The sequence below is a fragment of the Sphingomonas sp. JC676 genome (assembly GCF_014489075.1).
GTDB lineage: Bacteria > Pseudomonadota > Alphaproteobacteria > Sphingomonadales > Sphingomonadaceae > Sphingomonas.
Window position 1 is genome coordinate 1 of sequence record NZ_JACTGR010000005.1, and the last position, 220,174, is coordinate 220,174.

The following is a 220,174-nucleotide window of genomic DNA, read 5'->3' on the forward strand; positions in this document are numbered from 1 at the left end:
ATTGATCGCGCTGGCCGGGGTGTAGTTCGAGCCGACCAGCCAGGGCTGCTTCTCCTGCCAGGCGTTCGCCTGCACCTTGGTCCATTGCTCGCGGGCCTGGGCCGGCACCGCCACCAGCAACGCCGCGAGGATCAGGATTAATCTCTTCATTTTAGTGTTCCTTCGCCGCGGTGGGCGGTCGAGCATTTGAGCGTGCGATCAGGGCCGTCATTGCCCTGCCGTGCCGTAATCGAGGACGAACACCGGCCCGAGGTCGAGCACCTGCTTGGCGGAATCGAGGTGCAGCGCCGCATTGAGCTCCCCGGGCTTATAATCCCGGTCCGCGACGCCCTTCAGCTGGTACATCTTCCAATCCGGGCCGATGTCGAACGCCTGTTCGAAGATCGTGCGGATCACCGGTGTCGCCTCCAGCTGGACGCGGCCGATCCTGCCGGACGCGCCATTCTCGGTTTTCTCCGCGCGCGCCCAGAAGGCGATGACGATCCGATCGCCCTTTTTGACCGGCTTGAGCGTCGGCGAGATCACGCCGATGCGCCAGAAATCCGGATGCCCGGCCAGCGAGATACGCAACGCCTTGCCGAACTGCACCGTCTTGTCGCTGCGGATCGTCGGTGGAAGGTTGAGGCCGTAGGGCGTGAGCGCCGATACGCGTGGATCGTTGACGATCCGGTCGGAAGCGCTTTGCGCCTCCTGCGCCGCCGCTGTGGAAGCGACGGCGAGGAGAGCAAGCGTGGGGACGAGTTGGCGCAACATGAGCCTTCCTCCCCACGCGGTCAGAAGCGGAACCGAACGCCGAGCGAGTAAGCCCGCTCGAGGTAGATCACCTGCCGCGTATAGCTGTCGCCGGTGTTGTACTGGCGATAGCGCTGCAACGGATTGCCCAGCACATTCACCACGTCGAACGCGATCGTGACGTTGGGAACCGGCGTGATCGACGTCGACAGGTCGAGCTGGCCGCGGCCCTTCTCGGTGACTGCGTGCGCGATCGGATCGAGCGGCTCGAGGCTGTAATAGTTCACGAACTTGGATCGATAATTATAGGCGACCCGTGCCGAGAATTGCGGCCGCTCGTACAGCGCGATGATGTTGCCCGCCCATTTCGACACGCCTGGGAAAGCTTGCTGCTCGTTGTTGTACGTCCTCGCGAAGTCCGGGATGAGGTCACCCTTGGCGTCGATATAGGTGCCGTTGGCCTGGATACCTAAGCCCTTCACCCATTCCGGGAGCCCGTCGATGTCAAGGAAGCTGGTGAACGACACCTCGGCGCCTTGCAGCCGAGTCTTGCCCAGGTTCACCGGCCGAGCGATGCGAAGACCAGCCGCGGAACGATCATCCACCGTCGCGAGGAACCCTTCGGCATCGTGCCGGAAGATCGCCGCGGTGAACGAGCCCGTCCGCGAGAAGTAATATTCGAAGCTCGCATCGTAGTTGTCCGCCGTGAGCGGTTTCAGGTTGGGATTGCCGGCCGACCCGCCGCGACGCCGCCGTTCCACGCATTGAGGGGTCGCGTTAGCGGGGTCGAAACAGGGATCGACCGGATCCGTGATGATCACCGGCTGACCCAGCGACGTGTTCGGACGAAGATCGAAGAAATTCGGCCGGGTGCGCGTCTGGGTATAAGCAAGGCGCAGCTGCAGCTTGTCGCTGAAGGCAATCCGCGTGCTGACGTTCGGCAGATAATCGGTGTATTCGCTCTCGGCGCTGACGGCCGGGAAGGTGACCGCGCCGCCGGTAGCCTCGACGCGCGAGAAGCCGTCGATCCGCGTCTTTGTCTTGATCGCGCGCAGGCCGACGAGGCCGTCGATGACGGTGCTGCCCAGGTCGAAACCGTATTTCAGCTGCCCATAAGCGGCATAGGATTTCTCATTGGCACGGAAATTGTCGGACGGGAAAAAGGCCGGCGTACCCGCAGGTGCCCCGAAGAAGGAGCGCAGCTGGACCAGATTATCGCGGATGCTGTCGCGTGTGATCGCGGCATAGAAGACGTTGGGCATCTCTTCGTTGTACGTGAAGCCCGGCAGGCTGGTCTTGACGACTGCCCCGGGAAGCGAGGTCATCGGGACGCCTACCCCTTGACCATTTGCGTACCAGTTGCCGTAGTCGCGCCCGGCCTTGCGATCGCCGTAACGCACGCCGAACTGCAGCCGTTTCAGGGGGCCGACGTCGAGATCGTAGGACAAGTCCGCACGCGCCTGCCAGTCCTTGCCGTTCACCACCGTCAGTTCCTGCCAAAGGCCGCGGCTGAGGAAACTGGCGGGATTGTTGATATCGAAATTGACGAAGGTCTGCGTCGGCCCGCCATCCTTCGAAGCTTCGAACACGACATTGCGTATCGACGGGCCTGTGACTGCGTAATCGACGTTGACGTTGTTCGCAGTGTATTGGCTATCGGTATAGGCCAGGTCGGCCGAGATTTGCAGGCGATCCTTCTTCCAGATCGCGCCACCACCGGCCTGGTAAGTGTCGGTCTTGCCGTTGAACGAGCCCGTCCAGCCATCGGGATTCGCCGCGCCGCTGACCGTCGCGCTCCTGATCTGGTTGGTGCCGGGGATTACCGTCACGTTCGACAGATTGAGGGCGCCAAAGATCGGGATGAACATCCAGCGGTTGTAATCCTTCGAGCGGAAACCCTGGAAAAGGCCGTCGGCATAGATTTCGAGCTCGGGGGTGGGCTTCCACTGGAAGGCGGCGTTGGCCGACGGACGCCAGCGATCGCCATAGCCCTGGAAGATGCCCTGTGCGTCGGGGAAACGCAGCCCGGGCTGCACGCCGGGCGCGTTGCCCGCGTCGGTGGTGGCAATCACCAGCGACTGCTCGCGCGTCGAATCGAGGAAGTTGATCCCGACATAGCTCACGTTGAGCAGCGCGCCCATTTCGCCGATGCCGGTGTCCCAGCGGTCGCTGATCAGGAGGTTGCCATTCGGGGCGATCTTTTCGGACTGCTGCGACAGCACGCCGTTGAGCGAGCCCGAGAGTTCGAAACCGTCAAAGTCGAACGGCTTGCGCCCGCGCACGTTGATCGAGCCGGCGATACCGCCCTCGATCTGGTTCGCGGTGCCGGACTTGTAGACCTCCAGCGCCGCGACCGTGCCGGCGGGAAAATCCTGAATCTGGACGTAGCGGCCCTCGGCGGTGAAGATCTGACGGCCGTTATAGGTGGTGGTGAGGTCGGGCAGGCCGCGAACCGTAACGCCCGCGGACTCGCCGCCGCCGCGCGTGACCGTCACGCCGGCGACACGCTGCAGCGCCGAGGATGCGAAGGTGTCGGGCAGCTTGCCGATATCCTCGGCGACGATCGCGTCGACGATGCCGTCCGAATTCTTCTTGATCGCCTGTGCCGATTCCAGGCTGCGACGCAGGCCGGTGACGGTGATGCCGGCATCCTCTTCAGGTGTCACCTGAACGGACTGATCCGGCGACGCCGGATCGACGCTCTGATCGGAAGCAGCGGCCGGCTTGGGTGCATCCTGCGCCTGGGTTTGCGCCATTGCGGATGACAGCCCAGCCAAAGCCAGCGCCAGAGTCGCCGCAGATCCGCACAAAAGTGCCTTCGCCCTCATAATCCTCTCCCCTTGTTTAAACCGCGTCGTGTCGCGCGGTTACTTGTTTGATAGAGTGGCCCTTCTTGTCGGGCAATACTTATTTATCAGATATATTATACAGACCTTGCCGCCCAAAACAAATGCGGGCTAGGTAGCGCCAACGCGGCAGACGAATCCGCGATGATGCCGCGGGTTGCAGCCTTGTTCGCGCGACCCCGAGCAGAGGAGGGCGAGCATATGCGGACGACGAATATGGGTTGGCGCGAGTGACCCACTCGACGGTCACCTCGAAGCAGCTGCGCTCGCGCGCCTGGTTCGACAATCCGCACAATCCCGACATGACCGCGCTCTATGTGGAGCGGTACCTAAACTTCGGAATCAGCCTCGAAGAGATTCAGTCCGGGCGCCCGATCATCGGCATCGCACAGTCGGGCAGCGACCTCGTGCCATGCAACCGCCATCACCTCGTCCTCGCCGAGCGGGTGCGGGAAGGCATCCGCGACGCTGGTGGCATAGCATTCGAGTTCCCGACCCACCCGATCCAGGAAACCGGCAAGCGCCCGACCGCCGGGCTAGACCGCAACCTTGCCTATCTCGGCCTGGTGGAGGTGCTGTACGGTTACCCGCTCGACGGCGTCGTGCTGACGATCGGGTGCGACAAGACCACGCCCGCCGCGCTGATGGCGGCGGCGACGGTCAACATCCCCGCGATCGCGCTGTCAGTCGGCCCGATGCTGAACGGCTGGTTCAAGGGCGAGCGGACCGGATCGGGCACGATTGTGTGGAAGGCGCGGCAGATGCTGGCCGCCGGCGAGATCGATTATCCCGGTTTCATCAAGCTCGTCGCCAGTTCTGCCCCGTCGACGGGCTTCTGCAACACGATGGGAACGGCCACGACGATGAACTCGCTGACCGAGGCGCTGGGCATGTCGCTGCCGGGATCGGCGGCGATCCCCGCGCCCTATCGCGACCGGCAGGAATGCGCCTGGGAGACCGGGCGGCGGATCGTCGAGATGGTCGCGGCCGACCGCAAGCCCTCGGACATCCTGACGCGCGCCGCTTTTCTCAACGCGATCCGGGTCAATTCGGCGATCGGCGGATCGACCAACGCGCCGATCCACCTGAACGCGATCGCGCGCCACATCGGCGTTGAGCTCTCGCTAGCGGACTGGGAGGAGCACGGCGCCGACGTGCCCTTGCTCGTCAACCTGCAGCCCGCCGGCACCTATCTGGGCGAGGATTATTATCGCGCGGGCGGCGTTCCCGCGGTGATGGGCGAACTGCTCCGTGCCGGCATGCTCGACGGATCGGCGCCGACGGTCAACGGCCGCACCATCGCGGAGAATGTGTCGGACGCGGTGATCGAGGATACCGATGTTATCCGGCCGTTGAGCGACCCGCTGATGCGGGGTGCGGGGCTGTCGGTGCTTACCGGCAATCTGTTCGAGGGTGCGGTGATGAAGCTTTCGGTCATCTCCGACGAGTTTCGCGAGCGCTACCTTTCCGATCCCGATCATCCGGGCGCTTTCGAGGGCAAGGTCGTCGTGTTCGACGGACCCGAGGATTATCATCACCGGATCGACGACCCGTCGCTCGATATCGACGCGTGTACGATCCTGGTGATCCGGGGCGCCGGGCCGGTCGGCTATCCGGGCGGCGCCGAAGTGGTCAATATGCGGCCGCCCGCGGCCTTGATCCGCGCCGGCGTCCATGCGCTGCCGTGCATCGGCGACGGACGTCAGTCGGGAACGAGCGGCAGCCCGTCGATCCTCAACGCCTCGCCCGAGGCGGCGGTCGGCGGCGGGCTCGCATTGCTGCGCACCGGCGACCGGGTACGGATCGATCTCAACAATCGCACCGCGAACATGCTGCTCGATGACGAAGAGATTACCCGCCGCCGGCGGGATCTCGCCGCGATCGAGCATGCGCTGATCCCCGAATCCCAGACACCCTGGCAGGAGATCCAGCGCAACCTGGTCGGCCAGTTCGACACGGGCGCGGTGCTCGAGCCGGCGGTCAAATATCAGCGGATCGCGCAGACGCGCGGCCTGCCGCGCGACAGCCACTGAACACGCTGCCCGGGCTGAAAATATAAAGGAGAGGGATCATGAACCGAGCAACCATCCTGGCGACGGCGCTCGCCGCCACCGTCGTCGCAAGCCCCGCGCTCGCCGCCGATGCAAAGCGATCGACTTTCGGCAAGATGCCCGACGGCCGCCCGGTCGCCGCGGTCACGCTGACCAATGGCCGCGGCGTCTCGGCGACCGTGATCGCGCTCGGCGCCTCGCTCCAAGCGCTGTGGATGCCCGACAAGGCCGGCAAGCGCGAGGATGTCCAGATCGGCTACGACACGCTCGATGGCTATCTCGCCAAGCCCGAATTCTTCGGCGCCACCGTTGGCCGTGTTGCGAACCGCATCGCCAAGGGTCGCTTCACCTTCGATGGCCGCACCTACACCACGCCAGTCAACAACGGCCCGAACTCGCTGCACGGGGGCACCAAGGGTTTCGACAAGGTGCTGTGGGAAGTCACCGACGTGAAGAGCGGACCCGTCGCTTCGGTGACGTTGCGCTATGTCAGCCCGGACGGCGACATGGGCTATCCGGGCACGCTCACCACCTATGCCACTTATTCGCTCGACGAGCAGAACCAGCTCAAGATCGAATATCGCGCGACCACCGACCGCCCGACCGTCGTCAACATCTCCAACCATGCCTATTGGAACCTCGCCGGGGTCGGCAGCCCGCGCGGCGCGATGGGGCATGTCGTGACCATTCCCGCCGACCGGTACACGCCGACAGACGACACTTCGATTCCACTCGGCCGCAACGTGTCCGTCGCGGGAACGGTGTTCGATTTCCGCAAGCCCACCACAATCGGCAATCGCGTCCGCGACGGGCGCGATCCGCAAATCGTCTATGGCCGCGGCTACGACCATAATTGGGTGATCGGCGACGCCGTCACCCCGACCGAGCATCTGATGGCCCGGGTGGTCGAGCCGGTGTCGGGGCGCGGCTATGAATTATGGTCGAACCAGCCCGGCCTGCAATTCTACTCGGGCAATTTCTTCGACGGGACGGTCGTCGGCAAGAAGGGCCATATCTATCGGATGGGCGACGCCATCGTGATGGAGCCGCAGCTCTTCCCCGATGCGCCCAACCAGCCGCGGTTCCCGTCGGTCCGGCTCGACCCGGGCCAGACCTATCGCAACACGATGACCTACAAGCTGTTCACGCAGCGCTGACCGCAACGACATATCGGGGGCCCGCAGCGACGGGGCCCCGCGCATGAGAGGATCGCCACATGGCCCTGCCCAGTTCAACCATCTCCGCCGCGGGCGCGGCACCGGGCGCGGGCCAAGGCTATCGCCCCGCGCTCGTACTGCTTGCCACCCTCTTCTTCATGTGGGGGTTCATCAGCGTCATCAACGGCACGCTGCTGCCGCATCTGCGCAGCGTGTTCGAGCTCAGCTACTTCCAGACCGGGCTGATCGAGTCGGTGTGGTTCATCGGCTACCTGCTTGCCTCGATCCCGGCCGCAAAGCTCATCGAGCAGATCGGCTATCAGCGGGCGCTGACCACCGGGCTGCTGGTCATGACAGTCGGTTCGCTTGGCATGATCCTCGCCGCCTATCTCATCTCCTATGAGGTCACCGTCGCGTCGCTGTTCGTCGTGTCCTGCGGCATCGCGCTGCTGCAGGTCGCCGCGAACCCCTATGTTGCTGTGATCGGCCCGCCGGAAAGCTCGGAGACGCGCCTCACCTTGGTGCAGGCGTTCAACACCACCGGCGACGTGCTGGCGATCGTGTTCGGCAAATATCTCATCCTCGCGCGCACCACTGCGGGCACGACGGCTCACGGCACCCAGCTCACCGAAGCGCAGCGCATGGCCGACGCACAGGCGACCGAGCTGCCCTATCTGATCGTCGCGGTCGTGCTGGCCTTCCTCGCCGTCCTGATCATGCGCGCCAAGCTTCCCGCGCTCGGCGCGGCGACCTCGCGCGCCTCTGCCGAGGCCCGGCGCGGCCTCTCGCTGTTCCACCACCGCAATCTGATCCTGGGCTGCGTCGGCATCGCGCTGTGCGTGCTCGCGGAGATCGGCGTCGGCAGCTACTTCATCAACTTCGTCTCGCAGCCGGACGTCGCCAACCTGACGCAAGAGCATGCGGCATCTTACCTCATACTGTTCTGGGGCGGGATGATGCTCGGACGGTTCGCCGGCGCGGCGCTGATGCGCAAGATCGCCCCGGAGCGGGTGCTGGCGTTGTTCGCACTGATCGCGATCGCGGGCTCGCTGGTCGCGGTGTTCGTAACCGGGCCGGCGGCGATGTACGGCCTGATCACCGTCGGGCTGGGCCTCTCGATCATGTTTCCCGCCATCTTTGCGCTGGCGATCCGCGGGCTCGGCCCGCTGACCGAGGAAGGGTCGGGCCTGCTCATCATGTCGATCGCGGGCGGGGCGCTCGCCTCGATCCAAGGCAAGATCGGTGACGCTTACGGGCTGCACTGGGGCTTCCTGATTACAACGGCCTGCGCACTCTACGTGCTGTTTTATGCCGTGTGGGGCTCCAAGCCGACGCACGCGCTGCCTGACCGGCCGATCGCCTGACCCCTCAATCAACCTTCTACCGGAGATCGAAATGGCACTGCGCCTGTTGCAACATCGAAGCGCCACGGGTGCGCGGAGCGTGATCGCCGCCGACGACAATGGTGCCCGGTTCGTCAGCGGCGTCGGGAGCGTCCGCGAGCTGGCCAATCGCGCGATCGCGGCGGGGCAGGGCCTGGCCGCAGCAGTCGAGGCATGCGGACGCGGCGACGCTGTCGATCCGGCCGCCGAGCTCGCCGCCGGGCGCCTGCTCTCGCCGATCGACCATGACGACCCGGCGCATTTGGTGATGACCGGCACCGGCCTCACCCATCTCGGTTCCGCGGAGGGGCGCGACAAGATGCACCGCGCCGCGGCAGAGGCGGAGAAGCAGACCGATTCGATGCGGATGTTCCTGGAGGGCGTGGCGGGCGGCAAGCCAGCGCCCGGCGAGACCGGCCAGCAACCCGAATGGTTCTACAAGGGCGACGGCTCGGGCCTGGTCGCACCGGGCGCGCCGTTCGCCATGCCCGCCTTCGCCAAGGACGGCGGCGAGGAGCCCGAACTCGCCGGCATCTATCTGATCGGACCCGACGGCACGCCGTTCCGCCTCGGCCTCTGTCTCGGCAACGAGTTCAGCGACCACGTCACCGAGCGGCACAATTATCTGTGGCTCGCCCATTCGAAGCTGCGCCAGGCGTCGCTCGGCCCTGAACTGCTCGTCGGCACTCCGCCCGATCATGTCGAGGGAACCAGCCGGATCGTTCGCGACGGTGCGACCATTTGGGAGAAGCCGTTCCTGAGCGGCGAGGCGAACATGTCGCACAGCCTCGCCAATCTCGAGGCGCATCATTTCAAATACGACTTGTTCCGGCGCCCCGGCGACGTGCATGTCCATTTCTTCGGCACCGCGACGCTGTCCTTCTCCGACGGGGTGAAAACCGAGGTCGGCGACGTGTTCGAAATCGAGGCGGCGCCTTTCACCCTGCCCTTGCGCAACCCGCTCACACGCGCCGAACCCGCCCCGTCCGTCGTCAAGGTGCTGTGATAATGAACCCGATCCACCTTGCCGCCGCGTTGCTCTTGACGAGCGCGATCACCGCACCCGCCGCTGCACAGGAGACGCCGGAAACGCAGGTCACCGTCCATGCCGATACGCCGGGTCCGACCTATGACCGGCGCATCTTCACCCAGTTTGCCGAGCATCTCGGCAACGGCATCTATGGCGGGCTGTGGGTCGGCGAGAAATCGAAGATCCCCAATACCCGCGGCTTTCGAAACGACGTGGTCGCCGCGCTGAAGCGGCTCGGCGTGCCGGTGGTGCGCTGGCCCGGCGGCTGTTTCGCCGATGAATATCACTGGCGCGAGGGCATTGGCCCGCGATCGAAGCGCCCGGTTAAGATCAACACCCATTGGGGCGGCGTCACCGAGCCGAACACCGTCGGCACACACGAATTCTTCGACCTGACCGAGCAGATCGGCGCCGAAGCCTATGTCGCCGGCAATGTCGGCAACGGCAGCCCCCAAGAAATGGCGGAGTGGGTCGAGTACATGACCTCGCCCGCCGGCAGCCTCGCCGACGAGCGCGCGCGCAACGGCCGCAAGCAGCCTTGGGCGGTGCCCTATTTCGGCGTCGGCAACGAGCTGTGGGGCTGCGGCGGCAATATGCGCGCCGAATATGCCGCGGATCTCACGCGCCGCTACGCGACCTTCATCAAGGCGCCCAAGGGCACCCGGATCATGAAGATCGCCGCGGGCGCCAATGTCGATGACTATAAATGGACCGAGACGCTGATCCGGGAGGCGGCCGGCCAGATCGACGGCATGTCGCTCCATTATTACACCGTCCCCGGCGGCTGGCCGCCGCGCGCTTCGGCGACGGAGTTCGACGAGGCGGCCTGGGCGGAAACATTGTCCGAAGCGCTCCGCATGGACGATCTGATCACCCGACACACAGCCATCATGGACAAATATGATCCGGGCAAGCGCATCTGGCTCGCGGTCGACGAATGGGGCACTTGGTATGCCGGCGATCCGGGCACCAATCCCGGCTTCCTGCGCCAGCAGAACACGCTGCGCGACGCGCTGGTCGCGGCGGTCAACCTCAACATCTTCGCCAAGCATGCCGATCGGGTGAAGCTCAGCGCGATCGCGCAGATGGTCAACGTGCTCCAGGCGATGGTGCTGACCGACGGTGCGAAGATGGTGCTGACGCCGACCTATCACGTCTTCGCGATGTACAAGCCGTACATGGACGGCACGGTCCTGCCGATCGACGTCAAGTCGCCCTGGTACAACAAGGACAAGTGGACGATGCCGGCGGTCAGCGCCTCGGCGGTGCGCGGCAAGGACGGAGTGGTGCGTGTCGCGCTCGCCAATCTTGATCCCAATCGCGCCAACACCGTATCGGCGACGCTGGCGGGAATACACCCCACCACGGCGACCGGGCAGGTGCTCACCGCGCCGCAGATGAATGCGCTCAACAGCTTCGATGCGCCCGAGGCAGTGACGCCGCGTGCGTTCGACGGCGCAGCGATCACGGGGGACGTGCTCACCGTCAGGCTGCCGGCCAAGTCGGTCGTGATGCTAGAGCTGCGCTGAGCGATGGCGATCAAGCGCGCTTTTGCCGTCGCCGTCTTCGCCCTCGCGTCGGCCGGCGCTTCGGCGCAGACGGCGCCTGTCGGTTTGGCGAGCGGCACCCTCAATGCGCGGCTGAACGGAGACCTCACCCCGGTCCACGACCCTGTCATCATCCGCGAGGGTGACATTTATCACGTCTTCTCGACGGGGCTCGGGCCGGGCAGTCAGGGCCTCATCGCGTCGCGCACCTCGCGCGACCTGGTGCAATGGGAAAAGGGCACGCCGCCGTTCGAACGATTGCCTGACTGGGCAGTCAAGGCAGTCCCCGGCGCGAAGAACATCTGGGCCCCCGACATCGCTTACGTGAACGGCCGCTACCGGCTTTATTATGCCGTATCGACGTTCGGATCGAACCGCTCGGCGATCGGGCTTGCGACGAGCCCGACGCTGGATCCTACAGCGCCCGGTTATGGCTGGCGCGACGAGGGGCTCGTAGTCCTGTCGACCCCGGTCGACGACTATAACGCGATCGATCCTGCCTTCTTCGCCGACAAGAGCGGGCGGCACTGGCTCTCGCTCGGCAGCTTCTGGACCGGGCTCAAGCTCTTCGAACTCGATCCGCGCACCGGCAAGCCGCTGAAGCCGAGTGCCAAGCCGCGCGCGCTCGCCTCGCGTCCGGTGCCCGCTGGCGCGCCCTCGATCGTCGAGGCACCCTATATCTTCGCGCATGGCGGTTATTATTGGCTGCTCGCGTCCTACGACTATTGCTGCAAGGGTGTGAACAGCACCTATTACACCGTGGTCGCGCGATCGAAGACGGTGGAGGGGCCGTATCGCGGCAAGGACGGCAGCTCGATGCTGGCGGGCGGCGGCACGATCCTGCTGCGCGCCGATCTCCAGGAGAAGCAGCGCTTCCGAGGTCCCGGCCATCCCGGCCATTTCCGCGACGCCGACGGCACCGATTACGTCGTCTACCATGCCTATGATCGCGAAAACAAAGGCGTGCCCACGCTGCGCATCGCGCCCCTGCGCTGGGGTGCGGACGGCTGGCCGGTCGCCGAGGGCCAATAAGGGAGAGAGCCGCCATGGAGGATTTTTCACGCCGCCTGTTCCTGGCGGGTGCCGCCGCGGTGGCGGCCAGTCCCGCCATGGCGCAGCGCCGTAAGCCGGCGACGATCGTCAACCCACTCGTCCGCCAGCGCGCCGACGCCCAGGTCTTCCGGCACATCGACGGCCACTATTACATGACGGGCTCGGTGCCCGAATATGATCGCGTCGTGTTGCGCCGCGCGCGCACGATCGCCGGACTGGCAACCGCACACGAGCAGGAACTGTGGCGCCACCTCGCCACCGGACCAATGTCCGGCTTCATCTGGGCGCCCGAACTGCATCACATAGATGGGCGCTGGATCCTGTATTTCGCCGCCGGCCCCAGTGGCGGCGGCGAGGATGTGTTCCGCATCCGCACCTATGCCCTTGTCTGCGACGGCCAGGATCCGATGGCGGGGCGCTGGTCGGTGTTGGGCCAGCTCGAGACGCCATGGGACAGCTTCAACCTGGATTCGACCAGCTTCGTGCACCGCGGCACGCGCTACCTGTGCTGGGCGCAGCGCGAACCGGGGATCGAGACCAACTCCAACCTCTACCTCGCTCCGCTCGCTACCCCGCTGACGCTGGCCGCGAAACCGGCGCGGCTCTCCGTGCCGACGCTCGACTGGGAGATTCAGGGGTTCAAGGTCAATGAAGCGCCCGCCTTTCTGGAGCGGCACGGCCGCGTGTTCCTGACCTATTCGGCGAGCGCGACCGACGCCCGGTACTGCATGGGGATGCTGACGACCCGCGCCGACGCGGACATTATGGACCCCGTCGTCTGGTCCAAGTCGCCGGTGCCGGTATTCGCCTCGTCGCCCGCCAACAATGTCTGGGGACCAGGCCACAACAGCTTCACCGTCGACGAGCGGGGCCGCGACATGTTGGTCTATCACGCGCGCGACTATCGCGAGATCAAGGGCGACCCGCTGTTCGACCCCAATCGCCACACGCGAGTGCAACCGATCCATTACCGCGCGGATGGAACGCCCGACTTCGGCGTGCCGGTGCGCAACGGCACGCTGCGGCTATAGGCATGCGGAAAGTCGCCAGCATGGTCGCAGCTGCGCTGACGTTTGCAATCGTCGCCGCGCACGCTGCGGCTGCCGGGCCGACGCTGGACGCTGCCCGGATCGCCACCGCGCGCTTCGGCAACGACGCCGCCTGGTATCGCGACAACATCCCCTTCTTCGAATCCGCCGATCCGGCCATCGACGCGGTCTATTATTACCGCTGGTCGATCGTCCGGGCGCACCAGCGCGATCTCGGCGCGCAGGGCTATGTCACGACCGAGTTCCTCGACGACGTGCCCTGGCAGCGCGAGCCCTTTGCCACCCTCAACGACGCCACCGGCTTCCATCTCGGCGAGACCCGCTGGCTGCGCGACCGGCGCTACGCCGCAGACTATATCGACTATATGTACGAGGGCGGGAACGACCGCCATTTCTCCGACTATTTGGCCGACGCGGTTTATGGCCGCTTCCTCGTCGACGGCGACCGGACCGAGGCGATCCATCATCTCTCCACCATGCGTCACCTGTACCGGGCCTGGGACGACCGGTTCGACTGGAGCAAGGGACTCTACTGGATCGAGCCGCTTCTCGACGCGACCGAATATACGATCTCGTCGATCGACGCGTCGGGCGGCAAGGACGGGTTTCGCGGCGGCGACGCATTCCGCCCGTCGATCAACGCCTACATGTTCGCCAATGCGCGCGCGCTCGCCCGCCTCGCCGCGCTTGCCGGGAACGAGGCGATGGCGACGGAGTTTGAGGGGCGCGCCACTGCGCTGAGGGCTCGGGTCCAGGACGCGCTGTGGCAGCCGCGCCTCGACCATTTCGCCGATCGCTACAAGGTCAGCAACGAGCACGTGAAATATTGGGAGCCGATCCGCGGGCGCGAACTGGTCGGCTATGTCCCCTGGACGTTCAACCTGCCCGACGACGATCCGCGCTATGCCTCGGCATGGAAGCACCTGCTCTCTCCCGCCGAATTCGCCGGTGCCGCCGGGCTGCGGACCGTCGGCCCGAGCTACGAATATTATATGCGGCAGTATCGCTACGACGGGACAGCGCCGGAATGCCAATGGAACGGTCCGGTCTGGCCCTTCCAGACGACCCAGGTGCTGCTCGCCCTGGCCAACCTGCTCAACGACTATCACCAGTCGGTGATCAGTCGCAGCGATTATCTGCGGCTGCTGCGGCAATATGCGGCGATGCACTATCAGGCCGGCCGGCTTGATATCGAGGAGGATTATCATCCCGATACCGGCCGCCCGATCGTCGGCCTCGCCCGCAGCCACCATTATTTCCATTCGGGCTATGTCGACCTGATCCTGTCCGGCCTTGTCGGGATACGCCCGCGCGCGGACGATATGCTGGAGGTGAACCCGCTGCTATCGGATGCGAAGGCGATGCGCTGGTTCCGGGCACAGGATGTACCCTATCACGGGCATCTCGTATCGGTGACCTGGGATGCCGACGGGCGCCGCTTCGGCTCCTCCGGTCTGTCAATCGAAGTCGACGGCAAGTTGATTGCACGCCGACCGACTCTCGGACGCCTTGCCGTTCCCCTCGCTCGGGTCGCGCCCGGGCCGATCGTCCGGCCGATCAATCAGGCCGTGCAACTCGTCCGCGGCGGGTTTCCGCGCGCCGACGCCTCGAGCAATACCGATCCGGAGGCGCTGCACGATGCCATCGACGGGCGCATATGGTTCTATCCCGAGATCGCCAATGGCTGGTCGTCGGCACCATCAGCCGCAGAGCAATGGTTTGCGATCGACCTGGGCGAAGTGCGCCAAATCGAACGCGCAGAACTTGCCTTCTTTGGGGACGGCCACCGGTTCGCAGCTCCGAGCGCGTATCGGTTCCAGAGGATGACACCCAATGGTTGGCGTGACCTATCTGCCACCATGGAGCGACCTTTGGCGAACGGCGTCACCAACGCCCGCTGGACTCCCGTTCAATCCAGCAAGGTAAGAGTGGTTTTCAACCCTTCGACCGGCTTCGCGGTCAGGCTTGTCGAGCTGAAATTGTTCTGAGCCGATTGGATTCCAGCTTTAGTTCAACGGGCCAAACGACCCTGGGTCGCCACAAGATTCCCCAGATAGCGACCAGCCGCGCGTCCGACGGCATTTTGCGACTCAAGGCGGACTCAAGTCGACAAAATGATCTTGCGCGGTGCGAATCTTGGAACGGATGCTGACACTTATTCGGCCTTTATGCGCCTTCACTTTGACCTATCGGCCAAAACCGCACAGAACGATGCGGTCGCCGCGCCAGCGCGATCCTGCGGGGCAAATATGCTGACAGATCGTGGAGGCACGGCACGATGATGTGGATGAGTCCAGGCCTCGTCGCGCACGCCCGTCATTGGAGCGCGAGGAGCGCTCCCGGGCTCGAACACGCTGGTCTATAGGGCGCGATTGATTGTCGCTTTTGAGTTTGGGGGAAAGTTTGGGTCATCGTTCCGAGAGCAAGACACGCGCGAAACCACGCTTGCCTGCCCACCCATCGCCGCCAGCTTTGGGCGACGATATCGCACCTTCTTCCACGCGCGGTTCGATTGCCGTGGCGGAGATCATAGCGGCGCGACCCGCGGATGCGGTTTTGGGGTCTGCGACCGGACAAGTCGCTCGAGCGCTCGGCATGGACATTCTCTCAGGCGCGATCGCGCCTGGAGAAAAACTCCCCCCGGAGGAAGAGGTTCTTGCCCGATTTGGGGTATCCAGAACTGTCTTGCGCGAGGCGGTCAAGGTCCTATCGGCCAAGGGCCTGACGCGTTCCAAAACCCGTGTCGGCACCACTGTCCGAGAACGCCAGCACTGGAATTTCTTCGATTCCGACGTCCTTGCCTGGCGGATCGACGTCGGACTCGATGCCGACCTGCTGCGGTCGCTTCGGGAAGCTCGCCTCGCCGTTGAGCCCTTCGCCGCGCGGCTGGCGGCGGAGCGCGCGACTCCCGCGGATCTTGCAGCCATGGCGGATAGTGTTCGACGGATGCGCGAGGCAGTCGGGAACCGGCGCCTGTTCGCACAGGCCGACCTGCAATTTCATCGGGCAGTGGCCAACGCTTCCGGGAATTTTATCCTGGGATCGTTTGCGGGCGTCATCGAGACAGCGCTGGTTTGTGCGACGCTCCTGCTTCCGCTGGAGAAAAGTGCGCTTCGCGAAGAGGCACTTGCGCGGCACGAAGAACTGCACGAGGCGATTGCAAGCAAGGACGCGGAGCGCGCCGCCAAGCTGATGGCTGATATGATTGGCTTCGGCGCGAAGGTGGGCGAACTGCCCGCCGACAATACTTAGCTCGACCGGCCAACTCAGCCCAAGTAGGCCAACATGGCCGCCCACCGCCCTCGAATGGACGAAGCGCTGCGGCTGATCGACGGTCGCACGGTAGGTGAGAGCGACGACGGCCCCGACGCCAGGAGCCGTCATCAGCCGCCGACAGACGGGATCGTGACGGACGACATCGAGCAGCATCTTGTGCAGCCTGGTGAACTCTTGCCGCATGACGCGCCGGATGGTCAGCAATGGCTCGACAATGACGGCCAGTCTCGGCAGCCCCTCGACCAACTCACGGACACGCGTCTCGAACCCGGCATTGCCAACCACGCCGACCTTCAGGCCGAAGTTGCGCAACGTGCCGCGCAGATCGGCATCGACATCAAGCATCTTGCGCTGAACCAGCTTGCGCGCGGTCAGCAGCATCCGCTTCTCCTGGCTCGCCAGAGTCTTGACGTGCACCGGCTTGAACAAGCCGACACGCATCATCTGGGCGATGCCGCGCGCATCGTGCCGGTCGGACTTGTTGACCTGCTGCGCCTTCAGCAGCGACTTCATGTGCCGGGTCTCAACGCAGATCACGGGCAGGCCCGAATTCGACTCCGTCCCCGGGCACCATCCACCCTTCCGCATCTGGGTGCACATGGCGCCTATATGGGCGTTCCCTCTCTGTTCATACCGCGCTAGAAGACGGCGATGGACGCCGCACCAGTGCGCAAGATCATCCATGTCGACATGGACGCGTTCTATGCGTCGGTGGAGCAGCGTGACGATCCGGCGCTCAAGGGTCGTCCGGTGGCGGTCGGCTATGCCGCGGCGCGTGGCGTGGTGGCGGCGGCGAGCTATGAGGCGCGCAAGTTCGGGGTGCGATCGGCACTGCCTTCGGTGACGGCGCTGCGGCGTTGCCCGGAACTGGTGTTCGTGCGGCCGCGCTTCGACGTCTATCGCGCGGTCTCGAAGCAGATTCATGCGATCTTCGCGGAGTATACGCCGCTGATTCAACCGCTCTCGCTCGACGAGGCCTATCTCGACGTAACCGAGAATCTGCGCGGGCTTCCGACCGCCTGGGCGACCGCCAAAGAGATCCGCGCGCGGATCCTTGAGGAGACCGGACTCACCGCCTCGGCCGGCATCTCGTACAACAAGTTTCTCGCCAAGCTCGCCTCGGACCAGCGCAAGCCCAACGGCCAGTTCGCGGTGACGCCCGATATGGGCGCGGCATGGGTGGAGACGCTGCCGGTGTCGCGCTTCCATGGTGTGGGGCCGGTGACGGCCCGGAAAATGCTGGCGCTGGGGATCGAGACGGGCGCGGACCTGCGCGGGCGGTCGATCGACTTCCTGCGCGAGCATTTCGGCAGCGCCGCGAGCTGGTATCACGCGATCTCGCGCGGCGAGGACGATCGGCCGGTGCGGCCGGACCAAGTGCGCAAGTCCTCTGGTTCGGAGACGACCTTCGATCGCGACCTTCTCGAGGATGTGGAGATCGAGGTCGGTGTGCTGCGCATGGCCGACGACGTCTGGGCGTGGTGCGAGAAGGCGCAGGCGTTCGGGCGAACGGTGACCGTGAAGATCAAATATGGCGACTTCCAGCAGATCACCCGCAGCCGCAGCGTATCAGGATTGGTCGACACCTATGCGCTGCTGCGCGAGACGAGTCTGTTGCTGATCCGATCGGTGCTGCCGACGCCCAAGGGGATAAGGTTGGTGGGGGTGACGGTGTCGAACTTCGAGGCGCGGGACGAGGCGGCGGCGGAGCTGCCGTTCGGCCAGGCCTGACCTAGTTCTCGCGTCCCATCGTATGGATCGGTGTGAAGCAGCCGAGGATCATGCGCGCAGCGTCGAACGGTATTTCCCCGGTCACGTCGAGCGCGCCGTCCTCGTGCATCCGGGCTTCGGCGCGGTCCAAGCTCTCCTTGTCGGGCCAGATCTGCCAGGTGAAGACGATCTTCTCGCCTTGGCGTGCATCGACCGCGCGGCGGAAGTCGGTGTGCTTGCCGTCGGGAACATAGTCCTCCCAGGATTCGACGATCTCCAGGCAGCCATATTCCATGAAGATCCGCGCCCCGTCTTCGGCCCATCTGCGATAGGCTTCCATCTTCTCCGCGGGTACAGGGATCACGAGGCCTGCGACATACATGGTTCGGACTCCTTCGACAGGCGTCGAGACTAGTCCGGCAATTTGCAGACATCCACCCAGCGTTGCGAAACCAGGGCCGCCAACCGATCCGGCGCGACTTCGACCGAGCTTGTCCGCGATCCCGCCGCTGGAAAGACTGTCGCGAATACACTCAGCGAGCTGTCGCAATAGACCGGCAGCGGTGTCGCCAGCCCGAAGGGGCAGACACCGCCCACGGCGTGGCCGGTGAGCGCCAGCGTCTCCTCTGGATCGAGCATGCGCGGGCGGCCGCCGAACTCGGCCTTGCTCTTGGCATTGTCGAGCCGCGCGTCGCCGCGCGCGACGACGAGCAGCACTGTCTCGTTCACGCGCAACGCCAGCGTCTTGGCGATCCGCGCCGGTTCGACACCAAGCGCCTCTGCCGCCTCGGCGACGGTAGCGGTACTGGCGCCCTGATCGATGATCGCGATGTCGGGCGCATGTTCGGCCAGCCAGGCCCGGGCGGATTCGAAGCTCATGCCTTAAGGGATAGCATCCACGGCGATGATTTCGATCGCCTCGGCCTTGCCGCCGAAATCAACGCGCTCGCCTTCCCAGCCGCCGAGCAGCGCGTGCGCGAGCGGCGCGGAGAAGGCGATGCGATCGGCATTGGGATCGGCCTCGTCATGGCCGACGATGTCGATCACCCGCTCCTTGCCCGCCAGCCGGATGCGGACGCGCGACCCGATTCCGGCCACGCCTTCCTCAGGCGGCGGGGCGATCTGGGCGGTGGCGCGGCGCGTTTTCCAGTACCGCAGCTCGCGCTTGAGCACTTCGCGCGGCTCCTCCTCGCGCTCGGCCGCCACCGCGCCTTCGAGCTCGGCCACCTTGGCCTCGGTCAGCGCCAGCCCGTGCGCGGTCACCAGATTGGGACCGGACGGCAGCGGCAGTTCGAACTTCGGTTCCTTATGTTCCTCGTCACTCTCGCGACGGAATGCGACACTCATTTCTGTGGCAAATCCTAAAGGGTGGATGATACTTTCCAAAGATCGATCGCGCCTTCGGTTGCATGGCGATCGATCTCGGCGAGCTCTTCCGCCGAAAATTCCAGGTTGTTCACGGCATCGAGCGAATTGTCGAGCTGCTCGACGGTGCGCGCGCCGACCAGCGCCGAAGTGACGCGTGGATCACGCAGCACCCAGGCGATCGCCATCTGCGCCAGCGTCTGGCCGCGCCGCTGCGCGATATCGTTGAGCGCGCGAATGCGGACGATGTTCTCGTCGGACAGCAGCCGCTGGTTGAGCGAGCCGCCCTTGGCCGCGCGGGCATCCTGGGGTACGCCGTTCAGGTACTTCGCGGTCAGCATGCCCTGCGCGAGCGGCGAGAAGGCGATGCAGCCGGTACCGAGCTCGCCCAGCGTATCGAGCAGCGCTTCCTCCACCCAGCGATTGAGCATCGAATAGCTCGGCTGGTGGATGAGCAAAGGCACCTTGTATTCGGCCAGGATCGCCGCGGCCTGGCGGGTAAGCTCGGGCGAATAGGAGGAGATGCCGACATAGAGTGCCTTGCCCTGGCGGTGGAGGTGCGCGAGCGCCCCCATCGTCTCCTCGAGCGGGGTCTTCGGATCGACGCGGTGCGAATAGAAGATGTCGACATAATCGACGCCCATCCGCTTGAGGCTCTGGTCACACGAGGCGATGAGGTACTTCCGGCTGCCGCCGACATCGCCATAGGGCCCGGGCCACATGTCCCATCCGGCCTTGGTCGAGATCACCAGCTCGTCGCGGTGCTGGGCGAAATCGGCCGCCATCACCCGGCCGAAATTCTCCTCGGCGGAGCCATAAGGCGGGCCATAATTGTTCGCGAGATCGAAATGGGTGACGCCGCGGTCGAAGGCGCGGCGGAGCATCGCCCGGCCGGTCTCGAACACGTCGGTGCCGCCGAAATTCTGCCAGAGGCCGAGGCTGATCGCCGGCAGGTCAAGCCCCGAGCGGCCGGTGCGGCGATAGGGCATGCGCCCGTCATAGCGGGCGGGATCGGCGGTCCAGGGTGTCGGGAAAGGCATGGGTAAAACTCCGCGTTATCGCGCCACGCCCTATGCCCGGATGATCAGACGGTAAAGCTCTCGCCGCAGCCGCAGGCGCCCTTGGCGTTCGGATTTTCGAAGGTGAAACCGGCGGCGAAATCGTCCTCCACCCAGTCCATCTTCGAGCCGATCAGGTAGAGCACCGAGGCGCCGTCGACGAAGAACAGGCCGCCGGGGGTCTCGATCCGCTCGTCGAACGGCTTGGCCTCGGTGACGTAATCGACCGAATAGGCCAGCCCCGAGCAGCCGCGGCGCGGCGTCGAGAGCTTGACGCCGATCGCGCCCTCGGGCGCCTTTGCCATCAGATCGGCGATGCGCTGCTCGGCGCGCGGCGTGAGGGTGAGCGCGGCGGGGCGGGCGCGGAGCCTGGTCTCGGCCATCACAGCATCCCCAGTTCGAGCTTGGCCTCGTCGCTCATCTTCTGCGGATCCCAGGGCGGATCCCAGATCAGATTGACGTCGGCGGTGGCAATCCCGGGTACCGAGCCGACGCGCAGCTCGACTTCGCCCGGCATCGATTCCGCGACCGGGCAATGCGGCGTGGTGAGCGTCATTGTCACCGCGGCATGGCCCTCGGCGGTCACTTCGACGCCATAGATCAGGCCGAGATCGTAGATGTTCACCGGGATCTCGGGATCGTAGATTTCCTTGAGCGCCTCGATCACCGCTTCGTAGAGCGCGCCGCCGGGCTCGCCATCGGGATGCAGCTCGGGCTTTTGCGAGAGGAAGCCGGCGAGATAGTCGCGCTTGCGCTCGAACGTCGCCTGCACGTCCGGCACCGCATCCCCGACGCGCGCCTTGGCCGGCGCCTCGACGGCGTCGACTTCCTCGATCGTGATCTTGCGTTCCTCGTTCACCCGAAAATCCCTACTACCCAAAAATCCGCGTCACACGCTCGATACCCGCAATCAGCGCGGCGATATCGTCCGCGCCGTTGTAAACCCCGAAGCTCGCTCGCGCCGTTGCCGGCACCCCCAGCGCCTCCATCAACGGCTGCGCGCAGTGGTGGCCCGCGCGGATCGCGACATTGCCCTCGTCCAAGATGGTGGCGACGTCGTGCGGATGCACCCCCTCCACCGCGAAACTTACGATCCCGGCGCTGTCATCGGGACCGAACAGCGTCACGCTGTTGAGCTTGGACAAGGCCTCCCGCGCCTGGCGGACCAGAGCGGTCTCATGGGCATGGATGCGATCGAGGCCGATGCCATCGACATAGTCGATCGCAGCGTGCAGCCCGACCACGCCGATGATGTGCGGCGTGCCCGCCTCGAACCGTCCCGGCGGCGGGGCATAGGTCGTGCGCGCGAAGGTCACCTTGTCGATCATCGATCCGCCGCCCTGATAGGGAGGCATCGCGTCGAGCAGTTCGTAGCGGGCCCAGAGTACGCCGATGCCGGTGGGCCCGTAGAGCTTGTGGCCCGAGAAGACGTAGAAATCGCAATCGAGCGCGGCCATGCCGACCGCCATGCGCGGCACCGCCTGGCAGCCGTCGAGCAGGATCTTCGCCCCCACCGCATGCGCGAGATCGGCAGCGCGGCGCGCGTCCAGCACCGATCCGAGCACGTTCGAGACATGGGCGAGCGCGACCAGCTTGTGGGCGGGCGTGAGCATCGCCGCCATCGCGTCGAGATCGATGCGCTGGTTCGCGGTGAGCGGGACGACGTCGATTGCGGCGCCGATGCGCTCGGCGACCATCTGCCACGGCACGATGTTGGAATGGTGCTCGAGCGTCGAGAGCAGGATGCGGTCGCCGGCCTTCAGGTGGGTGCCGGCCCAGCACTGCGCGACAAGGTTGATCCCCTCGGTCGCGCCGCGGACGAAGACGATTTCGCGCGCCGAACCGCCGAGGAATTTCGCGACGCGCTCGCGTGCGGCCTCATAGGCGAAGGTCATGTCCGCCGAGCGCTGATAGACGCCGCGATGGACCGTGGCATAGGTCTCGCCATAGCCGCGGGTGATCGCGTCGATCACCGGCTTCGGCTTTTGCGAGGTGGCGGCGGTGTCGAGATAGGCCCAGCCCGCCGGGATCGCGGGGAAATCGGCGAGCACATCGAGCGGGCGGGTATCGAGCACGGTGCTCACAGCGCAGCCTCCAACCATTTGTCCGCGTCCGCGACGAAGGCCTCGCGTACGGTCTCGTCGCCAATTCGCTCCATCGCATCCGCCACGAAAGCACGCGTGAGCAGCGCCTTGGCGCGCGCCTCTTCGAGCCCGCGGCTCTGAAGGTAGAACATCGCCATCTTGTCGAGCTCGCCTACGGTCGCGCCGTGCGCGCATTTCACATCGTCGGCGAAGATCTCGAGCTCGGGCTTGAGGTTCACCGTCGCCGAACGCTGGAGGAGCAGGCCCCTGAGGGATTGCTCGCCATCGGTCTGCTGGGCGCCGCGGGCGACCTCGACACGGGCGGCAAGGCTCGCCGCCGAACGATCGGCTGCCACCGCCCGCCATAGCTGGCGCGAGGTACCCTCGATATTCTCGTGGCGCACCGTGACGGCGGCTTCCTGCTTCTGCGTACCGCGCGTCAGCAGCGCGCCGCCCATTTCGGCGAAACCGCCCTTGCCGGTGAGGGTCAGCGCGCCGTCGATCCGGCTGCCCATGCCGCCGGCGCCGAGGAAGATGGACACCAGGCTCGCCGCCTCGCCGATCTCCGCCTCGTCGCGCAGCGAAACGAAGCCGTCGTCCTGCACCAGCCGCACCGAGCGCATCAGCCGCGCGCCCTTGCCGAGCACGATAGTCGTCAGCCGGTTCGCCCAGCCCGATCCGGCATAAGTTTCGACCACCGAGGCAACTGCGTCCTCCTCCAGCACCAGCCGGGCGGGTACATGATTCTCGCCGCCCGATCCGAGATGGACGATCTGAACGTGAGTCACCGCCTCTTCGCGGCCGAGATGGAGCGACCAGCCCTCGCCTTCGGCCTGTTTGGCCAACGGATGCTCGGTCTCGGGCACGATCCGGCCGACCTGGACGCGACCCGGGCGGCTGTGCGCGGGCTCGAACATGCCGTCGACGAAAAGCAGACGCGGGCCCTCGATATCGAGGAACAGATCGGCGGGCGCTATCGACGCGGCACGCGGCTCGGCCTCGGCAGCAGCCTTGAGCGCCGCCATGTCGGACCAGCGCCATTCCTCCTGGCGCGGCGAAGGGAGTTCGAGCACCGGATTCACTTACCGTCACCCTGAACTTGTTTCAGGGTCCAAGCCTCCACTCGCGATGCCGCCGCTTGTCGCGCGTTGGATGCTGAAACAAGTTCAGCATGACGGAGGAGGAAAAACGGGGTCACGCCGCCACCACTCCATAGCCCTCGCGCTCGAGCTGGAGCGCGAGCTCCGGCCCGCCGGTGCGGGTGATGCGGCCCAGTTCGAGCACATGGACGAAGTCCGGCTGCACATAATCGAGCAGGCGCTGATAGTGGGTGATCAGGATCACTGCCTTGTCGGGCGCGCGCATGATGCGGTTGATGCCGTCGCCGACCGCCTTCAGCGCATCGATGTCGAGGCCGGAATCAGTCTCGTCCAGGATCGCCAGCCTGGGGCCGATGATGCCCATCTGGACCATCTCGTTGCGCTTCTTCTCGCCGCCCGAAAAGCCGACATTGACCGGGCGCTTGAGCATTTCCTGGTCCATGCCCAGCGCATCGGCCTGGGCGCGGGCGAGCTTGAGGAACTCGCCGCCCGAAAGTGGGGCCTCGTTACGGGCGCGGCGCTGCGCATTGAGCGCTTCGCGGAGGAATTGGACGTTGGAGATGCCGGGGATCTCGACCGGGTATTGGAAGCCGAGGAACAAGCCCGCCGCGGCGCGCTCGTGCGGCGCCAGCTCCAGCAGGTCCTTGCCCTCGAAGGTCACCGTTCCGCCGGTCGGCTCATAGCCCGGGCGGCCGCCCAGCACATAGCCGAGCGTTGATTTGCCGGCGCCGTTCGGACCCATGATCGCATGGATCTCGCCCGCGTTCACCGACAGGCTGAGGCCTTTCAGGATTTCCTTGCCGTCGATTTCGGCGCGAAGGTCTTCGATCTTGAGCATTATTCCCGTTCTTCCATTGCGGCGACGGTCGCCCGGCCCCGCGCAAAGCTAAACATGCGATCATGGACGCAGGCCGAGACCGCTTCGTGATCGCGCGGCCCCTGATTGACGCAGACCACCGTGGTCTCGCACGCCTTGCGGTCGAAACCAGCGTCGCCGCTGGTCCGATCGATCGCGCAGGCGATTGCCCGGCCCTTGCGATTGGTCTTGAGACCGACCTTGAGCTTCAGCAGCTGGCCAGTGACGACGATGTCGTCGGCCTGCACGTCGGCTGGTACGTCCTGTGCGGCGAAAAGAAGGAGCGCAGCGGCGATCATCGCGTCAGATCGCCACTGTCAGCAGCTGCACGGTCTTCGGATCGGGCGCGTCATAGGCGTCGACTACCGAGCCATCGGGCAGCCGCCAGTTGATCTTGTATTGCGCCTGCCCCGTGATCCCGGCGACAACGCCCGCCTGGACCGCGTCGAGCGTCACCTGTACCTTGCGCCACCAGCCCTTTTCATAGGGCTTGCCGTTGAGCGTCAGCCGGCCGGCGGCATAATCAGCGTCGAGGAAGCTGCGGCACTGCGTCACCGCCGCCTGCACCTTGGCCGCGCGCGCGGCGGCGTCCGCCGGGGCCCTGCCCACCGCACGGACGATGCAGCGCGCATGGTTGGTCGCCACGCCGATCTGGCCGGGAGTGTCGATCACCACGCCGGGAGCGGCCTGGGCCGCAAGCATTGCGAATATGCCGAACATCATTTCTTTACTCCCGGAGGCGCGAACTCCCGCCTCGAACGGTTTTCTACCAGACCGATACTTGCGGGGGGCTGACCGGCGATCACTGCCTGTCCTCCTGCCCGGTCTGCGCGGGGCCGAAGCGCACGACGGGACCGTCCGAGGGTGGCTTGGGCAAGGGCGGCAGCTTGACGCGCTGGCGCTCGGTTTCCTTGCTCTCCTCGGTGCTTTCGAGCGGACCGGCCTGGCCCGCCAGCAAAGCGGGTTTGGGCTGGGTGAGCTTCGGCAAGGTGAAGGTCTGCGTGCCGCCGGGGGCTGCGGGCTTGAGCGCAGGCGCACCGATCGTCGCCGCCATCTCGAGGAAGGTGAGCTCGCGGCAGTCGGTCACCTCGTCGGCGGTCTTGGCATAGCAGACCGGTGTCGCGTGGCAGGCATCGGTGTCGCGCCGCTGGCTGCCGCTCGAGACCATGATCCGGCAGTTGCGCAAGCGCCCGTCGGCGCCTTTGTCGAACAGCATCGTCGTGTGCCCGAAGGTCGCGCGCACGACGATATCCTCGCCCTGCACGTCCTGGGTGGGGGCGGGGACATCCTGCATCAGCAATAGAACCGCGCCGAGGATCATCCGACGCTGCCCTCAAGGCTGATCCCCAGCAGCTTCTGCGCCTCGACGGCAAATTCCATCGGGAGCTGCTGGAGCACCTCCTTGGCGAAGCCGTTGACGATCAGCGCCACCGCGGCCTCCTGGTCGAGCCCGCGCTGCATTGCGTAGAACATCTGGTCCTCGCTGATCTTCGAGGTGGTCGCCTCATGTTCGATCTGGGCGGAGGGGTTCTTCACCTCGATATAGGGCACGGTGTGGGCGCCGCACTGATCGCCGAGCAACAGGCTGTCGCACTGGGTGAAGTTGCGGACATTCTCGGCGTTCGCGTTCACGAGCACGCGGCCGCGATAGGTGTTGCTCGATTTGCCCGCGCTGATGCCCTTGGAGACGATCGTCGAGCGCGTGTTCTTGCCGATGTGCAGCATCTTGGTGCCGGTATCGGCCTGCTGGTGGCCGTTGGTGACCGCCACCGAATAGAATTCGCCGACCGAGCCGTCGCCCTGGAGGATGCAGGACGGATATTTCCAGGTGATCGCGCTGCCGGTCTCGACCTGGGTCCAGCTGACCTTCGAGTTGGTGCCGGCGCACAAAGCGCGCTTGGTCACGAAGTTGAAGATGCCGCCGACGCCGTTCTCGTCGCCGGGATACCAGTTCTGCACGGTCGAATATTTGATCTCGGCATCGTCCAGCGCGACCAATTCGACCACGGCGGCGTGGAGCTGGTTCTCGTCGCGCATCGGCGCGGTGCAGCCCTCGAGGTACGAGACGTACGCGCCCTTGTCGGCGATGATCAGGGTGCGCTCGAACTGGCCGGTATTCTCGGCATTGATACGGAAATAGGTGCTGAGCTCCATCGGGCAGCGCACGCCCTCCGGCACGTAGACGAAGGTACCGTCGGAGAAGACCGCGCTGTTCAGCGCCGAGAAGTAGTTGTCGCGCTGGGGCACGACCTTGCCCAGCCACTTCTTCACCAGTTCGGGATATTCGCGGATCGCCTCCGAGATCGACAGGAAGATGACCCCCGCGGCCTTCAGCTCTTCGCGGAAGGTCGTGGCGACCGAGACGCTGTCGAACACCGCGTCGACCGCGACCTTGCGCGCGCCCTCGACGCCGGCGAGCACCTTCTGCTCCTCGATCGGGATGCCGAGCTTGGCATAGACGCGCAGGATCTCGGGATCGAGCTCATCAAGCGAGCCGATCGTCTTCTTCTGCTTGGGCTCGGCGTAATAATAGGCGTCCTGGTAATCGATCGCGGGGATCGTGAGCTTGGCCCATTCGGGCAGCTCCATCGTCTCCCACATGCGGAACGCCTTGAGCCGCCAGTCGAGCATCCATTCGGGCTCGCTTTTCTTGGCGGAAATGTAGCGGACGGTGTCCTCGCTCAGCCCCTTGGGCGCGAACTCCTGCTCGATGTCCGACGAGAAGCCCCATTCGTACTTCTTGTTGGCGGCTGCGAGCGCCTCGGCATTCTTGGTGGCCATCAGGCACTCCTACTCAGACTGGCGAGGGACACTCCCGCAAGCGCGCCCTTTACCGCACCATTGACCGCATTCCAGTGCGGCATGACGCGGCACGTCGCTTCGATCGCGCAATCATGCTTGCCGGTATCGACGCAGGTCGTTAGCGCGATGGGACCCTCGATCGCCTCGACGATATCGGCGACGGTGATCGCCGCGGGCGGGCGGGCGAGGCGGAAGCCGCCGCCGGTGCCGCGCGCGCTCTCGATCAGCCCGGCGGCGGAAAGCTTGCTCACCAGTTTCTGCACGGTGGGCAGCGGCAGACCGGTCTCCTCGGCGAGGCTCGTCGCGTTCAGCCGGCACGACGCGCCGCAATGGCGCGCCGCAGCGGCCATCATGACTACGGCATAATCGGCAAGGCTCGAAAGACGCATCGAATCCAATCGGACGGGTTTGATCCGATTGGCATGTGGGCTCAGCGGCGGCGCACGTCAACCGTTTCCGGGATCACGTCGGGCAGGAAATGGAAGCTCTCATTGTCGAGCGTCACGGCCAGCACGGGATCGATATTGGCGCGCAATGTGGTCGGCGTGTGGCCAGTGAAGTGCTTCACCTCGTTGATCATGTGCGACTGATCGGCGAAGGGGCCGATCACGTCGTCCAGCGGCGCACCCTGGTAGATGCGCATCGCCGCACCGATCGCGCGGAACTTGCGCTTCAGATGCGTCGGCGATCCGGCGAAGTATTCCTTGCACAGCCGCTGGACCTGGCGCTCGCCCATATCGGTCTCCGCCTTCATCCGGGCGTAGAGCCATTCGATCGTCGGATCGTCGGTCGCGGTCCATTCGCGGATCACGCGCAGGAAGGTCACGTGCGCCTTGGGCACCGGCTTCACTTCCTGCTGGCGCATCATCAGCAGCGGCTCGATGGCCGCGACCATCTCCTCGAGCGTGGTCATGCTCCGCAACCGCTCGAGGAGCAGCGGCGCTTGTTCGCAGAACAGCTTCTCGCCGTCGATGATGCGATCGGCCACCTTGTGCGCCGGGACGCCGATCAGCGCCTTCCAGCCGATTCCCCTCAGCGAAACGCCGAAGACATGGAGCGGCCCGCGCATCTTGTAGGTTGCCGCGGCTGTGCCGGGGCCGTTGACCATGATCGGCCGAGTCGGCTCGGAATGGCCGTCCGGAAAGAAGACTGTGCCCTCGCCGCTGATCATGAAGCGCAGCTGCCCCAGATCGACCCGCTCGATGCCGTCGATCTCGGCCGCGTCGTAGCGGAAAAGATAGTAAGATTCGATGTGCGGCAACAATTTACCGCTCGCCTTGATGAATTCAAGATGCGGCATCGCCGGGTCGCCACCCGGTTCCAATCCCGTCATCTTACGATTTGCAGCGCCCCGCATTCGACCTGAGCCCCCAGGTTCGGTTCTTATTCTAGACGAAGACTATAGCGACGGTGTGCGTCAGATAAAAGTGGCCCGGCCGGTTACCCGGCCGGGCCATAAGGAAAAGGGTTCCCCCCGTTAAGCGGAACCCCTCGGGTCGCAATTCCTCTCTAAACGAAACCCCACCCCCGGTATTGTACGGAATCGACATGCGACATTTTGACGTCGCGCCAGCGAGGTGCGAAGGGCGCACAGCATGGGTTATCCGTTCCAATCCGTACTATTCTTACTCGATGCCGAGCGGGCGCATCGGCTTGCAATCACCAGCTTAAAGCTGTGGGGCGCCATTGGTACGCCATTTGCTTCCATTATGGATGCATCGCATCCTGTTGAAATCGCGGGCCTCGTCTTTCCCAACCCCATCGGCCTGGCGGCGGGTCTCGACAAGGATGCCGAGGCGGTCGCGGGGCTGTTCGGACTCGGCTTCGGATCGGTCGAAGTCGGCACGCTGACGCCCCGCCCGCAGCCCGGAAATCGCAGGCCGCGCCTGTTTCGGCTGGTCGAAGATGAAGCGGTGATCAACCGGATGGGCTTCAACAATGGCGGAATCGACTCGGCGCTCGCCCGAGTCGCGGCGCTACCGAAACGTAGGGGGGTGCTCGGCATCAATGTCGGCGCCAACAAGGATTCGGACGACCGAGTCGGTGATTATGCGCTGGGCGTCGCCAAGGCCGCGCCACTCGCCGACTATATCACCATCAATGTAAGCTCGCCCAACACGCCGGGGCTTCGCGACCTGCAGTCGCGCCCCGCACTCGACGAGTTGCTCGCGGCGGCCGACGCCGCGCGGAAGGGCGAGAAGCGCACTCCGCTGTTCCTGAAGATCGCACCCGATCTCGACCGAGCGGGGATCGAAGGCGCCATCCGGGCTGCGATCGACAACCATGTCGACGCGCTGATCGTGTCGAACACGACGATTTCGCGCCCTCCGCTGCAATCGACCCATGCCGCTGAGACCGGCGGCCTTTCGGGCGCCCCGTTACGCGAACTCGCCCGCGCCAAGCTGATCGAAGCCCGCGAGGCGAGCGGCGGCGCGCTTCCGCTAATCTCAGCGGGCGGAATCGATAGTCCGGACGAGGCCCGCCGGCGGATCGACGCGGGGGCGCGGCTCGTCCAGATCTATAGCGCGCTGGTCTACAAGGGCGCCGGGCTGCCACGCCGGATCGTCCGCGGATTGAACGCCCGTGGCTAGCGCACGGTCTCCGCGATGGCCCTTCCCTCGCGCCGGGGATCATAGCCGCCGTCGAAGTGGCCACCGGGGCGGATCATCACGCCCTGGATGCCCGAATCCTCGCCCTGCCCCGGCTGCAGCCGGATACCGCGCTGCGCCAGCGCCTGGAGTAGTTCGGGCGAGAATTTGGTGACCTCGCCGTTGAAGGCGCCGCCGCGCGCGACAAGGTTGGGCAGCGCGATCGCGTCCTGCACCGGCAGATTCCAGTCGATCGCGGCGACCATCGACTTGGCGACATAGGGCAGAATCGCGTTGCCGCCCGCCGAGCCGAACGCCCCGGCGAAGCGGCCTTCACGGTCGAGCAGGATCGACGGGATCATGGACGAGCGCGGGCGCTTGCCGGGCGCGGGTGCGTTCGCGACCAGCCGTCCCCGGCTGTCGCGCGGCTGCATCGAGAAATCGGTCATCTGGTTGTTGAGGAAGAAGCCGTCGACCATCCGCCCCGATCCAAAGATCGATTCGACCGTGGTCGTCATCGACACGGCATTGCCCTCAGCATCCACGACGATGATGTGTGAGGTGCCCATCGGCTCGTAGGTCTTGTCGAGCGCGGCGACTGGGGCCCCGGCGGGCGTACCGGCCAAGGGTGCAGGCGCAGCGTCGCTTCCGATCAGCTTCGCGCGGCCCGCGACATAAGCGGGATCGAGCATCCCGGCGACCGGCACGCTCACAAAGGCGGGATCGCCGACATATTGGTCGCGATCGGCGTACATGATGCGGCTGGCTTCGGCGAAGAGAAACCAGGCCTGGGGATCCTGCGGCCCGCGCGCGGCGATGTCGGTGCGCTCGAGGATCGCGAGGAGCTGGAGCAGACCCACGCCGCTCGCAGGCGGCGGCGGGGTGCAGACCAGATAGACGCGATACCTGCCGCACAGCGCCTCGCGCTTGACCGGGCGATAGGCGGCGAGATCGGCGAGCGTCATCGATCCGCCGAGCGGCGCCGCGTGCGTCCGCTCGACGATGCGCTCGGCCGTGGGCCCGGCATAGAGCGCGTTCACCCCATCTTCGGCCAGGTGGTGGACGAATGCCGCATAGGCCGGGTTGGTGAGCCGGTCGCCCGCTTTTTTGAGGCTGCCGTCGGGGTTGGAGAAATAGGCGCGGACATCGGGCGCGGCGTTCTGGGGGAAGCTGCTGCCGATGAAACGGCCCAGGCGCGGCGAGATGATGAAGCCCTCGCGCGCGGTGCGCTCGGCGTCGCCGAACAAATCGCGCCAGGCAAGCTTGCCATGATCCTGATGCGCGACGCTCAGCATGCGGACGGCGCCGGGGACGCCGGTGGCGCGGCCGCTCAGCACAGCCTGGCCGAACGGCAGCGCCTTGCCGTTCGCATCGAGGAACATGCCCTCGGACACGCCGGCTGGGGCGATCTCGCGGCCGTCATAGACGGTCACCTTGCGCGAGGCGGCATCATAATAGGTCATGAAGGCGCCGCCGCCGATTCCCGAGCTCTGCGGTTCAACCAACGAGAGGATCGCCTGCATCGCGACAGCCGCGTCGACTGCGCTGCCGCCACGCCGCAACACGGCGAGACCGGTCTCTACCGCCAGCGGATTGGCCGAAGCCGCGAAGATCTGCGCTTGGGAACGCCCGGCGACGGGCCTCTCGGCGACGCGATCCTGCGCCGCCGCGCACGAGATAAGGCCCAACGCGGCAACCGCCGCTATGACGTTACGGAACAATCTCATGCGCGCTCCCGAGTGCGAGGCCGGCTTATCCCGCGAATTGGCAACCCATATGTCTGCCGGCACGCCCGCCGATAGCGTAGCAAATGGCAAGCCGTCCACGCCCGCCGCGCGCCGCTGGCGGAACCCGGACAGGCGCTCTAAGACTGTGTGAAGCAAAGGGGCAACGCTACGGAAATCCGAGCGTTGGGTGTGGGGGAGAAGGGATGCAATGAGCCGCAAGCTCGAACGGTTCGAAAATCTCGTGGGCATGTTCTTCGCCCGCGCGCGCCAATTGGGCGACAAGCCCTTCCTCTGGCACAAGGCCGGGGGGGCGTGGCAACCAATGAGCTGGACCGAGGCGGCACGGCAGGTCGCGTGTCTGGCGACCGCGTTGCAGGGCCTGGGCCTGAAGCGCGGCGACCGGGTGATGCTCGTTTCCGAGAATCGCCCTGAATTCTGCATCAGCGATCTAGCGATCATGGCGGCGGGCTGCATCACCGTGCCGACCTACACGACCAACACCGAGCGCGATCACCAGCACATCATCGAGAATTCGGGCGCTTGCGCGATTATCGTCTCGAACACCAAGCTGGCCAAGACGCTGCTCCCGGCGGCGATTCGTTCGTCCTCGGCACGGATGGTGATCGGCATCGACGATGTCCGTGCCGGCCAGCACGGCACGATGGACTTTCACGACTGGCGCGACCTGATCGCCAAGAACCCAGCCGATCCGGTCCAGGTCGCGGCCAAGGCCAATTTCCGGCGCGAGGAAACCGCCTGTATCATCTACACCAGCGGCACCGGCGGAAGTCCGCGCGGCGTGATGCAGCATCACGGCGCAATCCTCCACAATGTCGAGGCGTGCTGCTCGCTGATCAGCGAGGATTTCGGCTGGGACGACGAGGTGTTCCTCTCGTTCCTGCCCTTGAGCCACGCCTATGAGCATACCGGCGGGCAGCATTTCCCGATCGGGCTGGGCGCCGAGATCTATTATTCGGAAGGGCTGGAGAAGCTCGCGTCGAACATCGAGGAAGTGCGCCCGACGATCATGGTCGTCGTGCCGCGCCTGTTCGAGGTGCTGCGCACGCGGATCACCAAGCAGGTCGAGAAGCAGGGCAATTTCGCCAGCTATCTGCTCGAAAAGGCGGTCTCGATCGGCGCGAAGAAGGCGGCCGGCGGCATGGGCCTGACCGACGTGCCTATGAACCTGTTCCTCAATGCCACGCTGCGCCCCAAGCTCGCCAAGCGCTTCGGCGGGCGGATCAAGGCGATGGTGTCGGGCGGGGCGCCGCTCAATCCCGAAGTCGGTGTATTCTTCCAGTCGCTCGGCCTCACCTTCCTCCAGGGCTATGGCCAGACCGAAGCGGCGCCGGTGATCTCGTGCAACCGGCCCAAGGTCGGGCTCAAGATGGACACGGTCGGTCCGCCGCTCGAAGGCGTCGAAGTCAGGATCGCCGAGGATGGCGAGATACTGGTGCGCGGCGAGCTGGTGATGCACGGCTATTGGCGCAACGAGGCGGAGACCAACCGCGTCCTCCAGAACGGCTGGCTCCACACCGGCGATATCGGCCTGATTGACGAGAAGGGCCGGATCCAGATCACTGACCGCAAGAAGGACATCATCGTCAACGACAAGGGCGACAATGTCGCCCCGCAAAAGGTGGAGGGGATGCTCACCCTCCAACCCGAAATCATCCAGGCGATGATTGCGGGCGACAAGAAGCCGTACATGACCGCGGTGCTCGTACCCGATCCCGACTGGACCCAGGAATGGTGCGCGAAGAACGGCAGCCGGTGCGACTTCAAGTCGCTCGCGCACGATCCCGAGTACAAGGCGGCGCTAGCCCACGCCGTCGAGCGCGTGAACAGGGACCTTTCCGTCATCGAACGGGTCCGGAAATTCATTATCGCCGACACGCCGTTCACAATCGAGAACGAGCAGCTGACGCCCAGTCTCAAGATCCGGCGGCATATCCTGAAGCTGGTCTATGGCGACCGGCTCGACGCGCTGTATTGATTGCCTGGTGCTCCTGCGGAAGCAGGAGCCCAGGATCGCAAACAAGCCGCCCGTTACCCTTGGGCTCCTGCTTTCGCAGGAGCGTCGGCGGTGTCGTGGCGCGCGCGAACGCTACTTCGCTGCCTTCTCCGGCACCACCACCATGGTCCAGTCGCGGTCGGGCCGCAGGAAGCGGGCGGCGAGCGCCTGGATCTCGTCGGGTGAAGTCGTCGCGTAGTCGCGCCCGAGCGTATCGACCGAGGCCAGTCGGGCGGGATCGTAGCTGCCGCCCTCGACCAGCGTCATCCAGAACATGTTCCCGCTCGATCGGCGCAGGATCATCTGCTTGAGCGGGGTCAGCGCGCGGTCGAGCTCGTCGGCATCCACCGGCTTGGCGATCAGATCGGCGGCGATGCCGCGCGCAAGCTGGAAGAAGAAATCGGTCTTGTCGGGCGGCACCATCCCGAGCGCGATCATCTTGCCGCCAGCGGTCATGCCGAGCGGCCAGCTGCTGTCGACGTTCGGCGAATAGCTGACGCCCGCCTGGCTGCGGAGCTGGTCGATCAACCGGTCGCGGAAGATCGCGGCAAGAATATCGAGCTTGCGGCTCTCGGAGATGTCGGCACTGCCGCCGCCGGTGGGCCAGGCGATCACGGCGGCCGCCTGATTGGGCGTACCGGTGTGCGTCCGTACGACGGGCGTGTCGACATGTGCCGGGAACTTGACCGGAGGCGGCGGCGTGGTGCTCGCCGTGCGTGGCTTGAGCGCGCCCAGCGTCTCGGCCACGGCCTTAATCGTGGCTTCGCTGTCCATGTCGCCAAAGACATCGACTTCGATCGGACCGCTGGCGAGCAGCGGCTCCCAGAGCTTGCGGAACGATTGGGGCGTAGTCGCCTCCACCGTCGCGCGCGGCGGGATACCCCAGCGTGGATCGCCGGAATGGACCAGCAACTCGAGGTCGCGCGACAGCACGGCATCGGGCGAGGCGGAGAGCCCGGCATAACCCGCGAGGGTCGCCGTCTTGGCGCGCAGAACCGGATTGGGATCCCAGCCCGGCGCGGCGAGCTTGGCCGCGAACAGCTTGAGCTGATCGAGCAGGTCGGCCTTGTTGGTCTGTCCCGAAAGCTCAAACGCGTCCTCGTCGATCGAGAAGCCCAGGCCGATCTGGCGGTTGCCGGTCAGCGCATCGAGCTCCTCCTGGCCGAGCTTGCCGATGCCGCTCGCCATCAGCGCGCCCTCGCCCGCCCAGGCGGCGCTCGGACGGTCGGCGGGCAGCGCGTTCATCCCGTGGCCGAAGCGAACATTGACGAACACCTTGCCGACCTCGGACTGATCCTGGCGCATCAGCAGCCGGACGCCGTTCGAGAACACGACCTGATCGACCTCGACATTGGGCTGGACGCGCTCGCGGCTGACCACCGTGCCGGGCTTGCCGAGGCGGGGGAGCTGATCGAAGCTGACATTGAGCGCGCGGCGCTTGGTCGCAGCGGCCTTCACATCGGCCTGGAGCGCGGCGGTGACCTTCGTCACCACCTGCGGATCGGGCATATGGGTGTTGACCAGCGCACGCACCGCGACGCCTTCGAACACCTTCTTGGCCGATGCCTGCACCGTCGCCGGCGTGAACATCTTGTTCGCCACCGCCTGCTTGAAGATGTCGTACGAGGCCTCGGGCGTCGTCACCGTCTCGTTGATGTCGACCGCCTGGACCAGATCGTCGGCGATCGACACGCCCGATTCGACCGCGGCGGTATTGATCCGCTGCTTCATTATCGCGTCGATCTCGGCGACTTCGCGGTCGATCTCAGCCTGGGTCGGCGCGGTCGCGGCAGCTTCGGCGATCTCGGCGCGCGCGTCGCGCAGCGCGGTTTCCCAATCGTCGCCGACCGGCAACACGTTGATCGTCGTCACATTGGCGGAGCGGGCGATGTCATCCAGATCGCCCCCCGCAGCGAGGAAGCTGGCACCGGCACGGGCGCGCGTTTCGAGGCGGCGATTGATGATGCGCAGCGCAACCAGATCGATCATGCGCTTCTGGTTGAAGATCACGGTATCGGCAAAGACCGTCCAGGGGCGCACGATCACCATCATCGCCATCGGCTGGATCGCCGGCTCGACGATGCTGGCGGCGACGGGGTGATCTGGAGTGGGCTTGCCGAAATTGGGCGTGACGGGCGCGGGGCCGACGCCCTTCCAGGCGCTGAAATGCTTGACGACCAACGCCTCGAGCATCGCCGGATCGACATCGCCGATGGCGATCACCACGGCGCGCTCAGGTCGATACCAGCGATCATGGAAGGCCTGCACCGATGCCGGCGTCGCGGCGTTGAGCGTCTCGACCGTGCCGATCGGCTCGCGATTGGCGAGCGGCTGGCCGGCGAAGATCAGGTCGAGCATCGCGTCCTGCATGCGGACCTGCGGGCCGGGCTGCTCGCGCTGCTCGGCGAGCACTACCGGGCGCTCGGCGGTGAGCGCCTGCTGGGTGAGCGCGGGGCCGGACATCATACCGGCGAGGATCTTGAAGCTTTCGTCCAGCCCGGCCTCGGTCGCGTTGGGCAGATCGAGCTTGTAGGTGGTGCTGATGAAGGTGGTCGAGGCGTTGCTGTCCGAACCGAAAGTCACGCCTAGGCGCTGCCAGACGCGCTTCGATTCGCCATCGGGCACGTATACCGATCCGCGGAACGAGAGATGCTCGATCAAATGCGCAAAGCCGCGCTCGCTGTCCGTCTCCATCAGCGAGCCGACATCCATCCGCACGCGCACCGAGACCTGGCCTGGCGGCACGCCGTTTTTGCGAACCGCATAACGCACGCCGTTCGAAAGGCGGCCGAACTTCCATTCATCGTCGTGGACGAGGTCGCTGCCCTTGTAGAGCCAGGGATCGTCGGCGGTCTGTACCGGACGAGCCGCCGTTTGCGCGGGTGCTGTCTGTGCCTGCGCGGGTAGCGCCGGAGAGAGCAGGGCAAAAGCGAGGAAGGCGAAGCGCGGGAACCGCAGGATCGAAAGCATAGGGCCCCATCTAGTGGCGTTAGCCCCGCCTTGCCAGCCGCTACCTTTCTATCGGCTGTACGCATCTTGGCGCCACGCCACCGCCACGTTTTCGACCAAAGTCGGGGGCTAGGAGGAAAATCGCGGATGCCGCCGCGCAACACGGCACCGCTCGATGCGTGTCAGGATTTTTGTTGGCGTGAAGGTGAAGACGGACGGCGCCCAGTGGCGCGACTCGAACCAGGTCGAGAAATTGCAGGCACGGGCAACGGCACACGATCTGCCGATGCCTGGCGCGATACTGCCAGACGCACCGATGCGGGCCGATGTGAACCGGCCGTTCCTGATCAAATATGGCAAATATCTGCGCGGGTTCTTCGACTGGCTGATCGCGTCGTCGTCGCTCGTGCCCAACGACCCGGTGCTCGACGTGCGCGATTTCGAATGGACGCAGCTGCTACGCGGGAACTGGCAGGCGATCCGCAACGAGGCGATCACCGCTGCGCTCGAGCGCCGGCCCGCGCCCTCGCTCGCCAGCATCTCGCCCGATCACCGAGCGATCGCGCCCGTCAACAAATGGCGCTCCTTCTTCCTGTGGGGTTATGGCTATTCGGTCCGCGAGAATCTCGAGCGCTGCCCGGTGACGACACGTATCGTCGAGCGGATCCCGGGACTCAACAGCGCCTTTTTCTCGATCCTGGCGCCGGGCACGCATATCCCCGCGCATCGCGGGGTCACCAAGGGGCTGATCACCTGCCATCTTGGCCTGATCGTGCCGCGCGACGGTGACGTCCGCATGCGCGTGTCGGATCGCGTCATGCGCTGGTCAGAGGGCGAAACCCTAGTCTTCGACGATACCTATGATCACGAGGTGTGGAACGACACGAGCGGCACGCGTGTCGTCCTGCTCATCCAGGTCCGCCGCCCCCTGCGCAATCCGGGGCGCTGGATCGCCGATACATTCCTAGGCGTCATTCGCCGCTCGGCCTTCGTCCAGGAAGCGCGCGCCAATGTGATGCGCTGGAACGAAGCCATGAAGGCTCTCGAGGGCTGACGCGCGGGGATGGGTATATATTGTCTCACCCTTTCGCATGGCTTGATCGCGCCGTAGAAAGGGCCAGATAGGCGCTGCGGATACAGATGTCCGCGGTAAAGGACCGCAAACATGGTCACCGAACGTGCCAAGGCCTTGGCTGATTTCAAGAAGATGCTGGCATGGATCGCCGTCGCCGGCGTGCTGATGGTCGCGGGCGCGCTCTGGTATCTCTCCCTCTTCGGTCCGCTCTACCTCTCGATGGTGCTCGCGACCATCGGCGGCGTCTTCGTTTCGACGCTGCTCGGCTGCGGCCTGTTTGCCGCGGCATTCTTCAGCGACAAGAGCGGGCATGACCGCAACGTGAGTGAGGCGACGCAACACGGGGAAGACGCCGCCGACTGATCTCCTCGCGGCAACCCAGCGTTTCACGTCACCCGCTTGATCCGGCGCGCCCGCAGGCCCACATGCGGTTTATGCTGATCGAGACCGAATCCACGCCCAATCCGGCAACGCTCAAGTTCCTGCCCGGCAGGACCGTGATGGACGCCGGCACGCGCGACTTTGCGAGCCCCGAGGATGCCGAGGCATCGCCACTCGCCGACGCATTGTTCTCGCTCGGCGACGTGACGGGCGTGTTCTTCGGCCGCGACTTCATCTCGGTCACCGCGGCGCCCGGCGTCGAATGGAGCGGGCTGAAGCGCGATGTGCTCGGCATCCTGCTCGATCATTTCTCGGCCAACATGCCGCTGTTCAACATGGGTTCCGCCGCTGGCTTCTCGGTTCCGCCCGAGAGCGCAGATTTCGGCGACAATCCCGAGGATGCCGACATCGTCGCGCAGATCCGCGAGCTGATCGACACGCGCGTCCGTCCCGCGGTCGCCAATGACGGCGGCGACATCATCTATCGCGGCTTCGATGCCGGTAAGGTCTATCTGCAGATGCAGGGCGCCTGTTCGGGCTGCCCCTCGTCCACCGCGACGCTGAAGAACGGCATCGAGCAATTGCTCAAGCACTATGTTCCCGAAGTAACCGAAGTCCGCGCCGTCTAGAGCGCTCCATCACCCGAAAGGACCAGCATATGGCCCAACCCCTCAACGACGCGGGGCTGGATACGATCTTTCGTACCGCGCGCACCTATAACGGCTTTACCGACGAACCGGTCACCGAAGCCGATATCCGCCGCATCTACGACCTGCTCAAGCTGGGACCGACTTCGGCCAACCAGCAGTCCGCACGTTTCGTCTGGGTGATGAGCCAGGACGCGAAGGACCGACTGGCCTCACTCGCCAGCGGCACCAATGCCCCCAAGATCAAGGCGGCGCCCGCCAGCGTAATCATCGGCATGGACCTGGCGTTCAACGAACAGCTCCCCTGGCTCTTCCCGCATGCGCCGACCGCCAAGGACTGGTTCCCGGATCCCGAGGTCCGCTACACCCACGCGATCCGCAACTCATCGCTCCAGGGCGCCTATTTGATCATCGCGGCGCGCGCGCTGGGCTTCGATACCGGGCCGATGTCGGGCTTCGACAATGCCGCGGTCGACGCGGCGTTCTTCGGCGATCAGCCCAATGTGAAGTCGAACTTCATCTCGACGCTCGGACACGGCGATCCCTCAACGATCTTCGAACGGCTGCCGCGCCCGGAGTTCGAGCAGTTCAACACTGTCATTTGACGCGCGCCATTTGACGCTTGGCCGAGCAATTGAGTAGCGCGGGCCGATGTCCATTGGCCCGCGTACCCTGGTGATCGAAACGGCGACTGCCGCCTGTTCGGTGGCGCTGCTGGAAGAGGGGGTCCTCCTCGCCCAGACGCACGAAGTCGTCGGCCGCGGCCATGCCGAGCGGCTGGTGCCGATGATCGGCGGACTGCCCGGCCAAGGCCGCGCCGCGCGCATTCTCGTCGATGTCGGCCCAGGCAGCTTCACCGGTGTGCGCGTAGGCTTGGCCGCCGCGCGAGGGTTGGCGATCGGCTGGGGCGCGCAAGTCGCCGGCTACTCGTCGCTCGCACTGCTGGCAGCGGCGGGTTTTGCTGCTGATCCCGCGCTGCTCGTGCTTGCCGTGGTGCTCGAAGGCGGGCACGGTGAAGTCTTCATGCAGGCGTTCACCTCTTCGCCGCTGGCCGAGGACGGGCCGCTCCGCTCGCTCCTCCCTGCCGCCGCGCTCGACGCGCTCGGCACCCGCGCCGCGATCGGCAGCGGCATCCGCCGTCTCGCGCTCCTCGACCCCAATCGCGACCTGCGCGAGGCGCTTCCCCACGCCACCGATGCGCTGCTGCTGCCGCCCGGGTTCGCCGCGTTGCCGCCGCGCCCGATCTATGGCCGCGCGCCCGATGCCAAGACGCTGGCCGAGCGCGGCCTGGTATGAGCGGCACGATCAACATGACCGAACTGCGCGAAGGCGGGATGCAGGACCTGCCCGCCGTCAGCGCGATCATGCAGGAAGCGTTCGACCCGCGCTTCGGTGAGGCATGGACCAGCGCGCAATGCATGGGAATGCTGTCGCTGCCGGGTGTGTGGCTGGTCATCGCTAGCCTGGGCGGAATCGATTCGGGTTTCGCGCTGGCGCGCTCGACCGGCGTGGAGGCCGAATTGCTGCTGCTTGCCACCCGCCCCGCCACCCGTCGACGCGGAATAGCCGGAGCCCTTCTGCGCGCAGTGATCGCCGAAGCACGCGATCGTGGAGTGGAAGAGATGCATCTGGAGGTGCGCGCCGGCAATGAAGCGGTTCAACTTTACCGACGAGAAGGTTTCGACAAGGTGGGAGAGCGGCGAAATTACTATCGCGGCAACACCGGACAAGCGTTTGATGCACAGACCTTTGCTAGGAAACTCGTCTGAATTTTGGCGCAAGTAGATGGTTAAGCGCTTGCCTTCGATCCAAATTGGTCCGATAGGGCGCCGAAGGCGGCATCTATAGTCGCCCCAAATCGGGTCGAAAGGAAAACCATGGACGCTTCATCAGACATTCAGGAAACTTTGGTCACCCTGACAGCAGATATTGTTTCTGCACATGTTAGCAACAATAGCGTTGCTGTTTCCGATCTTCCGCTACTGATCCAGAACGTGCATGGCGCGCTTTCCGGCCTCGGCACCGCTGTCGCTGAGCCCGAAGTGAAGCAGGAGCCGGCCGTTTCGATCCGCTCTTCGGTGAAGCCGGACTTCATTGTCTGCCTCGAAGACGGCAAGAAGCTGAAGATGCTGAAGCGCCACCTGATGACGCACTATCAGATGACCCCGGAGCAGTATCGCGCCAAGTGGAATCTTCCGGCTGACTATCCCATGGTCGCGCCGAACTATGCCGAACAGCGCCGCACGCTCGCCAAGAAGATCGGCCTCGGCACCAAGCGCCGCAAGCGCTAAGTCATTCGCTCCCTTTCGAGGGGTGGGAACAAGCGCCGGCCCGGGCAGACGCCCCGGCCGGCGTTTTGCTTTTGGACGACCGCGCGCCCCTTCCCCCGCCGCGCCAATGGCGTTACATCGGCGTCATGCCTCGCAAGATTGATCTCGAAGCGCTCTGCCATGAAAAGGGCCTGCGCATTACCGAACAGCGCAAGGTGATCGCCCGCGTCCTTTCCGACGCCGAAGATCATCCCGACGTGGAAAAAGTGTATGAACGCGCCTCTGCGATCGACCCGGGCATCTCGATCGCCACGGTCTATCGCACCGTGCGACTGTTCGAAGAGGCCGGCATCCTCGATCGCCATGATTTCGGCGACGGCCGGGCGCGCTACGAGCCGGCGCCCGAGGCGCATCACGACCATCTGATCGACGTCGAGACCGGCCGCGTGATCGAGTTCGTCGATCCCGAGCTGGAACTGCTCCAGAAGCAGATTGCCGAGCGGCTGGGCTTCCGGCTCGTCGATCACCGGATGGAGCTCTATGGCGTCGCGCTCGACCGCAAGAGCTGAAGCCGCTGCGCGGCGACGTGCCGACGCCGCCGAGGGCATTCCCACCAAGCTGAGCCCGATCGGGCGGATGCGACTGGTGGCCCGCATCGCCATGCTCGTCGGGGCGCTGATGCTGTTCGTGCCGCTCCACTATCTCTTCCGGCTGTTCCACTTGCCTTCGCCCTGGCCGCGCTTTTTCCTGAGCACCGCCGCGCGGATCTGCGGCGCGCGGGTCAGGCGCGTCGGCACGCCGCTCAAGCGCGACGTGTTCTACATCTCCAACCATCTGAGCTGGATCGACATATTGGCGCTTGGCGGGACCAGCGGCACCGCCTTTGTCGCCAAGGCGGAGATCGCCACCTCGCCGGTGGTCGGCTGGCTCGCTGGGCTCAACCGCACCGTCTATGTCAAGCGCGAGAACCGGCTGGGCGTGGCCGAGCAGATCAACCAGCTGCGCGACGCGCTGGCCGAGAATTGGGCAATCACCGTCTTCCCCGAAGGCACCACCACCGACGGCAAGTCGCTGCTGCCGTTCAAGACGCCGATGCTGCGCGTGCTCGAGCCGCCACCGCCCGGCGTGATGGTCCAGCCGGTGATGCTCGATTATGGCGATGCCGGCGAGGACATCGCCTGGATCGGCCAGGAGCGCGGGCTCAACAACGCCAAGCGGCTGCTGAGCCGCAAGGGCAGCTTCGGGCTCGAGGTGCATTTCCTCGAGCCTTTCCATCCCCGCGACTTCCCCGGCCGCAAGATCATCGCAGCCGAGAGCCGCAAGCGGATCGAGGAAGCGCTGGTGGCGACGCTGGGCCATCCGCTACGGCCGTTCCGGTTCGCCGAGGAGGCGATCGGGTACCGGGTTCCGTAAGGCTAGGATTGCTAGTCATTCCACATCGTTATCCCGGCGAAAGCCGGGATCCAGAGCAACGCAAGACATCGCTTGTGGCCCTGGGTCCCGGCTTTCGCCCGGATACGGATGGAAATGGGTTCGTGCGGCGAAGGGATCGGTTGACGAAGTTGACACACTAACGGGTTTTTCGCGACGTGGGCGCCGCGCCTTCGAAAATTTCGACGATGAGAAAGAATCGATCCTTCGATCACCCCTGAAATCCTACATTGCAAGGCCCCGGTCTTCATCGGGGTGACGGACCGCACGGGGACAGGTATAGGCCCGCCGATCATGACCACCCCCAAGACTTTCCACGTCAAGTCGTTCGGCTGCCAGATGAACGTCTATGACGGCGAGCGGATGGGCGAGCTTATGGCTGCGCAGGGCCTGACCGCGACCGCCGACGCCAATGACGCCGACCTTGTCGTGCTCAACACCTGCCACATCCGCGAAAGGGCGACCGAGAAGGTCTATTCGGACATCGGGCGCCTGCGGAAGCATGGCCGCGCACCGATGATCGCGATCGCGGGCTGCGTCGCCCAGGCCGAAGGCGAGGAGATCGTCCGCCGCGCCAAAGTGGATGTCGTGGTCGGCCCGCAGGCCTATCACAATCTGCCCGAGCTGGTCGCCCAGGCCGCACGCGGCGAATCCGCGATCGACACCGACATGCCGCTGGCCAGCAAGTTCGGCGCGCTGCCGGCGCGGCGGAAGGTCTCGCCCTCGGCCTTCCTCACCGTCCAGGAAGGCTGCGACAAGTTCTGCACCTATTGCGTGGTGCCCTATACTCGCGGCGCCGAGGTCAGCCGGCCGTTCGCGGCGATCGTCGACGAGGCGAAGGCGCTGGTCGATGCCGGGGCCAAGGAGATCACCCTGCTCGGGCAGAACGTGAATGCCTGGGACGATGCCGAGGGCCGCGGGCTGCACGGACTGATCGCCGCGCTCGACCGGATCGAGGGGCTCAGGCGCATCCGCTACACCACGAGCCATCCCAACGACATGCGCGACGGGCTGATCCGGGCGCATGCCGAGGTGGAGAAACTGATGCCGTTCCTGCACCTGCCGGTGCAATCGGGCAGCGACCGCATCCTCAAGGCGATGAACCGCAGCCATAGTCGGAACTCCTATCTCCGCATCCTCGACCGCGTCCGCGCTGCCCGGCCCGACATCGCGCTGTCGGGCGACTTCATCGTCGGCTTCCCCGGCGAGACTGATGCCGAGTTCGAGGAGACGCTGAGCCTGGTCGCCGAGGCCGGATACGCCCAGGCGTTCAGCTTCAAATACTCGCCCCGCCCCGGCACCCCGGCCGCCGAGATGGACGGCGCCGTCCCGGCCGAGGTCATGGACGAGCGGCTCCAGCGGCTCCAGGCCGCGCTCAACCGCGACCAGGAGGCGTTCAACGCCGGCACCGTCGGCAAGACCTGCCAAGTGCTGCTCGAGCGGCGCGGCAAGCTGCCCGGGCAGCTGATCGGCAAATCGCCCTGGCTGCAATCGGTGCACCTGATGACCGATGCCGCGATCGGGGACATGGTCGAGGTCGATATCGTCCGCGCCGATCCCAATTCGCTGGCCGGACGCCTTCGTTCCTGACGCTATCGTCCCTGGGCCGCGGGGCGCTCGGCCAACCGAGTCTCGCGGTGGCATTGGTGGCAGAAGGCGAAATCGAAGGTTTCGCTGAGTATCCAGGCCTGGTTTTCCAGGCTCCATTCGGCCCATGCATCGCGCGTCACGGCCACTGCGCCGCATCGTTCGCACGCATATTCTACCCGAGGGGCCTCGCCTCCTGCCATGGCGCCCTTATAATCGAGAGACGGTCCGCTTCGGAGGGAAGCTTCTCCGAAACGGAGCAACTTAGCGACGATTGCTCCCGCCCACGCACTGGGATAGCGTGCCGCTTCCTCACATCATGGAGACGGTCATGCGGCTTGGAACTTGGGCACTGGCGGGTTCGGCATTGCTCCTGGGGACGGCGGTCGCCTCGGCCGGCACAAGCAAGCCGGTGGCACCGTCGGACGCGAGCAGCACGATCGCCGGGCGCCAGGCGGCGTTCCGGATGTCGGGCGCGCTGATCAACGGCATGAAGGGCGTGGTCGAGCGCGGCGACGACGTCGCCAGCCAGGCCTTCGCCGCCCGCGCCATCGCCAGCTGGGCCAAGGCGCTCCCGGGCATGTTCCCGGCCGGAAGCGACGTGGCCCCCTCCAATGCCCTGCCGGCGGTATGGACCGACCGGGCCGGCTTCGAGGCCAAGGCGGCGGACTATGCCGCAGCGGCGGCCAAGCTCGCCGACCTCGCCAAGGCGGGCGACAAGGCCGGCTTCGCCGCGCAGTTCGCCGAACTCGGCAAGACCTGCGGCGCGTGCCACAGCAGCTTCCGCAAGGACGACCACCACTGAGAGCGCGGAGCGGATCGTTCCAGCGCAAATCCTACATTGCAAGTCCGAAGGCCGCGCAACCCACCGCTCAGGGCACGGCCTTGTGGTCGAAACTGAGGATGCGGGCGACCTGCCAGCCATCGGGCCCCTTCTTCCAGAGATGGACGAAGCGGGCCCGGCCGACGAGCTTTTCGGGGCCGTCGCCCTTGCGCTCGTAGAAGACATGCTCGCCCTCCTCGATCGCGCCGAAGCCGGGGACCGGATCGACGTGCAGCGTCTCGGGCACCAACGCGCGGCGGCTGCGCCACGCGTCGGGGGCCTTCTTGGCCTCGCACGCCTTGGCGTAGAGCGCGACGAAGGCCGGGCCGCTGGTCGTCACCACGCCTTCGCGGTCGTGGTACATTTCGAGATCCGCGGTCACCAGCCGGCTCATCCGGGCCGGATCACAGGCCTGGAAGAAGGTGGCGAAGAGATCCGCATCCGCCGCCTTTATCTGGGCGGTCAGCGCGTCGCCGGTGGGGATCGTCACCGACTGGAGTAGGGCAAGTGCGACAACGAGGGTCATAAGCGGGCTCCCAGTGTGTTATTTGTATAATACACAAGGAGCCGCCGCTGGCAATCAGCTCTTCGGCTGCTGCTCCACGGGCACGGGGGTGAGTTCATAGACGTCGACATCGCCGGCGCGCGGGCCGGGCACCGCCAACCGCCAGCGGAAATTGGCGAAGCGCTCGGCCACGCCGACCATGTCGCGCTTCGGATCGGTGCCATAACCATGGCTGTTCTCGCCCGCCTTGCGTTGGCGCGCGCCGAGAAAGACGTAGCGATTGCCGTCCGGATAGAAATAGCCCGCGGCGATATCGGTGCCGGTCTGCTTGGCGAAGCCGAGCGAATTCTCCTCGCCCGAGACGAAGCAGAAGCCGGGCGCGGTCGCCTGGACCACGGCGCCGCGCTGGCCGGAGCGCATATGGAGCGTGCGGCAACGGTAGGAGCCCGGCGGCAGCGCGGCATTGTCGAGCCCCGCGCCGGGATCGAGCACCGCGCCCTGGGTCTGGCGCGTGACCGCGCGCAGCCGGGCGTGGAGCTTCCTCCAGTCCGTGGCGAGGCCGGTGAGGCGCACGCTGTCGCGCGGGGCGATCGCCTGACGCCAGGCGGGCTCGGGCTGGATACGCGGCGGCACCGGCACGATCGTGGCGATCGACACAGGATGCGGTGTCTTTGCAGTGCACGCGGCAAGCGCAGGCACACTGAGAAGCGCGCAGATAAGCCGGTACATTGGCTTCCTCCGGTAAAGGGCTTCGATCGGTCTGAAACTCTTACCGAAAAATGAACGCAAATTATTAACAACTGGTAAATATATTGCACGTGCGCACAAAGTTTTGCGCCCCGACCCGGTAGTGCTAGACCGGTACGCCTTCGGGGGGATGTACCTATGCCGGTTTCGCGCCGCTTCGCCTTTACCGAGACGCTGAAGAACAAGCGCGAGCGGCTGGTCCAGGCCGAGCTCGACGCGCCCAAGCCGCTGGCGAAACGCACCGCGCATATCGTCCACGAGCTGGGCCAGCTGCCGGGCGACACGCCGAGCGACAACAGCGTGCCCGAGGGCTATCGCTGGATCCTGCCCTCGCCCTCCAACGCCTATATCGCGGTGCATTCGGTGCAGATGGCGGCCAACTTCATCGACTATAATCTGGTTATCCACGACCAGATGACCGGCGCGGCGCTGCACCTGAACGAGCACAGCTTCAGCGGCACCAACCGTTCGAACTGCGCATCGCCGCTGTTCGACGCGTTCCTGGCGAGCGAGGCGGCGAACGGCGTGCCGCCCGCGGTGCTGGCGGGCTATGACTATTCGGTCGACGTCGAGAGCGGCAATATCGGCGCGCCGGTGGCGCACTGGACGACCGACGAGACCTTGCTCGTGCGCTTCGGCTTCGACGTGATCGGCAGCATGATCGGCAATCTGGGGCAGGACCAGTTCGAATATGAGGTGGCGCCGACCGGGCCGCCGCTCCAGATCCTCAGCCGCAACGGCAACCGGCCGCATGCCCCGACCAAGCCCACCACGCTGCGCCTCGTGCTCGGCGCGCACGGCACGCAGCAGATCGCGTTCGGCAGAGGCAAGACTCCGCTGCCGTTCGGGTCCGGACTGGTGCGGCGCCTCCCCTGGCTGTTCTGGATCCCCGGGCTGCTGCGCTACCAGAATGCCGATCATGTCGGCGGATACCCGGTGTGACCGGCGATTCGGGGCGGCCGGACGGTAGCCGGATACCCTAAAGTCACAAAGGTCATGGGTCCAACGCGCGCACGCGCACCGAGCGCCACGGCCTCACCAGTCATCCTCCAGGTCGCGCGGCGCGCCATGCGGATCAGGGCCGTGCGGGATCGGCTGGGCGACGAAATCCGCGTCGGTGAGCGGATCGGCGGGGACCGGACTGTCCTGGAGCTGGTCGAGCATCGGCGCGAGCGCGGCGCCGGCATCGTCGGCCATCTTGTTCAGCCGCGCCCAGCGCGTGCCCTGCTCGCCGCTCCAGGGCGCGAGATGGGTGAGGAGCAGCGACAGCATCTTGTCCGAGGGCTGGCGGATCTCGCCGACCAATTTGCCGTCGCGCCAGACCTCGCGGACCGAGCCGCGGATCGAGCGCTCATAGGCGATGGTGAGCAGCCGCGCGGTGGCGAAGCGCAGTGCCTGGTCCCAGGCCGCGGCGAACGGCGCGCCGCTGGGATGCTGGCGCAGGCGATAGGCCGACCGCGTGGTGATCCCCGCCTCCTCGCACGCCATCGAGATGCAGCCGGTCTCGGCCAATGCGGTGAGGAAGCTGCGCTGGCGCGCGGCGGTCCAGCCGTCGTGGCGGGTGCGCTGGAGGGTTACGGGGGTGTAGTCGGCCAGCGGATCGGCGTTGCCGGCCTCCGGGGCCGGGCTTGGATGGTCGTGCTTCATAGGATCGACTCCGGTTGGTTGGAGTCGGGTTACATAACCATATTGGTTCGTGTAGGAAAATGGTTTTTACCAGACCCTCTTTGTCACCCCCTTTCCGTCACCCCGGACTTGTTCCGGGGCCCACCGCACGGCGGGCGGTGTTGTTGAGGTGTTGCGGGAACGGCGAACGGCGAGCGCTTAGCGGAGGCCGCCGAAGCTGGTCGCTGGCGGCACCGTGGACCCCGGAACAAGTCCGGGGTGACGAAGGGGGTCGAAGGGGTCGAAGGGGCGCGAAGGGGGAGCGAGGCGGCGGGGCGCTTGACTGGTATGGGTCGCCGGAAGATGCTCGCGGAAAACAGGGGGGATCGATGCCGTCACCACCGCCGACCAGGAAATCCTTGTCGCTGCCAGCGCTGCTCGGCTGGACCGCGGCGGCCGTGGTCGTGCTGGCCGGGGCGGCCCTGGCCGTCATGAGCGTGCTTTCGTCGAAGCCGGCCCCGTCGCCCGCCAAGGCACCGGAGGCGAACGAGGCGATGCCGGAGACATGGGCGCCCGCCGCGATGCCTGCGGGGAAGCAGCCCGAGGCCGAGACGCCGCAACCCGCGCCGACCCGCGCCGCGACGCCGGCTGCCGAGAAACCTGGGAACGCGCCCTGACGGGCATGGGTTCGGGTAGGAGAATGTTCTTGCGGCTCCGCAGGCGCGACGGGATTGCTCCCGCCGCGCCCACCGGAACGGCTAGCCTTTAGAAGTGGGCGATGATGCCCGCTACCGGCTGGAAGCTGTTGAAATTGCCGAAGCTGTTGACTTCGAGCCGCAGGCGGATCCCTGAATTGCCGGTGAGACCGCCCAGGCCGATCGACTTGGGACCGACCTCGACGCCGAGGCCGGCGGTGACCGCGTGGAAATCGCGGCTGTCATTGCCGAGCGCGTCGAAATTGACCCACTGATAGCCGGCCTTGCCGTAGATCAGGCCGCTCTCGCCGATGCGGAAGCCCGCACGGCCGGCAACGCCATATTCCCAGTCGATATCGCCCTTGACGCCCTTGGTGGCATTGCCTTCGACGCCGACAAAGACGGGGCCGAGCGGCAAATTCACGCCGGCGACGCCCTGGACGATGCCGCCGTCGAAATCCTTGCCGCCGGGAGCATGGGGGATGCCCGCCGCGGGATTGGTGTCGTCGAATTGCTCATAGCCGCCCATCACGCCGACATAGGGCTCGATCCCGAAGGCGCGCGAGCCATCGGGGCTGGTGGCGGTGGTGGCAGGAGCGGAGGTTTCGGTGTCCTGCGCGTAAGCCGCGACAGGAAGGGCCGCGGCAACAGCCGCGGCGAGAAGGATACGCATGTTGGGGAAACCTTTGCACTTGTGACGACAGGCCGATGCCGCACGGCCCCTGGGTACGCGGGGCGCTTGGCGGCATCGGCATGGGGTTAAAGCGCTGGGGAGTCGTTTTGTTGCAGTGCGGTAGCGGCGGATGTGAGGGTTTTGCGGGGGTGTTGCTCTGGGGGTACGGTTTCTTGCTGGGGGATGAATGGGAGGCCCTTCCCTCCTCCCGTCGCCCTCTCTTCGTCACCCCGGACTTGTTCCGGGGCGCGACGGGCGATGCGGTCGAGACTCGGGGCGACGACACAGCAACCTGCGGCAACGTTGCAGATGGAGCCGCAAACGGACGGTACCGGCGGCACGGTGGGCCCCGGAACAAGTCCGGGGCGACGAAGAAGGGGGTGGAAGGTGACGCCGAAGTAATTTGCGCGCCCTCTTCTCGCGCCGCACCTTCGCCGGAATGCGCGACCGCACGCCCTGCGTCTACATCCTCGCCAGCCGCTACAACGGCGCACTCTATGTCGGGGTGACCTCGAACCTGATCGGCCGGGTGCTGCAGCACCGCGCGGGCACCTTCGACGGGCACACCCGGAAGTACGGGATCTATCGGCTGGTCTGGTTCGAGGTAGCCGAGACGATGGAGGCGGCGATCGCGCGCGAGAAGCAGCTCAAGCGCTGGCGGCGCGACTGGAAGCGCAATCTGATCGAACGGGACAACCCGGCCTGGAACGATCTGGCGGTGGGGTTTGGGCTGGAGCCGTTAGGGGCGGTACCCGGCGGCGCGGTGGACCCCGGCACAAGGCCGGGGTGACGAGTTAAGCACGCTCCCCACTTTGATCTCCGTCGACCTCAGCATGATTATTAGGCGGGATTTCAAAGAAATCAGTAACAGACCCAACGTATCCCTGACAACGAGCGTAGAAATTCAACCCCAGCGATGAAGGAGTTATATCACCACTGTCATCATTCGGCTGGAATCCACTATCAGGCGTCAGAAGCCCAATTTCACGCATATGATCAAGTTCAACGTCCGCTTGATGAAGGTCACTTATTCCTAATATACTCATTATCACTTCGATAGGAAGATACACACTATCTGCTAATATGAATCCGCTTTTAGAACGCCTTTTCACTGCAATATTGCACGCATGTTCCAAAAGTATGGCTTGCGAGCTCGTTATCTGCTCCAGAAGCCCGATAAATATCAGATTTCCTTGCGATTTTCCATCTGCGTCGCACGACGACGCGAGCAAGCCAGCCCACATTTGCTGCACTTGCTCGCTATCTTCCCAGGAGCCCTGTTCTAATATTCTGCCCACTATTCGTGGATGGGCGTGCAGCTCATGCAAATTCTCACGCTCGGAAAGTATTCGTTCTGCGGCATTGGCGATATTGGTCGCATTTTGCGTACGCCAGCCGTTTACCTTGTCGCGAAGAAGGAGACCAAATTCCTCGGCCGCCGGTAGACATATTCTGCCGAGGAAGGCTCCAGCTCCATCAACGGTCCCCTTCACAACGATCAAGGCAGCGTCGGCAAGCGGCTTAATACCTAAGATGTCGAGACTCTTGCCATCGCTCGTCATGCCCTCACTCCGCCGCGATCCCCGCCTTGGAGAACATGTCGCCCCCCTCCCCGGCATCCTCGTTCGCCGCGGGACCGGCCTTCGCCTTTTGCCTTTTGTCGAACGAGTCCCACACCTCGTTCCAATTGCCACGCGTCGCGCCCTTCGAATATTCGGTCGCGCGCTGCTCGAAGAAGTTGGCGTGCTCGACGCCGTTGAGCAAAGGGGCGAGCCAGGGGAGCGGGTGCTCGTCGATCATGTAGATCGGCTTCATGCCGAGCTGGCCCAGGCGCCAGTCCGCGATGTAGCGGATATATTTCTTGATCTCCTTGGGCGTCATGCCGTTGACCGGGCCCTGCTCGAAGGCGAGGTCGATGAACGCGTCCTCGAGCCGCACCGTCGTCTGGCACATGTCCATGATGTCCGACTTGACCGACTTGGTGAGGCAATCGCGCTCGCGCACGAAGGTGTGGAACAGCTTGATGATGCCTTCGCAGTGGAGGCTCTCGTCGCGGACCGACCAGGAGACGATCTGGCCCATGCCCTTCATCTTGTTGAAGCGCGGGAAGTTCATCAGCATCGCGAAGCTGGCGAAGAGCTGAAGCCCCTCGGTGAAGCCGCCGAACATGGCGAGCGTCTTGGCGATGTCCTCGTCATTGTCGACGCCGAAGGTGGCGAGATAGTCGTGCTTGTCCTTCATCTCGGCATATTCGAGGAACATGCCGTACTCGCTCTCGGGCATGCCGATCGTATCGAGCAGGTGGCTGTAGGCGGCGATGTGCACCGTCTCCATGTTGGAGAAGGCGGCGAGCATCATCTTGACCTCGACCGGCTTGAACACGCGGCCATATTTCTCGTGGTAGCAATCCTGCACCTCGATGTCGGCCTGGGTGAAGAAGCGGAAGATCTGGGTGAGCAGGTTGCGCTCGTGATCCGAGAGCTTCTGCGCCCAGTCGCGGCAATCCTCGCCGAGCGGCACCTCCTCCGGCATCCAGTGGATCTGCTGCTGGCGCTTCCAGAACTCATAGGCCCAGGGATATTCGAAGGGCTTGTAGGTCTTGCGGGCTTGGAGAAGGGACATGGGATTACTCCGGGTCAGAACTGGAAAAGAAAATCGGTGAGGCGACCGAGCGCGAAGATCAGCTAGCATGAAGGCGAAGGCGCGGACGAAATGCCACGCGAAACCATGATGGATATAGGGACGCAAGAGCGCGCTTTGAATTGATCGCAGCTCCTCGAAGTGGCGATCGCTGCCGCGCTCCAGCCGGCCATGCAGGCGGTGCGCGTGGCGCGCGCGCAACCACCGGTCGAAGACCGGGCCGAGGCGCGTCACGGCCAACGCGTATATCGCCGCGAAAACCGCCGCGCCGAGCGAGAAATAGAGCGTGCGCTCGATCATACCCCACCTCCGCTCGCCAGTGCGAACACCGTGGCGAAGCCGGTGAGGAACAGGCCCAATGCGGCCAGCATCATGCCGGCGATGCGCAATATATAGGAAGTGGGCTCGCCCTCGGCCATGCGCAGCAGGCGGCCGGCGGCGCGCGGGCGGAGCAGCAGCCCCAGCCCGAACATGCCTGCCACCGCGCCGATGCCGGCCTGGAGGACGAGCGCGCGGGTCACTGGTCGATGATCCGGACGTTGCGCTCGCGGATGATGCGGTCGCGATAGACGACCTTCTTGCCGCGGTTGGCGCCGACGCCGAAGAAGACGATCCCGACGAAATAGCCGAAATCATACCAGCCGCCATTGTTGGGCACGGCGTAGATCGCGACGTCGGGCATGAACAGCGACAGCACCCAGGCTACCGGGAAGATGAAGCCGTGCCACACGCCGAACAGGAAGCCGGGCGCAGCGGGCGCGACGGCGCTCTGCACCTGGTGCGCGCAGGCGGCGAGCAGGACCAGGGCGGCGAGCGCGAGCGGGGTGCGGATCCGGGTCATGCGGCTAGTCCCAACGGATAGATGACGGGAGTTTTCGCGCGCTGCATCGTTTCGGTGCCGCGTGCGTTTGCACGCCGAACCCTCAAAGGAGACCGACCATGGCTGACGCGAGTGCAATCAAGGAACATATGGAAGTGATCGGCGCCGACGGCGTCCATGTCGGCACGGTCGACCATGTCGAGGGCGACCGTATCAAGCTGACCAAGAAGGACAGCGGCGCCGATATCGAGGAAGGCTCGGGCGGCCATGAAGGGCATCACCACTTCATCTCGCTCGGCCTCGTCGCCGATGTCGAGGGCGACCAGGTGCGCCTCTCCGCCAACGCGGACGTGGCGGTGACCTTCGAGGAAGAAGCCTGAACGCATCGCACGGCGCGGCGCCCCGGGGAGCGCGCGGACAGCGCGTGCCTTGAGGGGGCCGCGCCGGCTCATTTGGCCTTGATCGCGGCAGTCGCCGCGTCGAGCCGATCGGCATAGGCGCCGAGCACCTTGGCCGTCCTGGCGACATAGGCATTGGCGTCGGCGAAGCGGCGCTCCTCGATCGCCTCGCGCACGCCGGGCAAAGTCTTCGCGCCATAGCCGGTGAAGCGGCCGGGAGCGTAAGCGAGATTGCGGTACCAGGGCCGGAAGGGCAGGCCGTCGGGATCGAGCAGGAGCTGCTCGATATCGTTCAACATCGCCGCGACCTGAGCGCGCTTCGCCGGGGCGAGCTTGTCGAACCCGCCGAGCGCGCTGTCCGCCGCGCTGGCAGAGCGGCGCAGGCGGTCCGACGCGTCCTCCAGCGCGATCATGTCGATCATCGCGGTGACGCCCTGATCCTTCGGTGCCGTGGTGGGGTCGCGCGGATCGGAGGCGAGCTTGAAGACATTGTCGCGGCTGAGCTGGGCCAAAGTGCGGTCCTGCTCGCGCCGGGTAGTGGCGAGCGTCTTCACCTCGGTGACGTAGCGCGCGACCGTGCCGGCGAAGTCCGAATAGCGCGCGGGCAGCCGCTCGCCGCTCGCCGCGCGCATCACCGCGCGCCCGGTGACCTTGGAGAGCATCGGGCCATAGACCTGGCCGGGATCGTCGAACTTGGTGAAATGGTTCAGGCTGTCATAGGCCGAATGGTACGAGCCGCCCGAATCCCCCTCCCCGCCAAAGCCGAAATCGAGCGTGGCGATGCCGAGATGGGCGAGGAACGCCGAATAGTCCGAGCCCGAGCCGAGCGCCGAGATCGGCATGTCGCCCCCGGCGCGCGCGGCGGCGAGCGCTTCGGCGGAGACGCTGCCCGGCTTGGCATAGTCGCGGGCGAGGATCGCAGCGCGAGCGCGATCGGCGACGCTGGCGCCAGTCTCGGGATCGGTGACGTCGGCGGCGATCCCCGCGACGAAATGCTGGAGGCTGTGGCTGCCGCCCGCGCCGAGATAACCGCGGCCATTGCTGTCGGTATTGATGTAGAGCACCGCCTTGCGCTTGAGCTCGTCGGCATGGGTCTCGGCCCATTCGGTCGAGCCGAGCAGGCCGGGCTCCTCGCCGTCCCAGCTGGCATAGACGATCGTGCGATCGGGCCGCCAGCCGGACTTGACCAGGCCGCCCAGCGCCTTGGCTTCGGACAGCATCGCGACATGGCCCGACAGCGGATCGGACGCGCCGAACACCCAGCCGTCGCGGTGATTGCCGCGCACCACCCATTGATCGGGATATTTGGCGCCGGGCAAGGTCGCGATCACGTCGTAGAGCGTCTTGAGCGACCAGTCCGACTTGACCGCGAGATGGAGCTTCACCGCATCGGTGCCACCATAATGATAAGCGAGCGGCAGGCCGCCGCGCGCGGTGGCGGGGACCAGCGGGCCCTGGAGCCCCGCAAGGATGCGGGTGGCGTCGCCATAGGAGATCGGCAGCGCCGGGATCTTGAGGATCGTCGTCGCGGTCTCGCGGGTCAGCCGCTTCGCATTGTCGGTGGCGCCGATGCCGGGCGTGAGCGGATCGCCCGGATAGGTGGTCATGTCGAGCACCGAGCCGCGCTGGACGCCCGCGGGCGGACGACCGCCACCGCGCGGATAGGTGTCCGCCGCGCCATAGCCGTCGTCCTCGGGGTCCGAATAGATCAGGCAGCCGACTGCACCATGTTCCTGCGCCAGCTTGGGCTTGAGCCCACGCCAGCCGCCGCCATAGCGCGCGATCACGATCTTGCCCTTCACGTCGATCCCGCGCCGGGCGAGATCGTCATAGTCGCTGGGCATGCCGTAATTGACATAGACCACCGCCGCGGTGACGTCGCCATCGCCCTGATAGGCGACATAAGGCGGCAGCGCGCCGGCCAGCTTCGCGCTGTCCGGATCGCCCTCGACCGCCGGCTCCTGTCCGCCCAAAGCGACGCGCTCGGGCGTCAGCAGCTCGAGCGTGGTCGAGATCGGCGTGGGATAGAGCACCTTGAAGGTCTCGATCCGCGCATCCCAGCCCCAGGACTTGAACAATGCGAGCACGGTCTCGGCATTGGCCTTGTCATGCGGGCTGCCGACATGGTTGGGCGCGGAGGCGAGATCGGTGAGCCAGGCGAGCTGGTCCGCGCCGCTGACCGCCGCATCGAACTGCGCCTCGCGCGCGCGCGCATCCGGACCCGCCGCGGTCTGCGCGGCGAGCGGCGCCGCGAGCGTCCCCGCGATCAAGGCGGAGGCAGCGAGCAGCGAGAAACGTAATGCGATCATCGAGCACGTCTTTCCAACTTGGTTCATCGTGCGACGGGCGCTGGGGAATGGGCCTGCCGCTTGCCAGGCCGCCCCGCCGTCAGACGGAACGGCTGCGCCGTCCCGCTGCCCGCCGGGGCGAGTCCCCGGATTGCTCATGCAATCCGGAGCCGCCCACGCCTCACTGGCACGCCAGACACTCGTCATAATCCTTCGATTCGACCTGGATCTCGCGCAGGTCGATCGTGTTGTCGGCCTCGACGCCGCCCGCGAAACCGGCGCGCTGGATGCTCTTCGAGCGGAGATAATAAAGCGACTTCACGCCCAGTTCCCAGGCGCGGAAGTGGAGCATCAGCAGGTCCCACTTCTCGACGTCCGCGGGGATGAACAGGTTGAGCGACTGGGCCTGATCGATGAACGGCGCGCGATCGCCGGCGAGCTCGAGGATCCAGCGCTGGTCGATCTCGAAGCTGGTCTTGTAGCAATCCTTCTCCTCAGCCGTGAGGAAGTCGAGATGCTGGACCGAGCCGCCCTGCTCGAGGATCGTGTTCCACACCGCTTCCGAATTCTTGCTCTTCTCGACGAGGAGCTTCTCCAGATACGGATTGCGCACCGACCAGGAGCCGCTGAGCGTCTTGTGGGTGTAGATGTTCGCCGGGATCGGCTCGATGCAGGCGCTGGCGCCACCGCAGATGATCGAGATGCTCGCCGTCGGCGCGATCGCCATCTTGCACGAGAAACGCTCCATCACGCCCATATCGGCCGCGTCAGGGCACGGGCCGCGCTCGACCGCGAGCGCCATCGACGCCTGATCGGCCTGGGCGCGGACATGCTTGAAGATCTTGAGGTTCCACGACTTGGCCATCGCACCCTCGAACGGCAGGCCGCGTGCCTGGAGGAACGAGTGGAAGCCCATCACGCCGAGGCCGACCGAACGCTCGCGCGAAGCGGAATAGGCGGCCTTCTCCATGCCCGGCTCGGCACGGTCGATATAGTCCTGCAGGACATTGTCGAGGAAGCGCATCACGTCCTCGATAAAGCCCTTCTCGCCCTTCCACTGGTCCCAGGTCTCAAGGTTGAGCGAGGAGAGGCAGCAGACCGCGGTGCGATCATTGCCGAGATGGTCCTTGCCGGTGGGAAGCGTGATTTCCGAGCAGAGGTTCGAGGTCGAGACCTTGAGCCCGAGATCGCGGTGATGCTTGGGCATCGTCCGGTTCACGAGATCGGAGAAGACGATGTACGGCTCGCCGGTGGCGAGACGGGTCTCGACCAGTTTCTGGAACAAGGCGCGGGCATCGACCTTGCCGCGCTCCGAGCCGTCCTTGGGCGACTTGAGCACCCATTCGGCGCCGTCGCGCACCGCTTCCATGAACGCGTCAGGGATGAGCACGCCGTGGTGGAGGTTGAGCGCCTTGCGGTTGAAGTCGCCCGAAGGCTTGCGGATCTCGAGGAACTCCTCGATCTCCGGGTGCGAGATGTCGAGATAGCAAGCGGCCGACCCGCGGCGGAGCGACCCCTGCGAGATCGCGAGGGTCAGCGAGTCCATCACGCGGACGAACGGGATGATGCCCGAGGTCTTGCCGTTGAGGCCGACCGGCTCGCCGATGCCGCGGACATTGCCCCAATAGGTGCCGATGCCGCCGCCGCGCGAGGCGAGCCAGACATTCTCGTTCCAGGTGTCGACGATGCCGTTGAGGCTGTCGGGCACCGAATTGAGGAAGCAGGAGATGGGCAGGCCGCGCCCGGTGCCGCCGTTCGACAGGACCGGCGTGGCGGGCATGAACCACAGCTTCGAGATATAGTCGTACAGGCGCTGGGCGTGCGCGGCATCATCGGCATAGGCCGAGGCGACGCGGACGAAGAGATCCTGGAAATTCTCGCCGGGCAGCAGATAGCGGTCCTTCAGCGTCTCCTTGCCGAAATCGGTGAGCAAAGCGTCGCGCGAATGATCGACGTCGACCGGATAGGGGCGCGGATTGACCGTGCGGCTATTGATCTCAGGCTTGGTGCCCTCCGCCGCGAGCTTGGCGGCGGTTTCGGTGACTGCCTTGACGGCTGCGTCGGTGACGGTGTCGTTCACGCTGTTTTCCGTGTCCCTGAATTCCATGCCTACCACCCCTGAATGCCTCTACGCGCCTCGCCCGAAGCGAGGCCAAAAACCGACTCGGGGGCGATCGTCGATGGTATCATCGACGCGGCTCTATGCGAGAACAAAAAGTGTCCATCGCGCCAGAACCCGGCACAGCAAATCCTGTTCCGCATATAGCTATGCGGCGCTGGTTCTACCAGTGCTTGAGCTTGCCCCCTAGTGCAACCACAACAGATTGTGCCCAAATGAGTCGGAGGGCAAGACGGTAAATGGTTAACGGAGTCAACGGTTCGTCGCTAAAATGACTCGGTTCATGGCGCACACAAACCGGGTGCGATGCAGCGACGCACGGACTTTCCTAGCGTTCCGGAAAGGCAAGAGAACGAACGGCGAACTGCAAATAAATTTCGGGGGAGGAAATTGTGGACACAACCGGTTGTGTGGAACCCCTCGGAACCCGACCGCCCGGTTCGCCTAATCCGCATAACCGGCTGGTCGGCGATGTCCGTCGTGGATATCCTGCCCATCCGGAGCTGGATGAAAGGAACTGGTGATGTCACTTCGCATCAACGCCGAGGCGCCGAACTTCACGGCAGAGACCACCCAGGGCAGGATCGATTTCCACGACTGGATCGGCGACAGCTGGGCGATCCTTTTCTCCCACCCCAAGGACTTCACCCCGGTCTGCACGACCGAGCTCGGCTATATGGCGAAGCTCAAGCCCGAGTTCGACAAGCGCAACACCAAGATCATCGGCCTGAGCGTCGACCCGGTCGGCAACCATGCCAAATGGGCCGAGGACATCGCCGAGACCCAAGGCACCGCCCCCAACTATCCGATGATCGGCGACACCGACCTGAACGTCGCCAAGCTTTACAACATGCTGCCCGAAACAATCGAAGGCAGCTCGGACGGCCGCACCGCCGCCGATAATGCGACCGTGCGGACGGTCTTCATCATCGGGCCCGACAAGAGGATCAAGCTGATGCTCAGCTATCCGATGACCACCGGCCGCAACTTCGACGAGATATTGCGCGTGCTCGATTCGATGCAACTGACCGCGAAGCACCGCGTGGCGACGCCGGTGAACTGGCAGGACGGTGACAAGGTGATCATCGCCGGCTCGGTCTCCGACGAGGAAGCCAGGACGCTGTACCCGAACGGCTGGGAAGCGCCGCGCCCCTATCTGCGGATCGCGCCGCAGCCCGAATAACCGAGGAACGGCAGACCGCGATCTTTCGCCGGCGGCGCTAGGCCGGGCATTTGGCACCGCTGTCGATCCAGCCCCTGACGAGTTGGCCGAAGGCCTTCTGGGTTCCCGGAGCCGGAACCCGACCTTCGCCCGGATGCCATGCCCAGCCGACGAGATGGTCCTCCGCCATATGGTGGTAGATGGCCTCGAGGTCGCGACCGCCGTTCCGCTTCGGATCGCGCACTTGCCGGCAGATCTCGCCCAGGGTCAGGCCCTGCCACGCCATGCTGGCCGGCGCGAGCGACCAATGGGGATTGCCCGGAATGCTGCGGATACCCGAAGCGAAGGTCGCGACGTTCGCATCGCCGTGACAGGATGCGCAGACGAGACCCGGCGGTCCCTTGTCGGCAGCGCCGGCGAACATCGGCGGCTCATGCGGGCGCATGTCATCGCCCTGCGTTGGCCGGCGCGTCGCGGGATGACAATTCATGCAGCGCGGATGCATGATGACCTTCGCCGCCTCGGTGAACAGCGCGGCCGATCGCGCGTCCTTGTCCTGGATCAAGGCGAAGCTCGCCGCGTCGCGCAGGCCGGTGGGGGGCGGCAGCGACGCCTTGCCGGGATAGCTTAGCGCCGCGATCAGGCAGGTGCCTGCCGCGCCCAGTGCAAAAAGGCCCGCACGGCGGATTGTCGAAACGCTGCTCATGCCCGGTGCACCATCGCTGGAGGGAGCGGGAGGCTGGTGAGACGGGGGCCGCCCGCCGCGCGTATGGCATTCAGGACGGCGGGCGCGACCAGCGAGGTTCCAGGCTCGCCGACGCCGCCGGGATCCTCGGTGCTGTCGACCAGCGCGACCCGTATCTCCGGCATCTCGTTCATGCGCAGGACGCGACAGTCGTGATAGTTGGTCTGCAGGACCCGGCCGCGCGCGACAGTCACCTCGCCATAGAACACGGCGCCAAGGCCGAACACGATGCCGCCTTCGATCTGTTGCCGGACGATATTGGGGTTGACGATGTAGCCCGTGTCGATGGCGCAGGTCAGCCTGGTCACCGTAACCGCGCCCTGTGGATCGAGCGCGACCTCAGCCACCATTCCGATATGGCTGCCAAATGCCGAGACGATCGCGATGCCGCGGCCATGGCGCGGCGCCAGCGGCTGCCCCCAGCCCGACTCGTCCGCGACGCGATCCAGCACGCGCCCGAGGCGGGACGATCGATCAATCATCGCGCGCCGATATTCGAGCGGATCCCGCTTGGCGCGATGGGCCAGCTCGTCGATCACGCCTTCGACGATGACGGCGTTGCGCGTCGCGCCGACGCCGCGCCAGTTTCCCGCGAGCAGCCCTTTCGGCGGCTCCTCGCGCACATATTCGACGAGGATGTGCGGGATCGTATAGGGAGTCGCCGCATCGTCGATGTCGTCGAGATCGACGCCGTCTTTCGTGAAGCCGGGCAGGAACCGGAACATGACGCCGGGCGCCACCAGCTTGTGATCCCAGCTTACCGGCATTCCGCTCTGGTCGAGGCCAACCCGGACGCGGCTATGGTTGTGATAGCGGAACGCGTCGTTCCTAATATCCTCGTCCCGGCCCCACACGATCTTGACCGGCGCGCCCACGGCCCTGCCGATGGCCACCGCCTGCGGGACGAAATCGACCTCCAGCTTCCGGCCGAAGCCGCCCCCGATCAGGAAGCTGTTGACCTTGACCTTGTCCAGCGGGAGCCCGGCGGCAGCCGCTGCGGCCTTGCGCGCGCGGCCCGGGACCTGGCTGCCGAGCCACAGCTCGCACCAGTCGGGCTTGACCGAGACGGTGCAGTTGATCGGTTCCAGCGCCACATGCGCCAGCATGGGCAGGCGATAGACGGCCTCGTAGGTCCCTGATGCGGCCGCCAGAGCCTGGGCGGCGTCGCCCTTGCGCTCCGCGACCACGCCCTGGCGCTCCATCGCGGCATCATAGGCCGCTACCATCGAGGCGGTGGATGGCGCTTCGGAGCCGGACCAGCGCGGCGAAAGCGCCGCCAGCCCCTTGCGCGCCGCCCCGCCATGATCGGCGATGACGGCGACGGCGTTATCGAGCTTCACGACCTGCCGGACGCCCTTCACCGCGAGCGCGGGCGCCTCGTCGACGCTTTCCAGCCGGCCACCGATGATGGGGGAGTTGGCGACCGCGGCATGGCGCATGCCCGGAAGCGACACGTCGATGCCGAACTTGGCGCTGCCGTTCACCTTGGCGGGCGTGTCGAGCCGGGGGACGGGCTTGCCGATCACGCTCAGCGCACCGGTCTTGAGCTTCGGTTCCTTGGGCACCGGGAGCCGGCTCGCCGCATCGACGAGCTTCGCATAAGCGAGGCGCCGGCCGCTGGCCGGATGCACCACCTCGCCGGCTTCCGCGCGGCAACTGTCGGGCGGCACGGACCATTGTTTCGCCGCTGCCTCGATGAGGACGGTGCGTGCGGCCGCACCCGCGCCCCGCATCTGTTTCCAGCCCCCACGGACCGAGGCCGAGCCGCCGGTGATCTGCCCGCCCAGCAGGGGATTGGCGTAGATGATGTCGTCGCCCGGCGCGAGCTCGGTGCGGATGCGCTCCACGGGCACTTCAAGCTCTTCGGCAACGAGTTGGGCGAGCCCGGTCACCGCGCCCTGGCCCATCTCGGCGCAAGGTATGGTGACGGTGATCTCGCCCGACGCAGCCAGGCGCAGAAAGGCATTGGGACGGAATTCGCCGGCTCCCGCCGCCCGGGCGGCCGACCCAAATCCGAAGCCGATGACCAGTTCACCTACAAGCGCCGCGGATCCCCCCAGGAACACGCGGCGGCTCGCGACCGGTGCGGACGTCGCCATATCAGGCCGCCCCGCCGCGGGCGCTCGCCGCGGCAGTCTTGATTGCCGTCCGGATCCGCCCATAGGTGCCGCAGCGGCAGATATTGCCCGACATGGCCTGATCAATATCCTCGTCGCTGGGCGACGGGCGCGCGGCCAGCAGCGCCGCGGCCTGCATCAGCTGCCCGGACTGGCAATAGCCGCACTGAACGACTTCCTGATCGAGCCATGCCTTTTGCAGGGCGCGACCGAGGGGGCTCGATTCGAGCTGCTCGATCGTCGTGACCGCTCTATCCCCGACGGCCGAAATCGGCGTTACGCAGGAGCGATGCGCAACGCCGTCGATATGCACCGTGCAGGCCCCGCATTGCGCTGCGCCGCAACCAAATTTGGTTCCAGTAAGCCCGACTATATCTCTGACAATCCACAGAAGCGGCGTGTCATCGTCGACATCGACGCTGTGGGTCTGGCCATTTACCGATAAGCTAGTCGCCATAATCGCCTCCCACTGCCGCCGGGGGAACGTCATGCCATTCGATCATTTTGCAGAAAGCGCCTGAGCTGCGGCGAATGATTTGCCGCTAGCTTGCGGGGCGACTCCAGCCCGCCGCTCTCTGTCCGGGGTTTTCGTGACATAGGGCGCGTGCGCCGGTCAATAATATCAATAGGTAGTATCATTCGGCCGTGCTTGCGCCCTCCGAGGCCGGCTTCGGGCTTGCGGCGCGGGCGGCGCGCTCTAGGCTGCGCCCCGAACCAGACAGGGGGACGGGCATGCGGGCGACGGGTCTTGTGGCATTGGCGATGGTGCTGGCTTCGCCGGCAGCGGCGCAGACGCGGTCCTGGGTGACCGAGGCTTCGGTCGACGAGCTGCAGGCGGCGATGGCTTCGGGCAGGTCGAGTAGCGCGGCAATCACCCAGGCCTATCTGGCGCGGATCGCGGCGATGGACCGCACCGGCCCGACGCTGCGTTCGGTGATTGCAGTGAGCCCCGATGCCCTTGCGCAGGCGCGCGCCAGCGACGCGCGGCGTCGCGCGAAGAAGCTGCTCGGGCCGCTCGACGGCGTGCCGGTGCTGATCAAGGACAATATCGAGACCAAGGAGCTGCCGACCACGGCAGGGAGCCTGGCACTCGCGGCGAACGACACCAAGCGCGACGCGCCGGTGGTGGCTTTGCTCCGCGCGCAGGGGGCGGTTATCCTGGGCAAGACCAATCTCAGCGAATGGGCGAACATCCGCTCGGACCATTCGATGAGCGGGTGGAGCGCGGTGGGCGGGCTGGTGCGCAACCCGTACGCGCTCGATCGCTCGTCGTGCGGGTCTTCGAGCGGCTCGGGCGCGGCGGTGGCGGCGAGCCTGGCGGCGGTGGCGGTGGGCACCGAGACCGACGGTTCGGTGGTGTGTCCCTCGGCGATGAACGGGCTGGCGGGGCTCAAGCCCACGCTCGGGCTGGTGAGCCGCACGCATGTCGTGCCGATCAGCCATAGCCAGGATACGCCGGGGCCGATGGGACGCTCGGTCAAGGACGTGGCGATCCTGTTTTCCGGCATGATCGGCGACGATCCCGCCGATGCGGCGACCAAGGGCGCGGATAAGTACCGCAAGGACTATGCCGCGGGCCTTTCGAAGGACGCGCTGAAGGGGATGCGGATCGGCTATTGGAAACCGGAGATGGCCGACGATCTCGCAGCGCGCTTCGACAAGGCGCTGGGCGAGCTGCGCGCGGCGGGCGCGACCCTGGTCGAGGTGAAGCTGCCCAAGCTCGATGGGCTGGGCGATGCCGAATCGATCGTGCTCTACACCGAGCTCAAGGCCGATATGGACATGTATCTGGCGAGCACGCCGGCGAGCGTGAAGACGCGGACCTTCGACCAGGTGATCGCGTTCAACGAGGCCAACAAGGCGGCGGAGATGCCGTTCTTCGGGCAGGAGACCTTCTACAAGGCGCAGAAGACCAAGGGGCTGAGCGATCCAGAATATACCCAGGCACGCGCCAAGTCGCTGCGGCTGGCAAGCGTCGAGGGGATCGACTGGATGCTGAAACAGGCCGATGCGCAGGTGCTGGTGACGCCGACCTATGGCACGCCCTGGCTGAGCGATCCCGCGCATGGCGACCAGTTCGTCGGGCCCTCGGCCAGCGAGCTACCGGCGATCTCGGGCTATCCACATTTGACCGTGCCGATGGGGCTGGTGAACGGGCTGCCCGCCGGGCTGTCGTTCATCGGGACGGCCTATTCGGACGGGCTGTTGCTGAACGCGGGCTACGCTTATGAGCAGGTGGCGCGGGCGCGGGTCGTGCCCAAATATCTGCCGACAATCCCGGCGGATCTGGGGACGCGGCAGCTCAAATAGCCATTCCTCACAAAAGCCTCACAATTCGCGCATCCTGCGCGCACCTGTGCGGAGCAGAAGGGCCTCACGCATTGTGGAGGCAAGAATGGGGGTGTTGGCTGGGAATGGTGGCGCGGCACATGGGGACCGTTGGCGGGTAGCGATCTGGGGCCTCGCGGCGCTGATGCTACTGACGCCGCTGGTCGCGATGCAGTTCACCCGGGAAGTGACCTGGGATGCCGCCGACTTCATCGTGTTCGGCACGATGCTGGTAGTCGCCTGCGGCACCTATGAGCTGGCGGCGCGGGCGACGGGCAGCGGCACCTATCGCGCGGCGGTCGGCATCGCGGTCGCCACCGCGTTCCTGCTCGTCTGGATCAACCTCGCCGTCGGCATCATCGGGAGCGAGGGCAACCCCGCCAATTTGATGTTCGGCGGCGTGCTCGCCGTCGCGGTCGTCGGCGCCCTCGTCGCACAGTTCCGGCCCGGCGGGATGACGTACGCCCTGATCGCGACGGCGGGCATCCATGCGCTGGTCGCGGTGATCGCGGTGGCCGGACTTGCCGCCGACCTTTCCACGCTGATGCTGAACGGGTTCTTCGTCGCGCTGTGGCTCGTCTCGGCGGGGCTGTTTCGCAGGGCCGCGCGAGACGCGTCGCGGGCGTGAAGGCGGTGTCAGATCAAATCGCTGAAGCGCTCCGGATCGAGCAGAGTACGATCCGGAGAAACCTGCTGTAGCAGGGCGGCGAGGATCGTTGTCGATCGGGCCGGCTTCATGACGACGGGCAGGTCGGGGTGCAGTGCCGCCAATTCGGCGGGAAGCCCCCTGCCGGTGTAGATCACGAACGGCACTGCCTGCTCGACCAGCGTCAGGGCAAGCGGGGTGACGTCGCGATCCTGAAGGTTTGCATCGAGTATCGCCGCGGCCACGGACTCGGACTTCAGCAACGCCAATGCTGCCGCGACCGTATCGACGGGCCCGATGGCACGCCCATCCAGATCCACGATCGCACTCGCCAGGTCCATGGCAAGCGTGGGCTCGTCCTCGACGATGAGAATGGGCAATCCGTTCAGCATAGTGCCTCCTGTGAGCGAGAGCGCGAATCTCTCAGCCGCAGGCGCTCAGGGATGAGCCGGCGATGGAAAGCACAACTAAACTAATTTAGATTAGTTTCACAGATTAATAACACCGCGACACGTCAAATGTTCGCAACTATAGTAGGATCATCATCGGCCCGATTTCTGGCCGCCGATGGCTGAGAGATGCGAAGCGCTCCCGTCAGGAAACGGAGCGTATCGATGACCTCTTCCGCCCTTTCCCCCATGGTTGAAAAGCTGCTGCTCTGGCTGCCGCTTGGCGCACGCGACCGAGCGGCGGTGCTCGCGCTTCCCCACACGACACGCTGCATGCGCGCGCAGGAATATATCGTGCGGGAGGACGATCGGCCCACCCATTCCTGCCTGTTGCTGTCGGGCTATGCCATTCGCCACAAGATCGCCGGAAACGGTGGGAGGCAGATCTTCTCGATCCATATGAAGGGCGACGTGGTCGATCTCCACAATTCGATCCTCCGCCGGGCAGACCACAACATTCAGACGCTGACCGAAGTGGAGGTCGCGATGATCCCGGTTGACGCCATACGCAAAATCGCCGCCGAGCATCCGCTGGTCGGCCAAGCGATGTGGTATGAGACATTGGTCGATGCGGCGATCTTCCGGGAATGGACGCTCAACGTCGGACGGCGCGATGCAAGGGCCAGGGCGGCGCATCTCCTGTGCGAGTTCGGCATCCGCCTGGCGGTGGCGGGACTGGGCACGAAGAACGATTATATCCTGCCGATGACGCAGGAGCAGCTGGCCGATGCCCTTGCCCTTACCAGCATCCATATCAATCGGATGCTGAAGGCGCTCGCGCAGGAGGGCCTGATCGAAAGGACCAAGCGCTCGGTCCGGATACTCGACTTCGAGCGGCTCGCCCGCATTGGCGATTTCGACCCTCGCTACCTGCATCTCGATCGCGTCTCGGGCGCTGCCAACGCGTGAGACTAAACGGTGGGCATCCATATCGGGCGCGGCGCCATGATCCCGAGGAACAGCGGGGATGCCAACCCCTCCGCCAGCCAGCGCCGGAGCGCCGGTAGCGGCTGGGCGGCGAACCAGGCGCGGTCGACCGCGGCGAACTGACGGACGAAGGGCAGGATCGCGACATCGGTGAGCGATCGGGTTTCGCCGCAGAGACAGGCTTGGCCCGTCAGGCGATGGTCGAGATCGGCGAGCAGCGCGAGGCCCTGGGCGCGATGCTCGAGCGGATCGGAGGCGTGGCGATCGGGATATTTGTAGCGGTCGAGATGGTGTTTGAACGGGCCGTCATTGGCCGCGATCGGCGCGACGTCATCGCCCGCCAGCCAATGCTCGGGATCGTTGCGGGCGAGCGCCCAGCGCATGATGTCGAGGCTCTCGTCGATCACCCGCCCGTCCGGCAGCACCAGCACTGGGACGGTGCCCTTGGGCGAGGCGGCGAGCATCTCGGCGGGCTTGTCGCGGAGCCTTATCTCGCGGATCTCGCAGGTCGTCTCGCTGATCGCGAGCGCCATGCGCGCACGCATCGCATAGGGGCAGCGCCGGAAGCTGTAGAGGACCGGCTCAGTCGGGATCATGGCCTGGGTCATGGGCCGGCAGCACCGCGCCGACATGCGCTTGCCCACGCGCCTCGGCCAGGCGCGCCTGGCGATGCCGCTCGGCATAGCGGCTGCGCTGCGCGTCGGACCGCTCGGCGTGGCAGGCGGGGCAGCTCACCCCCTCGACATAATGCGGCGAAGCCATCTGCTCGGGGCTGACGGGCATGCGGCAGGCGCGGCACAGCGCATGGCTGCCGGGGTGGAGGCCATGGGTGACCGAGACGCGCTCGTCGAACACGAAGCATTCGCCCTGCCACCGGCTCTGCTCGGGCGCGACACGCTCGAGATAGGAAAGGATGCCGCCTTTCAGATGGAAGACCTGATCGATCCCCTCGGCCTTGAGGAAGGCTGTGGCCTTTTCGCAGCGTATGCCACCGGTGCAGAACATCGCGACTTTGGGCTTGGCGCCCTCCCCCTCGAATTCGGCGCGATGCTGCTCGAACCAGGCGGGGAAATCGCGGAAGCTGCGCGTGCGCGGATCGATCGCGCCTACGAAGGTGCCGATCGCGACTTCATAGTCGTTGCGGGTGTCGATCAGGATCGTGTCAGGCTGGTCGATCAGCGCGTTCCAGTCCTGGGGCGCGACATAACGGCCGACGTCAAGCGGGTCGATGTCCGGCTTGCCCATGGTGACGATCTCGCGCTTGATCCGCACCTTCATCCGGTGAAACGGCATCGCCGGCGCGCGCGATTCCTTGACTTCGATCTCGGCGCAGCCGGGCAGGCCGCGGATATAAGCGAGGACGCGACCGATCGCTTCGTCCGATCCGGCGATCGTGCCGTTGATCCCTTCGTGCGCGAGCAGCAAGGTGCCCTTCACGCCCTCGGCGCTGCACAAGCGGGCCAGCGGCTGCTGGATCGCGGGGCAATCGTCGAAGGTCGTAAACCGATAGAGCGCGACGACGCGGATCGGCAGGCGTTCATTGGACATTGGCGCGGAGATAGGCGCGCCCGCCCGCCCTCGCCAGCCTATTTGCGTTGCTGGCTGCGCCGGGCGACGGTGTTCGCGTGGAGGATCTCGACGCGCGTCTGGAGCTCGGCCTTTTCCGAATCCGACAGGCCGTCGCGGGAATAACGGGCTTGGAGCGCACCGATCGAAGCGCGCTCGCGGCGGAGCGCACGGGTCTCGCGGCGGGTGAGCTGGCCGCTGCGGCGGCCGGCATTGGTGTCGTTGCGGATCTTGCCGAGCTGGCGGCCGATGCTGGTGTCTCGCGGCGCGCCGGGCATCGGGCTTGGACTATAGCCCCAGCCCTGCGCCGATGCGGGCATGGCAACGAAAAAGGCGACGGTCAGGATCGGGACTGCAACCAGGCGCATCACAATCTCCCCTCTTTGATGCCCGAGATATCGCCAGCGAATCCCTAACCGGCGCTGAACGCGTACCGGCGCGCGACGCGGGCCTGCCAGAGCAGGATCAGCGGGGTCTCGACCAGCTCGATGCCGAGGCCGATCAGATGTCCGGCGGAGGGCGTGCCGACCAGGATCAGCGACGCCAGCCGCGCAAGGCCGCCGGTAACGACCATCGCGCCGAGCAGGCGGATGCGCTGGGTCTTGCGCTCGACACCCGGGATGCAGCTCGCGAAGAGCAGGAGCATCATCAGGAACAGGCCCGAGATGTAGCGGAAATGGCTATCGAGATCGGTGGGGACGACGGGGACATGGCCGAGCCAGTCGGGCCCGCGCGTCACGCCCAGAACCGCGGCGGTGAGCGGCAGCAGCAGGGTAATCGCCATCAGCGCCTGGAGCAGCCGCTTCTCGGCGGTGCGGCTCACGTCTTGTCGAGCTCGAGCAATTCCTTGCGGATATGGATCGCCTTCAGCGAAATGCGCACCTCGATCAGGAAATAGACCAGGCCTGCCATCAGCAGCAGCATCGAAATGATGAAGGCGACCGCGACCCAGATGCCGACATGGAGATTGCCGAGCCGCGAGACGAACAGCAGCGCGACGACGATGCAGACGGCGAGCGCGCTGGCGGTGCACAGGAAGATCGCGTTGTTGATCACCGAGATCCGGCGATCGATGATCCGCAGCTCCCAGACATGGCGATCATGCTCGGGCCCGGTCGAACGCGGATGGAGCTGCTCGATGTCGCGCGCGCGATCGACGATGCGGGCGAGGCGGCCGACCATGACGTTGAGGAACGCCCCGATGCCAGCAAGCAGGAACACCGGCGCGATCGCAGCCTGGATCGTTGCCGATACGGTGGAGAGATAGGGACCTTCCATGCGATTTGCCTTATGAAGGTGCCGGGGGCCTTGCTGCAAGCGGAGTGACGCACCGATGCTGTCTTTCGAAACCGACGACGCCGCGGGCGTGATCGAATTCACCGTCGAGGGCGGGATCACCCGCGCCGAATATGACGCCGCCGTGGAGGCAATGGAGGCCGGGATCGCCAGGCACGGCAAGATATCGGCGCTGGCGGAGATCCGCAGCTTCACCGGCATGGAGCTTTCCGCCTGGTGGAAGGATGTGAGCTGGGGCGTGACGCACATGAACAAGGTGCGCCGCGCTGCGATCGTCACCGACAGCGGCTGGATCGAGGCGGCTACGCATGCGGGCAGCGTGGTGCTGCCAGCCGAAGTGAAGGTGTTTCCGCTGGATGAATTCGCGGCGGCGCGCGCCTGGATCCGCGAAGAATGAGGGCCTGCACCGCTTGGTAACCGCTGCGGGGTACGAAGGCGGAATGACCAAGCCCATGTCCTTGGACGAATTCACGCGCCTGCCGCCCGCGCTTACCATGGATTGCGTCGACGGGCTGGCCGGCGGGATCGATCAGGTGGCCGCGCACGCCGCGCCGACGCACCGCTTCCTGCGCTATGGCTGGTACGACGCCGCGCTCCAGGCCTATGGTGGCGCGGCGCGGACGCTGACGGTGGCGCGCGAGGGCGAGACGGTGGCGGCCCTGCCCTTCATCACCAAGGGGCCGGCGCGGCTGGGCATGGCCGAAGTGCCCGGATGCTATTGGCCGTTCCGCAGCTTTCCGGTGCGCGAGGATGCCGATATCGAGGCGGGCAAGACGCTGCTCGACCGGCTGCGGCGCGAGGTGCGCGTGCTCCGGATCGGGCCGGTCTATGACGGCGATCCGGGTCTGGAACTGCTCAAGGAAGCGGCAAAGGCGCGCGGCTGGGCGGCGATCGACCGCTTCGTCGCGGACAGCTATGCGCTCGACATGGCGGCGCTCCGGGCCGAGGGGACATGGCCGCGCAATTCGACGCTGAAGAAGAACCGCTTCCACGAAAAGCATCTGGGCGAGCATGGCGCGCTCGACTGGGGCTTCGTCTCGGGCGCGACATGGGACGAGGCGGCTTTTGCTGCGCTCGGCGCAGTCGAGGAGAAGAGCTGGATCGCGGCGCGGACCGACGGCTCGGACGCGAAATTCACCGGCGCGGGGCACGGCGCCTTCTGGCGGCGCGCAGCGGCCGATCCGGTGCTGGCGGACATGATGTGGGCAGCAATGCTGCGGGTCGACGGGGAGCCGACCGCCTTCTCGTTCGATCTCAATGCGGGGTCGCTCAAATATGCGATCGCGAACAGCTACGACCCGCGCGTCGGCAAGCACTCGCCCGGCAAGCTATTGTATTACCGCAATTTGCTGCAGGCGATCGAGGACGGGATCACCAACGTCGACTGGGGCGCGGGCGACAGCGGCTACAAGCGCGTGATCGGCGCGGCGAAGGGCCCGGCGATCCGCGACTGGCTGTTCGTGCGCCCCGGCATCCCGGCGCTGGCGGCAAAAATGCTGCGCAGCATTTGGCGCCGCAGCGGGCATCGCCAGACGCCCGGGACGGCGACGCAGCCCGCCGAGGATTGACGCTCAGCGCGGAAAGCGGATGGCATCTTCGACGAAGACGAATTCGGCCGCCGGTCGCTTTGCGTCCAGTTCCAGCCATTCAAGGCAGGCGATGGCGTTTCGTAAGCAGCCATTCGTGCCGGTCAGCCGTCACGGCCGCATGGTCGACTAAGGAGCAGGAGTTCCCGGGACGATGTTCGCGTGCCGGGCGAGGTGGCGCCAAGCTCCATCGACCCGGATATAGACATTTGTGTAGCGCCGATTGAGCGTCTTTTGCCCATACATGCGGGCCTGTTCGCTGGCAGCGCCCGGAAAAACCACCTCGCGGCCCATGACCACGGCGACGTCCCCCGTGATGACGATATCTTCGGGCGTACGCTCGAACACTTCATTGCGGATTTCGCCCGAGGCGACCATCCGCATCAGATCCTCTCGCGTGAGTATGCGGTTGTTCGGGGCGTTGACCCGCAGATGAGGGTCCGAAATCGTCCTGATCGCCTCGATATCCGCGGACGCTACCGCCGATCGTTGCCGCGCGTCCGCAGCCAGGACGGCACGCTCGTCGGCTGTTTGCACGGCAGGATCCGGAATTGCAGCCCGGGAAGGATCGGCGAGTATCGCTGCGGCTACGGCGCCCAATGCCGTCAGACCAGCAAGGCGCGGGAGCCAACCAATTTGCATCGCCTTCCTCCAAGCCGCAAAGGCGGCAGCATAGTTGAGCGCATTCCCCGGATTTCGGCAACGTCCGCTTAGTTTGCCCTCGCCACCGTCAAGGCGTCGGCGATTCCGTCAGGAGACTCGCAGCGGGAACTTTCAAAGGAGCGGCGCGAATGTCCGCCTTCTACCAATAGCGGCCAATTGCCCAAGTGTGCCCGGCCGGAACATTTGCTTCAAGCTGGGCCGAAGCGGGAACCGATTCGGTCTCCCGCGCATCAAGCGCAGATGCGAATCGCCACCTACAATGTGAACGGCGTCAACGGACGCCTGCCGGTGCTGCTGCGCTGGCTGGAGCAGACCAAACCGGACGTGGTGTGCTTGCAGGAGCTGAAGGCCCCGGACGAGAAATTCCCCGAAGGCGCGATCCGCGACGCCGGCTATGGCGCGATCTGGCATGGGCAGAAGAGCTGGAACGGCGTCGCGATCCTGGCGCGCGGATGCGATCCGGTGGAGACGCGGCGCGGGCTTCCCGGCGATCCCGACGACAGCCATAGCCGCTATATCGAGGCGGCGGTGGACGGCGTGCTGGTGGCCGGGCTGTATTTGCCCAACGGCAATCCGCGGCCGGGGCCCAAGTTCGACTATAAGCTCCAATGGTTCGAGCGGCTGATCGCGCATGCCGCGGCGCTGGTGGTGACCGACGCGCCGGTGGTGGTGTGCGGCGACTATAACGTGATGCCGACCGAGCTGGACGTCTACAAGCCAGAGCGCTGGCTGGACGATGCGCTGTTCGCGCCCGAGGTGCGCGCGGCATTCTTCCGGCTGCTCGACCAGGGCTGGACCGACGCGCTGCGCACGCTGCACCCGGGCGAGACGATCTACACCTTCTGGGACTATTTCCGGAACGCGTTCGCAAGGGATGCCGGGCTGCGCATCGACCATTTCCTGCTCAACGCGCCCGCAGCGAAACGGCTGAAGGACGCCCAGGTCGACAGCTTCGTGCGCGGCTGGGAGAAGACCAGCGACCATGCGCCGGTGTGGATCGAGCTGGGCTGACCCTCGGCACGCTACGCCGCGGCGCCGCCCAACGCCTCGCGGAGCTGCTTCACCTGCTCGTTGAGTGCGATGATCTGCGGGACGGTCAGCTTCGAGTTTTCGAGCAGCGCATCCGTCAGGCACGATGCCTCGCTGCGCAGCCCCTTCCCCTTGGCGGTGAGGAACACTTGGACCTGGCGCTCGTCCGCCGGATTGCGCTGGCGCGAAACGAAGCCGGCGGCCTCGAGACGCTTCATCAGCGGCGTGATCGTGCTAGGCTCAAGCGCGAGTCGATCGGCGATGGCGCTGATCGTCTGGCCGTCGCCTTCCCAGAGTGTGCTCAGCACGAGCAACTGCGGGTAGGTCACGCCCAGCGAATCGAGCATCGGCTTGTACAGCCGATTGATCGCGATCGAGGTCGAATAGAGCGAAAAGCAGAGCTGCGCATCGAGCGGCAGCGGCTCCTTGGCATGCTGGGACACAAAAACCTCGCTTTCAGATCAATCTCTTATGGCAGGAATGCATATCGCGATAAATTTCTTCTGGACAAGGGGTAATTGTGATGGCATTTAATATTTATCGCGATAAACAATATCGCAGCAAACAAATGGAAGGAGATCCGAAATGACCAAGTCCAAGATGCTTCTCGCCGCCGCTGCCTCGCTCGCTTTGGGCGCCGCCCCTGCCGCTGCCCAGGACAAGACGTCCGCGCCGATCAAGTCTGTCGTGCTCGTGCATGGCGGCTTTGTCGATGGCTCCGGCTGGATGGATGTCTACAAGATCCTCAAGAAGGACGGCTACAAGGTCACCATCGTCCAGAACCCGACCAACTCGCTGGCCGACGACGTTGCCGTCACCAGGCGCGCGATCGCCGCTGCCGATGGTCAGGTGATCCTGGTCGGCCACAGCTATGGCGGCGTGGTCGTCTCCGAGGCGGGCACCGATCCCAAGGTCGCTGGCGTGGTCTATATCGCCGCCTTCGCGCCGGATAAGGGCGAGTCGGTGAGCTCGCTGATCGCCAATCCCCCGGCGGGCGCGCCGGTGCCGCCGATCCTGCCCCCCAAGGACGGCTATCTGTTCCTCGATCAGACCAAGTTCGCGGCTTCGTTCGCGGCGGATGTCCGGCCCGACCTCGCCCAGTTCATGGCGGACTCGCAGGTTCCCTGGGGCGTCGAGGCGCTGCAGGGCGCGGTGACCAGCCCGGCATGGCGCGTGAAGCCCAGCTGGTACCTGGTGGCGAGCGAGGACAAGATGATCCCGCCGGCCGCGCAGCGGATGATGGCGGCCCGCGCCGGAGCGCATGTCTCGGAAACCCCGGCCAGCCACTCGGTCTATGTCTCGAAGCCCGCCGCGGTCGCAGCGATCATCGAGCAGGCCGCGCAGGGCGCCGCCAAGTAACCCCACTCCCTACCCCGCTGGCGCCGGATCTCTTGCGAGGTCCGGCGCCTTTGCGTGCAACGCGGTGCTGCTCACAACCATCCGGCGGTCTGCGCCAGTAGCCACAGGCCGATGCCGAGGAACAGCAAGGCCGCGACCATCCGGACGATGTGGAGCGGCACGCGGCGGATCAGTTCGTTGCCGAGGAACACCGCGGGGACGTTGGCGAGCATCATCCCCAGCGTCGTGCCGGCGGTGACCCACAGCACCTGATGGAAGCGCGCGCCGAGTGCGACGGTGGCGATCTGGGTCTTGTCGCCCATCTCAACCAGGAAGAAGGCGATCGCAGTGGTGAGGAAGGCGCCGAAGCGGCCCGGCGTTCCGGCGACATCGTCGAGCTTGTCCGGGATCAGCGTCCATACCGCCATCGCGATGAACGAGGCCGCGATCAGATAGCGGAACCACAATCCCTGGAGCAGCGAGGCGACTTCGGAGCCGACCAAAGCGGCGAGAAAATGATTGGCGAGCGTCGCCACCAGGATGCCGAAGATGATCGGCACGGGGCGCTTGAAGCGTGTGGCCAGGACGATGGCGAGAAGTTGGGTCTTGTCGCCGATCTCGGCGAGCGCAACGACGGCGGTGGAGGTGAGCAGGGCTTCCAAGACGGTCTCCGGGCCGGGCGAATGCGAATCCAACAGCATCGCAAATCCCGCCCGGCATGAGCGGAGATGCGACGCCATTGGTCTCGCCCGAACGGAAACTCCGCTCCCCGCGCACCACGGCCTCTCGACCGAGTATGTTGACGCGCGGGCCCGTCCTGGGTGGACGGCTGGCTACTCCCCAGATGACGAAGGCGCGGTACCGTATGCTGCGCCGCAGCGCAAGTTGCGCGCGCCGAGCGTTCCGTCAGTTAGTTTTCGCGCTCTCTCGGCGAGGCAGCGAGGTTGCGCCTGCTCAAAGCCGCCCTGGCATCCGCCTCATTCAAGTCGTTAAACTCCGCCCACTCTGTCTCTGTGAGGCAGAATCGCTTGGCCATCATCGAGCCGGTAGGAACGAGACGGCGGCAGATCTTCTTTTCCTTGGCCGGCTGCGCGCCCGGAGCCGGCGCAGTGGGCGTGTCCTGCGCGGCGGCAGGCAAGCAGACCAGTAATCCTGAAGTAGCGGCCGCAAGTAGAAGTCTGAACATCTTATTTCACCCCCTCATTCGAATCGGATATAACCTCGACTGAGGGAGCGTGACAACTTCCTTCCTGATGGGATCAGACGCGTAGATACCGGAAATACCAGACCTCGTGCCCCTTGCGCCGCGCCTTGCGTTCGTAGCGGGTCTCGGGCCAGTCGTCCGGGCGGGTGAGGAAATCCTGCGCGGTCCTGGCCTGCCATTCGAAATCGCGGCGGCCGTTCATCACCATCATCGACCAGCGGCAATAGACCGGGTGATCGGTGCCGAGGCGGAATTCGCAACCGGGCTTGAGCTTCGCGGCGATCAGATCGAGCGGGCCTTCATTGACCATGCGCCGTTTGGCGTGGCGCGCCTTGCGCCACGGATCGGGATGGAGAAGATAGAGCCGGTCGAGGCTCGCGTCGGGCAGGCGCTCGAGCACGGTGAGCGCATCGCCCATGTGCAGGCGGACGTTCGACAGTTCCTCGTCGCGGATATGATTGAGCGCACCGACCACGCCGTTGAGGAAGGGCTCGCAGCCGATGAAGCCGTGATCCGGGCGCATCAGCGCCTGCCCCGCCAGATGCTCGCCTGAGCCGAAGCCGATCTCGAACTCGAGCGGGCGATCGTCGCCGAACAGGGTGCGCGCGTCGAGCGCGCCGGTTTCGGGGACGCTGACCTGGGGCAGCATCTCTTCCATAAGCGCGGACTGGCCCTGGCGGAGCTTGTGCCCGGCGCGGCGGCCATAGAGGCGGCGAATGGTAGTCGGATCGGCCATCCGGGCGCGCATAGAGGCGCCGGGCGGGGATCGCAAACCGGGACGGACGCCTAGCTCCGCCCACCCACTTTGGCATAGGCATTGAGGATAGCGGGGATCAGCCCGGGAAAGCGCTCTTCCACCTCCGCGCAGCGCGACGCGTTGACCATTTCCACGCCCTGACGTTCCGAGCGGATCAAACCCGCGTCCCGCAGCACCTTGAAATGCTGCGACAGCGACGATTTCGGGATGGTCCGATCACCGACGCTGGCGAAGGTCGAGCAGCCCTGGACACACGAGACCCCCGCAAGCTCGACGAAGATCGCCGCGCGCACCGGATCGGACAAGGCGTGGAGGATCGCCTCCGGCCGTACATCGTCCATCGAGGGGTGAAACAGGGGTCGCATAAAAAAACAGATAGGGGGGCTTGAAGCTTGGTTCAACAGTTCCGATTTCCTGAACTATGGGACTAAGGCACGCCATCCCGACGGCCGACCCAGCAGATTAGGGATCAAAATCATGTCGAAACTCGCAGGCAAGGTCGCCGTCGTCACCGGGGCTTCCAAGGGCATCGGCGCCGGAATCGCCAAGGCGCTCGCCGCCGAAGGTGCCGCGGTCGTCGTCAACTATGCATCGAGCAAGGCCGGGGCGGACGCCGTGGTCGAAGCCATCACCCAGGCCGGCGGCAAGGCGGTCGCAGTGCAAGGCGACGTCGCCAAGGCCGATCAGGCCGAGGGCATCATCCAGGCTGCGATCACGAATTTCGGCCGGCTGGACGTGCTGGTCAACAATTCGGGCGTCTATGAATTCGCGCCGATCGAGGCGATCACCGAAGAGCATTATCGCCGGCAATTCGACATCAACGTGCTCGGCTTGCTGCTCACCACCAAGGCGGCCGAGAAGCATCTGGGGGAAGGCGCGAGCATCATCAACATCTCGTCGGTAGTCACCAGTGTGCTGATGCCGCAATCGGCGGTCTATACCGGCACCAAGGGCGCAGTGGACGCGATCACCGGCGTGCTGGCCAATGAACTCGGCCCGCGCAAGATCCGCGTCAATGCGATCAACCCGGGTGTCGTTGAAACCGAGGGCACGCACGAAGCAGGCGTCGTCGGCTCGGAGATGGAAGCCGGGTTCGCGGCCCAGACGCCGCTGGGCCGTGTCGGCCAGCCGGAAGACATTGCCGCGGTCGCGGTGTTCCTCGCTTCCGACGATTCGCGCTGGCTGACCGGCGAGAAGATCGCCGCGAGCGGCGGGCTGCGCTAAACCTGGGGCAGCGCGGGCTTCTCTTCCACGAGGGGCCCGCGCTTGCGTTCAATAAGCGCGGACGGCGGGCTTGAGGCCGTTCTGGTCGCACATGCCCTTCATATATTCGTTGAAATGGTGCTGGACATATTCCTTGCCGTTCCAGCGCTCGACCGGGAAGCAGAAGCCGGGGCCGCCGATCTCGAGATCGGGCCAGCCGCCCGGGCCCCTGGCCTTGAACTCGGCGATCCCGGTTTCCGACGTGATCTGCTTCCAGCTCCCGTCTGGCTGCTGGCCGACCAGCGCAAAATAGGCGCCGGTATTGCCGTAGCAGAAGGTGCCGCCCTCGGTGATCAAAGCCTCGGCGCGGCCGTCGCCGTTCAGGTCCCGGATGCTTTCGATCATAGCGCCCGCGGGATCGGGCTGGTCGGCGCAGATCAGCCATTTGGCGCCCTTCCTCGTGGCGCCGGCGGCCTTGAAGATCGCGGTGCGCTGGACAGGGGTGAGCGCGGCGGGCTTGGTCGCGGGGCTGACCATGCCGGCCGATGCCTGGGCCGGAGTCGCGACAGGCAGGGGCTTGGCCGGAACAGCACCGAGGGGCGCGTAGACGCCGGCGGCATAGCGGATCGGCACGACCTTGCCGCCGCTGCTATATTGGAGATCGAGCCATCCCTGGGGCCCTTGGCTGATAGCCTTGACGGTACCCGTGTGGCTGAACAGCAGGCGCCAGGGCCCGTTCGGGCCATCACGCGCGACCAGCGCGAAATAGGCATTGTCGGGGGCGTAGCACGGCCCGGCATCGGTGAAGATCGCCTCGTTCTTCTGCTTGTCGCCGCTATAGTCGAGCAAGGTGACGCGTGGATTGGCGGGGGCGCCGCAGCGATTGACCGGCCGGTCAGCGACGATCCTGAACCCCGCGGCGGTGAAGAGCTGCGCCCGGTCGCCAAAGGGCGAGGTCTGGGCCAGGCCGGCGGCGACCGGCGCCGCGAGGAGCGCCCCGACAATCATCAACTTACCGAGCATCATGCCTCAATCCCCTCCGGCGAATCGCCGGCCGAGACTAGCATGCGGATGACGTCATGACTTCACGATTGCGCAGGTTCATCAGAGCGCGAGCTGGGCGACCTGACAGGTGGTGCGGAGCGGGAGCGACGCGCGATGGTGATGCGCGAGGCGGCGATGCTGGGGCACGGTTGCGCGCGGCTCGCGGCGGAGCAAGGCGGGATTGGTGAGCGTGCGCACGGCCGGCTCGGCGGTCCAGTCGCCCTGGACGTGGCAGAGGCCGAGCGCGGCAAGTGCTTCCAGCTCGCCACGAGTCTCGACGCCCGTAGCAACGACGGTGACGCCCATGCCGCGTGCGAGGCGCATCACCCCTTCGACGATCGGGCGACGCGAGGCGCTGGCGTCGATGCGGCGGACCAGTGTGCCGTCGAGCTTGACGAAGCGCGGGGTGAAACGGGCAAGCAGATTGAGGGCGACCGGGCCGGCGGCGAAAGCATCGAGCGCGACCGAAAGCCCGCGCGCCATGCACGCCTTGATCAGCGCCGCGGCGCTGTCGCGGTCGCCGCGCTCGTCGGCGCTGACTTCTACGACGAGCCGATCGACCGGGAAGCGATGTGCAAGCGCAGTGCGGAACAGGTGCGAGAGGAGCGGTTCGGTCTTGCCGCCCGCAGCACCGACGGGGACTGCTAGAAGTGCGTCCGAACGGAGCAGCCCGGCGGCGACGGCGCGCTCCACCGCCAGCGTGATCCGGCGTGCCTCGAGCGAGATGCGCAATTCGGGCGGGAGCGCCGCGGCGGCGGCGCTGAAGCTGCGGCCGCGCGACGCGGTGGCGACGGCCTGCCAGGCGAAGGGCTGCGATGCGCCGAGTGCGATCATCGGCTTGAGCGTGACCTCAAGGTGCAGGCTATCGAGCATCCGATCGTCCATCATTCCGTCTCCTGTTGGAAAGATGAATATTGGTTAATGAAAGCTTCGCCCACTCCGTGCCTCGCCGCATTGGATTCGCCCGCATAGGGACTCTACCAAGTAGCGGAGCAGGCGATTTGGCGGGGTGCCGAAGGCGAGCGAGTCGCGCGCGATCGACGGCGGCTCAGCAGTTTAGCGATAGCTGCTTATACGTGCATATGTCCGCGGCAATCGCGGCCGCGGCGGTATGACGCGACATGCTCAGGCCGCGGCGCGGCGGACGGTGGGCGGCGGCAGCGCGCCGACTTCAGGCGGAGCAATATGATCGCCTTGGACGTGATAGATGCCAAAGCTGCGAAGGCGGGTGAACACGGCTTCGCTGTTTACGCCGCTGGCGAGGATCTTGATCCCGAGCTTGCGGATGCGCGGCGTCAGGTCTTCGAGCACGAGGCGGCGCGACCAGCTGCTGGCGATGCCGCCGACCAGGTCTTCGTCGAGCTTGACCGCGTTGGGCACGTAGCGCGCACAGGCGCCGAGGCCAGTCTGGTCCTGTCCGAGCCCGACAAAGGTGGTGAGGCTGCCCATCCTGGAACTGCGGTGGACGATGTCCGCGAGCTGCGCGCCGGGAAGGTTCTGATAGCCGTGCAGCGCAAAGATCATCCGTTCGGGAATCAGGCCGCATTGCTTGCCGATCCGGGCTGCGGTGATCATCGGCTCGCCGGGAACCGAGGTGCCGGGCGCGTGAACGGGGATGCAGAGCCGCGCGGTGGTGGTTCCCAACCCGGCGGACATCGCCCAGCGGATCGCGGCGGCGGCGCAACGGCGATCGAAATCGCCGCGAGATTCGGGCTCGATCATCGCGAAGATCTGGGCGGCGGATTCGCCGTTCGGGCCGCGCAGCACGGCCTCATAGGCATAGACGCGACCTCCGACGACATCGACGATCGGCTGAAAGGCCATGGTCATGCCCGACTCGGCGGCCGGGCGGATCGGCGCTTCCGGGCTGATAACCCCCGACTCCATTTGCGCTCCTTTCAACCCCCTCCCGATGAAGAAATCAGGTTATCGAATCTTATAGAGGATCCTCAGCGAAACTGCGTGGGAAGGCCCAAAAAAGCCAAGGCCCTGTGCAGCTTGGCAGCTGCACAGGGCCCGGGAAGACTGTGAAGAAAGACGCGCGGACTTAGGCGAGCGCGGCCTTAAGGTCATCGACCAGATCGGTCTTTTCCCACGGGAAAAAGTCACCTTCGGCCTTGCGGCCGAAATGGCCATAGGCCGCGGTCTTCTGATAGATCGGCTTGTTCAGCGCGAGATGCGTGCGGATGCCGCGCGGGGTGAGCCCGCCCAGCTTGGCGATGCCCATGATCGCCTCCTCGATCTTGTCGTCGCCGACGGTACCGGTGCCGTGGGTGTCGACATAGAGCGACAGCGGCTTGGACACGCCGATCGCATAAGCGAGCTGGATCGTGCAGCGCTGGGCAAGCCCGGCGGCGACGATGTTCTTCGCCAGATAACGGGTGATGTACGCCGCCGAGCGATCGACCTTGGTCGGGTCCTTGCCCGAGAAGGCGCCGCCGCCGTGCGGGGCTGCGCCGCCATAAGTGTCAACGATGATCTTGCGACCGGTAAGCCCGGCGTCACCGTCCGGCCCGCCGATCTCGAAGCTGCCGGTCGGGTTGATGTGATAGACGGTCTCGTCCGAAAGCAATTCGGCCGGAAGAATGTCGGCAACGACCTTCTTCACATAGGCATGGAGCTCGGCTTCCTTGTCGCCTTCGTCATAGCCCTTGCCGTGCTGGGTCGAGACGACGATCGCGGTGCACGCGACGGGGCGGCTGCCCTCGTAGCGCAAGGTCACCTGGCTCTTGGCGTCGGGCTCGAGGAACGGCGCCGCGCCCGAATGGCGATCGGCGGCCATCTGGGCGAGGATCCGGTGGCTGTAGTAGAGCGTCGCCGGCATCAGGTCGGGCGTGTCGTCGGCTGCATAGCCGAACATGATGCCCTGATCGCCGGCACCTTCGTCCTTGTTGCCCGAGGCGTCCACGCCCTGCGCGATGTGCGCCGACTGCGGATGCAGGTTGTTCTCGAAGCGCAAGGTCTCCCAGTGGAAGCCATCCTGCTCATAGCCGATGCGCTTGACGGTATCGCGGACGGTCTTCTCGACCTCTTCCTTGACGCCGGGCGCCCAATTGCCGGCTTCGTCCATGATGCCCTTGCCGCGGATTTCACCGGCGAGGACGACGAGCTGGGTGGTGGTGAGCGTCTCGCAAGCGATGCGCGCTTCCGGATCCTTGGACAGGAACAGATCGACGATCGCGTCGGAAATCTGGTCGGAAACCTTGTCGGGATGGCCTTCAGAGACCGATTCGGACGTGAAGAGATAATTGGAACGCATGATTTTCCTCGTGCAGGGGCCAGGGAAGCCGGGCCGTTGCCATGCCCATATAAAGCTTTCCTTATATGTGGCCCCTAGCGGGCAAAGCGACGATTGGCAACGGCCAAGACGAGGAACAGTCCCGCGACGAGAAAGGCGAGCCAGTTGCCGGCCTGCGCGAACAGCGTGGGCGGCAGCGGACGCGGCAGCGGCAGGCGGATCGCTCCGGCCTGCCCCGCCGGCACCGTGCCGAGCACGCGGCCGTGTGCGTCGATCACCGCGGAGATGCCGGTGGGCGTGCTGCGGAGAATCGGCAGCCCCTCCTCGATCGCGCGCATCCGCGCCTGGGCGAGATGCTGGGGCGGCCCCCAGCTGCCGAACCAGGCGTCGTTGGAAGGGTTGAACAGGAAATCGGGGCGATTGCGCTTGTCGACCACCTGGCCGGAAAAGACGATCTCGTAGCAGACCTGGACGCCCGCCTTGCCGAAGCCGGGTACGGTGAGCGTCGCCGGGCCGGGTCCCGGAAGAAAGTCGATATCGCCCATCACCAGCCGGGCGAGGCCGAGCGGCTCGAGCAGCGGGCGCATCGGCAGATATTCGCCGTACGGCACGAGATGCGCCTTGTCGTAGCGCTGGCCCAGCATGCCGGCCGAATCGAGCACCCAGACCGAATTGCCCGCGCCGGTGAGCCGCTCGTTCGAATGGAACATCAGCGCGTTGCCGCTAACCAACGCCTGATCGAGCGGGCCGAGCACGGCGGCGATGCGGGCGCGGGTGAGGCGCGGATCGGCGCGGAGATAATAGCGACTGGGATAGCCGTCCTCGAGGAACTGGTTGACCATCCCCTCGGGCCAGACGACGAGGCGCGGCAGCGGGCCCGGGCCTCCGCTGAGCGCGATCAGCCTGGCGAGCGTGCGTTCGGCATAATCGGGCGCATCGACGCCGTCCTGGCCGATATTGGGCTGGACGATGGTGACCTGCGTCCCGCTCGCGGTGCTAATGCACTTGATATAGTCGCAGCGATCCGAGGCGAAGAAGGCGAACAGCGCGAGCAGGGGGAGCAACAGTAACGGGCGATAGTTGCGCTGCGCGGCGAGGAAGAGCGTGCCGGCAATGGCGATGGTGACGCCTGAAAGCGCATAGGTGCCGATCCAGGCGGCAAGATCGCGGAGGCCGGGCACCGGCACCCAGAGCACACCGAGCGGGTTCCACGGATAGCCGGTGAACAGCACGCCGCGCAGATATTCGGTGAGGATCCAGGCGGCAGCGGCGGCGAGGACGAAGCCCTGATCGGCCTCGACCCACCCTGCCCGGCTATGCACGCTGCGATCGAAGCGCCAGGCAAGGCCCATCGCCAGCGCCGGATAGACCGCGAGATAGAGCGCGAGCAGGAACACCGCGAAATAGCCGAGCACCGGCGGCATCTTGTCCTGATAGTCGAAGGCGTGCTGGATCCAGTTGTTGCCGACGGTGAAATGGCCGACGCCGAATACCCAGCCACGCAGCAAGGCGGACCGTAGCGTCGGCCCCTCGCGGACCAGCCAGAGCAGCAGCGCGAGGCAGACCAGGCTGACGCCCCACCAGTTGAGCGGGGCGAAGCCGGTCGCCGAAAGCAGGCCGATGGCGAAGGCGGTGAGCAGGGGGCGACGGAGCATGGAGCGGGGGCTTAGCCTATCGGGCCGGGCGATAGGAAGCCTGCCGGTCGGTTCGGAATGGGCATCAAGGCCCGCTTCTGACAGAAACGGCCATTCGCTCGGCGGAGAGTCACCATTTTGCGGCGCGATCTACATCGGTTCGTCGCACGGTGCGCTCGAACCACCCGCTCAGCCGACAGCCTTCATGGACCTGTTCATCTGCGGGACAGCTTAACCTGAACACGCAAGGCCGGCGGGGGGCAATTGAAGGAGGTTGCTCATGCGTTTCATTTCCAAAAAGTCAGGGGTTCGCTTCCTGGCCGCCTTGCTGGCCGCGTCCGCGTCAGGCAGCGCGTTTGCCCAGGAGCAGCAGAGCTCGACCGATCCCAGTATCGTGGTAACTGGCCAGCCCGCACCTGCAGAGCCGGCGATGACCGCAGGGCCTGAGGTCAAAGGCGTCATCTCCGCGCGCAATGGCGACAAGATGAAAGTCAGGACCGCCGACGGCTCCAGCGTGATTATCGCCGTCAATGATTCCACGCGGATCAAGGCCGGAGGAGGCCTGTTCAGCGGCACCAGCAAGCTTGGCAAGGATTCGCTGCTCAACGGGGTGCCGGTTACCGTCAAGACATTGCAATCGGCCGATGGGCAGTCGGAGCTGGTGGCGAGCCAGATCAGTTTCCGGAAGAACGACCTCAAGACCGCGACGATGATCCGCAACGCGACGGACCAGCGCTTCGAGGAACAGACCGCCGCAACGGAGTCGTTGCGCGGCCGCCTGGGCGATATCGACAAATATAATATCAAGGGCACTACCAATGTGCACTTCGATACCGGCAAGGCGGAACTGTCCGAACAGGACAAGGCAGAACTCTGCTCGACGGCAACCACAGCCGAGGGAACGGAAAATGCGCTGATCCTGGTCGTCGGCTACACCGATTCGACCGGAACCGACGAAGTCAATCAGCAACTCAGCGAAAAGCGCGCCAACCGCGTCATCAATTATCTTCAGCAGAAGTGCGGCTGGAAACCCTATCGTATGCTCACCCCGACCGGGATGGCCACGGCGGACCCGCTGGCGAGCAACGACACCGACGAAGGCAAGGCGCAGAACCGCCGCGTTGCGGTGAATATCCTGGTCAGCAAAAGCGTCGACGTTGCCGACAACAATATGTGAATGGCGTGGGGCGCGCTTCGCGTCCCCCCATATTGTGTAGCGGGGATCCCGAGGAATCTCCGCATCGGGCCGGGAGCGGCAATCCGCTCCCGGCCAGACATCCTTCGCATCCGTCCAAGCGCCGACGCCCCAGGTCCGCTTCTGACATCACGCTCATCAGCGCGCAGTGCCTTGGCGTTGAGCGCCGTTGTTCCTGCGCCGACCTATCGGCTAAGACGTGCGGCATGATCCGCCCGTTCCACCTCGCCTTCCCCGTCCATGACATCGACGCGGCGCGCGCCTTTTACGGCGGCGTGCTCGGATGCCCCGAGGGGCGCTCGTCCGAAAGCTGGGTCGATTTCGATCTGTTCGGCCACCAGATCGTCGCGCATCTCGATCCCGCCGCGAAGCCGGTGGCGGTCGCCAACAAAGTCGATGGCCACGACGTGCCCGTGCCGCATTTCGGGGTGGTGCTGACGATGCCCGACTGGGAGGTGCTTGCCCGCCGGGTCGAGGCAGCGGGCGTGGCGTTCGGCATCGCGCCGCACGTCCGGTTCAAGGGCCAGGTGGGCGAGCAGGCGACGATGTTCTTCCGCGATCCCAGCGGCAACGCGCTCGAGTTCAAGGCGTTCGCCGACGATTCCATGCTGTTCGCAAGCTGATGGCCGATCCGGTTTCCGTCGATGTGCCCCACAAGCTCGGCCGCGAGGCGGCGCGGGCGCGGATCGCGGGCGGCGTGGGCAAGCTCGCCGACATGTTTCCCGGCGGCGGCACCGTGGAGGAACACTGGGAAGGCGACACGCTGCACTTCACGCTGAGCGCGATGGGGCAGAAGGTGGCGAGCCGGCTCGAGGTGTTCGAGCACCATGTCCATGCCGAGGTCGACCTACCGCCGATGCTGACCTTGTTCGCCGGCAAGATTCGCGAGAAGCTGGCGAAGGAGGCCCCGAAGCTGCTCGAATAGGAGGGTGCGATGGCCATCGAGATGCGCGGCCTGGTGCCGCTGCTCCAGGTGTTCGACATGAACGAGTCGATGCGTTTCTATTGCGACCTTTTGGGCTTCGAGGTGCTGCAGCGCTCCCCCGAAGTGGATACGCCCGAGGGACGCTTCTCGCACTGGATGTGGCTGCGCCAGGGCAGCGCGGAGCTGATGCTCAACACCGCCTATGACAGCGGCGAGCGGCCAGCGGTGCGCGACGGCGAGCGCGAGCGCGGCCATGGCGATACCGGCCTGTTCATCGGCTGCCCCGATGTGGACGCGGCGTGGCGCCATTTGACCGAGCACGGGCTGGAGATCGCGCCGCCCAGCGAGACCGGCTACGGCTCGAAGCAGATCCGCCTGCGCGACCCGGACGGGTTCGAGCTGTGCCTGCAGTGGAACGCCGGCGGCTGAACGGTCAGCGCGTCGCGCTTACCCGCCAGATCGTGTTGCCGACATCGTCCGCGACCAGCAGCGCGCCGGTCGCGTCGGTGATCACGCCGACCGGACGGCCCATCGCCTTGCCGTCCTTGTTGAGAAAGCCAGTCAGGACGTCCACCGGCTTGGCCTCCTTCAGCGGGAAGCCATTGTCGCCGAAGGGGACATAGACGACCTTGTAGCCCGAGGGCGGCTTGCGGTTCCACGAGCCGTGCAGGCCAATAAACGCGCCATTGGCATAGTTCTGCCCCAGCTTGGCATCGGCGGCGAAGGTGAGGCCGAGCGGCGCGGTATGTGCGCCCAGCGCGAAATCGGGGCGCTTGGTGTATTCGCGCAGGTCCGGCCGCTCCGGAGTTACCCGCTTGTCGACATAACCGCCCCAGTAATTCCACGGCCAGCCATAGAAGGCGCCTAGATCGACCTGGGTGAGGTAATCCGGCGGCAGGTCCGAGCCGAGCATGTCGCGCTCGTTGACCACGGTCCAGAGCTGGCCCGAATGCGGCTCCAGCGCCATGCCGTTGGGATTGCGCAGGCCCCAGGCATAGACCCGCACTGTGCTGCTGTCCGGAAACACCTGAAGGATCATCGCGCGGCCGGCCTTGTTCGACGCAGCGGCCATCTCGGCCGCGGTCGTCGCGGTGTAGGTCGGGCCTTCGGCCTCGAGCCCGTTATCGGCGATGTTCGACGACGAACCCACCGCGACGAACAGCGAGCCGTCGGGACCGGGGACGACGTTGCGCGCCCAGTGATTGCCGCCGCCGGGGAGGTCGACGATCTTCTCGGGCTTGGTGGTGATCTTCGTCTGGCCGGGCTGGAAGGGATAGCGGACCAGCGCGTCGGTGTTGCCGATATAGAGCCAGTTGCCGACCACGGCCATGCCGGTGGGCGAGTCAAGCCCGGTGAGGAAGGCGGTGCGCGCATCGGCCACGCCGTCGCCATTGGTGTCGCGTAGCAAGGTGATGCGGTTGGGCGAGGCGACGTCGGCGCCCGCGTCGCGCATCAGCACGCCCATCACCCAGCCGGTGATCCCCCCGCCCTTGCGCGGCGGCGAATTGGTCTCGGCGACCAGAATGTCGCCATTGGGCAGGCGATACAGCCAGCGGGGATGTTCGAGCTTGTCGGCAAAGGCCGCAACCTGCAGGCCCGCGGCGGCAACCGGCTTGGCGCCGCTCGGCCATCCTATCGCCTTGGCGACGCCGATGGTGGGGATGCTCTGCTCGCGCGGCGGGCTCATCTGCGGCGTGCGGCCGGTGACCGCCTGCTCGCTATATTGCGCTACATCGGGCTGACTGGCCCAGAACCAGAGGGCGGCGCCCGCGACGATGAGGATGCCGAGGGCGATCAGGAAGCGTTTGAGCATGCCTCAGGAATAGGGTGCGGGCGGGCCGAAGCCAATGGCGATTCGATCCGCCCGCATTGTGCCGAACGCGTCAGGGCAGATCGAAGCGATCCGCGTTCATGACCTTGGTCCATGCCGCGACGAAATCGTGGACGAACTTCTCCCCGGCGTCGGCTGAGGCATAGACTTCGGAGAGGGCACGGAGCTGGGAATTGGAGCCGAACACCAGATCGGTCCGCGACGCGGTCCATTTCTGTTCGCCGGTGGCGCGATCGGTGCCGGTGAACTCCTCGTCGGCGGTGTCATCGACTTCCTTCCACACCGTCCCCATGTCGAGGATGTTGACGAAGAAGTCGTTGGTGAGCTGGCCCGGACGATCGGTGAACACGCCATGCTTCTCCGCCTTGGCGTGATTGACGCCGAGCACGCGCAGGCCGCCGAGAAGCACGGTCATCTCCGGCGCGGACAAGCCCATCAGCTGCGCACGATCGACCAGCAGTTCCTCGGTCGGCACGCTGAAGCGCACCGACAGATAGTTGCGGAAACCATCCGCGCGCGGCTCGAGCGGCGCGAAGCTGTCGACGTCGGTCCATTCCTGGCTGGCGTCGCCGCGGCCGGTGGTGACCGGCACGGTGAGGCCATGGCCGGCCGCCTTGGCCGCCTGCTCGATACCCACCGAGCCGCCGAGCACGATCAGGTCGGCGATACTCACCTTGCCGCCGAAATCGGACCGGATGCCCTCATAAACCTGGAGCACCTTGGCGAGCTCGGCGGGCTCGTTGACCGCCCAGTCCTTTTGCGGGGCGAGGCGGATGCGCGCGCCGTTGGCACCGCCGCGCCGGTCCGAGCCTCGATAGGTGGAGGCCGAAGCCCAGGCGGTCTTGACCAGCTGGGCGACGCTGAGGCCCGAGGCAGCGATCTTTTCCTTGAGGCTCGCCACGTCGGCATCGCCCAGCGGCGTGCCGGCGGGGATGGGGTCCTGCCAGATCAGATCCTCGGTCGGCGCCTCGGGCCCGAGATAGCGGGTCTTCGGCCCCATGTCGCGATGGGTGAGCTTGAACCAGGCGCGGGCGAAGGCGTCCGCGAAATAGGCCGGGTCCGACCGGAACTTCTCGAGGATCGCGCGATAGTCTCCATCGTCCTTGAACGCCTTGTCGGCGGTGGTCATCATCGTCGGGACCTTCTTGCCCGGCGTGTGCGCCGCCGGTGCGAGCGTCTCCTCAGGATTGCCGACTGGCTGCCACTGCTTGGCGCCCGCCGGGCTCTGCACCAGCTCGTATTCATGATCGAGCAGCATGTCGAAATAGGTCATGTCCCATTTGGTCGGCGTCGGCGTCCACGCGCCCTCGATGCCCGAGGTGATGGTGTGATCGCCCATTCCGGTCTCGTGCGTCGAAATCCAGCCCAGGCCCATCGCCGCCATCCCCGAGCCCTCCGGCTCGCGGCCGACCTTGCTGGCATCGCCGGCACCATGTCCCTTGCCGAAAGTATGGCCGCCGGCGGTGAGCGCCGCGGTCTCCTCGTCGTTCATCGCCATATTGGCGAAGGTCCGGCGCAGATCGCGCGCCGAGCCCTTGGTGTCAGGCTTGCCGCCGGGACCTTCGGGGTTGACGTAGATCAGGCCCATCTGGATTGCGGCGAGCGGCTCCTCGAGCGCCATCCCCGCCTCGTCGTCGATGCGGGTCTTATTCTCGGGATGGCCGACCCACTGCTCCTCGGTGCCCCAATAGATGTCGCGCTCGGGCTCGAAAACGTCTTCGCGTCCGCCCGAAAAGCCGAAGGTCGGGCCGCCCATCGATTCGATCGCGACATTGCCCGCGAGGATGAACAGGTCCGCCCAGCTCAGCTTGGCGCCATATTTCTGCTTGATCGGCCAGAGCAGCCGGCGCGCCTTATCGAGATTGCCATTGTCCGGCCAGCTGTTCAGCGGAGCGAAGCGCTGCGAGCCCGAGGACGAGCCGCCGCGGCCATCACCGGTGCGATAGGTCCCGGCCGAATGCCAGGCCATGCGGATGAAGAACGGGCCGTAATGGCCATAGTCCGCCGGCCACCAGGGCTGGCTGTCGGTCATCAGCGCGGTGAGGTCGTTCTTCACGCCCTGATAGTCGAGCGTCTTGAACGCCGCGCGATAATCGAAATCGGCGCCATAGGGATTGGGCGAGACGCCGTTCTGAGTAAGGATCTCGAGGCTGAGCTGTTCGGGCCACCAGTCGCGATTGGTGCGCCCCAGCAAGGTACGAAGCGCCTCGGGCTCTTTCGACGGATCGCTAAGCGGGCTGCCGGTGGTCGGTGCGTCCATGGGGTCGATTCCTCTCTCGCGGATGGGTGGGTGCCGTTCGACCCCAGGGCGCCTGCAAATCGCCCGAGTCGTCTCCAGTTCCCTTGCTTTGAAGGATGCCATCGCGACTCAGATCGCGGAAATAGATTAGTTCGCCGTTGGTGATCGACTGGGCCGTTTTTACGGCAAGCCGGGCCCGCGTCGCTGCCCTATTCCTCGGCGATCATGCGCCTGGCGGGCGGGTGGAGACGCAGGCGGGTGACCTTGCGGGAGTCGGCCTCGACCACTTCGAGCTTCCAGCCGCTTTCGTGCACCAGGCACTCGCCGGGCTTGGGGACATGCCCCGCGAGCACGAAGGCGAGGCCACCCAAAGTCTCGACATCCTCATCGACTTCGCCGAGGCGCGGATCGACCAGCTCGGCGACATCCTCCAGCTCGGCGCGTGCATCGGCATCCCAGCCGCCGCCCTCGATCGGAATCAGCAGCGCGGTGGGCGCCTCGTCATGCTCGTCCTCGATCTCGCCGACGATCTCCTCGATCAGGTCCTCGATCGTGATCAGTCCTTCGGTGCCCGAATATTCGTCGAGCACGATCGCCAAATGCGTGCGGCTTGAGCGCATCTGCGCGAGCAGATCGAGCGCACCCATCGACTGGGGCACGTAGAGCGGATCGCGGATCAATCCGGCGATGCTCTCCGGATGCGGCGCGCCGGTGGCGAGGATCGCGAATACGTCCTTGATATGGACCATGCCGACCACGGTATCGAGCGCCTCGCGATAGACCGGCAGCCGGCTATGGCCCGCTTCGGCAAAGAGCTGGACCAGATCGCCGAAGCTGGTCGCCTCATCCACCGCGACGATGTCTGCGCGGGGCACGCCGACATCGCCCGCGTCGCGCTCGCCGAAATGGAGCAGATTGCGGAGCATCTGGCGCTCGATCGGCGCAAGGTCTCCGGCGGGCGCCTTGCCCCCCTCCTCTTCATGCTCGTCGATCGCGTCTTCGAGGCGGTCGCGCAGCGTCTCTTCGTGCTCGTCGCCGAACAGCAGGGTGCGGATTCCCCGCCATATGCCGCCGCTTTCGTGAGTAGTGTCGCCAGTGGCGGTGCTACTAGGGCCCTCGGGCATGTTCGTGGTCAGTCCTCGCGTACCGGGTACGGATCGTGAAGCCCGAGCTGATCGAGCGCGGCCCGCTCCATCTCCTCCATCGCCTCGGCTTCGGCGTCCCCCATGTGATCGTAACCTAGCAGATGCAGCACGCCATGGACAATCAGATGCGTGGCGTGATCCTCGACGCTGACTTCGCGCTCGATCGCTTCCGCGGCGCAGACGCCATGCGCGAGGACGATGTCGCCCAGGATCACCTCGCCATCGTCGCTGTTCTGCGTCACCGTCTCCAGCAGATCGGACTGGACCATCGGGAAGGACAGGACGTTGGTCGGCTTGTCCTTGTCGCGATACTGGCGGTTGAGAGTGCGGACCTCTTCGTCCGAGGTCAGCCGGATCGCGATTTCGATCGTCGTGGGCCAGCCGAGCCACTCGGCATAGGGCGTCTGCTGGAGCGCAGCCTCGGCGGCGCGATTGGCGAGGGTCTCCCAATCGCCTTCTGGCCAAGGACTCTCCTGGAGAGCCGCGACATCAAGCATCCGGGCCCTCATAGGCTTCGACGATGCGGCCGACGATCGGGTGACGGACCACGTCATGGACGCCGAAGCGGCAGATCGAGATGCCTTCGATCCCCTCGAGCTTGCCGACCGCGTCGTTGAGGCCCGAAGTGGGCGGGCCGCCGGGCAGATCGGTCTGCTTGGGGTCGCCGCAGATCACCATCCGGCTGTTCTGGCCGAAGCGGGTGAGGAACATCTTCATCTGGGCAGGCGTGGTGTTCTGCGCCTCGTCTAGGATCACGAACGCCTCGGCCAGCGTGCGGCCGCGCATGAAGGCGATCGGGGCGATCTCGATCTCGCCCGACGCGATGCGCCGCTCCACCTGCTCGGCGGGCAGGCAATCATAGAGCGCGTCGTAGATCGGTCGCAGATAGGGATCGACCTTTTCCTTCATGTCGCCAGGCAGGAAGCCGAGCCGCTCTCCCGCCTCGACAGCGGGGCGCGACAGGATCAGCCGCTGGACCGTGCCGGTGATGAGCTGCGCGACAGCCTGGGCGACCGCGAGATAGGTCTTGCCGGTGCCCGCCGGCCCCAATGCGAAGATCATGTCGTTCGACACCAGCTCACGCATGTAATGCACCTGCGCGGCCGAGCGCGGCGCGATCGTCTTCTTGCGCGTGCGGATCATAATCGGCGGCGCGCCGCCACCGCCCGGCGCATCGGCGCGGACGATGCCGGTGAGCATCGGCTCGCTCGACATCGCGATCACCGAATCAACCAACCCGCCGTCAACGTCCTCGCCTCGGATAACGCGGCTGTGGAGCTCCTGGAGCACTTCGCGGGCATGCGCGACGGCCTCTGCGCTGCCCTCGATCACCACGCGCTGGCCACGGGCGTGGATGTACACGCCCAGCCTTTCTTCGAGCATCAGCAGGTTGGAATCATATTCACCGAAGAGCTGCGGCAGGAGCTGCGGCTTGTCGAAATTCACCTCGACCCGGGAGCGATCACCAGATTGGGCGGGGACAGGCTTGCGGCTCATGCGGCTCCTTCGCTTGGAAGTCTGATGGGGTGAATGCGAGTGCACAGCTGCTCGTGGCGCGCGGATATGACAGGCGAGCGACCATCAAGGACGAAACCGGAGCGGGTGCGGGTGGTTCCCTGGTGCATGTGCGAGATGGAGATTGGCAGACCGAAACCCAAGAGGACAGCAGAAATCGACCGCCGCGGTGATCCTTGCGGCGGTGTGGCGCGATTGACGCACTAGCCGGCGTTGACAAGCGGCGCGGCGGGCGCGGATGGTCGCGGCGATGCCCTCCCCCGCCCCTTCGCCCGACCTCGATTCCACGCTGGCTGAGGCGGCGCGAGCGATCGCGGCCGGGCGGCTGGCGATCGCCTATCCGATCCTCGCCGCGCGGTTGAAGCGCGATCCTGGCGACGTCGCCGCGCTACGGCTGATGGCCATGCTGGCGATAGCGACCGGCCGCGACGCCGATGCGCTCAAGATGCTCGACGCCGCGCTGGAGCAAGCGCCGGGATTTGAGGCGGGATGGCATACGCTCGCCGAGCTGCTCCATCATTTGCCCCCGGCCACGGCGCTGGCAGCAATGGCGCAGCGCCGCGCGCGGCGGCCGGGCGTGCCGGGATACCAGTCGCTCCACGCGGGGATGCTGGAGCGGACCGGCGACTATGACGCGGCGGTCGACGCGTATCGCGCGATGCTGGCCAGGGATCCGAAGCTGGCGGGCGTGTGGATCACGCTGGGGCATGCACTGAAGACGATCGGCGATTCGGCAAGCGCGGTGGACGCGTATCGCCGGAGCATCGCGCTGCGGCCGGAATCGGGCGAGCCGTGGTGGGCGCTGGCCGACCTCAAGAGCTTCCGCTTCACGTCCGAGGACGTGGCGGCGATGGAGGCGCTGCTCGCGCGGGGCGACCTGAGTGAGGGCGACCGCGCGCATGTGGAATTCGCGATCGGGCGGGCGCTGGAGGATGCGGGCGACCCCGCGCAATCCTTCGCGCATTATGCCGAGGGCAACCGGTTGCGGCGCGGCACGACCCCGCACGATCCCGCCGCGATCGGAGCCGAGCGCGAGGCCGCGGCGCGGCTGTTCACCCCCGCCTTCTTCGCCGAGCGCGCTGGCGCCGGATCGCCGGCGGCCGACCCGATCTTCATCGTCGGGCTACCGCGATCGGGATCGACCTTGGTCGAGCAGATCCTCGCCAGCCATTCGGCGATCGAAGGCACGCGCGAGCTGGGCGACCTGCCCGAAATCGTTCGCGGCATCGCGCTGGGCGGGGCGGCGAAGCGGATGCGTTATCCGGAGGTTCTCACCAACCTGTCCCCCGCCGAGCTGACGAAGCTGGGGGACACCTATCTCGAATGGACGCGCTGCCAGCGGCGCACGGACAAGCCGCATTTCATCGACAAGCTGCCTGCCAATTTCCGCCATGTCGGGCTGATCCGGCTGATCCTGCCCAATGCGAAGGTGATCGATGTGCGCCGTGATTTGCCCGGCTGCGGCTTCTCGATCTTCAAGCAGCAGTTCGCGAGCGGCTTCACGTTCGGCTATTCGCTGGAGGACATCGCCGCGCAGTATCGCGGATATGCGGCGATGATGGCGCTGTGGGACGATGTGCTGCCGGGCTTCGTCCATCATCTCGACTATGCCGCGCTGGTGGCGGACACCGAAGGCGAAGTGCGGCGTATGCTCGATTATCTCGGGTTGGCGTTCGAGCCGGCGTGTCTCGATTTCCACCGCACCGCCCGCGCCGTGCGCACCCCGAGCGGCGACCAGGTGCGTCAGCCGATCTTCCGCGAGGGTCTCGAAGGCTGGAAGCGCTTCGCGCCGTGGCTGGGGCCTTTGCTCGTCCAGCTGAAGAGACCGCCCGGCGCCGAGGCCCCGGGCGGTCCGGTCTAGAGTATCAGGCGAAGCGGACGGTCGTGCGGTCCGCCTTGCGGCGGCGGAGCGCACCGCCGGCCAGGCCGAAGCCGCCGATCATCATGCCCCAGGCAGCCGGCTCGGGAACCGCGGCGACATCGTTATAGCCGGTGACGCGGAAGTTGAGGTCGCAGCCGCCGGTGGGCCCGCAATTGCTGTAGGGCACGGTGGTGAAGAGCGCGGTGCCGCCGGCATAGGCGTCGCCGCCGAGGATCTGGCCGGTATTGATGTTGATTTCCGGGCCGAGAACGACACCGTAGCGCAGGCTGCTCGTGCTCAGCACGGCGGTGTACTTGTTGCCGACGGTGACGTCGGTGCCGGTCAGGTCGAAATCGAACCAGGTCGCCGTGCGGTCGTTGATCGAAGTCGGCAGGGTAAAGGTCTTGCTGGTAACGACCGAGCCGCCCAGGCCTTCACCGGAAAGAAGCTGGAATGTGAAGGGCGAATTGGCATGGCCCGGATTGAACAGCTCGAATTGGAAGCCGAACGAGGTAAGGTGCTCGTCGATCGCAGTGAAGCTCTGGCCGAGCGGGCCGTAGGTCGGGACGGTGACGGCGCGCTGGCCGGTCGGGCCCGACACGACTTCGAGCGTGTCTTGGGCGAAAGCGGTGGTGGCGGAGAACAGGACCGCGAGCGCGGCGGAAGCGGCGAGCTTGAACTTCATGGTTAATGACTCCTCAACATTGGTTGGGAGCGCTTGCGGGCCGCGGGTTACAGATTGTGGTCAATCTCGCGAAGAATGCGAGACATTTCAATATATTGAATTCATATATTCGCAGATATCCCGGATCGGGACGGGCGGCCGATTCACTCGGGCTTGCCAGACAAGGACCAGACAAAAAGAAACGCCGCCGGGTTGCCCCGACGGCGCTTTCTTGTCGATCGGACGATCAGGCTGCGTAGGCGACCTTGATCGAGCGACGACGGATCGCCGCACCGGCAAGCGCGAAGCCGCCGATCAGCATACCCCAGGCCGCAGGCTCGGGAACCGCGCCGGCACGAATCACCCAGGTCTCGTCGTACCAATTGCCACCGCCGGGCGCGCCGTACACGGCACCGCCCGATGCATCGCCATAGTCGCAATGCGTGTAGGCCGAGGTGAACCAGGCCGAAGCGCAAGCAAACGCACTGGCCGTACCGAAGTCGGTTACGGCAGGACCGGCCGCAAGCTCAGCAGCAGTCGGCAAGCGCCAACCCTGTGTTGCTTGGTAAGTGAAGTCGACAGGAGCGCCGCTACCGCAGCCTGCGCCCGTCGGCGGACAAGGGCTGGCCCAAGCCCAATCAAAACCACCAAAGGTGATGTAATTGGCCACAGGGACAGGAGCATTGATCTGCGCAAACGCTGGAGTCGGCATGCCCACAATAAGAGCAGCGAGCGCTAGTTTCTTGAGACTCATAGATTTTCCCCTCTATGTAAAGAAAGCAATAACGATTCGCGACCGAGATGAACGTTAAGCCAATAGTAAGATTAGTCAATTGACCATCAATCCTGCGAGTCGTTCGAAGAGCCCTCTCCAAGACGACAATGAAACGCCTCTTGGTCTTGATTTTGCGCAATCAAGAATCCGGCCATCACAATGCGTTGCAATATCATCCCTGGCTCCGGTCATCTGGCCTGCGCCGGAAGACGCAATCACGTCTGCTTTCGAAGGTGCCCCGTAAAGAGACGAAAACGGATCGACCCGCTGCATGGAAAATCATTTCCATGCAGCGGGCCGTTATTTGCCAGTAATGAATCGGTTCGGAAAAAAACGCTGGCCCGCGTCAATCCACGTCCAATTGCCGGAGCACGAATGCCATCTCGTCGGCAGCTTCCTTCAGACTCTCCCAGCGGCCCGATTTGCCGCCATGGCCTGCGCCCATATTTGTCTTGAGCACCAATATGTTGTCGTCGGTCTTTGTGGCGCGCAGCTTGGCCGCCCATTTGGCCGGTTCCCAATAGGTCACGCGCGGATCGTTGAGCCCGCCCGAGATGAACATCGGCGGATAGGCGTGCGGCGCGACATTGTCGTACGGGCTGTACGAGCGGATCAGCTCGAACGCCGCCTTGTCCTCCACCGGATTGCCCCATTCGGGCCATTCGCCCGGCGTCAGCGGCAGGCTCTCATCGAGCATCGTGTTGAGCACATCGACGAACGGCACGTCGGCGACGACCACACCCCATAGATCGGGATCGGAGTTGACCACCGCGCCCATCAGCTCGCCGCCCGCCGAGCGGCCGGCGATGGCGATGCCGCCCTTGTGGGTGAAGCCGCGCTCGATCAGCCCCTTCGCCACGTCGACGAAGTCGTTGAAGGTGTTGATGCGCTTCTCGAGCTTGCCGTCGTGATACCATTGCTGACCCAGATCGTCGCCGCCGCGGATATGGGCGATCGCGAAGGCCATGCCGCGATCGAGGAACGACATGCGGCTGGTCGAGAAGCCGGGCGGGATCGCATAGCCATAGGCGCCATACGCATAGAGGTAGAGCTTGCCGGTGCCGTCCCGTGGGAAGTCCTTGGGATAGACGATCGAGACCGGCACCTCGGTGCCGTCGCGCGCGGCGATCTTGAGGCGTTCGGTGCGATACTTGCCGCCGTCATAGCCCGAAGGAATCTCCTGGACCTTGAGCGTCTCCAACTCGCCGGTGGCGACATGATAGTCGTAGACCGTGCCGGGCGTGACCATCGATTCATAGCCGAGCCGGATCTTCTGAATCGCATATTCGGGATTGTCGCCGATGCCCGCGACATAGCTCGCCTCGGGGAATGGCAGCCGCACGGGGGCGATGCTCGAATCGTAGCGATGGAGCTCGATCTGATCGAGCCCGTCCTCACGCCCCTCGACAATGAAGAAGTCGGCGAAGCAGGTGACGCTGGTCATGTAGAAATGCTTCGACGGACCGATCCGCTCGACCCATTCGCCGGGATTGTCGGCGCTCGCCGTCACCAGCCGGAATTGCGGGTCCACATCGTTGGTGTGGATGAAAAGCGTGCCGTCATGCTCGTCGACGTCATATTCGCGGCCCGGCTTGCGCGGGGCAATGCAGACCATCGGCGCGGCGGGATTGTCGGTGGGAAGCAGATAGACTTCGCTGGTGACATGATCCCCGGTCGAGACCAGCAGCCATTTGCGCGACTGGGTCTCGCCGACCGCGACGCGATAGCCCTCGTCTTCCTCTTTGAAGATCTCGAGGTCGTTTTCGACCGGATCGCCCAGTCTGTGCCAGCGGGCATTGTCGGTGCGCCAATTCTCGTTCGCGACGCCGTAGAGAAACCCCTTCGAGTCCGAAGTCCAGACGATCTCCGAGAGCATGCCGGGGATCGTGTCGGGCAGCAGCGCGCCGGTATCGAGGTCCTTGACCCGCACCTCGAACCGCTCCGAGCCATTGTCGTCGATCGCATAGGCTAGCCAGCGCCCGTCGGGGCTCGCCGCAATCGCGCCGAGGCGGAAATATTCCTTGCCATCGGCGAGCGCAGGCTCATCGAGGATCAGCTGGTCCGCGCCGCCAGCGGCAGGCTTGCGCCACCAGCGCGGATACTCCCCGCCGGTCTCGTAATCGGTCCAGTAGATCCAGTCGCCGTCGCGCTGGGGGACGGTGGATTCGTCCTCCTTGATCCGTCCGCGCATCTCCTTGAACAAGGTCTCGGAAAGCGGCTTGAGCGGTGCCATCACCCCTTCGAAGAAACGGTTCTCCTCCTCGAGATAGGCGAGCACATCCTTGTCGGTGACTTCGGGGTAGCCGGGGTCCTTGATCCAGGCCCAGGGGTCTTCGATCGTCACGCCATGCGCGGTGAAGCTGTGGGGACGGGTGGTGGCGACGGGAGGCTTGGTTTCGGTCATTGCGCAGCCCTATCGTTTCGGCCTGCGCGAAACCAGAGTGGGCCGAAAGTTGATCTAGTTCACGACAGCCCGCCCAATCTCGCAATTTTATTTCGTCGGTTGACCGCAAGCGCGACGGATGGCCGAAAACAGGAATAGCTTGTCACGAGCCGCGCGACATGACCATCGTCAGGATGGTTGTCCGATCCGGCCGAACCATAGCCATGAAACCCCAGGATACTCCATCTCCATCCCAACACTGACAACGAGCGGCGCCCATGCGCCTTTTCCAGGCCTCATGGCCCCATTGAGCCGCCGGTCGGGGCATATCGACCAAGCAACCGGGTCAATTCGTTGCCGATTCCGCTATTGGCGCGCGTTGAACGCCGCGGCGGTGGCATCATGATGCCGATCGAGCTCGTCGACACAGCGGATATCCCTGGCGGGGGGCAGTTGCGTCTGATGCAACGTGGCCCGGATTTTTCGATCCAGTTCGGTGAAGATGAGTTGATGGGAAGCCAGGCGTTCGACTCTGAAGAGGCGCTGGCGATTTTGGCTTGCCATCGGATGGGCGCGCAACCGGACCGTGTGCTCATTGGCGGGTTGGGCATGGGCTTCACCCTGGGTGCCGCATTGTCCGCCCTGCCCGAGAGCACCGCGGTGGTGGTGGCGGAACTCGTGCCCAAGGTCGTGGCATGGGCGCACGGGCCATTGGCGCATCTCTTCGGCGGCTATCTAACCGACCCGCGCGTGTCCCTCGAGATCCGGGACGTGCACGATATCATCGACGACGCGGCGGGGACTTTCGACGGCATATTGCTCGACGTCGACAACGGGCCCGACGGCTTCATTCATGCTGCGAATGACCGGCTCTACTGCAACTGGGGTCTGCGCGCCGCCTATGCCGCATTGCGCCCGGCCGGCGTGCTGGCGATATGGTCGGCTTATGACGACGACGCCTTTGTCGATCGGCTGGAAAATGCCGGATTTGTGGTAGACGAGGTTCGGCTGGCCGCGACTGGTGGCAAAAAGCGCACGCCCTACACAATTTGGCTAGCTTCCAAGCCGCACTGAGCCGCTGGTTCGTAGACTGCCCGAAGCTCCGCTCGACCCGTAGATCGCGAGCCATCCTAGAAAAGATCGAATCCAAATGGGACTGTCCCGCTTCTTCTCCTTCGCGTCGAACGACATTGCGATCGATCTCGGTACCGTGAACACCGTGGTCTACGCCCGGGGCAAGGGCATCGTGCTGAACGAGCCGTCCGTCGTCGCGATCGAGACCATCAATGGGGTTTCCCGGGTGCGCGCCATCGGAGCAGAGGCGAAGCTGATGCTGGGCAAGACGCCCGACTATATCCGCACGGTTCGGCCGATGCGCGACGGCGTCATTGCCGACATCGATATCGCCGAAAAGATGATCAAGCACTTCATCGACAAGGCGAATGGCGGACCGAGCCGATTGCCGCGCCGCCCCGAAATCGCGATTTGCATTCCCTCCGGCGCCACCATGGTCGAACGCCGTGCGATCCAGCAGGCCGCCTCCAACGCCGGCGCGGGCAAGGTCTATCTCATCGAGGAATCGATGGCCGCGGCGATCGGGGCGGGATTGCCGGTGACCGAGCCAATCGGCGCGATGGTCGTCGATATCGGCGGCGGCACCACCGAGGTCGCGGTCCTGTCGCTGCGGGGACTTGCCTACAGCAATTCGGTCAGGGTGGGCGGCGACCGCATGGATGAGGCGATCACATCGGGCATTCGGCGCCGGCACAATCTCCTGATCGGCGAATCCACGTCCGAGCGCATCAAGGTCGAGATCGGCTCCGCCATGCCACCCGCCGACGGACAAGGCAGGTCGATGCGCGTGAAGGGACGAAACCTTCTCAGCGGCTTCCCGGCGGAAGTCGTGGTGAGCGAGGCCGATGTCGCGGGTTTCCTGGCCGACCTGGTGGGGCAGGTCGTCGGCGCAGTATTGTCGGCACTGGAGGAGACGGGGCCGGAACTGGCCGCCGACTTGTGCGACCAGGGGATTGTCATGACCGGCGGTGGGAGCCTCTTGTCCCGGATCGACGAGGTGCTCAGCGAAGCGACCGGCCTGCCGGTCGTCGTCGCGGAAAACGCGCTGACCTGCGTGGCGCTTGGCGCGGGCCAGGCGCTGGAAGATCCAGTCTTTCGGGGTGTGATGGCGGAGTCCTGACGCGCCCTATCGCTCGACGAGCGCCTTCAGCGCCTTGAGATCGCGGTTGATCCATTTGGTGTCCGCGGAAAACCGCTCGTCGTCCATGCCGGGCTGCCGAAACAACGTGAGCATCACTTCCGCGCCGTCGCCATTCCGGATGACGCGAAGCGGCACGTGGACTTCGCCACCATCACCGGTGTCGACATAGTGATCCATCACGCCGAATTCGTTGTGCGGCGTAAACCGCACGCGAATAGGTCCGTCAGGGCCATCGGCGCACCAAAGCTCGCCGACCTGCCGCAGGTCCGACTGCGCCAGGCCCGTCGCCCATTTCGGAAAGAAATCAGGACGCCAGATGCGCTCATAAAGCGTCTGCCAATCGAGGCGGATCGAGATGCTGAAGGTTCGAGCGGGCAACATAAAAGACTCCGGCTTTTTCATGCCTGGACGGCACACATGGTCATCAACGCTGTCACGAGCTGGCCTGGCTGAACGAAGGGTAGCGGCCGATAGCGGTCAGAACCGATCCTCAACCTCTACCGCCATAGGCTGCTTCCCACCTGCCAAGCTCAGCCCCACCGCTTCCGCCACCTTGATCCCGTCCACCGCCGCCGAAAGGATGCCGCCGGCATAGCCCGCGCCCTCGCCCGCCGGGTAGAGTCCGGCGGTGTTGAGGCTCTGCAAGTCCTTGCCGCGCGTGATCCGGATCGGCGAGGAGGTACGCGTCTCGACCCCTGTCATCACCGCGTCTGGATGATCATAGCCGGGGATCTGGCGGCCGAAGGCGACCAGGGCCTCGCGCATGGCGGTTACCGCGAATTCGGGGAGTATTTCGGCAAGGTCGGTCATCGTCACGCCGGGGCGATAGGAGGGGACGACTTCGCCCAATTCGGTCGAGGGCCGGCCCGCGACGAAATCGCCCAGTTTCTGCGCCGGCGCCTTGTAGTTGGAGCCGCCCGCGACATAGGCCTTTTCCTCCAGTCGGCGCTGGAGATCGATGCCGGCCAGCGGGTGGCCGGGATAGTCGCGCTCGGGATCGATCGCGACAACGATGCCGGAGTTCGCGTTGCGCTCGTTGCGCGAATATTGGCTCATGCCGTTGGTGGCGACGCGCCCTTCCTCGGACGTTGCGGCGACCACCGTGCCACCCGGGCACATGCAGAAGCTGTAGACCGCCCGCCCGTTGCGCGCTTGGTGCGAGATCGCATAGTCCGCCGCGCCGAGGATCTCGTTGCCGGCATTGGGGCCGAAACGCGCGCGGTCGATCCAGCTTTGCGGATGCTCGATGCGCACGCCGATCGCGAAGGGCTTGGGCTCGATGAAGACGCCGCGCTCGTGGAGCATCTGGAAGGTGTCGCGGGCGCTATGGCCGAGCGCGAGGACGACGTGATCGGCGGCGATCGTCTCGCCGGTCTGGAGCACGACGCCCTTCACACGGCGAGCCCCCCCGGCGTCGGTCTCGATGTCGAGATCGGTCACCCGGTGCTGCCAGCGATATTCGCCGCCCAGCCCTTCGATCGTCTCGCGGATGCTCTCGACCATCGTCACCAGCCGGAACGTGCCGATATGCGGATGCGCCTCGGTCAGGATTTCCTCGGGCGCGCCGGCCTTGACGAATTCGGTCAGCACCTTGCGATCGAGGTGCCGGGGATCCTTGATCCGACTGTAGAGCTTGCCGTCGGAAAAGGTGCCCGCCCCGCCCTCGCCGAACTGGACGTTCGATTCGGGGTTGAGCACGCTCCGGCGCCACAGTCCCCAGGTGTCCTTGGTCCGCTCGCGCACCACCTTGCCGCGATCGAGGATGATCGGGCGGAAACCCATCTGGGCGAGGAGCAGTCCGACGAACAGCCCGCAGGGGCCGGCGCCGACCACGACCGGGCGCGGGCCAACGTAGGGATCGGGCGCCCGGGCGACGAACTTGTATTCGGTATCGGGCGTGGGGCGGACATTGCGGTCGTCCGCGAAGCGCGCGAAAACAGCATCCTCATCGCGCAGGGTCATATCGATCGTGTAGATCAGCAGGATATGCGCCTTTTTCCGCGCATCCCAGCCGCGCCGCCAGACCGCATAGTCGATCAGGTCATCGCGCGGGATTCCCAAGCGTTCGCAGATCGCAGCGGGCAGGGCTTCGTCAGCATGGTTCAGCGGAAGCTTGAGGTCGGACAGGCGTATCATCCCCGCCCCTCTAGCGACGCAGGGACGATTCCGCCATTCCGGCTAGGCCCTGCCCTCCAGCCCGAGCAACAGCTCCTTGGCCTCGAGACCGCCCGCGAAGCCCGTAAGCGCGCCATTGGTGCCGATCACGCGGTGGCAGGGTGCGATGATCGAGATCGGATTCTTGCCGTTCGCCGCGCCGACCGCGCGGAAGGCAGTGGGCCGGCCGACCGCGCGGGCGATCTCGGCATAACTGCGGGTTTCGCCATAGGGGATTGCGAGCAATGCTGCCCAGACGCTCTTCTGGAACTCGGTGCCGTGGAAATCGAGCGGCACGGTGAAGGCCTTGCGCGCGCCGGCGAAATATTCGCCGATCTGCCGCTCGGCCTCGATCAGGATCGGGTGGTCCGCATCCTCGACCAGCGGCCCCAGCCGGACCCGGGCGGGATCGTCATTCTCCCAGAGAATCGCCGACAGGCCGTGTTCGCTGGCGACGAGCTTCAGCTCGCCCACGGGCGACGCCATCGTCTTGTACGAGAAGGTCATGGGTTCACTCCTATTGTGCTGGGAGCAAAATAGCGAAGCCCGGCCTGCGATACGCTCCGCGGCTTGCGCCCAAAGCAAATCAGTCGTCGGAATCGTCGGCGCGGCGCCAGAGCGTCCATTCGTGATCGCCGGTGACCGTATCGGGATAGGGGCGGCCATTCGCGTCGCGACTGGGCTTGTAGCGGAAGCGCTGCTGGATCAGCCGGCAGGTAGTCTCGTCGAGATCCCTATTGCCGCTGGAGCGCGTGACGGTGCAGTCGGTCACGCGGCCCTTCACCCCCACGGTGAAGCGCAAATGGACGGTGCCGCTAATGCCGGCCCTCAGCGCGGCGCGCGGATAATCCGAATCCCTGATGCGGCCGCCGATCCATTCGAGCGGCGTCCCGCCGTCGCCATCGCCATCCCCGGCACCGCCGCTGCCCGTCCCGTTGCCCGCGCCTCCCGCGCCGGTGCCGGGCCCCGCGACCGGGGCATTGCCCGAACTGGCCTCGCTTCCGCTCGCGGCGATCGGCGCCACAATGATCTGCGGGGTGGGAATCGGCGCGGGCACCGGACTGGTGACCTCGGTCGCGCGCGACTTGAGATTGGGCGGGGCGGCAGCGCCTTCGGGGCGGTGGCTGCGGGCCGGCTTTGCCTGCGGCTCGGGTGTGGGCGGCGGCGGAGGCAGCGTGAAGTCGAGCATGCGCATCGCAGGCGATTCCACCGTGCCGCTCTTCCCCGCCAGCCCGCTCAGCAGCAGCAACCCCAGCAGGCCCTGCACCGCGAGCGCGCCGATCGCGCCGCGCAATCGATCGCGGGATCCGGGAACTCCAGGATGTGTGCCGGACATGGCCTTGAAATGCCCCAATGCACGAAAGCGATCCGCATGAACGCGACGTTGTTTCCGGTTCATGCAACCTAGCGCCACGCCGGGTTGTTACGCAGGGGGATTTGATATTTAGGAGATGATCATGCGCAAGTTGATCGCAACACTCGCGGCCTTTGCAGTAGCCGTGCCCGCCGGCGTAGCGATGCCCCTCGCATCTGCGCAGGCGCAGTCGCGTTATTACAAGGGAACATCGTACAGCAAGGCACGCTACATCCAGAAGTGCCGCCGTTCATCGGGCACGACCGGGCTGGTCGCCGGCGGCGTCACCGGCGCCGTAGTCGGCTCGAAAGTCATCGGGGGCGGTCTTCTGGGCACCGCCGCGGGCGCAGTAGGCGGCGCGCTCGGCGGTCGTGCGATCGATCGCACGATCACTGCGAAGAAGCGCTGCACCTATATCCGTCGGCGCTAAGTAGAGCATCCGCGCGCCGTGACCGGCCAGATGTCGGTCACGGTGGCGCCATCCAGCACGTAATAGCGATCGTAGAGATTGACGGTGGGATCGCAGTGCGGCGGCATCAGGACGATACGCGCCCCAAGTCCCGGCAGCTTCGCGCCGATCACCGCGCCCTGCTCGTCGCCCATGAAGGCGTAGCGACCCTCCGCCCCTGCCAGCACCACCGGAAGGCCGGCATCCGCTGCCAATGCCTTGAGCCCCGCGTCGATCGTCACCATTCCCGGCGTATTGGCGCTGATCACGGTCGCGTCGACGAACAATGCCGGCTCGAATGCGCCATCGAGCTCGCAATCGCGATATTCGCGGTCGAGGAAGATGTAGGAGCCGACCTGCAGCTCGGTGAGCACGCCGAGATCGGCATCAATCGCGAAGGTGCCGGTGCCGGCGCCGGTGACTACCGGTATCTCGAAACCGGCGTGCTTCAACGCGGTGAGCACGGTGCGCAGATAGTCGGTCCGCTCGGCGATCGCGGCGCTCCGATCGGTGTGGGACGGGATGTGCTGGTGCGACCCGCAATAATATTGCACCCCGCCCAGCCGCAACCACCCGCTCGCGGCGATGGCGCGGGCGAGCTCGACCGCCGCCTGTGGCGACGTGACACCGGTGCGGTGGACGCCCGGATCGACGTCGATGAAGATGGTCAGCGGCGCGTCCGCCGCCGCGGCCAGCGCTCGGACATTGTCAGGATGATCGGCGACCAGCGACAGCGCGATCTGCCCATTTAGCGCGACGAGCCGAGCGATCGCGCCGGGCGTCACAACGGGCGAGGTCAAATGGATGTTCGCCACACCGTCCGCCGCCAGCGCCTCGGCCTCGCCGAGCTTGGCGCAGCAGATCCCCACCGCCCCCGCGGCGATCTGGCGCCGGGCGATCTCGCCGCTCTTGTGGGTCTTCGCGTGCGGCCTGAGCGCGATGCCGCGCTTCGCCGCGAATGCTGCCATCCGGGCGATGTTGCGCTCCAGCGCGGCGGACTCGAGCACCAGGGCGGGCGTCGGCAAATCGAGGCGGGGGAAAGGCGGAATGGGCATCACCGATAGGCTTAGCGCAACAGCCGCCTTCCAAAACAGCATTTCGTCTGCAATCTGGCGCCATAGGCCCGCCGCTCCCACATGGAGTCGCGAACGCATCCAACCGGAAGGTTCATCATGTCCAGCTATGCCGATCGTCTGAAGGCCCTTCGCGAGCAGTTGCAGCGCGACCGTCTCGACGGCTTCGTCGTCCCGCTCACCGACGAGCACATGTCCGAATATGTTGGCGCCTATGCCCAGCGCCTCGCCTGGCTGACCGGCTTCCAGGGATCGGCCGGATCGGCGGTCGTGCTGCCGGACGAGGCCGCGATCTTCACCGACGGGCGCTATACGCTGCAGGTGCGCCAGCAGGTCTCGGCGGACGATTGGGAATATGTCGGCGTGCCCGCCACCAGCATCGCCGCCTGGCTGGGCAAGCACGCGCCCGACGGCGGGCGCATCGGTTACGATCCCTGGCTGCACACCCGCGCCTGGGTCGAGGAAGCCAGGAAGGCGCTTGCCGAGAAAGGCGCGGAGCTGGTCGCGGTCGACACCAACCCGATCGACGCGGTGTGGCCCGACAAACCTGCGCCGTCCGACGCGACGCTCGCCATCCAGGACGATGCGGCCGCCGGCAAGTCCTCCGCCGCCAAGCGCGCCGAGATCGCCGACTGGCTAGCCGAGCGCAAGGCCGACGCAGTCGTCCTCTCCGCGCTCGATTCGATCGCCTGGGCGTTCAACATCCGCGGCCAGGACGTCGCGCACACGCCGGTCGCGCTCGCTTATGCGATCGTCAATGCCGACGGCACTGCCGACCTGTTCGTCGCGCCCGAGAAAGTGACCGACGCCGTCCGTCAGCATCTCGGCAACGCGATCCGTATCCATGACCGCGCCGCCTTCGCGCCCGCGCTCAAGGCCTTCCAAGGCAAGCGCGTCGCCACCGATCCCGAGCGCGCGGTCGCCGCGATTTTCGATTCGCTCGATGCGGGTGGCGCGAAGATCCTGAGTCTCCGCGATCCGGTGGTGCTCGCCAAGGCACTCAAGAACCCCGCCGAGATCGCCGGCCACAAGGCCGCCCAGGCGCGCGACGGCGCGGCCCTGGTACGCTTCCTGAAGTGGTTCGAGGAGACCGCGCCCAAGGGCGGTCTTACCGAAATGTCCGCCGCCGACCGGTTGCGCGCCTTCCGCGACGAGACCGGCGTGCTCAAGGATTTGAGCTTCGACACCATCTCCGCCACCGGCCCCAATGGCGCGATCCCGCACTACAAGGTGACCCAGGAATCGAGCCTGCCCATCGAGCTCGGCCAGCTCTATCTCGTCGATTCGGGCGGGCAATATGCCGACGGTACCACCGACGTGACGCGCGTGATGCCCGTAGGCGAGGCCAGCGAGGAGATGAGGGACCGCTTCACCCGCGTCCTCAAGGGCCATATCGCCATCGCCACCGCGGTCTTCCCCGAAGGCACGACCGGCGCCCAGCTCGACAGCTTCGCGCGGCGGCCGCTTTGGGAAGTCGGGCTCGATTACGGGCATGGCACCGGCCACGGCGTGGGCGCCTATCTCTCAGTGCACGAGGGGCCGCAGCGCATCGCCCAACCCTTCTATCCGGGCGGCCAGTCGCTCGAGCCGCTCAAGGCCGGCATGTTCCTGTCGAACGAGCCCGGTTACTATAAGGCGGGCGAATTCGGCATTCGCATCGAGAACTTGGTTCTGGTTGTTAAGAAATTGATTTCGGGCGCGGAACAATCGATGCTCGGTTTTGAGACACTGACCTTCGCACCGATCGAGCGAACACTAATTAAACCGTCGCTGTTAACCAGTCGGGAACTGGAATGGCTTAATCTCTACCACTCGCAGGTGCTGACTGTTGTCGGCGCGCTGTTGAGTGAGGACGAACGGCAATGGTTAGTGGAGAAATGCGCGCCAATCGCCTGATGTGGTTCTTCGCCGGTGCGGTCACCATGGCGATGTACCTGATGGGTCCGCACGCGATCATCGATCGCGCGTACGACCTTGGTCATGAAGCCGGGGATTGGGTCCGCACGCGCTGAGGCGCGTCTTCGGAAACGTCGGCACTATCCTGCGCGCGGGCCTGCGCCTTGCGCTTGCGCAGATTCGCCCGCAACGCCTCGGCCAGCCGGGCCTTCTTTTCCGCTTCGCTCATGGGGAAACGGATAGACCCTGCCGGTTGTGGTTGACAATCGGGAACTCCCAAGCACATAGGCCCCTCCCGCCCGGCACCCAGCCGGCGAGTGCTGCCGTAGCTCAGTGGTAGAGCGCATCCTTGGTAAGGCTGAGGTCGTGAGTTCAATCCTCACCGGCAGCACCATTTTTTCGAAAGATACCGACATTTCGCCTTCGGGCGCCCGCTAGGGTCGGACGATTTCGCCGTCTTCCTTGGCGAATTCGGCGGGGCGACGATCGAAGAGATCGAGCACCACCTCGGACGGACGGCACAGTTTGGTGCCTTTCGGCGTCACGACGATCGGGCGGTTCACCAGTATGGGATGCTCGACCATCGCTTCGAGAATGGCATCGTCCGGCACCGACGCATCGAGCAGGCCGAGCTCGGCGGCGGGTGTTCCCTTTTCCCGCAATAGGTCGCGTGCGGTGGCGCCCATTGCAGCGAGCAGGCCTTCGAGCTGCGGCCGCGTCCAGCCCATCTGAAGATATTCGACGACGGTCGGCGTGTAGCCGGCGGCTTCGATCATCGCGAGTGCGTTGCGCGAGGTGCCGCAATCCGGGTTGTGATAGATCGTGACGGGGAAAGCATCGGTCATTGCGTGCGCGCCTCTCTGAACAGCCAGGTGAAGAAGGCGACCGCCACCACGGCACCGGCAAGCTGGCCGGCGACGAACAGCGGCGCGGACGACGGGGCGATGCCTGCGAAGGTGTCGGACAAGCTACGCGCCACCGTTACCGCCGGATTGGCGAAGGATGTCGACGCGGTGAACCAATATGCGGCGGTGATGTAGAGACCGACCGCAACCGGCGTGAATTCGGGCCGCCCGCGCTGCGTCGCGATGATGGTCCCGATCAGGCCGAACGTCGCCACGAATTCGGAGAAGCCCTGCGCCGGCCCGTCGCGAAACCTGGTCGAAATCTGCAGCAGCGGCTCGGCGAACATCGCATGTGCCGCCCAAACGCCCAGGACCGCGCCGACGAACTGCGCGACGGCGTAGAGCAAGCCGGTGCGCCATTCGATTTCCCGGCGGAGAAGTACCGCCAGCGTAACCGCCGGGTTGAAATGGGCGCCGGATACGGGGCCGAACATGTGAATGAGGACGACCAGCCCGGCGCCGGTCGCGATCGTGTTGCCCAGCAACGCAATGGCGACGTTCCCGGCGGCGAGGCGCTCACCCATGATGCCGGAACCGACGACGATCGCGAGCAACAGCGCGGTGCCCATGCCTTCGGCGGCGAGCCTGCGTCCAACCGTCATTCGGACGAACAGCAGCCTTGGGCGAGATCGCCGAGCGAAGCACAGATTTCCGGGCGTCCGGCGCAGCAATCCGCGACAAGGAAACCGAGAAGATCGCGCATTCCGTCATAGTTGGCGGCGTAGATGACCGAGCGACCCTCGCGGCGCGAACGGATCAGCCCAGCCTGGCCGAGGATGGTCAGATGCGTTGAGAGCGTGTTGGGCAGCACGCCGACCTCGCGCGCGATTGCGCCCGCCGGCACGCCGGCCGGGCCGGCGCGCACCAGCAGCCGAAAAACGGCCAGCCGATGCCCATGGGCAAGCGCGGAAAGGGCTTCGACGGCTGTTGGCAGCAGCATCAGCAGCACGCCGCCTTGGGCGCCACGGCCTGGATTTCCTCATCCTCGCCATAGGTCGTCGCGTCGCCCATCGTATAGAAGGTTTCCCAACGGACGCCCGCCGTATCCGTGACCCAGCTCTTGTCGGACTTGGCGTAGCAGCACGTCGTCGCCTCCTGGTCGAACGTCGTATTCCCGGCCGCCTTCAGGCGCGTAGCAAGTATCGAGAGTTCGTCGGCGCTATCGACCTGAATGCCCACATGATCGACGCCAGTGGCTCGCACCCGCGAAGATATCGCAAGGTTCACGCGCGGGTCTTCCAGCATCCATTTCGCATAATCGTCCTTCACGACGGCGGGCGGGGCGCCGAACAGGGCGTTGTAGAATGCGACGGCCTGCTCAATGTCAGGGACGCTGATATGCATGTGCAGACGCTTCATGATGATGCTCCATCGATTCAATAATTCGAATATTCCCGAAATATCGAATCGACAAGCAATTTATGTCGTTTTCACGCTCGCACGTCCTATGGACAGCGGGCACATGTCCGCACTAGGTTGGACACATGACGACCCTGTCGATCATCACGGATGGAAAGCGGAGGACGGCGACGCCGTGCCATGCCGTTCGCCTGTCCGCGCCTTGCATCCGCATTCGAATTAGCACCCGCCAGATCGGCTGATCTGGCGCGCCGTGCGCGCTTCCGGGCTTGGGCCCGCGCGCGAACCCAACGCTCTTCGAAACGGATTTCCCATGACCAATTCTCAGCCTGCGGTCCGCGATGCGGACCGTCCGTCGACCGTTGTCGCGAGCCGAACCAAGCAGCCCAGGAACACGCTGGCGCGCCTTCGCGTCGAGGCGCAGCTTTGCCCGCAAGTCATGATGCGCGTGCTCGGCCTGATCGCGCAGCAGGCGATCGTGCCGGCCACTATCCAGTTCGAGCGCCGGACGCGATCGGTCCGCTTCGAGATCGCGGTGGACGGTCTGTCCGATCACTCGGCGGAGATCCTGCTGGAGAAGGTCCGCATGATCGTCACGGTCCGCAATGCCCGCTTCGTCGGGCGGCGGCGCTGATGCGTCGTCGGCACGTCGCGAGAGGCTTGCAAGCCGCTCGCCTTTCGCGGATCAGGCCGGCACCGTCTTGTGGGAGCATGGGTGATGAAGACCAGGGCCGCCGTCGCGTTCGAAGCGAAGAAGCCGCTCGAGATCGTCGAGCTGGATCTCGAAGGGCCTCGGACAGGCGAAGTGCTGGTCGAGATCATGGCGACCGGCATTTGCCATACCGATGCCTATACGCTGGACGGGTTCGACAGCGAGGGGCTGTTCCCCAGCGTGCTGGGCCACGAGGGCGCGGGGATCGTGCGCGAGGTCGGGCCGGGCGTCACCAGCGTGAAGCCCGGCGACCATGTCATCCCGCTCTACACCCCCGAATGCCGCCAGTGTAAGTCGTGCCTGTCGGGCAAGACCAATTTGTGCACCGCGATCCGGGCGACCCAGGGCAAGGGGCTGATGCCCGACGGCACCACGCGGTTCAGCCACAAGGGCCAGCCGATCTACCATTATATGGGCTGCTCGACCTTCTCGAACTTCACCGTGCTGCCCGAGATCGCGGTGGCGAAGATCCGCGAGGACGCACCGTTCAAGACGAGCTGCTATATCGGCTGTGGCGTCACCACCGGCGTGGGCGCGGTGGTCAACACCGCCAAGGTCCAGGTCGGCGACAATGTCGTCGTGTTCGGGCTGGGCGGCATCGGGCTCAATGTGCTCCAGGGCGCCAGGATGGCGGGCGCGAACCGGATCATCGGCGTCGACATCAACCCCGACCGCGAGGAATGGGGCCGCAAGTTCGGCATGACCGACTTCATCGACGGCCGCGGCAAGTCGCGCGAGGAGACGATCGCCGCGATCCTGGCGCTGACCGATGGCGGCGCGGATTACACCTTCGACTGCACCGGCAACACCGAGGTGATGCGCACTGCATTTGAGGCCTGCCATCGCGGCTGGGGCACCAGCATCATCATCGGCGTGGCCGAGGCGGGCAAGGAGATCAGCACCCGCCCCTTCCAGCTCGTGACCGGGCGCAACTGGCGCGGCACCGCGTTCGGCGGCGCCAAGGGCCGCACCGACGTGCCCAAGATCGTCGACTGGTACATGAACGGCAAGATCCAGATCGACCCGATGATCACGCACGTGCTGAGCCTGGAGGAGATCAACAAGGGCTTCGACCTGATGCATGCCGGCGAGAGCATCCGTAGCGTGGTGGTGTACTGATGACCGGCGCGGTCAACCTCGCCGAGAAGTTCGCCACCTTCTCCGAACACTGGGCGCCGCGGATCGTGGCAACCTATAACGACAACGACATCCGCATCGTGAAGGTCGAAGGCGAGTTCGTCTGGCACAAGCATGTCGACACCGACGACTTCTTCCTGGTGCTGGACGGCGTGCTCGATATCGAGTTGCGCGACCGCACGGTGACGCTGAACCCCGGCGAGCTGTTCGTCGTGCCGCGCGGCGTCGAGCACCGTCCGGTCGCCCGGTATGGCGAAGTGAAGATCATCGTCATCGAGCCGGCCGGCACCGACAATACCGGCGATTCCGCGACCGCCACCCGCGCCGTGGCGATCTGATGGAGACGGTCTCGACCAACAAGGCGCATGGCGGCGTGCAGGGCGTCTACCGCCATGCCTCAATAGCGACGGGCACCGACATGACCTTCTCGGTCTATGTCCCGCCGCATGCCGAAGGCGCGAAGCTGCCGGTGCTCTGGTATCTCTCGGGGCTCACCTGCACCCACGCCAATGTGACCGACAAGGGCGAGTATCGCCGCGCCTGCGCCGAGCATGGGGTGATCTTCGTCGCGCCGGACACGAGCCCGCGCGGTGAAGGCGTGCCCGACGACGCGGCCTATGATTTCGGCCAGGGCGCAGGCTTCTACCTCGACGCCACCCAGGCGCCCTGGTCGCAGCATTTCAAGATGCGTTCCTATGTCGAGGAAGAGCTTCCCCGGCTGATCGGCAGTGAATTCCCCGCGGACATGGGCCACCAGGGCATCACCGGCCATTCGATGGGCGGGCACGGCGCGCTGACCATCGGGCTGCGCAATCCGGAGCGCTTCCGCAGCGTCTCGGCCTTCGCACCGATCGCCGCGCCGGGTCAGGTGCCGTGGGGCGAGAAGGCGCTGAGCGGCTATCTCGGCACCGATTGCGCGGCGTGGCGCGCTTATGACGCGTTCGCGCTGATCGAGGATGGCGCGCGGCTGGCCGAGCTGCTGGTCGATACCGGGTCGGCCGATCCCTTCCTGGCCGAGCAGCTCAAGCCCGAGCTGCTCGAATCCGCGTGCCGTGACGCCGGCATCGCGCTGACCCAGCGCATCCAGCCGGGCTATGACCATAGCTATTATTTCGTCGCGACCTTCATGGCCGATCACATCGCCTGGCACGCCGAGCGGCTGAACGCCTAGCCGGCGCTGCTATGCACGTGCAGCACCCCCGTCAGAGTGCGGTGCACCGGGCATTTCTCCGCGATCTCCATCAGGTGCGCGCGCTGCTCGGGACTGAGTGGCCCTTCCAGCGTAATCGTGCGGAAGATCGCCTCGATCCGCGGATTCGCGCCGGCGTCGGCGCAATGGCCGCAATCCTTGGCGTGGTTGCGATCATGGTGGAGGCGGACGGTCACGCCCTCCAGCGGTATCCCCTCGCGCCGGGCATAGAGGTTCAGCGTCATCGAGGTGCACGCGCCCAGCCCGGCCAGCAGCATGTCATAGGGCGTCGGTCCCGTATCGGCCCCGCCGACATCTACCGGCTCGTCCATCATCCATTGATGCCGGCCCGCCTCGACCAAGGTTCCGAACCGGCCCTCGCCCGACCGCACGATCACTTCGCCCGCCATTCTCGCTCTCCCATGCCCTTCGCTGGCAACGCCACGGTAACCGCCTATATCGCATGCTGCATCAGACAAGCCTTCGTTCCGGGGAGTTTTCCACGTCATGCTCAAGCACCTGTCCCGCGCGCTGACCGCGCTGGCGTTCCTCTTCGCTCCCGCGGTGCACGCGCAGGACGCGGTCCAGGACGCCGATCCGGCGCTCTGGGTGGTCAAGGACGAGGACACGACCATCTATCTGTTCGGCACCGTCCATGTGCTGAAGCCGGGCCTCAGCTGGTTCGACGAGGCCGTGAAGGCGGCGTTCGACAAAAGCGACGAAGTCGTGCTCGAGATGATCCAGCCCGACCAGGCGACGATGGGATCGCTGGTGATGAAGACCGCGCTCAATATCGGCGGCCCGACGATCACCGAGCAACTCCCCGCCGACAAGCGCGCAGCCTATGCCAAGGCCCTGACCGATTCGGGCATCGCGCCCTCCGACCTTGATCCCTTCCACCCCTGGTACGCCGCGGTCGCGCTCAGCGTACTGCCGCTCAGGAAACTGGGATATGACCCGGAGAGCGGCGCCGAAGCCATGATCACCGCCTCCGCCAAGGCCGCGGGCAAGCAGCTGGTAGGGCTGGAGACCGCCGAGCAGCAGATCGGCTATTTCGCGGCGCTGCCCGATACGCTGCAGGTCAAGTTCCTCGTCTCGACGGTCGACGATTATCCCAAGCTGGGCGACGAGCTGGGCAAGATGATCACCAGCTGGGCGGCGGGCGATCCCGAAACGCTTGGCAAGACGATGAACGAGGGGCTGCGCGAGACGCCCGAGATCGGCAAGATCCTGCTCACCGATCGCAACGCGCGCTGGGCCGACTGGATCGACAAAAGGCTGGCCAAGCCGGGCACGGTGTTCGTCGCGATCGGCGCGGGGCATCTGGCCGGCGACGACAGCGTCCAGGCGTTCCTGGCCAAGCGCAACCTCAAGGCCACGCGCATCCCATATTGACGCGCCATATTGACGTAGGCGCCGCGCGAGGCTCTGGCGTTCGGACCCGCACCGGCGCTTCCGGCGTTTCGGGGCCGCAACGGACGGAGCAGTCGATGGCACAGAGTCCCCGCCCCTTTCTCGGCCTGGTCGCCGGCGTCGCCGCGGGGCTCGTCGCCTCGGCGGCGATGGCGGCATTCCAGGATCGGGCGTCGAAGCTGCTGCCCGACGAGAACGACGAGGATCCGGCGACGGTGAAGGCCGCGGACGCCGCGAGCGAAGCGGTGATCGGCGATCCGGTGCCCGAGCCCTATCGCGAGCAGGCGGGCCAGCTCGTCCATTATGTCGTGGGCGGGGTGCTGGGCGGCATCTACGGCGTGCTCACCGAATATCGCCCCGAGGCGAGCGCCGGCTTCGGCAGCGCCTATGGCATCGCCACCTCGACCCTGCTCGACGAAGTCGCGGTGCCGGCGGCGGGGCTGGGCCCGGAGTCCGACGAGGCGCCGGTCGCGACCCATGCCTTTGGCGCGGCATCGCACCTCGTCTACGGCGTGGTGCTGGAAGGCGTGCGCTGGCTGATCGCCGGCAGGCGTTGAGCGCTGCGTCTCGGGGAACCGAGTGCCACCGACCGCGGCTGTCGGCGATCGCGACCCAGAACCTGCCGTTCATCATTTCTCATTAGCCAGGGGAAATGGCCTGGCGGAACAGACCTCGCAAACACCATAAAATACCGGCCATCAATTTTTTGGCGGGAGCTGCGGTACTGGGCGCGAGCGTGGGTGTTGGATCGATCGCCACGACTTCCCAGGGACGTGACAAGATTGCCGCCACAGTCAAAGTTGTCGGCGTTGCGAGCGGCATAGTAAGACGACGAGCACCCCAGGAGGGCGACCATTGGGGCGGATGCAACGAGGCCCGCGCGGCTGGTACCGCTCCGATCTATCAGGGCGAACCGGGATATCGCGACAAGATGGATGGTGACGGCGATGGGATCGCCTGCGAGCCTTATCACGGTCAATGAAACCGTTCGTACGCTAACGACCCAGTAGCGGACATTGCCCTCACCACTTGGCGAAGCCCGTTCATGCCCGCATATCAAGCCCGGGAGGGCGCCGGATGACCATTGCTACATCGCTGCTTTTGCTATGGATGGTTTTGCATCTCGCCGGAGACACTCCAGTTGGTCGTTCGATGCGGCGGGTGCTGGTCGATTGGCCTGTGGCGCAGTTGTCGCGTCTCACACGCGGTCATGTGGTTCTGGGCCTGCTTTTCTTCCTGTTCGGAGCAGCCCTCGTCTGGCTCTTGGAGGGGGAAGCCTTTCGCATCCTCGGCGCGGCCACACCCGAACTCATTGGTTGGGCCTCGACGTTCGAGATCGCGACGATCGTCGATCTGTTTACCGCCACGTTGCTTGCGGCGTCAGGTATTCGGCTGCGGAGTATGGTAGCGACGATGCAAAGTCTCGTGAGCCGTCGAGGTATTCGACGCGCCAGAACGCGGACACGCGCGCGGCTGCGGCGTCCAGCAGTCTCCAATGACGACGAAGAGCGGCCGGCAATCCGCCTGGCGGCCTAAATGCTGCAAACGACGCGCTGGCTTAGCGTACGCTAACCACCGCGTCCCGCTGTTCGTCGGCCTCCGACCATGGCGCTGACCGGCGAGCGCTCGCAGCCTAGAGCAGCAGCCCCTCGGTCGCGGCGCCGCGACCGACCGGGCCGCCGCCGCGACGGCGCGCAAGCTCGGTCTGGGCGGTGTAGCGGATGTCGATATCGCGGTCGTCCAGGAAGCCGGCCAGCGTATCGTCGTCGATCTCGCTCCATTCCTTGCCGCGATCGGGGCCGTAGCGGACGCGAGGCTCGAGTGCCGGCTCCTTCGACCATTGGATCAGCTGCGCGACGCTGGCTTCGTTGAGCATGTCGCGCAGGTGGAACGCGGTAACATAGGCGTCCGGGAAGGCGCGGTGCGCGGGCAGGCCGCGTTCGTGGACCATGCCCTCGGGATTGCGCCAGTACCGCAGGAGCTGGTTCGAGAAACCCGGCGAGCCCGGCCACAACCGCAGCGCACATTTATAGGTGCAGATCCAGTCCGCGCCGCGGGTGAGCGAGGGCGTGCAGAACTGCTCCTCGAAGCTGGCGCGGTGCGCGGCGAGCGCGATGCGGCGCGGCCAGGGATCGAGCACCGGGCGCGCGACGTCGTGCCACCAGGGCGCGTCAGCGACATCCTCGTCGCGGATATGGTGGATCGCCATGGTGAGCGGCGGGATCGGGCGGCCGGGATTGACGAGCCGGCTGCCGCCCTCGCCGTGCAGCTCCCAGCGCCCGTCCTTCTGCAGCGCGACGTCTTGCCAGCCCACTTCGCACACCCCGTGCGCCGGTGGAGCCTGGCCGGTGGTCTCTAGATCGATGACGCGGATGATGGAGGGAGGTGGCGACGCCATGGCCCGAGATGTGGGGATATGGGCCGCGGAATGCGAGTCGAAACTTAAAGCCCCTCCCCTTCGGGGGAGGGGCTGCTAGCAGCCGATCAATGTCCCGCCTGCTCCCCGCGCTCCAGGCCGCTTGCCGCGAGCTGGGCGTCGATCATCGCCATCAGCCGGTCCAGCCCTTCCTGGCTCTTGGCCTCGGCGCGCGCCACCAGCACGTCCTGGGTGTTCGACGCGCGCAGCAGCCACCAGCCGTCGGGCGTGTTGACCCGCGCGCCATCGGTGCGGTTGACGTCGGCGCCCGCCTTTTCCAGCCGGTCGAGCACTTCGTCGATCACCGCGAACTTGCGGCTCTCGTCGACCTGGAAACGCATTTCCGGCGTATTGACCATCGCCGGCATCTCGTCCTTGAGCTGGGTGAGCGACTTGCCGATCACATGCACCGCCTGGATCAGCCGGACCGCGGCGTACTGCGCATCGTCGAAGCCGTAATAGTCCTGCGCGAAGAAGATATGGCCGCTCATCTCGCCGGCGAGCGGGGCGTGCGTTTCCTTCATCTTGGTCTTGATGAGGCTATGGCCGGTCTTCCACATCAGCGGCTTGCCGCCCAGCTCGGCGATGCGATCGTAGAGCGCCTGGCTGGCCTTCACGTCGGCGATGATCGTCGCGCCCGGCTCCACGCGCAGCACAGGTTCCGCCAATATTGAGAGAAGCTGATCGCCCCAGACCACGCGGCCCTTGCCGTCGATCGCGCCCAGCCGATCGCCGTCGCCGTCGAAAGCCAGTCCGAAATCGAGGTTCTTTGCCGCGACGAGCGCCTTCAAATCGGCAAGGTTCTTCTCCTCGGTAGGATCGGGGTGATGGTTGGGGAAATTGCCGTCCACTTCGGTGAAGATCGTGTGATGCTCACCCGGAAGCATCTTCACCAGCTTCTCGACCACCGGGCCGGCGGCGCCATTGCCCGTATCCCATCCGATGCGATAGGCGCCGCCGGCATAGCCTGCCATCAAGCGGCCGACATACAGATCGAGCACCTCGGCATCGGTGACGGTCTCGCTGCCGTCGCCGTCGTCCCAATCGCCCTCGGCGGCGAGCTTGCCGATCCTCTGGATGTCCTCTCCGAAGAACGGACGGTGTTCGAACACCATCTTGAAGCCGTTGTAATTGCCCGGATTATGGCTGCCGGTGATCTGGATGCCGCCATCCACTTCCAGCGTGGCTTCGGCATAATAGAGCATCGGGGTGGGGCCCATGCCGATGCGGACGACGTCACAGCCCGATGCGGTCAGCCCCTCGATCAGCGCGGCTTCGAGCGTCGGCGAAGAAAGACGGCCGTCGCGGCCCACCGCGACACGCTTGCCGCCCGCGCGGCGGAGCAAGGTGGCGAAGCCGCGGCCGATCGCCCGAGCATCGTCGGGACCCAGCGCCTCCCCTACGATTCCGCGGATATCGTACTCGCGCAGCGAAGTGGGATCGAAACGATGTGCCATGATGCCTCCCGGGGAGATGTTCGCCGCCTAATCCCCCATGCGGGGGTAAAGTTCAATTGGTGCGGCGCAGCAACAGCCTGTCCCTCGCCGCATTGATCCTTCGGGTTAGCTCAACCGAGCCGCCCTTGTCCGGATGCAGCGCAGTCACCAGCCGGCGATGCGCTGCGCGAATCTCGTCCTCGCCTGCATCCACGCCCACGCCCAGGATCGCGCGGGCCTCATCCTCGGGCAGCGGCGGCGGCGCGGGCTTGGCCGGCTTGGTCCTGGGCTTGCCCCAATAGACCCAGATCGCGCCGGTGATCAGGGCGGCGAGGAGGAACTGAAACATCAGGCGAACAGCGGCATTGCGGTCTCGGGCAGCGCCAGCCCCGCCATCATCTCGCGCAGTTCCTGGCGCGCGGCGACATGGCTGAGGCCCATTTCGCCGAACTCGCGCGAATCGAGCATGGTCAAGCCCTGCGGGAACAGCTCGCGATAGATGACGCGCTCTGAGAGCCCCGAGATCACCCGGAAGCCGACGCGCTTGGAGAGCTGGTCGATCGCCTCGGACACGCGGCGCATGTTGCGCGCCTCGATATGCTGCATGCGGTTGCGGAGCACGACCCAGTCGATCGTCTCGCCATCCGCCTTGGCGCGGCGCTTGCGTGATTCCCAGATCAGCTCGGAGTAGAAGCTGGGGCGCGAGACGCGGAAGGTCTCGGGATCGACCTGGCCGATCAGGTCGAAATCGACGAAGCTGTCGTTCATCGGGGTGACCAAGGTATCGGCGTTGGTAACCGCGAGGCGCGCGAACCGGTCGTCGCGGCCCGGCGTATCGATCACCAGGAAATCGGCGGTCTCGCCCAGCCGCTCGAGCGTGTCCGAGAAGAAGGACATGCTCTCGCCGTCATGCGTCTCGTAGGTCGGCATCGGCAGCGGGCGGCCGACCCGCTTCATCGTCGCCGCGCGATTGTCGAAATAGCGGCCCATGGTGCGCTGGCGGTGATCGAGATCGAAGCACGCCACCCGCGCACCCTTGAACGCGAGCGCGATCGCGGCGTGGACCGCGGTGGTCGACTTTCCGGTGCCGCCCTTCTCATTGGCGAATACCAGAACGTGCAACCGCTTCGCACCATCACTCAACGCACAACTTCCTTTATTGATCGGACGCGCCACCCCCCATAGAAGGCCGCCCTTTCCGTCTTATCGAAAGAGACCAAGCGTGCAAACCGTCCGTCAGCTACCCGACCTCCGCGAGGCGATCTCTGCCTTTCGAGAAGCGGGGGAGCGCGTCGCCCTGGTGCCGACGATGGGCGCGTTACACGACGGGCACATGGCGCTGGTCGAGGCCGCCAAGCGCGCCGGCGAGCGCGTGGTCGTGTCGATCTTCGTCAATCCGATGCAGTTCGGGCCCAATGAGGACCTCGCCCAATATCCGCGGCGCGAACAGGCCGATTCGCGGATGCTGGCGAATGCGGGCGCCGACCTGCTGTGGATGCCGCCGGTCGAGGTGATGTATCCTGAGGGCTTTGCGAGCATCGTATCGGTGTCGGGCGTGAGCGAAGTGCTCGACGGCGCGCACCGGCCTGGCCATTTCGACGGCGTCGCGACCGTGGTCGCCAAATTGTTCAACCAGGTCCAGCCGCAGGTCGCATTGTTCGGCGAGAAGGACTGGCAGCAGCTCGCGGTCATCCGCCGGATGGTACGCGATCTCGATTTGCCCATCGAGATCGTCGGCGTGCCGACCCAGCGCGAGGATGACGGGCTCGCCCTCTCCTCGCGCAACGCGTACCTCATGCCCGAGGACCGCGCCCGCGCCGTGGCGCTGCCGCGCGCGCTGGGCGCTGCGGAGCGAGCGATCTCCGAGGGTGGGGATCCGGAAGCGGCGCTGGCGCAGGCGCGCGAGACGCTGACCGCGGCGGGCTTCGAGATCGACTATGTCGCGCTCGCCGATGCCGAGACTCTGGCCGAGCCCACGCCCGGGCGTCCGCTGCGCCTGCTCGCCGCCGCACGCATCGGCGGCACGCGGCTGATCGACAATATTCCGGTGACGTGAAAACTGCGGCGGCGTGAAATACGGTTAACCGCGTTAACCATTTCTTCGCATTCGCCCCCCAAAACCGTAGCCACGAGGGAGACTAACTAGGGGGTTAGCGGCATGGGCAATAGCCTGAAGAGTGCGCGTTTCCTTATCGAGAGCCGGCTTCGCGACGCTGCACGCGGCGATGCGAATGCCTGCTACGATCTAGGCATGGTTTATTCCAGTGGTGCAGACGGGGTCGATGTCGACCTGGTCGAGGCGCATAAATGGTTCAACATCGCGGCCGTGACCGGCAGCTCGGCGGCGCAGCTCTGCCGTGCGGAGATCGCCGAGGACATGACCGCCCGCGAAATCAACGACGCGCAAAAGGCGGCACGCGCCTGGCTGCGCGGGCTCGAGATGCGGGCGGCCTGACGCCTTGCTACGTGCCCGTGCTCCTGCGGACGCAGGAGCCCAGGGCCACGGAGAACATCGCTTGAGATTCTGGGCTCCTGCTTTCGCAGGAGCACGATTCACTCCTTCGCGGCTGCCTTCTTGGCCGCTGCCTTTTTCGCGGGCGCCTTCTTCTTTGGTGCGGCCTTTTTCTTGCCCTTGCCCTTGGCGGGTCCGGCGGCAGCGCGGGCGTCGATCAGCTGCGCGGCCTCTTCCAACGTGAGCTGGTCCTTGTCGATCGACTTGGGCAGGGTCGCGTTGGTCTCGCCATCGGTGACATAGGCGCCGTAGCGCCCTTCCATCAGCTTGATCTCCGCCTCGGTGCGCGGATGCTTGCCGAGCATTTTGAGCGGCTCGCGCGACGCGCCGCGAGCGGGACGGCCGCCATTCGCCGCCGCTTCGGCGAGCTTGACCACCGCCGCGTTCATGCCCGTCTCGAACACCTCGGCGGTCGACTGGAGCCGGGCGTACTTGCCGTCATGCGCCAGATAGGGGCCGTAGCGGCCGATCGACGCGGTGATCGGATTGCCGGTTTCCGGATGATTGCCGATCGTGCGCGGCAGCTTGAGCAGCTTGAGCGCCCATTCGAGATCGAGCTCGATATCCTTGGGGATCGACGCACGCGCCGCTTCCTTGCCTTCGCCGAGCTGGATGTACGGCCCGAAACGGCCCGACTTGCGCTCGACCGGCAGGCCGGTGTCGGGATCGTTGCCGAGCACTTCCGGGCCGGTGGATTCGTCCCCCTCACCGCCCGGCTGGGCGAAGCGGCGGGTATATTTGCACTCGGGATAGTTCGAGCAGGCGATGAACGCGCCGAACTTGCCGCCGCGCAGCGCCAGTCGCCCCGTGCCGCAGACCTGGCAGAGCCGCGGATCGCTGCCGTCCGCCTTGGGCGGGAAGAGATAGGGTTCGAGGAACTGGTCGAGCGCCGCGGTGATGTCCGACGGCTTCTGCTCCATCACCTCTGCTGTGCGCGGCTTGAAGTCCTTCCAGAACGCCTCGAGCACCGCCTGCCATGCGGCGCGGCCGCCCGAGACCTCGTCGAGCTCGTCCTCGAGGCCGGCGGTGAAGTCGTAATTGACGTATTTCTGGAAGAAGCGTTCGAGGAACGCGGTCAACAGCCGGCCGCTCTCCTCGGCGAAGAAGCGGTTCTTCTCGATGCGGACATAAGCGCGGTCCTTGAGCACCTGGATGATCGAGGCATAGGTCGACGGGCGGCCGATGCCGAGCTCCTCCAGCCGCTTGACCAGCGAGGCTTCGGAGAAGCGCGGTGGCGGCTGGGTGAAATGCTGCTCGGCGTTGACCGCCTTCTTGGCCGGGGAATCGCCCGTGCTCATCCGCGGCAGGCGGCGGCTGTCCTCGTCGCCCTCGTCGTCCTTACCTTCCTCGTAGAGCGCGAGATAGCCGGGGAAGAGCACGACCTGGCCGGTGGCGCGCAGGCCATGCTGGCCGCTGCCGTCCTCGAGATCGACGGTGGTGCGCTCCATCCGCGCCGACTGCATCTGGCTGGCGAGCGCGCGCTTCCAGATCAGGTCATACAGCCGGGCATGATCGCCCGAGCCCGCCTTGTCCTTGGAGAAATCGGTCGGCCGGATCGCCTCATGGGCTTCCTGGGCGTTCTTCGCTTTGGTGGTGTACATCCGCGGCTTGTCGGGCACGTAGCTGCCGTCATAGCGGATGGCGACCGCCTTGCGCGCCTCCTGGATGGCGTCGCCGTCCATCTGGACGCCGTCGGTCCGCATGTAGGTGATCGCGCCGTCCTCGTAGAGCGCCTGGGCGATCCGCATCGTGTGGCTGGCCGAGAAGCCGAGCTTGCGTGCAGCCTCCTGCTGAAGCGTCGAGGTGGTGAACGGCGGCGGCGGATTGCGCGTCGCGGGCTTGGTCTCGACCGAGACGATCGCGAAACGGCCTTCCTCGACGGCCTTCTTCGCGGCTTCGGCCGACTTGCCGTCGCCGATCGTCAGGCGATCGATCTTGTCGCCCTTATACTTGACCAGCCGCGCCTGGAACGGCGTGCCGTCCTGCTCCATGTCGGCGATGACCGACCAATATTCCTGCGCGGTGAAGCTTTCGATCTCGCGCTCGCGCTCGACAATCAGCCGGAGCGCGACCGACTGGACGCGGCCCGCCGACTTGGCGCCGGGCAGCTTGCGCCACAGCACCGGCGAGAGGGTGAAGCCCACCAGATAATCGAGAGCGCGGCGGGCGCGATAGGCATCGATCAGATCGGTATCGAGCTCGCGCGGATGCTGCATCGCGTAGAGGATCGCCGGCTTGGTGATCGCGTTGAAGGTGACTCGCTCGACTTCCTTGGGCAGCGCCTTCTTGTTGCGGAGCACCTCCTGGACGTGCCACGAGATCGCCTCGCCCTCGCGGTCAGGGTCGGTCGCGAGGATCAGCCGGTCGGCGGTCTTGGCGAGATCGGAGATCGCCTTGAGCTGCTTCGACTTGTCGGCATAGGTCTCCCATTCCATCGCGAACCCCTCGTCGGGGTTCACCGATCCGTCGCGCGCGGGCAGATCGCGGACATGGCCGTAGGAGGCGAGGACCCGATAGTCCTTGCCGAGATATTTCTCGATGGTCTTCGCCTTGGCGGGCGACTCTACGATGACAAGCTGCATGGATTTGGTGTCTAACCTCACGTGTACGCGTACGAGGGTGGTTATGCCCGCTCGGGTTCGTCAAGCGGTTCCGGTTTCGGAGGGTTTAGATGATGCGCACTTTCGCGACTGCAATGGTCCTGGCTTTCGTGGCTCCGAATGAGCGGCTCGTGATGCCCATGCCCGAAGGCTTTGTCGTGGGACATCGGGAAACCGCGCAATCGGGCACGATCGAGGAGCGCATACCTCGGGGCGAGACGGTCGAGAAGTGGTCGCGGATGATCACGATCCTCAAAATCAACACCGGCGCTGACGCGGCCACCTATGCCACGAACTTCGAGGCCACCATCAAGAATGCTTGTCCGGGCACGAAGGCGATGCACATAGCGGCCACCACGGCCGGACATCCGTCGATTGAGGGGCGGATGGATTGCCCGCGCAATCCCTCGACCGGCCAGCCCGAGACCTTCTTCTTCCGCGTCCTGAGCAGCGGAGGTGCGATCCACATGGTCCAGGTCGCCTTTCGCCACGTCCCCGATGCGAAGGAGACGGGCTGGGCTCGGGTGCAGATCCAAGGCGCGACATTCTGCACGGCCGGATCGCGCGAGGGCGTCTGCCGATAGATAAGCGCCGCCGATCCCATTCAGATGGAGCGGGACGCAACCTCACCGGCTCATGCGAAAACCTGTTCGAGGTCGTCCGGAACACGGCTGATCGCAAGGTAGATCGCGATCGAGAGATACCAGCTCAGGATCAGCCAGGCATAGACGAACAGGTTAAGTCCTAGCGCCTCGATTGGACCGGCAAACTCTGGAAAAAGGCCCTCGGCCACGCCGACACCGATAATGCCCAGCAAGGGCAGGAGCGAAAATAGATAGGCGATCGTGATCGGCATGACGTAGCCATTGGTGCGCCGCCAGCTCTCGCCCATGCTCTCGATCGGACCGCTTTCCTCGGCGATCAACACCGAGACGCTCGGCGACCAGCGCATTGCCAGATAGATGCCCGGCAGCACCAACAACACCAGCCCCACCAATATGCCCAGGTTCGTCAGAATCGACAGGCCGATAAATCCCACTCCAGCACCGTGCGAGATGCGTTGTACGACGCCGAGACGATCGAGCGCGCTCTTGGTCAGTATGAATTGCGCCAGCGCACCTGCGATACCCAGCGGAAGATTGGTGTAGCTTCCCGGCTGCAGCATATCGAATATTGTGGCGATCGCGACCAACCCGACGAACGCCGCCGTCGCCGCCGCCGCATTGTTCCGCAACAACGTGAGCGTCGCGCCGACCAGCCCGCCTGGGCTTATCCGTTCTTCCATTTGCCCCCCGTCAATCGATACGGCTAATTCGCGCCCCGGCATGCCGTTCCAGCCGTCCCGCCAGCTCAAGTTCCAGCAGCACCGTCTGCACCACAGCCGGCGCCAGCCCGGACTGGCGGATCAACTCGTCCACCGAAACCGGCACCGGACCCAGCAGGCCGGTGACCACGCGGCGGTCGGCATCGCTCGCATCCTCGGGCGGCGGGCCTTCGAAACCATGCGCCGGCGCGCGCACGGCGCGCGGATCGATCGGGCGGACCATCTCGAGGATATCGTCGACCGATTGCACCAGGGTCGCGCCCTCGCGGATCAGCAGGTTGCAGCCCTGCGCGCGCGGATCGAGCGGGGAGCCGGGAACGGCCATCACGTCGCGCGCCGCTTCGGCGGCGAGGCGGGCGGTGATCAGCGAGCCCGATTTAGGCGCGGCCTCGACCACCACCGTGCCGACCGCGAGCCCGGCGATGATGCGGTTGCGCGAGGGGAAGAAGCGCGCGAGCGGCTCGGTACCCGGCGGCTGTTCGGCGAGGAGCAGGCCTTCTGTCGCGACGCGCTCCTGGAGTTCGCGATTCTCCGGCGGGAAGGTCACGTCGATGCCGCTGGCGATCACCCCGATCGTCCCGCCGCCGATCGCGCCGATATGCGCTGCGGTGTCGACGCCGCGGGCCAGGCCCGAGACCACGGTCACGCCGGCATCGGCAAGCCCGAGCGCGAGCTGGCGTGCGAACCGGCAGGCGGCGGCGGAAGCGTTGCGCGCGCCGACCATCGCGATGCAGGTGCGGTGCGCGAGACCGAGATCGCCGCGCAGGATCAACGCGGGCGGCGCCGTCTCCAACTCGGCGAGCAGCGCGGGATAGTCGGGATCGCCCAAGAAGACGTAGCGCGCGCCGAGCCGCTCGACGGTGGCGATCTCGCGTCGGACGAGCGCCGGATCGGCAATGACCGGCGCCCTGCCCCCGCCGCGCGCCGCGAGCATCGGCAAGGCCCCCAGCGCTGCCGAGGCGGTGCCGAAACGGGCGAGCAGCTGACGATAGCTGATCGGGCCGATATTGGCGGAGCGCAGCAATCGGAGCCGCGCCTCGCGGCTGTCACTCACTTTTCTTGCCGATGCGCGGCTCAGTGCCGCTCAGCAGGCGATCGATATTCTCGCGGTGCTTCCACAACACGATCAGCGCCAGCGCGAGCAGCATCAGCACCAGATCGATCCGTCCGAAGAAGGCGGCGCTGACCGGCGCGCTGACCGCGGCGCTGATTCCCGCCAGCGACGAAATGCGCAAGACGCCGAGCAGCCCCAGCCAGACGCCGGCATAGACCAGTCCTGAAGGCCAGTGGAGCGCAACGACGATGCCCATCAGCGTCGCGACGCCCTTGCCGCCGCGGAACTTGAGCCAGACAGGGTAGCAATGGCCGATGAACGCGCCCACGCCGCCGAGGATCGCGGTGCCAGGGAACAGCTTTTCGGCGAGCAGCACCGCAGCCGCGCCCTTGGCGAGATCGAGCAGCAAGGTCGCCGCCGCCAGCCCCTTGCGGCCGGTGCGCAGCACATTGGTGGCGCCGATATTGCCCGAGCCGATCTGCCGCAGATCGCCCGCGCCAGCCCATTGGGTGAGCAGCACGCCGAACGGAATCGAACCGAGCAGATAGCCGATCAGGATCGCCGCGGTGGGACCCAGCCAGAGTATGTTGCTTTGCACGGGTCCCCCTTGCTTGCCTCCAAGCTAGGCGCTCCGTTAAGCGCGTGCAACAATCTGGGTTTGCTGGACCGATCGTTTCCAATGACAGACACGCGGCCATTGCTGTTCTTCGATTCCGGTGTTGGCGGGCTTTCGGTGCTCGCGCCGGCGGCAAAGCTGCTGCCCCGGGCGCCTCTGGTCTATGTCGCGGACTCGGCGGGCTTCCCCTATGGCACGCGCAGCGAAAGCGAGATCGCGGCGCGCGTGCCGGCTTTGCTCGGGCGGCTGGCCGAGCGCTTCGATCCGCGGCTGATCGTGATCGCCTGCAACACGGCGTCGACGATCGCGCTGGCGGTGGTGCGCGCGGCGCTCGACGTGCCGATTGTCGGCACCGTGCCGGCGATCAAGCCCGCCGCTTTGCTGAGCGAGACGCGGGTGATCGGCGTGCTCGGCACCGCTGCGACGGTGCGCCAGCCCTATGTCGACGATCTCGCCGCGCGCTTCGCCGGCGACTGCCTTGTGCTGCGCCACGGATCGGCCGAATTGGTCGAGATGGCCGAGGCGAAGCTGGCCGGCACCGCGCCGGATCCGGCGCGGCTACGTGGCGTGCTGGATGGACTATTCGGGCAGCCGGGCGGCGACCGGCTCGACGTGATCGTCAATGCCTGCACGCATTTCCCGCTGCTCGAGGCTGAGCTTGCCGCGGCGGCGCCGCACCCGGTGCGCTTTGTCGATGGCGGCTCCGGCATCGCGCGGCGCATCGCGCATCTCACCGAGGGGCAGCAATGGCCCGAGCACCCCGCGCCGGGGCGAGCGGTGTTCACGGCATTGAACGAGGAAATGCGGGCGCTGGGCCCGGCGCTGGCGCGCTACGGGCTGGCGAGCGTCGAGTCGCTCTAGGACTGCGCCATCGTCGGAATCATCGATACGTCGCGTAGCATCGCCGAATAGCGATTGGCCATCTCCAGATGGATGCGCCTCGCGGTGCTGTCATCGCTTCGCTCGGCGTTCTCGCGTTCCTGACGCTCACGTCGCCGATAATATTCCACATCCCTGATGCTCATTACGCTGCTCCGTTCGCAAGCGGGAGCACAAACCGGTCTCTCAGCCGCGGCCATGCTTGAAAGCAGTGAGTCGTCCGCGATGTCGTTTTTATACCATAGCACAAGGCGAGTCGTACTGATCCACATCATCATTTGCGACGAGCCGTTGGGTTTGCAGGGAACTTTACCGCTAACATGTTTTGGCTTGCTTCAGACCGGTGTCGCTACTGTGACGGAACTTGCCATTGTCGCGCGGCGGCCTCTGCGACGAAGAAGCGCCGATTTAGACAATTTGCCCACCCATCTGTTCTAGAAATCCGCATTTTTTGAGCGTAGGGACGCTGGCCATGCGCACGAACGACAGCCCCGCGCCCGCTGTGGACTATTCGCGGGTATTCAATCAGGCGATCGACCGGCTTCATGCCGAAGGGCGCTATCGCGTATTCATCGACGTTCTGCGCAACAAGGGCGCCTATCCCAATGCGCGCTGCTTCGCCGGGCATAACGGCCCCAAGCCGATCACGGTATGGTGCTCGAACGACTATCTCGCGATGGGCCAGCATCCCAAGGTGATCGCGGCGATGGAAGAGGCGCTGCACGACGTGGGCGCCGGCTCGGGCGGTACCCGCAACATCGGCGGCAACACGCATTACCATATCGAGCTCGAGGCCGAGCTGGCCGATCTGCACGGCAAGCAGGGCGCCTTGCTGTTCACCTCGGGCTATGTCTCGAACGAGGCGACGCTGGCGACCTTGGGCAAGCTGATGCCCGGCTGCATCGTCTATTCGGACGAACTGAACCACGCATCGATGATCGCCGGCATCCGCAACGCGGGCTGCGAGAAGCGCGTGTGGCGCCACAACGATCTCGCGCATCTCGAAGAGCTGCTCGCGGCCGACGATCCCGCGGCACCCAAGCTGATCGCGTTCGAGAGCGTCTATTCGATGGACGCTGATATCGCGCCGATCGCCGCGATCTGCGACCTGGCCGACAAGTACAACGCGCTGACCTATCTCGACGAGGTCCATGCCGTGGGCATGTACGGCGCGCGCGGCGGCGGCATCTCCGAGCGCGACGAGGTCGCCGACCGGATCAACATCATCGAAGGCACGCTGGGCAAGGCGTTCGGCGTGATGGGCGGGTACATCGCCGCCGACCAGGTGATCATCGACGTGATCCGTAGCTATGCGCCCGGGTTCATCTTCACGACCTCGCTGTCGCCGGTGCTGGTCGCGGGCGTGCTCGCGAGCGTCAGGCACCTCAAGCAGTCGAGCGTCGAGCGCGAGGGCCAGCAGGCCGCCGCGGCGATGCTCAAGGGCCTGATGGCCGAGGCCGGGCTGCCGGTGCTGCCCTCGACCACGCATATCGTGCCACTGATGGTCGGCGATCCGGTCAAAGCCAAGAAGATCAGCGACGTGCTGCTCGCCGAATATGGCATCTACGTCCAGCCGATCAATTACCCCACCGTGCCGCGCGGCACCGAGCGGCTGCGCTTCACCCCCGGGCCCGCGCACACCGAAGCGATGATGCGCGAGCTGGTCGGCGCGCTGGTCGAGATCTGGGGCCGGCTGGAGCTACGCTTGGCCGCCTGAGGCGCGCGCCGGCAGGAAGCGGCTGTTGCAGAGCAGGCCGGCCGAAACCAGCGACACCAGCACACCGACCGGGAAGATCTCCACAAAGGTCATCGGCAGGCGGAACAGCGGATTGTGGTAGTTCGCGACGAGCGCCTGCATCTCGGCAGTCTTAGCGGCCAGCGCCGCGCCATTCAGCCCCTTGAGCTCGGCTGCTGCGTATTTGTCGATGTCGAACGCGGTGCCGAGCACCATCTGTGCGCCCTCCCAGGTCAGCGTATAGAGGATTCCGGCGACCAGACTGATGCCGAGACCCAGCCCGAGCGCGGGCCAGAAGCGGATCACCCCGCCCTGATCCATGTCGCGGCGGCGCTTGATCGCGACGAAGATGGTGCTCAGCCCCACCAGCATGCTGAGATAGCCGCTCGAATAGGAATGGATACCGAGGACCAGCACGACGACGGAGATCGCAACGCCGGCGATCAGCCCGCCGATCACGCCGTAGATCAGGATGGTGCGAAGCATGTCTTTTCCCCCTTGGTGAATGCTGCGCCCTAAGGAAGCGACGGGCAAGCCCGTGCGGCAATCGCCCGAAAGGATGATTTGCGTGAAATGCGCGGCCTAGCGCACGATTCCCAATTCCCGTGCCCGCGCCACCGCGTCCCCGCGCCGCTTGGCGCCGAGCTTTTCGAGCAGTCGCGCGACATGGGTCTTCACGGTGTTCAAAGATACGCCGAGCCGGTCGGCGATCTCCTGGTTCGAACGGCCGGCCAGGATCTGCTCAAGCACTTCCAGCTCGCGCGCCGAGATGCCGAGCGTGGCGACTGCCTCGGGATTGCCGTCGAACGGCCTTGCGCGCGGCGCGGCGATCACCCTGGCGCCGACATAGATGCCGAGCGCCAGGAAGCCGGTGGCGATCAGAAAGATATAGACATCGCCCGAATGCGTCCGCGCGAACCGCTGATAGTCGAGCAGCTGCAGCGCCAGCGTCCCCGCCGCCAGCACCGCCCCGTATAGTAACGTTCGCCTCCACATCGTGCCCGAACCTAACATGCCGCGAGCGGCAGGCTAGAAGGGATCGGCTTTTGGAATTCGGAGCTCGGTTCCGGTTTCCTCGTCATCCCGGACTTGTTCCGGGGTCCATCGAGCGGCTGCGGGAAAGGCTGGAACCTCTTGCCCATCCTTTGCGGTACCGTGGCCCCCGGAACAAGTCCGGGATGACGGATGGCAAAAAAGGCATGGCTCGAAAGACGCCAAATAACGATCGGTTCTAGGCCCGCCTGAGCGTCGCGCTCCAGGCATAGCCGCGATAGAGCGGCGTGAACTCCAGGCCCAGATCCTGCTCCTGGGCGATGCGCTTGAGCACCGCGGGCAGTTCGCGCCGGGGGAAGACGTGGAAATCGTTGAGCGACTTGAAGTGCAACCGCTTGGCGAAGCCCGGCAGCCGCTCATATTGCCCGAAATCGACGATGTGCAGGCTGCCGCCCGGCGCAAGCGCCGCGGCGCCGAGCGCGATCGCCTCCTGCCAGGGCGGGATCATCGACAAGGTATAGCTCATGAACACCCGGTCGACCTTCTCAAGCCCGAACAAAGTCTGGATGTCGAAATTGCCGGCATCGCCCTGGGCGAGCGTGATCTTGTCCGACAGCCCTTTCTTCGCGACCGACTTGCGCGCCGTGTCGAGCATCGCCTCGCTGATGTCGAAACCGTGGAAGCGTGCATTCGGCCATTTCTGCGCCGCCCTGATCAGGTTGCGCGCGGTGCCGCAGCCGACCTCGAGCACCGTGCCCCCAGGCGGAGGCGCGAGCCGGCGGACCAGCCGATCACGCCCGAACAGGTAGAATTTGCGGGTGAAATCGTAGAAGTGCCGATGGAGACCGTAGACGTCGTCCATCAGCGACTTCTGGTCGCCCCCCTGATTTCCACTCATGCGTGGGGCTTCAGCGTCCAGAGGTGCGTCGCGCCATAGACCGAGGAGCGGTCGCGCTTGGTCCAGTCCTCGCGCTGTTCCTGCGAGGCATATTCCCACTGGTCGAGGATCGCCGCCGGGATATGGCCGGCCACGACGTCCGGCACCGCGGCGGTGCGATAGAGCACGCGCGCGCCGGGCTTGGCGGTGCGGGTGATCTCGGTCCAGATACGGGTGAGTTGCTCGTCGGTCATCCAGTCCTGCGCATCGAGCAGGATATAGCGGTCGAGCGACTGGGCCGGCATCGACTCAAGATAGTCGGCGTAATTGGTGTGGCGGACTTCGACGCGGTCGGCGCGGTCACGCACCGTCTCGTAGTTCTTCGCCTGGAGATAGGGCGGCAGCGGCGCATCCGCATGCTCGCCATAGCCCCGGCCGAAAGCCTGCCAGGCGTAGTAATTGTCCTTGATGTCGAAATCGCAGGCGAGCTTGCGCAGCCGGCTCTTGAGCGCACCGGTGATGCCGCCGGCATCGTCGACCTTGAGTAGGTCATACTGCGCGGGCGGGATGCCGAAGCCGAACAGAGCAGCGGGCTGATCGACCAGCCAGCGCAGGAACTTCTTCTCGAAGAAGGGCGCGAACTTGGTCTCGAAGATCTCGCGCTGCTCCTCGATATTCTTGGCGCGCAGGATCTCGCTCGGGTCGATCTTGTACTTGTGCGCCATCTTGTGGACGAAGCCGATCAGCCGGCCGAGCAGACCCTGTTTGTAGAAGCCGGTCTTGAAGCCGTTGATCCGGCGCACGCCGTTGGGCGCGCGGCTGTCCCAATAATCGCGCGACTTGTCGTCGAGATGCGGGCGGATGAATTCCTTGTACGCATCGATATTCTCGGGCCGGTTGGCTAGGCCGAAGAAGCGGTGGAACGCCGCATAATCGGGTAGGTGGATCGCCGCCTGCTTCTTGAGATTGTTGAGCGCGATATGCGCCGGGTTCAGATCGACCGCGGTAATCGCCTTGGGGTTCGCGACCAGATAGGAATAGACGTTGCAGCCGCCCGAAGCGATCGCGACGACATGGCTGTCGGGCGTGATCTGCAGCGCCTCCATGTCGACATCGGGATCTTCCCAGATCTGGGCATAGACCAGCCCTCGGAAGGCGAAGGTAAAGGCCCGCTCCAAAATGCCCTGTTTGGTGAGGTGCTCGTGGCGGTGCACCGCGCCGCGCACGGCGACGTTACGAGGCGTCTTGGCAACTGAACCCATCATTGACTCCTGGAGGGGGGCCCGCGCTCTGCATCGAGCAAGCGAGCGCCCTAGTCCTCACATGTGACAAAACCTTTGCAGCCTTGTGCCAGGAGTCGGCGGAAATCAATCCTTGGTCATGCTGCCCGCTTCCGGCCAATCGGTATCTCCCACGCGGGTGAGCGTCATGGTGAAGAAGCGGCGCGGCGGCTGGCCGGCGGCAACGTAATCGCCCACCTCGGTCCATGTGCCGTCTGCGAGCGTCGCGGTGTAGCGGATCGTCGCGGGACCGGCGGGAATCTCCCATTTATAGCCATTGTCGCTTGGCGTGAGCTGGAACTTGCCGGAACGCCCCTGGGCGCTGCTGGTCATCCAATAAGTCTTGGTCGCCGGATCATAGGTGACGACGCCGAAGGCGTGGAAACCGGTGCTGCCATCGGCATTGTACCCCTTGCCCTCGATCACCTTCAGCGAGCCATCGAGAAAGCCACCGATCCGCTCGGTTTGCGTTACCTTGTGCTCGCCTTGCGGCGACTGGCTGACCGCGGGACCGCGCCATTTGCCGTTCATCCAATCGAGCTTCTTCATCGCCTCCTGCTGCGCGGCGATCGCCGCCATGTCGGCGCCCTGAGCGAGAGCCGCTGCGGGCAAGCAAAGCGACAGGGCCAATGCCGCGCTGCGCGCGAAAAATCGAAACATGCGAAACCTCCTGATCGCGAGTTGTCGGACCGGGCGGCGCATGGCAGCGTGCCGCGATGCCCGCCACCCGGTCCGCCCGCCTAAGCCCCGCCAAGCCTGTCGCAGCCAAGCGCGGTTTCGCGAAGCGCGCCGGCGGCTTCGCGAAACGTGCCTGGCCCCGAGGACCGGTGCCGGGCTTTCCGCTGCTGTGGATTGCGTGCGCCGCAGCGGCGGGGCTGATGATCGTCACCGGCGGATTCAACACGAGCGTGCTGCCGCTGGGCCAGCGCACAGCATTCTGGCTGCTGCTGATGGGCTGGAACGCGCTCAAATGGCAGATCCTGTTCGCAATGTTCGTGCGCAAGCCGATCGACTGGCCGCGCGTCTCGCTGATCGGCACGATCCCGCTCAACCTGCCGCTGCCGTTCGAGATCGCCGGGATTGGACGGCTCGTCGGCGTGGAGATGACGGCGATGCCGGTGGACGTCTGGCTGCGCGCGCTGGCGATCAGCGCGGTGATCTTCGCGGTCTGCGCCACGGTCGCCTGGGTGTTGCTGAACCGCGCGCCGAAAGCGGTGCCGCCGCCCGCCGACGGGCTTCTCGCCCGTGCCCGCGTCGCGCCCGAAGCGCTCGCCGCGATCGAGGCCGAGGATCATTATTGCCGCGTCCATCGCCGCGACGGACAGAGCGCATTGCTCCATTACCGCTTCGGCGACGCGCTCAAGGAAGTCGCCACCATCGACGGCGCGCAGGTCCATCGCGGCGCCTGGGTCGCCGCCGGAGCGATTGCCGGGGCGCGGCGCGAGGGGCGGCGCTGGCAGCTCCTGCTTGCCGACGGCACCACCCTGCCGGTCAGCGCCACCCACGCCCCCGAGGCCCGGCGCCGCGGCTGGCTGCGGAGCGCCTAGCGCGAGCCGTTGTCGATCGCGTTGCCGGTATCGTCGACCGCACCGGCCACCGTGTCTCCGACCTTGTCCACCGCGTTCTCGAGCGCGTCGCCGGCCCTGGCCGCGCCGTTATCGATCCGGTCGCCCGCCTTGTCGGCGGCATTGTCGAGTGAGTCGCCGGTGCGCTCCATCGCGCTGCTGACATTGTCCTGCGTGCTCTCCGAACAGGCGGCGCCGCCAAGCAGAAACAAAGGCAAGACGAGAAACTGTTTGCGCATTTCGGGCTCCTTCATAGTCGTCTTGTCTAGCCAGCCGGGTCCGTCGGGCGTAGGGAGCGCGGCATGTCACGCCGCATCGCCATCGCCTCGGATCATGCCGCTTACGCCATGAAGGCCGAACTCGCCGAATGGTTGCGTGCCCAGGGTCACGACGTGCTCGACCTGGGGACCAACGGACCCGAGAGCGTCGACTATCCCGATTATGGCTATCGCCTGGCCGGCGCGATCGAGGACGGCCGCGCCGAAACCGGCGTGGCGCTGTGTGGGTCGGGCATCGGCATCTCGATCGCGGTGAACCGCAACCCCGCCGCCCGCTGCGCGCTCGTCTCCGAGCCGCTCTCGGCCAGCCTTGCGCGCCAGCACAACGATGCCAATGTCATCGCGCTCGGCGCGCGGTTGATCGGCACCGAGATGGCCAAGGCGTGCGTCACCGCCTTTCTCGAAACCGAATTCCTCGGCGATCGCCACCAGCGCCGCGTCGACAAACTGAGCCAGCTCGAAAGGAGCCCCGCATGAGCACCAACCCAGTCACGGCGGGACTCCAGCCCGACGGCTTCTTCACCACCGGCCTGGCCCAGGCCGATCCGGCGGTGTTCGCCGGCGTCGCGCACGAGCTCGACCGCGAGCAGCACCAGATCGAGCTGATCGCCTCCGAGAACATCGTCTCCAAGGCAGTGCTCGAGGCGCAGGGCTCGGTCTTCACCAACAAGTACGCCGAGGGCTATCCCGGCAAGCGCTATTACCAGGGCTGCCACCCGTCGGACGAAGTCGAGCAGCTCGCGATCGACCGCGCCAAGCAGCTGTTCGATTGCGGCTTCGCCAACGTCCAGCCGCATTCGGGCGCGCAGGCGAACGGCGCGGTGATGCTGGCGCTGACCAAGCCCGGCGACACGATCATGGGCCTGAGCCTCGACGCCGGCGGCCACCTGACCCACGGCGCCAAGGCGGCGATGAGCGGCAAATGGTTCAACGCCATCCAGTACGGCGTCGATCCCGACACGCACCTGATCGATTTCGACCAGGTCGAGCGGCTGGCCAAGGAGCATCGCCCCAAGCTGATCATCACCGGTGGCTCGGCCTATCCGCGGATCATCGATTTCGCCAAGTTTCGCGCGATCGCCGATGAAGTCGGCGCGATCTTCATGGTCGACATGGCGCATTTCGCGGGCCTAGTCGCGGGCGGGGCGCACCCCACGCCGTTCGGCCACGCGCATGTCGTGACCACCACCACGCACAAGACGCTGCGCGGCCCGCGCGGCGGCATGGTGATGACCGACGACGAGGCGATCGCGAAGAAGATCAACTCGGCGGTGTTTCCGGGTCTCCAGGGCGGCCCGCTGATGCACGTCATCGCCGCCAAAGCGGTCGCGTTCGGCGAGGCGCTGCGCCCCGACTATAAGAGCTACATCGCCGCGGTGGTCGAGAACGCCAAGGTGCTGGCGGCGACGCTCAAGGAGCGCGGCGCCAACCTCGTCTCGGGCGGCACCGACACGCATCTGGCACTGGTTGACCTCAGCCCGCTGGGCGTAACCGGCAAGGACGCCGACGAGGCGCTCGAGCGCGCCGCGATCACCTGCAACAAGAACGGCATCCCCAACGATCCGCTGCCGCCGGTCAAGACCAGCGGCATCCGCGTCGGCAGCCCGGCCGGCACCACGCGCGGCTTCGGCACGGGCGAGTTCCGCGAGATCGGCAACATGGTCGCCGACGTGCTCGATGGCCTGCGCAAGAATGGCGAGCAGGGCGATGCCCAGGTGGAAGCCGCGGTTCGCGAGCGCGTCCGCGCGCTGTGCGCGCGCTTCCCGATCTATCCGGAGCTGTAATTGCGCTGCCCCTTCTGCGGAAATGAAGACAGCCAGGTAAAGGATAGCCGCCCCACCGAAGACGGGGCGGCGATCCGGCGGCGGCGGCAGTGCGAGGCCTGCGCGGCGCGCTTCACCACCTTCGAGCGCATCCAGCTGCGCGACCTGACCGTCGTGAAGAGCGGCGACCGGCGCGAGCCGTTCGAGCGCGACAAATTGGTGCGTTCGGTCTCGACCGCGGCGCGCAAGCGCCCGGTGACCGCGGCGCAGATCGAGCGCCTCGTCTCGGGCATCCAGCGTCAGCTCGAGACCCAGGGCGACACCGAAATCCCGTCGCAGCGGATCGGTCAATTGGTGATGGAGGGGCTGAAAGGCTTGGATTCGGTCGCCTATATCCGCTTCGCCAGCGTCTATAAGGACTTTCGCGAGGCGAAGGACTTCGAGGAATTCGCGGGCAATGTGAACGAGGTGGGCGGCGAGACGAGGAACGGGGGATGAACCCGGTCATCGTCCTCGTCCGGCCTCAGCTCGGCGAGAATATCGGCAAGGCTGCGCGCGCGATGCTCAATTTCGGGCTTACCGAGATGCGGCTGGTCTCGCCCCGCGACGGCTGGCCCAATCCCTCCGCCGGCCCCGCCGCGAGTGGTGCTGACGTGGTGCTGGAGCGCGCGACGGTGTTTGAAAGCGTCGCCGACGCGGTCGCCGATTGCGCGCAGGTCTATGCCACCACGGTGCGCAAGCGCGGCGTGACCAAGCCGGTGGTGACGCCCGAGGAAGCCGCGCGCGACGTGCGCGCCGCGAGCGGTCGTTCGGCGATCCTGTTCGGACCCGAACGATCAGGACTGGACACCGACGATGTCGCGCTCGCTCGCACGATCATCACTGTGCCGATCAATCCCGAGTTCGGCTCGCTCAACCTGGCGCAGGCGGTGATCCTGGTCGCCTATGAATGGTCGAAGGGCGCGCAGCTGGCGAGCCCGCCGGCGACCGAGCTCGAACCGCCCGCCCCGCAGGACGAGCTGGAGGGCATGATCGGCCAGCTCGAGGCGATGCTGGAGCATTCGGGCTATTATTTCCCGCCGGACCGCGTGCCCACCACGCGCCGCACCTTGCGCACCATGCTCACCAAGCCGGGCTGGACGTCGCAGGAGCTACGTACTTTCCGGGGGGTATTGTCCGCTTTGCGGGGCAGGAAACTTCACAGAAACGAATAGATGGTTCGTCGCGTCCTGACACATCTTTGTCGACGAGCTTCTTTTCGCACCTGCAAAAAATAGCTATGCGGTCGGCGTTTGGTTGGAGACTTTTACATGCGTTTCGTTTCGTTGCTTGCCCTGTTGACCGTCGCCGCACCTGCCCTTGCCCAGGAGGCACCCGCCCAGCAGACCGCCGCCCCCACGGCCGACCAGACCAAGGACGACAAGCCGATCTGCCGCCGCCAGGCGGTGACGGGCTCCAATTTCTTCAAGCGCGAATGCCATACCAAGGCCGAATGGACCGTGATTCACGCGCGTGATGCAGCAAACGCCGAGCGCGCGCTCGACCAGCGCCGAGCAGGCAGCACTCGCGGAGATTAAGTCCGGCGCTCAGCGCCGATCGAATTTCTCCAGTTCATAGGCGATCGAGGCCTCGACCAGCCGATCCCAGAGATCGGCGATCGGGGCCTCGGGTATGCCGGCGGCTCGCGCATGTGCCCGCACATTCTCGATCACCTGCGCCTTGCGCGCCTCGTCGCGCACCAGGCCGCGCTCCGGCTTGATGCGGGCGGCGGCGTCCATATAGCCGAAGCGGCGCTGCAATAGTCCGATCAACGCGCGGTCGACCGCGTCGACGCCGGCGCGGACTTCGGTCATGCTGGTGCAGTTCTGGGGATCGATCGTATCGTGCATGCGGGCTCCCTTGGCGGGAGCCCGCGCCGCTGTCCAGCTTGACACTCAGGCACTTGGCCGCTAACCGCGCGCCTTCGCAATGGCCCCGCACTCCGGTGAAGTGGTGGCCCTGCCCTCCTCGAGAGACCAGCAGGCGGATACCGGAAACAACGTTGTTAGCAATTGCAAAGGATTACCAATGTCGAAGCGCAGCAGCGCCAAGCATAAGCTCGACCGGCGTATGGGCGAGAACATCTGGGGTCGCCCGAAGAGCCCGGTCAACAAGCGCGAATATGGCCCCGGCCAGCACGGCCAGCGCCGCAAGGGCAAGATGTCGGACTTCGGCATCCAGCTGCGCGCCAAGCAGAAGCTCAAGGGCTATTACGGCGACATCACCGAGAAGCAGTTCAAGCGCTCGTACGAAGATGCGTCGCGCATGAAGGGCGATACCGGTCAGAACCTGATCGGCCTGCTCGAGATGCGCCTCGACATGATCGTCTATCGCGCCAAGTTCGCGCCGACGATCTTCGCCGCACGCCAGCTGGTCAATCACGGCCATGTCCGCGTCAACGGCGAGAAGTGCAACATCGGTTCGCGCCGCATCAAGCCCGGCGAGGAAGTGTCGCTGAGCCCCAAGGCGCAGGAAATGGCGCTGGTGATGGAAGCGCAGAGCCTGTCCGAGCGCGACATCCCCGATTACGTGGTGCCGGACGGCGCCTCGAAGATCACCTTCACCCGCGTGCCGACCCTCGACGAGGTTCCGTATCCGGTGAAGATGGAGCCGAACCTGGTCGTCGAGTTCTACTCGCGCTGATCGGTTTCCCGGCAAGAAACAAGGGCGGTCCCGCGGGGCCGCCCTTTTTCTTTGCGGGTCAGAACCCCATCGAGCTGTGCAGGAAGGTATCGATGCGATCGAGCATCTTCGCGCGGACGTCGCTGTCGTCGAGCTGGTGGTCGAGCCCCTTATACTCGATGAACTCGACCTTGCCGCCAGCACCGCGGATCTTGCCTTCCATCATCCGCGATTGCCGGATTGGGACATTGATATCCCGGTCCCCGTGGAAGATCAGCACCGGTGCCTTTATCTTCTCAGCATTCTGCGCCGGCGAGCCTTCCTTCAGTAGCGCACCGCCGTTGACGAAATCATCGGCTACGCTGTCGCCCATCGATTCCTTCATGTCCGCCCGCAGCGTCGCGAGATCGGTCACGGGCGCAATCGCAACGACTGCCTTGAACAGGTTCGAATCGAGCACCGAGGATTGCAGCGCGGCATAGCCGCCATAGGACCAGCCGACGATCGAGAGCTTGCTGGGCGCGGCAATGCCCTGCGCCACCAGCCAGCGCCCGCCGTCATTGACGTCGCCGATCGCAGTGCGCCACGACTTGAAGCCGTTCTGCTTGAACCAGCGCTCGCCGAACCCGCTCGATCCGCGATAATTGGGCTGGAGCACGGCATAGCCGCGGCTGGCGAAGAATTGCGACAGCCAGTCGAAGCCCCATTCGTCACGTGCGGTGGGGCCGCCATGCGGCATCACTATCGCGGGAAGATTCTTGCCGTCGCTGCCCGGCGGCAGCGTGAGATAGCCGGGTATGCTGGTGCCGTCGGCCGCCTTGAAGGTGATCGGCTTCACGGTGGCCAATGGCCTGCCCGAAAGCTGCGGCCGCACCGGGCTGACCTCGGCCATCTTCTTGGTCGTCCGGTCGAGCAGGTAATAGCGGCCGGGGTCGGTGTCGCTGCCGGCGAACAGCAGCAGCGTCTTCTCGTCCACGCTGGCATCTGAGAAATAGACGAGCGGCAACCCGGGCAACGCCTTGGACAGCGAAGCGGAGAGGGCTTTCAGCTCCGGATCGAAGAAGCTCACCTGACGCTTGTCCGTCGCGAAGCTCACACCCACCACGCGCTGCTGGCGCCCGATCCGCACCAGTCCGTCGATATCGACATCATCGCGCGAGAAGACCAGGTCCTTCTTCATGCTGCCGTCGAGAGCGACCTTGTACAGCGCCTTGCGCCCGGCGAGATCGTCAAACCCATAGGCGACGTTCAGATTGCGATCGACGGCATAGGGATTGAACCCCTCGGAAAGATAGCCGGTGTACTTGACCTTGCCCAACGGCAGCCATTCGCGGCTTCCCGGCTTGCGGAAGAGGTAGCTGACCTCCTTGCCCGCATAGCCGCTGCTCTTGACCGGCTGGACGCCCATGATGCGCGCCTCGCCATGGCCGTCGGTAATGAACTCGCCGGCGGTCGGTCGCGGCGCTTCGACCATGGTATGCTTGAGCGTCACGGTGTCGACGCGATCGACCCCCAATCCCTCGCGGCGCTGCGCCACCAATTGCTTGCCGACGCTCGCCTCGGGCACATAATAGCGCGCCATCAGCACGGTGCTGCTGTTGGTGTCGGGCAGCCAGTCCAGGATGCCGCCGCCATAATAGGCCTCGTAGAGGCTGTCGCTGCCCTGCGGTGGAGTCAGTTCCTTGATATGCGTGCCGTCGTCGTCGATCGCGATCACGCGGCTCATTCCCACCAAATCGTCCCGGCGATCGAGGATCATGAAGAGGTTGCAGACCAGCCGGGTCGGCGTCGACCATGCGCAGGAAGTGAGCTTGTCGGGCTCGCCGCCCAGCTGCAAGATCGCCTTCAGTCCGCTGCCGTCCGGTTTCGAAACCAGCAGCGCGGTGCCGTGCGTGCCGGCCGGCACGATGATCGCCACGCGCTTGCCGTCGGGCGACAGGCTGATGTCCTGAATCCCTTCGCGCGCGCCGAACAATTTGGCCTCGGTGCTCTGCGCCTGCGCCACCGAAATCGACCAAAGCGACGCACACAGCGCCGCCATCACCCTGATCCGCATGAAACCCCCCAAAAAATCCCCGTTGCGAACAGCATAACGGGGACTTTTAGCGCGGCAAGGACGATCAGCGGCGAACTGCTGCCAATTTGGCGCGGGCGAAATCGATGAAGGTCGGCCAGTTGTCGCGGTTGTTGTGCCCGCCCTGATGCTGCCGAAAGCCAATCGGGCCGCGCAATGTTGCGGTGAGCACGGGCGGGAAATCGGTGCGCTCGATCTTTCCGGGATTGCCGAGCAGCACTTCCCAGGCGGGCGAAGCCGCGACGGCGGCAAGGAAGCTGCCCTTGGGATCGACCCAGCCGTCACCGGTCTCGACCGTGCCCGCGCCGATGAAGATCGGCCGCGGCGCGGCCAGCGCGATCAGCATGTGCGCGTCGACCGGAAGATCGAACTCGGTGCGCGGCCCGGCATAGTTGAGGAAATTCCCGGCGAACCAGTGATATTCGCCGCCCGCCGCGAGGTTGCCGATCCGCTCGCCGAAATTGCGGCGATAGAGCGCCGCGCCCCCCGCGCCCGACGACCCGATGAAGCCGATCGCGAAGCGCTGGTCATAGGCCATCGTCACCAAAGCCGCCTTGCCGTAACGCGACAGGCCCTCGACGCCGACACGGCCGGCATCGATCGCGGGATCCCTGCCCAGCGCATCGAGCGCGCGGCTGGCGCCCCAGGCCCAGGCGCGCAGCACACCCCAATCGTCGGGCGTGCGGGGCTTGCCGCGCAGCGAGATGCCGATCACGCCGTTGGCCAGCCCCGCGCCATTGTCGGCCTGGATCGAATTGGCGACGACCACCGCATAGCCAAATCCGGCCTGGAGCAGCTGATCAGTATAAGGCGGCCCCGGATCTGGCGCGCGCGGCGGGCCAGGGAATTTGAAGCCTTCGGGAAAACCGAACGACAGGATCAGCGGCAGTTTGACCTTCGCGTCCGCGGGCATGGTGTAGCGCAGCGCGATCCTCGCCGACGCCTGGGGCCAGGCCTTGTTGTCCGCCACGCCTTCGAGCCAGCGCTTGACGACGGGCATGCCCGCCTCGGTCGCGCGCTCCTCCTTGACCGTGCGCCAGGTGATCGCGGGCGCGGTGGCGGGGACGCGGCCATAGACCTCGCGGTCGAACAGCTCGACGATCTCGGCACGGCGGCGCTGCCACAATTCAGGGCTGGTCACCGGCGTTCCGTCGGACAGGCGCATCAGCTCGGGCAACGTGTAGCTGCCGGTTTTCGCCTCGTCATAGTTGGCGGCGTTGGGCGCGGTGGGATTGAAGCCGTCGGCGCCGGGGCGGGTATCGGCGATATGGAGCCGATCGAGCATCGCGCGGCGATCGGCCTCGCTGGCGCGATTGTCCTGCTGCGCGGATGCGGGAAAGCCGGAAGTCATCAGCAATGCCGCCAGCAGAAACACCGTCCGCATCGCGTCTCTCCCGTCATGGTATCGCTATCAAGCTGCCGCACCCGCCTTCCCTGCGCAAGCCTTGCGGCAAGCCGGAGCCGCTGCCAATGTCGCGCCACTTTCCTTGACCGGAGTCTGCCATGCGCCTTGCCTTCGCCGCCGCACTTCTGCTCGCCAGCACCTCTGCCCAAGCGCAGACTGCGCCGGATATCTCGGTCGACACGCTGAAGGAGGTGACGAAGACCCTGTCGTCCGACGCGTTCGAGGGTCGCGCGCCCGCGACGCCGGCCGAGGACAAGACGGTCGCCTATATGATCGAGCGGTTCAAGGCGGCGGGGCTGCAGCCGGGCAATCACGGCAGCTGGGTGCAGGACGTGCCGCTGGTCCAGATCACCGCGAGCAACGTGGCGCCACTCACCTTCACCGGCGGCAAGACGCCGGTGTCGCTCGCCTATCGCAAGGACACGGTGCTCGGCACCTATCAGGTGGTGCCGCATGTCAGCGTCAAGGACAGCGATGTCGTCTTTGTCGGCTATGGCATCAACGCACCCGAGCGCGGCTGGAACGACTATGCCAGCGTGGACGTGAAGGGGAAGACCGTCGTCATCCTGGTCAACGATCCCGACTGGCAGATGATGACGCTCGACGGCCCGTTCGGCGGCCGCGCGATGACCTATTATGGCCGCTGGACCTACAAGTTCGAGGAAGCCGCGCGCCAGGGCGCCGCGGCGGCGATCATCATCCACGATACCGAGCCTGCCGCCTATCCCTGGGGCGTTGTCGAATCCTCCTGGACCGGGCCGCAGCTCGAGCAGGATACGCCGGGCGATCATATGGACCAGTCCAAGGCGATCGGCTGGATCCAGCAGGACAGCGCCAAGGCCCTGTTTGCTTCCGCCGGCAAGGACTACGCCGCACTGATCGAGGCAGCGAAGCACAAGGGCTTCAAGGCGGTGCCGCTGGGCGTGAAGGCGTCGGTAAGCTGGGACAGTGCGATCCGCCGCCAGGCATCGAAGAACGTCATCGGCATCCTGCCCGGCACCGCGAAGCCCGACGAGGTCGTCCTCTATTCGGCGCATTGGGATCATCTCGGCCACTGCGCCCCGGTGAAGGGCGACGATATCTGCAACGGCGCGCTCGACAATGCCTCGGGATCGGCGGCTCTGGTCGCGCTGGCCGAGGCGCATGCCAAGGCGGGCCCGGCCAAGCGCAGTCTGGTCTTCCTGTCGGTCACCGCCGAGGAATCGGGGCTGCTTGGCTCCAAATTCTATGCCGAGAACCCGGTCTATCCGCTCGCCAAGACCGTCGGCGGGGTCAACATGGACGGGATCAACATCATCGGGCCGGCTAAGGATTTCGTGCTGGTCGGCGTCGGCAAGTCCGAGCTCGAGGACATGGTGAAACCCTTCGTCGCCGCGCAGGGCCGCGTGATCGTCCCCGAGCCCTCGCCCGAAAAGGGCGGCTATTACCGCTCCGACCATTTCAGCTTCGCCAAATTGGGCGTGCCGATGCTCTATGGCGAGAGCGGCGAGGATCTGGTCAAGGGCGGCAAGGCCGCGGGTCATGCGGCTTCCAAGGACTATACGACGAACCGCTATCACAAGCCGCAGGACCAGTATGATCCCAACTGGGATTGGAGCGGCGGCATCCAGGATCTGGCGATCTATTACGGGCTCGGCCGCCAGCTCGCCGAAGGATCGGCCTGGCCCAACTGGTATCCGACCGCCGAATTCCGCGCGGTGCGAGACAAGAGCCGCTTAGGCCAGTAAAGGCCCGCGCATGACTCTCCCTCCTCCTCCCGAATGGGCACCGCATAGCGCCGTCTGGATCGGCTTTCCGAGCCACCGCGATCTGTGGGTCGAAGACCTGGAACAGGCCCAGACCGAGGTCGCCGCCTTTGTCCGCGCCGTCCATGCCGAGGGACGCGGCGAACAGGTGATCCTGGTCGCCGCCGACGAGGAGGCCGTCAAGGCGGCCGAAGTGCTGGTCGGCCCGGCGGCGCGGGTGGTGCGCGAACTGTTCGGCGACATCTGGCTGCGCGACACCGGTGCGATCCTCTCGGGCGACGGCGTCGCGCAGGATTTCGCGTTCAACGGCTGGGGCGCCAAGTACGACCTCGAAGGTGACGACGATATCGGCCTGCGCCTCGCGCGGCGCGAGCATCTCCAGGTCGTGCGCCACGGCTGGATCCTCGAAGGCGGCGCGATCGACGGCGACGGCACGGGTCTCGCCGTCACGACCGAGCAGTGTCTGCTCAACCAGAACCGCAACCCCGGGCTGAGCAAGGCCGAGGTCGAGGCGCGTCTCGCCGCCGATCTAGGCTATACGCGCGTGCTGTGGCTCGGCGACGGGCTGGTCAACGACCATACCGACGGCCATGTCGACAATCTCGCGCGCTTCATCGGCGAGAACCGGCTGCTGATCCCCGAGGCGACCGACAACGATCCGAACTGGCGAGTCTATCAGGATGCCGCGCTGCGCGCGCAAGCGTTCGGCGTCGAAGTCGTCCGCTTCCCCTCGCCCGGCCGCGTGATCGCCGACGAGGAGGTCATCCCGGCGAGCTATATGAACTTCTATATCGGCAATGCCGCAGTGGTCGTCCCGCTCTATGGCCAGGCCAACGACGATGCCGCGGTCGCCGCGCTGAAAGAGCTATTTCCGGATCGCAATATTGTAGGCCAGCGCGCCGATCATATCTTGACCGGCGGCGGGAGTTTCCACTGCATCTCGCAGCAAATTCCGCGCTTCTGAGGAACGAGATGACCGAGATCACCGTCGGCGCGCTGCAGCTCGCCTTTTCCAACGATATCGACGCGAACATCGCGCGCGTGTCCGAGATGGTCCGGGAGGCCGCGGCCAGGGGCGCGCAGGTCGTGCTGCCGCCCGAGCTGTTCGAGGGCGAGTATTTCTGCCGCGTCGAGGACGAGGGCCTGTTCGCCAATGCCAAGCCGACGGGCGAGCACAAGGCGGTGCTGGCGATGCAGAAGCTCGCCGCCGAGCTCAGGATCCACATCCCGACCAGTTTCTTCGAGGCCGACGGCCCGCACTATTACAACAGCCTCGCGATGATCGGTCCGGACGGCAAGGTCGCGGGCGTCTATCGCAAGAGCCACATCCCCGACGGCCCCGGTTACGAAGAGAAATTCTATTTCCGCCCCGGCAATACCGGCTTCAAGGTGTGGGACGGCCCCGAAGCGGCCGGGCGCGCGAAGCTCGGCGTCGGCGTATGCTGGGACCAATGGTATCCCGAGACCGCCCGCGCGATGATGCTGATGGGCGCGGAAGTGCTGTTCTACCCCACCGCGATCGGCAGCGAGCCGCATGACGACAGCCTCGACACCGCCCGTTTGTGGCGCCGCGCGATGGTCGGCCACGCCGTCTCCAACGTCGTGCCCGTCGTCGCCGCCAACCGCGTCGGCACCGAGCACGGCCAGACCTTCTATGGCACCAGCTTCATCACCGACGAGCGCGGCGATATCCTGGCCGAGCTGGACCGCGAGGAGGAAGGCGTGATCACCGCGACGCTCGATCTCGATCGGGTCAAGCGCCACCGCGCCGCGTTCGGCTTCTTCCGCGACCGACGGCCGGAACTGTACGGAAGGCTGGTTCAGGACATCTAGGAGGCCCGGTCATGGACGACGAACTCCCCGACGCGAGCAAGCTTACCAAGTCGAAGCAGCGCTGGGCGAGCGAGGGCAAGTTCCTCACCGGCCATGTCTCGCGCCCCGAATCCGAGCGCCTGCCGCCCGGCCAGCACCTCGTTCGCGACTGGCCGATCCTCGATCTCGGCAAGCAGCCCGATATCGCGCGCGAGCGCTGGCGGCTGGAGATCAAGGGGATGGTCGACAGGCCTGTGGCGCTCGACTGGGCCGCGTTCATGGCGCTCCCCCAGACTCGGCTGTCAAGCGACATCCACTGCGTCACCACCTGGTCGCGCTACGACAATGACTGGCAGGGCGTGCTGACCCGCGACCTGCTCGAGCATGTCCAGCCGCGCGACGAGGCCGGGTTCGTCATGCTCCACGGCTATGACGGCTACACCACCAACGTGCCGCTTGCCGATTTCGCCACGCCTGACGCGATGCTGGTGCATGGCTGGCAAGGCAAGCCACTGGCGCGCGCGCACGGCGGACCGGTGCGCGTGGTGATCCCGCACCTCTATTTCTGGAAGAGCGCCAAATGGGTGCGCGGGATCGAGTTGATCGGTGCCGACAAGCCCGGCTTCTGGGAGGTCAACGGCTATCACATGCGCGGCGACCCCTGGGCGGAGGAGCGCTACAGCTAGAAGCGCCCAGCCTCAGCGCTGCTCGCGGCCGACATTCTCGCGGATCATCACCGGCTTGTCGCAGCCATTCTCGCGCCGAAGCACCGGATGATATTGGTTGGCGAGCGGCTCCTGCGCGAGGGTCCGCGGGCGCACCGCCTTGGCCGGCGCGCCGGGCTTGCCAGCATATTGCGTCTTGGCGTCCTGGCATTGCGCGACGGGAGCCTGGGCCTCGGGTGTCGGGTTCTCTTCGCCGTCACGCGCCATGGCGGTTGCGGGCAGAAGAGCGAGAGCGAGCACAAGAATACGCATGAGCAGTCCCCTTCACATGTCCGGCGAGCATAGCAGGTCGACGCGCCGTGCGCGACTGTGTCAGCGCGGAAGATTGGGCCGCAATTCCAACGCCCGGGCGAACACCGCTTCGAACATGTCGGGCGTCAGCCGGCCGGTATTCTGGTTGTAGCGCGAGCAGTGATAGCTATCGATCAGCAGCTGGCCGTTCGGCATGCGATGCGCGGCGAGGTGTGCGAAGCGCGCCTTGGGTAGCTTGCCGCCCATCACCTTGACCGCCGACTGGTGCGCGATCTGGCCGAGCGCGATCACCACCGGCGCCGTGAGCTGGGGTCCAAGAAAATCGCGGCAGGCATGGATCTCGGCGGGGACCGGCTTGTTGCCGGGCGGCAGGCAGCGCACCGCATTGAGGATCACCACGCCGTCCGGCTCGCCGTTCCGGGCCAGCCCGAACTTCTCCAGCGTCGCGAACAGCAGATCGCCCGAGGCGTCGCCGGTAAAGGCGCGCCCGGTGCGGTTGGCGCCATGCCTGCCGGGGGCGAGGCCGACGACGGCCAGCCACGCGTCCGGATCGCCCAGCGCGGGAACCGGCGCGTTCCACCAATCGGGCTGCTCGGCGCGCAGTGACTCGCGCACCGCGACGAGGCGGGGGCAGCGCGGGCAATCGCGATGGGGCTCGGGGCTTGGCGCACGCATGGCGGCGGGATAGGCCGCGAAGTGTGACGAGAACAAGCTATGCGATCGCGATCGGATCGAATCGCCGGGGACGCCATGGCGGTCCCGAGCGCGAAGTCACCGCGGCGATCGCGGCGCTGGGCAATGTTTCCGCACAATCGCGCATCATCCATACGCCGCCGCTCGGCCCCTCCAACCGCCGCTTCGCCAATGCCGTCGTGACGCTGGCGAGCGACGAGCAACCGCCTGCATTGCTCCGGCGATTGAAGGCGATCGAACGCGATTTCGGGCGGCGGCGCGGGCGCATCTGGGGTGCGCGGGTGATCGACCTCGACATCATCCTGTGGTCGGGCGGTGCCTGGGGGGACAACCACCTCATCGTGCCCCATCCCCGCTTCCGCGAACGCGATTTCGTGCTCATGCCACTCCTCCAGGTCGCGCCCAGCTGGCGCGATCCGATGAGCGGGCTTAGCGTGCGCCAACTCGCGGCAAGGCTGAGGAGAAAGACATGCACGCGCTGATCGCATTGATGCTGGCCACCACCGCGCCCGACGACAATTTGGTCGCCTTTGCCGACGCGTTCGACCGCGCCCAGCTGACCCAGGACCGCGCCGCGATGGAGCGGATGATCGCCGACGACCTGGTCTTCATCGACGGATCGGGCAGGCGGCAGGGCAAGAAGGAATTCATCGAGGGCTGGATGACGCCGGGTGACCGTTATGACCCGCTGGTGCTGGTCGATCGGGTGATCGTCCCGCTCGGGCCCGATGCCGGGGTGGTCAATGCCGAGACCAACCTGACCGGCATCAGCGGCGGCAAGCGCTTCGCCAGCCATTTCCGCTATGCCGACAGCTTCCGCCGCATTGGCGGCAAGTGGCAAGTGGCGCATATCCAGGTGACTCGCGTGGCTGCGAGCCAGCCATAGTTGACCCGCCGGACCCCCGCCCCTAGGTGAGCCCGCGGTGTGGGTCCGTAGCTCAGTCGGTAGAGCAAGCGACTTTTAATCGAGAGGTCCCGGGTTCGAGCCCCGGCGGACCCACCATTTCTCTGTGAGGCCGCATTATAACTGCGCCTCAGGCGCATAAACCTGCTCCTCGCTTCTAGGCTAACCGGTGTGGCCGCTAACGACCAAAAGCGGACGTCATATGGATCGCCGCCAACGGCGTGTTTTGGCCCGGAAAGAGGCAGTCGGTTTTTGGGCGAGCAATCCGAAAACCGGACGTACTTTTCGTAAAACCCAACCGCGACGATTTGAGCGCAGATCGCCCACACGGTCGGCCGTCGGAACTAGAGAAAATGCGATACCGTCGATAACAGCCGGTTACCGCAGGCAGAGCTTGAGGAGTCCAATGTACCGGTCGAGCTCGAATCAGGCGCGACCTCATCGTACTACCTCCTGCGATGCCCCAAGACGCGAATGACTGTTCGCGCGGTAGGGTCTCTAGAACCCTTGCCCAGCGACAGCCGCAGCGTCGCCGACCTGCTGCCCTCGCCGAACTGCCCGGTCAGATCCGCGCCGAGGGTCCAGCCGCCGGTCTCGAGTCCGATGCCGAGTGCTGGCGACAACGAATCGCGCAGCCAGCCGGTGTCGCCGATGCGATAGGCGAACCCGGCGAGGTCGGCATAGTCGAGGAACTGACTGCTGCCATTCTCGAACTCGTGCCGCCATTCGAACCGCGCGCGCGGCTTGAGGATGCCGGCGCTCGTATCGATGCGGAGCGAACCGCGGAAGCCGATCACGCTTGAGAAGGACGTCAGGTCGCGCTCGCTGAACTTGAGGTTGTAAAGCCCAGCGCCGCTCTCGCTGAATGCATGCAGCGTCGCCGCGATATATTCGGCCCGCGCATAGGCCGAGAACACGCTCTTCTCGCCATCATGGTCCACGCCCAGTGACAGCGAGCCGAAGCGCATCATTCCGTCGCGGCTGCCCGTTGCCAGCTGGCTGTTGACCGCGATGCGACGGGTGGAGAAGTCGAGCCCGCCGACGCCGGCGACACCATCGATAAAGGTGCCGTCGAGCGGCCGCGCGCTACCATAGACCGCGCCGATCCAGCTGCGGCCGGTCAGGCGCGCTTGTTCGTCCTCGCCGATATTGGTGCGCTGGCCGCAATAGCCGCCGCCCAGGCCGAAGATCGCTCCGTCGCCGAGTTTGAGGTCCGCGCCGGCGCTGAGGCCGGAGGTGGTCATCGACAGGCGTGCCCGGCCGCTGGTCGCGTCGCAGATACCGACCTGGATCGCCCCGCCGCTCCAGATCGCGAGCGAGCCCTTGGCGCGGCCGCCTTCGTCGCCGACATCCATGTTATACAAAGGTTAACCATAGTCGCCGAAAGTGTCGGCATGGCTATTCCCGCGCCCGCGACGATCTTAAGCCCCACTTGCCCGCTCCATGCGCGTGCTACCCGCATTCGGCGCCTGTCGCTTGAAATGGTGACGCGTGCGCGCGCCTCACATATCGGCAGCGCGCTCTCGATCGCCGATATTGTCGCCGCTTTGTACGGCGAGGTGATGCGGTTCAACCCTGCCAACTGGTCTTGGGCGGATCGCGACCGGCTGCTGCTGAGCAAGGGCCATGCATGCGTGGCCATCTATGCCGCGCTGGCGGATGCCGGGTTTTTCCCGGTCGAGCTACTTCAAGATTATGGCCGCGACGGATCTATGCTGATGCACCATATCAGCCACAAAGTGCCCGGGGTTGAATTCTCGACCGGTTCCCTTGGACATGGCCTGCCCTTCGGCACCGGCAAGGCACTGGCCGCCAAACGCCAGGGAAAGGATTGGCGCACCTTCGTCATCCTCGGGGACGGCGAGATGGCCGAGGGCAGCAATTGGGAAGCGATGATGTTCGCCGCGCATCATGGCCTCGATAATCTGGTCGGCATCGTGGATTACAACAAGCTGCAGAGCCTCACGACGGTCGCCAAGACACTGGGGCTGGAACCGCTGGCAGACAAGGTCGCGGCGTTCGGATGGGGCGTGCGCGAAGTCGATGGGCACGACCACCGTGCGATAGCCGACGCCTTGGCCCGAGGACCTTGGGAGAGTGGCAAGCCTTCAATGCTCATCGCGCACACGATCAAGGGCAAGGGCGTCTCCTTCATGGAAGACCAGGTCGCCTGGCATTACCGCAACCCCAGCGCCGACGATCTCGCGCTGGCGCTGGGTGAACTCGCTGATGCGTAACGCATTTATCGAGGAACTCGTCGCGTTGGCTGCCGCGCACGACCATATCGCGCTGGTCGTCGGCGACCTCGGTTATGGCGTGATCGAGCCGTTCGCGGATCGCTTTCCCGATCGCTTCATCAATGCCGGCGTCGCCGAGCAGAACATGACCGGGCTGGCCGCGGGCATGGCTTCCGAGGGCTATCACGTCTTCACCTATTCGATCGCCAATTTCCCGACGTTCCGCTGCGCCGAGCAGATCCGCAACGATGTCGACTATCATGGTCTTCCCGTGACGATCGTCGCGGTGGGCGGGGGGCTGGCTTATGGTGCGCTCGGTTATTCGCACCACGCGGTGCAGGATTACGCGCTGATGCGCAGCATGCCCAGCATGACCATCGCAGCGCCCGGCGATCCGATGGAGGTGCGCGCGTGCATGCGATACCTCGTTGCCAATCCCGGCCCATCCTATCTCCGCATCGGCAAGGCAGGCGAGCCGGTCTATCACGACGCGCCTCCTGTGGTTGCCCCGGGCAAATGGGTCCGCGTTCGCGACGGAGAAGGGGATCGGGCGCTGCTTTCGACCGGAGCGGCGCTGGGCGCGGCACTCGACCGGGCAGACGGCGCGCCGGTCTATTCGATGCCGCTCTGGGGCATGGCAAGCAAGGCGGGCCAGGCGGAGCAGGTCGCGCGTCATGCCAGGCTGGAAACGCTCGAGGATCATCTGCTTGATGGCGGCTTCGGCGCGTGGATGCTCGAGGCGACCGCGGGGCGCGGCGACCTGCCCAGCCGTATTGCGCCGATCGCGCTCGGCAGCACGGTCTGCGGCATGGTCGCGGGACAGGCCACGCTCAACCGGATGGGGGGTCTGACGATCTAGGGTGTGTACCCTGACCCGGCTTCACCGTTCATTTACCAAATTCGTTGAGAGATGGTCGCCATGAAAGCAGTCATCCTTGCCGGCGGTCTCGGTACGCGCCTGTCAGAGGAAACCTCGCTGCGTCCCAAGCCCATGGTCGAGATCGGCGGCATGCCGATCCTGTGGCACATCATGAAGATCTACTCGCACTACGGCGTGACCGACTTCGTCATTTGCCTTGGCTACAAGGGCTATATGGTGAAGGAATATTTCGCCAATTACGCCCTCCACATGTCCGACGTGACTTTCGACATGCGCAAGGGCTCGATGGAAGTGCACCGTAACGATTGCGAAGACTGGCGGATCAGCCTGATCAATACCGGCGAAACCACGATGACGGGTGGCCGCCTCCGCCAGGCCCTGCCGCATATCGGCAATGACGACAGCTTCTGCCTGACCTATGGCGACGGCGTCAGCGACATCGACGTGGCCGCGACCATCGCCTTTCACAATTCGCACGGCAAGCGCGCGACCGTTACCGCGGTGCGCCCCAGCAGCCGCTTCGGTCAGCTCGATCTCGATGGCGACGACGTCCGTGCATTCGCCGAGAAGCCGGTCGATGAAGGCGGCTGGATCAATGGCGGCTTCTTCGTCCTGTCGCGCGACGTGGGCGACTATCTCGATCGGGACGATGGCTGCGTCTGGGAACGCGGTCCGCTGGAAAAGCTCGCCGCGGAAGGCGAGCTCAAATCCTATTTCCATGACGGATTCTGGCAGCCGATGGATACGTTGCGCGACCGGCAGATGCTGGAAGGCATGTGGGAAGCGAAGCAGGCGCCCTGGAAAGTCTGGCACTGAAGTGCGCGTAGACCTGGAATTCTGGCGCGGCCGTCGGGTGTTTCTGACCGGCCATACCGGGTTCAAGGGCAGCTGGCTGACGCTGATGCTGAAGATGCTGCGCGCACGAACGACCGGCTACAGCCTGCCCGCGCCGACCGACCCCTCCATGTTCGAACTGCTCGGTCTGGCTTCGGCGCTGGACCACCATATCGGCGACATTCGCGATCTCGCCGCGATGGAAACCGCGATGCGCGAGGCCCAGCCCGAGATCGTCTTCCACCTCGCCGCGCAGCCGCTCGTGCGCGCATCCTATGCGGAGCCGGTAGACACGTTCGCGACCAATCTGATGGGCACGGTGAACCTGCTCGATGCATGCCGCCGAGTGCCGTCGGTGCGTACGGTCGTCATTGTCACTACCGACAAATGCTACGAAAATACCGGCCTGACCCGCGGATATGCCGAGAGCGATCCGATGGGCGGGCAGGACCCCTATTCGAGCAGCAAGGGCTGCGCCGAGCTTGCTGTTTCGTCCTATCGCGACAGCTTCCTGCGCGCAGCCGGCATCGGTGTCGCATCGGCGCGGGCCGGCAATGTGATTGGCGGTGGCGATTTCGCGATCGATCGGCTGGTACCCGATGCGATGCGTGCTTTCTGCGCGGGAAACCCGCTCGAAATCCGCAATCCCGCCGCGATCCGGCCGTGGCAGCACGTGCTCGATCCACTTGCCGGCTATCTGATGCTCGCCGAGCGGCTGCACGGCGACCCTGGTTTTGCAGCGGGATGGAATTTCGGTCCGGCCGTCGCCGACGCAGCGCCGGTCGAAGCGGTAGTGGACAGTCTGATCGAATGCTGGGGCGAGGATGCACGTTGGGTGCGATCGCCCGGCACGCATCCGCACGAAGCGGCCACGCTGATGCTCGATTGCAGCAAGGCGGGCGAACGGCTTGGCTGGCACCCGAGGCTGTCGCTGGATGAGGCACTGAAGCTGAGCGCGGACTGGTATCGCTGCTGGCATGAACAAGGCGACCTTATCGCCATTTCTAAAGACCAAATTAACCAATATCTTTCACTTTAGGCCCGCGATGGGCAGCGACATTTCCTCACGGACGATGCTGGTCACGGGCGCTGGCGGCTTTGTCGGCGCTGCCGTGGCGCGCGCGGCGCATGCGGCGGGCGTCAACGTCCACGCGACCGGACGCGCGGTTTCCCCCGATCGACTTTCGGGAAGCGGCATTCGCTATCATCCGCTCGACCTCGACGACGACACCACGGTAGATGCGCTGCTGCTGGTCACCCGGCCCGACATCGTCGTCCATACCGCCTGGGCCGGCGTCTCAGGCGCGGCGCGCGCCAGCGACGTCCAGTCCGCCAATATCACCGCCACCTGCCGCCTCGCGGACGCCGCGATCCGATCCGGCGCGCGCAAGTTCGTAGGGGTTGGGAGCCAGGCCGAATATGGCCCGCTCGACGGCCCCGTCGCCGAAACGCACGTGCCGATGCCCTCGACGCTCTACGGCGCGGCGAAGCTTTCCGCCTGCCATCTGGCCCGCCAGCGCTGTGAAGCGGCCGGTGTCGATTTCGCTTGGCTGCGGCTGTTCGCCACTTACGGTCCGGGCGACAATCCCAACTGGCTGATCCCCAGCCTGATCGCGCAGATGGCCGCGGGCGTTGCGCCCAAGATGACGCCCGGCACCCAGAAATGGGATTATCTCTACAACGACGATACCGCCGCCGGCATCCTTGCCACCGCCACGAGCGACGCGCGTGGCATCTTCAACCTCGCCTCGGGCGGCAGTGCCCGCGTGCGCGACATTGCCGCGATGATCCGGGATCGCGTCGCGCCCGGGCTCGAGCTCAACTTCGGCGAAGTTCCGTTCGGCCCGACACAGATCATGCACATGGAGGGCGACATCGCTGCGCTGCGCAGTGCCACTGGCTGGTCGCCCAAAGTCGGCCTTGCCGAGGGTCTCGACCGTACCGTTGCCGCCTACTCGTCCTCGGAAGCCCGAAAGGCTGTCGCATGACCCGCAAGAAAATCTCGATCATCTCGCCTTGCTTCAACGAAGCGGGCAACGTCGAGCGCTGCCATCAGGTCGTGCGCGACCTCTTCGCCGGCCCGCTCAGCGAATATGATTGCGAACATATCTTTGCCGACAATGCCTCGACAGACGGAACGCCGGACATATTGCGCGGTATCGCCGCGCGTGATCCTTCGGTGAAGGTGATCCTGAATGCCCGCAATTTTGGGCCGTTCCGCTCGATGTTCAACGCACTGCGCAGCGCGACCGGAGACGCGGTGGTAGTATTCCTGGCCGTCGATCTGCAGGATCCACCTGAGAAGATCGTCGATTTCGTCCGCCTGTGGGAAACCGGCGTGGAAATTGTCGCCGGGGCGCGGGTCAACCGGCAGGAAAGCCTGATGCTTCGCCTGTGCCGCGGTGCCTTTTATCAGATCGTCAACCGGCTCTCGGACATCGACATCCCGGTCAACGTCGGTGAATTCCAGCTAATCGATCGCAAGGTGTGGAAGGCCGTGGTCGAGCATAACGACCATTATCCCTATGTCCGCGGGATCATCGCGTCGGTCGGGTTCAGCCGGGTGATCGTTCCCTACACTTGGGAAGCGCGCAAAGTCGGCATTTCGAAGAACAATCTGCCACGGCTGGTCGACCAGGCGCTCAACGGCATCTTCTCCTTCACCAACGCGCCGATGCGAGCGTGCACCTTTGCCGGCTTCGGCCTTGCGGCGCTCTGCTTGCTCTATGCGCTGGGGTCGGTCGCCGCATATTTCCTCGTTCCCGGCATGGCGCCGCGCGGAATGATGACGGTGATCGTCTCCTTGTTCTTCCTCTCCGCGATCCAGCTGATCTTCATCGGGATCCTCGGCGAATATGTCACGTCGATCCATTCGCAGGTGCGTCGCGGACCGATGGTGGTGGAGCGCGAGCGGATCAACTTCGAAGCCATGACGGTGCCGGAGAATAGCGCGAACCCCGTGCACGACCTTCAGAAGAAAGTGGCCAAGCTGTGAGCGACGATCCCCAGCGCACCGCGATCGTGGAGGCGGCGCGCGCCTATTTCGAATCGCGTCCTCAGCCCGCCTTCGTGCCGGGCGAGACCTATATCCCGCCCTCGGGCAAGGTGATGGACGGCGCCGATTGCGCGCATCTGATCGATGCCTCACTCGACATGTGGCTGACCGCAGGCCGCTATGCCGAACAGTTCGAGCGCGAACTTGCCGAGCGATTCGGCCGCAGGCATTCGAAGCTGACCGTCTCCGGCTCGGCCGCGAACCTGCTCGCGTTTGCGACGCTGACCAGTTGGAAGCGCGGGCCGAAGGCGATCAAACCCGGCGACGAAGTCATCACGGTTGCCGCGGGCTTCCCGACGACGATCACGCCGATCGTGCAATATGGCTGCATCCCTGTCTTCGTCGATGTCGATATCGCCACGCACAATGTCGATGTCGACGCGCTCGAAGCCGCGATCACCGACAAGACGCGCGCGGTGATGATCGCGCATTCACTCGGCAATCCCTTCGACGTGGTCCGCGTGGCGGAGATCTGCCGCAAGCACGACCTGCTGCTGGTCGAGGATTGCTGCGACGCATTCGGCGCGACCGCGAACGGCCAGAATGTCGGCACGTTCGGCGACATCGCGACGCTCAGCTTCTATCCCGCGCATCACATCACCATGGGCGAGGGCGGCGCGGTGCTGATGGACAGCCCTTTGCTCGCCAAGGTGACCGAGAGCTTCCGCGACTGGGGCCGCGACTGCTATTGCGCGCCGGGCAAGGACAATACCTGCAACAAGCGTTTCGGCTGGCGGCTGGGCGACCTGCCCCAGGGATACGACCACAAATATACCTACAGCCATATCGGCTATAATCTGAAGGTGAGCGACATGCAGGCGGCGCTGGGCGTCAGCCAGTTGCACAAGCTCGACCATTTCATCGCGCGCCGCCGCGAGAATTTTGCCGGGCTCGAAAGGCGCCTGCGTGCCGCCGGGCTCGATCGTTATTATCATTTGCCCGAAGCGACACCGAATACCGATCCGAGCTGGTTCGGCTATCTGATGACCGTGCGCGATGGCAGCGGCCTGGTCCGCAATCAGGTCACCCGCGCGCTGGAGGACCGTAAGGTCGGCACGCGGCTGCTGTTCGCCGGCAATATCATCCGCCAGCCCGCTTTCAAGGACGTGGAATATCGCGTCCATGGCAGCCTCGCCAACACCGACAAGATCATGGAAGACGCGTTCTGGCTCGGGGTATGGCCCGGGATCGACGAGCCGCGGCTCGATTATATGGTCGAAACGCTGGCTGACATCACGCGGGCGTTGATCGCCGGACGGGATCCTGTGCCGAGTCTTTCGGCAGCGTGAGCGAGCCGCGGGCCGGATCATCGACGCGCCAGCTTCTGCTGGTGCTCTTCGCACTGTTCGCGCTCAGCAATGTGTTGGTCCCGGTGTTTCTCGGAAAAGCGGGACCGGCGGCGGTATCGGCCATCGTCGCGTGCGGCTTCCTGGTATTGCTGTGGTTGGGCGAAGGCCGGATCGCGCAACGGGATCCGGTCCGCTGGCGCACCATCGGCATCTGCCTCGCCATCGCCTGCGCGCTGCTGCTGCTCGGAGGCGAAGGGCGGTTGTTCTACGCCAATGAAGACTGGCAGATCCGCGATGCCGTTCTGGCCGACATGGCCGGACACCCTTGGCCCTTCGCCTATCTGACGGGCGGCGGAGAGCAGGTCCTGCGAGCGCCGCTCGGCATGTATCTGCTGCCCGCGATCATAGGCAGAGGAAGCCGGACGGCCACCGACCTTGCGCTGCTGGCGTGCAACACGCTGATGTTGGGCCTGCTCCTCGCTTTGGCCTCTACGCTCTTCGAGACCGCCCGCGCCCGGTTCATGGCGGTGATCGTTTTCATCGCCTTCAGCGGCCTGGACATCGTGGGTACCGTGATCGCCAACAGCGCCGGCGTCGCATCCTATGACCATCTCGAGCGCTGGTCGCCGCCGCTGCAATATTCCTCGGTCATCACGCTGATCTTCTGGGTTCCCCAGCATGCGATCGCCGGATGGTTCTGCGCACTCCTCTATCTGTTGTACCGCCGCGGCAGCATGACGCTGGGCAGCGTTGCGGCTTCGGTGCCGCTGGCGGCGATCTGGTCGCCGCTGGCGGTGATCGGCGCGGTCCCGCTGGTCGCCTGGGCCGGGTTGCGCGCGATACACGGCCGAACGCTGCGCTGGACCGATGTGGCGACGGGGGTTGCTGCGCTGGCCGTGGCGGTGCCCGCTTTGGCCTATCTCGCTGCAGACGCACAGCAATTGCCGTCGGGTCTGCGAGGCGTTCGTCCACTGACATTTGCTACCTTCCTGCTGCTCGAGCTCTTCCCTTCGTTGTGGATCCTCTACCGGCTTCGCGCGCCCCATCGCCTCGGTTTCGATACGCTGGTGCTGGTCACGGCGATGCTGGTGCTTATTCCCCTGTTTCACATCGGCGCGGGCGACGATTTCGCGATGCGAGTATCGATCGTGCCGCTGGCCGTGCTGGTCGCTCTGCTGGCCAGCAGCCTGACCGAAGCCGACGCGCAAATTCCCCGACCGACCGGAATAGCCATCGCCATATTGCTGTCGCTCGGCGCGATAACGGGCACTGCCGAAGTCTGGCGCGCCCTGCGTCTCGCAGCGGCCCCGCCGCCGCTGTGCAGCCTGCCGAGCGCCTGGGTCAGGCAAAGCGGGCGGATCGGTGACATCTCGACCTATCTCGCCCGGACGAGCGCCATGCCAGGCTGGTTGCACCAAGATATGCCGACCCTGATCGATCCCGGCGCCGACCCGCGCGACTGCTGGTCGCGCCCGTGGAAGGCGACGCGATATGGCTGAGACCACTGCACCGAGGATCGAGTATTTCGTCCTGGCGGCGGCGATACTCGTCGGGATCGCGCATCGACTGATTTTCGGCTGGTTCGCGCCGTTCTGGCTCGACGAAGCCTATACCGGCGTCATTGCGACACAGCCCAGTGTCGCCGGCCTGATCCAATGGTGTCGGCACGAAATGAGCGGGCCGTTTTATTACGGCAGCATGTGGGTGTGGGAGAGGTTCGCCGGCGACAGCAATCTCGCGCTGCGCCTGCCGAGCTTGATCGCATCGCTGGGTGCAGTCGTGCTGGTGGCGGCATATGGCGGGTCGAACCGCCGCGAGCGCTGGCTATGGGCAGGACTGACCGCAATCTGGCTACCGGGGCTCTTGTTCGTGGCGCAGGCACGGCCGCAGACATTGCTGTTCCTGCTCGCCACTGCGCAGACCATCGCATTTCTGCGCTGCATCGATACCCGCTCGCCGCGCTGGCTGACAATTTGGTCGGCGATCGGCGCACTGATGATCCTGACGCATATCCATGCGGCGGTGATTACCGGCCTCGAGTTCCTGTGCATTTTATGGACGCTTCGCCCCCGGCTGCGGGAAATCTGGCCGGCATTGGCGATCTTCGGGTGCGTGGCGGCGTGGCTGCCGCTGCAATTGCCGTTCATGACCGGTATCCTCAAGCCCGGTGCAGCCTGGTACCCGGTACTCGGCGTGCGCGATTTGTGGAGAGTACCCTTCTATCTATTCGGGGCAAATTTGGCGGCCTTCGCGATCGTGACGATCGTCCTGGGTATCCTTGCCACGCAATGGGTACGGCGGCGGTCCGCCGGTATACCGCTGCCTTATGCCCGAAGCGAAGTCATGCTGACGGTGTCTGCCCTGCTATCGGTGGCGCTTGTGGTCGGGGTGGGATTTCTGCGGCCGTCTTTCGAACCACGCTATCTCATTCCCTATATGCCGGCCTTGTTGTTCGGCCTCACCGTCGTGCTGTGCCGCACGCACCTGCTACTCAGCCTGCTGCCTAGCATCGTGCTCGCCTCCTGGGCGGGTGCAGCGGTGCAGAACGTCGCTACCTATGCCGCCGCGGATGCGCAGCAGGCGCTGAACCCGCTCGAATTCGAGCGCGGCTCCGATTGGCTCATGCATGCCAACGCGCATCGGGTAATATTCGTGTGGGATAACCCCACCAGCCAGTTGGGCGCCCAGGAGCGCCAGACAGAAGTAGGCGCGTTCTTCTTCCGCCGTGCGGGCTACACTGTTGATGTGCAGGCCATCTATCTGGCGTCCGACCACCAAAGCGCTAGCAACCTCGCCGCGCTGGCGGATACTCGAGGTGCGGCAATCTTGTGGGTAGGCGGGGCCATCTACCCTGCAGGATTGCACGACATGGCCCAATTCGATTGCCGCGATTTTGGCGGTGACACCAGCAGATCCATCGCCTGTATCCGCAAAATCGGATCCGCGACTGCGCGGGTTAGTGCCTTGCAAGACCGAGATCGCGACTAGGTGAAGTTGCTAGCATGCAGGCCGCTGATTGGGTGCCCCCGGAAGCGGATGTAAAGCCAGGCGACTCTCATTCGCTGGTCATGGCGCCTTGGGGACCTGTTCCGCCCGCGTCGTTCTATAATGCAATTGAGGGATAGGCGATCAAGCTAGGCGCCTGCGGAAACGTGGGTTCAGGGCCGCCGGTCAAGGGTGCCGCTCTCAACCGATAACAGGAGCGATCAAGCATGCGCGAAGGCGCCGCGTTTTCGAGTTTCGAACCCCATTGCAATGCCAGCACCACGGGCGAGTTCGCCGTGTTGCAGTTGCGGGAGCGGGGCGTGGCCGCGCTCTCCGAAGCTCTGCAGATATCTGTTCTCCTTGGCGAAACGCATGAGGAAAACATATTCGTTCTCGACGCCGCTGCGGCCGAACTGATCGCGGCGTTCGACGCGGATCCCCAGGCGTCTTTGGCCTATTCGGCCTTGGCGAACCTGCCCGCCAATCTCGCGGCGCCGCTGTTTGACTATTTGCTCGCCCGAAGTTTCGGCGAGGGGCCGCGCGACACACGCGTGCTCAACCAGACCGGCGTGTTGTCACTGATGGGCCTGCTCTCTGCGGCCGGCGCACATGAGCAAGCCGCAGTGCTGCTCAACGAAGCCCGCATGCACCTCGAAACGCCGGCCATCCGCCACGCTGCCTGGATCGCGCGGTGCCGCTGGGCCGGCTGCGCGGTGACCCCTGAATCCTATTGGTCGAGCGAGGTTCGCGGCTTCGACACGCTGGTCGAGGCCGAAGCGGGCGTCGAGCAAATACCGCTGGACATCGCCGCCCACCGAGCACGCGCGCGGTTCGAACTGAGCGCCGGACGTGGCGACAAGGCAATCGAGGCAGTCGCGACCGCGCTCGCGCTTCCGGTTGGCGATGCGGACAAGATGGAGCTGGTCGAGGAGCTGGCACTGCTCGTGCCGTTCATGATCGTCCGCGGGGAATTAGCGACACTCGATGCGCCGCGGCTGCGCTGGGCGCTGGCCGCTGCGCCCGGCGTCACCGAAGCCGCCGCCGCGGCGATCGAGCGCTCGGCACTCCCGTTTCTCGACGAGAACGAAGCGAAAAGCGCGGCGGCGAAGCTCCGCGCCTTTATCGGGCCTGCGGCGGGCTGCGCGCGACCGCCCGTCTCGCCCTTCCCCTCGGTGGGCGGCAAACCGCGCGTCGACACGGTCTGGCTGGAGATCACCAACCACTGCAACCAGAAGTGCACCTTCTGCCCGGACATGTTCCGCGAGGACGCCCGCACCTGGCTGCCGCTCGAGACGATCAAGGGCTTGATCGACGATCTCGCCGACAATGTCAGCGTCGGGTCGATGCAGCTCAATGCCTATGGCGAGCCGCTTCTCCATCCCAACATTGCCGAGATTCTTGCGTATATCCGCGAGCGGAATCTGCCTTGGCCGACTTTCTTCACGACCCATGGCATGACCTTGGTCGACAAGAAGCTGAAGCAGCTTTCCAACAATTATCCGGCGGGAATCGCCATCTCGCTGCACAACGACAGCGAGGAATCCTACCGCGCCACCCGTAGCCAGAAGATCGGCGACTACGAGACCTTGGTAAGCCGCGTCTCGGCGCTGCTGAAACAGATGGTATTCGAGCGGGCGCCGTCGCATCTGCGCCTCTATCAGATGGTCGCCAATGCCGCGATCGACCTCAGGGTCGACGAGAAGACGCGCGCCGCCTTCCCAGACACGCCGGAGCGGATGACGGCGCATGTGCGCAAATGGGAGCGCATTGCGGCGGATATCGCGGTCGCCGCCCCGCCCGAGGCCCGCGCTCACGCGCATCGGAACGACGCCGCCTATATCGCCCAGACCTTCACCAACGCCGATCAATATGATCGCGAGCATCTTCCGATCCTGAGCTGGATCGACGTGCACGGCGTTCGGCAGGAGGCGTTCATGTCGGCGCGGCCGACCTGCACCTATGCGAACCTGCTGCTGGAATATGATCCGCGATGGTCGGTGGAGCGCAAGTTGGTGAATCGTGAGAGCTGCCTGTTCACCGAGACGCCCTCGCTCGCCATCTACGCAACCGGGCGGCTCGGCATCTGTTGCCTCGATCTGAACAGCACTGCGACCTTCGGTTCACTGTCGGATTTTACCGGCCTTCGGGACGCACTCGGCAGCCCGCAGGCGCTCCGGATGTTCGCGCAGCTGTCGAACGGTGTCACCACGAGCCGCGGTTGCCAAATATGCCTCGGTGGTACCGAGCGCTTATGCGCTAGCAAGCGGCTGGACGGACCGAAGCGACCCGCAGGCCATTTCGCGGACGGAGTCTGAAATCCCCGGACACGTGCCACGGGGTTTAGGTCAGCCGAGTTTCCGGGCGTTATCCCAAAACTTGTCGTTGGGAGCGACGCCCAGCCCAGGGCCTTCGGGCAGCGCGAAATAGCCCTCAGTGCATTCCAGCCGACCGTTCATCAACTTCGCCGAATGGGGGAAGATGCTGTGCTGAAACTCGTGATAGGGAAGGCTCAGCACCGTCGCTGACGCCTGCAGGCTGGCGGCGGCGAAGATGCCGGCGCCGATCGTCGCATGGGGAATGATCTTGGCATGATGCGCCTGCGCCAGATGTGCGATGCGCATGAACTGCGTGATGCCGCTATGCCCCATCTCGGTCTGTACGATCGACACCGCGCGCGCCTCGAGCCGCGCGCGTGCGTCATAGACGGTGCGCCATTCCTCGCCCGCGGCGATCGGCACCGTCGCATGGGCGGCAATGTCGGCAAGGCCGGCGACATCCTCGGTCTTGCACGGCGCTTCCATGAAATAGAGATTATAGGGCGCCAGCCGCTGGAGCAGCGCGACCGCTTCCGCCGGCGTATACATCCAGTGGCAGTCGAGCATGATCGCGACATCGGGGCCTAGCCCTTCGCGCAGCGCCGCGATTTCGCGCTCGACACCTTCATAGCTGACCGAGGCGGCGATCTTCACCGCTTTATAGCCCTTGTCGATGAAGCTCCGCGCGAGATCGACCTTCTCGGGGATGGTCCGGCGCGGGAGGCCGGAAACATAAGCGGGGATGCGGTCGCGATGCTTGCCGCCAAGCAGCTGGTGCAGCGGCAGGCCGGTCAACTTCCCCATCAGATCCCATAAGGCGATATCGACCGCCGCCATCGCATCGAGCCAGAAGCCGCCGGTATAGCCGCGCACGCGCATGAGATCGTACAGGTCTTCCCAGATCGCCTGCACGTCGAACGGCGAACGACCGGTTATGATCGGCGTGATGATGTCGGAGACGAACGCGTGGATCGCATCGGGTGCGACCAGCCCATAGGTCTCGCCCCAGCCCTCGGCGCCCGAATCGAGCGTCACGCGGACGACCGCGGAGCGCATCGCCGCCGGATAGATCGTGCGGTTGCCGCGACGGACGAAATAGCCGGCGCTGTTGACCGACTCGCCCGGGCCGAGACCGCCGAGATAGGCGTCGTCCTGCGGAATCGTGACGGAGTAAACGTCGATCGACGCAATCCGATCATCCAGCGTCATGCATCCTGCTCCCGTTCGTAAAGGCGTCGTTCGCGCTATCGCATCTCACTATGCCATTTGAAGCTTTATTAGCAACATTAATCGACAACTGATAATGGGGATTCGGTGAGGACCAATTGCTCGTCTGGACGAAACTTTGCAGGCGGGATAGCTGCGGAGGTTGAAGCGGGTTCGCTAGTGACGCTGAACAAGCAACGATGGGACTGAGCATGCGCGTGGGAGCCAGCAGAGCGAAAGCGGGTGCGCAGCCCAACCAGAGCCTGATCGACGGCATCACCGTGCTGCAAGCGCTCGCGACCTCGACCGAACCGGTCGGATGCCGCGAACTGGCGCGCCGCGTCGATCTCGAAACAACCAGGGTCAACCGGCTGCTCAAGACGCTCACCTATCTCGGCATCGCGCGCCAGACCAGCGACCGCAAATACGGCCCGGGCTCGGGCATGACGGTCCTCGCGGCGCAGAGCCTGTTCGCGTCGGGATTGCTGCGCCGCGCGCTGCCGGCGCTCGAGGATCTGCGCCGGTTCGGCCATACCGTGGCGATGGGCGTGTTGTGGCGCGACAATGTCAGCTACCTTTTCCACGCGCCGCCCAACATGCCCGAGACCGACGCGCTGGGACGGATCGGCCTGTATCCCGCGACGCGCGGGGGCATCGGCATGGCGTTGCTGGCCGCGCTCGACGATCTCGAGGTCGAGGAAACCTATGCCGGCCACGATATCCCGGGCTACGCGGATCTTCCGACGCTCCTCGCCGCGCTCAACGAGGTCCGCGCCAAGGGCCATGTCCGCCTCCGCGTCAAGGACGAGCGCGAGCAGCACACTGTCGCGATCACGATTGGGAAGCCGGTCTATGCGGCGATCGGTTTGTCCGGGTGGATACCAACCGCGGCGATGCCCGAGATGCTCGACGCGCTGCATGAGGCGGCGCGCAAGATCGGCGAAAGCGGCGACGCGCGTGGGCCGCAGCTCGATCTCGCCGATCCGGCGCTGGATTATCGGGTCGCCGTCTAGCGCTAGGCGGCGCGTTCGAGACGCGCCAGGATCCGCGTCAGCTCGTCATGATCCCCGGAGTCGAGCTCCGGCCCCGGCGAGCGCGTATAGGCGTTCGCGATCAGCCCGCGGCGGCGCAGGACTTCCTTGGTCAGGCGCCAGCGGAACACCGCCTGCATCATCAAGATCGGCAGCACCGCTTCGTAGAGATCGCGCACCTTTTCGCTATCGCCGGCAAGGTGTGCATTCATCAGCGCGACGTGGATTTCGGGAGTCTCGGCCGCGGGCATCGTGCCGATCGCGCCACGGGCCAGTTCATCGGTGATATAGCGCCCGCCGGCGCCGCCGAACACGCCACGCAGGCTGGCCGGACGGTGCTCCAGCAGCGCGCTGATGCGCTGGCCGCACGGCATATTCTCTTCCTTGACCCAGCGGATCGCATCGGTCGCTTGCACGACCTCGCGAAGTTGCGCGCTGGACAGCGCCAGACCCATCGGCACGGGCGCGTTCTGGAGCATCAGCGGCAGGTCTGCGCGTGTGCCGAGCGTCGTGTAGAATGCGCCCAGCGCCGTGGCATCGGCGCCGACCGACTTCGGCGTCATCACCATGGCCGCGACGGCGCCGGCCCTGGCTCCGGCGGTCGCCAGGCGCGTGCTTTCATCCAGGCCGATGCCGCTGGCACCGACGACGAAGTGCGCGCGGCCCGCCACGCGGCTTCCGACGAAGCCGATCATCGCCTCGCGCTCCTCCAGCGTGAGCATGTCATATTCGCTGGCGAGGCCCGGAAACACGACGCCATCGACACCGCGATCGAGCGCATAGTCGATGACGCTGGCCATTCCACCCTCGTCGATATCGCCGGCCGCGGTGAAGATCGTGGGCAGCACGGGAAACACGCCGCCGATACTTGCAGTCATTTCAATCTCCAGAGCGAATTAGAGCGCCGCGCGGATCTCCGCGCCGGTCGAGCTAGTCAAAATGAGGGACCGGAGATCCGTTCCGGTCCCCCAGGGAGGCATGTCGAGGGCGACACGAGCCTCAGAATTTGGCGTTGAACCCGAGCGAGAAACGCCGGCCCTGCAACCCGTAGAACGAGGTCGCCTCGGGCGATTCCACGTATCTTTTCTGCACCTCATTGGTCAGGTTCGAGGCATCGGCGAAGATCGTGAACCGGCTGAACTCGTAGCGCACCGACGCGTCGAGCGTGCGATACGGCGCATAATAGATCGCGGTGCTGCCCGGCCCGACGCTGTCGAAGAACTTGTCGCGATAATTGTACGCGGCGCGGATGCCGAAGCCGTATTTCTCGTAATAAGCGACGAGATTGTAGTTCACCTTGGACAGGCCCTGGAGCGGCAGTGCCGATCCCCTGCGGTCGAGCAGCGAGGTCGTGCTGTCGATGTACGAGAAGTTGGCGACCACCCCGAAACCGTCGAGCGGCGACGGCAGGAAATAGAAGGGGGTCTGGAACAGCACCTCGACACCCTTAACTTTGCCGCCCGTGCCGTTGAACGGCCGCGTCACCAGGAAGCCCTCGGGCTGCCCGGGAGGCGCCACCTCGCCCGGCGGGATTTCATAGGCGGCGCGGCTGAAGATGAACGTCTTCACGTCCTTGTAGAACCCGCCGATGGTCAGCGCCGAACCGCGTGCGAAATACCATTCCAGCGCGACGTCAAATTGATCGGCGCGGAGCGGAGCGAGGCGCGGATTGCCTGAGCTGCCGTTGTAGGGCGACAAACGGTTGAGAATGAGATCCGGTGACAGATCGACCGAGTCCGGCAGGCCGAGCACCTTGGCATAGCCAGCGCGGAGCAACAGCTTGTCGGTCAGTTCCAGCTTGACGACCGCGCTGGGCAGCCAATCGACGAAGTGGGACCTGACATCGAGCGGATCGACCGCACCGCTGGCGCGGCGGATCGCGCCCAGCGCATCGCGATCGGTATCGGTGTAGCGCACGCCGACATTGCCCGAGAGCGGCATCGAACCGAGATTGGTCGCAAAATTGACCTTGAGATAGGCAGCCATCGTCTTTTCGGAGATGCTGAATGACTGAAGCGGATCGAGGAACCGCGCCGGGCACAGGCCGCTCCCGGGCGCGAGGAACTCGCACGCCGTCCCAATCGGAAGCGCCGTCGCTATGGCGTCGACGTAATGCATGGCGATCGCCGGCGCACCGCCACCCAGCAGGTCGGAATAGTCCCGGACATTGTAGCTCGCCGGCCCCCCGGCGACGAGGATCGTGCTGGCGGGGGTCGCGCCGCTGAATCCGACCTGCCGCTGGATCGTGTCGCGGTCGGTCACCAGCGCCGAATAGCGCATGCCCGCATCGATCTGCGACAGGAACGACCCTCCCGGCTTGAAGGCGAAGTCGATCTTGCCGGCGGTTTCCTGGCCCGTGTTGCGATTGAAATTGTCGAACACGTTTGAATAGCGGAACTGGGCGGGAGCGGTGACGTCGAGCGAGGCTGGCGCTGTGACGGTCGGAATGCCGCCGTCGTTGATATCGAACCCGAACAGATATTTGTTGATGCTCTGCACACGGACGAATTCTTGCGTCACGTCCATCGTCGCGCGCGAATAGTTGAATTCGGGATTGACCGAGAAGCGCCCGTCGTCGGTCTTCCACTTGAAGCCGATCCCGCTGCTGATCGTATCGCTCTTGACGTGCAACGCTTCGGCATTGCCCTGGGCGACCTGGTTGATCGTACCCGAGGTCAGGATCTCGTTCGACGACAGCGTGTAGGACGTATAGTCGCCGGCGTTGCTGCTGAGCGGCACCGAGAACCAGTCGCGTGTGCGGTTGGTGGTCAGGTGCGAGTAGGCGGCGTCGCCATAGAGTTCGAAACTGGGGTTCGGCCGCCACTGGAACGCAGCGTTCCCGCCGATCTTTTCGCGCTTCTCGCGCAGGCGCTGGAAGCGGAAGTCGGCGATGTAGGTGCCCGGAATGCCGTCGCCATTGGGGTCGTTCGCCTTCGGATTGGCGGGGGTGTTGAAGGCCGATGTCAGCGGCGTGTAGCCGGTGAACGAGTTGAACGAATCCTCGTTGACCGGCTTGTTCGAATAGGTCGCGTTCAACAGGATGCCGAACGTGTCGTTGGCGAAGGTGTTCGAATAGAGCGCCGAGCCGTCATAGCCCCAGCGCTTGTCCTGGTCCGAATAGACGGTCGAACCTGAAACGGAGATCAGCTGGCCGGGCTTGTCGAAGGGCTTGCGCGTGATGATGTCGACGGTGCCGCTGAGTGAGCCATCGGTGCGGTCCGCGCCCTGCAGCTTGATGACGTCGAGCCGGCCGATCATTTCCGACGGGAACAGCGACAGCGGGCCGTAGTCCGAATCGGCGACCGCAGCGATGCCGACACCGCGGCCGTTCGGGTTGACGAGCGTGCGTCCGTTGATCTCCGTCCGATTCTGCCGAAGGCCGCGGATCGAAACGCTGGTGCCCTCGCCGAGCGCACGGCGGATCTGCACGCCGGAAACGCGCTGCAGCGATTCCGCGATATTGTTATCGGGCAGCTTGGCCACGTCGGTGGCGATGATCGAGTCTTGAAACTGATTGGTTTCCCGCTTCACGTCGAGCGCTTCGGCCAGGCTCTGGCGATAGCCGGTGACGACGATGTCGCCCGCCGTCGCCTCCTGTGCGGCGGGCTGCGTCTCAGCCGGTGGCGGTGTTTGCGGCTGGGTCTGCGCGGTCGCCGAGGTCGCGGCCAACATGGCTCCCAGGCAAGCACCACCGAGCCACCGATTCGTCCTTCGCATGTCACTCTCCCCTACGATCTTTATTTTTCTTGGTCGGAGAGTGTTGCACATTTAGCTACATGTCAACTGGGCGTCGGCGAAATATGTCGCGCATGCGCGACCGAACCTTGTGGCTGTAAATGCGCCCGAAAAGGTCAGAGAACCGTGCGGATGTCGTCGATCAGCGGCGGGTGATGCTCGCGCCGCCATCGATCAGATAGTCGACGCCGGTGATCCAGGAGGCTTCGTCCGAGCAGAGGAACAATGCTAGGGCAGCAACGTCGTCGGGAGTGCCGAGCCGGCCCAGCGGATGCCGCGCGACGTTGGCCGCGCGCGCCGCCTGCGGATCTGGCTGCGATTCGAACCCTCCGCGCAACAACGCCGTGTCGATCGAAGCCGGACGGATGGCATTGACCCGCACATTGTCTCCGGCGAGCTCGAGCGCGAGCGTTTTCGTGACACTGTCGAGCGCCGCCTTCGACGCGGCATAGGCCGCCAGGCCCGGCGTGGCGAAAGTCGAATTGATCGACGAGACGAACAGGAATGCCCCGCGTCGCCGCGCCTGCATTCCCGGGGCAAAGGCCTTGGCAAGGCGAAAGGCGCCGCCGACGTTCACGTCCATCATTCGCGACAGGAAATCGCTTTCGGTTTCAAGCGTCGCGCCGCGACCGCCCAGCGCGGCGGCATGGACGACGATCGTCGGCAGCAGGCCGGCCGAGGCGACCGCCTCGGCGGCCGATCGCACGGACTCGTCATCGCCGAGGTCGCACGTCAATTTGACGTCGCCATCCGCCGGCTCGACCAGGTCGAGCGCCGCCACGCGGCAACCCTCCTGCGCGAACCGCCGAACGATGGCGCCCCCGATCCCGCCCGCGGCCCCCGTCACGACCGCGATATGTCCGTGCAATCTTGTCATCGCAACTGCTCCTGCTCGGCCGCGACCCGTCTTATCGTGGCGAAGCCGGCCGCCGACAGCCGGTTATCGTCGATGCATTCGGCCTTCATTCCCAGGTGATTGATCGCCGCAAGGAATAACGGCGCGACATCCTCCGCGCCGGTGACGAAGCAGGCGCGATCGAACCTTGCCGCCGGCAGATTTTCGCGCACGTCCGATCCGATCAGGACGCCCCACAAATAGGATGCTGCGTCCTGTTCGCTGAAACGCTTCGCCTGCACGGCGGTCCGCGCGGAGAAGAGCAGCCGGCCCAGGCCTCCGCCGTCGGCCGCACGCGACAAGCCCGTTCTGAAGGCATCGCCGTCCCGCGCCGGTGCCGCCATCAACGGCGCGAGGATGCTCCGCTCGGCGAGCACGCGGTAGAGTTCGACCGTCATCGAGGTGTGAAACCGCTCGACCGCCGTCCGGCCCAGCTCGATCCATTTGCCGTGCATCCCCGGCACCGATAGCAGCAGCGTGTCGTCGCCCCGACCCTCTCCGACGAGCCCGGCGGCCGCGACCTCTTCGCCGCGCAGGACATCCGGATCGCCGAAGCGGGAGATGCACGACAATCCTGGCAGGATCGCGACGGACAAGGTGTCGATCTGCGTCCGGCGTGCATGCAAGGCGATCATCGCCGGTGTCGCCGGGCACGGCAGCTGCTCGACCGCCTCAAGTCCCATCGGCGACCCGATCATCCCCGCCAGCCACGTCGTGGCGCAGGCGTCCGGCCAACGGGCACGCATCCTCCGCAACCGCGCAACCCTGGCCGGGCGATCCAGATCGACCAGCCGCACGTCCTCGACCAAGGTGTCGAGGATGTCGCCGTCCGCCGCGAGCAGGCGCGCCCGGATCCGCGCAGTACCCCATTCGACGGCGATGAACGGCCTCCCGCTCACGCCTCGCTCTCCCGATCGGCCATCGAGCGGCCCGTCGTGGCGAGATAGGCGGCGATCACACCGAGCGGGTAGGCGATGGCGATTGCCAGGAACATTGGCCGATAGGTGAGCACCGCAACAAGCTGGCCGACCGCATAGGTCGATCCGATCGTGACCAAGCCGGTAACGATGCCGCCAATCCCCATGACCTTGCCGAGGTGACGGCTCGGGTAGAGATCGACTGGCAAGGCGGTCTGGTTGGTGACCCATGCCGTGTGGCAAAACGCGACGACCGCGCCGAGCGCCAGGCTGATCGCGATGCTCGGCTCGAGCGCGTTGATCGCGCCGACCGGGGCGACCAACGCGACCAGGCCCATAACCGCCACCCGTGCCCGCGCCGGCCGCACGCCGCGGCCGACGAACCACCCGGACAATATGCCCCCGCCGACTGCGCCGAAACCGGCTGCCGCGTAGACGATCCACGTCGTCCGCCCCATCTCGGCGATGGTCAGGCCGCGCTCCTCGGTCAGATATTTGGGGAACCAGAACAGATAGAAGAACCACACCGGATTGGTCAGCGAACTGCCGACCGCATAGAACCACACGCCGCGCGTGCGCATCACGGCTACCCAGCCTTTCCAGCCGGAATCATCGACCGGCTCGGAACGTTCCGCGACGATATCGGGCCTCGCCGCGGCGTCTTCGTCATAGACGGGCAAGGGTTGGTCCGGCCGGTAAAGCAGGAGCCAGGCGGCCAGCCAGATCAGACCGAGCGCACCGCTGATGACGAAGGTGAGCCGCCAGCCGAATGCGAGGAAGAGGACGGCCATCAATACCGGCGCTATCGCCGCTCCGAAATGCGCGGCTGAGGAATAGATGCCGATCGCGAGCGCCCGCTCGCGCTGCGGAAACCATTCGCGGACCAGCTTGGGCGACGCGACCCAATTGCCTGCTTCGCCAAGGCCAAGAGCGAACCGGCTTGCGCCCAATTGCCAGATGTTGGCGGCCAGACCGGTGCACGCGCTGGCAAGCGACCACCAGCCGACGAACACGACCATGCCCCAGCGCGCGCCGATGCGGTCGACAATGAAGGCGGACACCAGTCCACCCAGCATATAGGCGACGAGGAAGGCGTTGACGACGGAGGCATAGCCCTTGTCGTCGATCCTGAGCTCGCCCTGGACGACACCTGCCATCAGCCCGAGCGTCTGGCGATCGAGATAGTTGAGGACCGCTGCGAGCGCGAGCATCGTCACGATCAGCCACCGGAACCGGGCGATCTTCGCCCCTTCGGCTATCATTCCCGCCCTCTCCCGACCACGCGCTGTTGCGCTGTTTTAATCTGCGCTCGCCCTTTTGCTACGACGATGTATCGTTTATAGCAACACGATGATCGACGATCGCGCGCCGCTGAATGCGTCACGACACCGCCTGGCGGATATGCCGTTGGTCGAGAGCTGGCCCGTCAAGGCGAGCGTGGCCGAGTGTCCGCACTGGATCGGCGGGACCAATTCGCTGCTCTGGATCGACGGTGTCCGACCATCGGTCAACCTTCTCGATCTGACCACCGGTATCTCCACCGAGACGATCGTTCCGGCGAAGATCGGCTCCGCCGCACCGGGGCCGGACGGCACCACGCTGCTGGCGCTGAAAGACGCGCTTTGGCTGCAGGACTCGCGAGCCGAGCTCCACCCCTGCGCCGCGCCCGACATGACCGGCACGCATTTCAACGACGGCAAGTGCGATCCCCTGGGACGATTCTGGGTCGGATCGCGCTCCGACGACGGGTCGCCCGGCAAGGGCAGCCTGTATCGCCTCGACCCCGATGGCCGCATCATCGAAATGGCAAACGGGTTCGACGTCTGCAACGGCCTGGCCTGGAGCCCCGATGCCACGGCATTCTACTTTGTCGATACGGTGCCCCGCCTCCTCTATCGCTACGACTATGATCTGACGTTGGGTACGATCGCCAATCGCCAGGTCATTCAGGACTTTGCCGGCGTCCCGGGGAAGCCCGACGGCCTGGCGGTCGATATCGGGGGAAATATCTGGTGCGCGATGTGGGATGGCGCGGGGATCCAGCGCCTGTCGCCCGATGGCGAGCGGATCGGCTGGCTCGATACGCCGTGCCCGCGCCCAACGAGTTGCGCCTTTGGCGGCGATGACGGGCGCATGTTGCTCGTCACCTCCGCGTCCTACGGGCTCCACCCTGCCGACATCGAACAGTTCGGGCTTTCGGGAAGTATCCTGGCGTTCCGCTCGCCGGTCGCAGGTGTGCCCGTCGCCGCTTATGCGGGGCCGGGCATCGGGAGCACACAGGCCCATGGCTGACGACCAGCGCAATGCGATCCCCGAGTTGGCCGATCCCGACAGGTCGCCCGAAGCGTGGAAGAGCGCGCCTGCATTTCCCTTATGGCAGGGTGTTCCGCCAGGCGGCAGCTTCGCAAAGCCCGTCGACCTGACCGCGGATTTTGCGCCGGAGATGCTCGCGAATTGGCCGGCCGATTTTCTACGCTGGGTCCAGACGCCTGAATTGCGGATCTTCCGGCCGCAGCGCGCCAATGGCGCCGCAGTGCTGGTTATGCCGGGCGGAGGCTATGCTTTTCTCTCGATCCGGAACGAGGGCGTAGACATTGCCCAGCGCCTGAACCGGTACGGCTACACGGCTTTTGTATTGACCTATCGCCTGCCCAATGAGGGATGGCACCCGCGTTGGGCCGTGCCGTTGATGGATGCGCAACGCGCAATGCGCTTGATCCGTGCGAGGGCGACCGAATTTGGCGTCGATCCGGCGCGGGTCGCCGCGCTCGGCTTCTCGGCCGGGGGCAATCTCGCCGCTAGCCTGGCCACGGCGTTCGCGCAGCGGTTGCACGATCCGGTCGACGCGATCGATGCGCAGGATTCGCGCCCCGCGGCGGTGGGGTTGATCTATCCGGTGATAACGATGCGCGCGCCCGCTACCCACGCGCTTTCGCGGCGCATGTTGCTCGGCGCCGCACCCGCCGCGGAATTGATCGCGCTACGCTCGGCGGAAAACCATGTCGACGCGACGACGCCGCCGCTCTTCCTCGCCCACGCGCTGGACGATGCGAAGGTACCTGCGGACAACAGCCTTATGATGGCGGCGGCATGCCGAGCGGCGCAGCGGCCCTGCGAATTGCATCTCCTGCAGGAAGGCGGACACGGCTTCGGCATCGGCTGCGAGGGCACACCGGCATCGCTATGGGCCGATTCATTCCGCCTGTGGCTTGCCCGGAACGGTGTCGCCTGATCCTGGGCCGGTCCCAAGGCTCGGTCACAGACCAAATGCACCGCCGGTTAGGAGGCCGCGGCCAGCGGTGTTCAAAGGGATGGTGGTCCAGGTGGCATTCTTGCAGCTATGCTCGCCACTCGATCCAATCGGCATAGGGATGTGAAACCGCCAGGAGACGCGTGGTAGCGCTCGGCCAGGAAGTGAGCGTCAGCTGCACTTCGCTGCGCGAGGCGGTCCACTCGAAGCTGATCCAGGCAAGCGGGCGCGTCTGGGTTGCGTCTGCTCCCGCACGATGGAGCATATCGACGAAGGTGTGGCGGGCGTCGCTCTTCAGATATTGGAGTACCATGGAGTGGAATATGACGCGACATTCGCCCAGGATTTGGGGCTCCGCCAGCCGTGCCTCCAACCAGGTCAGCGCGTCCTCGCGCTCGACGCGGGGCGGGAAGCGCTGTGTAAGCGCAAGCGCGCTCTCCAGTCGGTCGGCACGTGCGTGCTGGTCCGCCCATACATAGGCAAACAACCGCTCCCGCGTTGCCGCATCCTGCGGGTCGAGCGGCTTGAGATCCACGCCGCGCGCGGACACGATATCGAGCGGCGCAGCTTCCGGCGCCGGGCCGCGCCAGACAGGTGCGATCTGGACCTGAGAGGACGGATCACCTGCGCGCGTTCCACCAAGGTCATAATCGTACCGCGCCAGATTCAGGTTCAGTCCGCAGCTTGAGCCGATTTCCAGGAGTTCGGCAGGCATGCCCGTCTCGCGCCGCAGCACCATCAGCGCAGCGCTGATCGCCGCTGCCCGGGCGACTTCGTTGGTCTGGGTCGGGCTGCGCATCCATTCGGCGATGAACCGGTCCTCGGCCTGAAGCGCTGCGGCTATCGCTGCGTCAAAATCATCATACTGCCGCCGGAATAGCGCCGCTAGCGCCGGCGGCGAGCCGCGCCTGGCTAATGCATGTATCGCGGAATTGAGCCGCAACCCCAGGGCAGCCGCAGCGGGATCGTCGGGCCAGCCCGCGATCAGCGCGGCAGTGCGCGGCCCCAGCTCGAGCTGCCGATCCGCGGCATCCAGAACGTCGGCGACGAATGAAGAGCCGAGCGCGCGGGCCACCCGTGACTGCCGCCGGAGTTCCGAACGTCCTCCGGCAGCGACCATCATATTCATCGGGATTTCCTTCTTGCACGCATTACGCGGTCCTGTGCTCGGCCGGAACCATTGCCGCGGCCTGGATCGGCCCGTGCATTCCCCTCAGAATGTCTGCCATTCTCCCGATGATGCGGCTGGACGGATGAGGGCGGGTACTGCTGCTGCGGGGAGCGGCCGTACCGGACCCGCGAAGCGGTCGTGATGTGCCGGTGCTGTGGTGTGCTTCGCGGCATGACCGACATTGAATCGGTTGGCCTGCCTGGCAAGGTCGGTGATCTCACTGACCAAGTTGCGCGCGGCGGCAGAAGTCTGCTCCACCATCGCGGCGTTCTGCTGCGTGGCATGATCCATCGTGCCGATCGCCTTGCTGACTTCACCGATTGTGCTCGACTGGGCCCGATTATCTTCGGCGATGCGGCCGAGCAGCTCATGGACCTCACCGACGTCGCCCGAGATATTGGCGAGTGCAGTATCGACTTTCTGCACCATGGTGACGGCATCGCCGATGTCGGCCTGGGTCGCCATGAGCTGCTCACGGGCGTGGCCGGCCTCCTCCTCGGCGCGCATCGCCAGCGCGGAAACGAGGTCGGCGACGACCGCGAAGCCGCGGCCAGCCTCACCGGCGCGGCCGGCCTCGACCGCCGCGTTCATCGCGAGCACGCGCGTCTGGAAGGCGATCTTGTCGAGGCCCTCGATGACGCTGTCGATGCCCTTGGCGCTCTCCGACACGCGGTTCATGGCCTGGACCGCATCCTCGGCTACTTCGCGTCCATTCGATACCGTCGCGATAGCGCCATTGGCGCGATCGACGGTCTGGGTCGCCGCGGCGGCGGTCGCCTTCAGCCGCTGGTCCATTTGCGTCACCGCGGCCGAAGTCTCCTCCAGGCTCGCCGCATTCGCTTCGGTGCGCCGCGCCAGATCTTCCGACGCCTGGGCGATTTCGTTCGATCCGGTGTGGATCGTGGCCGTGGCTTCCGTCACCGAGGCGATCAGTGCGCGAAGGCTGGTGATCGCCGCGTTGAAATTGGTCTTGACGGTAGCGTAGCTCCCCGGGAACTCGCGGTCGATCTCGCTGGTGAGGTTGCCGTCGGCGAGCTGGGATAAATGGGCGGAGACCGTTTCGACAACCATTCGCTGGGTCGCGTCCGCCCGTCCCGCCTCGTCCTCTGCCGCCTGTTTGGCGATCGCGGCATCCCGGAATACGAGCACTGCGCGCGCCATGTCGCCCAATTCGTCACGCCGCTCCGCGTCGGGCACCGCAATGTCGCTCCTTCCCGCCGCGAGCTCGCCCATCGTTCGGGTAAGTTGGGCCACCGGGCGTGCGATCGAGCGGCTCAGCAGCATCGCGAGCGTCACGGCGATGCCGATGAGCGCGATGGCGCCGACAATCAGGGTGAAGCGTGCCGAGGCGATCGCGCCTTCCTGACGCGCCGAATTCTCTTCGATCAACGCGACCTGGGTGTCGCGAATATCGCGCAGCGGAAGCACTGCGGCGCTGGTGAGCACTGCCTTGCCGGCCTTGCGGACCTCTTCCTCGGCCGCCTCGCGTTGGCCGGCCTTCACGCGCGTGATCAGGCGGTCGCCCCAATCCTTGCGCCAGGCGAGCGTCTCGCTGCGCGACTGGAGCAGCTGCTCCCGCTCCTTGGGATTGGGCAGCAGCTTTTCGAGCTCGACCGACGTCTTGTCGTATTCGTCGCGGCCTTCATAATAGGATTTGAGATAGCTCTCGTCGCCCGTCACCAGAAAGCCGCGAAGCTGGCTGTTCTGCCGCAGCAGCGCGGTCTCGAGCGCGATCGACCTGGCGTGGATCGACTGGCTGAGATTGTTCCCGTCGGTCGTCGTGCTGATCATCGTGATGTTCATGAAGAACACGAACATCACGACCGCAGCCGATGCGCAGATCGCGAGGAACGACAACCCCAGCTTTCTCGGGATCTTCATGGATTTGAACATCATAGTCTCTTTTCGTTTCAGGGGACCCGAAGCAGCGTGCAGCCGGCGCCTGAGCGCCGGCTGCGTGCCGCGCGTCAGAAGGAGAAGCGAAGCGACCCCGAGATCGTGCGCCCGGTGATCGACCGGGCGAGGACCAAGCCGCTCGCCGGGATCGACGCCTGGGTGACCTCGGCGACGCCGAGCGTGTCGAACAGGTTGTTCGCGTTCAGCATCAGCTGCAGCTTTTCGGTCGGACGGAACTGCACGAAGGCATTGACCACGGTGTAGCCGGGCAGCTTGAGCTGGTTGGTATCCTGCGCAAAGCTGCTCGTTGTCCCGACGAAATTCGTTCCGACAGTAAACATCCCCGTCACGAACTGCGGCGTCGCCTCGAAGATGAAGTTCGCCTGGTGGCGCGGCGTATTGCCGATCACCGCCGGGTTCGTGGCGTCGTCGGTGATCTCGCCGTGCGTATAGGTAGCGCCGGCGGTGAGGCTGAACGGCCCGCGGCGCACGCTGCCCTCGAACTCCGCACCATAAGCGCGATAGTCGCGGATGATGTGCTCCACCTGCACGGAGCCGTCGGGCTTGCTGTTCACCTGGAGGTTGCGCTCGCCGGTGTTGGCGAGGAAGCCGGTGAGGTTGAGTGCGAGGCTGCCACCGCGATACTTCACACCGACTTCGGTCTGGCGCACCGAGTCATAGCCGTCCTTCGGATCGAGCAGCGCTCCGCTGTTATAGTTGATGGCTGGGGTGAACAGGATGCGGTCGGCTGCCGCGCGGCCGCCGCGGCTGTAGCGGGCGAACACTGCCAGCGGCTCCGAGACGCGGAAGTTCACGCCCGTCGAATAGCTCAGATAGTGATAGTCATAATCGACGAGCCCCGGCTGCGTGATCGGGAGGAAGGCGGTCTGGGACTCGGCGGTCGAGATGATGCCGTCGCCGTTGATGTCAAAGGACTTGATGCCCACTCGGCCGCCGCCAAGCTCGGCACCGGTCAGCGTCCCGTCAACCTGGCCCATATCGTAGCGGATGCTACCGCCGATCGCGATCTTGCCGATGTGGAAGTTCACCGACGCATAGGGCGCGTTGATGTCATAGGCGACGTCGTAGCGGCGGTGATAGGATGCGCCACCGACTGTGCTGTACGACAGGATGCCGTCCTGCGTGACCGGCACGCCGGCCGCGGTGTTGACGTTGACCAGCGCCGAATTGCCGTTGCCGTTGACGTCCTGGAGCGCCGTGGTGAACGTCCAGAAGGAGTCGAACGACTGGTTCGACTTGTAGAAGCCGACCGTGGTGGTCAGCTTGCCGCCGCCGATGTCCCACACGCGGCTGGCGCGCAGATCGTTGGTCACATTGTCGAGATTCTTGAGGTCGGCATTGATGAACAGCGACTGCATCAGCAGGCCATTGCCATTCAGCGTCATCGGATTGATCGCCTGGCCGGCGCGCGGGCCATTTGCATAATTGAGGGTCGCACCCGGGCCGCCATTGACCATGGCGAGACCGATCGCGGGAGCAACCGCAAGCGGCAGATTCTCGAACACGCTGCCCGAGATGTCGGCGAAGCGGAACTTCTCGCTGATCGTCCAGCCGGCGACGTCGAACTTCGCCTCCAGGCCGATCGACTTCACGATCGAGTGCATGCCGTCGCGGGCATTGTAGATCTTGAGGTTGTTGTTCTCGTCGAGCGAGGGGATGCCATTGATGTTGCGCGAAACCAGCGAATCGCGACCGAGGTCGAAATTCGCGACATTCTCGAACTTCGGCTTGTCGTTGGTGCCGGTCACCTTCACTGGGACGGGCTGGTACGACGGCGTACGGTCGTCGAGATATTTGCCGTAGATGCGGATGAAACCCTCACCAAGTTCCTTGGTGACGTTGAACTTGAACTGGCCGCCCTTGTACGCGGTGTAGCCAAGGTCGCGCGGGCCTTCGCCCTGGCGGTAGAAGCCGCCGACCTGGTAGCGCAGCGTGTCGCTGATCCGGCCGCCATAGTCGAAGTCGAGCCGGTACGTGTCATAGCCGAGACCGGTGCTGGCGGCGACCGACCCGCCCTCTTCCTCGCCCGTCTTCGAGATGAGGTTGATCACCCCGCCCGGCGAGTTCGACGCGAAGGTCGACGCCGAACCGCCACGGATCGCCTCGACCTGGGCGAGGTTGGAATCGACGCGCATGAACAGATCCGAAGACATCAGCTGGATGTCGCCGAATTCGAGCACCGGCAGACCGTCTTCCTGGAGCTGCAGGAACTTCGAGCCGCTCGCAGCGAGCGGAAGGCCGCGGATCGAGTAGCTCGCATTGCCTTCCCCGCCCTGATATTCGGCACGGACGCCAGGAATGTTGCGCAGCACTTCGCCGAGCGAGTTCGCGCCGAACTTCTCGATCTCGTCGCTCTTGAGCGAACTGGTCGAGATCGCGCTGTCGAGAATGTCACGGCCTTTTGCGACACCGGTCGAGAAGACCTCCTTCGCGGGTGCCTTGTCCTGCCCCTTTTCGGCGGCCGGCTCGTCTTGCGCCGACGCTTGCTGGGCGGCTGCAGGAGTGGCCAGAGCGATCGGCGCCACGGCCAGTAGAAGAAGATATTTACGCATAATTTGTTTCCCAGTTTGACGCTCAGGAAGTTGATCCGCCCAGCAGGCAGTCGCGCGGCGTCGTCCCGGAGAATTATAGGAAAGCGCCTCATGGCTATGGGTTCGGAGGCGAACTTTTCTTTTCGCGATCGTGCAGACGATCGCTGGCGCTCAGCAATTTTGTGGACGCAATGCGGACAAGTGCGTGATGGAAGAATGAGGCAATCGATGCCTCAATGTTGCATCAGGTTGAAGCCGATCGCCCTCGAATCTCGAGGAAATTCCCGAGGTGCAGCGCCTGGGCGCCTCCGCGCACCTGACGGCCAACATCGGCAGCAGCGCGCAGGCCTATGTCATGGCCAATTTCTACCAGACGAAGACCGACAGCAGCATCGCGCCGCTGACCTTCGCCGGCCAGACCGCGGCAGGAGGGACTCAATTCACGCTGAGCCCAGTTCTGCTGCCGGTCTATGTCTGCCCGCGCGGCACCACCGTTGCCTGCACGAGCGCCAACGGCTCGCTCAATCCGAACAACCCGTTCGCCTCGGCGGGCGAGGAAGCGCGCCTCAATTATCGGTATGACCGTCCGCGCCAGTCGCTGACCGATGCAAAGACCTATCGCTTTGCCGCCGGCATCGCCGGTTCGTTCGGCGACGGCTGGAACTACAATGCCGACGCGACCTATTCGGAGGTTGACCTGAAGGTTACCCAGAAGAATTACCTGGTCGCACAGCGCCTGATCGACGTCATCAACGATGGCTCGTTCAACTTCGTGGACCCGTCACTGAACGACGAGGCCATGCGCGGCTATATCGCGCCCGACAACGTCACGAATTCGAATTCAAAGTTGTGGCAGGTGCAGGGAAGCCTTTCCAAGGCGCTCTTTGCGCTTCCCGGCGGCGATCTGTCCGTAGCCGTCGGCGCCGCCTATCGGCACGAGTCGGTCTATAACCCGAGCGCGAACCCGCCGAACGAGGTCAACCCCGCAGATCGCTACTACAGCATCAACGCGGTCAGCACGATCGGCAGCCGCAACGTGAAGTCGGCGTTCTTCGAGATCGACGCACCTATCTTCGACATGCTCAAGCTGAACGCCTCCGGCCGCTACGACAGTTATTCGTCGGGCCAGAAGAATTTCTCGCCGAAGCTCACCGCGATCTTCAAGCCGATCGAGCAGGTGCGTCTGCGCGGTACCTATTCGCGCGGCTTCCGCATCCCGAGCTTCAACGAGGCGTATGGCCAGCCAACCACCGGCTATCTCACGGATACCATGCCGTCGGACCGGCCTGGCTATGACGCGTTCCTCGCCGCGCACGGCGGCAACGCCTACGCCACCCAGCCCTATAGCTATGGTCTGACGTCGAGCGGCAATCCGAAGCTCGATCCGGAAAAGTCCACCAGCGTGACCGCCGGCATCGTGTTCGAGCCGACGCACCGCATCTCGTTCACGGCGGACTATTGGCACATCAAGATCAAGGGCCTGGTCAGCGCGCCGGATTATTCGGGCGTGCTCGACCAATATTACGGCAATAACGGCGTCGTGAATGTGCCGGGCATCACCGTTCGCCCGGGCGTGGTCGATCCCGACCATCCCAACGCGCTGCCAGTGATCGGCTTCATCGAATATTCGTTCATCAACGCGAATTCCGAAGTGGCTTCGGGGCTGGACTTCTCGGGCACGTTGCGGCTGCCGCTCGGCAGCGGCATCAACTTCACCAGCCGGGTCGATGCGTCCTACCTGATCAAGCTCGAGCAGACGATCAACGGGTCGGTGCAGCGCTTCGACGGATCGCTGAGCCCCTGCAACATCACCTCTTGCTCGGGTGCGCCGGCGTGGCGCGGCAGCTGGCAGAACACGATCGACTTCGGCGACGTAGCCTTCAGCGCCACGGCTTACTACACGGGCGGCTACAGCATGGGCTCGGTCGATTACGGCGGCGATCCCAAGGATTGCGCCGCGAGCATCGGCGCTTCCGTCTATTCCTATTACGCCCAGGATGCGGCCGGAAACGACGTTCCGTACAAGTGCCATGCCAAGAGCTTCATCAACGTCGACCTGAGCGGCAACGTGAAGTTGAACGACAGGTTCACGCTGTACGCCAACGTCCTCAACGTGTTCGACACCAAGCCGGACTTCAATCCAGGTCAGACCTACGACACGGGATACAGCTACAACGTCGCATGGGAGAGCCAGGGCTTTATCGGCCGGTTCATCCGCGTCGGAGCACGGATCGACTTCTGAGCCTTTGGGTTCGGCGGGGGGCTCTTTCGGGAGCCCCCTTTTTTTGCCCGGGGCGTTCGGGCCTTCACCAGCCTGCCCGCGTCCGTTTGGCCTATTCAATCGCCGTTCAGCTTCGGCGGCCTAGCGCCCCGGCCGCACGCCATTTTTACCGTTGCGGCGATTTCGTTCTTGATACTTTATATCATCGCAGTTACCGCAGTGCAGCACATTCCTGCCGGAGTTCCTCTCAAGATGCTGCGTACCCTGTTGCTCGCCTCCGCTACGCTGTTCGTCCTTCCCGCTTATGCCGAGGACAAGCCGACTACCGCGAACACGGATGCGAGCGCGCCTGCGCCCGCTGCAGACCCTGCACCCGCTGCAGACGACGACGCACAGGACCATGTCCAGCCCAGCCAGGAAATCGTCGTCACCGGCACGCGCGCGCGCAACACCGCCGATGTGCTGGGCGGCACCAGCGTCCTCGCGCAGGAAGAGCTCACCCGCCAGATGCGCCCGACGATCGGCGAGACGCTGGCGTCGCAGCCGGGCGTTTCCGCCACCTCGTTCGGTCCCAATGCATCGCGCCCGGTGCTGCGCGGTTTCATCGGCGCGCGCGCGCCTTTGCTCACCGACGGAATCGGCAGCATCGATGTGTCGAACACTTCGGCCGATCACGCGCCGATCATCAATCCGCTGACCGCCGACCGCATCGAAGTGCTGCGCGGACCGACCGCTTTGATCTTCGGCCCCTCGGCAATCGGCGGCGTGGTCAACGTGATCGACAGCCGCATCCCGCGCCACGTCCCCGACGAGGCCGTGCATGTCGACGCGATCGCCACCTATGGCAGCGCCGCCGATGAGCGCTCCGTCTCGGGCGCCGTGGACGTGCCGGTCGCGAGCAAGTTCGTGCTGCATGCCGACGGCAGCTATTCCAAGACCGGCGATCAGCGGATCGGCGGCTATGTGCTGAGCCCGGCGCTGCGCGCCCAGGCGCTGGCAAGCGCCGATCCCGGCGTGCAGGCGCTGGCTGATCTCAAGGGCACGCTACCCAACACCGCCGCCGAGACCTGGAACGTCGCCGGCGGCGCCGCGATCATCGACGACAATGGCAATCTCGGTTTCTCGGCATCGCATTTCGACACCTTCTACGGCGTGCCGATCCGCTATTCGCTCGATCCGTCGATCGAGGCCGAGCAGGTACGGCTGCACGCCCAGCAGGACCGCTTCGACCTGCGCGGCGAGGTGAACACCGGCGACGGCTTCCTCAAGCAGATCCGCGTGCGCGCCGCCGCCGCCGATTATCGCCACAGCGAGATCGAGGACACCGGCGCTATCGGCACGACCTTCTTCAGCCAGGGTTTCGAGTCGCGGCTCGAATTCGTCCAGAAGGCTCAGGGCGGCTGGGAAGGCATGTTCGGCGGACAGTTTTCGGTGCGCGACATGCACATTGTCGGCGACGAGAAGTTCCTGCCCCAGAATTCGAGCACCCAGTTCGGCCTGTTCACGCTGCAATCGCTCGATGTGGGCCCGATCAAGGCCGAGGCGGCCGCGCGCTTCGAGCATAACGAGATCAGCGCCCAGGCCGATGGCGATATCGGCAACCCCGCCTATCAGCGGACCTTCGACACCTTCTCGGGTTCGCTCGGCGCCAGCTATGCGCTGGCCGACCATATCCGCTTCGGCGTCAACGTCTCGCGCAGCGAGCGCGCGCCGACGCCCGAGGAGTTGTTCGCCAAGGGGCCGCATGCCGGCACCCAGGCGTTCGAGATCGGCAATCCCAATTTCGGCGCTGAGAAGGCCTGGGGCGTCGAGGCGACGCTCAAGGGATCGGGCGAGGGCTTCAACTTCTCGACCGCCGCCTATTACACCTGGTTCACCGGCTATATCTACGACGCCCCGACCGGCGCGGTGCAGGACGACCTGCCGGTCTTCCAGACCTATCAGGCCGATGCGCGCTATTACGGCTTCGAGGCCGAGGGTTCGGCGCGGATCGCCACGCTCGGCAAGTATACGCTGAACGCCGATGCGCTGGCCGACTATGTCCATGCCGAAGTGGTCGATAGCGGCCCCGTGCCGCGCATTCCGCCGCTGCGCCTGATGGGCGGGCTCGAGGCGCAATCGGACATGATCAATGCCCGTGTCGAAGTGGAGCACAGCTTCGAGCAGGACCGCGTTACCGCATTCGAGACGACGACGCCGGCAAATACCTTGGTCAACGCGTCGGTGGCGTGGAAGCCCTGGGGCGGGAACGGCACGAGCCTGACGCTGTCGGCGAACAACATCTTCGACGTCGACGCACGCCGCGCCGCCAGCGTACTGAAGGACTATGCCCCGCTCGCCGGCCGCGACATCCGCATCACGGCGCGGGTGCAGATCTAAGCCCGGGCGGACATTTTGATTTAGCCGGAGCCACGCTCCTTCATCGTCACCCCGGCCTTGTGCGGGGCCCACTATGCCGCTCGGGAGAAGCTGGAGCCTCTAGCCGCGCTCTCGCGGAGAAGTGGACCCCGGCACAAGGCCGGGGTGACGATGAAGAGAGGCGCCAATGGCTTCTCGCCCCCAAATGCCGATCGGTCCTGAGGATCATTGCAGGCCGCCGACGGTTGGGCGATCCAGTCGCCATGGAACAGCCGCCCGCCCCCACCGATCCCCTGGTTTCGCTCGTTCCGGAAAGCGCGGCCTCGCGGCGTGTACCGTGGGGGATCGTTCTGGCCGCAGGCTTCGCGACGGTGTTCGCGATCCTGCTGTGGCTCGGGCATGAGCTCAACGAAGGCGACGGCGCCGCATTCGATCGCGCGGTGATGCTGGCGATGCGCGTGCCCGGGCATCCCGATGTTCCGTTCGGTCCGGCATGGCTGCCTTCCGCGGTGCGCGACGTGACCGCGCTGGGTAGCTCAACCGTGCTGGGCTTTGTCGTGCTGGCAACCGCCCTGTTCCTGTGGTTGCGCGGCCGGGGCCGCACCGCCTTGCTGGTGCTGGCATCGACCTCGCTGGGCGCGGTGGCGGTGACCATCGTCAAGGCGCTGGTCGGCCGTTCGCGCCCCGATTTGATCGACCGGCTGATGCAGGAAAGCTCGAACAGCTTCCCCAGCGGCCACGCCGCGTCGAGCGCGATCGTCTATCTGACGCTGGCGACTTTGCTCTTCCCGGTCGTGCGCGAACCGCGGATGCGGGCGTTCGTGATCGGCGTGGCACTGGTACTGGTCGGCGCGATCGGGATCAGCCGAGTCTATCTGGGGGTTCATTGGCCAAGCGACGTGATCGCCGGCTGGGCGTTCGGCAGTTTCTGGGCGCTGCTCTGGTGGCGAATCGAACTGCGGCTGATGCGCCGGGCTTGAGCGGCCTCCCGCTTGCAATGTAGGATTTCAAGGGCGACCGTGGGGGCGGCTCTTTCTCATCGTCGAGATCCCGCAAGACCCCATTTTCGGAGAAGAGGATTTTTCGACATAGCGGGTGTCAACCGTGTCAACCTACCGCACACCAAGATCCTGAAAAACAACGGTTCCATCGATTTTTCTCGCAACTGGTCGGTTGCGCCGAATCGATGTCGATTCTAGCGCTCCGCCAGCTTGCGCTCCCAGGCCAACGCATCCTTCACGATCCCGTCGAGATCGTCATGTTTCGGGCGCCACGGCAAGGCGGCAAGGATCGCATTGTTGTCCGCCACCAGCGCATCGGGATCGCCGGCGCGGCGACCCTCAAGTCTCCGCTCGATCTTCAGATTGGTGACGCGGTCGACCGCATCGAGCACCTCGAGCACCGAGAAGCCGCGGCCATAGCCGGCGTTGAGAATGTGGTTCTCTTCCGGCCGGGCGATCAACAGGTCGAGCGCATCGACATGCGCCCCCGCCAGATCGCTGACATGGATATAGTCGCGTACGCCGGTGCCGTCCTCGGTCGCGAAATCGGTACCGAACACCGAGACGTGGCCGCGCTTGCCGGTCGCCGCCTCGACCGCAACCTTGATCAGGTGGGTCGCGCCGGCGGTCGACTGGCCCGAACGGCCCTGCGGATCGGCGCCGGCGACGTTGAAGTAGCGCAGCGCGCAATAGTTGATCGGATGCGCGGCGGCGACGTCGCGAAGCATGATCTCGGTCATCAGCTTGGACATGCCATAGGGATTGATCGGCTGTTTGGGACTGTCCTCGCGCACCGGCACGACCTCGGGGATGCCATAGGTCGCGGCGGTCGAGGAGAAGATGAAATGCTTCACGCCCTGCGCCACCGCGCTTTCGATCAGCGACCGGCTCGCCGCGGTGTTGTTGCGATAATATTTGAGTGGATCGCTGACCGATTCGGGCACCACTACCGATCCGGCGAAGTGCATCACCGCGACCACGTCATGCGCACGCATTGCGGCGCGGACGGCTGCCTCATCCTGGATATCGGCGACGACCAGGGTGGCGCGCTTGTCGACCGCCCAGTCGAACCCGGTGACGAGATTGTCGACCACCACGACACGCCAGCCCGCGTCGAGCAGCGCCAGCACCGCATGGCTGCCGATATAGCCTGCTCCACCCGTAACCAGCACCGTTCCGTCGCGCATTCCGTCCTCCCTTTGACGCCGCAGCGCTACACGGGCGGATTGCAGCGCGCCATGGCGACCCTATCTCCGGGGCGACGAACCGAGGAGTTTTTTATGACGATCGAAACGGCGACGCTCGCGGGCGGGTGTTTCTGGTGCACCGAAGCGGTGTTCAACGATGTGATCGGCGTCCAGTCGGTCGAGAGCGGCTATATCGGCGGATCGGTGGAGAACCCCACCTACCAACAGGTCTGCACCGGCGATACCGGGCATGCCGAGGCGATCCGGGTGAGTTTCGATACCGATCAGATCAGCTATGGCGAGATACTCGACATCTTCCTGGCGACGCACGATCCGACCCAGCTCAATCGTCAGGGCAACGATATCGGAACCCAGTATCGTTCGGCGATCTTCCCGCATTCGGGCGAGCAAGCAGCCGAGGCCGAAGCCGCGATCGAGCGCGCGCGGCCCGATTGGCCGCAGCCGATCGTCACCGCGATCGAGACATTGGGCGAATGGTGGGCCGCCGAGGAATATCACCAGGAATATTGGCAGGGCGAAGGGCAGCGCAATCCCTATTGCCTAGCGGTCATCCCACCCAAGCTTCGCAAGCTGCGGAAGAGCTTCGCCAACCGGGTAACTGAGGGCGCGGCGGCTTAAGCTCTTACCGCGCCCTCCCGGGGGGAAACTCAGGGAAGCGCCTCGCCTTCGATCGGCGGGCGCTTCGTTGCTTCGGCGCCGAGCGCGCGATAGGCGAACCCGCCCAGCACACCACCGACGATCGGTGCGATCCAGAACCAGGCAAGCTGGGTAAGCGCGATACCACCCTCGATCACCGCGGGGCCGGTGCTGCGCGCCGGGTTCACCGAGGTGTTGGTGACCGGGATGCTGATCAGGTGGATGAGCGTAAGTGCGAGGCCGATCGCGATCGGCGCAAAGCCGGCCGGCGCGCGCGCATCGGTCGATCCCATGATGACGAGCAGGAAGATGAAGGTCAGCACGACCTCGATCACCATGCCTGCCTGGAAGCTGTAATGGCCGGGCGAATGCTCGCCGAAACCATTCGAGGCGAGCCCGCCGGCATAGGCAGGCGCGCCGCTGGCGACATAATAGAGGAGCAGCGCCGCGATCAGCGCCCCGGCGACCTGGGCCAGCACGTAGAGCGGGATGTCCTTGGCCGCGAAGCGTCCGCCGGCCCAGAGCCCGATCGTCACCGCGGGATTGAGATGGCATCCGGAGATATGGCCGATCGAATAGGCCATGGTGAGGACAGTGAGTCCGAAGGCAAGCGATACGCCCAGAAGGCCGATGCCGACATCGGGAAAGGCCGCCGCGAGCACCGCGCTGCCGCATCCGCCGAACACCAGCCAGAAGGTGCCGATCAGTTCGGCCAATCCCCGCTGTGCGTTGCTCATAGAGCCCCCTCCCGTCGCCGGGCGTTTTGCGCCCACCCCCTTTGCGACATCGTGAAGTCTATGAATCGTTTCGTCGGTGTAAAGAAAGGCGTCGAATCCATCCTACCCGATTTGAGAGTCAGTGCGGATGCGCGGCGCGGCGCAGGCGATCGTTGATGGCGGCGCCGATCCCGGGGTGCGGCACGGGCGCGACGGCGATTGCCGGGGGCGGTGCCGAATCCGCCCGATGAAGCGCATCGAACAGCCGCGCAGCGGCTTCGACGCAATCCCCCGAAGGCGAGAGATTGTCGTCGCCGGCGACGTCACCGAAGCCAATCAACCACTCGTCGCCGTTCCGCTCCACGGCGTTCAGCCGCAGCGGCTTGGCGGGGGCGTAGTGACTCGCGAGTTGGCCGGGGGCCGTGATCGCGTCCGTCGTCGCGGCCGCTTCGGGAAGGCCGAGTTCGGCCGCGGTCAGCGGGCCGGGCCGCAGGATATGGCCGTCCATCACGATCGTCGATTCGAGACCGGCGGGGGTGGCGCCATCGTCAATCACCAACGGGATGCGCCCGGCAAGGCTGGCGGCGACATGCGCCGCGCGCGTCGGGCTGATCGCGCCGCTGGCGTTGGCGGAGGGCGCGGCGAGCGGCTTGCCAGTGGCGGCGAGCAGCGCCTGCATCGCGCGGTGGGCGGGCACGCGGATCGCGATGGTCGAGAGCCCGGCGGTCACCAGCGAGGCGATCCCGGCATCGGCGCGAAGCGGCAGGACGAGCGTGAGCGGCCCGGGCCAGAAGCGCGTCGCCAGATCGCGCGCGGCCGGATCGAACGTCGCGATGCGCTCCGCCGCCGCGAGATCGCGGACATGGACGATTAGCGGATTGAACGAGGGCCGCCCCTTGGCTGCGTATATCCCCGCCACCGCAACCGAATCGGTGGCGTCGGCGGCGAGCCCGTAGACCGTCTCGGTGGGCACTGCGACGCATTGGCCGGCGGCGATCAGCGCCGCGGCCTCGGCGATCGCGGCCTCGCCGTGGGGTAAGATGCGGGGATTTGTCGGGCTCACTCAGGGCGAGCTATAGCGCTGGCAACAAGCATACAAGAGAGGCCCCATGTTCACTCCCGCCGTCACCGAGCAGCGCTTCGTGCTCCAGCATGTCGTCCGCCTGGGCGAAATCTCCGAAGAGGCGACGCCTGACCTGGTCGAGGCGGTGCTGGAAGGCGCCGGGCAGTTCGCGGCGGGCGAATGGGCGCCGCTTGAGCGGTTGGGCGATACCGACGGGCCGAAATGGACCGAAGACGGCGTCAGGATGCCCGCCGGATTCGCCGATGCATACCGGGCCTATGTCGAGGGCGGCTGGGGGACGATCGGCTCGCCGGTCGAATATGGCGGCCAGGGCTTGCCCGTCAGCCTGTCGATCGCCGTGCTGGAGACGCTCGGCACCGCGAACATGGGCTTCGCACTCGCGCCGATCCTGACGGTGGGCGCGATCGAGGCGCTGATGCACCACGGCACGCCCGAGCAGCAGGCGCTCTACCTCCCGCATCTCTCCACCGGCGCCTGGACGGGCACGATGAACCTCACCGAGCCCCAGGCCGGCTCGGACGTCGGCGCGCTCAAGACCAAGGCCATGCCGGTCGGCGACGGGACCTTCCGGATCAAGGGCACCAAGATCTTCATCTCGTTCGGCGACCACGACATGGCCGACAATATCGTCCACCTCGTCCTCGCCCGCACGCCCGATGGGCCGGCGGGCACCAAGGGGCTGTCGCTGTTCCTGGTGCCGAAGTACCGGCTGAACGCGGACGGCACGCCGGGCGAATTCAACGATGTCCGCACCGTCTCGATCGAGCACAAGATGGGGCTGCATGCCTCGCCCACCTGCGTGCTCTCGTTCGGCGACCATGACGATTGCATCGGCGAGCTGATCGGCGGCGAGTTGGGCGGCATCCGTGCGATGTTCACGATGATGAACAATGCGCGGCTGAACGTCGGGCTGCAGGGCGTCCAGGTCGCCGAGCGCGCCACCCAGCGCGCGGTCGCCTATGCCCGCGAGCGCACCCAGGGGATGCGCGCCAGCTCGCCCAGCCGCGCACCCGTGGCGATCGTCGAGCATCCCGATGTCCGCCGCATGCTGATGCGGATGAAGGCGCAGACCCAGGCGGCGCGCGCGCTGGTCTATTATGCCTTCGCTCAGCTCGACCGCGCACGGGCGGGCGATGCGGCCGCGAACCTGCGGGTCGAGCTGCTCACGCCGCTCGCCAAGGCGCACGGCACCGATCTGGGCAACGAAGTCGCGTCGCTCGGCATTCAGGTCCATGGCGGCATGGGCTATATCGAAGAGACTGGCGCCGCCCAGCACTTCCGCGACGCGCGGATCACGCCGATCTACGAGGGCACCAACGGCATCCAGGCCGCCGATCTGGTCGGCCGCAAGCTCTCGATGGACAATGGCGGGACCTTGCTCGCGCTGCTGGCGGAGATGCGCGGCGACGCCGAGGATGGCGAGCTGACCCGGCTGATCGATGCCTGCGAAGACGTCGCGCGCAACCTGCTGGCAAGCGACACCGACGACCGGCTGGCGGCGAGCTATCCCTTCCTGACGATGCTCTCGGTCGCGGTGTGCGGCTGGCTGATGGAGGCCCAGGGCCGCATCGCCGCGCGCAGCGAGGGCGATCCGGTGTTCCTCAAGATGAAGGAGGCGGCGGCGCGCTTCTATGTCGAGCAGGTCGTGCCCGAGGCGATGGGGCTGAAGGCGTCAGCGATGGCCAAGGCGACGCTGCTCTACGCCGTGGACGCGGAGGCGTTCGCCGCCTGACCCTCAGGCGCGGATTCCGAACCAGCGATCGAGCGCAGCTTCGCCGGATCGAGTAATTTCGAGAGCGCGCGTTCCCTCGCGCTGGCGGAACCACGCATGGTCGACGAAGCAGCGGTAGAGCGCTGTGCCCGCCGCACCGGCGAGATGCGGGCGGCGTTCGCTCCAGTCGAGGCACGAGCGGCAAGGAGCGCGGATGATGTCCGCCGCGATCCCCATTTCGACCAGCAAAGCCGAACCCGCATCGGTCAGCGCGGCACCGTCATGGCTGAGCACCAACTGGCCGCGCTCGGCCATGCGCCCGGCAATCGCCACCGCGATCTCGCCGGCAAGATGGTCGTAGCAGGTCCGCACCCGACGCAACGCCGCGTCGCGTGGGCCGGTGGACGGCAGGGGCCGGCCGGACAATTCCTCCGCCACGCTCATCACGCTCTCCACCATCTGCGCGACTGAAGGCGAGGCGAGGCGGAAATAGCGATGGCGACCCTGTCGCGTCGGTACGACCAGGCCGGCCTCGGCGAGTTTGCCAAGATGCCCGCTCGCGGTCTGCGGCGTCACGCCGGCGAAGCGCGCCAGCTCGCCCGCCGACAGCGCGCGCCCGTCCATCAGCGCGAACAGCATGTTGGCGCGCGAGGGATCGCCCATCAGGGCGGTGGTTTCGGCGAAGGCGGAGATGCGTTGCATGTTGCCCTTGTGCATCGCCCAGCCGGGCGATGCTACGGTCGTGGCCGAACCATCGGGCATGCCGGAAAGGGCAAGGGAGTGGCGAAAGGAACCGCTTATGCTGACCTGTTTCATCCGCTACGAGATCGACCCGTTCGCCGCCGACGCCTTCGCCGAATATGCCCGCAACTGGGGCCAGGCGATCCCGCGCTGCGGCGCCGACCTGATCGGCTATTTCGGCCCCGCCGAGGGCTCGGCTACGACGGCGTACGGCGTCTACACCGTGGAATCGCTCGCGGCCTATGAGGCCTATCGCGCGCGGCTGCGCGACGATCCCGCCGGCCGCGCCAATTACGACTTCGCGGCGCGCGAGCGCTTCATCCGCCGGGAGGACCGCATCTTCCTGCGCCAGGTCTCGGCGCCGCACGCGCCGCTGGTGCGGCCATGATCGTGGTGCTGTTCGAGGCCTGGCCGCGCGAAGGCCGGTCGGATCGCTATTTCCATATCGCCGCCGCGCTGCGGCCCGAGCTCGACGCGATCGACGGGTTTCTAGGCATCGAGCGTTTCCAGAGCCTCGCCGACCCCGGCAAGCTGCTCTCGCTCTCCTGGTGGCGCGACGAGGAAGCCGTGGCGGCGTGGCGCACCGCGGAGCATCACCGCGCCGCGCAGGCCGAAGGACGCGACACGATCTTCGCCGACTATCGGCTGCGCATCGCCGCCGTGGTCCGCGACTATGGCATGCGCGATCGCGCGCAGGTGCCGCAATGATAGACGAGCGGCCCTAGGGCTTCAGGTCGTAAGGCCGGTAGCTTTCCCACTCCCAGGGCAGGTTCACCGGACCCAGCAGCCTGTCGACCAAGGCGACGAAGATCCCCTGGACGCGATTGTCGTTCGAAAGGAGCAGGATGCAGTCCTGCCGCGCATCGATGCACAATGCATAGTTCGACGTGCCGTCGTCATGGCCTTCCTTGAAGAAGGCATGGCCGTAACGCGACTCGAACGTCCCCCAGCCTACGGCATAGCCGAGCCGGATCGCCTTCCAGCGATCGGTTTTCGCCTCCAGCAATGTCGGGAACTGCACCGGACTGTCGATATGGATCGAGCGACGCACCATCTCCGCCCGCGCCGCCTTGCTCAGCCCCTCCCCGCGCACCGCCGCCGCCAGATAGCGCGACCAGTCGGAGAGCGTGGTGTCCATCGATCCCGCCGCGCGGACATTCTCGCGCTGATCGTGCGCGATCGCCTTGCCGTCCTCGGTGAAGCCGTCGGCCAGATTGGCGGCGAAATCCTCGCGCCACTGCATCGAGGTGCGCGTCATCGCGAACCGGTCGAATATGCGGCGCTGCATCTCGGCCTTGAGGTCGAGTCCCAGCCCCTGCTCGATCACCAGCTGCGCGAGATTGATGCCCTCGCCAGAATAGCCGTAGCGCGCGCCCGGATCGCGGTGGAAGCGCAGCTTCTCGTCCGGATCGAGCCAGCGGAAATTGGCGAAGCCGGTCGAATGGTTCAGCAGGATCCGCAAGGTCAGCTTCCGCCAGCGCGGATCGTCCTTCAGATCGGCATATCTCGGATAATCGGGCAGCGGCTTGGGCAGATAGTCGGCGATCGACTTGTCGAGGTCGAGCTTGCCCTCGTCGACCAGCTGCATGACGAGATAGGCGAAGGTCGCCTTGGTGAGCGACGCGCCATACATCACCGTGTCGGGAGTCAGCGGCGCTCCCGCCGCATTGCGCTGACCATAGCTGCCGACAAAGACGATGCGGCCCTTGCGGATCAGCGCGACGCCCAGCCCATGGACCTTGTTGGCCTGCATCAGGCGCTGCACCTCGGCATCGATGGCCGCGGGTGCCAGCGTGCGCCCGTCGAGCGTGCGGACCGTCGTGCGCTGGGCCTGGGCCGGGGTTACGCCAACCAGAAGGGCGGCGAGTACCAACACAGGTAAGCACGACTTCATGCTCGTCTCCGTGATCTGGGTATGTCGGGAGGACGCTCGCATCAGCGCCGCCCGCTGGGGCAGCGCAGTCTTCAGGCGGTTTCGCGGTCGAGAAGCTCGTTCACGTCGAGGCCGAGCAGCGCGATATGATCCTTCACGCGCGGCCAGTACCCGGTGAGGAAGCGCTCGCGCTCGGCGACGCGCAGCGCTTCGACCGCGCCGGGCAGCACGAACATGCCGACGCCGCGGCGGACCTCGACATAGCCGTCGTCCTGGAAGCTCTGATAGGCCTTGGCGACAGTCAGCGGGTTTGCGCCATGCTCGGCCGCGAGTGCGCGTACCGACGGCAATTGATCTCCTGCCCGATATTGCCCGCGCAGGATCGCCGCTGCGATGCTGGCGCGAAGCTTGAGGTAAACCGGGCTGTCCTCATGCTCTAGCGCTGTCATGCTGCCTTAATACACCACTTGGGGCAGGAGTCTACCCCTGCGAGTCCCAATAGTGTACGATTTCGGACAGTTCGGGCCTCGGCCGCTCTTCCAGTTCGCGCGCCGGTGTGCCGATGAAAACGAAGCCGGCGATGCGCTCGCCCTGCTTGCCGAACAGGTCGCGCACCGCATCCGAATAGGCCGCCCAGCCGGTGAGCCAGCCGCCCGCGAATCCCATCGCATGCGCGGCATGGAGCAGGTTCATCGCCGCGGCGCCGGCGGACAATTGCTGCTCCCAAACGGGTATCTTGTGGTCATGAACCGGGGTGGAGAGCACCACCACCAGCGCGGGCGCCTGGGTGGCGAACTGCTCGGCAGCCTCTACGTCGCGCGGTCCGCAGTCCTGCTTCTCGGCCGTCAGGATCTCGCCGAGCTTCGCGGCGAGCGCCGCCCGCTGATCGTCGGGGACAATCACGAAGCGCCACGGGAAGAGCTTGCCATGATCGGGCGTGCGCGCCGCGACCGCGACCATTTCACGGAGCTGATCGGGGCTCGGCCCCGGCGCGACCAGGTCGCGCGGCTTGCCCGAGCGGCGGGTCTTGAGGAGCGAGAGCGGGGTGGTAGTGTCGTTGAACATGCCCGCCATCTAGGGGCGTGAGGCGCCCACGCCAACGCCCCCTTCTTTACAGCGGCATCATTCCGTCTAGTCTGGCCGCCCATGCGCCGGGCGCCTGCCCGGAAACCGATATAAAAGGGCAATAAATCGCATGGTCGACACTCCTACGGCCGATAGTCCGGCAGAGCCGGACATCACCCATATCAACCCTGCCAGGGAAGAAACCTGGTTCGGCCACCCGCGCCAGCTGGCGCGGATGTTCACCACCGAGATGTGGGAACGCTTCGGCTATTACGGCATGCGGGCGCTGCTGACGCTCTACCTCACGCAGCATTTCATGTTCGGCGATCGCGAGGCGACGGGCATCTATGGCGGGTTCACCGCACTCGTCTACCTCACCCCGCTCATCGGCGGCTATCTGGCGGACCAATATCTCGGCTCGAAGCGCGCGGTGAAGTTCGGCGCGATCATCATGTCGCTGGGCTATGCGATCCTCTGCTTCGGCGGCCCGACCGCGACACCGCACGCGACGATCGACGGCCAGCGCTACGAAGTGTCGATCGGCAAGTCGGCCGAGGGCAAGGAAGTCCGCTACGTCGTCGACGGCGCCAAGAAGCTCGAGATCAAGGGCAAGGACGACGGCAGCGTCGACCTCCTCAACGGCACCGTCGTCGAGCGCAAGATCGCCAAGGGCGGCTTCGAATCCGATGCGGACCGCAGCGCCTTCTATGTGATGGTGATGCTGATCGCGCTGTCGATGGTCTCGGTCGGTAACGGCTTCTTCAAGCCCAACATCTCCACCATGGTCGGCGAGCTCTACGAGCAGGGCGACCGACGCCGCGACAGCGGCTTCACCATCTTCTACATGGGCATCAACACAGGCTCGCTCTTCTCACAGATCCTCTGTCCCTGGCTTGCCGTGGCATATGGCTGGAGCTGGGGCTTCGGCCTCGCCGCGATCGGCATGATGATCTCCTGGGCACTGATCCAGTTCAACGGCGGCAAGCTCGATGGCTATGGCGAGCCTCCGGCCAAGCCGGGCGTCTATCGTCAACAATGGATCATCTATGCGGGCGCGCTGTGCGTCGTGCCGCTCTTCTACCTGCTCTACGTCAATCTGATGTATTCCGCGGCACCCGCCGAGGGTTCGGGCTTTATCGGCTATGTCGCCTCGCTGCCGCTGATGGGCAAATTGCTGTTCGGCTCGTTCCTGATCGGCGTGCCGGCGATCCTGATCTGGTCGTTCATGGCGGGCAGCAAGACCGAGTTCCAGATGATGCTCGCCGCGATGGTGCTCATCGTCTTCAACGTCGTGTTCTGGACCTTGTTCGAGCAGGCCGGTTCGTCGCTCACTTTGTTCGCCGATCGCAACACCAATCTCTCGGTGTTCGGCTGGTTCAGCATTACCGCGGGCCAGACCCAGTTCTTCAATGCTGCCTTCATCGTGCTGCTCGCGCCGTTCATGTCGATAATGTGGACCGCGCTTGCCAGGCGCGGGCTGGAGCCTTCGATCCCGGTGAAGTTCGGCATCGCACTGATCGGGGTTGCGGCGGGCTTCCTGCTGCTTGTCTGGGGTTCGCAGTATGCCGATTCGAACTTCCAGGTGGGCATCTGGTGGCTGGCGGGCCTCTATTTCATTCACTCGTTCGCCGAGCTCTGCATTTCGCCGGTCGGCCTTTCGATGATCACCAAGCTCTCGATCGCGCGCGTCGTCGGGCTGATGATGGGCGTGTGGTTCCTGTCGATCTCGGTGGCGCAATATTTCGCGGGCATCATCGCGCAGTTCGCCAGCATCGACACGGTCGGCGGGCAGGTGGTCAATTTCAAGGTGAGCCTCGACGCCTATGTCGGCGTGTTCACCACCATCTCGATCGCGGCGATCATCCTCGGCGTGCTGCTCCTGCTGCTGAGCTGGCCGCTCAAATACTGGATGCACGGCGTCAAATGACCTGACGCGAAGGAGGAGGAAATGGAGTCGCTGATCGCCGCGTGTGTCGCATTTGTCGGGCTCCATTTCCTCCTCTCGCATCCGCTGCGAAAGCCGATCACCGGGGCGATCGGCGAAGGCCCGTTCCTTGGCCTTTATTCGCTGGTGGCGCTGCTGACCTTCGGCTGGATGGTCGTCGCCTTCCGCGCCATTCCGCCCGAGCCGCTCTGGTGGGACGTCGGCGACATAGGCTGGGCGATCGCCAGCGCCGCAATGCTGGTGGCGAGCATCTTCTTCGTCGGCTCGCTGATCGGCAATCCGGCATTGCCCAACCCCAGCGGCGCGGCGCCGACGATCCGCGAGCCGCACGGCGTCTTCCGGATCACGCGCCATCCGATGATGTGGGGCTTCGCGCTCTGGGCGCTGGCCCATTTCGCGGTGTTCCCGACCGACGCCAATGCGGTGCTCACCGCGACGATCCTGATCCTCGCGTTGGTCGGTGCCGCGCTGCAGGACCGCAAGAAGATGGCGCTCCAGCCGCTTGCCTGGCCCGATTGGCAGGCGCGCACGTCGTTCGTACCCTTCGCCGCGCAGGTCGCCGGCAACAAGCCCTGGACGCTCGGCAACGCGACCGCGATCCTGGGCGGCACGATCCTGTGGCTCGCCGCCAGCTGGGCGCACACCCCGCTCAGCGGCACGATGGCCGCCGGCATCTGGCGCTGGATCGGCTGACATGGCCGAGCTCATCGCCGAGGGCGGATGCCATTGCGGTGCCGTGCGCTATCGCGTGACCGGCGCGCCCAGCGCGACTTCGCACTGCCATTGCGGCGACTGCCGGCGCATCACCGGCGCGCCGACGCTCGCCTGGGCGATCTTCCCCGAGGACAAGGTGGAAATCGTCGCCGGGAAGACCGCGATCTACGAGAGCTCGCCGGGAGTCGAATGGGGCTTCTGCGCGCACTGCGGGACAACGCTTACCTATCGCCGCGCCAACCGGCCCGGCCTGTTCGACGTGACCACGGCGACGCTCGACGATCCCGAGCTCTTCCCGCCCGGGAAGGAGATCTGGACCGGCGAGCGCCTCTCCTGGATCCGCTCGAACCCGGCGCTGCCGCAGCATGTGCGAACCAGCGCCGGTTAGCGTCAGGCCGCGACCGGCTCCGGCATCGGGGGAAGCGGAATGCCCGCGCGTTCCATCAGGACCTCCCAGCTCGTCGCCGCCATGCTCGGCCGTGCCGACATGCGCTCGATCCACGCCGCGAGTTCGGGATAAGGCGAAAGGAGCAGCTGCCCCTCGTCGAAATGCGGCAGGAAGCTCATCTGCGGGATGAGGTGCAGATCGGCGAGCGACAGCGCGTCGCCGGCGAGGAAGGGCTTGTTCCCCAGCAGCCGGGCGACTTCGGCGACCGCCTCGGCCGCCTCGGGCATCGCCGCCGCGATTTTCGTTTCGTCGACCGGCATGCCGAAACGCGGCGCGACCATCCGCGGGAATGCCAGCGCGCCGCTGACGCGCTGCGCCACATAGCAATCGGCGATGTTGAGCAATTGGTCCATCCGCGCCGCGGCGCGCGGATCGGCCGGGGTCAGCGGTGGATTGGGCGCGATCCGGTCGATATAGCGGACGATCGCCTGGGTCTCGTAGAGCTGGAAATCGCCATGCTCGAGCGACGGGATCTTCAGGAACGGGTGTCGCGCGCGATATTCAGGGGTGCGGTTTCCGCCGAACGGGATCGCCGCGAGCCTCCAGTCGAGCCCCTTCTCCTCGAGCACGAGCAACGGCGTGCGGACATAGGGGCTGCCGGGGATGCCGTGGACGGTAAACTGGGTCATCACTTATCCTCCTTGGTGCTGACATAGTCGCTGAAGAGTTCGACGATCCGCGGCCAGCCACCGCCGACCTTCTGACGGATCGCTTCGGCGCTGGGCCCGAAGCGTTCGAGATTGCGGTGCTCCAACGTGACGCGTGTGCCCGCGCCTTCTGATTCGAACAGGACCTCGACCTCGGTCACGAAATCGGGGTCGAACTTGAACTCGGCATTGAGCTGCCAGCCGAGCAGCAGCCGGCCCGGCGGATCCCAGGCAATCACCTTGCCCCAATCGGTTTCCGCGCCCTCGGCGCTGCGTTCGAACCAGCGGCCGCCGGGCTTTGGCTCAAGCACGAGATCGGCGAACAGGCCCTTGGCGACGTTGAAGTTGGGCGCCCACCACCGCGCGATATCGGCGGTGAACAGCGAGAAGGCGCGCTCGGGCGGCACCTTCACGACGACGCTCTGGACGATCGGGGCAATGGTCATAGAGCGCTATCCTCCTCCGCTTGGCTGTCTGCATAGGTCTGGAAATCCGCGAGCGTCGCCGCCCAGAATCCGTCGAGCCACTGGCGCAGCGCGCCCAGCCCGCGCGGATCGATCCGGTAGATGCGGCGGGTGCCCTGCGCGGTCTCGGCGACGAGCCCGGCGTCCTTGAGTATCTTCAGATGCTGCGACACCGCGGGGCGGGACACCGGCAGCCCCTCCGCGATCGTACCGACCGCCGCCGGGCCCTTCGCGACGCGCTCGAACACCGCGCGCCGGGTGGGATCGGCAAGCGCATCGAGCGCGACAGCGGCGGAGTTACCGTAAGTCATGACTTACGGTTAGTGATTCCTTACCGATTCGTCAAGCCTGTAAAAGCAATCGGCCCGGCATCGCTGCCGGGCCGATCAAAAGCCTTACCAGATATGGACCCGCTGTTCGGGCGGCAGATAGAGCGCGTCGCCCGGCTTGACGTCGAACGCCTTGTACCAGGCGTCGACATTGCGGACGACGCCGTTGGTGCGGAACATCGCTGGCGAGTGCGGATTGGTCAGCACCTGCTGGCGCAGCGCGCCCTCGCGCAGCTTGGTCTGCCAGGCCTGGGCATAAGACAGGAAGAAGCGCTGATCGCCGGTCAGCCCGCCGATCACCTTCGCCTTGCCGTGCTTGGCCTGGTATTTCTGGAACGCCGAATAGGCCGCCTCGACGCCGCCGAGATCGCCGATATTCTCGCCCATCGTCAGGTCACCCTTGATGTGCGTGCCGGGCAGCGGCTCGTAGGAGTCGTATTGCGCGCCAAGCGCCTTGGTCCGCGCCTTGAACGCGGTCTTGGAGGCGTCGCTCCACCAATTCTCGACCTTGCCGGTCGGGCCGAACTCGCTGCCCTGATCGTCGAAGCCATGGCCCATCTCATGGCCGATGATCGCGCCGATCGCGCCATAGTTCACCGCCGGATCGGCATTCGGATCGAAGAAGGGCGGCTGCAGGATCGCGGCCGGGAATGTGATCTGGTTGGCCAGCGGGTTGTAATAGGCGTTCACCGTCTGCGGGGTCATGTCCCAGAGCGAGCGGTCGACCGGCTTGGGGAAGCGCTGGAGGTCGAGCTGGCGCTGGAATTCGCCCGAGCGCATCGCATTGCCGAGCAGGTCGGCGCGATCCACCGCGAGCGACGAATAGTCGATATATTGGTTCGGATGGCCTATGCGCGGCTCGAACGCCTTGAGCTTGACCAAAGCGGCCTGCTTGGTGGCGGCGTCCATCCAGGTCGAGCCCTGGATGCGCTCCTGATAGGCGGCGCGCAGATTCTCGATCAGCTCCGCCATCTGGGCCGCGGCGGCGGGCGGATAATATTTGGCGACGTAGATCTTGCCGACCGCCTCGCCCAGCGACCCGTTCATCAGCTGCACGCCGCGCTTCCAGCGATCGCGCTTCACCTGCACGCCGTTCAGCGTCTTCGAATAGAAATCGAACGAGGCATCGTCGAACGCCGCGGGCAGGTAGATCGCGTGGTCGTTGACGAAGCGATAGGCGAGATAGTCCTTCCAGGTGGCGAGCGGGGTTGCGACCAGGATCTTGCCCATCGCCGCGACTGCGGTGTTCTGGGTCATCAGCACCTTGGGCGAGCTATCGAGTCCCGCGGTCCCGAGCATCAGCGCCCAGTCGAACTCGGGCGCCTTGGCCTCGAGGCCGGCGACCGTCTCGGGATCGTTGAGCGCCGCGATGTTGCGGCTCTGCTCGGGGGTCCACTGGTCCTTGGCCATCCTGGTTTCGAGCGCGACGATCGCGTCGGCCTTGGCGCTGGCGTCGGGGATGCCGGCCAGTTCCTGGATCTTCTGGACGTAGGCGCGATAGGCGGCGCGATAGGCGTCGTACTTCTCGCCCGGGAGCAGGTAATAATCGCGCGGCATGCCCAGCCCGCCCTGGCCCGTCACGGCGGTGTAGCGCGTCGGATCGGAGAGATCGGGCAGCGTGCCGAGCTCGACCGGCGAAGCATAGCCGGTGGTCGCGAACAGGACCTGCAGCCCGGCCAGGTCGTTCACCGCCGCGATCTTCGCCAGATACGGCTTGAGCGGTGCGGTGCCGCGGGCTTCGATGCCGGCCTCGTCCATCCAGCTCGCATAGAAATCGCCGACCTGCTTGCCGGTGGCGCCATAGGTGCCCGGATTCTTCGCCATGTCGTCGAGGATGTTGCGGACATTCTGCTCGGCCTCGACCGAAAGCAGAACGCCGAAGCCCGCCGAGGCGCGGTCCGGCGCGATCTGGACGCGATCATTCCAGCCGCCATTGGCATAGGTCCAGAAATCGTCGCCCGGCTTCACGCCCGCCTTTTGCGCGGTGAGGTCGACGCCGAAGGTGCCGTATTTCGGGGCGGCGGTCTGCGCCAGCGCCGGCGCGGTAAACGCGAGCAGGGCGGCGCTGCCAGCGAGCAGCAGGATGCGATTGGTCTTCATGGGGATCCCTCGGCTAGTGTATTAGCCGACGATAACGCTCTCCACGCACCCCCGCAATGCCGATTTCAGGTGGGCATATCGGGCCTGATCGTGCCGTTTGCCGCGAGCTTCGCGAGATAGTCCTCGCTGAAATCGGTGGCGATCTCGATCCAGAGCGGGTGATGGTCGGACATCTGCCAGGTCCGCCACTTCTTGTAGATCGCTTCCGGCGTCTTGGCCTTGGAAGTGCTGCCTTCCTCCGGATCGCTCTTGGGGAGCACGTCCTGGTAGTGCGGGAGGTCGGCATCGGTGAACACGTCCTCGAAGATGTCGATCATGCCGCCGCCCGTCACCTTGAAGCGGCTGTCCTTCATCCGCACCGCGATCTGATCGTAGAAATGGTCGCCCAGCTTGCGGACCTTGGCGCCGTCGATAGCGTCGGGGACGACGAAGCCGTTCGACTTGAGCGCCTTCATTGTCTTGTGCTCGGGGCTGACCACGTTGAAGTCGCCGAGGATGATATAGTTCTCGACGGCGCCGTGGCTGTCCTTCTCCTGCTTGCTTGCCGCGTCCTGGCGATCGGCGAAGAACTTCACCAGGCCCGCGATCTCGGCGATGCGCTGATCGAGCGCCGGCCCCGAAGCCGCCCCGTAATAAAGGTGCGCCGTACACAGGCTGAAGCGGAACCAGCCGGACTGGAAAGCGACGAGGAACGGGCTGCGCGCGAACTGGACCTTCTTCTCCTCGAGCGCGGGCGCGGGCACCGGCACGGGCTGGTCTTTGGGCGTCTTCACCTTCTTTTGCGCGACGATCAGCTGCCCGTCGGGCAGCACGATCTCGCCCGCGATCTTGCGGAAGAAGACCTTTTCCCGGTTGAACACGAACGCCATGCGCTCGCCATTGCCGCCCGGCCCCTCGGTCGTGTCGGTGGCGATATAGTCCCACTCGCGGCCCAGGATCGCGACCACGCGCTCCAGCGCGCGCAGGTCGCGATTGACCTCCTGGACGGCGACAAGATCGAAGCACGAGATCATCTCGGCGATATAGTAGAAGCTCTCCGCCCGGCGCGGGCCGAAGCCGAACTTGTTCGAATCGAAATCGCGGATGTTCCAGGTCGCGAGCAGCAGCGTCGCGTCGCACTTGCGGTCGCGCAGCGGCGCCAGGCGCGCGCGGATCTTCAGGATGCGATCGGCACAATGCTTCGCACCTTCGCTGTCCTTGTCGAAATCACGATAGATGCGCGAATACATGTTGGACATCTTAACTTCCCTCATCCCGAGCGAGGGGAGGATGTCCTATTCAGGCGACACTTTCGAGTATCTATCTGATCCGATTCGCCACCAGGTCCTCCACCACCGCGGGATCGGCGAGCGTGCTGGTATCGCCCAGGTTCGACGTATCGTTTTCGGCGATCTTGCGAAGGATGCGCCGCATGATCTTGCCCGAACGCGTCTTGGGGAGCCCCGGCGCGAACTGGAGCGCATCGGGCGTGGCGATCGCGCCGATCTCGTGGCGGACCCAGTTGCGCAGCTCGGTGCGCAATTCCTCCGAAGGCGCCTCGCCGCTGTTGAGCGTCACATAGGCATAGATGCCCTGGCCCTTGATGTCGTGCGGCATGCCGACGACCGCGGCCTCGGCAACCTTGGCGTGGAGCACGAGCGCGCTCTCGACCTCGGCGGTGCCCATGCGGTGCCCGGACACGTTGATCACGTCGTCGACGCGGCCGGTGATCCAGTAATAGCCGTCTTCGTCGCGTCGGCAGCCGTCGCCAGTGAAATATTTGCCGCGATAGGTGCTGAAATAGGTCTGGAAAAAGCGGGCATGGTCGCCCCAGACGGTGCGCATCTGCCCGGGCCAGCTCCGTGCGATGACAAGGTTGCCCTCGGTCGGGCCGTGCAGGACATTGCCCTCGGTATCGACGATCTGCGGATCGACTCCGGGGAAGGGCAGGGTCGCCGATCCCGGCTTGAGCGCGGTCGCGCCGGGCAGCGGCGTGATCATCTGGCCGCCGGTCTCGGTCTGCCACCAGGTATCGACGATCGGGCAGCGCCCCTCGCCCACCACTTCGTGATACCAGCGCCATGCCTCGGGGTTGATCGGCTCGCCCACGCTGCCGAGCAGGCGGAGCGACTTGCGCGAGGTCTTCGTCACATAGTCATCGCCCTCGCGCATCAGCGCGCGCAGCGCCGTCGGCGCGGTGTAGAGGATCTCGACCTTGTGACGGTCCACCACCTGCCAGATGCGCGAGGCATCGGGCCAGTTGGGCACGCCTTCGAACATCAGGGTCGTGCCGCCGTTCGCGAGCGGACCATAGACGATATAGCTGTGGCCGGTGACCCAGCCGATATCCGCAGCGCACCAATAGACCTGGCCGGGCCGGTAATCGAACACCAGTTCGTGCGTGTAGCTGGCCCAGAGCAGATAGCCGCCCGACGAGTGGAGCACGCCCTTGGGCTTGCCGGTCGAGCCCGAGGTATAGAGGATGAAGAGCGGATCCTCGGCGCCCATCGGCTCGGGCGGGCAATCGGTGGAAACCTGTGCCGCAGCCTCATGATACCAGACGTCGCGGCCGGACTGCATCGTCACGTCGCCGCCGGTCGCCCTGACCACGACCACCTTCTGCATCGCCGACGCATGCTGCGCGGCCTCGTCGACATTGGCCTTCAGGGGCACTTTCTTGCCACCGCGCCGGCCCTCATCGGCGGTGATCACGATCTTGCTGTCGCAATCGGTGATGCGGCCGGCCAGCGCCTCGGGCGAGAAGCCGCCAAACACCACCGAATGGACCGCGCCGATCCGCGCACAGGCGAGCAAGGCGAACGCCGCCTCAGGAATCATCGGCAGGTAGATGGTGACGCGGTCGCCCTTCTGGACGCCCTGGGCCTTCAGCACATTGGCGAAACGGCAGACTTCGGCATGAAGCTCGCGATAGGTGAAGCGGCGCGGCGCTTCGCTCGGTTCGTCGGGCTCCCAGAGGATCGCTGTCTCGTTGCCGCGCCGGGCGAGGTGGCGATCGATGCAATTGGCCGCGACGTTGAGCTTGCCGTCGGCGAACCAGCTGATGTGGAAATCCTCCTCGTCGAACGACCAGTCGCCGGCGAGCTCGGGGCGCTTGATCCAGTCGAGCCGGCGCGCGGTCTCGAGCCAGAAGCTGCCGGGGTCGGCAATCGAGCGGCCATAGAGCTTCTCGTAGCCCGCTGCGTCGACACGCGCCTTTTCGGCCCATTCGCGCGGCACCGGGAACAGATCCTGGCCGGTCATCCCATGTCTCCTGTTTTGTGCCGGCTGTTTGGTCAAAGTCGGCCGCGCGGGCAAGCGTCTTCCTGTCCCTTTGGCCAACTGGCGGAAGGCAGGGCGGTTCCCCTAAGGGTCGGGCCTGCAGCTGGGGAAGAGAAAGCACATGACGCTAGCCGGTCGGCGGCGGGATCGGATCGCTCGTCTGCGAGCTGCGCTGGTGCTCGCTCTATTGCTGTCCGGCTGCAGTAGCGGCGGAAACAGCAGCGCCGGCGGCGTGGTGACGCCCACGCCAACCCCCACCCCGGCGCCTAGCCCTACGCCGGCGCCGACCGTCACGATCACTGCGGCGCCCGCCACGATCGCGCCCGGCGCGTCGAGCACGCTCACCTGGACCAGCTCCGCCGGCGCGACCGGCTGCACCGCCAGCGGCGACGCGCAGTTCAGCGGCGCCCAGCCAGTAAACGGAAGTGCCACGGTCAGCCCGGCCGCGACCACCAATTACGCGCTGAGCTGCACCTTCTCCAGTGGCAGCCAGTCGGCCGCCGCGACGGTCACGGTACAGGGCTCGCCGCCGCCCGCCGGCCCGGCGACCGCCTTCGCCGATCCCGACAATGGCGCGATCACGGACCGCGCGCTGCATCCGCTGGCCTTCCCGACCGCGATCGGCTTCGGCCGCGCCACCAGCGTCCGCGCGGCCAATGCGGTGGTATACAAGATCAACACGCTCGACGATGTCGCCGATCCGAACGATGGCAAGATCAGCTATCGCGAATGCGCGCTCGCGCTTGCCGTCAACACGCCCTACGCCATTCCGGCCGGGCGCCCGCGCTACTGCGTGTTCGACGTCGCTGGTGCGATCATCCTCCAATCGCCGGCGCGGATCACCATCCCGAAGATCTATATCGCCGGCCAGACCTCGCCCGGCGGCATCGAGTTCCGGCTCGGCGCCAATTACAATCCGCCCGATTCGCTGATCGACACGCGGCGCGGCGGCGACAACATGATCCTGCGCCACGTCCGCGTGCGGCTCGGCGAACATCCCGGGCGGGCGTCCGACAATGGCGACCCGATCCGGCTACAGGAAACGTCGTACCAGATCCTCGACCATGTCTCGTCGATGTTCGGCACCGACGAGAGCCTCGACACGGCCTGTCAGAACTGCACGATCCAATGGTCGATCATAGGACCCAATATCTGCCTGAACGCGGGGCACAGCTCGTCGCTGCACTGCAAGACCTTCTTCCTCAAGCCCGCGTCGAATGTGACGATCGCGCACAATCTGTCGCAGCATGGCGAGCAGCGCGGCCTCAACATCGCGCCGGGGACCAATCCGCCGACCCCGGGCAATCTCGGCCAGGCCGACATCTTCAACAATGTGCTCTATGACTTCATCGCCGAGACCGGGCTGGTCTCGAACCAGTTCGGCAGCGTCTATGCCAATTATATCGGCAACGCGAACCTGCGCGGCCCGCGCTACAATGGCAGCGACGGCAATTACCTGATCGCGCTCTACACGCCCGGCGGCGGCTCCTCGTTCGGGTTCAACATCTATGCGCGCGACAATGTGACCCCGCGCACCCGCATCGCCGGCCAGTTCGGCTCGACCGTCACCGATCCGTTCGCCAGTGTCGCCGGGTTCATCGACCATGTCGTGCCCTCGACGATCTGCGGCGTGACGTCCGCGGGCGTGGCGGACTGTTCGCGCACGGGACTCGATGTCATCCAGAACACCGCCTATGCGCTCGCGCCCGGACGGTCGCTGACGTTCGATCCGGCGCGCATCACCTCGGCCGAGCAGGCGGTGCGCGACGTGCTCACCTTCGCCGGTGCCGATCTCTGCCGTGACGGGCCGTGCCGCGACAATGTCGACGCGCTCTACGTCGACGACGTCCGTACCTGCGACTCCTCGCCCTATCTTTTCGCATCGACCTGGACCTCGACCGTCGCGCAATCCGGCGGCTGGGCGAACATCACCCAGGGTCCGGCCAAGGCCGATAGCGACAATGACGGCATGTCCGACGAGTGGGAACGCCGGTTCACCAACACCAACCCGAACCTGTGGGACGCCAATGCCGATGCGGATGGCGACGGCTATCCCAATATCGAGGAATATCTGAACGCGCTGGCCCAGGACGAAGTCCGCTATTCGGGCATGGTCGGCGCCGGGACCGGGCGCGTACCCGCCTATAATTGCGGCCGACCGATGTATTGAGCCCTTGGCCCGCCGGATACCGGCAACGGATGCCCCGCGTCAGAGGTCCAGGCTGGCGGTCAACCTTGCCGAAACGGCATCGAAATTGCTCCCGGTCGTATAGCGCGCGGTCGCGCCCAGGCGCCAATTGGAAACCGCCACCTCGGTGCTCACGGAGCCATCGAAGACATCCTTGGGCGCCTGGATTCCCAGCACGGCAAACTCCGCCCCCCCCGCCGCGGGCCAGGTCATTTCGCGCCCGGCGTCCAGGCGCGAGAGCGCATGTTCCCACGCCGCCGAAACGCGGATACTGGCGGGAAGCGGCCCCCGCGCCTCCAGCTTCCCGTCCAGACCCGTTCGCCCGAGCGTCCGGCTCGAACTCTTCCGCTTCGCGAGGAGCGCGGATTCCCCACCAGCTTCCTGCAGGGAATCGAAATCGAGCTTCTGGTAGCGAACCCCGGCGAAGGGCGTGATCGTCACAGGGCCGACCGAATTGTCGATTCCCGTTTCCAATGCGAACTCGTTCGAAGTCGCGCCGGATTGGCCGGTCAGCCGCTCGGAGAAATTCGTGTCCGCATTGAACGATACGCGCCGATCGGTGTGCATGTCGTACCATGTCCGGCTCGCCATGACGCGAAGCGTGAGCGCTCCATAATCGGCGCCCGCATAGAGGCCGACCCCCGCCTGGGTGTAGTCCAGCTTACCCGACCACCCGGTCGTGTCGGCATCACCGTACCAGCCGGCGACGCCGGCGGAGAGACCGGGGAGTAGCTGTTGGTCGGCGCCCGCGATGAAATTGCGGCCATTCGTGCGATTGCCTGCAACGTCGCCGAAGCCACGGGTTGTCGCGCGGCGGGCCCCCGCGCTTCCCCAGATGGTGCCGTTCCTTTCGCGCAGACGGTCCATCACCGCGCCATCGGCGAATGCCGCAGCGTCGGCGATTGTGGCGACCGTCGATGCATGGATGTCGCCGCTCAGCGAGGTCAGCACCGGGCGGATGCCGTCGGCAGGGAGCGTCACGAGCTCACCCAGCAGGCGCGACGTAACGGGGAGCTGCGCGGCTGCGGAAGCGGCCTGAGCCTGGTTCGGCGTAGCGGCGATCGCAACAAAGGCCTGGCGGTTGAGCACCAGTTGCACGGTGACCGCGAGCGGGCCGTAGCCGACCGATGGCGACAACAACCCGAAGGTCGGCGCATCCACCGTTCCGAATGTGCCGCTCACACCGCCTCCGGCGGTCAGGATCGTCCAGGAATCGCCCAGGCGATATCTTCCCGCCACATAGGAAAGAACCAGCCGCGAACCGTTCAGCGTGGCAGATTCCAACGTCGCTAGCTGGGTGGCGGGACCGCCACTGGCCAAGTCCGCCACATAGACTGCGCCGACGCCGAGCGTCACCGGGCCGGTGCTCGTGATCACGGTGCCAGGTGCGCCGGGACGGATCGTTCCGCCGACGGCGGTCAGGGCGCCGATGCGTCCAGTCCCTGAGAGCGCGCCGCCGTTGAGTTGGAAGGCTGCGGGTGTATCGAGCGCCTGCAGCCGCAAGCCACCACTGTCGAGGACGACCGTGCCGGCAAAGGGTTGCGCACCGGCCAGCGTCAAGGTGCCGGCCCCGACCTTCCGCATCGTTCCATTGCCCGAGAGAATGCCCTGGAACGTACCGTTGACACTCTGATCGAAGACCAGGGTGCCGGCATTGGCGATCATGCCCTGAAGACTGGCGGTGTTGCCGATCAACGTCGCGCCGGCGATGCTGGTGCCACCCGTATAGCTGTTCGCACGGAGCAAGGTCAGCGTGCCTCCGCCGCTAACATCCAGACTTCCCGCGCCCGAGAGCGCGCCGCTGAGCGTGACGTTGAACTGGTGCGTGTCGAGCGTCGTCTGCCCCGAAAACGCGATCGCCCGCGGAACGGTGATGTCGGAAACACCGTAGAGCGTGGCTCCGGCAGCCGCGACATAGGGGTTGCCGTTGCTCGCGAAGGCGGCATCGAGCGCCACCAGCTGGCCGTCAAGATACCGGACGAGCCGCCCGCCCGCATAGAAGTACCAGTCGCTGCCGACATTGAATGCGGAGGAATAGGTACCGATGTCAAATATCTCCCCGCCGGCGCGGCGAAGGAATGTCTCCGTCCCGATGGTATAGGCGATCTCGCCATTTTCCGACACCGACAATATCTTCCAGCTCGCACCGATGGTGGTGGTCACGCCGGCGGGGCTGCGCAGCATCAGGGTGCCGTTGGTCTGGCGATACGCCACCCATCCGGCATTGATCTGATAGTCTCCACCCGGGTTAAGCGCCGTATCCGTGGAGGTACGCAATACCGTCTCGGTCGTGCCATCTGAAAGTATCAGACTCGGAGAGCCCTCTCCCACCGTTCGCGAGAAAAGAAAATTTACTCCATCGGTAAGAGGATAGAAGTTACGAACCACCCCGACCGTATTCGTTATGGCACGCGCCGTAACTCCGTCAAATGTCATTATGTTGTAGTTTTTTTCCTTATTGCCACCCGACCAATAAGCAATCACTCCCTGAGGGGTAACATCAAGGTACTGATTTCCGTTATCTCCAGGCGCCATAATAACTTGCCCTGTTGAATTATTCATCAGGTATACGTTATCATATCCAGTATTATTCTCCATGTTACCGCTGAAAACCGAGTAATTTCCTTTACTAATAAGGGAGTTACTACTATTTAAGTAAGAAACTAATTGAGGCGTCGCTCCGTTATAAGTGAACAAATCACGCATTAGCTGCGAAGCGACATCCGCAGCGAATACAGCGCCGCTGGGAGTCAAATATCCATAGGCTGGAGTATAGGGTGCGTTCGCAACAACGACCTGATCCTGGCCACTGCCAAGCCGGATACGTAGATCATTCGGGTTGCTCGTAGGTACATACAGGACACGGGAACCATCCGAAGACAGGATCCTTCCATCGACCGTCACAACGTCCTGGGTCTGCGCAAATGCGGCATTCGCACCCATGAGCGTGAGGGTCGCGACGACCGGATAGCCAAAGCGAATCAAGTGCTTCCCTCCAATAAGTGACACACGCTATATCGAGGAAATTTCCGACGGTCCGCAGGAAATTACTTTGCGATGAGCGGCTCCGGGCCGACGAGGAGTCGTTCGGCCGGCGATCGTTTCGCTACCGTCCGGCCGGGTAGTTCCAGCGGTGCCGGCATTACCGCAAATCGGGCGCGCGACAAGTTGCGACAATATTTCGATGGAACTCGTTGCGTTCCCAAACCATCTAGCCGGAATGATCAGACGCCCCCTCGCCTTGATCCTGGCGGTCGCGCTGCCGCTTTCGGCTTGCGCAGTCGGCCCAGACTATCGCCCCCTCGCGCCCGCCGAACTCGGTGTACCCGATGCCTATTCGGTCCCCGCAGACCAGAAGGCGCGCGAGGACCTGACCAAATGGTGGACCCGGTTCGACGATCCGATGCTGGCGTCGCTGGTCGAGCGGGCCCAGGCGAGCAATCTCGATGTGGCTCAGGCGGTCACCCGGCTGCGCCAGGCGCGCGAATCGCTGATCCAGTCGCGCGCGTCGCTGTTTCCCGGCGTGAGCGCCTCGGGCGGCATATCGCGCAGCGAGCCGCTCAAGGGCGGCACGACCACGACGACGCTTCCCGACGGCAGCGTCACCTCCTTCTCGCAGGGCGGGAACACCAGCTTCTCGCTCGGCCTGGACGTGAATTACCAGGCGGACATCTTCGGTGGCGTGCGGCGCGGGGTCGAATCGGCGCGCGCCAGCTACGCGGCGAGCGGCTTCGACTATGCATCGGTGCTGATCTCGGTCGAGGCGGAGACCGCGCGCAACTATGTGCTGGCGCGGCTCGCCCAGGCGCAGCTCGCCAATGCGCGCGACAGCCTCGGCATCCAGGACGACAATCTCCAGATCGCCGAGTGGCGGCTCCAGGCGGGGCTGGTCACCTCGATCGACGCCGAACAGGCCCGCGCCCAGCGCGCGCAGACCGCGGCGACGATACCGACGCTGGAGGCCAACTATAACGGCTATGTCTCGCGCCTCGGTGTGCTGACCGGCCAGGCGCCCGGCGCGCTCAAGGCGGAGATCGAGGCGGTCAAGCCGATCCCGCGCGGCCCCGCCCAGGTCGCCGCCGGCATCCCTACCGACGCCTTGCGCCAGCGCCCCGACATCCGTGCCGCCGAGCGCAATCTGGCTTCCGCCACCGCGCAGATCGGCGTTGCCACCGCGCAGCTCTATCCGTCGTTCGCGATCGGCGGCAGCATCGATGCCGGCAGCAGCGCGCTGAGCTCGCTGTTCGACGTCATCACCGGCCGCCTGTTCGCCAATGTCGCGCAGACGATCTTCGACGCCGGGCGCAACCGCAGCCAGGTCCGATCGGCCAAGGCCGCGGCGGACGGCGCGTTCCTTGCCTACAAGTCGACCGTGCTGACCTCGCTCGAGGATATCGAGAACGCGATCATCGCGCTCCAGTCGGCGCAGCAGCGCGAGACCCAGTTCCGCATAGCGCTCGACGCATCGAACAACCAGGCGATCCTGGCGCGGCTGCAATATCGGTCGGGCCTGACCGACTTCACCGACCTTAACCAGGCCGAGAACAGCCTGTTGTCGGCGAAGAACGGCCTCAGTCAGGCCCAGTCCGACCAGGCGACCGCGCTCGTCCAGCTCTATCTGTCGCTCGGCGGCGGATGGGACAGCAGCACCACACCCGAGGCACCCAGCGCAGGCAGCACCGCGAATGGCAACTGATCCGAACCAGAATCTGAGCGACTTCCTGGGCACGCCACCGCGTCCCTGGTGGCGGCGCTATCTGAAATGGGCGCTGATCGGAATCGGCGTGGTGCTGCTCGCACTGCTCGGCTGGCATTTCCTGGGGAGCAGCGCCGCGGTGCGCTACGCGACCGACGACGTCCAGCGCGGCAATTTGACCGTCACCGTTTCCGCGACCGGCAAACTCGCGCCGACCAACCAGGTGACTGTCGGTTCGCAATTGTCGGGGCAGGTCATCAAGGTGCTGGTCGATGTCAACGACCGCGTCACCGCCGGCCAGACCCTGGCGCTGATCGACCCCTCCCAGTTCGACGATCAGGTCAAGCAGGCACAGGCGGCGCTCGCCGCCGATGTCGCGGCCGTGGGCCAGGCGCAGGCGACGCTGCAGCAGAACAACGCCACACTGGCACGCTATCAGCAGGTCAGCAGGCTTTCCGGCGGCAAGGTGCCGGCCAAGACCGAGATGGACGTCGCGATCGGGGATCGCAACCGTGCGCTGGCCAATCTTAACGCGGCCAATGCCAATGTCGTCTCGGCGCGCGCCCAGCTGTCGTCGGCGCAGACGCAGCGTACGCGGGCCGTGATCCGGTCGCCGGTAACCGGCGTGATCCTGGCGCGTCAGATCGACCCCGGCCAGACGGTCGCCGCCTCGTTCAACACGCCGACCTTGTTCGTGATCGCGCAGGATCTGTCGCAGATGAAGCTAGAGGTGGCGATCGACGAAGCCGATGTCGGCCAGGTCAAGCAGGGGCAGGACGCGACCTTCACCGTCGATGCATTTCCAGGCAAGACCTTCCCGGCGAAGATCACCCGCGTCGAGGTCGGCTCCAATCTGTCGGTGCAGGACGCCAGCTCGGCCACGTCGACCGCGAGCACGACTGCGAACCAGGTCGTGTCCTACGCCGCCGACCTGTCGGTCTCCAATGCGAACGAGCAATTGCGCCCCGGCATGACGGCGACCGCCGACATCGTGACGATGTCGCGCCAGAACGTGCTGCTGGTGCCCAATGCAGCGCTGCGCTTCACGCCTGCGGCCGCCGGCGGCAGCCAGGCGAGCGGCGCCCAGGGCGGCATCGCCGGGGCGCTGGTGCCCACGCGCCGCCGCGGCGGTGGCGGTGGCGCGGCCAAGTCCGCGACGATGAGCAAGGGCGCCGAACAGACCGTCTATATCCTGGGCGCCGACGGCAAGCCGCAGGCGGTACAGGTCACGACGGGCGACACCGACGGCACTGTCACCGAGGTGACCGGCGGCCAGCTCAAGCCCGGCGACAAGGTAATCACCGGACAGCTCGCGACCGGCAGCAGCAGCGGCCAACGCCGTCAGCGCCGCCAGGGCGCCGGTGCCGGAGGCCAAGGCGGTGCGGGCGGCGCGGCCGGCGGAGGCCAGCGTGGCGGACAATGACGCCCCGCTGATCCGCCTGCGCGGCGTCACCAAGGTCTATGGCGAAGGCGCGACGGCGTTCCAGGCGCTGAAGGGCATCGACCTCGACATCCAGGCCGGCGATTTCGTCGCCGTCATGGGGCCGTCGGGGTCGGGCAAGTCGACGACGATGAACATCCTCGGCTGCCTCGACGTGCCTTCGGCCGGCCAGTTTCTGTTCAAGGGCTTCCATGTCGAGGCGCTCGAGCGTGACCAACGCGCGCTGCTCCGCCGCAAATATCTCGGCTTCGTGTTCCAGGGCTTCAACCTCCTCGCCCGCACCAGTGCGCTCGAGAATGTCGAGCTGCCCTTGCTCTATCGCGGCGATCCCAAGGCGCAGCGCCGCGAGATGGCGATGAACGCGCTCGACAAGGTTGGCCTCAAGCAATGGTGGGATCACACACCCGCCGAACTGTCGGGCGGCCAGCAGCAGCGCGTCGCGATCGCCCGCGCGATCGTCACCAATCCCGACGTGCTACTCGCGGACGAGCCGACCGGAAATCTCGATTCCGAACGCTCGATCGAGATCATGCAGCTGCTCACCGATCTCAACCAGACGAGCAACATCACCGTGCTGATGGTTACCCATGAGCCCGACATGGCCGCGTTCGCGCGTACTATCGTCCATTTCAAGGACGGGCTGGTCGAGCGGGTCGAGAACAAGCACCACCAGGGCGAGGCAGTGGCCTAGATGTTCGGCACCACCTTCGTCCTCGCCGTGCGGTCGATCATGCGGCACAAGCTGCGCTCGATCCTGACCGCTTTGGGCATCATCATCGGCGTCGCAGCGGTCGTCACCATGGTCACGCTCGGCAAGGCGACCACCGCCGCCGTCCAGAAACAGATCTCCGCGCTCGGCACCAACATCCTCCAGATCCGTCCTGGCCAGGGCTTCGGCCGCGGCGGCGGCGGACCGCGTCCGCCCGATTTCAAGCCGGCGGACGTCGACGCGATTCGCGACCAGGTTGCCGGCGTCACCGCCGTCGCGCCCCAGGCGCAGACCACCGCCACCGTGATCTTCAACGGCGCCAACTGGTCGACGACGATCAACGGCACCACCAACGCCTATTTCAGCGTCCAGCCCTGGCCGCTGGTCGAGGGCCGCTACTGGAACCGCGCCGAGGAACAGGCCGGCAAGGGCGTCTGCATCATCGGCAGCACGATCCGCACCAACCTGTTCCGCGGCGGCAGCGCGGTGGGTGATCGCCTGCGCGTCAACGGCATCTCGTGCGACGTGATCGGCGTGCTCTCGACGCGCGGCCAGGCCGGGTTCGGCGGCGACCAGGACGATGTCGTCATCATGCCGATCAAGCAGGTCCAGCGCCGCTTCACCGGCAACCCCGACGTCCGCCTGATGCTGGTCGGCACCGATCCCGCCTATAACAGCGCGCAGATCCAGGCTTCGATCACCGATCTGCTGCGCGAACGCCGCAACATCACCGGCGGCAAGGACGACGACTTCAACATCTTCGACACCGCCCAGATCAGCGCGACGCTGACCGGCACGACGACATTGCTCACCCAGATCGTCGCCGCGGTGGCCGGCATCAGCCTGGTTGTCGGCGGCATCGGCATCATGAACATCATGCTGGTGTCCGTCACCGAGCGTACCCGTGAGATCGGCATCCGCCTGGCGATCGGCGCGGTGGCGAGCGAGGTGCTGATGCAGTTCCTGGTCGAGGCGGTGGTGCTGTCGATGCTGGGCGGGGTGATCGGGCTATTGCTCGCGCAGCTGGCCGTCGCGCTGATGTCCTATCTCGGCAGCCTGCCCTTCCTGTTCGACATCCAGATCAACACGATCGCCTTCCTGATCTCGGCGGTGATCGGCATCGTCTTCGGCTATTTCCCCGCCCGGCGCGCCGCCAGTCTCAACCCGATCGACGCACTCCGGCACGAATAAGATAAATTCCTCCCCGAGCTTGTCTCGGGGAGGAATGTTCACTTGCCGTCGGCCTCCAGACCATAGAGCTCGCGCAAATTGGCGAGATCCTCGCGGGTGTCGATATCGACCAGCTCGGCGGGGCTGGCGACGACATGGTGGCCGCGCTTGATCAGTTGCCGCGCACCTTCGTCGCCTTCGAGGTCGAGCAGGTCGTCGAACAGGTCGCGCCCGAACAGCGCCGGCGGCATCGGGCTGATGCCGTCGCTCGACGCTACGATCGTCGCAGGGCCGTCCGCCCGGTCGAACATCCGGTAGATGTGCGTCGCCGTCACGCGCGGCATGTCGGCGAGCGCGACAAGTACCGCCTGGGCGCCGGCTTTCTTCGCCGCCGCCACGCCGAAGCACAGCGAGCGCGCCTGGCCGAGCGAGGGATCGGGATTCTCGACCAGCTGATAGCCGAGCCCGGCGAAATCGAGTCTTGTGTCCGACACGACCGCGATCCGCATCATGAAGGGCACGCGGGCGAGCGCGGTGACGGCATGGAAGGCAAGCGGCTTGTTGAGGAACGGCTCGCTCAGCTTGTCGCCGTCGAAGCGTTGCGAGCACCCCGCCGCGAGCAGCACCAGCGCAACCCGCTCGGGCTCAAGCATGGAGGCTCCTTATCATGGCGGCGGCGATCGAAAGCGCGATCTCGGAGGGGCCGATCGCGCCGATATCGATTCCCGCCGGCCCCTCGATACGAGCGAGATCCTCGGCTCCGATGCCCGCCGCCGAGAGCCGTTCGAGCCGCGCGGCATGGCTTTTCCGCGATCCCAGTGCCGCAACATAGCCGGTCGGCGCACGGAGCGCGGCGACCAGCGCGGCATCGTCGATCTTGGGATCGTGGCTGAGCGTGACCACCGCGGTCGCGGGGTCGGGTGCCAATGCGGTCACGGCTTCGTCGGGCCAGCGGTCGTCCAGGGTCACGCCGGGAAAACGCTCGGCGGTCAGAAATCTCCCGCGCGGATCGATAACGACGGTCGAAATGCCCAGTTCGCGCGCCAGACCGGCGAGCGCCTGGGCGATCTGCACCGCACCGACGATGATCAGCCGGCGCGGCGGATCGTAGCGATTGACGAAGGCGCCCTCACTGGCACCGAGCAACGAAAGGCCGGTCCGGAGATCGGTCGCGACATCCAGCGAATGTCCCGCTGCCCGCGCGGCATCGACCGCATCGAACAGTTCGGGCGCGAAGCCGTCCGGCCCGACCGGCTGCACGAGCACGGCGATCTGCCCGCCGCAGGGAAGCCCCACTTCCCACGCCGCCGCATCGGCGACGCCGTAGTTTTTCACGACCGCCGGCGCGCCCGCGATCACCTGCGCGGCGGCTTCGAGGATATCGCTCTCGACGCATCCGCCCGAGACCGAACCTTCCAGCCGGCCATCCTCGTGGACCAGCATATGGCTGCCGCGCGGGCGCGGCGCCGACCCCCAGGTCGACACCACCGTCGCCAGCGCCATCCGCGCGCCCTTCCAGGCGCGGGCGGCCGCAAGCACGCTGTCATTTTCCGCCATCACGCCTCGCTACCGTCATATCCGCCGCCTAACCCCCTAGCGAAAGGAGAGTTTCGTGACGAGAACGCTGTTGATCGCCCTGATGCTGCTGGCGCCTGGAATCGCATTCGCGCAGGATCGGACCATGGAGAAGCCCCAGCCCCCCAAACAGCCTGGCGTGATTGTCATCGCCCATCGCGGCGCGAGCGGCGAGCGGCCCGAACACACCCTGCTCTCCTACGGCCTGGCGATCGAACAGGGCGCCGACTTCATCGAGCCCGATCTGGTGCCCACCAAGGACGGCGTGCTCGTCGCGCGGCACGAGAACAACATCGCCGACACGACCGACGTCGCCAGCCACCCGGAATTCGCCGACCGCAAGACGACCAAGACGATCGACGGCGAGACGCTCACCGGCTGGTTCACCGAGGACTTCACCCTCGCCGAGCTCAAGACCCTGCGTGCCAAGGAGCGCCTACCCCAGGTCCGCCCGGGCAACACCAAATATGATGGCCAGGCCCAGATCCCGACCTTCGACGAAGTCATCGCGCTGGCGAAGAAGGCGTCGAAGCAAACCGGCCGCACGATCGGCGTCTATCCCGAGACCAAGCACCCGACCTATTTCGCCTCGATCGGCCTGCCCACGGACCAGCGGCTGGTCGACAAGCTCAAGGCCGCGGGCTGGGACCGTGCTGACGCGCCGGTCTTCATCCAGTCGTTCGAGGTGAACAACCTCAAGAAGCTCAAGGGCATGACGCATGTCCGGCTGATCCAGCTCATGGCCAAGGACGGCGGCCCCGCCGACAAGGCCGCGCCCAGCTATGCCGCGATGAGCACGCCCGAGGGCCTGAAGGCGGTCGCGCAATACGCTTATGGCATCGGCCCCGAGCGCAGCCAGATCCTGCCAGCATCGGGCACGCCGACCAGCCTGGTCGCCGATGCGCATGCCGCCGGGCTCAAGGTCCATCCCTGGACCTTCCGAGCGGAAAACTTCTTCCTCTCGCCGCAATTTCGCGCCGGGGCACCGCTCGAGCATGGCCGTATCGCCGAGGAAATCACGTTTTTCCTGAAGCTTGGGGTAGATGGCTTCTTCACCGATTTCCCGTATATCGGGGTCCAGGCGCGCAATGCCTTTCTCGCCGCGCCAGCCAAATAAGAGTTTAGTGCATGCGTAAACTGGTCTTCTCCCTCGCTCTGGCGCTCCCCCTGCTTTCGGGCGGATGCATCGCCAAGACGGCGGTGGACATCGTCACGCTGCCGGTGAAGGCGGGCGGCCAAGTCGTCGACTGGTCGACGACGAGCCAGGACGAATCGGACCGCAACTACGGGCGGAAAATGCGCGAGAAGGAAGCCCGCGAGGGCAAGGAGCGCAAGGCGCATGAGAAGGAGTGCAAGAAGCACCCCGACAAGTGCGGCGACTATGAGGGCTATCGCGCCTCCGATCCCGGCTGAGGCCGCGCGAAGTTGACACGGTTGACACCTGCTATGTCGAAAAACCTGGTGGTGCGATCGGAGGCGACTAGGGCAAACCGACGATGAGAAAGAGCCGGCTCAGGCTCGCAAGTGAAATCCTACATTGCCAGCGGTTTCGCACAGGGAGCGGATGTCTGCCAATGACCCAATTGCAGACATCATGGCCGATAATTGATGCTACGGCCGGCGGTCCGCTTGCCCGCTGGCCGTCCCTCGCTACGATGCGGTATCAACACTTTACGAGGTGCCAATGCGAGCGCTTGCCGGCAGATATAATCGCGCAACCTATTGGTTGATGATCGCCGTCGCCATAATAGTAATATTCGGCCTGACGTTAATTTCGAAAAACCCCGTTCGGATGTCAGAATTTATTCTCATATTGATCTGCGTACCGAGATTGCACGATATTGGAAAATCAGGATGGCTGGTATTGTGGGGAGTCGGGCTTGAGTTCGCAACAATAGTGTTTGGTTTTTCATTTATGCCAGTGAACTCATTTGCCACTCTTATAAATATTGCAACGTTTGTGATCCTGGGACTAGTTATTTGGCTCGGATGCATACCCGGGGAGAGCGGCGCTAACCGGTTCGGCGAAGCGCCCTTGGGTGGGGTTCAGTGGAGATTCCAACCCAAGACCTGACGCAACCTAATTAGCCCCGCCCGCCAGCACCTGCGCGATCGCGCGGAGCACTTCGGCCCGCATCTGCACGAACAAATGGCTGCTGCGCACTTCGATCGCGCGGCCCTCGGCGGTGTGGCAGATCAGGCCGTTGACCAGCCCGTCGCTGCGGCTCCAGATTGCGGTCGAGGGCATCGGCAACGGACGCACCGCTTCCTCCAGCCGCTCGGCCACCACCGCATCGGTGATCTTCTCGCCGGTCAGCCATTCGAACGGCCGCCAGACATTGGTGGCGCTGGGCGGGCCGGCGAAGGGCGCGCTGATCGTGATCACCTCGCGGACCAGATCGGGGCGGCGATGCGCCGCGATCCGGCTCATGATCCCGCCCAGCGAGATGCCGACCAAGGTGACCTTCTCGCCGGTCTCGGCATGGATCTGCTCGATCCGCGCGATCAGCCGCTCGCCCTCCGCACCGATCGATCGCACGCCCAAATTGCGGCCGAGCCCCCAGCCATAAGCGCGATAGCCGAGCCGGCGCAGGAAGGCGCGCATCGCCAGATTGGAACGATCCGAGTTGGACAGGCCGGGCAATACCAGCACCGGCCGGGTGTCGCCGCGCGGCAGGCTGCGCAAGTCGGGCCAGTGCGCGGCCAGCTCGCCGAGCCCGAATGCGGCGCGGGGCCCTTCGGCGAGCAAAGCGAGCTTCGAGGGCGGCCGGTCCGCATGGGTCGCAAGCATATTGCTCAAAGCCATTGCATCACTCCGAAGGGGAACGGCGTCCATGCCCCCATACGAACCCCCGCGGCGCGCAATCCGCTCGATGTCCATTGGTTGCAGGTGTTGAACGCACTGTAATGGCCTCGCGCCGCATAGAAGCTGTCATGGTCGCCATAGCCCTTGTCGCGTGGACCTTCGGTGAACGTGCCGCGGATAAAGGCGACGAGCCGGCGATATTCCTCGGGCCGCAGCATCAGCGCGCGCACCTTCGGTCCGACCTGCGGCTCGGGCAGGCGCGTGACATGGAGCACGGTCGGCCCGATGCCTGACAGCGCGCGGACCGTGCGGCCGGGGCTGATCGCCGACCAGCTCGGCGTCTTGAGATAGAAATCGCGATTGCCCCAGCCAAAGGCCATGTGGCTGTGTCCGCCCTGCGCCGGGTTGCGCAGATCGGCGGGCGACGCCTGCTCGCGCCAATCCACGCCCTGGGCAACCACGGGCAGCACCAGGTCGCTATGGATGCCGTTGTCGATCACGTAGATTCGGACGCCCGCATCGGCCTGGCGCCAGTTCGAATTGACCGGAATCGCGCCGCCGATCAGAGCCGCGACCGGATATGCGACGACAAGCGCCACCAGCAGGACGGCCAGCCCGAGCTCGCGGCGCGTCCATGTTGCAGTGCGGTTTCGCGGCATCGTTACGCATGCTACTATCATCGCATGGCAAATGACACGCATGTGCTGGACCGCCCCCCCGAGGGCGCGGCCGCAGACTGGACGATACCGCAGGACTGGAAAGCCTATACCGCGGAAGAGCACGCCACCTGGGACACTTTGTTCGCGCGGCAGGCGAAGCTGCTGCCGGGACGCGCCTCGGCGGCGTACCTCAAGGGGCTCGACGCGCTGCGGCTGTCGGACGGCGGCATTCCCAATTTCGAGGAATTGTCCGAGCGGCTGATGAAGCTGACCGGCTGGCAGGTCGTCGCGGTACCGGGGCTGGTGCCCGACGAGGTGTTCTTCGATCACATGGCGAACCGCCGCTTCGTCGCCGGCAATTTCATCCGCCGGCCCGATCAGCTCGATTACATCCAGGAGCCCGACGTCTTCCACGACGTGTTCGGCCATGTGCCGATGCTCGCCGATCCGGTGTTCGCCGATTATCTCGCGGCCTATGGCCGCGGCGGCATGCGCGCGCTCCAGCTCGGTGCGCTCAAGCAGCTTGGGCGGCTCTATTGGTACACGGTCGAGTTCGGTCTGATCGAGGAAGCGGGCAACCTGCGCATCTATGGCTCGGGCATCGTCTCGAGTTCGGCCGAGAGCGTGTTCGCGCTGGAGAGCGACAGCCCCAACCGTATCTGCTTCGACATGAAGCGGGTGATGCGCACCGATTACCGGATCGACGATTTCCAGCAGAATTACTTCGTCATCCCGAGCTTCGAGGAACTGCTCCGCCAGACGGTCGAGACCGATTTCGCGCCGCTCTATGACGAGATATTGGGGCAGCCCGAAATCCCGATCGCCGCGATCCTGCCGGGCGACGACGTGATTACCCACGGCACGCAGGAATATGCGGACGGGAAGGCTGCCGGCTAATCCCCAGATCGTCATCCCCGCGAAAGCGGGGACCCAGCTTCGTGCCTAGCAGTTGAGCGTGTCGAACAGATCGAGCTAAACCCTAAATCGTCACCCCGGCCGCAGTGCCGGGGTCCACTTGTCCGCGAGAGAGCGGCAGGAGGCTCCAGCGACTCGCTCAGTCGCATGGTGGACCCCGGCACTACGGCCGGGGTGACGATTGTTTCGCCTTATCCCTCACCAGCTCCCGAAACCCGGCGCCTCGCCCTTGCCGCGGCTCAGCCGAGTCGTGCGGTCGGCGCCGTAGCGGGTGCGCTTGACCAGGCGGAGCGTCGGCCAGGCGCCGCGCTCGATCCGGCCGACGAGGCGGAGCCCCTGGCGCCGATAGGCCTGCGCCACCGCCTCGGCCTGGGTGTCGAGCAGCCCGGCGAGGATCAGCGTGCCGCCCTCCGCCAATGCCATGCCCAACGTCGGCGCCAGCTCGATCAACGGGCCGGCGAGGATATTGGCGATGATCAGGTCATAGGGCGCGCGGCCGATCAGCAGCGGATGCTCCATACCCGGTGCTACCGCCAGCGCCACCTGCCCCATGCCGCCGCCCAGCGCGATACCGTTATGCTCCGCATTTTCGGCGGTCACCTCGATCGACTTGGGATCCACGTCCGACGCGGTGGCAAAGGCGCGCGGCCAGAGATGCAGCGCGGCGAAGGCGAGCAGTCCGGTGCCGGTACCGAGATCGAGCAGGTTGCGCACCTGCGTGCCTTGCGCCTTCATCCGGTCGAGTGCGATCAGGCAGCCCGACGTAGTCTCGTGTGTGCCGGTGCCGAAGGCGAGCCCGGCATCGATGCGGAACGCCTTGGTGCCCTGGGGCACCTCACCCTTGTTGGTCGCGGTATGGACATAGAAGCGCCCGGCCCGGACCGGCTCGATCCCCGCCTGGCTCAGCGTCACCCAATCCACATCGCGGATCCGTTCGGCGACCGGCTTGATGCCCGCCGCGCTCGGCACCAACGCCTGCACCGCAGTCAGCGCAGCACTGTTCGGTTTGCCCTCGAAGAACGCCTCGAGCTGCCAGTGCGCCGGATCGTCGGCGATCCGCTCGCTGGTGAGCAGAACCGGCGACGGCACGATCGCCGCCAGAGCGGGATCCTCGAAGTCGATCGCCTCGGCCTCGTCGCGAGTGCAAGGCAGGATGAGCTTCCAGCTGGACATCAGCCGATATCCACGGGCTGGGCGGCAACCACCTTCAGCGTCGGGATGTCGATCGCGCGATAGTAGAGCTTCCTGCCCTGACGCATCAGCAGCCCGAGCCGGGTCGGGCTCTGCATCCACAGGCGATCGACGCCGTCGATGCCGGTGAGAACGAACGCCTGCTGGCCGGTGGCGAGATCCCCGATCAATATATCCTCCGATTTTCCGTCGACGGCCTCGACCCGCAGCACATAATAAGCGCGCGGCGGCTTCACTTGCTTGCCGTCCGCGCCGGTGACCTCATACTCGTCGTTCGTCGGCTCTTCGGGACCGGCCAGCGCGGGCAGATAATAGCGCGCGGCGATGTGGCGGCGATTGTCGGCGAGCAGCTTGCGGTTCGCGCCCGTCGCCTTGTCGAGCAGGACGACATTGCGCTCGTCGGCCTCTCCGCTACGGCCGGACGATGAATAGGCGCCGCCGCCGCGCCCGATTGAGGCCTCGGTCGCGATCACGATCTCGTTGATGCCGGTGCCGATGAGCGGATTCACCTCGGCCACCGCAAAGGCTTCGGTCGCCGCCTTGCCCTGGATCGGCGCGGGATCCCGTACCTGATGGGTGTTCCAGGCGAGAATAGTCACAGCGATGAAGATCACCGCGGCGGCGGCAAGAAGCCCCACCCCGGCGAATATCCACAGCAGCCCCCGCGCCATGATCCGTCCGCTCTCTGCCATCGTCCCCCTCCTCGATACGGTCTAGCGCACGTAACTCGCGCCGTTGATGTCGAGCACGGCGCCGGTCATCGACGGCGGCGCCTCGAGCGCGCAGAAGCGGGCGAGCGTGGCGACTTCCGCAGGATCGGCGACGCGGCCGAGCGGGATGTCTGCCAGCAACTTGTCGCCGCCGCGGCTCGAAAGATAGTCTTCAGCCATGCCGGTCATGGTGAAGCCCGGGCAGATCGCGAAGGCGAGGATGCCCTCGGCGGCATAGCCGCGGGCGATGCTCTTGGTCATGCCGATCATGCCCGCCTTGGACGCGGCATAATGCCAGTGCGCGGGGCTGTCGCCGCGATAGGCGGCGCGGCTGGCGATGTTGACGATACGGCCGCTACGGCCTTCGGTCTGCCAGTGGCGCACGGCGAGGCGGCAAAGCTCGGCCGACGCGGTCAGGTTGACGCGCATCGTCTTCTCCCAGCCCGCGACCCAGTCGTCATGTTCGAGATCGAGCGGCGTCGCCTCGAAGATGCCGGCATTGTTGACCAGCACGTCGATGCGGCCGTCGAGCGCTTCCAGCGCCTGGTTCCACAGCGCCTGCGGGGCGGCGGGATCGGTGAAGTCGGCGGGGATGCCGCTGCTGGTGCCGTGGCCGATCAGCCTTGTGTCGTCACGGGTGAGGGTTTCGGCGATCGCCGCGCCGATGCCGCGGCTGCTGCCGGTCAGAAGGATGTGCGTCTGCATGCCTCCGCCCTAGCGCGCCCGTGCCGCATCGTCACCCCGTGCTCCTGCGAAAGCAGGAGCCCAGAGCAACAGGCGACATTCTATCCGGCCCTAGGCTCCTGCTTTCGCAGGAGCACGAAACCGGAGGCGATGGTCAGGCCGCAACCGAAGTGGAGAAGGTGTCCGCCGCCAGGCGCAGCTGCGACAGCCGATCGTCGACCTCGGCGAAGTCGCGCTGGAGCGTGTCGATCTCGCTGGTGACGTTCTTGGTATCCTCGCGGATGGCGCCGATGGTGGCGGACATCGAGTCGGCGGCGAGCGCGGTCTCGTCGACCGCGGCGGTGATCGCGGTGACCGTCTGCGCCTGAACTTCCATCGCGCTGCGGATGCGGTTGGCGCTTTCCTGGACCTCGGTGACGGTCGAGCGGATCGAGGCGTTGGTCTCGACGGTGCTCTTCGTCGCCGACTGGATCGCGGCGATCTTCGCGGCGATATCGTCGGTCGCGCGCGCGGTCTGGTTAGCGAGGCTCTTCACTTCCTGCGCGACCACCGCAAAGCCGCGCCCGGCATCGCCGGCACGGGCCGCTTCGATCGTCGCGTTGAGCGCGAGCAGGTTGGTCTGGCCGGCAATGTCGCGGATCAGGCCCAGGATCGATTCGATCGA

The 220,174-nt window shown here is 65.5% G+C and carries 221 protein-coding genes, 2 tRNA genes, 2 pseudogenes and 1 riboswitch (1 of these 226 cut by a window edge); of the genes and pseudogenes, 106 read left to right on the forward strand and 119 right to left on the reverse strand.

Features of this window, described 5'->3' with window-relative positions:
- Positions 1–207 precede the first annotated feature (207 nt).
- Positions 208–753 carry a hypothetical protein gene (locus IAG41_RS16180; protein ID WP_187729708.1) on the reverse strand — a complete coding sequence of 182 codons (546 nt, stop codon included), beginning with the start codon at positions 751–753 and terminating at the stop codon, positions 208–210.
- A gap of 20 nt (positions 754–773) precedes the next feature.
- The gene (locus IAG41_RS16185) at positions 774–3,560 is read right to left on the reverse strand and encodes a TonB-dependent receptor (protein WP_187729709.1); all 2,787 of its coding nucleotides are present in this window, start codon (positions 3,558–3,560) and stop codon (positions 774–776) included.
- A 320-nt stretch (positions 3,561–3,880) separates the two neighbouring features.
- On the opposite strand from IAG41_RS16185, the gene IAG41_RS16190 reads away from it, so the two are divergent.
- The 9 genes and pseudogenes from IAG41_RS16190 to IAG41_RS23555 all read left to right on the forward strand — a co-directional run bounded on the left by IAG41_RS16190 (position 3,881) and on the right by IAG41_RS23555 (position 16,099).
- Complete coding sequence (locus IAG41_RS16190; protein WP_410468096.1) at positions 3,881–5,611, forward strand: IlvD/Edd family dehydratase; 1,731 nt, start codon at positions 3,881–3,883, stop codon at positions 5,609–5,611.
- Positions 5,612–5,649: 38 nt separating this feature from the next.
- On the forward strand, positions 5,650–6,786 hold the full coding sequence (locus IAG41_RS16195) for an aldose epimerase family protein (protein WP_187729711.1): 1,137 nt from the start codon (positions 5,650–5,652) through the stop codon (positions 6,784–6,786).
- Between the two features lie 59 nt (positions 6,787–6,845).
- Positions 6,846–8,150, forward strand: coding sequence for a sugar MFS transporter (locus IAG41_RS16200; RefSeq protein ID WP_187729712.1), 1,305 nt, complete (start codon positions 6,846–6,848; stop codon positions 8,148–8,150).
- A gap of 31 nt (positions 8,151–8,181) precedes the next feature.
- Positions 8,182–9,174, forward strand: coding sequence for an AraD1 family protein (gene araD1 / locus IAG41_RS16205; RefSeq protein ID WP_187729713.1), 993 nt, complete (start codon positions 8,182–8,184; stop codon positions 9,172–9,174).
- A 2-nt stretch (positions 9,175–9,176) separates the two neighbouring features.
- Positions 9,177–10,727, forward strand: a complete 1,551-nt coding sequence (locus tag IAG41_RS16210) for an alpha-N-arabinofuranosidase (protein ID WP_187729714.1) — start codon at positions 9,177–9,179, stop codon at positions 10,725–10,727.
- A 3-nt stretch (positions 10,728–10,730) separates the two neighbouring features.
- A complete protein-coding gene (locus IAG41_RS16215; protein WP_187729715.1) occupies positions 10,731–11,777 on the forward strand; it encodes an arabinan endo-1,5-alpha-L-arabinosidase in 1,047 nt (348 codons plus the stop codon).
- Between the two features lie 14 nt (positions 11,778–11,791).
- Positions 11,792–12,820 (forward strand): annotated as a pseudogene (locus IAG41_RS16220) (family 43 glycosylhydrolase); the annotation flags it as partial.
- Between the two features lie 11 nt (positions 12,821–12,831).
- Positions 12,832–14,835: an MGH1-like glycoside hydrolase domain-containing protein gene (locus tag IAG41_RS16225; protein WP_187729717.1), complete on the forward strand. Its 2,004-nt coding sequence runs from the start codon at positions 12,832–12,834 to the stop codon at positions 14,833–14,835.
- Positions 14,836–15,442: 607 nt separating this feature from the next.
- Positions 15,443–16,099 carry a FadR/GntR family transcriptional regulator gene (locus tag IAG41_RS23555; RefSeq protein ID WP_187729718.1) on the forward strand — a complete coding sequence of 219 codons (657 nt, stop codon included), beginning with the start codon at positions 15,443–15,445 and terminating at the stop codon, positions 16,097–16,099.
- 24 nt (positions 16,100–16,123) lie between these two features.
- Here IAG41_RS23555 and IAG41_RS23315 read toward each other — a convergent pair.
- A pseudogene (locus IAG41_RS23315) lies at positions 16,124–16,669 on the reverse strand (transposase); the annotation flags it as partial.
- Positions 16,670–16,774: 105 nt separating this feature from the next.
- On the opposite strand from IAG41_RS23315, the gene dinB reads away from it, so the two are divergent.
- Positions 16,775–17,854: a DNA polymerase IV gene (gene dinB / locus IAG41_RS16240; protein ID WP_187729720.1), complete on the forward strand. Its 1,080-nt coding sequence runs from the start codon at positions 16,775–16,777 to the stop codon at positions 17,852–17,854.
- 1 nt (position 17,855) lies between these two features.
- On the opposite strand, the gene IAG41_RS16245 is transcribed toward dinB, so the two are convergent.
- The 15 genes from IAG41_RS16245 to IAG41_RS16315 form a co-directional block, all read right to left on the reverse strand.
- Positions 17,856–18,215 (reverse strand): DUF1428 domain-containing protein, encoded by a 360-nt coding sequence (locus IAG41_RS16245; protein ID WP_187729721.1) that lies wholly within the window; start codon positions 18,213–18,215, stop codon positions 17,856–17,858.
- Positions 18,216–18,244: 29 nt separating this feature from the next.
- Entirely contained in the window at positions 18,245–18,712 is a 468-nt protein-coding gene (locus IAG41_RS16250; RefSeq protein WP_187729722.1) for a YbaK/EbsC family protein, read from the reverse strand.
- 3 nt (positions 18,713–18,715) lie between these two features.
- Complete coding sequence (locus IAG41_RS16255) at positions 18,716–19,180, reverse strand: GreA/GreB family elongation factor (protein ID WP_187729723.1); 465 nt, start codon at positions 19,178–19,180, stop codon at positions 18,716–18,718.
- Between the two features lie 14 nt (positions 19,181–19,194).
- Positions 19,195–20,238: an L-glyceraldehyde 3-phosphate reductase gene (gene mgrA, locus IAG41_RS16260; RefSeq protein ID WP_187729724.1), complete on the reverse strand. Its 1,044-nt coding sequence runs from the start codon at positions 20,236–20,238 to the stop codon at positions 19,195–19,197.
- A gap of 44 nt (positions 20,239–20,282) precedes the next feature.
- Positions 20,283–20,639 (reverse strand): HesB/IscA family protein, encoded by a 357-nt coding sequence (locus IAG41_RS16265; protein ID WP_187729725.1) that lies wholly within the window; start codon positions 20,637–20,639, stop codon positions 20,283–20,285.
- Entirely contained in the window at positions 20,639–21,115 is a 477-nt protein-coding gene (locus tag IAG41_RS16270) for an SUF system Fe-S cluster assembly protein (protein ID WP_187729726.1), read from the reverse strand. The genes IAG41_RS16265 and IAG41_RS16270 overlap by 1 nt, the downstream gene beginning before the upstream one ends.
- Before the next feature lie 13 nt (positions 21,116–21,128).
- Entirely contained in the window at positions 21,129–22,358 is a 1,230-nt protein-coding gene (locus IAG41_RS16275; RefSeq protein WP_187729727.1) for a cysteine desulfurase, read from the reverse strand.
- Entirely contained in the window at positions 22,337–23,422 is a 1,086-nt protein-coding gene (locus tag IAG41_RS16280; protein WP_316251175.1) for a SufD family Fe-S cluster assembly protein, read from the reverse strand. The genes IAG41_RS16275 and IAG41_RS16280 overlap by 22 nt, the downstream gene beginning before the upstream one ends.
- Before the next feature lie 112 nt (positions 23,423–23,534).
- Complete coding sequence (gene sufC, locus IAG41_RS16285) at positions 23,535–24,278, reverse strand: Fe-S cluster assembly ATPase SufC (protein ID WP_187729728.1); 744 nt, start codon at positions 24,276–24,278, stop codon at positions 23,535–23,537.
- On the reverse strand, positions 24,278–24,595 hold the full coding sequence (locus tag IAG41_RS16290; protein WP_187729729.1) for a hypothetical protein: 318 nt from the start codon (positions 24,593–24,595) through the stop codon (positions 24,278–24,280). The genes sufC and IAG41_RS16290 overlap by 1 nt, the downstream gene beginning before the upstream one ends.
- 4 nt (positions 24,596–24,599) lie before the next feature.
- A complete protein-coding gene (locus tag IAG41_RS16295; RefSeq protein WP_262408726.1) occupies positions 24,600–25,019 on the reverse strand; it encodes a hypothetical protein in 420 nt (139 codons plus the stop codon).
- Between the two features lie 79 nt (positions 25,020–25,098).
- Complete coding sequence (locus IAG41_RS16300) at positions 25,099–25,617, reverse strand: hypothetical protein (protein WP_187729730.1); 519 nt, start codon at positions 25,615–25,617, stop codon at positions 25,099–25,101.
- Positions 25,614–27,077 carry a Fe-S cluster assembly protein SufB gene (gene sufB, locus IAG41_RS16305; protein WP_187729731.1) on the reverse strand — a complete coding sequence of 488 codons (1,464 nt, stop codon included), beginning with the start codon at positions 27,075–27,077 and terminating at the stop codon, positions 25,614–25,616. The genes IAG41_RS16300 and sufB overlap by 4 nt, the downstream gene beginning before the upstream one ends.
- Positions 27,077–27,487, reverse strand: coding sequence for an SUF system Fe-S cluster assembly regulator (locus tag IAG41_RS16310; protein WP_187729732.1), 411 nt, complete (start codon positions 27,485–27,487; stop codon positions 27,077–27,079). The genes sufB and IAG41_RS16310 overlap by 1 nt, the downstream gene beginning before the upstream one ends.
- A 41-nt stretch (positions 27,488–27,528) precedes the next feature.
- Positions 27,529–28,431: a helix-turn-helix domain-containing protein gene (locus IAG41_RS16315; RefSeq protein ID WP_262408727.1), complete on the reverse strand. Its 903-nt coding sequence runs from the start codon at positions 28,429–28,431 to the stop codon at positions 27,529–27,531.
- A gap of 262 nt (positions 28,432–28,693) precedes the next feature.
- Between IAG41_RS16315 and IAG41_RS16320 the strand changes: the two genes are divergently transcribed.
- Positions 28,694–29,689, forward strand: coding sequence for a quinone-dependent dihydroorotate dehydrogenase (locus IAG41_RS16320; protein WP_187729734.1), 996 nt, complete (start codon positions 28,694–28,696; stop codon positions 29,687–29,689).
- Here IAG41_RS16320 and ggt read toward each other — a convergent pair.
- Positions 29,686–31,413 (reverse strand): gamma-glutamyltransferase, encoded by a 1,728-nt coding sequence (gene ggt, locus IAG41_RS16325; RefSeq protein WP_187729735.1) that lies wholly within the window; start codon positions 31,411–31,413, stop codon positions 29,686–29,688. The genes IAG41_RS16320 and ggt overlap by 4 nt on opposite strands.
- Positions 31,414–31,621: 208 nt before the next feature.
- Here ggt and IAG41_RS16330 point away from each other — a divergent pair, with 208 nt between their 5' ends.
- Complete coding sequence (locus IAG41_RS16330; protein WP_187729736.1) at positions 31,622–33,409, forward strand: AMP-dependent synthetase/ligase; 1,788 nt, start codon at positions 31,622–31,624, stop codon at positions 33,407–33,409.
- Between the two features lie 111 nt (positions 33,410–33,520).
- Here the strand turns inward: IAG41_RS16330 and IAG41_RS16335 are convergent, their stop codons facing one another.
- Positions 33,521–36,397, reverse strand: a complete 2,877-nt coding sequence (locus IAG41_RS16335; RefSeq protein ID WP_187729737.1) for a M16 family metallopeptidase — start codon at positions 36,395–36,397, stop codon at positions 33,521–33,523.
- A gap of 178 nt (positions 36,398–36,575) precedes the next feature.
- Between IAG41_RS16335 and IAG41_RS16340 the strand changes: the two genes are divergently transcribed.
- The 11 genes from IAG41_RS16340 (at position 36,576) to IAG41_RS16390 (ending at position 44,572) form a co-directional block, all read left to right on the forward strand.
- Positions 36,576–37,430: an aspartyl/asparaginyl beta-hydroxylase domain-containing protein gene (locus IAG41_RS16340; protein ID WP_316251176.1), complete on the forward strand. Its 855-nt coding sequence runs from the start codon at positions 36,576–36,578 to the stop codon at positions 37,428–37,430.
- A 111-nt stretch (positions 37,431–37,541) separates the two neighbouring features.
- The gene (locus IAG41_RS16345) at positions 37,542–37,814 is read left to right on the forward strand and encodes a hypothetical protein (RefSeq protein WP_262408728.1); all 273 of its coding nucleotides are present in this window, start codon (positions 37,542–37,544) and stop codon (positions 37,812–37,814) included.
- Between the two features lie 71 nt (positions 37,815–37,885).
- Complete coding sequence (locus tag IAG41_RS16350; RefSeq protein ID WP_187730115.1) at positions 37,886–38,461, forward strand: NifU family protein; 576 nt, start codon at positions 37,886–37,888, stop codon at positions 38,459–38,461.
- 29 nt (positions 38,462–38,490) lie between these two features.
- Positions 38,491–39,084 (forward strand): malonic semialdehyde reductase, encoded by a 594-nt coding sequence (locus IAG41_RS16355; RefSeq protein ID WP_187729738.1) that lies wholly within the window; start codon positions 38,491–38,493, stop codon positions 39,082–39,084.
- 46 nt (positions 39,085–39,130) lie between these two features.
- Positions 39,131–39,775 carry a tRNA (adenosine(37)-N6)-threonylcarbamoyltransferase complex dimerization subunit type 1 TsaB gene (tsaB, locus tag IAG41_RS16360; RefSeq protein ID WP_187729739.1) on the forward strand — a complete coding sequence of 215 codons (645 nt, stop codon included), beginning with the start codon at positions 39,131–39,133 and terminating at the stop codon, positions 39,773–39,775.
- Positions 39,772–40,248 carry a GNAT family N-acetyltransferase gene (locus tag IAG41_RS16365; RefSeq protein WP_187729740.1) on the forward strand — a complete coding sequence of 159 codons (477 nt, stop codon included), beginning with the start codon at positions 39,772–39,774 and terminating at the stop codon, positions 40,246–40,248. The genes tsaB and IAG41_RS16365 overlap by 4 nt, the downstream gene beginning before the upstream one ends.
- Positions 40,249–40,356: 108 nt before the next feature.
- Positions 40,357–40,770, forward strand: coding sequence for a MucR family transcriptional regulator (locus IAG41_RS16370; RefSeq protein ID WP_187729741.1), 414 nt, complete (start codon positions 40,357–40,359; stop codon positions 40,768–40,770).
- Between the two features lie 125 nt (positions 40,771–40,895).
- Positions 40,896–41,318 carry a Fur family transcriptional regulator gene (locus tag IAG41_RS16375; RefSeq protein WP_187729742.1) on the forward strand — a complete coding sequence of 141 codons (423 nt, stop codon included), beginning with the start codon at positions 40,896–40,898 and terminating at the stop codon, positions 41,316–41,318.
- A complete protein-coding gene (locus IAG41_RS16380) occupies positions 41,290–42,162 on the forward strand; it encodes a lysophospholipid acyltransferase family protein (RefSeq protein WP_187729743.1) in 873 nt (290 codons plus the stop codon). Before IAG41_RS16375 ends, IAG41_RS16380 begins: the two co-directional genes overlap by 29 nt.
- Before the next feature lie 312 nt (positions 42,163–42,474).
- On the forward strand, positions 42,475–43,770 hold the full coding sequence (gene miaB / locus IAG41_RS16385) for a tRNA (N6-isopentenyl adenosine(37)-C2)-methylthiotransferase MiaB (RefSeq protein WP_187729744.1): 1,296 nt from the start codon (positions 42,475–42,477) through the stop codon (positions 43,768–43,770).
- Between the two features lie 328 nt (positions 43,771–44,098).
- A complete protein-coding gene (locus IAG41_RS16390; protein WP_187729745.1) occupies positions 44,099–44,572 on the forward strand; it encodes a c-type cytochrome in 474 nt (157 codons plus the stop codon).
- A gap of 67 nt (positions 44,573–44,639) precedes the next feature.
- Here IAG41_RS16390 and IAG41_RS16395 read toward each other — a convergent pair whose 3' ends face one another.
- Both IAG41_RS16395 and IAG41_RS16400 read right to left on the reverse strand, forming a co-directional pair.
- The gene (locus tag IAG41_RS16395) at positions 44,640–45,116 is read right to left on the reverse strand and encodes a nuclear transport factor 2 family protein (RefSeq protein WP_187729746.1); all 477 of its coding nucleotides are present in this window, start codon (positions 45,114–45,116) and stop codon (positions 44,640–44,642) included.
- A 54-nt stretch (positions 45,117–45,170) separates the two neighbouring features.
- Positions 45,171–45,824, reverse strand: coding sequence for a DUF4893 domain-containing protein (locus IAG41_RS16400; protein WP_187729747.1), 654 nt, complete (start codon positions 45,822–45,824; stop codon positions 45,171–45,173).
- Between the two features lie 156 nt (positions 45,825–45,980).
- Here IAG41_RS16400 and IAG41_RS16405 point away from each other — a divergent pair, with 156 nt between their 5' ends.
- Positions 45,981–46,784: a hypothetical protein gene (locus IAG41_RS16405; RefSeq protein WP_187729748.1), complete on the forward strand. Its 804-nt coding sequence runs from the start codon at positions 45,981–45,983 to the stop codon at positions 46,782–46,784.
- Between the two features lie 93 nt (positions 46,785–46,877).
- Here the strand turns inward: IAG41_RS16405 and IAG41_RS16410 are convergent, their stop codons facing one another.
- Positions 46,878–47,489 carry a hypothetical protein gene (locus IAG41_RS16410; RefSeq protein WP_187729749.1) on the reverse strand — a complete coding sequence of 204 codons (612 nt, stop codon included), beginning with the start codon at positions 47,487–47,489 and terminating at the stop codon, positions 46,878–46,880.
- Between the two features lie 347 nt (positions 47,490–47,836).
- Between IAG41_RS16410 and IAG41_RS16415 the strand changes: the two genes are divergently transcribed.
- Positions 47,837–48,124, forward strand: a complete 288-nt coding sequence (locus IAG41_RS16415; protein WP_187729750.1) for a hypothetical protein — start codon at positions 47,837–47,839, stop codon at positions 48,122–48,124.
- Positions 48,125–48,212: 88 nt separating this feature from the next.
- On the opposite strand, the gene IAG41_RS16420 is transcribed toward IAG41_RS16415, so the two are convergent.
- A complete protein-coding gene (locus IAG41_RS16420; protein WP_187729751.1) occupies positions 48,213–48,815 on the reverse strand; it encodes an outer membrane protein in 603 nt (200 codons plus the stop codon).
- Positions 48,816–49,254: 439 nt separating this feature from the next.
- Between IAG41_RS16420 and IAG41_RS16425 the strand changes: the two genes are divergently transcribed.
- The gene (locus IAG41_RS16425) at positions 49,255–49,605 is read left to right on the forward strand and encodes a GIY-YIG nuclease family protein (protein WP_187730116.1); all 351 of its coding nucleotides are present in this window, start codon (positions 49,255–49,257) and stop codon (positions 49,603–49,605) included.
- Between the two features lie 4 nt (positions 49,606–49,609).
- Here the strand turns inward: IAG41_RS16425 and IAG41_RS16430 are convergent, their stop codons facing one another.
- The 4 genes from IAG41_RS16430 to IAG41_RS16445 form a co-directional block, all read right to left on the reverse strand.
- Complete coding sequence (locus IAG41_RS16430; protein WP_187729752.1) at positions 49,610–50,377, reverse strand: Abi-alpha family protein; 768 nt, start codon at positions 50,375–50,377, stop codon at positions 49,610–49,612.
- A gap of 4 nt (positions 50,378–50,381) precedes the next feature.
- Complete coding sequence (locus IAG41_RS16435; RefSeq protein ID WP_187729753.1) at positions 50,382–51,437, reverse strand: ribonucleotide-diphosphate reductase subunit beta; 1,056 nt, start codon at positions 51,435–51,437, stop codon at positions 50,382–50,384.
- A gap of 314 nt (positions 51,438–51,751) precedes the next feature.
- Positions 51,752–51,976, reverse strand: coding sequence for a hypothetical protein (locus IAG41_RS16440; RefSeq protein ID WP_187729754.1), 225 nt, complete (start codon positions 51,974–51,976; stop codon positions 51,752–51,754).
- Positions 51,973–52,296, reverse strand: a complete 324-nt coding sequence (locus tag IAG41_RS16445; protein WP_187729755.1) for a hypothetical protein — start codon at positions 52,294–52,296, stop codon at positions 51,973–51,975. Before IAG41_RS16445 ends, IAG41_RS16440 begins: the two co-directional genes overlap by 4 nt.
- A gap of 98 nt (positions 52,297–52,394) precedes the next feature.
- Between IAG41_RS16445 and IAG41_RS16450 the strand changes: the two genes are divergently transcribed.
- A complete protein-coding gene (locus IAG41_RS16450) occupies positions 52,395–52,655 on the forward strand; it encodes a DUF2171 domain-containing protein (protein ID WP_187729756.1) in 261 nt (86 codons plus the stop codon).
- A gap of 68 nt (positions 52,656–52,723) precedes the next feature.
- Here IAG41_RS16450 and IAG41_RS16455 read toward each other — a convergent pair whose 3' ends face one another.
- Together IAG41_RS16455 and IAG41_RS16460 are read right to left on the reverse strand one after the other, a co-directional pair.
- Positions 52,724–54,982: a transferrin receptor-like dimerization domain-containing protein gene (locus tag IAG41_RS16455; RefSeq protein WP_187729757.1), complete on the reverse strand. Its 2,259-nt coding sequence runs from the start codon at positions 54,980–54,982 to the stop codon at positions 52,724–52,726.
- 160 nt (positions 54,983–55,142) lie between these two features.
- Positions 55,143–57,068: a ribonucleoside-diphosphate reductase subunit alpha gene (locus IAG41_RS16460; protein ID WP_187729758.1), complete on the reverse strand. Its 1,926-nt coding sequence runs from the start codon at positions 57,066–57,068 to the stop codon at positions 55,143–55,145.
- Positions 57,069–57,603: 535 nt separating this feature from the next.
- Between IAG41_RS16460 and IAG41_RS16465 the strand changes: the two genes are divergently transcribed.
- The gene (locus tag IAG41_RS16465) at positions 57,604–58,263 is read left to right on the forward strand and encodes a peroxiredoxin (RefSeq protein ID WP_187729759.1); all 660 of its coding nucleotides are present in this window, start codon (positions 57,604–57,606) and stop codon (positions 58,261–58,263) included.
- A gap of 37 nt (positions 58,264–58,300) precedes the next feature.
- Here the strand turns inward: IAG41_RS16465 and IAG41_RS16470 are convergent, their stop codons facing one another.
- From IAG41_RS16470 to IAG41_RS16480, 3 genes are read right to left on the reverse strand one after another with little or no spacing between them, the layout of a single operon-like run.
- Positions 58,301–58,948 carry an Isoquinoline 1-oxidoreductase subunit gene (locus tag IAG41_RS16470; protein ID WP_187729760.1) on the reverse strand — a complete coding sequence of 216 codons (648 nt, stop codon included), beginning with the start codon at positions 58,946–58,948 and terminating at the stop codon, positions 58,301–58,303.
- Positions 58,945–61,086 (reverse strand): xanthine dehydrogenase family protein molybdopterin-binding subunit, encoded by a 2,142-nt coding sequence (locus tag IAG41_RS16475; protein ID WP_187729761.1) that lies wholly within the window; start codon positions 61,084–61,086, stop codon positions 58,945–58,947. The genes IAG41_RS16470 and IAG41_RS16475 overlap by 4 nt, the downstream gene beginning before the upstream one ends.
- 1 nt (position 61,087) lies before the next feature.
- Complete coding sequence (locus IAG41_RS16480) at positions 61,088–61,561, reverse strand: (2Fe-2S)-binding protein (protein ID WP_187730117.1); 474 nt, start codon at positions 61,559–61,561, stop codon at positions 61,088–61,090.
- Between the two features lie 275 nt (positions 61,562–61,836).
- On the opposite strand from IAG41_RS16480, the gene IAG41_RS16485 reads away from it, so the two are divergent.
- Positions 61,837–63,414: an amidase gene (locus tag IAG41_RS16485; RefSeq protein ID WP_187729762.1), complete on the forward strand. Its 1,578-nt coding sequence runs from the start codon at positions 61,837–61,839 to the stop codon at positions 63,412–63,414.
- 85 nt (positions 63,415–63,499) lie between these two features.
- Positions 63,500–64,060, forward strand: coding sequence for a hypothetical protein (locus tag IAG41_RS16490; protein WP_187729763.1), 561 nt, complete (start codon positions 63,500–63,502; stop codon positions 64,058–64,060).
- A gap of 8 nt (positions 64,061–64,068) precedes the next feature.
- On the opposite strand, the gene IAG41_RS16495 is transcribed toward IAG41_RS16490, so the two are convergent.
- Positions 64,069–64,470: a response regulator gene (locus IAG41_RS16495; RefSeq protein ID WP_222950743.1), complete on the reverse strand. Its 402-nt coding sequence runs from the start codon at positions 64,468–64,470 to the stop codon at positions 64,069–64,071.
- A 222-nt stretch (positions 64,471–64,692) separates the two neighbouring features.
- Between IAG41_RS16495 and IAG41_RS16500 the strand changes: the two genes are divergently transcribed.
- Complete coding sequence (locus IAG41_RS16500) at positions 64,693–65,436, forward strand: Crp/Fnr family transcriptional regulator (RefSeq protein ID WP_187729764.1); 744 nt, start codon at positions 64,693–64,695, stop codon at positions 65,434–65,436.
- Positions 65,437–65,438: 2 nt separating this feature from the next.
- Here IAG41_RS16500 and IAG41_RS16505 read toward each other — a convergent pair whose 3' ends face one another.
- Genes IAG41_RS16505 through IAG41_RS16525 form a run of 5 tightly spaced genes read right to left on the reverse strand, consistent with a single transcriptional unit; the run spans position 65,439 to position 68,298 of the window.
- The gene (locus IAG41_RS16505; protein WP_187730119.1) at positions 65,439–66,047 is read right to left on the reverse strand and encodes a glutathione S-transferase; all 609 of its coding nucleotides are present in this window, start codon (positions 66,045–66,047) and stop codon (positions 65,439–65,441) included.
- Positions 66,037–67,002 carry a rhodanese-related sulfurtransferase gene (locus tag IAG41_RS16510; protein ID WP_187729765.1) on the reverse strand — a complete coding sequence of 322 codons (966 nt, stop codon included), beginning with the start codon at positions 67,000–67,002 and terminating at the stop codon, positions 66,037–66,039. Before IAG41_RS16510 ends, IAG41_RS16505 begins: the two co-directional genes overlap by 11 nt.
- 38 nt (positions 67,003–67,040) lie before the next feature.
- Positions 67,041–67,388 (reverse strand): hypothetical protein, encoded by a 348-nt coding sequence (locus IAG41_RS16515; RefSeq protein ID WP_187729766.1) that lies wholly within the window; start codon positions 67,386–67,388, stop codon positions 67,041–67,043.
- A 44-nt stretch (positions 67,389–67,432) separates the two neighbouring features.
- Positions 67,433–67,843, reverse strand: coding sequence for a DUF4345 domain-containing protein (locus IAG41_RS16520; protein WP_316251177.1), 411 nt, complete (start codon positions 67,841–67,843; stop codon positions 67,433–67,435).
- Positions 67,840–68,298 carry a DUF2721 domain-containing protein gene (locus IAG41_RS16525; protein WP_187729767.1) on the reverse strand — a complete coding sequence of 153 codons (459 nt, stop codon included), beginning with the start codon at positions 68,296–68,298 and terminating at the stop codon, positions 67,840–67,842. The genes IAG41_RS16520 and IAG41_RS16525 overlap by 4 nt, the downstream gene beginning before the upstream one ends.
- Positions 68,299–68,353: 55 nt before the next feature.
- Between IAG41_RS16525 and IAG41_RS16530 the strand changes: the two genes are divergently transcribed.
- Together IAG41_RS16530 and IAG41_RS16535 are read left to right on the forward strand one after the other, a co-directional pair.
- Complete coding sequence (locus IAG41_RS16530; protein ID WP_187729768.1) at positions 68,354–68,713, forward strand: STAS/SEC14 domain-containing protein; 360 nt, start codon at positions 68,354–68,356, stop codon at positions 68,711–68,713.
- Between the two features lie 43 nt (positions 68,714–68,756).
- Positions 68,757–69,884, forward strand: coding sequence for a GNAT family N-acetyltransferase (locus IAG41_RS16535; protein WP_187729769.1), 1,128 nt, complete (start codon positions 68,757–68,759; stop codon positions 69,882–69,884).
- Positions 69,885–70,031: 147 nt separating this feature from the next.
- Here the strand turns inward: IAG41_RS16535 and IAG41_RS16540 are convergent, their stop codons facing one another.
- Positions 70,032–70,544 (reverse strand): nuclear transport factor 2 family protein, encoded by a 513-nt coding sequence (locus IAG41_RS16540; protein ID WP_187729770.1) that lies wholly within the window; start codon positions 70,542–70,544, stop codon positions 70,032–70,034.
- Between the two features lie 261 nt (positions 70,545–70,805).
- Between IAG41_RS16540 and xth the strand changes: the two genes are divergently transcribed.
- Positions 70,806–71,576, forward strand: a complete 771-nt coding sequence (xth, locus tag IAG41_RS16545) for an exodeoxyribonuclease III (protein ID WP_187729771.1) — start codon at positions 70,806–70,808, stop codon at positions 71,574–71,576.
- An 11-nt stretch (positions 71,577–71,587) separates the two neighbouring features.
- On the opposite strand, the gene IAG41_RS16550 is transcribed toward xth, so the two are convergent.
- Complete coding sequence (locus tag IAG41_RS16550) at positions 71,588–72,037, reverse strand: MarR family transcriptional regulator (RefSeq protein ID WP_316251178.1); 450 nt, start codon at positions 72,035–72,037, stop codon at positions 71,588–71,590.
- Positions 72,038–72,179: 142 nt separating this feature from the next.
- Here IAG41_RS16550 and IAG41_RS16555 point away from each other — a divergent pair, with 142 nt between their 5' ends.
- The gene (locus IAG41_RS16555) at positions 72,180–72,953 is read left to right on the forward strand and encodes an alpha/beta hydrolase (protein ID WP_187729772.1); all 774 of its coding nucleotides are present in this window, start codon (positions 72,180–72,182) and stop codon (positions 72,951–72,953) included.
- A gap of 71 nt (positions 72,954–73,024) precedes the next feature.
- On the opposite strand, the gene IAG41_RS16560 is transcribed toward IAG41_RS16555, so the two are convergent.
- The 3 genes from IAG41_RS16560 to IAG41_RS16570 all read right to left on the reverse strand — a co-directional run bounded on the left by IAG41_RS16560 (position 73,025) and on the right by IAG41_RS16570 (position 75,198).
- Positions 73,025–73,594, reverse strand: a complete 570-nt coding sequence (locus tag IAG41_RS16560; RefSeq protein ID WP_187730122.1) for a TMEM165/GDT1 family protein — start codon at positions 73,592–73,594, stop codon at positions 73,025–73,027.
- A 58-nt stretch (positions 73,595–73,652) separates the two neighbouring features.
- Positions 73,653–73,787: riboswitch (yybP-ykoY riboswitch) on the reverse strand.
- A 404-nt stretch (positions 73,788–74,191) separates the two neighbouring features.
- A complete protein-coding gene (locus IAG41_RS16565; RefSeq protein WP_187729773.1) occupies positions 74,192–74,872 on the reverse strand; it encodes a tRNA (guanine(46)-N(7))-methyltransferase TrmB in 681 nt (226 codons plus the stop codon).
- 50 nt (positions 74,873–74,922) lie between these two features.
- Positions 74,923–75,198 carry an ArsR/SmtB family transcription factor gene (locus tag IAG41_RS16570; RefSeq protein ID WP_410468092.1) on the reverse strand — a complete coding sequence of 92 codons (276 nt, stop codon included), beginning with the start codon at positions 75,196–75,198 and terminating at the stop codon, positions 74,923–74,925.
- Positions 75,199–75,370: 172 nt separating this feature from the next.
- Here IAG41_RS16570 and IAG41_RS16575 point away from each other — a divergent pair, with 172 nt between their 5' ends.
- A complete protein-coding gene (locus IAG41_RS16575; RefSeq protein ID WP_187729775.1) occupies positions 75,371–76,117 on the forward strand; it encodes a glucose 1-dehydrogenase in 747 nt (248 codons plus the stop codon).
- 48 nt (positions 76,118–76,165) lie between these two features.
- On the opposite strand, the gene IAG41_RS22990 is transcribed toward IAG41_RS16575, so the two are convergent.
- The 5 genes from IAG41_RS22990 to lnt all read right to left on the reverse strand — a co-directional run bounded on the left by IAG41_RS22990 (position 76,166) and on the right by lnt (position 82,033).
- A complete protein-coding gene (locus tag IAG41_RS22990) occupies positions 76,166–77,122 on the reverse strand; it encodes a hypothetical protein (protein WP_222950745.1) in 957 nt (318 codons plus the stop codon).
- Between the two features lie 78 nt (positions 77,123–77,200).
- Positions 77,201–78,025, reverse strand: a complete 825-nt coding sequence (locus IAG41_RS16585) for an EAL domain-containing protein (protein ID WP_187729776.1) — start codon at positions 78,023–78,025, stop codon at positions 77,201–77,203.
- Between the two features lie 240 nt (positions 78,026–78,265).
- The gene (locus IAG41_RS16590) at positions 78,266–79,027 is read right to left on the reverse strand and encodes an EAL domain-containing protein (RefSeq protein WP_187729777.1); all 762 of its coding nucleotides are present in this window, start codon (positions 79,025–79,027) and stop codon (positions 78,266–78,268) included.
- A gap of 160 nt (positions 79,028–79,187) precedes the next feature.
- The gene (gene metK / locus IAG41_RS16595) at positions 79,188–80,399 is read right to left on the reverse strand and encodes a methionine adenosyltransferase (protein ID WP_187729778.1); all 1,212 of its coding nucleotides are present in this window, start codon (positions 80,397–80,399) and stop codon (positions 79,188–79,190) included.
- Positions 80,400–80,473: 74 nt separating this feature from the next.
- Complete coding sequence (gene lnt / locus IAG41_RS16600; protein ID WP_187729779.1) at positions 80,474–82,033, reverse strand: apolipoprotein N-acyltransferase; 1,560 nt, start codon at positions 82,031–82,033, stop codon at positions 80,474–80,476.
- Between the two features lie 259 nt (positions 82,034–82,292).
- On the opposite strand from lnt, the gene IAG41_RS16605 reads away from it, so the two are divergent.
- From IAG41_RS16605 to IAG41_RS16620, 4 genes are all read left to right on the forward strand, one after another.
- Positions 82,293–83,189: an OmpA family protein gene (locus IAG41_RS16605; protein ID WP_187729780.1), complete on the forward strand. Its 897-nt coding sequence runs from the start codon at positions 82,293–82,295 to the stop codon at positions 83,187–83,189.
- A gap of 224 nt (positions 83,190–83,413) precedes the next feature.
- Positions 83,414–83,830 carry a VOC family protein gene (locus IAG41_RS16610; RefSeq protein ID WP_187729781.1) on the forward strand — a complete coding sequence of 139 codons (417 nt, stop codon included), beginning with the start codon at positions 83,414–83,416 and terminating at the stop codon, positions 83,828–83,830.
- Entirely contained in the window at positions 83,830–84,132 is a 303-nt protein-coding gene (locus tag IAG41_RS16615) for a polyhydroxyalkanoic acid system family protein (protein WP_187729782.1), read from the forward strand. Before IAG41_RS16610 ends, IAG41_RS16615 begins: the two co-directional genes overlap by 1 nt.
- Before the next feature lie 9 nt (positions 84,133–84,141).
- Entirely contained in the window at positions 84,142–84,561 is a 420-nt protein-coding gene (locus IAG41_RS16620) for a VOC family protein (protein WP_187729783.1), read from the forward strand.
- Between the two features lie 4 nt (positions 84,562–84,565).
- Here IAG41_RS16620 and IAG41_RS16625 read toward each other — a convergent pair whose 3' ends face one another.
- The 5 genes from IAG41_RS16625 to IAG41_RS16645 all read right to left on the reverse strand — a co-directional run bounded on the left by IAG41_RS16625 (position 84,566) and on the right by IAG41_RS16645 (position 90,844).
- A complete protein-coding gene (locus IAG41_RS16625; protein ID WP_187729784.1) occupies positions 84,566–85,945 on the reverse strand; it encodes a PQQ-dependent sugar dehydrogenase in 1,380 nt (459 codons plus the stop codon).
- A 70-nt stretch (positions 85,946–86,015) separates the two neighbouring features.
- On the reverse strand, positions 86,016–88,223 hold the full coding sequence (katG, locus tag IAG41_RS16630) for a catalase/peroxidase HPI (RefSeq protein WP_187729785.1): 2,208 nt from the start codon (positions 88,221–88,223) through the stop codon (positions 86,016–86,018).
- A 188-nt stretch (positions 88,224–88,411) separates the two neighbouring features.
- Positions 88,412–89,326 carry a hemolysin family protein gene (locus IAG41_RS16635; RefSeq protein ID WP_187729786.1) on the reverse strand — a complete coding sequence of 305 codons (915 nt, stop codon included), beginning with the start codon at positions 89,324–89,326 and terminating at the stop codon, positions 88,412–88,414.
- 8 nt (positions 89,327–89,334) lie between these two features.
- Positions 89,335–89,844, reverse strand: coding sequence for an rRNA maturation RNase YbeY (ybeY, locus tag IAG41_RS16640; protein ID WP_187729787.1), 510 nt, complete (start codon positions 89,842–89,844; stop codon positions 89,335–89,337).
- Positions 89,837–90,844, reverse strand: a complete 1,008-nt coding sequence (locus tag IAG41_RS16645) for a PhoH family protein (RefSeq protein ID WP_187729788.1) — start codon at positions 90,842–90,844, stop codon at positions 89,837–89,839. Before IAG41_RS16645 ends, ybeY begins: the two co-directional genes overlap by 8 nt.
- 256 nt (positions 90,845–91,100) lie before the next feature.
- Here IAG41_RS16645 and IAG41_RS16650 point away from each other — a divergent pair, with 256 nt between their 5' ends.
- Positions 91,101–92,723: a tetratricopeptide repeat-containing sulfotransferase family protein gene (locus IAG41_RS16650; RefSeq protein ID WP_262408730.1), complete on the forward strand. Its 1,623-nt coding sequence runs from the start codon at positions 91,101–91,103 to the stop codon at positions 92,721–92,723.
- A 4-nt stretch (positions 92,724–92,727) separates the two neighbouring features.
- On the opposite strand, the gene IAG41_RS23320 is transcribed toward IAG41_RS16650, so the two are convergent.
- The 3 genes from IAG41_RS23320 to IAG41_RS16665 form a co-directional block, all read right to left on the reverse strand.
- Positions 92,728–93,408, reverse strand: a complete 681-nt coding sequence (locus tag IAG41_RS23320; protein ID WP_262408731.1) for a PEPxxWA-CTERM sorting domain-containing protein — start codon at positions 93,406–93,408, stop codon at positions 92,728–92,730.
- Positions 93,409–93,634: 226 nt separating this feature from the next.
- Positions 93,635–94,141: a PEPxxWA-CTERM sorting domain-containing protein gene (locus IAG41_RS23325; protein ID WP_262408732.1), complete on the reverse strand. Its 507-nt coding sequence runs from the start codon at positions 94,139–94,141 to the stop codon at positions 93,635–93,637.
- A gap of 367 nt (positions 94,142–94,508) precedes the next feature.
- Complete coding sequence (locus IAG41_RS16665; RefSeq protein WP_187729789.1) at positions 94,509–96,566, reverse strand: S9 family peptidase; 2,058 nt, start codon at positions 96,564–96,566, stop codon at positions 94,509–94,511.
- Positions 96,567–96,947: 381 nt separating this feature from the next.
- On the opposite strand from IAG41_RS16665, the gene IAG41_RS16670 reads away from it, so the two are divergent.
- Both IAG41_RS16670 and IAG41_RS16675 read left to right on the forward strand, forming a co-directional pair.
- Positions 96,948–97,619, forward strand: a complete 672-nt coding sequence (locus tag IAG41_RS16670; RefSeq protein ID WP_187729790.1) for a spermidine synthase — start codon at positions 96,948–96,950, stop codon at positions 97,617–97,619.
- A gap of 76 nt (positions 97,620–97,695) precedes the next feature.
- The gene (locus IAG41_RS16675) at positions 97,696–98,739 is read left to right on the forward strand and encodes a rod shape-determining protein (protein WP_187729791.1); all 1,044 of its coding nucleotides are present in this window, start codon (positions 97,696–97,698) and stop codon (positions 98,737–98,739) included.
- 6 nt (positions 98,740–98,745) lie between these two features.
- Here the strand turns inward: IAG41_RS16675 and IAG41_RS16680 are convergent, their stop codons facing one another.
- From IAG41_RS16680 to IAG41_RS16695, 4 genes are all read right to left on the reverse strand, one after another.
- Positions 98,746–99,162, reverse strand: coding sequence for a polyketide cyclase (locus IAG41_RS16680; RefSeq protein ID WP_262408733.1), 417 nt, complete (start codon positions 99,160–99,162; stop codon positions 98,746–98,748).
- Between the two features lie 75 nt (positions 99,163–99,237).
- Positions 99,238–100,896 (reverse strand): NAD(P)/FAD-dependent oxidoreductase, encoded by a 1,659-nt coding sequence (locus IAG41_RS16685; RefSeq protein WP_187729792.1) that lies wholly within the window; start codon positions 100,894–100,896, stop codon positions 99,238–99,240.
- A 42-nt stretch (positions 100,897–100,938) separates the two neighbouring features.
- Positions 100,939–101,421 carry a methylated-DNA--[protein]-cysteine S-methyltransferase gene (locus IAG41_RS16690; RefSeq protein ID WP_187729793.1) on the reverse strand — a complete coding sequence of 161 codons (483 nt, stop codon included), beginning with the start codon at positions 101,419–101,421 and terminating at the stop codon, positions 100,939–100,941.
- Positions 101,422–101,500: 79 nt separating this feature from the next.
- The gene (locus IAG41_RS16695) at positions 101,501–102,250 is read right to left on the reverse strand and encodes an energy transducer TonB (RefSeq protein WP_187729794.1); all 750 of its coding nucleotides are present in this window, start codon (positions 102,248–102,250) and stop codon (positions 101,501–101,503) included.
- Between the two features lie 121 nt (positions 102,251–102,371).
- Between IAG41_RS16695 and IAG41_RS16700 the strand changes: the two genes are divergently transcribed.
- Entirely contained in the window at positions 102,372–102,698 is a 327-nt protein-coding gene (locus IAG41_RS16700; RefSeq protein WP_187729795.1) for a hypothetical protein, read from the forward strand.
- Here the strand turns inward: IAG41_RS16700 and IAG41_RS16705 are convergent.
- On the reverse strand, positions 102,695–103,771 hold the full coding sequence (locus tag IAG41_RS16705; protein WP_187729796.1) for a DSD1 family PLP-dependent enzyme: 1,077 nt from the start codon (positions 103,769–103,771) through the stop codon (positions 102,695–102,697). The two genes, IAG41_RS16700 and IAG41_RS16705, sit on opposite strands and share 4 nt — an antisense overlap.
- Before the next feature lie 117 nt (positions 103,772–103,888).
- On the opposite strand from IAG41_RS16705, the gene IAG41_RS16710 reads away from it, so the two are divergent.
- The 3 genes from IAG41_RS16710 to IAG41_RS16715 all read left to right on the forward strand — a co-directional run bounded on the left by IAG41_RS16710 (position 103,889) and on the right by IAG41_RS16715 (position 106,079).
- On the forward strand, positions 103,889–105,685 hold the full coding sequence (locus IAG41_RS16710; RefSeq protein ID WP_187729797.1) for an aminopeptidase P family protein: 1,797 nt from the start codon (positions 103,889–103,891) through the stop codon (positions 105,683–105,685).
- Positions 105,667–105,801, forward strand: coding sequence for a hypothetical protein (locus IAG41_RS23330; protein WP_262408734.1), 135 nt, complete (start codon positions 105,667–105,669; stop codon positions 105,799–105,801). The genes IAG41_RS16710 and IAG41_RS23330 overlap by 19 nt, the downstream gene beginning before the upstream one ends.
- Positions 105,802–106,004: 203 nt before the next feature.
- Positions 106,005–106,079: transfer RNA gene (locus IAG41_RS16715), tRNA-Thr, on the forward strand.
- Between the two features lie 40 nt (positions 106,080–106,119).
- Here IAG41_RS16715 and arsC read toward each other — a convergent pair.
- The 4 genes from arsC to IAG41_RS16735 are packed head-to-tail and all read right to left on the reverse strand — an operon-like array spanning position 106,120 to position 107,949.
- A complete protein-coding gene (arsC, locus tag IAG41_RS16720; RefSeq protein WP_187729798.1) occupies positions 106,120–106,530 on the reverse strand; it encodes an arsenate reductase (glutaredoxin) in 411 nt (136 codons plus the stop codon).
- The gene (locus tag IAG41_RS16725) at positions 106,527–107,192 is read right to left on the reverse strand and encodes an MIP/aquaporin family protein (protein ID WP_187729799.1); all 666 of its coding nucleotides are present in this window, start codon (positions 107,190–107,192) and stop codon (positions 106,527–106,529) included. Before IAG41_RS16725 ends, arsC begins: the two co-directional genes overlap by 4 nt.
- On the reverse strand, positions 107,189–107,530 hold the full coding sequence (locus IAG41_RS16730; RefSeq protein ID WP_187730126.1) for an ArsR/SmtB family transcription factor: 342 nt from the start codon (positions 107,528–107,530) through the stop codon (positions 107,189–107,191). The genes IAG41_RS16725 and IAG41_RS16730 overlap by 4 nt, the downstream gene beginning before the upstream one ends.
- On the reverse strand, positions 107,530–107,949 hold the full coding sequence (locus tag IAG41_RS16735) for an ArsI/CadI family heavy metal resistance metalloenzyme (RefSeq protein ID WP_187729800.1): 420 nt from the start codon (positions 107,947–107,949) through the stop codon (positions 107,530–107,532). The genes IAG41_RS16730 and IAG41_RS16735 overlap by 1 nt, the downstream gene beginning before the upstream one ends.
- A gap of 313 nt (positions 107,950–108,262) precedes the next feature.
- Here IAG41_RS16735 and IAG41_RS16740 point away from each other — a divergent pair, with 313 nt between their 5' ends.
- From IAG41_RS16740 to fghA, 4 genes are all read left to right on the forward strand, one after another.
- Positions 108,263–108,583, forward strand: a complete 321-nt coding sequence (locus IAG41_RS16740) for a hypothetical protein (protein WP_187729801.1) — start codon at positions 108,263–108,265, stop codon at positions 108,581–108,583.
- An 84-nt stretch (positions 108,584–108,667) separates the two neighbouring features.
- Positions 108,668–109,780 carry an S-(hydroxymethyl)glutathione dehydrogenase/class III alcohol dehydrogenase gene (locus tag IAG41_RS16745; RefSeq protein ID WP_187729802.1) on the forward strand — a complete coding sequence of 371 codons (1,113 nt, stop codon included), beginning with the start codon at positions 108,668–108,670 and terminating at the stop codon, positions 109,778–109,780.
- The gene (locus IAG41_RS16750; protein ID WP_187729803.1) at positions 109,780–110,136 is read left to right on the forward strand and encodes a cupin domain-containing protein; all 357 of its coding nucleotides are present in this window, start codon (positions 109,780–109,782) and stop codon (positions 110,134–110,136) included. The genes IAG41_RS16745 and IAG41_RS16750 overlap by 1 nt, the downstream gene beginning before the upstream one ends.
- Positions 110,136–110,969, forward strand: coding sequence for an S-formylglutathione hydrolase (gene fghA / locus IAG41_RS16755; RefSeq protein ID WP_187729804.1), 834 nt, complete (start codon positions 110,136–110,138; stop codon positions 110,967–110,969). The genes IAG41_RS16750 and fghA overlap by 1 nt, the downstream gene beginning before the upstream one ends.
- On the opposite strand, the gene IAG41_RS16760 is transcribed toward fghA, so the two are convergent.
- Positions 110,966–111,397, reverse strand: a complete 432-nt coding sequence (locus IAG41_RS16760; RefSeq protein WP_187730150.1) for an OsmC family protein — start codon at positions 111,395–111,397, stop codon at positions 110,966–110,968. The two genes, fghA and IAG41_RS16760, sit on opposite strands and share 4 nt — an antisense overlap.
- 97 nt (positions 111,398–111,494) lie before the next feature.
- On the opposite strand from IAG41_RS16760, the gene IAG41_RS16765 reads away from it, so the two are divergent.
- From IAG41_RS16765 to IAG41_RS16780, 4 genes are all read left to right on the forward strand, one after another.
- Entirely contained in the window at positions 111,495–112,382 is an 888-nt protein-coding gene (locus IAG41_RS16765) for a TraB/GumN family protein (protein ID WP_187729805.1), read from the forward strand.
- 95 nt (positions 112,383–112,477) lie between these two features.
- Positions 112,478–112,957 (forward strand): DUF1440 domain-containing protein, encoded by a 480-nt coding sequence (locus tag IAG41_RS16770; RefSeq protein WP_187729806.1) that lies wholly within the window; start codon positions 112,478–112,480, stop codon positions 112,955–112,957.
- A 95-nt stretch (positions 112,958–113,052) separates the two neighbouring features.
- On the forward strand, positions 113,053–113,382 hold the full coding sequence (locus tag IAG41_RS22995; RefSeq protein WP_222950746.1) for an excalibur calcium-binding domain-containing protein: 330 nt from the start codon (positions 113,053–113,055) through the stop codon (positions 113,380–113,382).
- A gap of 95 nt (positions 113,383–113,477) precedes the next feature.
- Positions 113,478–113,936, forward strand: coding sequence for a hypothetical protein (locus IAG41_RS16780; protein ID WP_187729807.1), 459 nt, complete (start codon positions 113,478–113,480; stop codon positions 113,934–113,936).
- 97 nt (positions 113,937–114,033) lie between these two features.
- Here IAG41_RS16780 and IAG41_RS16785 read toward each other — a convergent pair whose 3' ends face one another.
- From IAG41_RS16785 to IAG41_RS16800, 4 genes are all read right to left on the reverse strand, one after another.
- Positions 114,034–114,798, reverse strand: coding sequence for an exonuclease domain-containing protein (locus tag IAG41_RS16785; protein WP_187729808.1), 765 nt, complete (start codon positions 114,796–114,798; stop codon positions 114,034–114,036).
- An 86-nt stretch (positions 114,799–114,884) separates the two neighbouring features.
- Positions 114,885–116,273 carry a phosphoglucomutase/phosphomannomutase PgmG gene (pgmG, locus tag IAG41_RS16790; RefSeq protein ID WP_187729809.1) on the reverse strand — a complete coding sequence of 463 codons (1,389 nt, stop codon included), beginning with the start codon at positions 116,271–116,273 and terminating at the stop codon, positions 114,885–114,887.
- A gap of 52 nt (positions 116,274–116,325) precedes the next feature.
- On the reverse strand, positions 116,326–116,601 hold the full coding sequence (locus tag IAG41_RS16795; protein ID WP_187729810.1) for a J domain-containing protein: 276 nt from the start codon (positions 116,599–116,601) through the stop codon (positions 116,326–116,328).
- On the reverse strand, positions 116,601–117,395 hold the full coding sequence (locus IAG41_RS16800; RefSeq protein ID WP_187729811.1) for a division plane positioning ATPase MipZ: 795 nt from the start codon (positions 117,393–117,395) through the stop codon (positions 116,601–116,603). Before IAG41_RS16800 ends, IAG41_RS16795 begins: the two co-directional genes overlap by 1 nt.
- A 79-nt stretch (positions 117,396–117,474) precedes the next feature.
- Between IAG41_RS16800 and panC the strand changes: the two genes are divergently transcribed.
- Positions 117,475–118,308 carry a pantoate--beta-alanine ligase gene (gene panC, locus IAG41_RS16805; RefSeq protein ID WP_187729812.1) on the forward strand — a complete coding sequence of 278 codons (834 nt, stop codon included), beginning with the start codon at positions 117,475–117,477 and terminating at the stop codon, positions 118,306–118,308.
- Positions 118,309–118,410: 102 nt separating this feature from the next.
- On the forward strand, positions 118,411–118,707 hold the full coding sequence (locus IAG41_RS16810; protein WP_187729813.1) for a sel1 repeat family protein: 297 nt from the start codon (positions 118,411–118,413) through the stop codon (positions 118,705–118,707).
- 98 nt (positions 118,708–118,805) lie between these two features.
- Here IAG41_RS16810 and topA read toward each other — a convergent pair whose 3' ends face one another.
- Positions 118,806–121,346, reverse strand: a complete 2,541-nt coding sequence (gene topA, locus IAG41_RS16815) for a type I DNA topoisomerase (protein ID WP_187729814.1) — start codon at positions 121,344–121,346, stop codon at positions 118,806–118,808.
- Between the two features lie 89 nt (positions 121,347–121,435).
- Here topA and IAG41_RS16820 point away from each other — a divergent pair, with 89 nt between their 5' ends.
- A complete protein-coding gene (locus IAG41_RS16820; protein ID WP_187729815.1) occupies positions 121,436–121,948 on the forward strand; it encodes a hypothetical protein in 513 nt (170 codons plus the stop codon).
- A gap of 50 nt (positions 121,949–121,998) precedes the next feature.
- Here the strand turns inward: IAG41_RS16820 and IAG41_RS16825 are convergent, their stop codons facing one another.
- The 3 genes from IAG41_RS16825 to plsY are packed head-to-tail and all read right to left on the reverse strand — an operon-like array spanning position 121,999 to position 124,340.
- Positions 121,999–122,649, reverse strand: coding sequence for a hypothetical protein (locus IAG41_RS16825; RefSeq protein ID WP_187729816.1), 651 nt, complete (start codon positions 122,647–122,649; stop codon positions 121,999–122,001).
- Between the two features lie 10 nt (positions 122,650–122,659).
- On the reverse strand, positions 122,660–123,742 hold the full coding sequence (gene dprA, locus IAG41_RS16830; RefSeq protein WP_187729817.1) for a DNA-processing protein DprA: 1,083 nt from the start codon (positions 123,740–123,742) through the stop codon (positions 122,660–122,662).
- Positions 123,735–124,340: a glycerol-3-phosphate 1-O-acyltransferase PlsY gene (gene plsY, locus IAG41_RS16835; protein WP_316251179.1), complete on the reverse strand. Its 606-nt coding sequence runs from the start codon at positions 124,338–124,340 to the stop codon at positions 123,735–123,737. The genes dprA and plsY overlap by 8 nt, the downstream gene beginning before the upstream one ends.
- 81 nt (positions 124,341–124,421) lie before the next feature.
- On the opposite strand from plsY, the gene murI reads away from it, so the two are divergent.
- A complete protein-coding gene (gene murI / locus IAG41_RS16840; RefSeq protein WP_187729818.1) occupies positions 124,422–125,219 on the forward strand; it encodes a glutamate racemase in 798 nt (265 codons plus the stop codon).
- On the opposite strand, the gene IAG41_RS16845 is transcribed toward murI, so the two are convergent.
- Positions 125,216–125,383: a hypothetical protein gene (locus tag IAG41_RS16845; RefSeq protein WP_187729819.1), complete on the reverse strand. Its 168-nt coding sequence runs from the start codon at positions 125,381–125,383 to the stop codon at positions 125,216–125,218. The genes murI and IAG41_RS16845 overlap by 4 nt on opposite strands.
- Positions 125,384–125,709: 326 nt before the next feature.
- Here IAG41_RS16845 and hemA point away from each other — a divergent pair, with 326 nt between their 5' ends.
- Positions 125,710–126,954, forward strand: coding sequence for a 5-aminolevulinate synthase (gene hemA / locus IAG41_RS16850; RefSeq protein ID WP_187729820.1), 1,245 nt, complete (start codon positions 125,710–125,712; stop codon positions 126,952–126,954).
- Here hemA and IAG41_RS16855 read toward each other — a convergent pair.
- The 5 genes from IAG41_RS16855 to IAG41_RS16875 form a co-directional block, all read right to left on the reverse strand.
- On the reverse strand, positions 126,937–127,458 hold the full coding sequence (locus IAG41_RS16855; protein WP_187729821.1) for a DUF4199 domain-containing protein: 522 nt from the start codon (positions 127,456–127,458) through the stop codon (positions 126,937–126,939). The two genes, hemA and IAG41_RS16855, sit on opposite strands and share 18 nt — an antisense overlap.
- Positions 127,459–127,554: 96 nt before the next feature.
- Positions 127,555–127,938: a response regulator transcription factor gene (locus IAG41_RS16860; protein WP_316251180.1), complete on the reverse strand. Its 384-nt coding sequence runs from the start codon at positions 127,936–127,938 to the stop codon at positions 127,555–127,557.
- A gap of 265 nt (positions 127,939–128,203) precedes the next feature.
- Positions 128,204–128,863: a class I SAM-dependent methyltransferase gene (locus tag IAG41_RS16865; protein ID WP_187729823.1), complete on the reverse strand. Its 660-nt coding sequence runs from the start codon at positions 128,861–128,863 to the stop codon at positions 128,204–128,206.
- On the reverse strand, positions 128,860–130,104 hold the full coding sequence (locus IAG41_RS16870) for a DUF3419 family protein (protein WP_187729824.1): 1,245 nt from the start codon (positions 130,102–130,104) through the stop codon (positions 128,860–128,862). The genes IAG41_RS16865 and IAG41_RS16870 overlap by 4 nt, the downstream gene beginning before the upstream one ends.
- Positions 130,105–130,209: 105 nt before the next feature.
- Positions 130,210–130,782, reverse strand: a complete 573-nt coding sequence (locus IAG41_RS16875; protein WP_262408736.1) for a DUF1579 domain-containing protein — start codon at positions 130,780–130,782, stop codon at positions 130,210–130,212.
- Positions 130,783–130,838: 56 nt separating this feature from the next.
- On the opposite strand from IAG41_RS16875, the gene IAG41_RS16880 reads away from it, so the two are divergent.
- Positions 130,839–131,669, forward strand: a complete 831-nt coding sequence (locus IAG41_RS16880) for a LytTR family DNA-binding domain-containing protein (protein ID WP_187729825.1) — start codon at positions 130,839–130,841, stop codon at positions 131,667–131,669.
- On the opposite strand, the gene IAG41_RS16885 is transcribed toward IAG41_RS16880, so the two are convergent.
- On the reverse strand, positions 131,666–131,926 hold the full coding sequence (locus IAG41_RS16885; protein WP_187729826.1) for a hypothetical protein: 261 nt from the start codon (positions 131,924–131,926) through the stop codon (positions 131,666–131,668). The genes IAG41_RS16880 and IAG41_RS16885 overlap by 4 nt on opposite strands.
- A gap of 63 nt (positions 131,927–131,989) precedes the next feature.
- Between IAG41_RS16885 and rpiB the strand changes: the two genes are divergently transcribed.
- The 5 genes from rpiB to IAG41_RS16910 all read left to right on the forward strand — a co-directional run bounded on the left by rpiB (position 131,990) and on the right by IAG41_RS16910 (position 135,305).
- Positions 131,990–132,442, forward strand: coding sequence for a ribose 5-phosphate isomerase B (gene rpiB / locus IAG41_RS16890; protein ID WP_187729827.1), 453 nt, complete (start codon positions 131,990–131,992; stop codon positions 132,440–132,442).
- Entirely contained in the window at positions 132,439–133,749 is a 1,311-nt protein-coding gene (glyA, locus tag IAG41_RS16895; protein WP_187729828.1) for a serine hydroxymethyltransferase, read from the forward strand. Before rpiB ends, glyA begins: the two co-directional genes overlap by 4 nt.
- Complete coding sequence (nrdR, locus tag IAG41_RS16900) at positions 133,750–134,226, forward strand: transcriptional regulator NrdR (RefSeq protein WP_187729829.1); 477 nt, start codon at positions 133,750–133,752, stop codon at positions 134,224–134,226.
- Positions 134,223–134,942, forward strand: coding sequence for an RNA methyltransferase (locus IAG41_RS16905; protein WP_187729830.1), 720 nt, complete (start codon positions 134,223–134,225; stop codon positions 134,940–134,942). The genes nrdR and IAG41_RS16905 overlap by 4 nt, the downstream gene beginning before the upstream one ends.
- Before the next feature lie 96 nt (positions 134,943–135,038).
- The gene (locus IAG41_RS16910) at positions 135,039–135,305 is read left to right on the forward strand and encodes a hypothetical protein (RefSeq protein WP_187730151.1); all 267 of its coding nucleotides are present in this window, start codon (positions 135,039–135,041) and stop codon (positions 135,303–135,305) included.
- Positions 135,306–135,314: 9 nt separating this feature from the next.
- Here IAG41_RS16910 and IAG41_RS16915 read toward each other — a convergent pair whose 3' ends face one another.
- The gene (locus IAG41_RS16915) at positions 135,315–135,617 is read right to left on the reverse strand and encodes a chorismate mutase (protein WP_187729831.1); all 303 of its coding nucleotides are present in this window, start codon (positions 135,615–135,617) and stop codon (positions 135,315–135,317) included.
- A gap of 178 nt (positions 135,618–135,795) precedes the next feature.
- Between IAG41_RS16915 and rpsD the strand changes: the two genes are divergently transcribed.
- Positions 135,796–136,410 carry a 30S ribosomal protein S4 gene (gene rpsD, locus IAG41_RS16920; RefSeq protein WP_187729832.1) on the forward strand — a complete coding sequence of 205 codons (615 nt, stop codon included), beginning with the start codon at positions 135,796–135,798 and terminating at the stop codon, positions 136,408–136,410.
- A 58-nt stretch (positions 136,411–136,468) separates the two neighbouring features.
- Here rpsD and IAG41_RS16925 read toward each other — a convergent pair whose 3' ends face one another.
- Both IAG41_RS16925 and IAG41_RS16930 read right to left on the reverse strand, forming a co-directional pair.
- Positions 136,469–138,445 (reverse strand): alpha/beta hydrolase family protein, encoded by a 1,977-nt coding sequence (locus IAG41_RS16925; protein WP_187729833.1) that lies wholly within the window; start codon positions 138,443–138,445, stop codon positions 136,469–136,471.
- A gap of 64 nt (positions 138,446–138,509) precedes the next feature.
- The gene (locus IAG41_RS16930; RefSeq protein WP_222950748.1) at positions 138,510–139,847 is read right to left on the reverse strand and encodes a hypothetical protein; all 1,338 of its coding nucleotides are present in this window, start codon (positions 139,845–139,847) and stop codon (positions 138,510–138,512) included.
- 119 nt (positions 139,848–139,966) lie between these two features.
- On the opposite strand from IAG41_RS16930, the gene IAG41_RS16935 reads away from it, so the two are divergent.
- Genes IAG41_RS16935 through IAG41_RS16950 form a run of 4 tightly spaced genes read left to right on the forward strand, consistent with a single transcriptional unit; the run spans position 139,967 to position 144,111 of the window.
- Complete coding sequence (locus IAG41_RS16935) at positions 139,967–141,595, forward strand: M28 family metallopeptidase (protein ID WP_187729834.1); 1,629 nt, start codon at positions 139,967–139,969, stop codon at positions 141,593–141,595.
- 10 nt (positions 141,596–141,605) lie between these two features.
- Positions 141,606–142,577, forward strand: coding sequence for an agmatine deiminase family protein (locus IAG41_RS16940; RefSeq protein WP_187729835.1), 972 nt, complete (start codon positions 141,606–141,608; stop codon positions 142,575–142,577).
- Positions 142,578–142,585: 8 nt separating this feature from the next.
- Positions 142,586–143,446: an N-carbamoylputrescine amidase gene (gene aguB / locus IAG41_RS16945; RefSeq protein ID WP_187729836.1), complete on the forward strand. Its 861-nt coding sequence runs from the start codon at positions 142,586–142,588 to the stop codon at positions 143,444–143,446.
- An 11-nt stretch (positions 143,447–143,457) separates the two neighbouring features.
- Complete coding sequence (locus tag IAG41_RS16950; RefSeq protein WP_187729837.1) at positions 143,458–144,111, forward strand: sulfite oxidase-like oxidoreductase; 654 nt, start codon at positions 143,458–143,460, stop codon at positions 144,109–144,111.
- Positions 144,112–144,123: 12 nt separating this feature from the next.
- On the opposite strand, the gene IAG41_RS16955 is transcribed toward IAG41_RS16950, so the two are convergent.
- A complete protein-coding gene (locus IAG41_RS16955; protein ID WP_187729838.1) occupies positions 144,124–144,402 on the reverse strand; it encodes a hypothetical protein in 279 nt (92 codons plus the stop codon).
- A gap of 60 nt (positions 144,403–144,462) precedes the next feature.
- A complete protein-coding gene (locus tag IAG41_RS16960; protein WP_187730131.1) occupies positions 144,463–145,077 on the reverse strand; it encodes a uracil-DNA glycosylase in 615 nt (204 codons plus the stop codon).
- A gap of 23 nt (positions 145,078–145,100) precedes the next feature.
- On the opposite strand from IAG41_RS16960, the gene folK reads away from it, so the two are divergent.
- The 3 genes from folK (at position 145,101) to IAG41_RS16975 (ending at position 146,098) form a co-directional block, all read left to right on the forward strand.
- On the forward strand, positions 145,101–145,577 hold the full coding sequence (gene folK / locus IAG41_RS16965) for a 2-amino-4-hydroxy-6-hydroxymethyldihydropteridine diphosphokinase (protein ID WP_187729839.1): 477 nt from the start codon (positions 145,101–145,103) through the stop codon (positions 145,575–145,577).
- Positions 145,565–145,981, forward strand: coding sequence for a nuclear transport factor 2 family protein (locus tag IAG41_RS16970; RefSeq protein ID WP_187729840.1), 417 nt, complete (start codon positions 145,565–145,567; stop codon positions 145,979–145,981). Before folK ends, IAG41_RS16970 begins: the two co-directional genes overlap by 13 nt.
- A 41-nt stretch (positions 145,982–146,022) precedes the next feature.
- Positions 146,023–146,098 (forward strand) — tRNA-Lys (locus tag IAG41_RS16975).
- A gap of 347 nt (positions 146,099–146,445) precedes the next feature.
- Here IAG41_RS16975 and IAG41_RS16980 read toward each other — a convergent pair.
- The gene (locus tag IAG41_RS16980) at positions 146,446–147,354 is read right to left on the reverse strand and encodes an autotransporter outer membrane beta-barrel domain-containing protein (protein WP_187729841.1); all 909 of its coding nucleotides are present in this window, start codon (positions 147,352–147,354) and stop codon (positions 146,446–146,448) included.
- A 39-nt stretch (positions 147,355–147,393) separates the two neighbouring features.
- On the opposite strand from IAG41_RS16980, the gene IAG41_RS16985 reads away from it, so the two are divergent.
- From IAG41_RS16985 to IAG41_RS17030, 10 genes are all read left to right on the forward strand, one after another.
- Complete coding sequence (locus tag IAG41_RS16985) at positions 147,394–148,236, forward strand: transketolase (RefSeq protein ID WP_187729842.1); 843 nt, start codon at positions 147,394–147,396, stop codon at positions 148,234–148,236.
- Complete coding sequence (locus IAG41_RS16990) at positions 148,229–149,095, forward strand: transketolase family protein (protein ID WP_187729843.1); 867 nt, start codon at positions 148,229–148,231, stop codon at positions 149,093–149,095. The genes IAG41_RS16985 and IAG41_RS16990 overlap by 8 nt, the downstream gene beginning before the upstream one ends.
- Before the next feature lie 60 nt (positions 149,096–149,155).
- Positions 149,156–149,932, forward strand: a complete 777-nt coding sequence (gene rfbF / locus IAG41_RS16995) for a glucose-1-phosphate cytidylyltransferase (RefSeq protein ID WP_187729844.1) — start codon at positions 149,156–149,158, stop codon at positions 149,930–149,932.
- Between the two features lies 1 nt (position 149,933).
- Positions 149,934–150,989 (forward strand): CDP-glucose 4,6-dehydratase, encoded by a 1,056-nt coding sequence (gene rfbG, locus IAG41_RS17000; protein ID WP_316251181.1) that lies wholly within the window; start codon positions 149,934–149,936, stop codon positions 150,987–150,989.
- Between the two features lie 7 nt (positions 150,990–150,996).
- Positions 150,997–151,938, forward strand: coding sequence for an NAD-dependent epimerase/dehydratase family protein (locus IAG41_RS17005; protein ID WP_187729845.1), 942 nt, complete (start codon positions 150,997–150,999; stop codon positions 151,936–151,938).
- A complete protein-coding gene (locus IAG41_RS17010; protein WP_187729846.1) occupies positions 151,935–152,945 on the forward strand; it encodes a glycosyltransferase family 2 protein in 1,011 nt (336 codons plus the stop codon). Before IAG41_RS17005 ends, IAG41_RS17010 begins: the two co-directional genes overlap by 4 nt.
- Positions 152,942–154,294, forward strand: coding sequence for a lipopolysaccharide biosynthesis protein RfbH (gene rfbH / locus IAG41_RS17015; protein WP_187729847.1), 1,353 nt, complete (start codon positions 152,942–152,944; stop codon positions 154,292–154,294). Before IAG41_RS17010 ends, rfbH begins: the two co-directional genes overlap by 4 nt.
- Positions 154,291–155,793 carry a hypothetical protein gene (locus IAG41_RS17020; protein WP_187729848.1) on the forward strand — a complete coding sequence of 501 codons (1,503 nt, stop codon included), beginning with the start codon at positions 154,291–154,293 and terminating at the stop codon, positions 155,791–155,793. Before rfbH ends, IAG41_RS17020 begins: the two co-directional genes overlap by 4 nt.
- Complete coding sequence (locus tag IAG41_RS17025) at positions 155,786–157,282, forward strand: glycosyltransferase family 39 protein (protein ID WP_187729849.1); 1,497 nt, start codon at positions 155,786–155,788, stop codon at positions 157,280–157,282. Before IAG41_RS17020 ends, IAG41_RS17025 begins: the two co-directional genes overlap by 8 nt.
- A gap of 224 nt (positions 157,283–157,506) precedes the next feature.
- The gene (locus tag IAG41_RS17030) at positions 157,507–159,594 is read left to right on the forward strand and encodes a radical SAM/SPASM domain-containing protein (RefSeq protein ID WP_187729850.1); all 2,088 of its coding nucleotides are present in this window, start codon (positions 157,507–157,509) and stop codon (positions 159,592–159,594) included.
- 30 nt (positions 159,595–159,624) lie between these two features.
- Here IAG41_RS17030 and IAG41_RS17035 read toward each other — a convergent pair whose 3' ends face one another.
- Entirely contained in the window at positions 159,625–160,803 is a 1,179-nt protein-coding gene (locus IAG41_RS17035) for a mandelate racemase/muconate lactonizing enzyme family protein (protein WP_187729851.1), read from the reverse strand.
- A gap of 209 nt (positions 160,804–161,012) precedes the next feature.
- Between IAG41_RS17035 and IAG41_RS17040 the strand changes: the two genes are divergently transcribed.
- Positions 161,013–161,813, forward strand: a complete 801-nt coding sequence (locus tag IAG41_RS17040) for an IclR family transcriptional regulator (RefSeq protein ID WP_187729852.1) — start codon at positions 161,013–161,015, stop codon at positions 161,811–161,813.
- Positions 161,814–161,815: 2 nt separating this feature from the next.
- Here the strand turns inward: IAG41_RS17040 and IAG41_RS17045 are convergent, their stop codons facing one another.
- From IAG41_RS17045 to IAG41_RS17065, 5 genes are all read right to left on the reverse strand, one after another.
- Entirely contained in the window at positions 161,816–162,709 is an 894-nt protein-coding gene (locus tag IAG41_RS17045) for a dihydrodipicolinate synthase family protein (RefSeq protein WP_187729853.1), read from the reverse strand.
- Positions 162,710–162,830: 121 nt separating this feature from the next.
- The gene (locus tag IAG41_RS17050; protein WP_187729854.1) at positions 162,831–165,503 is read right to left on the reverse strand and encodes a TonB-dependent receptor; all 2,673 of its coding nucleotides are present in this window, start codon (positions 165,501–165,503) and stop codon (positions 162,831–162,833) included.
- 205 nt (positions 165,504–165,708) lie between these two features.
- On the reverse strand, positions 165,709–166,443 hold the full coding sequence (locus tag IAG41_RS17055; RefSeq protein WP_187729855.1) for an SDR family NAD(P)-dependent oxidoreductase: 735 nt from the start codon (positions 166,441–166,443) through the stop codon (positions 165,709–165,711).
- The gene (locus IAG41_RS17060; protein ID WP_187729856.1) at positions 166,440–167,360 is read right to left on the reverse strand and encodes a 2-dehydro-3-deoxygalactonokinase; all 921 of its coding nucleotides are present in this window, start codon (positions 167,358–167,360) and stop codon (positions 166,440–166,442) included. Before IAG41_RS17060 ends, IAG41_RS17055 begins: the two co-directional genes overlap by 4 nt.
- A complete protein-coding gene (locus tag IAG41_RS17065; protein WP_187729857.1) occupies positions 167,357–168,640 on the reverse strand; it encodes an MFS transporter in 1,284 nt (427 codons plus the stop codon). Before IAG41_RS17065 ends, IAG41_RS17060 begins: the two co-directional genes overlap by 4 nt.
- An 88-nt stretch (positions 168,641–168,728) precedes the next feature.
- On the opposite strand from IAG41_RS17065, the gene IAG41_RS17070 reads away from it, so the two are divergent.
- Both IAG41_RS17070 and IAG41_RS17075 read left to right on the forward strand, forming a co-directional pair.
- The gene (locus tag IAG41_RS17070) at positions 168,729–169,670 is read left to right on the forward strand and encodes an SMP-30/gluconolactonase/LRE family protein (RefSeq protein WP_187729858.1); all 942 of its coding nucleotides are present in this window, start codon (positions 168,729–168,731) and stop codon (positions 169,668–169,670) included.
- Positions 169,663–170,610: an alpha/beta hydrolase gene (locus IAG41_RS17075; protein WP_187729859.1), complete on the forward strand. Its 948-nt coding sequence runs from the start codon at positions 169,663–169,665 to the stop codon at positions 170,608–170,610. Before IAG41_RS17070 ends, IAG41_RS17075 begins: the two co-directional genes overlap by 8 nt.
- A gap of 106 nt (positions 170,611–170,716) precedes the next feature.
- On the opposite strand, the gene IAG41_RS17080 is transcribed toward IAG41_RS17075, so the two are convergent.
- The 3 genes from IAG41_RS17080 to IAG41_RS17090 all read right to left on the reverse strand — a co-directional run bounded on the left by IAG41_RS17080 (position 170,717) and on the right by IAG41_RS17090 (position 176,268).
- Positions 170,717–171,757 carry a DUF2332 domain-containing protein gene (locus tag IAG41_RS17080; RefSeq protein ID WP_187729860.1) on the reverse strand — a complete coding sequence of 347 codons (1,041 nt, stop codon included), beginning with the start codon at positions 171,755–171,757 and terminating at the stop codon, positions 170,717–170,719.
- An 84-nt stretch (positions 171,758–171,841) separates the two neighbouring features.
- Positions 171,842–173,692, reverse strand: a complete 1,851-nt coding sequence (locus tag IAG41_RS17085; protein ID WP_187729861.1) for a methyl-accepting chemotaxis protein — start codon at positions 173,690–173,692, stop codon at positions 171,842–171,844.
- Positions 173,693–173,766: 74 nt separating this feature from the next.
- Positions 173,767–176,268, reverse strand: coding sequence for a TonB-dependent receptor (locus tag IAG41_RS17090; RefSeq protein ID WP_187729862.1), 2,502 nt, complete (start codon positions 176,266–176,268; stop codon positions 173,767–173,769).
- 268 nt (positions 176,269–176,536) lie between these two features.
- Between IAG41_RS17090 and IAG41_RS17095 the strand changes: the two genes are divergently transcribed.
- The 3 genes from IAG41_RS17095 (at position 176,537) to IAG41_RS17105 (ending at position 181,806) form a co-directional block, all read left to right on the forward strand.
- On the forward strand, positions 176,537–178,489 hold the full coding sequence (locus IAG41_RS17095; RefSeq protein WP_187729863.1) for a TonB-dependent receptor domain-containing protein: 1,953 nt from the start codon (positions 176,537–176,539) through the stop codon (positions 178,487–178,489).
- A gap of 231 nt (positions 178,490–178,720) precedes the next feature.
- Positions 178,721–180,847 carry a TonB-dependent receptor gene (locus IAG41_RS17100; protein WP_187729864.1) on the forward strand — a complete coding sequence of 709 codons (2,127 nt, stop codon included), beginning with the start codon at positions 178,721–178,723 and terminating at the stop codon, positions 180,845–180,847.
- 242 nt (positions 180,848–181,089) lie between these two features.
- Positions 181,090–181,806, forward strand: a complete 717-nt coding sequence (locus IAG41_RS17105) for a phosphatase PAP2 family protein (RefSeq protein ID WP_187729865.1) — start codon at positions 181,090–181,092, stop codon at positions 181,804–181,806.
- Between the two features lie 215 nt (positions 181,807–182,021).
- Here the strand turns inward: IAG41_RS17105 and galE are convergent, their stop codons facing one another.
- The gene (gene galE / locus IAG41_RS17110) at positions 182,022–183,014 is read right to left on the reverse strand and encodes a UDP-glucose 4-epimerase GalE (protein ID WP_187729866.1); all 993 of its coding nucleotides are present in this window, start codon (positions 183,012–183,014) and stop codon (positions 182,022–182,024) included.
- 93 nt (positions 183,015–183,107) lie between these two features.
- Here galE and msrA point away from each other — a divergent pair, with 93 nt between their 5' ends.
- The gene (gene msrA / locus IAG41_RS17115; protein WP_187729867.1) at positions 183,108–183,653 is read left to right on the forward strand and encodes a peptide-methionine (S)-S-oxide reductase MsrA; all 546 of its coding nucleotides are present in this window, start codon (positions 183,108–183,110) and stop codon (positions 183,651–183,653) included.
- 29 nt (positions 183,654–183,682) lie between these two features.
- Here msrA and aqpZ read toward each other — a convergent pair whose 3' ends face one another.
- Together aqpZ and IAG41_RS17125 are read right to left on the reverse strand one after the other, a co-directional pair.
- Positions 183,683–184,408: an aquaporin Z gene (aqpZ, locus tag IAG41_RS17120; protein WP_187729868.1), complete on the reverse strand. Its 726-nt coding sequence runs from the start codon at positions 184,406–184,408 to the stop codon at positions 183,683–183,685.
- Between the two features lie 118 nt (positions 184,409–184,526).
- Positions 184,527–185,450 carry an L-threonylcarbamoyladenylate synthase gene (locus IAG41_RS17125; RefSeq protein ID WP_187729869.1) on the reverse strand — a complete coding sequence of 308 codons (924 nt, stop codon included), beginning with the start codon at positions 185,448–185,450 and terminating at the stop codon, positions 184,527–184,529.
- A gap of 46 nt (positions 185,451–185,496) precedes the next feature.
- On the opposite strand from IAG41_RS17125, the gene IAG41_RS17130 reads away from it, so the two are divergent.
- Positions 185,497–187,203 (forward strand): acyl-CoA dehydrogenase, encoded by a 1,707-nt coding sequence (locus IAG41_RS17130; RefSeq protein WP_187729870.1) that lies wholly within the window; start codon positions 185,497–185,499, stop codon positions 187,201–187,203.
- A gap of 3 nt (positions 187,204–187,206) precedes the next feature.
- Here the strand turns inward: IAG41_RS17130 and IAG41_RS17135 are convergent, their stop codons facing one another.
- Positions 187,207–187,884 (reverse strand): ArsR/SmtB family transcription factor, encoded by a 678-nt coding sequence (locus IAG41_RS17135; RefSeq protein ID WP_187729871.1) that lies wholly within the window; start codon positions 187,882–187,884, stop codon positions 187,207–187,209.
- A gap of 97 nt (positions 187,885–187,981) precedes the next feature.
- Here IAG41_RS17135 and IAG41_RS17140 point away from each other — a divergent pair, with 97 nt between their 5' ends.
- The gene (locus IAG41_RS17140) at positions 187,982–188,311 is read left to right on the forward strand and encodes an NIPSNAP family protein (RefSeq protein WP_187729872.1); all 330 of its coding nucleotides are present in this window, start codon (positions 187,982–187,984) and stop codon (positions 188,309–188,311) included.
- The gene (locus IAG41_RS17145; protein WP_187729873.1) at positions 188,308–188,631 is read left to right on the forward strand and encodes an antibiotic biosynthesis monooxygenase family protein; all 324 of its coding nucleotides are present in this window, start codon (positions 188,308–188,310) and stop codon (positions 188,629–188,631) included. The genes IAG41_RS17140 and IAG41_RS17145 overlap by 4 nt, the downstream gene beginning before the upstream one ends.
- A gap of 13 nt (positions 188,632–188,644) precedes the next feature.
- On the opposite strand, the gene IAG41_RS17150 is transcribed toward IAG41_RS17145, so the two are convergent.
- The 3 genes from IAG41_RS17150 to IAG41_RS17160 form a co-directional block, all read right to left on the reverse strand.
- A complete protein-coding gene (locus IAG41_RS17150) occupies positions 188,645–189,817 on the reverse strand; it encodes a serine hydrolase domain-containing protein (RefSeq protein WP_187729874.1) in 1,173 nt (390 codons plus the stop codon).
- A 71-nt stretch (positions 189,818–189,888) separates the two neighbouring features.
- Complete coding sequence (locus IAG41_RS17155; protein WP_187729875.1) at positions 189,889–190,245, reverse strand: GntR family transcriptional regulator; 357 nt, start codon at positions 190,243–190,245, stop codon at positions 189,889–189,891.
- A gap of 31 nt (positions 190,246–190,276) precedes the next feature.
- Entirely contained in the window at positions 190,277–190,861 is a 585-nt protein-coding gene (locus tag IAG41_RS17160) for a nitroreductase (protein WP_187729876.1), read from the reverse strand.
- A 130-nt stretch (positions 190,862–190,991) separates the two neighbouring features.
- On the opposite strand from IAG41_RS17160, the gene IAG41_RS17165 reads away from it, so the two are divergent.
- Genes IAG41_RS17165 through IAG41_RS17175 form a run of 3 tightly spaced genes read left to right on the forward strand, consistent with a single transcriptional unit; the run spans position 190,992 to position 193,908 of the window.
- Positions 190,992–192,788 carry a peptide MFS transporter gene (locus tag IAG41_RS17165; RefSeq protein ID WP_187729877.1) on the forward strand — a complete coding sequence of 599 codons (1,797 nt, stop codon included), beginning with the start codon at positions 190,992–190,994 and terminating at the stop codon, positions 192,786–192,788.
- Between the two features lie 21 nt (positions 192,789–192,809).
- Positions 192,810–193,499 carry an NnrU family protein gene (locus IAG41_RS17170; RefSeq protein WP_187729878.1) on the forward strand — a complete coding sequence of 230 codons (690 nt, stop codon included), beginning with the start codon at positions 192,810–192,812 and terminating at the stop codon, positions 193,497–193,499.
- A gap of 1 nt (position 193,500) precedes the next feature.
- Positions 193,501–193,908 carry a GFA family protein gene (locus tag IAG41_RS17175; protein ID WP_187729879.1) on the forward strand — a complete coding sequence of 136 codons (408 nt, stop codon included), beginning with the start codon at positions 193,501–193,503 and terminating at the stop codon, positions 193,906–193,908.
- 2 nt (positions 193,909–193,910) lie between these two features.
- Here IAG41_RS17175 and IAG41_RS17180 read toward each other — a convergent pair whose 3' ends face one another.
- From IAG41_RS17180 to acs, 6 genes are all read right to left on the reverse strand, one after another.
- Positions 193,911–194,597, reverse strand: a complete 687-nt coding sequence (locus IAG41_RS17180; RefSeq protein WP_187729880.1) for a glutathione S-transferase family protein — start codon at positions 194,595–194,597, stop codon at positions 193,911–193,913.
- Positions 194,597–195,061: an SRPBCC family protein gene (locus IAG41_RS17185; protein ID WP_187729881.1), complete on the reverse strand. Its 465-nt coding sequence runs from the start codon at positions 195,059–195,061 to the stop codon at positions 194,597–194,599. Before IAG41_RS17185 ends, IAG41_RS17180 begins: the two co-directional genes overlap by 1 nt.
- A complete protein-coding gene (locus IAG41_RS17190; protein WP_187729882.1) occupies positions 195,058–195,390 on the reverse strand; it encodes an ArsR/SmtB family transcription factor in 333 nt (110 codons plus the stop codon). The genes IAG41_RS17185 and IAG41_RS17190 overlap by 4 nt, the downstream gene beginning before the upstream one ends.
- A gap of 84 nt (positions 195,391–195,474) precedes the next feature.
- Entirely contained in the window at positions 195,475–197,508 is a 2,034-nt protein-coding gene (locus tag IAG41_RS17195; protein ID WP_187729883.1) for a M13 family metallopeptidase, read from the reverse strand.
- A 65-nt stretch (positions 197,509–197,573) separates the two neighbouring features.
- On the reverse strand, positions 197,574–198,746 hold the full coding sequence (locus IAG41_RS17200) for an endonuclease/exonuclease/phosphatase family protein (protein WP_187729884.1): 1,173 nt from the start codon (positions 198,744–198,746) through the stop codon (positions 197,574–197,576).
- A gap of 61 nt (positions 198,747–198,807) precedes the next feature.
- On the reverse strand, positions 198,808–200,748 hold the full coding sequence (gene acs, locus IAG41_RS17205; protein ID WP_187729885.1) for an acetate--CoA ligase: 1,941 nt from the start codon (positions 200,746–200,748) through the stop codon (positions 198,808–198,810).
- A gap of 139 nt (positions 200,749–200,887) precedes the next feature.
- Between acs and IAG41_RS17210 the strand changes: the two genes are divergently transcribed.
- Entirely contained in the window at positions 200,888–202,936 is a 2,049-nt protein-coding gene (locus tag IAG41_RS17210) for an Ig-like domain repeat protein (RefSeq protein WP_187729886.1), read from the forward strand.
- A 39-nt stretch (positions 202,937–202,975) separates the two neighbouring features.
- Here the strand turns inward: IAG41_RS17210 and IAG41_RS17215 are convergent, their stop codons facing one another.
- Positions 202,976–205,939, reverse strand: a complete 2,964-nt coding sequence (locus IAG41_RS17215; protein ID WP_187729887.1) for an autotransporter domain-containing protein — start codon at positions 205,937–205,939, stop codon at positions 202,976–202,978.
- A gap of 235 nt (positions 205,940–206,174) precedes the next feature.
- Here IAG41_RS17215 and IAG41_RS17220 point away from each other — a divergent pair, with 235 nt between their 5' ends.
- Genes IAG41_RS17220 through IAG41_RS17235 form a run of 4 tightly spaced genes read left to right on the forward strand, consistent with a single transcriptional unit; the run spans position 206,175 to position 210,991 of the window.
- The gene (locus IAG41_RS17220; RefSeq protein WP_187729888.1) at positions 206,175–207,650 is read left to right on the forward strand and encodes an efflux transporter outer membrane subunit; all 1,476 of its coding nucleotides are present in this window, start codon (positions 206,175–206,177) and stop codon (positions 207,648–207,650) included.
- Complete coding sequence (locus IAG41_RS17225) at positions 207,640–209,073, forward strand: efflux RND transporter periplasmic adaptor subunit (protein ID WP_187729889.1); 1,434 nt, start codon at positions 207,640–207,642, stop codon at positions 209,071–209,073. Before IAG41_RS17220 ends, IAG41_RS17225 begins: the two co-directional genes overlap by 11 nt.
- Positions 209,060–209,782 (forward strand): ABC transporter ATP-binding protein, encoded by a 723-nt coding sequence (locus IAG41_RS17230; protein WP_187729890.1) that lies wholly within the window; start codon positions 209,060–209,062, stop codon positions 209,780–209,782. Before IAG41_RS17225 ends, IAG41_RS17230 begins: the two co-directional genes overlap by 14 nt.
- Entirely contained in the window at positions 209,783–210,991 is a 1,209-nt protein-coding gene (locus IAG41_RS17235) for an ABC transporter permease (protein ID WP_187729891.1), read from the forward strand.
- A gap of 38 nt (positions 210,992–211,029) precedes the next feature.
- Here IAG41_RS17235 and IAG41_RS17240 read toward each other — a convergent pair whose 3' ends face one another.
- Together IAG41_RS17240 and IAG41_RS17245 are read right to left on the reverse strand one after the other, a co-directional pair.
- Positions 211,030–211,623 (reverse strand): NTP transferase domain-containing protein, encoded by a 594-nt coding sequence (locus IAG41_RS17240; protein WP_187729892.1) that lies wholly within the window; start codon positions 211,621–211,623, stop codon positions 211,030–211,032.
- Positions 211,616–212,527 (reverse strand): XdhC family protein, encoded by a 912-nt coding sequence (locus IAG41_RS17245; RefSeq protein WP_187729893.1) that lies wholly within the window; start codon positions 212,525–212,527, stop codon positions 211,616–211,618. Before IAG41_RS17245 ends, IAG41_RS17240 begins: the two co-directional genes overlap by 8 nt.
- An 82-nt stretch (positions 212,528–212,609) precedes the next feature.
- Here IAG41_RS17245 and IAG41_RS17250 point away from each other — a divergent pair, with 82 nt between their 5' ends.
- The 3 genes from IAG41_RS17250 to IAG41_RS23560 all read left to right on the forward strand — a co-directional run bounded on the left by IAG41_RS17250 (position 212,610) and on the right by IAG41_RS23560 (position 214,619).
- Complete coding sequence (locus IAG41_RS17250) at positions 212,610–213,662, forward strand: glycerophosphodiester phosphodiesterase (protein ID WP_187730133.1); 1,053 nt, start codon at positions 212,610–212,612, stop codon at positions 213,660–213,662.
- Between the two features lie 11 nt (positions 213,663–213,673).
- Complete coding sequence (locus IAG41_RS17255; RefSeq protein ID WP_187729894.1) at positions 213,674–213,958, forward strand: hypothetical protein; 285 nt, start codon at positions 213,674–213,676, stop codon at positions 213,956–213,958.
- A 271-nt stretch (positions 213,959–214,229) separates the two neighbouring features.
- Positions 214,230–214,619, forward strand: coding sequence for a DUF805 domain-containing protein (locus IAG41_RS23560; RefSeq protein WP_187729895.1), 390 nt, complete (start codon positions 214,230–214,232; stop codon positions 214,617–214,619).
- A 6-nt stretch (positions 214,620–214,625) separates the two neighbouring features.
- On the opposite strand, the gene IAG41_RS17265 is transcribed toward IAG41_RS23560, so the two are convergent.
- Positions 214,626–215,351 carry an esterase/lipase family protein gene (locus IAG41_RS17265; protein ID WP_262408737.1) on the reverse strand — a complete coding sequence of 242 codons (726 nt, stop codon included), beginning with the start codon at positions 215,349–215,351 and terminating at the stop codon, positions 214,626–214,628.
- Positions 215,342–216,010, reverse strand: a complete 669-nt coding sequence (locus IAG41_RS17270) for a TIGR02117 family protein (RefSeq protein WP_187729896.1) — start codon at positions 216,008–216,010, stop codon at positions 215,342–215,344. The genes IAG41_RS17265 and IAG41_RS17270 overlap by 10 nt, the downstream gene beginning before the upstream one ends.
- A gap of 24 nt (positions 216,011–216,034) precedes the next feature.
- On the opposite strand from IAG41_RS17270, the gene phhA reads away from it, so the two are divergent.
- The gene (gene phhA, locus IAG41_RS17275; protein ID WP_187729897.1) at positions 216,035–216,907 is read left to right on the forward strand and encodes a phenylalanine 4-monooxygenase; all 873 of its coding nucleotides are present in this window, start codon (positions 216,035–216,037) and stop codon (positions 216,905–216,907) included.
- A gap of 216 nt (positions 216,908–217,123) precedes the next feature.
- On the opposite strand, the gene IAG41_RS17280 is transcribed toward phhA, so the two are convergent.
- From IAG41_RS17280 to IAG41_RS17295, 4 genes are all read right to left on the reverse strand, one after another.
- Positions 217,124–218,098, reverse strand: coding sequence for a 50S ribosomal protein L11 methyltransferase (locus tag IAG41_RS17280; RefSeq protein WP_187729898.1), 975 nt, complete (start codon positions 218,096–218,098; stop codon positions 217,124–217,126).
- Complete coding sequence (locus IAG41_RS17285) at positions 218,098–218,808, reverse strand: hypothetical protein (protein WP_187729899.1); 711 nt, start codon at positions 218,806–218,808, stop codon at positions 218,098–218,100. The genes IAG41_RS17280 and IAG41_RS17285 overlap by 1 nt, the downstream gene beginning before the upstream one ends.
- Positions 218,809–218,829: 21 nt before the next feature.
- Entirely contained in the window at positions 218,830–219,531 is a 702-nt protein-coding gene (locus tag IAG41_RS17290) for an SDR family NAD(P)-dependent oxidoreductase (protein WP_187729900.1), read from the reverse strand.
- Positions 219,532–219,664: 133 nt separating this feature from the next.
- Positions 219,665–220,174 carry the 3' portion of a methyl-accepting chemotaxis protein gene (locus IAG41_RS17295; RefSeq protein WP_187729901.1) on the reverse strand. The gene runs 858 nt beyond the window's last position, so 510 of the gene's 1,368 nt are visible here — the last part of the coding sequence; its start codon lies off the right edge, out of view — the gene reads right to left on this strand; the stop codon is at positions 219,665–219,667.

What these genes read in the sequence shown, in the direction of transcription:
- IAG41_RS16180 (WP_187729708.1), bottom strand. Translation starts at nt 753, where the DNA reads ATGTTGCGCCAACTCGTCCCCACGCTTGCTCTCCTCGCCGTCGCTTCC.
- IAG41_RS16185 (WP_187729709.1), bottom strand. Translation starts at nt 3,560, where the DNA reads ATGAGGGCGAAGGCACTTTTGTGCGGATCTGCGGCGACTCTGGCGCTG.
- IAG41_RS16190 (WP_410468096.1), top strand. Translation starts at nt 3,881, where the DNA reads ATGACCGCGCTCTATGTGGAGCGGTACCTAAACTTCGGAATCAGCCTC.
- IAG41_RS16195 (WP_187729711.1), top strand. Translation starts at nt 5,650, where the DNA reads ATGAACCGAGCAACCATCCTGGCGACGGCGCTCGCCGCCACCGTCGTC.
- IAG41_RS16200 (WP_187729712.1), top strand. Translation starts at nt 6,846, where the DNA reads ATGGCCCTGCCCAGTTCAACCATCTCCGCCGCGGGCGCGGCACCGGGC.
- araD1 (WP_187729713.1), top strand. Translation starts at nt 8,182, where the DNA reads ATGGCACTGCGCCTGTTGCAACATCGAAGCGCCACGGGTGCGCGGAGC.
- IAG41_RS16210 (WP_187729714.1), top strand. Translation starts at nt 9,177, where the DNA reads ATGAACCCGATCCACCTTGCCGCCGCGTTGCTCTTGACGAGCGCGATC.
- IAG41_RS16215 (WP_187729715.1), top strand. Translation starts at nt 10,731, where the DNA reads ATGGCGATCAAGCGCGCTTTTGCCGTCGCCGTCTTCGCCCTCGCGTCG.
- IAG41_RS16225 (WP_187729717.1), top strand. Translation starts at nt 12,832, where the DNA reads ATGCGGAAAGTCGCCAGCATGGTCGCAGCTGCGCTGACGTTTGCAATC.
- IAG41_RS23555 (WP_187729718.1), top strand. Translation starts at nt 15,443, where the DNA reads ATGGACATTCTCTCAGGCGCGATCGCGCCTGGAGAAAAACTCCCCCCG.
- dinB (WP_187729720.1), top strand. Translation starts at nt 16,775, where the DNA reads ATGGACGCCGCACCAGTGCGCAAGATCATCCATGTCGACATGGACGCG.
- IAG41_RS16245 (WP_187729721.1), bottom strand. Translation starts at nt 18,215, where the DNA reads ATGTATGTCGCAGGCCTCGTGATCCCTGTACCCGCGGAGAAGATGGAA.
- IAG41_RS16250 (WP_187729722.1), bottom strand. Translation starts at nt 18,712, where the DNA reads ATGAGCTTCGAATCCGCCCGGGCCTGGCTGGCCGAACATGCGCCCGAC.
- IAG41_RS16255 (WP_187729723.1), bottom strand. Translation starts at nt 19,180, where the DNA reads ATGAGTGTCGCATTCCGTCGCGAGAGTGACGAGGAACATAAGGAACCG.
- mgrA (WP_187729724.1), bottom strand. Translation starts at nt 20,238, where the DNA reads ATGCCTTTCCCGACACCCTGGACCGCCGATCCCGCCCGCTATGACGGG.
- IAG41_RS16265 (WP_187729725.1), bottom strand. Translation starts at nt 20,639, where the DNA reads ATGGCCGAGACCAGGCTCCGCGCCCGCCCCGCCGCGCTCACCCTCACG.
- IAG41_RS16275 (WP_187729727.1), bottom strand. Translation starts at nt 22,358, where the DNA reads ATGGTTGGAGGCTGCGCTGTGAGCACCGTGCTCGATACCCGCCCGCTC.
- sufC (WP_187729728.1), bottom strand. Translation starts at nt 24,278, where the DNA reads ATGCTCAAGATCGAAGACCTTCGCGCCGAAATCGACGGCAAGGAAATC.
- IAG41_RS16290 (WP_187729729.1), bottom strand. Translation starts at nt 24,595, where the DNA reads ATGATCGCCGCTGCGCTCCTTCTTTTCGCCGCACAGGACGTACCAGCC.
- IAG41_RS16295 (WP_262408726.1), bottom strand. Translation starts at nt 25,019, where the DNA reads ATGATGTTCGGCATATTCGCAATGCTTGCGGCCCAGGCCGCTCCCGGC.
- IAG41_RS16300 (WP_187729730.1), bottom strand. Translation starts at nt 25,617, where the DNA reads ATGATCCTCGGCGCGGTTCTATTGCTGATGCAGGATGTCCCCGCCCCC.
- sufB (WP_187729731.1), bottom strand. Translation starts at nt 27,077, where the DNA reads ATGGCCACCAAGAATGCCGAGGCGCTCGCAGCCGCCAACAAGAAGTAC.
- IAG41_RS16310 (WP_187729732.1), bottom strand. Translation starts at nt 27,487, where the DNA reads ATGCGTCTTTCGAGCCTTGCCGATTATGCCGTAGTCATGATGGCCGCT.
- IAG41_RS16315 (WP_262408727.1), bottom strand. Translation starts at nt 28,431, where the DNA reads ATGACGGGATTGGAACCGGGTGGCGACCCGGCGATGCCGCATCTTGAA.
- IAG41_RS16320 (WP_187729734.1), top strand. Translation starts at nt 28,694, where the DNA reads ATGGGTTATCCGTTCCAATCCGTACTATTCTTACTCGATGCCGAGCGG.
- ggt (WP_187729735.1), bottom strand. Translation starts at nt 31,413, where the DNA reads ATGAGATTGTTCCGTAACGTCATAGCGGCGGTTGCCGCGTTGGGCCTT.
- IAG41_RS16330 (WP_187729736.1), top strand. Translation starts at nt 31,622, where the DNA reads ATGAGCCGCAAGCTCGAACGGTTCGAAAATCTCGTGGGCATGTTCTTC.
- IAG41_RS16335 (WP_187729737.1), bottom strand. Translation starts at nt 36,397, where the DNA reads ATGCTTTCGATCCTGCGGTTCCCGCGCTTCGCCTTCCTCGCTTTTGCC.
- IAG41_RS16345 (WP_262408728.1), top strand. Translation starts at nt 37,542, where the DNA reads ATGGTCACCGAACGTGCCAAGGCCTTGGCTGATTTCAAGAAGATGCTG.
- IAG41_RS16350 (WP_187730115.1), top strand. Translation starts at nt 37,886, where the DNA reads ATGCTGATCGAGACCGAATCCACGCCCAATCCGGCAACGCTCAAGTTC.
- IAG41_RS16355 (WP_187729738.1), top strand. Translation starts at nt 38,491, where the DNA reads ATGGCCCAACCCCTCAACGACGCGGGGCTGGATACGATCTTTCGTACC.
- tsaB (WP_187729739.1), top strand. Translation starts at nt 39,131, where the DNA reads ATGTCCATTGGCCCGCGTACCCTGGTGATCGAAACGGCGACTGCCGCC.
- IAG41_RS16365 (WP_187729740.1), top strand. Translation starts at nt 39,772, where the DNA reads ATGAGCGGCACGATCAACATGACCGAACTGCGCGAAGGCGGGATGCAG.
- IAG41_RS16370 (WP_187729741.1), top strand. Translation starts at nt 40,357, where the DNA reads ATGGACGCTTCATCAGACATTCAGGAAACTTTGGTCACCCTGACAGCA.
- IAG41_RS16375 (WP_187729742.1), top strand. Translation starts at nt 40,896, where the DNA reads ATGCCTCGCAAGATTGATCTCGAAGCGCTCTGCCATGAAAAGGGCCTG.
- IAG41_RS16380 (WP_187729743.1), top strand. Translation starts at nt 41,290, where the DNA reads ATGGCGTCGCGCTCGACCGCAAGAGCTGAAGCCGCTGCGCGGCGACGT.
- miaB (WP_187729744.1), top strand. Translation starts at nt 42,475, where the DNA reads ATGACCACCCCCAAGACTTTCCACGTCAAGTCGTTCGGCTGCCAGATG.
- IAG41_RS16390 (WP_187729745.1), top strand. Translation starts at nt 44,099, where the DNA reads ATGCGGCTTGGAACTTGGGCACTGGCGGGTTCGGCATTGCTCCTGGGG.
- IAG41_RS16395 (WP_187729746.1), bottom strand. Translation starts at nt 45,116, where the DNA reads ATGACCCTCGTTGTCGCACTTGCCCTACTCCAGTCGGTGACGATCCCC.
- IAG41_RS16400 (WP_187729747.1), bottom strand. Translation starts at nt 45,824, where the DNA reads ATGTACCGGCTTATCTGCGCGCTTCTCAGTGTGCCTGCGCTTGCCGCG.
- IAG41_RS16405 (WP_187729748.1), top strand. Translation starts at nt 45,981, where the DNA reads ATGCCGGTTTCGCGCCGCTTCGCCTTTACCGAGACGCTGAAGAACAAG.
- IAG41_RS16410 (WP_187729749.1), bottom strand. Translation starts at nt 47,489, where the DNA reads ATGAAGCACGACCATCCAAGCCCGGCCCCGGAGGCCGGCAACGCCGAT.
- IAG41_RS16415 (WP_187729750.1), top strand. Translation starts at nt 47,837, where the DNA reads ATGCCGTCACCACCGCCGACCAGGAAATCCTTGTCGCTGCCAGCGCTG.
- IAG41_RS16420 (WP_187729751.1), bottom strand. Translation starts at nt 48,815, where the DNA reads ATGCGTATCCTTCTCGCCGCGGCTGTTGCCGCGGCCCTTCCTGTCGCG.
- IAG41_RS16425 (WP_187730116.1), top strand. Translation starts at nt 49,255, where the DNA reads ATGCGCGACCGCACGCCCTGCGTCTACATCCTCGCCAGCCGCTACAAC.
- IAG41_RS16430 (WP_187729752.1), bottom strand. Translation starts at nt 50,377, where the DNA reads ATGACGAGCGATGGCAAGAGTCTCGACATCTTAGGTATTAAGCCGCTT.
- IAG41_RS16435 (WP_187729753.1), bottom strand. Translation starts at nt 51,437, where the DNA reads ATGTCCCTTCTCCAAGCCCGCAAGACCTACAAGCCCTTCGAATATCCC.
- IAG41_RS16445 (WP_187729755.1), bottom strand. Translation starts at nt 52,296, where the DNA reads ATGACCCGGATCCGCACCCCGCTCGCGCTCGCCGCCCTGGTCCTGCTC.
- IAG41_RS16450 (WP_187729756.1), top strand. Translation starts at nt 52,395, where the DNA reads ATGGCTGACGCGAGTGCAATCAAGGAACATATGGAAGTGATCGGCGCC.
- IAG41_RS16455 (WP_187729757.1), bottom strand. Translation starts at nt 54,982, where the DNA reads ATGATCGCATTACGTTTCTCGCTGCTCGCTGCCTCCGCCTTGATCGCG.
- IAG41_RS16460 (WP_187729758.1), bottom strand. Translation starts at nt 57,068, where the DNA reads ATGGAATTCAGGGACACGGAAAACAGCGTGAACGACACCGTCACCGAC.
- IAG41_RS16465 (WP_187729759.1), top strand. Translation starts at nt 57,604, where the DNA reads ATGTCACTTCGCATCAACGCCGAGGCGCCGAACTTCACGGCAGAGACC.
- IAG41_RS16470 (WP_187729760.1), bottom strand. Translation starts at nt 58,948, where the DNA reads ATGAGCAGCGTTTCGACAATCCGCCGTGCGGGCCTTTTTGCACTGGGC.
- IAG41_RS16475 (WP_187729761.1), bottom strand. Translation starts at nt 61,086, where the DNA reads ATGGCGACGTCCGCACCGGTCGCGAGCCGCCGCGTGTTCCTGGGGGGA.
- IAG41_RS16480 (WP_187730117.1), bottom strand. Translation starts at nt 61,561, where the DNA reads ATGGCGACTAGCTTATCGGTAAATGGCCAGACCCACAGCGTCGATGTC.
- IAG41_RS16485 (WP_187729762.1), top strand. Translation starts at nt 61,837, where the DNA reads ATGCGGGCGACGGGTCTTGTGGCATTGGCGATGGTGCTGGCTTCGCCG.
- IAG41_RS16490 (WP_187729763.1), top strand. Translation starts at nt 63,500, where the DNA reads ATGGGGGTGTTGGCTGGGAATGGTGGCGCGGCACATGGGGACCGTTGG.
- IAG41_RS16495 (WP_222950743.1), bottom strand. Translation starts at nt 64,470, where the DNA reads ATGCTGAACGGATTGCCCATTCTCATCGTCGAGGACGAGCCCACGCTT.
- IAG41_RS16500 (WP_187729764.1), top strand. Translation starts at nt 64,693, where the DNA reads ATGACCTCTTCCGCCCTTTCCCCCATGGTTGAAAAGCTGCTGCTCTGG.
- IAG41_RS16510 (WP_187729765.1), bottom strand. Translation starts at nt 67,002, where the DNA reads ATGTCCAATGAACGCCTGCCGATCCGCGTCGTCGCGCTCTATCGGTTT.
- IAG41_RS16515 (WP_187729766.1), bottom strand. Translation starts at nt 67,388, where the DNA reads ATGCGCCTGGTTGCAGTCCCGATCCTGACCGTCGCCTTTTTCGTTGCC.
- IAG41_RS16525 (WP_187729767.1), bottom strand. Translation starts at nt 68,298, where the DNA reads ATGGAAGGTCCCTATCTCTCCACCGTATCGGCAACGATCCAGGCTGCG.
- IAG41_RS16530 (WP_187729768.1), top strand. Translation starts at nt 68,354, where the DNA reads ATGCTGTCTTTCGAAACCGACGACGCCGCGGGCGTGATCGAATTCACC.
- IAG41_RS16535 (WP_187729769.1), top strand. Translation starts at nt 68,757, where the DNA reads ATGACCAAGCCCATGTCCTTGGACGAATTCACGCGCCTGCCGCCCGCG.
- IAG41_RS16540 (WP_187729770.1), bottom strand. Translation starts at nt 70,544, where the DNA reads ATGCAAATTGGTTGGCTCCCGCGCCTTGCTGGTCTGACGGCATTGGGC.
- xth (WP_187729771.1), top strand. Translation starts at nt 70,806, where the DNA reads ATGCGAATCGCCACCTACAATGTGAACGGCGTCAACGGACGCCTGCCG.
- IAG41_RS16555 (WP_187729772.1), top strand. Translation starts at nt 72,180, where the DNA reads ATGACCAAGTCCAAGATGCTTCTCGCCGCCGCTGCCTCGCTCGCTTTG.
- IAG41_RS16565 (WP_187729773.1), bottom strand. Translation starts at nt 74,872, where the DNA reads ATGGCCGATCCGACTACCATTCGCCGCCTCTATGGCCGCCGCGCCGGG.
- IAG41_RS16575 (WP_187729775.1), top strand. Translation starts at nt 75,371, where the DNA reads ATGTCGAAACTCGCAGGCAAGGTCGCCGTCGTCACCGGGGCTTCCAAG.
- IAG41_RS22990 (WP_222950745.1), bottom strand. Translation starts at nt 77,122, where the DNA reads ATGATGCTCGGTAAGTTGATGATTGTCGGGGCGCTCCTCGCGGCGCCG.
- IAG41_RS16585 (WP_187729776.1), bottom strand. Translation starts at nt 78,025, where the DNA reads ATGGACGATCGGATGCTCGATAGCCTGCACCTTGAGGTCACGCTCAAG.
- IAG41_RS16590 (WP_187729777.1), bottom strand. Translation starts at nt 79,027, where the DNA reads ATGGAGTCGGGGGTTATCAGCCCGGAAGCGCCGATCCGCCCGGCCGCC.
- metK (WP_187729778.1), bottom strand. Translation starts at nt 80,399, where the DNA reads ATGCGTTCCAATTATCTCTTCACGTCCGAATCGGTCTCTGAAGGCCAT.
- lnt (WP_187729779.1), bottom strand. Translation starts at nt 82,033, where the DNA reads ATGCTCCGTCGCCCCCTGCTCACCGCCTTCGCCATCGGCCTGCTTTCG.
- IAG41_RS16605 (WP_187729780.1), top strand. Translation starts at nt 82,293, where the DNA reads ATGCGTTTCATTTCCAAAAAGTCAGGGGTTCGCTTCCTGGCCGCCTTG.
- IAG41_RS16610 (WP_187729781.1), top strand. Translation starts at nt 83,414, where the DNA reads ATGATCCGCCCGTTCCACCTCGCCTTCCCCGTCCATGACATCGACGCG.
- IAG41_RS16615 (WP_187729782.1), top strand. Translation starts at nt 83,830, where the DNA reads ATGGCCGATCCGGTTTCCGTCGATGTGCCCCACAAGCTCGGCCGCGAG.
- IAG41_RS16620 (WP_187729783.1), top strand. Translation starts at nt 84,142, where the DNA reads ATGGCCATCGAGATGCGCGGCCTGGTGCCGCTGCTCCAGGTGTTCGAC.
- IAG41_RS16625 (WP_187729784.1), bottom strand. Translation starts at nt 85,945, where the DNA reads ATGCTCAAACGCTTCCTGATCGCCCTCGGCATCCTCATCGTCGCGGGC.
- katG (WP_187729785.1), bottom strand. Translation starts at nt 88,223, where the DNA reads ATGGACGCACCGACCACCGGCAGCCCGCTTAGCGATCCGTCGAAAGAG.
- IAG41_RS16635 (WP_187729786.1), bottom strand. Translation starts at nt 89,326, where the DNA reads ATGCCCGAGGGCCCTAGTAGCACCGCCACTGGCGACACTACTCACGAA.
- ybeY (WP_187729787.1), bottom strand. Translation starts at nt 89,844, where the DNA reads ATGCTTGATGTCGCGGCTCTCCAGGAGAGTCCTTGGCCAGAAGGCGAT.
- IAG41_RS16645 (WP_187729788.1), bottom strand. Translation starts at nt 90,844, where the DNA reads ATGAGCCGCAAGCCTGTCCCCGCCCAATCTGGTGATCGCTCCCGGGTC.
- IAG41_RS16650 (WP_262408730.1), top strand. Translation starts at nt 91,101, where the DNA reads ATGGTCGCGGCGATGCCCTCCCCCGCCCCTTCGCCCGACCTCGATTCC.
- IAG41_RS23320 (WP_262408731.1), bottom strand. Translation starts at nt 93,408, where the DNA reads ATGAAGTTCAAGCTCGCCGCTTCCGCCGCGCTCGCGGTCCTGTTCTCC.
- IAG41_RS23325 (WP_262408732.1), bottom strand. Translation starts at nt 94,141, where the DNA reads ATGAGTCTCAAGAAACTAGCGCTCGCTGCTCTTATTGTGGGCATGCCG.
- IAG41_RS16665 (WP_187729789.1), bottom strand. Translation starts at nt 96,566, where the DNA reads ATGACCGAAACCAAGCCTCCCGTCGCCACCACCCGTCCCCACAGCTTC.
- IAG41_RS16670 (WP_187729790.1), top strand. Translation starts at nt 96,948, where the DNA reads ATGATGCCGATCGAGCTCGTCGACACAGCGGATATCCCTGGCGGGGGG.
- IAG41_RS16675 (WP_187729791.1), top strand. Translation starts at nt 97,696, where the DNA reads ATGGGACTGTCCCGCTTCTTCTCCTTCGCGTCGAACGACATTGCGATC.
- IAG41_RS16680 (WP_262408733.1), bottom strand. Translation starts at nt 99,162, where the DNA reads ATGAAAAAGCCGGAGTCTTTTATGTTGCCCGCTCGAACCTTCAGCATC.
- IAG41_RS16685 (WP_187729792.1), bottom strand. Translation starts at nt 100,896, where the DNA reads ATGATACGCCTGTCCGACCTCAAGCTTCCGCTGAACCATGCTGACGAA.
- IAG41_RS16690 (WP_187729793.1), bottom strand. Translation starts at nt 101,421, where the DNA reads ATGACCTTCTCGTACAAGACGATGGCGTCGCCCGTGGGCGAGCTGAAG.
- IAG41_RS16695 (WP_187729794.1), bottom strand. Translation starts at nt 102,250, where the DNA reads ATGTCCGGCACACATCCTGGAGTTCCCGGATCCCGCGATCGATTGCGC.
- IAG41_RS16700 (WP_187729795.1), top strand. Translation starts at nt 102,372, where the DNA reads ATGCGCAAGTTGATCGCAACACTCGCGGCCTTTGCAGTAGCCGTGCCC.
- IAG41_RS16705 (WP_187729796.1), bottom strand. Translation starts at nt 103,771, where the DNA reads ATGCCCATTCCGCCTTTCCCCCGCCTCGATTTGCCGACGCCCGCCCTG.
- IAG41_RS16710 (WP_187729797.1), top strand. Translation starts at nt 103,889, where the DNA reads ATGTCCAGCTATGCCGATCGTCTGAAGGCCCTTCGCGAGCAGTTGCAG.
- IAG41_RS23330 (WP_262408734.1), top strand. Translation starts at nt 105,667, where the DNA reads ATGCGCGCCAATCGCCTGATGTGGTTCTTCGCCGGTGCGGTCACCATG.
- arsC (WP_187729798.1), bottom strand. Translation starts at nt 106,530, where the DNA reads ATGACCGATGCTTTCCCCGTCACGATCTATCACAACCCGGATTGCGGC.
- IAG41_RS16725 (WP_187729799.1), bottom strand. Translation starts at nt 107,192, where the DNA reads ATGACGGTTGGACGCAGGCTCGCCGCCGAAGGCATGGGCACCGCGCTG.
- IAG41_RS16730 (WP_187730126.1), bottom strand. Translation starts at nt 107,530, where the DNA reads ATGCTGCTGCCAACAGCCGTCGAAGCCCTTTCCGCGCTTGCCCATGGG.
- IAG41_RS16735 (WP_187729800.1), bottom strand. Translation starts at nt 107,949, where the DNA reads ATGAAGCGTCTGCACATGCATATCAGCGTCCCTGACATTGAGCAGGCC.
- IAG41_RS16740 (WP_187729801.1), top strand. Translation starts at nt 108,263, where the DNA reads ATGACCAATTCTCAGCCTGCGGTCCGCGATGCGGACCGTCCGTCGACC.
- IAG41_RS16745 (WP_187729802.1), top strand. Translation starts at nt 108,668, where the DNA reads ATGAAGACCAGGGCCGCCGTCGCGTTCGAAGCGAAGAAGCCGCTCGAG.
- IAG41_RS16750 (WP_187729803.1), top strand. Translation starts at nt 109,780, where the DNA reads ATGACCGGCGCGGTCAACCTCGCCGAGAAGTTCGCCACCTTCTCCGAA.
- fghA (WP_187729804.1), top strand. Translation starts at nt 110,136, where the DNA reads ATGGAGACGGTCTCGACCAACAAGGCGCATGGCGGCGTGCAGGGCGTC.
- IAG41_RS16760 (WP_187730150.1), bottom strand. Translation starts at nt 111,397, where the DNA reads ATGGCGGGCGAAGTGATCGTGCGGTCGGGCGAGGGCCGGTTCGGAACC.
- IAG41_RS16765 (WP_187729805.1), top strand. Translation starts at nt 111,495, where the DNA reads ATGCTCAAGCACCTGTCCCGCGCGCTGACCGCGCTGGCGTTCCTCTTC.
- IAG41_RS16770 (WP_187729806.1), top strand. Translation starts at nt 112,478, where the DNA reads ATGGCACAGAGTCCCCGCCCCTTTCTCGGCCTGGTCGCCGGCGTCGCC.
- IAG41_RS22995 (WP_222950746.1), top strand. Translation starts at nt 113,053, where the DNA reads ATGGCCTGGCGGAACAGACCTCGCAAACACCATAAAATACCGGCCATC.
- IAG41_RS16780 (WP_187729807.1), top strand. Translation starts at nt 113,478, where the DNA reads ATGACCATTGCTACATCGCTGCTTTTGCTATGGATGGTTTTGCATCTC.
- IAG41_RS16785 (WP_187729808.1), bottom strand. Translation starts at nt 114,798, where the DNA reads ATGGCGTCGCCACCTCCCTCCATCATCCGCGTCATCGATCTAGAGACC.
- pgmG (WP_187729809.1), bottom strand. Translation starts at nt 116,273, where the DNA reads ATGGCACATCGTTTCGATCCCACTTCGCTGCGCGAGTACGATATCCGC.
- IAG41_RS16795 (WP_187729810.1), bottom strand. Translation starts at nt 116,601, where the DNA reads ATGTTTCAGTTCCTCCTCGCCGCCCTGATCACCGGCGCGATCTGGGTC.
- IAG41_RS16810 (WP_187729813.1), top strand. Translation starts at nt 118,411, where the DNA reads ATGGGCAATAGCCTGAAGAGTGCGCGTTTCCTTATCGAGAGCCGGCTT.
- topA (WP_187729814.1), bottom strand. Translation starts at nt 121,346, where the DNA reads ATGCAGCTTGTCATCGTAGAGTCGCCCGCCAAGGCGAAGACCATCGAG.
- IAG41_RS16820 (WP_187729815.1), top strand. Translation starts at nt 121,436, where the DNA reads ATGATGCGCACTTTCGCGACTGCAATGGTCCTGGCTTTCGTGGCTCCG.
- IAG41_RS16825 (WP_187729816.1), bottom strand. Translation starts at nt 122,649, where the DNA reads ATGGAAGAACGGATAAGCCCAGGCGGGCTGGTCGGCGCGACGCTCACG.
- murI (WP_187729818.1), top strand. Translation starts at nt 124,422, where the DNA reads ATGACAGACACGCGGCCATTGCTGTTCTTCGATTCCGGTGTTGGCGGG.
- IAG41_RS16845 (WP_187729819.1), bottom strand. Translation starts at nt 125,383, where the DNA reads ATGAGCATCAGGGATGTGGAATATTATCGGCGACGTGAGCGTCAGGAA.
- hemA (WP_187729820.1), top strand. Translation starts at nt 125,710, where the DNA reads ATGCGCACGAACGACAGCCCCGCGCCCGCTGTGGACTATTCGCGGGTA.
- IAG41_RS16855 (WP_187729821.1), bottom strand. Translation starts at nt 127,458, where the DNA reads ATGCTTCGCACCATCCTGATCTACGGCGTGATCGGCGGGCTGATCGCC.
- IAG41_RS16865 (WP_187729823.1), bottom strand. Translation starts at nt 128,863, where the DNA reads ATGAGTGGAAATCAGGGGGGCGACCAGAAGTCGCTGATGGACGACGTC.
- IAG41_RS16870 (WP_187729824.1), bottom strand. Translation starts at nt 130,104, where the DNA reads ATGGGTTCAGTTGCCAAGACGCCTCGTAACGTCGCCGTGCGCGGCGCG.
- IAG41_RS16875 (WP_262408736.1), bottom strand. Translation starts at nt 130,782, where the DNA reads ATGTTTCGATTTTTCGCGCGCAGCGCGGCATTGGCCCTGTCGCTTTGC.
- IAG41_RS16880 (WP_187729825.1), top strand. Translation starts at nt 130,839, where the DNA reads ATGCCCGCCACCCGGTCCGCCCGCCTAAGCCCCGCCAAGCCTGTCGCA.
- IAG41_RS16885 (WP_187729826.1), bottom strand. Translation starts at nt 131,926, where the DNA reads ATGCGCAAACAGTTTCTCGTCTTGCCTTTGTTTCTGCTTGGCGGCGCC.
- rpiB (WP_187729827.1), top strand. Translation starts at nt 131,990, where the DNA reads ATGTCACGCCGCATCGCCATCGCCTCGGATCATGCCGCTTACGCCATG.
- glyA (WP_187729828.1), top strand. Translation starts at nt 132,439, where the DNA reads ATGAGCACCAACCCAGTCACGGCGGGACTCCAGCCCGACGGCTTCTTC.
- IAG41_RS16905 (WP_187729830.1), top strand. Translation starts at nt 134,223, where the DNA reads ATGAACCCGGTCATCGTCCTCGTCCGGCCTCAGCTCGGCGAGAATATC.
- IAG41_RS16910 (WP_187730151.1), top strand. Translation starts at nt 135,039, where the DNA reads ATGCGTTTCGTTTCGTTGCTTGCCCTGTTGACCGTCGCCGCACCTGCC.
- IAG41_RS16915 (WP_187729831.1), bottom strand. Translation starts at nt 135,617, where the DNA reads ATGCACGATACGATCGATCCCCAGAACTGCACCAGCATGACCGAAGTC.
- rpsD (WP_187729832.1), top strand. Translation starts at nt 135,796, where the DNA reads ATGTCGAAGCGCAGCAGCGCCAAGCATAAGCTCGACCGGCGTATGGGC.
- IAG41_RS16925 (WP_187729833.1), bottom strand. Translation starts at nt 138,445, where the DNA reads ATGCGGATCAGGGTGATGGCGGCGCTGTGTGCGTCGCTTTGGTCGATT.
- IAG41_RS16930 (WP_222950748.1), bottom strand. Translation starts at nt 139,847, where the DNA reads ATGCGGACGGTGTTTCTGCTGGCGGCATTGCTGATGACTTCCGGCTTT.
- IAG41_RS16935 (WP_187729834.1), top strand. Translation starts at nt 139,967, where the DNA reads ATGCGCCTTGCCTTCGCCGCCGCACTTCTGCTCGCCAGCACCTCTGCC.
- IAG41_RS16940 (WP_187729835.1), top strand. Translation starts at nt 141,606, where the DNA reads ATGACTCTCCCTCCTCCTCCCGAATGGGCACCGCATAGCGCCGTCTGG.
- aguB (WP_187729836.1), top strand. Translation starts at nt 142,586, where the DNA reads ATGACCGAGATCACCGTCGGCGCGCTGCAGCTCGCCTTTTCCAACGAT.
- IAG41_RS16950 (WP_187729837.1), top strand. Translation starts at nt 143,458, where the DNA reads ATGGACGACGAACTCCCCGACGCGAGCAAGCTTACCAAGTCGAAGCAG.
- IAG41_RS16955 (WP_187729838.1), bottom strand. Translation starts at nt 144,402, where the DNA reads ATGCGTATTCTTGTGCTCGCTCTCGCTCTTCTGCCCGCAACCGCCATG.
- IAG41_RS16960 (WP_187730131.1), bottom strand. Translation starts at nt 145,077, where the DNA reads ATGCGTGCGCCAAGCCCCGAGCCCCATCGCGATTGCCCGCGCTGCCCC.
- IAG41_RS16970 (WP_187729840.1), top strand. Translation starts at nt 145,565, where the DNA reads ATGCACGCGCTGATCGCATTGATGCTGGCCACCACCGCGCCCGACGAC.
- IAG41_RS16980 (WP_187729841.1), bottom strand. Translation starts at nt 147,354, where the DNA reads ATGGATGTCGGCGACGAAGGCGGCCGCGCCAAGGGCTCGCTCGCGATC.
- IAG41_RS16985 (WP_187729842.1), top strand. Translation starts at nt 147,394, where the DNA reads ATGGCTATTCCCGCGCCCGCGACGATCTTAAGCCCCACTTGCCCGCTC.
- IAG41_RS16990 (WP_187729843.1), top strand. Translation starts at nt 148,229, where the DNA reads ATGCGTAACGCATTTATCGAGGAACTCGTCGCGTTGGCTGCCGCGCAC.
- rfbF (WP_187729844.1), top strand. Translation starts at nt 149,156, where the DNA reads ATGAAAGCAGTCATCCTTGCCGGCGGTCTCGGTACGCGCCTGTCAGAG.
- IAG41_RS17005 (WP_187729845.1), top strand. Translation starts at nt 150,997, where the DNA reads ATGGGCAGCGACATTTCCTCACGGACGATGCTGGTCACGGGCGCTGGC.
- IAG41_RS17010 (WP_187729846.1), top strand. Translation starts at nt 151,935, where the DNA reads ATGACCCGCAAGAAAATCTCGATCATCTCGCCTTGCTTCAACGAAGCG.
- IAG41_RS17025 (WP_187729849.1), top strand. Translation starts at nt 155,786, where the DNA reads ATGGCTGAGACCACTGCACCGAGGATCGAGTATTTCGTCCTGGCGGCG.
- IAG41_RS17030 (WP_187729850.1), top strand. Translation starts at nt 157,507, where the DNA reads ATGCGCGAAGGCGCCGCGTTTTCGAGTTTCGAACCCCATTGCAATGCC.
- IAG41_RS17035 (WP_187729851.1), bottom strand. Translation starts at nt 160,803, where the DNA reads ATGACGCTGGATGATCGGATTGCGTCGATCGACGTTTACTCCGTCACG.
- IAG41_RS17040 (WP_187729852.1), top strand. Translation starts at nt 161,013, where the DNA reads ATGCGCGTGGGAGCCAGCAGAGCGAAAGCGGGTGCGCAGCCCAACCAG.
- IAG41_RS17045 (WP_187729853.1), bottom strand. Translation starts at nt 162,709, where the DNA reads ATGACTGCAAGTATCGGCGGCGTGTTTCCCGTGCTGCCCACGATCTTC.
- IAG41_RS17050 (WP_187729854.1), bottom strand. Translation starts at nt 165,503, where the DNA reads ATGTTGGCCGCGACCTCGGCGACCGCGCAGACCCAGCCGCAAACACCG.
- IAG41_RS17055 (WP_187729855.1), bottom strand. Translation starts at nt 166,443, where the DNA reads ATGACAAGATTGCACGGACATATCGCGGTCGTGACGGGGGCCGCGGGC.
- IAG41_RS17065 (WP_187729857.1), bottom strand. Translation starts at nt 168,640, where the DNA reads ATGATAGCCGAAGGGGCGAAGATCGCCCGGTTCCGGTGGCTGATCGTG.
- IAG41_RS17070 (WP_187729858.1), top strand. Translation starts at nt 168,729, where the DNA reads ATGATCGACGATCGCGCGCCGCTGAATGCGTCACGACACCGCCTGGCG.
- IAG41_RS17075 (WP_187729859.1), top strand. Translation starts at nt 169,663, where the DNA reads ATGGCTGACGACCAGCGCAATGCGATCCCCGAGTTGGCCGATCCCGAC.
- IAG41_RS17080 (WP_187729860.1), bottom strand. Translation starts at nt 171,757, where the DNA reads ATGAATATGATGGTCGCTGCCGGAGGACGTTCGGAACTCCGGCGGCAG.
- IAG41_RS17085 (WP_187729861.1), bottom strand. Translation starts at nt 173,692, where the DNA reads ATGTTCAAATCCATGAAGATCCCGAGAAAGCTGGGGTTGTCGTTCCTC.
- IAG41_RS17090 (WP_187729862.1), bottom strand. Translation starts at nt 176,268, where the DNA reads ATGCGTAAATATCTTCTTCTACTGGCCGTGGCGCCGATCGCTCTGGCC.
- IAG41_RS17100 (WP_187729864.1), top strand. Translation starts at nt 178,721, where the DNA reads ATGCTGCGTACCCTGTTGCTCGCCTCCGCTACGCTGTTCGTCCTTCCC.
- IAG41_RS17105 (WP_187729865.1), top strand. Translation starts at nt 181,090, where the DNA reads ATGGAACAGCCGCCCGCCCCCACCGATCCCCTGGTTTCGCTCGTTCCG.
- galE (WP_187729866.1), bottom strand. Translation starts at nt 183,014, where the DNA reads ATGCGCGACGGAACGGTGCTGGTTACGGGTGGAGCAGGCTATATCGGC.
- msrA (WP_187729867.1), top strand. Translation starts at nt 183,108, where the DNA reads ATGACGATCGAAACGGCGACGCTCGCGGGCGGGTGTTTCTGGTGCACC.
- aqpZ (WP_187729868.1), bottom strand. Translation starts at nt 184,408, where the DNA reads ATGAGCAACGCACAGCGGGGATTGGCCGAACTGATCGGCACCTTCTGG.
- IAG41_RS17130 (WP_187729870.1), top strand. Translation starts at nt 185,497, where the DNA reads ATGTTCACTCCCGCCGTCACCGAGCAGCGCTTCGTGCTCCAGCATGTC.
- IAG41_RS17135 (WP_187729871.1), bottom strand. Translation starts at nt 187,884, where the DNA reads ATGCAACGCATCTCCGCCTTCGCCGAAACCACCGCCCTGATGGGCGAT.
- IAG41_RS17140 (WP_187729872.1), top strand. Translation starts at nt 187,982, where the DNA reads ATGCTGACCTGTTTCATCCGCTACGAGATCGACCCGTTCGCCGCCGAC.
- IAG41_RS17145 (WP_187729873.1), top strand. Translation starts at nt 188,308, where the DNA reads ATGATCGTGGTGCTGTTCGAGGCCTGGCCGCGCGAAGGCCGGTCGGAT.
- IAG41_RS17150 (WP_187729874.1), bottom strand. Translation starts at nt 189,817, where the DNA reads ATGAAGTCGTGCTTACCTGTGTTGGTACTCGCCGCCCTTCTGGTTGGC.
- IAG41_RS17155 (WP_187729875.1), bottom strand. Translation starts at nt 190,245, where the DNA reads ATGACAGCGCTAGAGCATGAGGACAGCCCGGTTTACCTCAAGCTTCGC.
- IAG41_RS17160 (WP_187729876.1), bottom strand. Translation starts at nt 190,861, where the DNA reads ATGTTCAACGACACTACCACCCCGCTCTCGCTCCTCAAGACCCGCCGC.
- IAG41_RS17165 (WP_187729877.1), top strand. Translation starts at nt 190,992, where the DNA reads ATGGTCGACACTCCTACGGCCGATAGTCCGGCAGAGCCGGACATCACC.
- IAG41_RS17170 (WP_187729878.1), top strand. Translation starts at nt 192,810, where the DNA reads ATGGAGTCGCTGATCGCCGCGTGTGTCGCATTTGTCGGGCTCCATTTC.
- IAG41_RS17175 (WP_187729879.1), top strand. Translation starts at nt 193,501, where the DNA reads ATGGCCGAGCTCATCGCCGAGGGCGGATGCCATTGCGGTGCCGTGCGC.
- IAG41_RS17180 (WP_187729880.1), bottom strand. Translation starts at nt 194,597, where the DNA reads ATGACCCAGTTTACCGTCCACGGCATCCCCGGCAGCCCCTATGTCCGC.
- IAG41_RS17185 (WP_187729881.1), bottom strand. Translation starts at nt 195,061, where the DNA reads ATGACCATTGCCCCGATCGTCCAGAGCGTCGTCGTGAAGGTGCCGCCC.
- IAG41_RS17190 (WP_187729882.1), bottom strand. Translation starts at nt 195,390, where the DNA reads ATGACTTACGGTAACTCCGCCGCTGTCGCGCTCGATGCGCTTGCCGAT.
- IAG41_RS17195 (WP_187729883.1), bottom strand. Translation starts at nt 197,508, where the DNA reads ATGAAGACCAATCGCATCCTGCTGCTCGCTGGCAGCGCCGCCCTGCTC.
- IAG41_RS17200 (WP_187729884.1), bottom strand. Translation starts at nt 198,746, where the DNA reads ATGTCCAACATGTATTCGCGCATCTATCGTGATTTCGACAAGGACAGC.
- acs (WP_187729885.1), bottom strand. Translation starts at nt 200,748, where the DNA reads ATGACCGGCCAGGATCTGTTCCCGGTGCCGCGCGAATGGGCCGAAAAG.
- IAG41_RS17210 (WP_187729886.1), top strand. Translation starts at nt 200,888, where the DNA reads ATGACGCTAGCCGGTCGGCGGCGGGATCGGATCGCTCGTCTGCGAGCT.
- IAG41_RS17220 (WP_187729888.1), top strand. Translation starts at nt 206,175, where the DNA reads ATGATCAGACGCCCCCTCGCCTTGATCCTGGCGGTCGCGCTGCCGCTT.
- IAG41_RS17225 (WP_187729889.1), top strand. Translation starts at nt 207,640, where the DNA reads ATGGCAACTGATCCGAACCAGAATCTGAGCGACTTCCTGGGCACGCCA.
- IAG41_RS17235 (WP_187729891.1), top strand. Translation starts at nt 209,783, where the DNA reads ATGTTCGGCACCACCTTCGTCCTCGCCGTGCGGTCGATCATGCGGCAC.
- IAG41_RS17240 (WP_187729892.1), bottom strand. Translation starts at nt 211,623, where the DNA reads ATGCTTGAGCCCGAGCGGGTTGCGCTGGTGCTGCTCGCGGCGGGGTGC.
- IAG41_RS17245 (WP_187729893.1), bottom strand. Translation starts at nt 212,527, where the DNA reads ATGGCGGAAAATGACAGCGTGCTTGCGGCCGCCCGCGCCTGGAAGGGC.
- IAG41_RS17250 (WP_187730133.1), top strand. Translation starts at nt 212,610, where the DNA reads ATGCTGCTGGCGCCTGGAATCGCATTCGCGCAGGATCGGACCATGGAG.
- IAG41_RS17255 (WP_187729894.1), top strand. Translation starts at nt 213,674, where the DNA reads ATGCGTAAACTGGTCTTCTCCCTCGCTCTGGCGCTCCCCCTGCTTTCG.
- IAG41_RS23560 (WP_187729895.1), top strand. Translation starts at nt 214,230, where the DNA reads ATGCGAGCGCTTGCCGGCAGATATAATCGCGCAACCTATTGGTTGATG.
- IAG41_RS17265 (WP_262408737.1), bottom strand. Translation starts at nt 215,351, where the DNA reads ATGGCTTTGAGCAATATGCTTGCGACCCATGCGGACCGGCCGCCCTCG.
- IAG41_RS17270 (WP_187729896.1), bottom strand. Translation starts at nt 216,010, where the DNA reads ATGCCGCGAAACCGCACTGCAACATGGACGCGCCGCGAGCTCGGGCTG.
- phhA (WP_187729897.1), top strand. Translation starts at nt 216,035, where the DNA reads ATGGCAAATGACACGCATGTGCTGGACCGCCCCCCCGAGGGCGCGGCC.
- IAG41_RS17280 (WP_187729898.1), bottom strand. Translation starts at nt 218,098, where the DNA reads ATGTCCAGCTGGAAGCTCATCCTGCCTTGCACTCGCGACGAGGCCGAG.
- IAG41_RS17285 (WP_187729899.1), bottom strand. Translation starts at nt 218,808, where the DNA reads ATGGCAGAGAGCGGACGGATCATGGCGCGGGGGCTGCTGTGGATATTC.
- IAG41_RS17290 (WP_187729900.1), bottom strand. Translation starts at nt 219,531, where the DNA reads ATGCAGACGCACATCCTTCTGACCGGCAGCAGCCGCGGCATCGGCGCG.